This window comes from Bradyrhizobium sp. P5_C12 (assembly GCF_054049735.1).
In genome coordinates this window covers 1-210455 of the sequence record NZ_JBFULU010000010.1, presented here as the reverse complement: position 1 = coordinate 210455, position 210455 = coordinate 1, and the positions used below count along the sequence as shown (strand labels likewise).

The 210455-nt window shown below is 65.4% G+C and carries 194 protein-coding genes, 1 tRNA gene and 1 riboswitch; of the genes, 88 read left to right on the top strand and 107 right to left on the bottom strand.

Features of this window, described 5'->3' with window-relative positions; translation table 11 throughout:
• Positions 1–62: 62 nt before the first annotated feature.
• Entirely contained in the window at positions 63–839 is a 777-nt protein-coding gene (locus ACXJMY_RS12610; RefSeq protein ID WP_456619653.1) for an MBL fold metallo-hydrolase, read from the bottom strand.
• Between the two features lie 12 nt (positions 840–851).
• On the bottom strand, positions 852–1766 hold the full coding sequence (locus ACXJMY_RS12605; protein ID WP_456619652.1) for a DMT family transporter: 915 nt from the start codon (positions 1764–1766) through the stop codon (positions 852–854).
• A gap of 99 nt (positions 1767–1865) precedes the next feature.
• Here ACXJMY_RS12605 and ACXJMY_RS12600 point away from each other — a divergent pair, with 99 nt between their 5' ends.
• Complete coding sequence (locus tag ACXJMY_RS12600; RefSeq protein ID WP_456619651.1) at positions 1866–2729, top strand: LysR substrate-binding domain-containing protein; 864 nt, start codon at positions 1866–1868, stop codon at positions 2727–2729.
• Positions 2730–2740: 11 nt separating this feature from the next.
• On the opposite strand, the gene ACXJMY_RS12595 is transcribed toward ACXJMY_RS12600, so the two are convergent.
• The 5 genes from ACXJMY_RS12595 to ACXJMY_RS12575 all read right to left on the bottom strand — a co-directional run bounded on the left by ACXJMY_RS12595 (position 2741) and on the right by ACXJMY_RS12575 (position 9200).
• Positions 2741–3145 (bottom strand): hypothetical protein, encoded by a 405-nt coding sequence (locus ACXJMY_RS12595; RefSeq protein ID WP_456619650.1) that lies wholly within the window; start codon positions 3143–3145, stop codon positions 2741–2743.
• A gap of 10 nt (positions 3146–3155) precedes the next feature.
• Positions 3156–3854 (bottom strand): ligase-associated DNA damage response endonuclease PdeM, encoded by a 699-nt coding sequence (gene pdeM, locus ACXJMY_RS12590; protein ID WP_456619660.1) that lies wholly within the window; start codon positions 3852–3854, stop codon positions 3156–3158.
• Between the two features lie 270 nt (positions 3855–4124).
• The gene (locus ACXJMY_RS12585; RefSeq protein WP_456619649.1) at positions 4125–6719 is read right to left on the bottom strand and encodes a ligase-associated DNA damage response DEXH box helicase; all 2595 of its coding nucleotides are present in this window, start codon (positions 6717–6719) and stop codon (positions 4125–4127) included.
• A 210-nt stretch (positions 6720–6929) separates the two neighbouring features.
• Positions 6930–8159: an ABC transporter substrate-binding protein gene (locus tag ACXJMY_RS12580; RefSeq protein ID WP_456619648.1), complete on the bottom strand. Its 1230-nt coding sequence runs from the start codon at positions 8157–8159 to the stop codon at positions 6930–6932.
• Between the two features lie 114 nt (positions 8160–8273).
• Positions 8274–9200 carry a methyltransferase domain-containing protein gene (locus ACXJMY_RS12575; RefSeq protein WP_456619647.1) on the bottom strand — a complete coding sequence of 309 codons (927 nt, stop codon included), beginning with the start codon at positions 9198–9200 and terminating at the stop codon, positions 8274–8276.
• A 132-nt stretch (positions 9201–9332) separates the two neighbouring features.
• Between ACXJMY_RS12575 and ACXJMY_RS12570 the strand changes: the two genes are divergently transcribed.
• The 5 genes from ACXJMY_RS12570 to ACXJMY_RS12550 all read left to right on the top strand — a co-directional run bounded on the left by ACXJMY_RS12570 (position 9333) and on the right by ACXJMY_RS12550 (position 15059).
• Positions 9333–10370 (top strand): ligase-associated DNA damage response exonuclease, encoded by a 1038-nt coding sequence (locus ACXJMY_RS12570; protein ID WP_456619659.1) that lies wholly within the window; start codon positions 9333–9335, stop codon positions 10368–10370.
• Complete coding sequence (locus ACXJMY_RS12565) at positions 10367–12304, top strand: ATP-dependent DNA ligase (RefSeq protein ID WP_456619646.1); 1938 nt, start codon at positions 10367–10369, stop codon at positions 12302–12304. Before ACXJMY_RS12570 ends, ACXJMY_RS12565 begins: the two co-directional genes overlap by 4 nt.
• Before the next feature lie 314 nt (positions 12305–12618).
• Positions 12619–12921 carry a DUF6460 domain-containing protein gene (locus tag ACXJMY_RS12560; protein WP_456619645.1) on the top strand — a complete coding sequence of 101 codons (303 nt, stop codon included), beginning with the start codon at positions 12619–12621 and terminating at the stop codon, positions 12919–12921.
• Positions 12922–12943: 22 nt separating this feature from the next.
• Complete coding sequence (locus tag ACXJMY_RS12555; protein WP_456619644.1) at positions 12944–13678, top strand: MBL fold metallo-hydrolase; 735 nt, start codon at positions 12944–12946, stop codon at positions 13676–13678.
• 1 nt (position 13679) lies between these two features.
• A complete protein-coding gene (locus ACXJMY_RS12550; protein ID WP_456619643.1) occupies positions 13680–15059 on the top strand; it encodes an MATE family efflux transporter in 1380 nt (459 codons plus the stop codon).
• 95 nt (positions 15060–15154) lie between these two features.
• Here the strand turns inward: ACXJMY_RS12550 and ACXJMY_RS12545 are convergent, their stop codons facing one another.
• Together ACXJMY_RS12545 and ACXJMY_RS12540 are read right to left on the bottom strand one after the other, a co-directional pair.
• Positions 15155–16252, bottom strand: a complete 1098-nt coding sequence (locus ACXJMY_RS12545) for a quinone-dependent dihydroorotate dehydrogenase (RefSeq protein WP_456619642.1) — start codon at positions 16250–16252, stop codon at positions 15155–15157.
• Positions 16249–16593 (bottom strand): DUF952 domain-containing protein, encoded by a 345-nt coding sequence (locus ACXJMY_RS12540; protein WP_456619641.1) that lies wholly within the window; start codon positions 16591–16593, stop codon positions 16249–16251. The genes ACXJMY_RS12545 and ACXJMY_RS12540 overlap by 4 nt, the downstream gene beginning before the upstream one ends.
• A gap of 230 nt (positions 16594–16823) precedes the next feature.
• Between ACXJMY_RS12540 and ACXJMY_RS12535 the strand changes: the two genes are divergently transcribed.
• Entirely contained in the window at positions 16824–17477 is a 654-nt protein-coding gene (locus ACXJMY_RS12535) for a S24 family peptidase (protein ID WP_456619640.1), read from the top strand.
• A 91-nt stretch (positions 17478–17568) separates the two neighbouring features.
• A complete protein-coding gene (locus tag ACXJMY_RS12530; RefSeq protein WP_456619639.1) occupies positions 17569–18321 on the top strand; it encodes a carbonic anhydrase in 753 nt (250 codons plus the stop codon).
• Between the two features lie 18 nt (positions 18322–18339).
• On the opposite strand, the gene ACXJMY_RS12525 is transcribed toward ACXJMY_RS12530, so the two are convergent.
• Together ACXJMY_RS12525 and ACXJMY_RS12520 are read right to left on the bottom strand one after the other, a co-directional pair.
• Positions 18340–18663, bottom strand: coding sequence for an antibiotic biosynthesis monooxygenase family protein (locus ACXJMY_RS12525; RefSeq protein ID WP_456619638.1), 324 nt, complete (start codon positions 18661–18663; stop codon positions 18340–18342).
• A 136-nt stretch (positions 18664–18799) separates the two neighbouring features.
• Positions 18800–19582: a class II aldolase/adducin family protein gene (locus ACXJMY_RS12520; RefSeq protein ID WP_456619637.1), complete on the bottom strand. Its 783-nt coding sequence runs from the start codon at positions 19580–19582 to the stop codon at positions 18800–18802.
• Between the two features lie 200 nt (positions 19583–19782).
• On the opposite strand from ACXJMY_RS12520, the gene ACXJMY_RS12515 reads away from it, so the two are divergent.
• The 3 genes from ACXJMY_RS12515 (at position 19783) to ACXJMY_RS12505 (ending at position 22121) form a co-directional block, all read left to right on the top strand.
• Positions 19783–20616 (top strand): helix-turn-helix domain-containing protein, encoded by an 834-nt coding sequence (locus ACXJMY_RS12515; protein ID WP_456619636.1) that lies wholly within the window; start codon positions 19783–19785, stop codon positions 20614–20616.
• Between the two features lie 75 nt (positions 20617–20691).
• Positions 20692–21639: a 2-dehydropantoate 2-reductase gene (locus ACXJMY_RS12510; RefSeq protein WP_456619635.1), complete on the top strand. Its 948-nt coding sequence runs from the start codon at positions 20692–20694 to the stop codon at positions 21637–21639.
• On the top strand, positions 21636–22121 hold the full coding sequence (locus ACXJMY_RS12505; RefSeq protein ID WP_456619634.1) for a cupin domain-containing protein: 486 nt from the start codon (positions 21636–21638) through the stop codon (positions 22119–22121). Before ACXJMY_RS12510 ends, ACXJMY_RS12505 begins: the two co-directional genes overlap by 4 nt.
• 21 nt (positions 22122–22142) lie before the next feature.
• Here the strand turns inward: ACXJMY_RS12505 and ACXJMY_RS12500 are convergent, their stop codons facing one another.
• The 5 genes from ACXJMY_RS12500 to ACXJMY_RS12480 all read right to left on the bottom strand — a co-directional run bounded on the left by ACXJMY_RS12500 (position 22143) and on the right by ACXJMY_RS12480 (position 26669).
• Positions 22143–23786 (bottom strand): lysine--tRNA ligase, encoded by a 1644-nt coding sequence (locus ACXJMY_RS12500; RefSeq protein ID WP_456619633.1) that lies wholly within the window; start codon positions 23784–23786, stop codon positions 22143–22145.
• Positions 23787–23955: 169 nt separating this feature from the next.
• Positions 23956–24927, bottom strand: a complete 972-nt coding sequence (locus ACXJMY_RS12495) for a transporter substrate-binding domain-containing protein (RefSeq protein ID WP_456619658.1) — start codon at positions 24925–24927, stop codon at positions 23956–23958.
• Between the two features lie 300 nt (positions 24928–25227).
• Positions 25228–25818: an SCO family protein gene (locus ACXJMY_RS12490; protein WP_456619632.1), complete on the bottom strand. Its 591-nt coding sequence runs from the start codon at positions 25816–25818 to the stop codon at positions 25228–25230.
• A 24-nt stretch (positions 25819–25842) separates the two neighbouring features.
• Complete coding sequence (locus ACXJMY_RS12485) at positions 25843–26037, bottom strand: hypothetical protein (RefSeq protein ID WP_456619631.1); 195 nt, start codon at positions 26035–26037, stop codon at positions 25843–25845.
• 110 nt (positions 26038–26147) lie between these two features.
• On the bottom strand, positions 26148–26669 hold the full coding sequence (locus ACXJMY_RS12480; protein ID WP_456619630.1) for a hypothetical protein: 522 nt from the start codon (positions 26667–26669) through the stop codon (positions 26148–26150).
• Positions 26670–26918: 249 nt separating this feature from the next.
• Here ACXJMY_RS12480 and ACXJMY_RS12475 point away from each other — a divergent pair, with 249 nt between their 5' ends.
• The 4 genes from ACXJMY_RS12475 (at position 26919) to ACXJMY_RS12460 (ending at position 30500) form a co-directional block, all read left to right on the top strand.
• Entirely contained in the window at positions 26919–28577 is a 1659-nt protein-coding gene (locus ACXJMY_RS12475) for an FAD-binding dehydrogenase (RefSeq protein ID WP_456619629.1), read from the top strand.
• Positions 28577–29494, top strand: coding sequence for an alpha/beta hydrolase family esterase (locus tag ACXJMY_RS12470; protein ID WP_456619628.1), 918 nt, complete (start codon positions 28577–28579; stop codon positions 29492–29494). The genes ACXJMY_RS12475 and ACXJMY_RS12470 overlap by 1 nt, the downstream gene beginning before the upstream one ends.
• A 131-nt stretch (positions 29495–29625) precedes the next feature.
• Positions 29626–29976: a RidA family protein gene (locus tag ACXJMY_RS12465; protein ID WP_456619627.1), complete on the top strand. Its 351-nt coding sequence runs from the start codon at positions 29626–29628 to the stop codon at positions 29974–29976.
• A gap of 158 nt (positions 29977–30134) precedes the next feature.
• Positions 30135–30500 (top strand): nuclear transport factor 2 family protein, encoded by a 366-nt coding sequence (locus tag ACXJMY_RS12460; RefSeq protein WP_456619626.1) that lies wholly within the window; start codon positions 30135–30137, stop codon positions 30498–30500.
• Between the two features lie 181 nt (positions 30501–30681).
• Here ACXJMY_RS12460 and ACXJMY_RS12455 read toward each other — a convergent pair whose 3' ends face one another.
• The 11 genes from ACXJMY_RS12455 to ACXJMY_RS12405 form a co-directional block, all read right to left on the bottom strand.
• Complete coding sequence (locus tag ACXJMY_RS12455; RefSeq protein WP_456619625.1) at positions 30682–31530, bottom strand: amidohydrolase family protein; 849 nt, start codon at positions 31528–31530, stop codon at positions 30682–30684.
• A gap of 3 nt (positions 31531–31533) precedes the next feature.
• Positions 31534–32511 carry an aldo/keto reductase gene (locus ACXJMY_RS12450; RefSeq protein ID WP_456619624.1) on the bottom strand — a complete coding sequence of 326 codons (978 nt, stop codon included), beginning with the start codon at positions 32509–32511 and terminating at the stop codon, positions 31534–31536.
• Positions 32512–32614: 103 nt separating this feature from the next.
• Positions 32615–33547, bottom strand: coding sequence for a sugar-binding protein (locus tag ACXJMY_RS12445; protein ID WP_456619623.1), 933 nt, complete (start codon positions 33545–33547; stop codon positions 32615–32617).
• 95 nt (positions 33548–33642) lie between these two features.
• Positions 33643–34725 (bottom strand): ABC transporter permease, encoded by a 1083-nt coding sequence (locus ACXJMY_RS12440; protein ID WP_456619622.1) that lies wholly within the window; start codon positions 34723–34725, stop codon positions 33643–33645.
• Positions 34725–35483, bottom strand: coding sequence for an ATP-binding cassette domain-containing protein (locus tag ACXJMY_RS12435; RefSeq protein ID WP_456619621.1), 759 nt, complete (start codon positions 35481–35483; stop codon positions 34725–34727). The genes ACXJMY_RS12440 and ACXJMY_RS12435 overlap by 1 nt, the downstream gene beginning before the upstream one ends.
• Before the next feature lie 12 nt (positions 35484–35495).
• Complete coding sequence (gene xylA, locus ACXJMY_RS12430; RefSeq protein ID WP_456619620.1) at positions 35496–36830, bottom strand: xylose isomerase; 1335 nt, start codon at positions 36828–36830, stop codon at positions 35496–35498.
• Positions 36827–38284, bottom strand: a complete 1458-nt coding sequence (xylB, locus tag ACXJMY_RS12425; RefSeq protein WP_456619619.1) for a xylulokinase — start codon at positions 38282–38284, stop codon at positions 36827–36829. The genes xylA and xylB overlap by 4 nt, the downstream gene beginning before the upstream one ends.
• A gap of 79 nt (positions 38285–38363) precedes the next feature.
• Entirely contained in the window at positions 38364–39407 is a 1044-nt protein-coding gene (locus ACXJMY_RS12420; protein ID WP_456619618.1) for a LacI family DNA-binding transcriptional regulator, read from the bottom strand.
• A gap of 101 nt (positions 39408–39508) precedes the next feature.
• The gene (locus ACXJMY_RS12415) at positions 39509–39973 is read right to left on the bottom strand and encodes a GNAT family N-acetyltransferase (protein WP_456619657.1); all 465 of its coding nucleotides are present in this window, start codon (positions 39971–39973) and stop codon (positions 39509–39511) included.
• A 2-nt stretch (positions 39974–39975) separates the two neighbouring features.
• On the bottom strand, positions 39976–40488 hold the full coding sequence (locus ACXJMY_RS12410; protein ID WP_456619617.1) for an N-acetyltransferase family protein: 513 nt from the start codon (positions 40486–40488) through the stop codon (positions 39976–39978).
• Positions 40488–41069: a helix-turn-helix domain-containing protein gene (locus tag ACXJMY_RS12405; RefSeq protein WP_456619616.1), complete on the bottom strand. Its 582-nt coding sequence runs from the start codon at positions 41067–41069 to the stop codon at positions 40488–40490. The genes ACXJMY_RS12410 and ACXJMY_RS12405 overlap by 1 nt, the downstream gene beginning before the upstream one ends.
• A 172-nt stretch (positions 41070–41241) precedes the next feature.
• Here ACXJMY_RS12405 and ACXJMY_RS12400 point away from each other — a divergent pair, with 172 nt between their 5' ends.
• Entirely contained in the window at positions 41242–42234 is a 993-nt protein-coding gene (locus ACXJMY_RS12400; RefSeq protein ID WP_456619615.1) for an alpha/beta fold hydrolase, read from the top strand.
• 90 nt (positions 42235–42324) lie between these two features.
• On the opposite strand, the gene ACXJMY_RS12395 is transcribed toward ACXJMY_RS12400, so the two are convergent.
• A tRNA-Gly gene (locus tag ACXJMY_RS12395) sits at positions 42325–42398 on the bottom strand.
• A gap of 171 nt (positions 42399–42569) precedes the next feature.
• Here ACXJMY_RS12395 and ACXJMY_RS12390 point away from each other — a divergent pair.
• From ACXJMY_RS12390 to ACXJMY_RS12370, 5 genes are all read left to right on the top strand, one after another.
• On the top strand, positions 42570–43148 hold the full coding sequence (locus tag ACXJMY_RS12390; RefSeq protein ID WP_456619614.1) for a methylated-DNA--[protein]-cysteine S-methyltransferase: 579 nt from the start codon (positions 42570–42572) through the stop codon (positions 43146–43148).
• A gap of 96 nt (positions 43149–43244) precedes the next feature.
• Entirely contained in the window at positions 43245–44084 is an 840-nt protein-coding gene (locus tag ACXJMY_RS12385; protein ID WP_456619613.1) for a helix-turn-helix transcriptional regulator, read from the top strand.
• A 55-nt stretch (positions 44085–44139) separates the two neighbouring features.
• Positions 44140–44499 carry a VOC family protein gene (locus ACXJMY_RS12380; RefSeq protein WP_456619612.1) on the top strand — a complete coding sequence of 120 codons (360 nt, stop codon included), beginning with the start codon at positions 44140–44142 and terminating at the stop codon, positions 44497–44499.
• 141 nt (positions 44500–44640) lie between these two features.
• Positions 44641–45042 carry an SRPBCC family protein gene (locus ACXJMY_RS12375; RefSeq protein ID WP_456619611.1) on the top strand — a complete coding sequence of 134 codons (402 nt, stop codon included), beginning with the start codon at positions 44641–44643 and terminating at the stop codon, positions 45040–45042.
• 100 nt (positions 45043–45142) lie between these two features.
• The gene (locus ACXJMY_RS12370; RefSeq protein WP_456619610.1) at positions 45143–45625 is read left to right on the top strand and encodes a hypothetical protein; all 483 of its coding nucleotides are present in this window, start codon (positions 45143–45145) and stop codon (positions 45623–45625) included.
• 109 nt (positions 45626–45734) lie between these two features.
• Here the strand turns inward: ACXJMY_RS12370 and ACXJMY_RS12365 are convergent, their stop codons facing one another.
• From ACXJMY_RS12365 to ACXJMY_RS12350, 4 genes are all read right to left on the bottom strand, one after another.
• Positions 45735–46439, bottom strand: a complete 705-nt coding sequence (locus tag ACXJMY_RS12365) for a hypothetical protein (RefSeq protein WP_456619609.1) — start codon at positions 46437–46439, stop codon at positions 45735–45737.
• Between the two features lie 144 nt (positions 46440–46583).
• Entirely contained in the window at positions 46584–48029 is a 1446-nt protein-coding gene (locus tag ACXJMY_RS12360) for an MATE family efflux transporter (protein ID WP_456619608.1), read from the bottom strand.
• Positions 48030–48338: 309 nt separating this feature from the next.
• Positions 48339–49394: a hypothetical protein gene (locus ACXJMY_RS12355; protein WP_456619607.1), complete on the bottom strand. Its 1056-nt coding sequence runs from the start codon at positions 49392–49394 to the stop codon at positions 48339–48341.
• Between the two features lie 297 nt (positions 49395–49691).
• Positions 49692–50798: a 2'-deoxycytidine 5'-triphosphate deaminase gene (locus ACXJMY_RS12350; RefSeq protein ID WP_456619606.1), complete on the bottom strand. Its 1107-nt coding sequence runs from the start codon at positions 50796–50798 to the stop codon at positions 49692–49694.
• Positions 50799–50907: 109 nt separating this feature from the next.
• Positions 50908–50987, top strand: a riboswitch (SAM riboswitch).
• A 74-nt stretch (positions 50988–51061) separates the two neighbouring features.
• Between ACXJMY_RS12350 and ACXJMY_RS12345 the strand changes: the two genes are divergently transcribed.
• Positions 51062–52258: an O-succinylhomoserine sulfhydrylase gene (locus ACXJMY_RS12345; RefSeq protein WP_456619605.1), complete on the top strand. Its 1197-nt coding sequence runs from the start codon at positions 51062–51064 to the stop codon at positions 52256–52258.
• 148 nt (positions 52259–52406) lie between these two features.
• Here ACXJMY_RS12345 and ACXJMY_RS12340 read toward each other — a convergent pair whose 3' ends face one another.
• From ACXJMY_RS12340 to ACXJMY_RS12330, 3 genes are read right to left on the bottom strand one after another with little or no spacing between them, the layout of a single operon-like run.
• Positions 52407–53405, bottom strand: coding sequence for an SGNH/GDSL hydrolase family protein (locus tag ACXJMY_RS12340; protein WP_456619604.1), 999 nt, complete (start codon positions 53403–53405; stop codon positions 52407–52409).
• A gap of 12 nt (positions 53406–53417) precedes the next feature.
• Positions 53418–54197: an SGNH/GDSL hydrolase family protein gene (locus tag ACXJMY_RS12335; protein WP_456619603.1), complete on the bottom strand. Its 780-nt coding sequence runs from the start codon at positions 54195–54197 to the stop codon at positions 53418–53420.
• Complete coding sequence (locus ACXJMY_RS12330; RefSeq protein ID WP_456619602.1) at positions 54197–55453, bottom strand: OpgC domain-containing protein; 1257 nt, start codon at positions 55451–55453, stop codon at positions 54197–54199. Before ACXJMY_RS12330 ends, ACXJMY_RS12335 begins: the two co-directional genes overlap by 1 nt.
• Before the next feature lie 184 nt (positions 55454–55637).
• Between ACXJMY_RS12330 and apaG the strand changes: the two genes are divergently transcribed.
• On the top strand, positions 55638–56042 hold the full coding sequence (apaG, locus tag ACXJMY_RS12325) for a Co2+/Mg2+ efflux protein ApaG (RefSeq protein ID WP_456619601.1): 405 nt from the start codon (positions 55638–55640) through the stop codon (positions 56040–56042).
• A 345-nt stretch (positions 56043–56387) separates the two neighbouring features.
• Here apaG and ACXJMY_RS12320 read toward each other — a convergent pair whose 3' ends face one another.
• From ACXJMY_RS12320 to ACXJMY_RS12310, 3 genes are all read right to left on the bottom strand, one after another.
• Complete coding sequence (locus ACXJMY_RS12320) at positions 56388–57395, bottom strand: Hsp33 family molecular chaperone (RefSeq protein WP_456619600.1); 1008 nt, start codon at positions 57393–57395, stop codon at positions 56388–56390.
• Between the two features lie 244 nt (positions 57396–57639).
• Positions 57640–58563, bottom strand: a complete 924-nt coding sequence (argF, locus tag ACXJMY_RS12315; protein ID WP_456619599.1) for an ornithine carbamoyltransferase — start codon at positions 58561–58563, stop codon at positions 57640–57642.
• Complete coding sequence (locus ACXJMY_RS12310; RefSeq protein WP_456619598.1) at positions 58563–59771, bottom strand: acetylornithine transaminase; 1209 nt, start codon at positions 59769–59771, stop codon at positions 58563–58565. The genes argF and ACXJMY_RS12310 overlap by 1 nt, the downstream gene beginning before the upstream one ends.
• 457 nt (positions 59772–60228) lie before the next feature.
• Here ACXJMY_RS12310 and ACXJMY_RS12305 point away from each other — a divergent pair, with 457 nt between their 5' ends.
• On the top strand, positions 60229–60741 hold the full coding sequence (locus tag ACXJMY_RS12305; RefSeq protein ID WP_456619597.1) for a GcrA family cell cycle regulator: 513 nt from the start codon (positions 60229–60231) through the stop codon (positions 60739–60741).
• 232 nt (positions 60742–60973) lie between these two features.
• Here ACXJMY_RS12305 and phoB read toward each other — a convergent pair whose 3' ends face one another.
• The 14 genes from phoB to ACXJMY_RS12235 all read right to left on the bottom strand — a co-directional run bounded on the left by phoB (position 60974) and on the right by ACXJMY_RS12235 (position 73634).
• The gene (gene phoB / locus ACXJMY_RS12300; protein WP_456619596.1) at positions 60974–61681 is read right to left on the bottom strand and encodes a phosphate regulon transcriptional regulator PhoB; all 708 of its coding nucleotides are present in this window, start codon (positions 61679–61681) and stop codon (positions 60974–60976) included.
• A 21-nt stretch (positions 61682–61702) separates the two neighbouring features.
• Entirely contained in the window at positions 61703–62419 is a 717-nt protein-coding gene (gene phoU / locus ACXJMY_RS12295) for a phosphate signaling complex protein PhoU (RefSeq protein ID WP_456619595.1), read from the bottom strand.
• Between the two features lie 11 nt (positions 62420–62430).
• Positions 62431–63252 carry a phosphate ABC transporter ATP-binding protein PstB gene (gene pstB, locus ACXJMY_RS12290; RefSeq protein WP_456619594.1) on the bottom strand — a complete coding sequence of 274 codons (822 nt, stop codon included), beginning with the start codon at positions 63250–63252 and terminating at the stop codon, positions 62431–62433.
• Positions 63249–64094, bottom strand: a complete 846-nt coding sequence (gene pstA, locus ACXJMY_RS12285) for a phosphate ABC transporter permease PstA (protein ID WP_456619593.1) — start codon at positions 64092–64094, stop codon at positions 63249–63251. The genes pstB and pstA overlap by 4 nt, the downstream gene beginning before the upstream one ends.
• Positions 64095–64098: 4 nt before the next feature.
• On the bottom strand, positions 64099–65088 hold the full coding sequence (pstC, locus tag ACXJMY_RS12280; RefSeq protein ID WP_456619656.1) for a phosphate ABC transporter permease subunit PstC: 990 nt from the start codon (positions 65086–65088) through the stop codon (positions 64099–64101).
• 142 nt (positions 65089–65230) lie between these two features.
• The gene (gene pstS / locus ACXJMY_RS12275; RefSeq protein ID WP_456619592.1) at positions 65231–66244 is read right to left on the bottom strand and encodes a phosphate ABC transporter substrate-binding protein PstS; all 1014 of its coding nucleotides are present in this window, start codon (positions 66242–66244) and stop codon (positions 65231–65233) included.
• A gap of 144 nt (positions 66245–66388) precedes the next feature.
• Positions 66389–67687, bottom strand: coding sequence for an ATP-binding protein (locus ACXJMY_RS12270; RefSeq protein WP_456619591.1), 1299 nt, complete (start codon positions 67685–67687; stop codon positions 66389–66391).
• 32 nt (positions 67688–67719) lie between these two features.
• A complete protein-coding gene (locus ACXJMY_RS12265) occupies positions 67720–68775 on the bottom strand; it encodes a lysylphosphatidylglycerol synthase domain-containing protein (RefSeq protein ID WP_456619590.1) in 1056 nt (351 codons plus the stop codon).
• A gap of 468 nt (positions 68776–69243) precedes the next feature.
• On the bottom strand, positions 69244–69675 hold the full coding sequence (locus tag ACXJMY_RS12260) for a GNAT family N-acetyltransferase (RefSeq protein ID WP_456619589.1): 432 nt from the start codon (positions 69673–69675) through the stop codon (positions 69244–69246).
• Between the two features lie 17 nt (positions 69676–69692).
• Entirely contained in the window at positions 69693–69920 is a 228-nt protein-coding gene (locus ACXJMY_RS12255) for an Rdx family protein (RefSeq protein ID WP_456619588.1), read from the bottom strand.
• Positions 69921–69930: 10 nt separating this feature from the next.
• Complete coding sequence (locus tag ACXJMY_RS12250; protein WP_456619587.1) at positions 69931–70863, bottom strand: haloalkane dehalogenase; 933 nt, start codon at positions 70861–70863, stop codon at positions 69931–69933.
• Complete coding sequence (locus tag ACXJMY_RS12245; protein WP_456619586.1) at positions 70860–71450, bottom strand: TetR family transcriptional regulator C-terminal domain-containing protein; 591 nt, start codon at positions 71448–71450, stop codon at positions 70860–70862. The genes ACXJMY_RS12250 and ACXJMY_RS12245 overlap by 4 nt, the downstream gene beginning before the upstream one ends.
• Before the next feature lie 490 nt (positions 71451–71940).
• Complete coding sequence (locus ACXJMY_RS12240; RefSeq protein WP_456619585.1) at positions 71941–72237, bottom strand: hypothetical protein; 297 nt, start codon at positions 72235–72237, stop codon at positions 71941–71943.
• Between the two features lie 2 nt (positions 72238–72239).
• The gene (locus ACXJMY_RS12235) at positions 72240–73634 is read right to left on the bottom strand and encodes an OmpA family protein (protein WP_456619584.1); all 1395 of its coding nucleotides are present in this window, start codon (positions 73632–73634) and stop codon (positions 72240–72242) included.
• A gap of 166 nt (positions 73635–73800) precedes the next feature.
• On the opposite strand from ACXJMY_RS12235, the gene ACXJMY_RS12230 reads away from it, so the two are divergent.
• Together ACXJMY_RS12230 and ACXJMY_RS12225 are read left to right on the top strand one after the other, a co-directional pair.
• Positions 73801–74859 (top strand): polysaccharide deacetylase family protein, encoded by a 1059-nt coding sequence (locus tag ACXJMY_RS12230; RefSeq protein WP_456619583.1) that lies wholly within the window; start codon positions 73801–73803, stop codon positions 74857–74859.
• 226 nt (positions 74860–75085) lie between these two features.
• The gene (locus tag ACXJMY_RS12225) at positions 75086–75886 is read left to right on the top strand and encodes an SDR family oxidoreductase (RefSeq protein WP_456619582.1); all 801 of its coding nucleotides are present in this window, start codon (positions 75086–75088) and stop codon (positions 75884–75886) included.
• A gap of 185 nt (positions 75887–76071) precedes the next feature.
• On the opposite strand, the gene boxB is transcribed toward ACXJMY_RS12225, so the two are convergent.
• The 5 genes from boxB to ACXJMY_RS12200 all read right to left on the bottom strand — a co-directional run bounded on the left by boxB (position 76072) and on the right by ACXJMY_RS12200 (position 82518).
• Positions 76072–77523, bottom strand: coding sequence for a benzoyl-CoA 2,3-epoxidase subunit BoxB (gene boxB, locus ACXJMY_RS12220; protein ID WP_456619581.1), 1452 nt, complete (start codon positions 77521–77523; stop codon positions 76072–76074).
• 150 nt (positions 77524–77673) lie between these two features.
• Positions 77674–79362 (bottom strand): 2,3-epoxybenzoyl-CoA dihydrolase, encoded by a 1689-nt coding sequence (gene boxC, locus ACXJMY_RS12215; protein WP_456619580.1) that lies wholly within the window; start codon positions 79360–79362, stop codon positions 77674–77676.
• A 117-nt stretch (positions 79363–79479) separates the two neighbouring features.
• On the bottom strand, positions 79480–80007 hold the full coding sequence (locus ACXJMY_RS12210) for a DUF309 domain-containing protein (RefSeq protein WP_456619579.1): 528 nt from the start codon (positions 80005–80007) through the stop codon (positions 79480–79482).
• A gap of 21 nt (positions 80008–80028) precedes the next feature.
• Complete coding sequence (locus ACXJMY_RS12205) at positions 80029–80847, bottom strand: alpha/beta fold hydrolase (RefSeq protein ID WP_456619578.1); 819 nt, start codon at positions 80845–80847, stop codon at positions 80029–80031.
• Positions 80848–80976: 129 nt separating this feature from the next.
• Positions 80977–82518, bottom strand: coding sequence for a benzoate-CoA ligase family protein (locus ACXJMY_RS12200; protein WP_456619577.1), 1542 nt, complete (start codon positions 82516–82518; stop codon positions 80977–80979).
• A 122-nt stretch (positions 82519–82640) separates the two neighbouring features.
• Between ACXJMY_RS12200 and ACXJMY_RS12195 the strand changes: the two genes are divergently transcribed.
• The 4 genes from ACXJMY_RS12195 (at position 82641) to ACXJMY_RS12180 (ending at position 85587) form a co-directional block, all read left to right on the top strand.
• Positions 82641–83549: a helix-turn-helix transcriptional regulator gene (locus tag ACXJMY_RS12195; RefSeq protein ID WP_456619576.1), complete on the top strand. Its 909-nt coding sequence runs from the start codon at positions 82641–82643 to the stop codon at positions 83547–83549.
• Between the two features lie 218 nt (positions 83550–83767).
• Positions 83768–84160 carry a group II truncated hemoglobin gene (locus ACXJMY_RS12190; protein WP_456619575.1) on the top strand — a complete coding sequence of 131 codons (393 nt, stop codon included), beginning with the start codon at positions 83768–83770 and terminating at the stop codon, positions 84158–84160.
• 171 nt (positions 84161–84331) lie between these two features.
• Entirely contained in the window at positions 84332–85063 is a 732-nt protein-coding gene (locus tag ACXJMY_RS12185) for a helix-turn-helix domain-containing protein (protein WP_456619574.1), read from the top strand.
• A gap of 89 nt (positions 85064–85152) precedes the next feature.
• A complete protein-coding gene (locus ACXJMY_RS12180) occupies positions 85153–85587 on the top strand; it encodes a VOC family protein (RefSeq protein ID WP_456619573.1) in 435 nt (144 codons plus the stop codon).
• Between the two features lie 91 nt (positions 85588–85678).
• On the opposite strand, the gene ACXJMY_RS12175 is transcribed toward ACXJMY_RS12180, so the two are convergent.
• Together ACXJMY_RS12175 and ACXJMY_RS12170 are read right to left on the bottom strand one after the other, a co-directional pair.
• Positions 85679–86011: a PRC-barrel domain-containing protein gene (locus ACXJMY_RS12175; RefSeq protein ID WP_456619572.1), complete on the bottom strand. Its 333-nt coding sequence runs from the start codon at positions 86009–86011 to the stop codon at positions 85679–85681.
• A gap of 117 nt (positions 86012–86128) precedes the next feature.
• On the bottom strand, positions 86129–86914 hold the full coding sequence (locus tag ACXJMY_RS12170) for an IclR family transcriptional regulator domain-containing protein (RefSeq protein WP_456619571.1): 786 nt from the start codon (positions 86912–86914) through the stop codon (positions 86129–86131).
• A gap of 309 nt (positions 86915–87223) precedes the next feature.
• On the opposite strand from ACXJMY_RS12170, the gene ACXJMY_RS12165 reads away from it, so the two are divergent.
• The 3 genes from ACXJMY_RS12165 to ACXJMY_RS12155 all read left to right on the top strand — a co-directional run bounded on the left by ACXJMY_RS12165 (position 87224) and on the right by ACXJMY_RS12155 (position 90883).
• Positions 87224–88582, top strand: a complete 1359-nt coding sequence (locus tag ACXJMY_RS12165; RefSeq protein ID WP_456619570.1) for an aromatic ring-hydroxylating dioxygenase subunit alpha — start codon at positions 87224–87226, stop codon at positions 88580–88582.
• Between the two features lie 130 nt (positions 88583–88712).
• Positions 88713–90149 carry a glutamine synthetase family protein gene (locus ACXJMY_RS12160; protein ID WP_456619569.1) on the top strand — a complete coding sequence of 479 codons (1437 nt, stop codon included), beginning with the start codon at positions 88713–88715 and terminating at the stop codon, positions 90147–90149.
• Positions 90150–90496: 347 nt separating this feature from the next.
• Positions 90497–90883, top strand: a complete 387-nt coding sequence (locus ACXJMY_RS12155; RefSeq protein WP_456619568.1) for a hypothetical protein — start codon at positions 90497–90499, stop codon at positions 90881–90883.
• Positions 90884–91098: 215 nt separating this feature from the next.
• Here the strand turns inward: ACXJMY_RS12155 and ACXJMY_RS12150 are convergent, their stop codons facing one another.
• The 7 genes from ACXJMY_RS12150 to ACXJMY_RS12120 form a co-directional block, all read right to left on the bottom strand.
• Entirely contained in the window at positions 91099–91812 is a 714-nt protein-coding gene (locus tag ACXJMY_RS12150; RefSeq protein WP_456619567.1) for an ABC transporter ATP-binding protein, read from the bottom strand.
• The gene (locus tag ACXJMY_RS12145) at positions 91805–92572 is read right to left on the bottom strand and encodes an ABC transporter ATP-binding protein (protein WP_456619566.1); all 768 of its coding nucleotides are present in this window, start codon (positions 92570–92572) and stop codon (positions 91805–91807) included. The genes ACXJMY_RS12150 and ACXJMY_RS12145 overlap by 8 nt, the downstream gene beginning before the upstream one ends.
• Positions 92565–93509: a branched-chain amino acid ABC transporter permease gene (locus tag ACXJMY_RS12140; RefSeq protein ID WP_456619565.1), complete on the bottom strand. Its 945-nt coding sequence runs from the start codon at positions 93507–93509 to the stop codon at positions 92565–92567. Before ACXJMY_RS12140 ends, ACXJMY_RS12145 begins: the two co-directional genes overlap by 8 nt.
• The gene (locus ACXJMY_RS12135; protein ID WP_456619564.1) at positions 93506–94423 is read right to left on the bottom strand and encodes a branched-chain amino acid ABC transporter permease; all 918 of its coding nucleotides are present in this window, start codon (positions 94421–94423) and stop codon (positions 93506–93508) included. The genes ACXJMY_RS12140 and ACXJMY_RS12135 overlap by 4 nt, the downstream gene beginning before the upstream one ends.
• A 345-nt stretch (positions 94424–94768) precedes the next feature.
• Positions 94769–94987: a hypothetical protein gene (locus ACXJMY_RS12130; RefSeq protein WP_456619563.1), complete on the bottom strand. Its 219-nt coding sequence runs from the start codon at positions 94985–94987 to the stop codon at positions 94769–94771.
• 1 nt (position 94988) lies between these two features.
• Positions 94989–95645 carry an acyl-homoserine-lactone synthase gene (locus ACXJMY_RS12125; protein ID WP_456619562.1) on the bottom strand — a complete coding sequence of 219 codons (657 nt, stop codon included), beginning with the start codon at positions 95643–95645 and terminating at the stop codon, positions 94989–94991.
• Positions 95646–95730: 85 nt separating this feature from the next.
• Positions 95731–96459 carry a helix-turn-helix transcriptional regulator gene (locus ACXJMY_RS12120; protein ID WP_456619561.1) on the bottom strand — a complete coding sequence of 243 codons (729 nt, stop codon included), beginning with the start codon at positions 96457–96459 and terminating at the stop codon, positions 95731–95733.
• 167 nt (positions 96460–96626) lie between these two features.
• Here ACXJMY_RS12120 and ACXJMY_RS12115 point away from each other — a divergent pair, with 167 nt between their 5' ends.
• The 9 genes from ACXJMY_RS12115 to ACXJMY_RS12075 all read left to right on the top strand — a co-directional run bounded on the left by ACXJMY_RS12115 (position 96627) and on the right by ACXJMY_RS12075 (position 105776).
• A complete protein-coding gene (locus ACXJMY_RS12115; RefSeq protein ID WP_456619560.1) occupies positions 96627–96803 on the top strand; it encodes a hypothetical protein in 177 nt (58 codons plus the stop codon).
• Between the two features lie 247 nt (positions 96804–97050).
• The gene (locus tag ACXJMY_RS12110; RefSeq protein ID WP_456619655.1) at positions 97051–97989 is read left to right on the top strand and encodes a LysR family transcriptional regulator; all 939 of its coding nucleotides are present in this window, start codon (positions 97051–97053) and stop codon (positions 97987–97989) included.
• Between the two features lie 156 nt (positions 97990–98145).
• Complete coding sequence (locus ACXJMY_RS12105) at positions 98146–99024, top strand: shikimate dehydrogenase (protein ID WP_456619559.1); 879 nt, start codon at positions 98146–98148, stop codon at positions 99022–99024.
• A gap of 58 nt (positions 99025–99082) precedes the next feature.
• Entirely contained in the window at positions 99083–100213 is a 1131-nt protein-coding gene (locus ACXJMY_RS12100) for an ABC transporter substrate-binding protein (RefSeq protein WP_456619558.1), read from the top strand.
• Between the two features lie 334 nt (positions 100214–100547).
• Positions 100548–101423, top strand: coding sequence for a branched-chain amino acid ABC transporter permease (locus ACXJMY_RS12095; protein ID WP_456619557.1), 876 nt, complete (start codon positions 100548–100550; stop codon positions 101421–101423).
• Entirely contained in the window at positions 101420–102418 is a 999-nt protein-coding gene (locus tag ACXJMY_RS12090) for a branched-chain amino acid ABC transporter permease (protein ID WP_456619556.1), read from the top strand. The genes ACXJMY_RS12095 and ACXJMY_RS12090 overlap by 4 nt, the downstream gene beginning before the upstream one ends.
• Entirely contained in the window at positions 102415–103158 is a 744-nt protein-coding gene (locus tag ACXJMY_RS12085) for an ABC transporter ATP-binding protein (RefSeq protein ID WP_456619555.1), read from the top strand. The genes ACXJMY_RS12090 and ACXJMY_RS12085 overlap by 4 nt, the downstream gene beginning before the upstream one ends.
• A gap of 12 nt (positions 103159–103170) precedes the next feature.
• Positions 103171–103908 carry an ABC transporter ATP-binding protein gene (locus tag ACXJMY_RS12080; RefSeq protein WP_456619554.1) on the top strand — a complete coding sequence of 246 codons (738 nt, stop codon included), beginning with the start codon at positions 103171–103173 and terminating at the stop codon, positions 103906–103908.
• Positions 103905–105776, top strand: coding sequence for a bifunctional sugar phosphate isomerase/epimerase/4-hydroxyphenylpyruvate dioxygenase family protein (locus tag ACXJMY_RS12075; protein WP_456619553.1), 1872 nt, complete (start codon positions 103905–103907; stop codon positions 105774–105776). The genes ACXJMY_RS12080 and ACXJMY_RS12075 overlap by 4 nt, the downstream gene beginning before the upstream one ends.
• Positions 105777–106076: 300 nt before the next feature.
• Here ACXJMY_RS12075 and ACXJMY_RS12070 read toward each other — a convergent pair whose 3' ends face one another.
• Positions 106077–107249 carry an ABC transporter substrate-binding protein gene (locus tag ACXJMY_RS12070; protein ID WP_456619552.1) on the bottom strand — a complete coding sequence of 391 codons (1173 nt, stop codon included), beginning with the start codon at positions 107247–107249 and terminating at the stop codon, positions 106077–106079.
• Between the two features lie 303 nt (positions 107250–107552).
• On the opposite strand from ACXJMY_RS12070, the gene ACXJMY_RS12065 reads away from it, so the two are divergent.
• Positions 107553–108818, top strand: coding sequence for an NAD(P)/FAD-dependent oxidoreductase (locus ACXJMY_RS12065; protein WP_456619551.1), 1266 nt, complete (start codon positions 107553–107555; stop codon positions 108816–108818).
• 139 nt (positions 108819–108957) lie between these two features.
• Here ACXJMY_RS12065 and ACXJMY_RS12060 read toward each other — a convergent pair whose 3' ends face one another.
• The 3 genes from ACXJMY_RS12060 to ACXJMY_RS12050 form a co-directional block, all read right to left on the bottom strand.
• Positions 108958–110169 carry an ABC transporter substrate-binding protein gene (locus tag ACXJMY_RS12060; RefSeq protein WP_456619550.1) on the bottom strand — a complete coding sequence of 404 codons (1212 nt, stop codon included), beginning with the start codon at positions 110167–110169 and terminating at the stop codon, positions 108958–108960.
• Positions 110170–110244: 75 nt separating this feature from the next.
• Entirely contained in the window at positions 110245–110568 is a 324-nt protein-coding gene (locus ACXJMY_RS12055) for a 2Fe-2S iron-sulfur cluster-binding protein (protein ID WP_456619549.1), read from the bottom strand.
• A gap of 12 nt (positions 110569–110580) precedes the next feature.
• The gene (locus ACXJMY_RS12050; RefSeq protein WP_456619548.1) at positions 110581–111801 is read right to left on the bottom strand and encodes a cytochrome P450; all 1221 of its coding nucleotides are present in this window, start codon (positions 111799–111801) and stop codon (positions 110581–110583) included.
• Positions 111802–111884: 83 nt separating this feature from the next.
• On the opposite strand from ACXJMY_RS12050, the gene ACXJMY_RS12045 reads away from it, so the two are divergent.
• The gene (locus ACXJMY_RS12045) at positions 111885–112391 is read left to right on the top strand and encodes a MarR family winged helix-turn-helix transcriptional regulator (RefSeq protein WP_456619547.1); all 507 of its coding nucleotides are present in this window, start codon (positions 111885–111887) and stop codon (positions 112389–112391) included.
• Between the two features lie 415 nt (positions 112392–112806).
• Here the strand turns inward: ACXJMY_RS12045 and ACXJMY_RS12040 are convergent, their stop codons facing one another.
• A complete protein-coding gene (locus tag ACXJMY_RS12040; RefSeq protein ID WP_456619546.1) occupies positions 112807–114657 on the bottom strand; it encodes a feruloyl-CoA synthase in 1851 nt (616 codons plus the stop codon).
• A 161-nt stretch (positions 114658–114818) separates the two neighbouring features.
• Between ACXJMY_RS12040 and ACXJMY_RS12035 the strand changes: the two genes are divergently transcribed.
• Together ACXJMY_RS12035 and atzF are read left to right on the top strand one after the other, a co-directional pair.
• A complete protein-coding gene (locus ACXJMY_RS12035; protein ID WP_456619545.1) occupies positions 114819–115322 on the top strand; it encodes a MarR family winged helix-turn-helix transcriptional regulator in 504 nt (167 codons plus the stop codon).
• A gap of 206 nt (positions 115323–115528) precedes the next feature.
• Positions 115529–117337: an allophanate hydrolase gene (gene atzF / locus ACXJMY_RS12030; protein WP_456619654.1), complete on the top strand. Its 1809-nt coding sequence runs from the start codon at positions 115529–115531 to the stop codon at positions 117335–117337.
• 92 nt (positions 117338–117429) lie between these two features.
• On the opposite strand, the gene ACXJMY_RS12025 is transcribed toward atzF, so the two are convergent.
• The 3 genes from ACXJMY_RS12025 to ACXJMY_RS12015 form a co-directional block, all read right to left on the bottom strand.
• Positions 117430–118623 (bottom strand): ABC transporter substrate-binding protein, encoded by a 1194-nt coding sequence (locus ACXJMY_RS12025; RefSeq protein ID WP_456619544.1) that lies wholly within the window; start codon positions 118621–118623, stop codon positions 117430–117432.
• Positions 118624–118892: 269 nt separating this feature from the next.
• The gene (locus ACXJMY_RS12020; RefSeq protein ID WP_456619543.1) at positions 118893–122060 is read right to left on the bottom strand and encodes an efflux RND transporter permease subunit; all 3168 of its coding nucleotides are present in this window, start codon (positions 122058–122060) and stop codon (positions 118893–118895) included.
• A complete protein-coding gene (locus tag ACXJMY_RS12015; RefSeq protein WP_456619542.1) occupies positions 122057–123274 on the bottom strand; it encodes an efflux RND transporter periplasmic adaptor subunit in 1218 nt (405 codons plus the stop codon). The genes ACXJMY_RS12020 and ACXJMY_RS12015 overlap by 4 nt, the downstream gene beginning before the upstream one ends.
• Positions 123275–123658: 384 nt before the next feature.
• Between ACXJMY_RS12015 and ACXJMY_RS12010 the strand changes: the two genes are divergently transcribed.
• Positions 123659–124813, top strand: coding sequence for an iron-containing alcohol dehydrogenase (locus ACXJMY_RS12010; RefSeq protein WP_456619541.1), 1155 nt, complete (start codon positions 123659–123661; stop codon positions 124811–124813).
• Between the two features lie 18 nt (positions 124814–124831).
• Positions 124832–126382, top strand: a complete 1551-nt coding sequence (locus ACXJMY_RS12005; RefSeq protein WP_456619540.1) for an AMP-binding protein — start codon at positions 124832–124834, stop codon at positions 126380–126382.
• Between the two features lie 2 nt (positions 126383–126384).
• Here ACXJMY_RS12005 and ACXJMY_RS12000 read toward each other — a convergent pair whose 3' ends face one another.
• From ACXJMY_RS12000 to ACXJMY_RS11965, 8 genes are all read right to left on the bottom strand, one after another.
• A complete protein-coding gene (locus ACXJMY_RS12000) occupies positions 126385–127107 on the bottom strand; it encodes a GntR family transcriptional regulator (RefSeq protein WP_456619539.1) in 723 nt (240 codons plus the stop codon).
• A gap of 4 nt (positions 127108–127111) precedes the next feature.
• Positions 127112–127504, bottom strand: a complete 393-nt coding sequence (gene hpxZ / locus ACXJMY_RS11995) for an oxalurate catabolism protein HpxZ (protein ID WP_456619538.1) — start codon at positions 127502–127504, stop codon at positions 127112–127114.
• A 1-nt stretch (position 127505) separates the two neighbouring features.
• On the bottom strand, positions 127506–128903 hold the full coding sequence (locus tag ACXJMY_RS11990; RefSeq protein WP_456619537.1) for an AtzE family amidohydrolase: 1398 nt from the start codon (positions 128901–128903) through the stop codon (positions 127506–127508).
• Positions 128904–128910: 7 nt separating this feature from the next.
• Positions 128911–129090: a DUF4089 domain-containing protein gene (locus tag ACXJMY_RS11985; protein WP_456619536.1), complete on the bottom strand. Its 180-nt coding sequence runs from the start codon at positions 129088–129090 to the stop codon at positions 128911–128913.
• A gap of 19 nt (positions 129091–129109) precedes the next feature.
• Complete coding sequence (locus ACXJMY_RS11980) at positions 129110–130891, bottom strand: dipeptide ABC transporter ATP-binding protein (RefSeq protein WP_456619535.1); 1782 nt, start codon at positions 130889–130891, stop codon at positions 129110–129112.
• A gap of 91 nt (positions 130892–130982) precedes the next feature.
• Positions 130983–131882 (bottom strand): ABC transporter permease, encoded by a 900-nt coding sequence (locus ACXJMY_RS11975; protein ID WP_456619534.1) that lies wholly within the window; start codon positions 131880–131882, stop codon positions 130983–130985.
• A gap of 3 nt (positions 131883–131885) precedes the next feature.
• The gene (locus ACXJMY_RS11970; RefSeq protein ID WP_456619533.1) at positions 131886–132899 is read right to left on the bottom strand and encodes an ABC transporter permease; all 1014 of its coding nucleotides are present in this window, start codon (positions 132897–132899) and stop codon (positions 131886–131888) included.
• A 245-nt stretch (positions 132900–133144) separates the two neighbouring features.
• On the bottom strand, positions 133145–134767 hold the full coding sequence (locus tag ACXJMY_RS11965; RefSeq protein WP_456619532.1) for an ABC transporter substrate-binding protein: 1623 nt from the start codon (positions 134765–134767) through the stop codon (positions 133145–133147).
• Between ACXJMY_RS11965 and ACXJMY_RS11960 the strand changes: the two genes are divergently transcribed.
• Positions 134679–134936 (top strand): hypothetical protein, encoded by a 258-nt coding sequence (locus ACXJMY_RS11960; protein WP_456619661.1) that lies wholly within the window; start codon positions 134679–134681, stop codon positions 134934–134936. The genes ACXJMY_RS11965 and ACXJMY_RS11960 overlap by 89 nt on opposite strands.
• Positions 134937–135362: 426 nt before the next feature.
• Here the strand turns inward: ACXJMY_RS11960 and ACXJMY_RS11955 are convergent, their stop codons facing one another.
• Together ACXJMY_RS11955 and ugpB are read right to left on the bottom strand one after the other, a co-directional pair.
• Positions 135363–136322, bottom strand: a complete 960-nt coding sequence (locus ACXJMY_RS11955) for an aminoglycoside phosphotransferase family protein (protein ID WP_456619531.1) — start codon at positions 136320–136322, stop codon at positions 135363–135365.
• 222 nt (positions 136323–136544) lie between these two features.
• The gene (gene ugpB, locus ACXJMY_RS11950; protein ID WP_456619530.1) at positions 136545–137870 is read right to left on the bottom strand and encodes a sn-glycerol-3-phosphate ABC transporter substrate-binding protein UgpB; all 1326 of its coding nucleotides are present in this window, start codon (positions 137868–137870) and stop codon (positions 136545–136547) included.
• A gap of 202 nt (positions 137871–138072) precedes the next feature.
• Between ugpB and ACXJMY_RS11945 the strand changes: the two genes are divergently transcribed.
• From ACXJMY_RS11945 to ACXJMY_RS11895, 11 genes are all read left to right on the top strand, one after another.
• Positions 138073–139083 (top strand): TRAP transporter substrate-binding protein, encoded by a 1011-nt coding sequence (locus ACXJMY_RS11945; RefSeq protein ID WP_456619529.1) that lies wholly within the window; start codon positions 138073–138075, stop codon positions 139081–139083.
• A 6-nt stretch (positions 139084–139089) separates the two neighbouring features.
• On the top strand, positions 139090–141168 hold the full coding sequence (locus ACXJMY_RS11940; protein ID WP_456619528.1) for an ATP-binding protein: 2079 nt from the start codon (positions 139090–139092) through the stop codon (positions 141166–141168).
• Positions 141138–142883: an ATP-binding response regulator gene (locus tag ACXJMY_RS11935; protein ID WP_456619527.1), complete on the top strand. Its 1746-nt coding sequence runs from the start codon at positions 141138–141140 to the stop codon at positions 142881–142883. Before ACXJMY_RS11940 ends, ACXJMY_RS11935 begins: the two co-directional genes overlap by 31 nt.
• A 35-nt stretch (positions 142884–142918) precedes the next feature.
• Positions 142919–143656, top strand: coding sequence for a response regulator (locus ACXJMY_RS11930; protein ID WP_456619526.1), 738 nt, complete (start codon positions 142919–142921; stop codon positions 143654–143656).
• 293 nt (positions 143657–143949) lie between these two features.
• Positions 143950–144561: a sigma-70 family RNA polymerase sigma factor gene (locus ACXJMY_RS11925; protein WP_456619525.1), complete on the top strand. Its 612-nt coding sequence runs from the start codon at positions 143950–143952 to the stop codon at positions 144559–144561.
• Positions 144562–145048: 487 nt separating this feature from the next.
• Positions 145049–145747, top strand: a complete 699-nt coding sequence (locus ACXJMY_RS11920; RefSeq protein ID WP_456619524.1) for a cytochrome c biogenesis CcdA family protein — start codon at positions 145049–145051, stop codon at positions 145745–145747.
• A gap of 31 nt (positions 145748–145778) precedes the next feature.
• A complete protein-coding gene (locus ACXJMY_RS11915; protein ID WP_456619523.1) occupies positions 145779–146342 on the top strand; it encodes a redoxin family protein in 564 nt (187 codons plus the stop codon).
• 81 nt (positions 146343–146423) lie between these two features.
• Positions 146424–147410, top strand: a complete 987-nt coding sequence (locus ACXJMY_RS11910) for a hypothetical protein (protein WP_456619522.1) — start codon at positions 146424–146426, stop codon at positions 147408–147410.
• 75 nt (positions 147411–147485) lie between these two features.
• The gene (locus ACXJMY_RS11905) at positions 147486–148460 is read left to right on the top strand and encodes a hypothetical protein (protein ID WP_456619521.1); all 975 of its coding nucleotides are present in this window, start codon (positions 147486–147488) and stop codon (positions 148458–148460) included.
• A gap of 410 nt (positions 148461–148870) precedes the next feature.
• A complete protein-coding gene (locus ACXJMY_RS11900; RefSeq protein WP_456619520.1) occupies positions 148871–149464 on the top strand; it encodes a L,D-transpeptidase in 594 nt (197 codons plus the stop codon).
• Positions 149465–149553: 89 nt separating this feature from the next.
• The gene (locus tag ACXJMY_RS11895) at positions 149554–150591 is read left to right on the top strand and encodes an amino acid ABC transporter substrate-binding protein (protein ID WP_456619519.1); all 1038 of its coding nucleotides are present in this window, start codon (positions 149554–149556) and stop codon (positions 150589–150591) included.
• 198 nt (positions 150592–150789) lie between these two features.
• On the opposite strand, the gene ACXJMY_RS11890 is transcribed toward ACXJMY_RS11895, so the two are convergent.
• Both ACXJMY_RS11890 and ACXJMY_RS11885 read right to left on the bottom strand, forming a co-directional pair.
• Complete coding sequence (locus tag ACXJMY_RS11890; RefSeq protein WP_456619518.1) at positions 150790–151929, bottom strand: acyl-CoA dehydrogenase family protein; 1140 nt, start codon at positions 151927–151929, stop codon at positions 150790–150792.
• A gap of 125 nt (positions 151930–152054) precedes the next feature.
• Positions 152055–153254, bottom strand: a complete 1200-nt coding sequence (locus ACXJMY_RS11885) for an acyl-CoA dehydrogenase family protein (protein ID WP_456619517.1) — start codon at positions 153252–153254, stop codon at positions 152055–152057.
• A gap of 158 nt (positions 153255–153412) precedes the next feature.
• Here ACXJMY_RS11885 and ACXJMY_RS11880 point away from each other — a divergent pair, with 158 nt between their 5' ends.
• Both ACXJMY_RS11880 and ACXJMY_RS11875 read left to right on the top strand, forming a co-directional pair.
• Positions 153413–153958 (top strand): carboxymuconolactone decarboxylase family protein, encoded by a 546-nt coding sequence (locus tag ACXJMY_RS11880; RefSeq protein ID WP_456619516.1) that lies wholly within the window; start codon positions 153413–153415, stop codon positions 153956–153958.
• A 90-nt stretch (positions 153959–154048) separates the two neighbouring features.
• Positions 154049–154543, top strand: coding sequence for a VOC family protein (locus tag ACXJMY_RS11875; protein ID WP_456619515.1), 495 nt, complete (start codon positions 154049–154051; stop codon positions 154541–154543).
• Positions 154544–154638: 95 nt separating this feature from the next.
• Here the strand turns inward: ACXJMY_RS11875 and ACXJMY_RS11870 are convergent, their stop codons facing one another.
• Positions 154639–155874, bottom strand: coding sequence for an MFS transporter (locus tag ACXJMY_RS11870; RefSeq protein ID WP_456619514.1), 1236 nt, complete (start codon positions 155872–155874; stop codon positions 154639–154641).
• Positions 155875–156077: 203 nt separating this feature from the next.
• A complete protein-coding gene (locus tag ACXJMY_RS11865) occupies positions 156078–157325 on the bottom strand; it encodes an MFS transporter (RefSeq protein ID WP_456619513.1) in 1248 nt (415 codons plus the stop codon).
• Positions 157326–157525: 200 nt separating this feature from the next.
• Between ACXJMY_RS11865 and ACXJMY_RS11860 the strand changes: the two genes are divergently transcribed.
• Complete coding sequence (locus tag ACXJMY_RS11860) at positions 157526–159595, top strand: prolyl oligopeptidase family serine peptidase (protein WP_456619512.1); 2070 nt, start codon at positions 157526–157528, stop codon at positions 159593–159595.
• Positions 159596–159697: 102 nt separating this feature from the next.
• On the opposite strand, the gene ACXJMY_RS11855 is transcribed toward ACXJMY_RS11860, so the two are convergent.
• Positions 159698–160369: a DUF938 domain-containing protein gene (locus tag ACXJMY_RS11855; protein ID WP_456619511.1), complete on the bottom strand. Its 672-nt coding sequence runs from the start codon at positions 160367–160369 to the stop codon at positions 159698–159700.
• A gap of 273 nt (positions 160370–160642) precedes the next feature.
• Here ACXJMY_RS11855 and soxX point away from each other — a divergent pair, with 273 nt between their 5' ends.
• From soxX to ACXJMY_RS11805, 10 genes are all read left to right on the top strand, one after another.
• Positions 160643–160996, top strand: coding sequence for a sulfur oxidation c-type cytochrome SoxX (gene soxX, locus ACXJMY_RS11850; protein ID WP_456619510.1), 354 nt, complete (start codon positions 160643–160645; stop codon positions 160994–160996).
• Positions 160997–161021: 25 nt separating this feature from the next.
• Complete coding sequence (soxY, locus tag ACXJMY_RS11845; protein ID WP_456619509.1) at positions 161022–161513, top strand: thiosulfate oxidation carrier protein SoxY; 492 nt, start codon at positions 161022–161024, stop codon at positions 161511–161513.
• A gap of 15 nt (positions 161514–161528) precedes the next feature.
• Entirely contained in the window at positions 161529–161840 is a 312-nt protein-coding gene (gene soxZ, locus ACXJMY_RS11840; RefSeq protein ID WP_456619508.1) for a thiosulfate oxidation carrier complex protein SoxZ, read from the top strand.
• Complete coding sequence (gene soxA / locus ACXJMY_RS11835; RefSeq protein WP_456619507.1) at positions 161840–162703, top strand: sulfur oxidation c-type cytochrome SoxA; 864 nt, start codon at positions 161840–161842, stop codon at positions 162701–162703. Before soxZ ends, soxA begins: the two co-directional genes overlap by 1 nt.
• Positions 162700–163005 (top strand): hypothetical protein, encoded by a 306-nt coding sequence (locus ACXJMY_RS11830; RefSeq protein WP_456619506.1) that lies wholly within the window; start codon positions 162700–162702, stop codon positions 163003–163005. The genes soxA and ACXJMY_RS11830 overlap by 4 nt, the downstream gene beginning before the upstream one ends.
• A gap of 53 nt (positions 163006–163058) precedes the next feature.
• Positions 163059–164810, top strand: a complete 1752-nt coding sequence (soxB, locus tag ACXJMY_RS11825) for a thiosulfohydrolase SoxB (protein WP_456619505.1) — start codon at positions 163059–163061, stop codon at positions 164808–164810.
• Positions 164807–165265, top strand: coding sequence for a DsrE family protein (locus ACXJMY_RS11820; protein WP_456619504.1), 459 nt, complete (start codon positions 164807–164809; stop codon positions 165263–165265). The genes soxB and ACXJMY_RS11820 overlap by 4 nt, the downstream gene beginning before the upstream one ends.
• Before the next feature lie 359 nt (positions 165266–165624).
• Positions 165625–166665 carry an MBL fold metallo-hydrolase gene (locus tag ACXJMY_RS11815; RefSeq protein WP_456619503.1) on the top strand — a complete coding sequence of 347 codons (1041 nt, stop codon included), beginning with the start codon at positions 165625–165627 and terminating at the stop codon, positions 166663–166665.
• 81 nt (positions 166666–166746) lie between these two features.
• On the top strand, positions 166747–166908 hold the full coding sequence (locus ACXJMY_RS11810; RefSeq protein WP_456619502.1) for a hypothetical protein: 162 nt from the start codon (positions 166747–166749) through the stop codon (positions 166906–166908).
• Between the two features lie 262 nt (positions 166909–167170).
• Complete coding sequence (locus tag ACXJMY_RS11805) at positions 167171–168376, top strand: MFS transporter (protein WP_456619501.1); 1206 nt, start codon at positions 167171–167173, stop codon at positions 168374–168376.
• Between the two features lie 186 nt (positions 168377–168562).
• Here the strand turns inward: ACXJMY_RS11805 and ACXJMY_RS11800 are convergent, their stop codons facing one another.
• Positions 168563–169906 carry an MFS transporter gene (locus ACXJMY_RS11800; RefSeq protein ID WP_456619500.1) on the bottom strand — a complete coding sequence of 448 codons (1344 nt, stop codon included), beginning with the start codon at positions 169904–169906 and terminating at the stop codon, positions 168563–168565.
• Positions 169907–170049: 143 nt separating this feature from the next.
• Here ACXJMY_RS11800 and ACXJMY_RS11795 point away from each other — a divergent pair, with 143 nt between their 5' ends.
• From ACXJMY_RS11795 to ACXJMY_RS11755, 9 genes are all read left to right on the top strand, one after another.
• Positions 170050–170703, top strand: coding sequence for an ABC transporter ATP-binding protein (locus ACXJMY_RS11795; protein WP_456619499.1), 654 nt, complete (start codon positions 170050–170052; stop codon positions 170701–170703).
• Positions 170700–173162 carry an FtsX-like permease family protein gene (locus ACXJMY_RS11790; RefSeq protein WP_456619498.1) on the top strand — a complete coding sequence of 821 codons (2463 nt, stop codon included), beginning with the start codon at positions 170700–170702 and terminating at the stop codon, positions 173160–173162. Before ACXJMY_RS11795 ends, ACXJMY_RS11790 begins: the two co-directional genes overlap by 4 nt.
• Positions 173152–174234, top strand: coding sequence for a lipocalin-like domain-containing protein (locus ACXJMY_RS11785; RefSeq protein WP_456619497.1), 1083 nt, complete (start codon positions 173152–173154; stop codon positions 174232–174234). Before ACXJMY_RS11790 ends, ACXJMY_RS11785 begins: the two co-directional genes overlap by 11 nt.
• A gap of 27 nt (positions 174235–174261) precedes the next feature.
• Positions 174262–174633 (top strand): MAPEG family protein, encoded by a 372-nt coding sequence (locus ACXJMY_RS11780; RefSeq protein WP_456619496.1) that lies wholly within the window; start codon positions 174262–174264, stop codon positions 174631–174633.
• A gap of 185 nt (positions 174634–174818) precedes the next feature.
• Complete coding sequence (locus tag ACXJMY_RS11775; RefSeq protein WP_456619495.1) at positions 174819–176417, top strand: ABC transporter substrate-binding protein; 1599 nt, start codon at positions 174819–174821, stop codon at positions 176415–176417.
• A 31-nt stretch (positions 176418–176448) separates the two neighbouring features.
• Positions 176449–177396, top strand: a complete 948-nt coding sequence (locus ACXJMY_RS11770) for an ABC transporter permease (protein ID WP_456619494.1) — start codon at positions 176449–176451, stop codon at positions 177394–177396.
• Between the two features lie 218 nt (positions 177397–177614).
• Complete coding sequence (locus tag ACXJMY_RS11765; protein WP_456619493.1) at positions 177615–178508, top strand: ABC transporter permease; 894 nt, start codon at positions 177615–177617, stop codon at positions 178506–178508.
• Entirely contained in the window at positions 178508–179515 is a 1008-nt protein-coding gene (locus ACXJMY_RS11760) for an ABC transporter ATP-binding protein (RefSeq protein WP_456619492.1), read from the top strand. Before ACXJMY_RS11765 ends, ACXJMY_RS11760 begins: the two co-directional genes overlap by 1 nt.
• Complete coding sequence (locus ACXJMY_RS11755) at positions 179512–180498, top strand: ABC transporter ATP-binding protein (protein ID WP_456619491.1); 987 nt, start codon at positions 179512–179514, stop codon at positions 180496–180498. The genes ACXJMY_RS11760 and ACXJMY_RS11755 overlap by 4 nt, the downstream gene beginning before the upstream one ends.
• 168 nt (positions 180499–180666) lie before the next feature.
• Here the strand turns inward: ACXJMY_RS11755 and ACXJMY_RS11750 are convergent, their stop codons facing one another.
• The 7 genes from ACXJMY_RS11750 to ACXJMY_RS11720 form a co-directional block, all read right to left on the bottom strand.
• The gene (locus ACXJMY_RS11750; protein ID WP_456619490.1) at positions 180667–182643 is read right to left on the bottom strand and encodes an acetyl/propionyl/methylcrotonyl-CoA carboxylase subunit alpha; all 1977 of its coding nucleotides are present in this window, start codon (positions 182641–182643) and stop codon (positions 180667–180669) included.
• Positions 182640–184256: an acyl-CoA carboxylase subunit beta gene (locus ACXJMY_RS11745; RefSeq protein ID WP_456619489.1), complete on the bottom strand. Its 1617-nt coding sequence runs from the start codon at positions 184254–184256 to the stop codon at positions 182640–182642. The genes ACXJMY_RS11750 and ACXJMY_RS11745 overlap by 4 nt, the downstream gene beginning before the upstream one ends.
• Positions 184257–184367: 111 nt before the next feature.
• On the bottom strand, positions 184368–185234 hold the full coding sequence (locus ACXJMY_RS11740; protein WP_456619488.1) for a 3-keto-5-aminohexanoate cleavage protein: 867 nt from the start codon (positions 185232–185234) through the stop codon (positions 184368–184370).
• A 222-nt stretch (positions 185235–185456) separates the two neighbouring features.
• A complete protein-coding gene (locus ACXJMY_RS11735) occupies positions 185457–186257 on the bottom strand; it encodes a helix-turn-helix domain-containing protein (protein WP_456619487.1) in 801 nt (266 codons plus the stop codon).
• 291 nt (positions 186258–186548) lie between these two features.
• On the bottom strand, positions 186549–187205 hold the full coding sequence (locus ACXJMY_RS11730) for a glutathione S-transferase family protein (protein WP_456619486.1): 657 nt from the start codon (positions 187203–187205) through the stop codon (positions 186549–186551).
• Positions 187205–188368, bottom strand: a complete 1164-nt coding sequence (locus ACXJMY_RS11725) for an acyl-CoA dehydrogenase family protein (protein WP_456619485.1) — start codon at positions 188366–188368, stop codon at positions 187205–187207. The genes ACXJMY_RS11730 and ACXJMY_RS11725 overlap by 1 nt, the downstream gene beginning before the upstream one ends.
• Positions 188369–188501: 133 nt before the next feature.
• On the bottom strand, positions 188502–189638 hold the full coding sequence (locus ACXJMY_RS11720) for an acyl-CoA dehydrogenase family protein (RefSeq protein WP_456619484.1): 1137 nt from the start codon (positions 189636–189638) through the stop codon (positions 188502–188504).
• Between the two features lie 271 nt (positions 189639–189909).
• Between ACXJMY_RS11720 and ACXJMY_RS11715 the strand changes: the two genes are divergently transcribed.
• Positions 189910–191460: an acyl-CoA synthetase gene (locus ACXJMY_RS11715; protein ID WP_456619483.1), complete on the top strand. Its 1551-nt coding sequence runs from the start codon at positions 189910–189912 to the stop codon at positions 191458–191460.
• A gap of 87 nt (positions 191461–191547) precedes the next feature.
• Positions 191548–192771, top strand: a complete 1224-nt coding sequence (locus ACXJMY_RS11710; RefSeq protein WP_456619482.1) for an ABC transporter substrate-binding protein — start codon at positions 191548–191550, stop codon at positions 192769–192771.
• A 79-nt stretch (positions 192772–192850) separates the two neighbouring features.
• Here ACXJMY_RS11710 and ACXJMY_RS11705 read toward each other — a convergent pair whose 3' ends face one another.
• Positions 192851–193621: a helix-turn-helix transcriptional regulator gene (locus tag ACXJMY_RS11705; RefSeq protein ID WP_456619481.1), complete on the bottom strand. Its 771-nt coding sequence runs from the start codon at positions 193619–193621 to the stop codon at positions 192851–192853.
• Between the two features lie 183 nt (positions 193622–193804).
• Between ACXJMY_RS11705 and ACXJMY_RS11700 the strand changes: the two genes are divergently transcribed.
• The 4 genes from ACXJMY_RS11700 to ACXJMY_RS11685 all read left to right on the top strand — a co-directional run bounded on the left by ACXJMY_RS11700 (position 193805) and on the right by ACXJMY_RS11685 (position 200170).
• Complete coding sequence (locus tag ACXJMY_RS11700) at positions 193805–196069, top strand: marine proteobacterial sortase target protein (RefSeq protein WP_456619480.1); 2265 nt, start codon at positions 193805–193807, stop codon at positions 196067–196069.
• A gap of 196 nt (positions 196070–196265) precedes the next feature.
• Positions 196266–196835, top strand: coding sequence for a class GN sortase (locus tag ACXJMY_RS11695; protein WP_456619479.1), 570 nt, complete (start codon positions 196266–196268; stop codon positions 196833–196835).
• A 114-nt stretch (positions 196836–196949) separates the two neighbouring features.
• Positions 196950–199169: an acetate--CoA ligase family protein gene (locus tag ACXJMY_RS11690; RefSeq protein WP_456619478.1), complete on the top strand. Its 2220-nt coding sequence runs from the start codon at positions 196950–196952 to the stop codon at positions 199167–199169.
• A 179-nt stretch (positions 199170–199348) separates the two neighbouring features.
• Positions 199349–200170, top strand: a complete 822-nt coding sequence (locus ACXJMY_RS11685) for an MlaD family protein (protein ID WP_456619477.1) — start codon at positions 199349–199351, stop codon at positions 200168–200170.
• A gap of 3 nt (positions 200171–200173) precedes the next feature.
• Here the strand turns inward: ACXJMY_RS11685 and ACXJMY_RS11680 are convergent, their stop codons facing one another.
• From ACXJMY_RS11680 to ACXJMY_RS11640, 9 genes are all read right to left on the bottom strand, one after another.
• Positions 200174–203260: an autotransporter outer membrane beta-barrel domain-containing protein gene (locus tag ACXJMY_RS11680; protein WP_456619476.1), complete on the bottom strand. Its 3087-nt coding sequence runs from the start codon at positions 203258–203260 to the stop codon at positions 200174–200176.
• Positions 203261–203499: 239 nt separating this feature from the next.
• A complete protein-coding gene (locus ACXJMY_RS11675; RefSeq protein WP_456619475.1) occupies positions 203500–204540 on the bottom strand; it encodes an aliphatic amidase in 1041 nt (346 codons plus the stop codon).
• Between the two features lie 45 nt (positions 204541–204585).
• Positions 204586–204963, bottom strand: a complete 378-nt coding sequence (locus ACXJMY_RS11670; protein ID WP_456619474.1) for an FmdB family zinc ribbon protein — start codon at positions 204961–204963, stop codon at positions 204586–204588.
• Positions 204964–205056: 93 nt separating this feature from the next.
• Positions 205057–206286: a formamidase gene (fmdA, locus tag ACXJMY_RS11665; RefSeq protein WP_027542198.1), complete on the bottom strand. Its 1230-nt coding sequence runs from the start codon at positions 206284–206286 to the stop codon at positions 205057–205059.
• Between the two features lie 27 nt (positions 206287–206313).
• Positions 206314–207003, bottom strand: coding sequence for an urea ABC transporter ATP-binding subunit UrtE (gene urtE / locus ACXJMY_RS11660; RefSeq protein WP_456619473.1), 690 nt, complete (start codon positions 207001–207003; stop codon positions 206314–206316).
• Between the two features lie 10 nt (positions 207004–207013).
• Positions 207014–207769, bottom strand: a complete 756-nt coding sequence (urtD, locus tag ACXJMY_RS11655) for an urea ABC transporter ATP-binding protein UrtD (protein ID WP_456619472.1) — start codon at positions 207767–207769, stop codon at positions 207014–207016.
• A gap of 64 nt (positions 207770–207833) precedes the next feature.
• The gene (urtC, locus tag ACXJMY_RS11650; RefSeq protein WP_456619471.1) at positions 207834–208976 is read right to left on the bottom strand and encodes an urea ABC transporter permease subunit UrtC; all 1143 of its coding nucleotides are present in this window, start codon (positions 208974–208976) and stop codon (positions 207834–207836) included.
• Between the two features lie 19 nt (positions 208977–208995).
• The gene (gene urtB / locus ACXJMY_RS11645) at positions 208996–209922 is read right to left on the bottom strand and encodes an urea ABC transporter permease subunit UrtB (protein WP_456619470.1); all 927 of its coding nucleotides are present in this window, start codon (positions 209920–209922) and stop codon (positions 208996–208998) included.
• Positions 209923–210068: 146 nt separating this feature from the next.
• Positions 210069–210455, bottom strand: a 387-nt coding sequence (locus tag ACXJMY_RS11640) for a transporter substrate-binding protein (protein ID WP_456619469.1), incomplete at its 5' end; no start/stop codon positions are given.

The window sequence follows — 210455 nt, the reverse complement described above, 5'->3', positions numbered from 1 at the left end:
GGGTATGGGTCCCGGCCTTCGCCGGGACGACGCTGGTGGCTAGCACCAGCGTCGGCGGAGAGCTACGGCGCCTCCACCACCGTCGGCACGCCCGGCTCCAGCAACCGCAGCCGCGGCCCGAAACCCAGCACGTCGAAGGTCTTGCGCAAATCCTCGCCGTTCTGGCGGAAATGCGCCCAGCCCTCGGTGTGCAGCGGCACGATCACCGCATCGGGGAAGGCGCGCGCGGTCTCGATGGTATCGTTGGTGTCCATGGTGAGATGGAACGGCCCGCGCGTCTGCGCGGCGCCGGCGAAGGGCAGCACCACGCCGCACTTGAACCGGCGCGCGACTTCGGCGACGCCGTCGAACCAGGTGGTGTCGCCGCTGATATAGACCGAGGTAGTGTCCTTCCGGCTCGACGACACCACGAAGCCGATGACGTCGCCCGACAGCGGCTCGATGCCGGCCGGACCGTGACGCGCGGGCGTCGCGGTGATCGTCAGCGAATTGCCGTCGCGATCCCTCAGATGGGCGGTCGCCCAGGGCGCGAGGCCCTCGACATGGCCGCCGAGGCGCTGCGCGCCGGCCTCGGTCGTCAGCACGCGTTTCACATGTTTGAGAAAGTCGCGGCCGGAATTGTCGAGATTGTCCGAATGCTGGTCGTGGCTGAGCAGGACCGCGTCGACCGGGCCGATCGCATCGGCCTTCATCGCAGGGCCGATGGTCTTCTCCAGCGTCACATGCGGCAGCTGATAGGCGGTGTGCGCGTCGTCGAAGGTCGGATCGGTGAGCAGGCGGAAGCCGTCGATCTCGATCAGCGCGGTCGGGCCGCCGATCAGGGTGATGGAGATGGGCATGAATAACTCCTCCTACGACACAGGCTTCGCGGCGGGCCGCGTCACCAGATAGATGCCGAGCGCGACCGGGATGATCCCGAGCAGGTCGCGGGCCTCGACATGCTCGCCGAGCACGAGATACGCGAACAGCATGCCGAGCGGTGGCATCAGGAAATGGTAGGCGCTGGCGGCGGTGGCGCCACACACTTTCAGGAGATGAAACCAGAGCCAGTAGGCCAGGATCGAGCCGCCGAGCACCAGGAAGGCGAAGGCGCCGATCAGGCTCGCCGTAAAGTCGATCGCATGGACATCGGCGAAGGTGAGCGCGACCGGCGTCAGCACGATGCCGGCGGCGAGATTCTGCACGCCGTTGCCGATCCACAAGGACCCCTTCGGGGCGAGCAGCTTGAACAGGATGGTGCCGGCGACGATGGAGGCGAGCGAGGCCAGCGTGAAGACGATGCCGTGCCATGAATCGGTGCCGACCGACAGCCGATGCCAGACGATCGCGGTGACGCCGATGATACCGAGCAACAGGCCGCCCGCCTTGCGCCAGGTCATGCCTTCGCCGAGCAGGAGCGCTGCGAGCGCCGCCGTGAACACCGGATTGGCCGAGACGATCAGGCCGCCGAGGCCGGCGGAGACCGATTGCAGCCCGGTATAGCCGAGCCCGAGATAGAGCGCGTTGTTGGCAATGCCGAGCACGGCGAAGATCGCGGAATCGCGCCACGACAGCGACCAGTGGTCGCCGCGGATCAGCGTGGCACCGATGATCAGAATGCCGGCGAGCGAGAAGCGCGCGGCGAGCAGGATCAGCGGCGGGCAATGGGTGACGCCGATCTTGCCGGCGACGAAGGCATAGCTCCAGAGCAGGCAGAACAGGCCGATCGCGAGCGGAAGCGTATTGAAGCGGCTGCGGGGAACGGCAATCGAGGGGGCGAGCGACATGTGGGCATTTCTCCTGAGCCCTCGATCTAGAGACCCGGCTTGTCATTTGGAAATTAAATGATTAACTTCTGATCAGTTGATTTTCGAATGGAGGCGCCCATGCTCGATCTCGAGCTTCTGCGCAGCTTCGTCTCGGTGGTCGATGCCGGCGGTTTCACCCGTGCCGGCGAACGCGTCCACCGCACGCAATCGACCGTCAGCCAGCAGATCAAGCGGCTGGAGGAGGACGTCGGTCAGGTGCTGCTGCATCGCGACGGCAAGGACGTGCGCCCGACCGAGGCCGGCGAACGGCTGCTGTCCTACGCACGGCGGCTGCTCTCGCTCGCCGAGGAGGCGCGCGACGTGCTGAGCCAGCCCGACAGCGAGGGCGCGATCCGGCTTGGTATCCCCGAGGATTTTGCGGCGTACCGGCTGGCGAAACTGCTGGGCGCGTTCGCGCGCTCGCATCCGGGGCTGCGGCTCGACGTGCGTGCCGACCAGAGCAAGAATCTCGCTCGCGATCTCGATCGCGGCGAGCTCGACCTTGCGCTTTACAAGCGCGAGGCCGGCGCCAAGGGCGCCATCGCGGTGTGGCCGGAGCAGGTGCACTGGGTCACCAGCAAGAGCCATCCGATCGATGCCGGCGCGCCGTCGGTGCCGCTGATCGGCTTTCCGCTCGGCTGCCTCTACCGCGCCGGCGCCATCCACGCGCTGGAAAGCGCGGGCCGCATCTGGCACATGGCCTATACCTCATCGAGCCTCGCCGGCATCCAGGCCGCCGTCGCCGCCGGCATGGGCCTGAGCATCTTGTCCGAAATGTCGATCCAGCCCGATCACCGCGTGCTGACCGCCAAGGACGGCTTTGCGCCGATCAACCGGACCGAAGTGGCGTTGATGGCCGCGCCGGGCGCCAGCCCCGCGACGCTGCGGCTCGCGGATCGGCTGGCGGAGTTTTGCGACGACGTGCAGGCGAAGGCGGCTTAGCGAGCCGACGGCTAAGGGTTGACCAAAGCTTCTTTGGCCAGCACCCAGCCAGAAAGGCCATACGACGAATTTAGAACGAAGCCCTTAACGCCCTTTGCCGCGAGCGCCTGCGCCGCAGCAGCCAAATCGGCAGCCCATGGCCCCGGGGCACCCGCCATTCGATAAGACTCCGCGATCCTGGAGCCGTAGTCCGCAAACACCTGCTCAATGGAGACAGCCGCCAATGAGGAGATGATGTTTCCGAATGCGTCGTCATCAAATTGATATCCCTCCACACCATTGAAAACGATGGTTCGGGGCGGCTGCTCGCGCTTTGCAACGTCTCTGGGATCGGGCTTTGTGTGAAGCTTGATCTGGCGGGCTTCGCAGTTCACCTCGTAAGCAACGACAAAATCATCATGAAGCGAGGGCAGCATGGTCGCGTCCTCAATAGCACCGCGACGCGGCGATGGCGTGGACACGGCGGTCGCCGAGGAGATGGGCGACAAAACCATTGCTGGCAAAGATCTTTGCGAACGCCGCATCACGGATGCTGAGGCCGCCGGCATAGGCGCCGAAGGCGGGCATCACGGCGCGCATCCCGTCGCTGGCGAAGCAGCGACGCTCCATCGAGCGGCCGCGCGCGGAGACGCGGGCCTTCGGATGCAGATGGCCGGCGATCTCGCCATGCCCGCCGGTCGGCTCGTGGCGGAAGGTGATCGGGCCGATCGCGATTTCGTCGGCGATGGTGCCGCCGAGATCGCGCGGCAGCATCGGATCGTGATTGCCCGAGATCCAGATCCAGTCGCGACCGCTCTGGAGTGCGGCGACGGCGTCGCGATCCTCCGCGGAAAGGCGCTCATGCGCGGTGCGATCGTGAAAACTGTCGCCGAGCGCGATGACTACACGGGGATCATGGCGGGAGATGACAGCAGCGAGGCGGCCGAGCGTTGCGATCGTATCGTAAGGCGGCAGCAGCACGCCGCGCGTGGCGAAGCTCGAGCCCTTTTCCAGATGCAGGTCGGAAACGACGAGCAGGCGCTGCTCTTCCCAGAACAGCGCGCCGGAGAGATCGACGTGAAACGACACGCCGGCGACATCGAGAGCGCGCGTTGAAGTGATCGATAGCGCAACGTTCTCCGTCATGGCCGGGCGTAGCCGTTCGAAGAACGGCGTCGCTTCCGCTCGCCTGTGCCCGGCCATCCACGTGCCACCTTTCTCTCCGTCATTCCGGGGCGCGCGTTAGCGCGAACTATGGTGCGCAATTGCGCACCTGAGAATCTCGAGATCCCGGGTTCGATGCTTCGCATTGCCCCGGGATGACCGTGCCGGCGGAAAGGCGTAGATGCCCGGGTCAAGCCCGGGCAAGACGATGTGGAAGGAGTGGTGCCCCAAAAATTCATTCGCGCGAACAGTCTACGACATCGCCTCTTTGACGAGCTCGTCGGCGGCCTCCGCCAACAGCTCGTCTCCAGCTTCGCCATAAACTGACTCGCGGCCGATTTCCAGCATCACGGGGACGGCGAGCGGGGAGACGTGGTCGAGTTCCCGGTGGGTGATGCGGCCCCGGATGCGGGCGAGCATGCCGCCGAGGCGGCGCAGGTCGAGCAGGCCGGTGGCGGCATCGGCGCGGGCGGCGCGCAGCAGCACGTGATCGGCCTGGTGTTTGCGCAAAACGTCGTAGACCAGATCGGTCGAGAACAGCACCTGGCGGCGGCTCTTGTCCTCGTCGGTGAAGCGGCGCTCGATCAGGCCGGAGATCAGCGCGCAGTTGCGGAAGGTGCGTTTCATCAGCGCGGATTCCGCGAGCCAGGCCTCGAGGTCGTCGCCGAGCATGTCGGGATTAAACAGCGCGTCGAGATCGAGCTGGCCATTGCGGATCATGAAGGAGGCATCGCCGAGCCCCCAGATCGCGACCGCATATTCATTGGCGACGAAACCGAGCGGCCGGGCGCGCATCCGCTCCAGCCGGCGCGTCAAGAGCATGCCGAGCGTCTGATGCGCGAGGCGCCCCTCGAAGGGATAGCAGATGAGATAGTGCTTGCTGCCGCGTGGAAAGGTTTCGACCAGCAATTCGCGCACGCCGGGGACGCGGGAGACATCCTTCTGCAACGACAGCCAGTCGCGCACCTGCTCGGGCAGGCCGCCCCACGCGCGCCTGTCGTCGAGCAGGCGCCGCACGCGCTCCGCAAGATAGGTCGAGAGCGGAAATTTGCCGCCCATATAGGACGGCACTTTCGGGTCCTTGTCAGCGGCGCGGGAGACATAGACCTGGTCTTCGGCGAGCGCCTCGTAGCGCACCACTTCTCCGCCGAACACGAAGGTGTCGCCGGGGGTGAGGCCCTCGATGAAATATTCCTCGATCTCGCCGAGCACACGACCGGTGCGCGCGATCGGGCCGGTCGCGCCGGCACCGGTGGTGCGCGAGCGCACCAGGCGCACCTTCAGCATCGGCTCCTCGACGATGGTGCCGACATTGAGGCGATAGCTCTGCCGCACCTTTGGATTGGCGACGCGCCAGCGGCCCTGCTTGTCCTGCTTGATGCGGGCGAAGCGCTCATAGGTCTTCAGCGCGTAGCCGCCGGTGGCGACGAAATCGACGACGTCGTCGAAATCCCGCCGCGCGAGATCGGCATAGGGTGCGGCGGTGCGCACCTCGTCATAGAGCTCGTCGATGAGAAACGGCTCGCCGCAGGCGCGGCCGAGCACGTGCTGGGCCAGCACGTCGAGCGCGCCGGTACGCAAGGGCGGCGTGTCCTGCGCATTCTCCGCGATGGCGTCGATCGCGACGCGGCACTCCAGCACCTCGAAGCGGTTCGCCGGCACCAGCACGGCGCGCGAGGCCTCGTCGAGGCGGTGGTTGGCGCGGCCGATGCGCTGCATCAGGCGCGAGGAGCCCTTCGGCGCGCCGATATTGACGACGAGATCGACGTCGCCCCAATCGACGCCGAGGTCGAGCGAGGAGGTGCAGACCACGCCGCGCAATTTGCCGGCCGACATCGCGTCCTCGACCTTGCGGCGCTGGGCGACGTCGAGCGAGCCATGATGCAGCGCGATGGCAAGGTTGTCGTCGTTCATGCGCCAGAGATCCTGGAACAGCATCTCGGCCTGGCTGCGGGTGTTGACGAAGACCAGCGTGGTCTTGTTCTGCTTGATCAGGTCATAGACTTCGGCAAGGGCGTGGCGCGCGCTGTGACCGGCCCAGGGCAGGCGCTCGCGCGTATCCAGCATCTCGACCAGCGGCGGCGCCGCGCCGCCGGCGGTGACGATGTCGGCCGACTCGGCCTTGTCCTTCGGTTGCGGCACCAGGAAGCGCGCCAGCGATTCCGGCTCGGCCACCGTCGCCGACAGGCCGATCGCGCGCATCTCGGGCGCCAGCCGCCACAGCCGCGCCAGCCCGAGCGACAACAGGTCACCGCGCTTGGAGGTGACCAGCGCGTGCAGCTCGTCGAGCACGATGCGCTTGAGCGAGGAGAACAGGAACGGCGCGTCGTCGGAGGAGAGCAGCAGCGCGAGCTGCTCCGGCGTCGTCAGCAGGATGTCCGGCGGATAGCGCCGCTGGCGCTGCCGCCGCGACACCGGCGTGTCGCCGGTGCGGGTCTCGATCTTGATCGGCAGCCCCATCTCGGCGACCGGAAGTTCGAGGTTGCGCGCGATGTCGACGGCGAGGGCCTTGAGCGGCGAGATGTAGAGGGTGTGGAGACCGCCGGAGCGCTGCAGGGTGCGGCCGGTGGAGACCACGGCCTTCGCCGGGGCCATTTCCGTCGAAGCCATTTTCGTCGAAGCCTTGGGCGCATCACTCAGCTCCACCAGCGTCGGCAGAAATCCCGCCAGCGTCTTGCCGGCGCCGGTCGGCGCGATCAGCAATGCGCTAGCGTCCTCGCGCGCCTTCGCCAGCAGCGCCAATTGATGCGCGCGCGGCGACCAGCCGCGGCCCGCGAACCACGCCTGGAAGCGGTCGGGCAGCAGCGCAGCCGGCTCGGCCGAGGTTTTGAGGATGCGGGGCGGCACGGCATCACAGGTAAGCCGTGGGGATGGGTTCGTCGAGGGGGTGGGCTTCTTCGCCTCTCCCCGCTTGCGGGGAGAGGCCGGCGCGAAGCGGCGGGTGAGGGGGAGCCTCCGCGAGTCCAACTGCCCCCGTCCGCGCGGAGAGAGCCCCTCACCCCGACCCTCTCCCCGTAAGAACGGGGAGAGGGGAAGAGACAGCGGCGTGCGCGCCCCCTACTCCGACATCGGCTTGTCGGAGATGTCCCAGTCCTTGCCGCTGAAGGTGGAGATGAAGAGCGTCTTCATCGGCGTGTAGTCGTCGGGCGTGTAGCTGTAATTCACGCCGTCGAGGAAATAGGGCGAGTGGAAGCCGTTGAGATTCGACGCCTGCTTCAAGACGTTGGCGCGGGTGAGATCATCGCCGCAGCGGCGCAAAATCTCGCCCATGGTGACGGCCTGGCCGTAACCGGCGAAGGCGATGGTGTTGTCTTGATCGATCGCCGGCGTGTATTTCTTGCGCAACTCCTCGAACGCCATCACGTCCGGGTCCTTCTCCCATTTGGGCAGGCCGACTTCCTTGTTGTAGCGGATGGCGACGATGCCGGCGGCATTCTCGAGGCCCGCGGCGTTTAGGATCGAGCGGCCGGTCGAGCCCGCCGAGAGCAATTGCAGCGGCTTCCAGCCGAGCTCAGCCACTTTCCGGATCGACTGCGACGACGCCTTGCCGGTGGAGATGTTGTAGAACACGTCGGCGCCCGACTTCGAGAGATTGATGAGCTGGGAATCGACGGTCGGCTCGGTCAGATCGTAGGTCTGCTCCATGATCACCTGCGCGGTGCCGCCGGCATCGGCCAGCACCTTCTTGAAGGGACCGAGGAAGTCGCGGCCGAAATCGTCGTTCTGGTAGAGGATGCCGATCTTGGCGTTCGGCTTCACGGCAACGACGTGCCGAGCCAGGATGCGTGCCTCGGTCGGATAGAGCGGCAGGCCCGCCATCGTCCATTTGAACTCTTTCGGGTTGTTCCACTTCGACGCGCCGGTGTTGAGCAGCAGTTGCGGCACGCCCTTCGAGTTCAGGTATTTGTGCACGGCGGTCTGCGGCGCGGTGCCGAGCGAGCCGTAGAGCGCCAGCACTTCCTCCTGCTCGACCAGGCGCCGCGTCGCCTCGACGCATTTCGGCGCGCTGTAGGCGTCGTCCATGGTGAGGAATTTGATCTTGCGCCCGTTGATGCCGCCCTTCTCGTTCAGCATCTGGAAATAGGCCTCGCCGATGCGCCCGAGCACGCCATAGAGCGAGCCGGGGCCGGAATGCGGCACGGTCTGCCCGATCTTGATCTCGGTGTCGCTGGCGCCGGCGTCGTATTTCTTGTCAGCGGCCCAGACGTAAGGCGCAGGCAGCGTCGATGCGGCGATGGTGGCGAGCGCGGCGGCGCTGAAATCGCGCCGCGATGGATTCTTCGTCATTGTTTGTTTCTCCCTGTTGCGCGCATTGTGCTGGCATCGCGGCACGGCTCGCAAGTGGGAAGTCGCAGCTTTGCGACGCAATGACGCTCAAATCGGCGCGTATAGCGCCTAGACTCAAGTTTTCTCGGCGACGACGACGAGGCCGCGCACCGGCTCGTTGTTCTCGTTGCGCGGCGATGCCGGGTCCAATGTCAGGAGCTTGAATCCGGCCTTGGCCATGGCGCCGCGCACATATTCCGCGGAATGGGCATAGCGCAGGCCTTCGCCGAGAACGACGCCGCCAGCGTCATGCGTCTCCAGCGTGAAGGCGAGCACGCCGCCCGATGCAAGCACGCGCACGGCTTCGGTCAGCACCGGCGCGAGATCGGAGAGATAGACGAAGGCGTCCGCCGCCACGACAAGGTTCGCGCTCGCATCAGCCTTGCCGCGCAGGCCCTCGATCATGTCGGCGACTTCGAGCTCGGCGTAGAGCTCCGTCGCGCGTGCCTCCTTGATCATGCCGGGCGACAGATCAATGCCGGTGAAATGATCGACCTGCCTTGCGAAGGCGGCTGCCGCAAGGCCCGTGCCGCAGCCGAGATCGATGGCGCGCTTGAACAAGGCGGGCTTCTTCGCGGCGACCCGCGCGGCCAGCACCGCCTTGAAGATCAGGGACGGCGCGCGATAGCCGAGATCGTTGATCAGCACGTGCTCGAAGCGCGGCGCATATTGATCGAACAGGGCCTGCACATAGGCTTTGGGCATCTCCGTCATCTGCGCATCGCCGAGCCGTATCAGATGCAGGCCGGCGCCATGCTGATCCTCCGGATCGAACTCCCGCGATTTACGCAACGCCGCGATGGCCTTGTCGCGCTCGCCGAGCTGCTGACGGATCTCGCCGAGCGTGAACCAGGCCGAAGCGAAATTTGGGGCGAGCTCGATCGCCTGCTCCAGCAGGTCGGCAGCGGCCGGCAGATCGCCCTTGAGCTGGAGGTCGCGCGCGAACTCGAAGCGGCGGTCGGCCATGAGATCGCCGGAAGAGTGGAAAAGGCGCAGGGGCATCGGACTCGGCTCGTCATTGCCGGGCTTGACCCGGCAATCCATCAAAAAAGGAACTTTTTAAGTGGATGGATGCGCGGGTCAAGCCCGCGCATGACGGGTTAATTTGGGGTGGGCGCTGCCTATATGACGCACATGCGTCCGCAAGACATCCTGCTGCCAACTGCTGACGGCCTGTGCTGCAAGCCCGGCGGCTTCCATATCGATCCTGTGCGCCCGGTCGAGCGGGCGGTGATCACCCACGGCCATTCCGACCACGCCCGTGCCGGCCATGGCGCGGTGCTGGCGACGCAGGAAACGCTGGACATGATGCGGCTGCGCTATGGCGAGGATTTCGCCGGATCGACGCAAGCCATCCGCTATGGCGAGGAGATCCGGCTTGGCGATGTCAGCGTGAAATTCCACCCGGCCGGCCATGTCCTGGGCTCGGCGCAGATCGCGGTGACATGCAAGGACACCTGCATCGTCGCCTCCGGCGACTACAAGGACGCGCGAGATCCGACCTGCACGCCGTTCGAGCTCGTGCCCTGCGACGTCTTCATCACCGAGGCAACGTTCGGCCTGCCGGTATTTCGCCACGGCGATGCGGCCGACGAGGTGAGGAAGCTGCTGGCCTCGGTCGCATTGTTTCCGGAGCGCGCGCATCTCGTCGGCGCCTACTCGCTCGGCAAGGCCCAGCGCGTGATCGCGCTGCTGCGGCAGGCCGGCTATGACGCGCCGATCTATCTGCATGGCGCGATGGAGAAGATCACCGAGTACTATCAAAGCCGCGGCATCGCGCTCGGCGAGCTCAGGCCGGTGATTGGCGTGAAGAAGCCGGGGCTCGCCGGCACCATCACCCTGGCGCCGCCCTCGGCAACGTCCGATCTCTGGACACGCCGTTTTCCCGATCCCGTTACCGCCTTTGCGTCGGGGTGGATGCGCGTGCGCGCCCGCGCGCGGCAGCGCGGCGTCGAATTGCCGCTCGTGATCTCCGATCACGCCGACTGGGACGGCCTCACCGCCACGATCACCGCGACCGGCGCCGGCGAGATCTGGGTCACGCACGGCCAGGAAGACGCGCTGGTGCATTGGTGCAAGTCGCAGGGTTTGCGGGCGCAGCCGCTCGATCTCGTCGGCTATGGCGACGAGGGGGAGAGCGAGTCGCCACTCACTGATGAGGCCGAAGCATGAATCGCTTCGCCGAACTGCTGGACCGCCTCGCCTACGAGCCCGGCCGCAACAACAAGCTGCGGCTGATCACCGGCTACTTTCGCGAGGTCGGCGATCCCGACCGCGGCTATGCGCTGGCCGCGCTGACCGGCGCACTCAGCTTCAAGCACGCCAAGCCGGCACTGATCCGCGATCTGATCGCGGCGCGCACGGATGAGGTGTTGTTCGGGCTGAGTTACGACTACGTCGGCGATCTCTCGGAAACGGTGGCGCTGATGTGGCCGAAGCAGGTGCTCGGTAACGACGAATCTTTTCCGGGCCACCCCTCTCCCCCGCCCTCCCCCACATCCGCCTTCGCTAAAGCTTCGGCGGACAAAAGGGGGGAGGGAATGCAACAGAGTTCGGAGCAGTCGACAAGCAAGACGTCGGCAAACGCGAGCGAACCATTTTTGCATGAGGGACGCACTCCCTCCCCCCTCTTGTCCGCCGTAGCTCGAAGAGCGAAGGCGGATGTGGGGGAGGGTCAGGGAGGGGGGTACTCCGGGCGAGATGTCAGCGATGCACTCCACGCCCGCAACCACAACAACCCGCCTCCCCCAACCCTCACCGAGGTCGTCACCACGCTCCGCACCCTCGGCAAGACCGAGCTGCCGAAGCAGCTCGAACGCTGGCTCGACGAGCTCGACGAGACTGGCCGCTGGGCGCTTCTGAAGCTCGTCACCGGCGCGCTGCGGATCGGCATCTCCGCACGGCTGGCAAAGACCGCCGCGGCGGCGCTCGGCGACAAGGATCCGCACGAGGTCGAGCTGATCTGGCCCGGGCTCGCGCCGCCCTATCTCGACCTGTTCGCCTGGCTGGAGGGCCGCGGCGACAAGCCGGTCAATCGCGACCCCGCGCCGTTCCGCCCCGTGATGCTGGCGCATGCGATCGAGGATACGGATTTCGCCGCGCTCGATCCCGCCGACTACATCGCCGAATGGAAATGGGACGGCATCCGCGTGCAGGCGGTGGCAGGCCGCGACGACCGCGGCCACATCACGGCGCGACTCTATTCGCGCACCGGCGAGGACATCACGGGAAGCTTTCCGGACCTGGTGCCGTCGCTGCGCCTGCCAGGTGCGATCGACGGCGAGCTTCTGATCCTGCGCGAGGGCCGCGTGCAGAGCTTCAACGTCCTTCAGCAGAGGCTCAATCGCAAGGTCGTCTCGCCAAAGCTGATCAAGGAGTTTCCGATTCACCTCCGCGCCTATGACCTGCTCGGCGACGACGAGAACGATCTGCGCGAGCTGCCTTTCGCGGAACGGCGCGGACGGTTGGAAACCTTCATCGGGACGCTCGACGATCCGCGCATCGACCTGTCGCCCACGGTGCCGTTCGCAAGCTGGGAGGCGTTGACCGCCGCGCGCGCCGATCCTGCGAGTGCCGGCGCCGGCGAGGACGCGGACGCCGTCGAGGGCGTGATGCTGAAGCGGCGCGATGCGCCCTATCTGCCGGGACGGCCGAAGGGGCAATGGTGGAAGTGGAAGCGCGATCCCCACATCATCGACGCCGTGCTGATGTATGCGCAGCGCGGTCACGGCAAGCGCTCGTCCTATTATTCCGACTACACGTTCGGCGTCTGGACCGCAGGCGCGGACAGCGACGAGCTGGTGCCGGTCGGAAAGGCCTATTTTGGCTTCACCGACGAGGAGCTGCTCCAGATCGACCGCTTCGTCCGCAACAACACCACGGAGAAATTCGGGCCCGTGCGTCATGTCGTGCACGAGCCCGACAAGGGGCTGGTGCTGGAGGTGGCATTTGAAGGTCTCCAGCGCTCACCACGGCACAAATCCGGCGTCGCCATGCGCTTCCCCCGCATCAGCCGGTTGCGCTGGGACAAGCCGCCGCGGGAGGCCGACCGGCTGGAAACGCTGGAAAAGATGCTGAAGGCGGAGGCGGCGGAGGTTGAGGCTTGAAGTGTGCAGCGATGAGCCCCGACTAACGCCTGGGCGGAGGTGCGCCCCCTCTCCCGCTTGCGGGAGAGGGTTGGGGAGAGGGTGCCTCCACTGTGGGATTCCCCCAGAGGAGAGAGCCCTCACCCGACGCTTCGCGTCGACCTCTCCCGCGAGCGGGAGAGGTTTAGGAGCCCGCGGCGGGCAGCACACCCAAATTATAGCTCTGGCGCTTGTCCGAATTAAAATGCGGTAAGCTGATTGACGCCCCGTTGCGGGTTCCCCATGTGCCTCGCCGTGCCCTATAATGGGGTCGAATCCGCCCAAGGAGTTTCCAGATGGTCCAAGACGTCAGAGATTTGCCGGCCGGCCGCAGTGACGGCCTGAACCGCTTTCTCGGCGGCTCGCCGCTGGCGGTCGCGTTTCGCCTGGTCCTGCTCTCTGTCCTGGTCGGCGTCGTGCTGGCGGCGATCGGCTTCGACCCCTGGAACATCCTCTACAGCATTCGCCTCTTGTTCCAGCGTCTCTGGGATCTCGGCTTCGACACCATCAACTGGCTGTGGCGCTATTTCCTGCTCGGCGCGGTCATCGTGGTCCCGGTCTGGCTGTTGATGCGCGTCTTCGGCGCGCCGCGCCGCTAAGACCCTTACGGAGTCGCAGCCGATGCAATTGCGCTTTGTCGGCTGCGGCGACGCCTTCGGTTCGGGCGGCAGGTTCAACACCTGCTTCCACGTTGCGGGCCGCGAGAGCAACTTCCTGATCGATTGCGGCGCCTCGTCGCTGCCGGCCCTGAAGCGGCTTGAGATCGAGCTCGACGCGATCGACCTGATCCTGATCACGCATTTCCATGGCGAACATTTTGCCGGGCTGCCGTTCTTCCTGATCGAGGCGCAATTTTCGCGGCGAACGCGGCCGCTGACGATCGCCGGCCCACAAGGCATCGAGACACGGCTCGCGCAGGTGATGGAGGCGCTGTTCGAGCACTCCACCAAACGGAAGCGGGGTTTTGATCTCTCCGTCGTCGAACTCGCACCCGGGCAAAGTCAAGACTTCGGCGCGGTGACGGTGACGCCCTATCCGGTCGTGCACGGCGAATCCGGCGGGCCCTTCCTCGCCTACCGCGTCGAGGCCGAAGGCCGCACGCTCGCCTACAGCGCCGATACCGAATGGACGGAGACGCTCATTCCGCTGGCGCATGGCGCGGACCTTTTCATCGCGGAAGCCTATATGTACGAGAAGGTGGTCAAGAACCATCTCAGCCTGAAGACCTTGGAACAGCATCTTCCCGCGATCGGCGCAAAACGCCTCGTCCTCACCCATATGAGCGACGATGTGCTGTCGCGCCTCGACGACATCGCCCATCTCCCCGCCGAAGACGGCATGGTGCTCGTGTTCTGACATGCACGCGCCCGTTCATCCCAAGGTCGGCTCCCGCCAGGTGTTCGCCATCGCGGGTCCGGCGATGGTCGCGAACCTCACCACGCCGCTGATCGGCGTGGTCTCGACCACGGCGATCGGACGACTGGACGATGCCGCGCTGCTCGGCGGCGTCGCGATGGCGTCGGTGATCTTCGACTGCCTGTTCTGGCTGTTCGGCTTCCTGCGCATGAGCACGCTCGCCTTCACCGCGCAGGCGCTCGGCGCGGGCGAGACGCGCGAATTGACTGCGATCCTGGTGCGCGGCTTCATCGTCGCGGGCCTGATCGGGGCCGCGCTGATCGCGCTGCAACTGCCGCTGACCGTGGCGCTATTCGACCTGATGGGCGGCAGCGAGGGCGTAACGCGCGCCGCAAAGACCTATTTCATGATCCGGATCTGGTCGTCGCCGTTCGCCTTCGCCAACTACGTCATCCTCGGCTGGCTGGTGGGACAAGCCCGCGCCAATCCGGCGCTCGCGCTCCAGGTCGTGATCAACCTCATCAACACGGCAGCGACCCTGGTGCTGGTGCTGGTCTACGACACCGGCATCGCGGGCGCGGCGATGGCCGCACTGCTGTCGGAGACGGTCGGTTTCGTGCTCGGCGTGATCGTCTGCCGGCGCCATGCGGATGGCGGCTTTGCCGTTGCCCGCGCGCGCCTGTTCGACCGTGGGAAACTGATGCGCATGCTGGCGGTGAACTCCGACATCATGATCCGCACCGCGGCGCTGATCGCGGTATTCCTGTTCTTCACCGCCAAGGGCGCGCGCGCCGGCGACGTCACGCTGGCCGCGAATTCCGTGCTCAACAATTTCCTGCTGGTCAGCGCCTTCTTCCTCGACGGCCTTGCCAACGCGGCACAGCAGCTCTGCGGCCGCACCTTTGGCGCGCGCGACGCGAAAGGCTTTGCGGATTCGACCCGGCTGGTGCTGCTGTGGGGGCTCGGCTTCGCGCTGGTGGTTGCTGTGCTGTTCGCGCTGTTCGGCCCGAACATCATCAACTTCATGACCGCGAGCGAGGATGTCCGCCGCGCCGCGCGCGAGTTCCTGCCGTTCATCGTGCTCGCGCCGGTGCCGGGCGTGTTCGCCTTCGGCTTCGACGGCATCTATGTCGGCGCCACCTGGGCGCGCGAGATGCGCAATCTGATGCTGGCCTCGCTCGCGATCTTCCTCGCCACCTGGTGGGCGCTGCAATCGTTCGGCAATGCCGGGCTGTGGGTCGCGCTGATCGCGTTCTACGTCGCACGCGGCGGCTTGCAGGGCGCGCGCTATCCGGCGCTGTATGGGGCGACGTTCTCTTCTCCCTCGCCCCGCTTGCGGGGAGAGGGTCGGGGTGAGGGGGAGCCTCCGCAGGGACGGTGAGAGTTGGACTCGCGGAGACTCCCCTCACCCGGAATTTGCTCTCGCAAATTCCGGCCTCTCCCCGCACGCGGGGAGAAGCGAAGGGCAGCGCGGGCTTATAGCCCCGGCCAGTCTTCCGCCGTCAGCGTCGCCGCATCGGCGCCGACGATCTCGGACAGCGAATCCCGCCCCGTCCGCAGCATCGTCGAGGTGAGGTCGCGCTTGATCTCGTCGACGAGACCGAGGCCCTTGTAGACCAGCGACGAATAAAGCTGGATCAGGCTGGCGCCGGCGCGGATTTTCGTCAGCGCGGCGCCGCCGGAATCGACGCCGCCGACGCCGATCAGCGGGAAGGCGCCCTCGACCCGAACATAGGTCTCCGCGACCATGCGCGTCGACAGGCGGAACAGCGGCCGGCCGGACAGGCCGCCCTGCTCCTTCGCGCGCGTCGCCTCGCGCAGCGTGCTCGGCCGCGCGATGGTGGTGTTGGAGACGATCATGCCGTCGACCCGGCGCGAGCGCGCGACCTGCACGATGTCGTCGAGCTGGGCGAGGCTTAAGTCAGGCGCGATCTTCAGCAGCACCGGGGTGTCGCCGGCCTTCTGGCGTACCCGCTCGCGCGCATCGATCACTTTTGCCAGGAGCTCGTCGAGCAGCGCGCCCTCCTGGAGGTTGCGCAGGCCGGGCGTGTTGGGCGAGGAGACGTTGACGGTGAAATAGCTCGCGACCGGCGCGAAGGTCTCGATCAGCTTGACGTAGTCGGCGACGCGGTCGGGCGAATCCTTGTTGGCGCCGACATTGACGCCGACGATGCCGCCGTGCTGCGCGCGCGCGGCGAGCCGCCGAAGGGCTGTCTCCGCGCCGTCATTGTTGAAGCCCATGCGGTTGATGACGGCCTCGTCGCGCTCGAGCCGAAACAGCCGCGGCCGCGGATTGCCGCTCTGCGGCTTCGGCGTCACCGAGCCGATCTCGACGAAGCCGAAGCCGAGCCGCAACAGCGCATCCGGCACCTCCGCGCTCTTGTCGAAGCCCGCCGCCATGCCGATCGGATTGGGAAAGTTGAGCCCGAACGCGCGCACCGCGAGCTTGGGATCGTCGGGCCGCGGCTTACCGGGCGGCAGGAAGCGCAAGCCCTGGATCGCGAGCCGATGCGCGTCCTCCGGGTCGAGCCAGCGCAGCACCGGCAGTGAAAAGGCGTCGAAGGCGCGGATCACGGCAACAGCTCCGGAATGTCGTGGCCGCCGTCGGAGCGCACGTTGAGGTTCGTCACCGAAATCACCGCGCCGAGATCGAGCTCACCGTAGAGATGCGGAAACAGCTCGTCATTGCGCGAGCGCTCCCAGCGCAAGCCGGCTCCGAGCGCCTCATCGTCGACCTCGACCAGGAACAGTGCCCGCTGGCCGAAGAAATGCTTGCGCAAGGTCTCGGGAACCTGGGCAGCGGTCGAGAGATGGATGAAACCGTCGCGCGCGTCGTCCGCGCTGCCCCGGTAGACGCCGTCGCGTTCGGCCTCGCGCCAGGCCGAGGCCGGGCAGATTTTGTAGATCTTGACCACCGCTTGCGGAGCCCTGTTTGCCCGTTGAGACAGCTCGTTGAGTCAGCTCATTGAGTCAGCTCGTTGAGTCTCTTGGGGTTTTTCGTTTCTCACGGGTCTTTAAAGCCCGGGCGCGACCGTAATCGTCGCACCTCGCGAACTCAAGACTTAGCCGCTGCCCCTTGCACGAAAAACGGAAAACCGGTTGATTTGAGGACAGTTTTCCTGAGTTGCGACGGGCTGGACCTCCCATGGTCAGGCAGGCCAAAGCGCAGAGGATGCTAACCCACGATCAGATCTGGGTCGCGCTGGATCGACTGGCGGCGCGCGCCGGCCTGTCGCCGTCCGGGCTTGCCAAGCGCGCCGGGCTCGACCCGACCACCTTCAACAGATCCAAGCGCGTCACCTCCGACGGCCGCGAGCGCTGGCCCTCGACCGAATCGATCGCGAAGGCGCTCGCTGCGGCCGGCTCGTCGATCGACACCTTCGTGAAGCTGATCGACGACGACGCGGGCGACGGCCGATCGGTGCCGCTGCTGAGCTTCGCGCAGGCCGGCGCCAGCGGCTATTTCGACGACCTCGGCTTCCCCTCCGGCAAGGGCTGGGACAAGGTTGCGCCGCCGCTGGCCGGTGACGGTCACATCTTTGCGCTGGAGATTTCCGACGACACCCTGCAACCCGCCTATCGCGACGGCGACATCATCCTGGTCTCGCCGGGCGCGGCGATCCGCAAGGGCGACCGCGTGGTGGTGAAGACCAGAACGGGCGAACTCATGGTGAAGATGCTGAAACGCCGCACGGCGATGGGGCTGGAGTTGCGGTCGCTCGACGCGACGCAGGCCGAGCGCACGATGGCCGTCGGCGAGGTCGCGTGGGTCGCCAGGATCGTGTGGGCGAGCCAGTAGGTTCGGCGCGCGATTGCCGTTGCGACTCACCGCGCCCCTCGCCTAGGTTGCGCGGAATTCGCGCAACCTAATTCATTCCTGGGGGAATATGATGAATCGCCGTCACGCCTTGAAGGCGCTTGCGGGTCTCGCCCTTTGTCCGCTGTGCAAGCCGGCGTTCGCGGCCGAAGGCGCGCATTGGAGCTATGAGGGCGCCGGCGGCCCGGCCAAATGGGGCGACATCGATGCGGCCAACAAGGCCTGCGCGGTCGGCCTGCAACAGTCGCCGATCGACATCGACGGAGCGATCAAGTCGCAATTGCCCTCGCTGAAGCTGAACTGGGCCAGGAGCGCCGACACCATCGTCAATAACGGGCACACGATCCAGCTCAACTTCGCCGAGGGCAGCACGCTGGCGCTCGGCGACGTCAAGTACAAGCTGCTGCAAGTGCACTTCCACCGGCCGAGCGAGCACATGATCGCGGGCAAGAATTTTCCGATGGAGGCGCATTTCGTCCACCGTGCCGACTCCGGCGGGCTCGCCGTGGTCGGCGTGCTGATGGCCGAGGGCAAGCCGAACGCGACTTTCAGCCAGATCATCAAGACCATGCCGGCCACGGAAGGGACCACGGTGAAGGCCGACAGCAACATCCATCCCGGCGCCATGCTGCCGCAGAAGCTCAGCTACTTCCGCTATCCCGGCTCGCTGACCACGCCGCCGTGCTCGGAGGTGGTCGAATGGCTGCTGCTGACCGACCCGATCCAGGTCGCGAGCGCCGATATCGCCGCGTTCGCGAAGCTCTATCCCATGAACGCGCGGCCGGTGCAGAAGGACAACCGCCGTTACGTGCTGCGCTCGACCTGATCGCGGAGCCTTGAGGTTTCAGCGGTCATTCCGGACGTCGACGACGACCTCATAGTTGGCGGCCGTCGTATCGAAGGTCGTCAACATGCTTCGCGCGTCGGGATCGACGATGGCCTTGTCGGGATCGGGCCCCGTGAAGGCGCGGATGCTGTCGAGGCTCTGCCACAGCGTCAGCGCCAGCGCCAGCACTTCGGCGCCCCCCTCCACCTCGCGCCGCAACAGCGAGGCGCCGGAGAAGCCATTGATCGCCTTGAGATGCGGCACGACCATGGCCGCGAAATGATGCTGATAGGTGGCGGCGTTATCGCGCGTCGCCGTCGCACGCCAGATGCGGGCGATCATCTCTACTCTCCGAAGTCTGCAAGATTCTGTTCCGAGGCGTGCGCCGGCATCCTTCGCGGAGTATCGGGGAAGACGATGCAAGCCGTATTGGCCGAAACTGCCGTCGCCCCGCCTCAGGCGGAACGACGACCACGGCTCAGGTCGCGTAATCCGGCTCCTTGCGGTCCAGCATGCGCTTCAGGGCCGCAAAGTGCCGCTGCGCCGGCGTCGGGCCGTTGTAGAGATGATCGTCCATGTAGTCGCGCCGGGTCTTCTCGACCACGGGCGTCGGCAGTTGCTTGAGCGGCTGGCCGGTCCACATCGCGTAGATCTGCACCTGCGCGGCACGCTCGACGTAATAGAGCTTGTCGTAGGCATCCGCGACGCTTGCGCCGACGGTGGAGATGCCGTGATTGGCCATGAACAGCACGGTCTTGTCGCCGATCACCCGTGCCAGTCGTGCGCCTTCGGCCGGATCGAGCGCCGGGCCGGCATATTCGTCGTCATAGGCAATCGCGCCGGAGAGACCGACCTCGGTCTGGCCGATCTCCTTGATGCGCGGATCTTCCAGGCGCGTCAGCGCGCTGGCATAGGGCATGTGGGTGTGGAACACCGCCTTGGCCTGCGGCAGCGCCTTGTGGATCGGCGCGTGGATGCAATAGCAGGAGCGCTCGACCTCGCCCTCGCCGCGCTTGACCTCGGCATCGTCGATCCCGACTTCCATGAAGCAGGAGGCGGTGACCTCCGACCAATGGGTGCCGAACGGGATCTGGTAATAGCGATCGCTGCGTCCGGGCACCACGAAGGTCAGATGATTGAAGATGCCCTCGCTGAAACCTTGCATGAAGGCCAGCCGGTGCGCGGCGGCGAGATCGACCCGCGCCTGCCACTCCTCGGCACCATAGTCTGCAAGCGCTTTGGGCTCGACCCTGAACTGCATGGTATCCTCCCCTGTGATGTGCGCAGCGTTCCGGTTGCGCGTTGCAACCGGCTGCCTTGCTTGTCTTCCAACCCCCATGCTAGCGCAATCTGCAGTCGTATTGGCCGTAATTGCCGCAACGCTCCCATCCGGTTTTTGCGCTTCGCGCAGGGACGGCCATGGCGTCAGGATGAGCGAAAGACACGGGACGCGAGCTTGCGATGGCGCGACGGGACACCGGGAACCACACGAGCTACTGGCAAAGCCGGCGGATCGCCGGCATGAGCCTGCTGCGCGCCGATTTCCGCCGCCACGACTACGGCACTCACAGCCATGATGCGTTCGTGATCGCGGTGACCGAGGCCGGCGGCGCCGAAATCCGCAACCGGAACATGGCGCAGAAGGTCGGCCCGGCCACGCTGTTCATTTCCAATCCGGAGGATCGGCAGTCGGCGCGCATGGGCGACAGCGACCACTGGCGCTATCGCGCCTTCTATCTGGCGCGGCCGGCGATCGACGGTCTCGCCCGGCGCTTCGGCGTCGACACCATGCCTCATTTCCTGGAGAGCATGCTCGACGATGGCGACCTGATCGAGCGGTTCGGCCGCCTGCACCGGGTGCTCGAAACCGAGCAGGACGGCCTCCTCGCCGACGAGCTCGTCATCGATGCCTTCGCCCGGCTGTTCGAGCGCCATGGCAGCGGCAGCCACCGCCGCAATGTCCCCGCGGGACGGGACGCCGTCGCGATGCGGCTGATCGAGCTGATGCGGGAGCGCCACGCCGAAAACCTGAGCCTGGACGACCTCGCCCGCTTTGCCGGCCTTACCAGCTTCCAGTTGATCGGCCTGTTCAAGCGCGCGGTCGGGCTGACGCCGCACGCCTATCTCGTTCACATCAGGCTCAACGCCGCCTGCCGCCTTCTCAGGCGAGGCCATTCGCTGGCGGACAGCGCGCTGGCGGCGGGCTTCTGCGACCAGGCGGCGCTCAACAAGCATTTCAGGCGCTGCTACGGCATCACTCCATTGCAATATGCGCAGGCCACGCGGGCCGGCTGAACCGCGGCGCGCCGCAATTTCAGCCAATACTGACGCCGAATACGGACCCTACAGCGATCCCCGGAGGTTTTGTCGATGTCCCTGAGCGATCACGCCGCCACGTCCGCACGCCGCCGCATTGCCGTGGTCGGCCTCGGCAGCATCGGCGGCGTCATTGCCGGCTCACTCGATGCGGCGGGCCGGCACCACGTCACCGCCTGCGTGAGACGCCGGATCGAGCGGCTGGTCGTCGACCGGCCCGACCGCACCATCGAGGCGCGGCCTCATGTCCTGACCGATCCGTCGCAGGCCGAGATCCATGACTGGGTGCTGTTGTGCACCAAGGCGCAGGACACCGCGGCGAGCGCGCCCTGGCTGCAACGGCTTTGCGGTCCCGCCACCCGCGTCGCGGTCTTGCAGAACGGCATCGGACATGCGGAACGGCTGGCGCCGTTTGTCGGGCCCGCCACCGTGGTGCCGACCATCGTCTATTACAATGGCGAGCGGCTGGCGCCCGACCGCGTCCGCTACCGCCGCGCCAGCGACTACGATTTTGCGGTCGGCGACGATTCCGGCGGACGCGCCTTCGTGGACCTGCTCGAAGGCACGGCGATGCAGATCCTGGTCAGCCCCGACTTCAAGACCATCGCCTGGCGCAAGCTGATGCTCAACGCCGTGGCCAATCCGATCACCGCGCTCACCCTCCAGCGCCAGGGCGTGTTCCGGCGCGAGGACATGGGCCTGCTGGTGCTCTCCGCCCTCGAAGAGGCCGCTGCGGTCGCACGTGCCGACGGCGCGCGCCTCGCGGACGACGAGGCGACAAAACTGCAGTCGATGCTGCTGACCTTCCCCGCCGACGCCGGCACCTCGATGTATTTCGACCGGCTGGCGGGACGCGCCCCCGAGGTCGACGCTCTGACCGGCGCCGTGGTCGCGGCCGGCGAGCGCCATCAGATCGCAACGCCGATCTGCCGCATGCTGCTGACCCTGATGCGCGCCGCCGACGCCGTGCCGATCACCGACCTGACCGGGACAGCGCAATGACCCCACCGTCCAGACTGACGCTCCCGGCATTCGATCCGGACGACGTGAGCGAGAGCAATTTTACCAGCTATCCGGCTGTGCACCGCGCCGCCAACCAGATGCGCTACAATCGCCGGCTCGGCGATCACGCCGGCCTGACGAATTTCGGCGTCAACCTGACCCGGATCATTCCAGGCGGCCAATCCTCGTTCCGCCATGCGCATTCGCGTCAGGACGAATTCGTCTTCGTGCTCGAAGGTGAGGTGGTGCTCGAGACCAATGGCGGCGCGCAGGTATTGACGGCAGGAATGTGCGCCGGCTTTCCCGCCGGCAGCGGCGACGCACACCGCTTCGTCAACCGAACGGCGCGGGACGCAAGGCTGCTCGTGATCGGCGACCGCACACCGGACGACGCGATCAGCTATCCCGACGTCGATATGCACGCCGTGCTCGGGCCGGATGGCGTCTACAAATTCACGACCAAGGCGGGCGAGCCACTGTAGCCTCGCTCGCCCATCCCGGGATCACGCACTCCGCGCCAGCGCACCGTCGATCATGTTGATCGCGTTCTGGACGCCGTAGACGGCGACAAAGGAGCCGAAGCGCGGGCCCTTCTCCTGGCCGAGCAGGACCTGGTAGAGCATGTTGAACCAATCGAGCGTGACGCCGGGGCGGCCGTCCTTGCCCTTCTTGACCTGGTCGAGAAACGGCTCGCGGCGGCCGATCTCGTAGACGACGTTCTGGATGTCCTCTGGCGTTGCCTCCTGCGGCAGCTGCGACAGCGCATCGCGCAGATCCTGCAACGCGGCGCGCTCGATCTCGGTCGGCTCGCGGAACTGCTTCGTCGGCGCCACGAAGTCGCGATAATAATTGATGGCGTAGCCGACCATCGCATCTAACTTCGGATGCGTCTGCGGCGACACGCCGGGGCGGTAGCGGCCAATGAAGCCCCACAACGTTTCGGCATTTTCCGCATTCGACGACGACACCAGCGTCAGCAGCAGCTGGAACGTGACGGGCATGTCGCCCTTCGGCGGATGGCCGCTGTGGATGTGCCAGACCGGATTGCCGAGCTGCTGCTTGCCATCCTGCTTGGCAAACCCGTCGATGAACTGCTGATAGTCGTCGACATTGCGCGGGATAACGTCGAAATACAGCCGCTTCGCCGCCTTCGGCTCGCGGTACATGAACAGCGACAGCGATTCCGGCGAGGCGTAGCGCAGCCATTCGTCGATGGTGAGGCCGTTGCCCTTCGACTTCGAGATCTTCTGGCCCTTCTCGTCGAGGAAGAGCTCGTAGTTGAAGCCTTCGGGCGGCGTGGCACCGAGCGCCTTGGCAATCGCGCCTGACAGCTTCACCGAATCGATCAGGTCCTTGCCGGCCATTTCATAGTCGACGCCGAGTGCGACCCAGCGCATCGCCCAGTCGGCCTTCCACTGGCACTTGACGTTGCCGCCGGTGACGGGCGTCTCGACCTCTTCGCCGCTGTCGGGATCGACATAGGTTATCGTGCCGGCGGCGACGTCGCGGCGGATCATCGGCACCTGGAGCACGACACCGGTGGTCTTGCTGATGGGGAGGAACGGCGAATAGGTGGCGCGGCGATCGGGCCCGAGCGTCGGCAGGATGATCGCCATGACCTGGTCATAGGCGGCGAGCATCTTCAGCAGCGTCGCGTCGAAGCGGCCTGACTTGTAATAGTCGGTCGAGCTCGCGAACTCGTAGTCGAAGCCGAAATGATCGAGGAAGGCGCGCAGGCGCGCGTTGTTGGCGGCGCCGAACGAGGGATATTCGTTCGAGAACGGATCCGGCACGGCGGTGAGCGGCCGCCCCAGATATTGCGCCAGCAGATCCTTGTTCGGCACGTTGTCCGGCACCTTGCGGAAGCCGTCCATGTCGTCGGAGAAGGCAAGCAGGCGCGTCCTGATCTTGTCCTCGGTCAGCACGCGGAAGGCATGGCGCACCATCGAGGTGCGCGCGACCTCGCCGAACGTGCCGATATGCGGCAGGCCGGACGGGCCGTAGCCGGTCTCGAACAGCACCTCGTCCTTGGGCGCTTTCTTCAGCCGCGCGACAATCGCCTTCGCCTGCTCGAACGGCCAGGCGCTGGATTGTTCGGCGAGCGCACGCAGGTCGCTCGGGTTCGCGGCAAGATCGATAACGGACATTGAGGAGCCTCCGGGCCGCGGAAAATAGCGATTTCCCGGCAGAATGCAAAAATGGTCTTGATCGTCATTCCGGGGCACGCGCGTCAGCGTGTGAACCCGGAATCTCGCGCCACAATCTCGAGATTCCGGGTTCGCGCTTCGCGCGCCCCGGAATGACGGGGTTGGATGACTAAAACGGGCTCACCGAAAAATACCGCAGCCACAGGTCGGTGTAGCGGCCTTTTTCCCAGACGCGGAACATCGCCCAGTTCAGGGCCTGGCGCAGCACGTCGTTGCCCTTGCGGACGGCAATGCCGATGCCCTCGCCGAAGAAGCGGCTTTCGACGAAGGGACCGCCGGAGAAGGCGCAGCAGTCGCCCGAATCGGTGCCGTTGATCCAGAACGCCAGCGAGATGGCGTCGCCGAAGATGAAATCGACCTCGCCCTTGCGCAAGGCGGCGCGCATGGCGTCGTCATTGGGATAGGCGTGCAGCTCGGCATCGGTGAACATCGCCTTCAGATAGGCTTCATGCGCCGAGCCCGCGATGACGCCGACCTTCTTGCCCTCGAGATATTCCGGGCGGATCTCCGGCATCACCGCGTCCTTGCGCGAGGCGAAGCGCGCGGGCACGCGGTAATAGGGATCGGTGAAATCGACACGGGCGCGGAGCTGCGGGCTCACCGCCATCGAGGCGATGATGGCGTCGCCCCGGTTGGAGGCGAGCGCATCGACCAGCGTCTCGAAGCGGCGCATCTGCACCGTGCAGGTCACCTTGATCTCCTCGCACAGCGCGCGGGCGAGATCGACGTTGAAGCCGGCCGGATTGCCGTCGGCGCCGGTGTAGTTGAACGGCGGATAGTCGGTCTCGGTCAGGAAACGGATCACGGTCAGGCGCGACAGGTCCGGCCGCTCGGGCCGCCGCCGCGGGTCCCAGAAGCTGGGCACGGCCTGGGGGGCCGCCTGGGGCGCAACCCGCGGGGTGGCCTGGGGCGTCCCTTGAGGCGTCCCTTGAGGAGTTCCTTGGGGCGCCACGGAAGGCTGCTTGGCCGGGGTCTGGGCCTTCGCGCCGGGCAGACCCGGGAACAGGCAAGCGCCGACGGCCAGCCCAAGCAGGACACGGCGCAAGATCTGGAGCGATTTTACCTGTCGCGATGCGGCCATCGGCGGGAAATGAACGAATTTCATTGGGATCGGAGGGCCTTATAGACCATCCGGCCGGGAACGCGAGCGGGGATTGTGGCCTGGGCAGAGGTGCGCCCCCTCTCCCGCTTGCGGGAGAGGCTCGGGGAGAGGGGTGTCTCCACGTCGGGACAATCCCCAAGAGGAGAGAGCCCTCACCCGGCGCTTTGCCATAGCCGAGGCTTTGCCTCGGCGTCTTAGAGGACGGCCGCCAAAGGCGGCCTATGCCTCTCCCGCAGGCGGGTGAGGTGCAGGGGAGCTCGTGGCTCGACCGAGTTCTTCTCAGAGATACCGCTTCAGCTCGGTCGCGGCCTCTTCAGGCGTGCGCTTCAGGTTGAACGGCGAGACGAACCTGCCGTCGCGGTCCATCAGGTAGATCAGCGCGGTGTGGTCCATGGTGTAGTCGCCGTCCTTGGTCGGGACCTTCTTGGCGTAGACCCGGTAGGACGTGATGACCTTGGCAATGTCGGCGGGATCGCCGCCGAGGCCCTCGAGATGCGGATCGAAGCTCGAGAGATAATCCTTCATCGCCGCCTGGGTGTCCCGCTCGGGATCGACCGAGATGAAGATGGCGTTGACCTTGTCGGCGTCCTTGCCCATCACGCGCAGCACTTCCGAGATCTCGAACAGCGAGGTCGGACAGACGTCGGGGCAATGGGTGTAGCCGAAGAAGATCAGGGTCGGCTTGCCCTTGAGGCTCTTGTCGGTGACGGTCTTGCCGTTCTGGTCGGTGAGCTGGAACGGGCCCCCGATCGCGGCCGGCTGCGCCACCTTGCTCACCCCGCCCATGGCCCAGAACATGACCAGGAGCCCGACGACGAGGCTTGCGGCGAAGGCGGTTGCAATCACCAGCGGGCGGGTGGCGGAGCTCATGGGCGGACGACTTCCTGTCGCGGATCAGAAACAGGCGGCAAAGCCGGTCCTGATCATTTCGAAGAACACTTGGGTGCCGTAGTGGAACCACAGCGCGAGTGCGCCGATCACGACGAGCCCGCCGATCCCTGCACCCGCGAACAGCAGCACGGCCGGCGTCCGGCCGGCAGTGGGCGAATTGTCCGATACCGGATGAGCGGAGTGCAGTGGTTGAGCCATGACACCGATCGGGGCGAAGGCCCCGGTTCCCGGGTTCTCAGATAAGCTTTAGCCCGCCTGCGGGCAAGGCGCCGCTGGCGGGCTAAAACGATCCGGTCATGCTGAGGATGTCAGTGCAGAAGCTGGCCCCGGGCGGATTCGAGCTGTTCCACTTGCGGGAGAGACCGGCGCTGCGGCTTGATCGTCGAGGCCTGCGCGTCGAGGTAGCAGGGCTTGTACATGGCCTGGAGCTGCTTGCCCCTGAGGAAGAGCATGTGCGGGGTGAGGCCGCCGCGCTGCATGATCCAGCGTTTCACCTGCGACGGGTACATCGCGTAGAGCATCTGGGTCGCCTCGGAATTGGTGACGGCACGGCCGTTGCTGCCGAAATCCCAGGCGGCGTGGAAGCCGAGCGTGGCATGCGAGGTCACGCAGATGCGGTCGCGCGGGATGGCGCCGAGGACGATGGTGCAGGCGGAGGCGCAGAGGCCGTCGATGATGACGGTGTCGCCGGATTGGCGCAAATCCTGGTACCTGTCGACGTAGGTTCCGATCCGGCCGCCGCGATCATCCGCGATCCGAACCACCGCCTGAGAAGCCCCCATGCCCGCGATCAGGAGAACCGCCGCAAGCAACCCCGTCAGAAACTTCATTGTCCCCCGCCCCAGTCGAATTCGAATCTGCGTGTCAGGTGGTGATGCTCAGCTAGCGTCTGTCGTAACCGTGGTTTTGTCTAGGCACGCCGGCCCGCTCAAAACAAATTCAAATCCAGTGTTGCGTCCGCGCTGCACTCGGGCCGGCTCGGTCCCAATGTGGAACAAGTTAACGATGTCTTATCCGCCACACCCTTGATCTCAGCTCCAACCGCTGGCTTCAATCCGGGCAACTACAGGGGGGAACTCATGACTGAGCAGGCGGACGTCATCGTTGTCGGCGCGGGACTGTCGGGACTGGTGGCTGCCACCGAGATCGCCGATGCGGGCAAGCGCGTGATCGTCGTCGACCAGGAAGGCGAGCAGTCGCTCGGCGGCCAGGCGTTCTGGTCGTTCGGCGGATTGTTCCTGGTCGATTCGCCGGAGCAGCGCCGGCTCGGCATCAAGGATTCCTTCGAGCTCGCGATGCAGGACTGGCTCGGCACCGCCGGCTTCGACCGCGACGAGGATTTTTGGCCGCGCCAATGGGCCGAGGCCTATGTGGCGTTCGCCGCAGGCGAGAAGCGCGACTGGCTGCGCGCCATGGGCCATCGCATCTTCCCCGTGGTCGGCTGGGCCGAGCGCGGCGGCTATGACGCGATGGGCCACGGCAATTCGGTGCCGCGCTTTCACGTCACCTGGGGCACCGGGCCCGGCATCGTCGAGCCGTTCGAGCGCCGCGCGCGCGAGGCGGCGAACAGCGGGCGGATCACCTTCAAGTTCCGCCATCGCGTCGATGCGCTGTCCGTCACCAACGGTACTGTCGACGGCGTCAGCGGCGCCGTTCTCGCAGCCGATCCCGTCGAGCGCGGCAAGAGCTCGTCGCGCAAATTGGTCGGCGAGTTTGCGCTGAAGGCACAGGCCGTGATCGTCGCCTCCGGCGGCATCGGCGGCAATCATGATCTGGTGCGGCAGAACTGGCCGAAGCGGCTCGGCGAGCCGCCGAAATTCATGATCTCCGGCGTGCCCGAACATGTCGACGGCCGCATGATCGGCATCACGGAAGCGATCGGCGCGCGGCTGATCAACCGCGACCGCATGTGGCATTATGTCGAGGGCATCCAGAACTGGTCGCCGATCTGGCCGCGCCACGGCATCCGTATCCTGCCCGGCCCGTCCTCGATGTGGTTCGACGCCACCGGCACGCGGCTGCCGGCGCCGCTGTTTCCCGGTTCCGACACGCTCGGCCAGCTCCAATACATCATGTCCACCGGCCATGATTATTCCTGGTTCATTCTGACGCAGAGCATCATCAAGAAGGAATTTGCGCTGTCGGGATCGGAGCAGAATCCCGACCTCACGGGCAAGAGCTGGCGCATGACCTTGCGCCGCGCCACCAACAAGGGCGCGCCGGCGCCGGTGGAGGCGTTCAAGCGCCACGGTGTCGACTTCATCGTACGCGACAAGCTCGAGGACCTCGTTGCGGCGATGAACACGCTCGCCGGCAACGACCTGCTCAGGCTCGACGAGGTGAGGATGCAGATCGAGGCGCGCGACCGCGAGATCGCCAACGCTTACGTCAAGGATGCGCAGGTGATGAACATCCACAATGCTCGGCGCTATATCGGCGACAGACTGATCCGCACCGCCTCCCCGCACCGCATCCTCGATCCCGCCCATGGGCCGCTGATCGCGGTCAAGCTCAACATCCTCACCCGCAAGACGCTGGGCGGCTTCGAGACCGATCTCGACGCACGCGTGTTCGGCGAAGCGGGCAAGGTCATTCCCGGGCTCTACGCGGTCGGCGAAGCCGCGGGCTTCGGCGGCGGCGGCGTGCACGGCTATCGCTCGCTGGAAGGCACGTTCCTCGGCGGCTGCCTGTTCTCGGGCCGCAATGCCGGCCGCGCCGCGGCGAAAGCGGTGGGCTAGTGCGACACTGGATCCGCATCGGGGCGCTCATCGCGGCAGTGGCCGCCGCGTCGGCCGCATCCGCCGATACGATCGACGTCGGCGGCGTGAAGCGCTCCTACACCGCGCTACTGCCGGCGAAGAAGCCGGCTCCGCTCGTGATCGTGCTGCACGGCAAGACCCAGCGCGGCGCCGACATGGTGGCGCGGACGGCCTGGCCGCAGGTCGCAAAGCGCGAAGGCCTCGCCGTGGTCTTTCCCGACGGGCTCAACAATGCCTGGGCCGATGCGAGGACGAAGGCGGGACCCGCGCTGCGTGGACCGCCTCCGGGCACCGATGACATCGCCTTCATCGCAAAGCTCGTCGGCAAGCTCGTGGCCGACGGCACCGCCGATGCGAAGCGCGTCTACGTCGCCGGCGTGTCCAACGGCGGCGCCATGGCGATGACGCTCGTCTGCGCCCGCGCCGATCTGTTCGCGGCCGGCGCGAGCGTGATCATGAATCTCACCGAGGAGGCCGCGGTCACCTGCCATCCGTCGCGGCCGCTGCCGATGCTGATCATCAACGGCACGGCCGACCCGCTGGTGCCCTACGAGGGCGGACGCGGATCGAGCTATTATGCCGCAGACGGATTCTGGTCGACCGAGGAGACGCTGGCGTTCTGGCGCAAGCTCAATGGCTGCGACACCGATGACGCCGCGGTGACGGACCTGCCCAATAGTGCGCCCGCGGACCAGACCACCGTGACACGGGTCTCCTCGCACTGCCCCAGCGGGCACGACGTCGTGCTCTATCGCGTCAACCATGGCGGCCACCGCATGCCCGGATTCGCGCCGGATGCCCGCTTCCCGAAGATTGCGGCGCGCCTGCTCGGGCCACAGAACAACGACATCGACGGCGCCGAGACGATCTGGACGTTCTTCAGCCGGTTTCCGTAAGGCCGCGCATGCATCGCGGACGACGCATGCGTGCCTGGCAACGCATGCGTGCCTGGCAACGCATGCGTGCCTGGGGTGGCATAGCGCAAGGCGCTGCGCTAGACAGGGCCGCCATTCATAGGAGACTCCCAATGAGCATTCAGCGTTTTGAAACCGGCCCGCGCATGAGCCAGGTCGTCGTGCACGGCAACACCGTCTATCTCGCCGGTGTCGTCGCGAGCAACGCGGCCGGCGAAAGCGTGACCAAGCAGACCCAGGACATCCTGAAGACCATCGACGGCCATCTCGCCAAGGCCGGCACCGACAAGTCAAAGTTGCTCTCGGCCACGATCTACATCACCGACATGAAGACCTTCGGCGAGATGAACGCGGTGTGGGACGGCTGGGTCTCGCCCGGCAACACCCCGGCCCGCGCCACCGTCGAAGCCAAGCTGGCCGCGCCGCAATACACGGTCGAGATCATGGTGACCGCGGCGAAGTAATTTTCGCGAACTAGTCGCATGCGAATGAAGCGCGATGAGACCATCATCGCGCTTCATTTTTTTCGCGCGCTGATGACCTCAGAGGTAATCGATCGGCGCGCGTGAACCTTCGATAGTGACGGTCAGCCGAACCAACGGCGCCATCGAAGGAGAACACCATGACCGATCCCGCCGCCATCGCCCGCCGCTATATCGATCTCTGGAACGAGCGCACGGCCAGCCGCCGGCGCGAACTGCTGAGCGCGAACTGGACGGCGGATGCGAGCTATGTCGATCCCCTGATGACGGGCGACGGCCATGACGGCGTCGACGCGCTGATCGCGGGCGTGCAGCAGCGCTTTCCCGAGTTCAAGTTCAAGCTGCTCGGCGAGCCCAACGGCTACGGCGACCACGTTCGTTTCTCGTGGGGCCTCGGCCCGGACGGCGTCGACAGCCCGATCAAGGGGACGGATTTTGCCGTGCTGAAGGACGGGCGGATCAGGAGCGTGACGGGATTTCTGGACCAGGTGCCCGCGGGCGCGTGAGGGGCGAGCGCGCTGCCTGAAACTCCATCGTCGTCCCGGCGAAGGCCGGGACCCATACCGCGTGATCTCTCGGTTGCTGAAGATACGAGTACCGAACGACTGATCTTCACCAAACTACTTCCTGGGGGTATGGGTCCCGGCCTTCGCCGGGACGACACCTGTGGTTAGGCGCGTGCTCGGCTCACGCCATCGACAACCGATACGCCCGCTTCGCATTCACCCCGAACGCCTTCTCGCGCACCTGCGCACCCAGCTTCGCCAGACACGCCTCCAGCGCGCCCTTGATCTCGCCGTAGCTGCCCGCGAGCAAGCACACCGGCCAGTCGGAGCCGAAGATCAGGCGATCCTCGCCAAAGCAGTTTGCGGCGTGCGCGACGAACGGAAACAGCCGCTCCGCATCCCAATCGTCCCACACCGCTTCGGTGGCGAGGCCCGAGATCTTGCACCAGACATTGCCGCAGGCCGCGAGTGCTTTGATGCGGTCGGCCCATTCGCTGGTTCCGCCATCGGCGATCGGCGGCTTGGCGGCGTGGTCGAGCACGAAGCGCGCCTGCGGGAAGGCCTGCGCCGTCGCGATCGCGGCGGGCAATTCGCGGGCGCGGACCAGGAAATCGTAGGCGAGATCGCGGGCGAATATTGCGGTGAGGCCGCGCTGGACATCCTCGCGCAACAGCCAGTCGGGATCGGCTTCGTCGTGGACCTGATGGCGGATGCCGACCAGCTTTTCGCCGCCGGGGACAGCACGCAGCCGGCCGAGCGTGTCACTGAGCGAACTGTCGGTCAGGTCGACCCAGCCGACCACGCCGACAACGAAGGGATTCGTGCTTGCGATGCGCAGGAACGCCTCGGTCTCCTCCAGCGCGGAGCGGCATTGCACCACGATGCTGGCGTCGACTCCGTTCGCCTCCAAGAGCGGCGCGAGATCGGCGGGAGCGAAGGCACGGCGGATCGGCGCCAGCTCAGGGGCATCCATCCAGGGATAATCGGCGCGCGCCGGGTCCCAGAAATGTTGGTGAGCGTCGATGATCATGCCTTACGCCCCGCCCGGCAGCGGCGCCCGCGCGTCGACGAGTGTTCGCGCACGCAGTTCCTGCCAGAAGGCCGGCGGCACCGCCCTCTCCGACATCGCGATATTGTCTTCGACCTCCATGGCGTTGCGCGCGCCAAGCACGGCGACCGTCACTGCGGGATGCGCCATGCAGAACTGGAGCGCGGCGGCCTTCAGCTCGGTGCCGTGCTTGCGGCAGAGCTGATCGAGCTCGAGCGCCCGCGCAACAAGCGCCGCATCGGCGTCCTGATAGTTGAACTTCGTGTTCGCGTGCGGATTGGCCAGGATGCCGCTGTTGTAGATGCCGCCGAGCAGGATGCCGATGCCTCTCTCGCGGCAGACCGGAAACAGCGCATCCAGCGCGCCCTGGTCGAGCAGCGTGTAGCGGCCGGCGAGCAGGAAGCAATCGACCGGCACGCCTTCCGCGAAGCGGACCAGCATCTCGGACTGGTTCATGCCGGCGCCGATCGCCTTGATCGTGCCGTCGGCGCGCAGGCGCTGCAGCGCGCGGAAGGCGCCGGCAACCGCGTCGTCATAGTGATCGTCCGGATCATGTACGAGCAGGACGTCGACGCGGTCGAGCCCGAGGCGCGCGAGGCTTTCCTCCACCGAGCGCATCACGCCGTCATAAGAGAAATCGAACACCGGCCGCTCGCGCGGCGTGCCCTTGTAATGGTCGTCCTCGGCGGCAGCGCCGTCAGGCGCGCGCAGAAGCCGTCCGACCTTGGTGGAGATGACGTAGGAGTCGCGCGGCTGCTGCCGCAGGAAGCCGCCGAGCCGCCGTTCCGCCAGACCGAAGCCGTAGAGCGGCGCGGTATCGAAGAAGCGGATGCCGGCCGACCAGCCGCGCGCGATCGTCGCTTCCGCGTCGGCACCGCTGACCGGGGTGAACAATCCGCCGAGCGGAGCCGAACCGAGACCGATTGACGTGACGTCGAGGGAGCCGAGCCGCGACCGTTTCATTCCCATGGCCTTCCAGCAGTCTTGCAACAGTCCAATTCATCTCTCCCGCTTGCGGAAACCGCAAGCGGGAGAGGCACGCAGGAGCGCGGGGCTGGCGGCGCTCCTACTTCAACATCTGCGCGACGTTGTCCTTGGTCACGAGATCTAGGCCGGTGTAGACGATCTCCGGCACCTTCTCGCCCTTCTTGATGGCGAGCAGCGTGTCCATCGCCTTCTCGCCCATCTCGAAGGGCCGCTGGCCGACCAGCGCATTGGCATAGCCGTCGCGCAGCAATTCGAGCTGCATCTTCAGCGTATCGGCGACGACCAGCGTGAACTTGCCGGAATCGATGTCCTTCTTATTCCTCGAGGCGAAGGCCTTGAAGCCCTCGGGAGCGAACATCGGCCAGCCGCCAATGGGAACGATGGCGGCGAGATCGGGCGTTGCGGTGCGCATGTCCGTCATCTGCTGGACCGCGAGCGCGGGATCATCGTTGCAGAAGGTCGGCGACCCCGCGACCTCGGTCCATTTCGAGCCCTTCAGCGCTTCGCGGACGCCGTCGACACGCTCGGCGAGATTCTTGGCGCCGGGGCCTCCCGAGACCATGGCGTATTTGCCGCCGTCCGGCCGAAGCTTCAGCAATTCCTTGCCGAGCGCGACGCCGAATTCCTTGTTGTTGGTGCCGATATAGGCGATGCGCTTGGAGCTCGGTGCGTCGGCATCGAAGGTGATGACGGGAATGCCGGCGGCCGTCGCCGCCTCGATCGACTTGGTCATGGCCGCGACGTCGGCGACCGAGATCGCGAGGCCATCGACCTTCTGGGTGACGAAGTCCTGGATGATCTGGGCCTGCGTCGCCGGCTCATGCTCGACCGGACCCTTGTAGACGCACTCGATGTTGCCGAGCTCCTTGGCGCGCTTCAGGCAGCCGTCGCGCGCGAAGTCGAAGAACGGATTGTTCATCGCCTTGGGCACGATCACGAAACGGTAGTTCGCGGCCAATGCCGGCGTCGCCATCATCGCGACGGCCATGCCCGCAAGAAGAAGTCTCCTCATTGCTTTCCTCCACCCTTGTTTGGCGCCTGTCCTCTCAAAATCGTCCGGGAAGCGGACAGGCGGCATCTTGGTTGCCCTCCCGAAACGGCGTCACTTCAGATCATGCGCGAGCGGATGCGATCGACCAGCACGGCGAGGATGATGATCACGCCGACCAGCGTCTGCTGCCAGTAGGAGCTGACCTGCGCCAGAACGAGACCGTTGCGAATCACCTCCAGCAGCACACAGCCGACGATGGCCCCCAATGGACCGCCTATGCCGCCGGCAAGGTTGGCGCCGCCGATGACGGCCGCCGCGATCACGTTGAGCTCGTAGGACGTCGCCATGTTGGCCGGCGCCGATCCCAGCCAGCCGGAGATGATGATGCCTTGGAGGCCTGCCGCGAGCGCGCAGATCACATAGACCTCGATCTTCACCCGCACCACCGGAATGCCGGTGAGCTCGGCCGCCTTCTCGTTGCCGCCGAGCGCGAAGACGTGGCGGCCGAATGAGGTGTGGTGCAGGACCACGGCCATCGTCAGGGCGAGGATCACGAGATAGATGAAGGGCACGGGAACGCCGAGCACGTCACCGGAGGTCGCAGCGTAGAAATAGTCGGCGTCCGGCCCGCCCGGAAAACTGCCGCGGCCGTTGGAGACGACATAGCCGAGCCCGCGCACGATCGAGAGCATGCCGAGCGTGGTCACGAACGGCGACAGGCCGAGCACTGCGATGCAGAAGCCGTTGACGAGGCCGGCGATCAGCGCCACGCCGAGACCGGCGACGACCGAGACCAGCAGGATCAGCCCCGGCACATTGGCCAGCACGGTCTTGCCGTCGGCCGCCATGTGCACGAACAGGGAGCCTACGGGCGAGCCCGGCATCGACAGCTCGGTCATGACCATCGAGGTGATCATCGCCGAGAAGCACATCATCGAGCCGACCGAGAGGTCGATGCCGCCGGTGATGATGACGAAGGTGACGCCGAGCGTGGCGATGGCGATGAAGGAAAAGTTCTTCGCCACGTTCTGCATGTTGCCTTCGGTGAAGAAATAGGGGCTGGCGAAATGCATGATCACCAGCAGCACCGCCAGCGCGAGCAGCACGTAGCCGGTCTGGGAGGCGAAGATGCCGCGCTGCCACCACCTGATGCGGCCGACATTCGAGAAGGTGATCGGGGATTCCAAGGGCATGGCCATCACGCCGCCTCCTTCGCGCCGGTGATGAGGGCGGTGACTTCCTCGGGACTGGTCTCGTGGATCGGCTTGTCGGCCCGCTTCTCGCCGCGCCGCATCACGATCACCCGGTCGCACACCGCGAACACGTCCGGCATGCGGTGCGAGATCAGCATGACGGCGACGCCCTGCTCCTTCAGCCGGTGGATCAGCCCGAGAACCTGCTCGACCTGGCGGACCGAGATCGCGGCGGTCGGCTCGTCCATCATCACCAGCCTCGCATTGGAGAGCCGCGTCCGCGCGATCGCAACCGCCTGGCGCTGACCGCCCGACATCTGCTTGACGAGATCGTCGGGCCGCGTTTCCGAACGCAGCTCGCCGAACAAGTCCAGCGCGCGCGCCGCCATCGCCTTGTGGTCGAGCAACGCGAACGGACCGAATTTGCGCTTCAGCTCGCGGCCGAGAAAGACGTTGGCGGCCGCGGTGAGATTGTCGGCAAGCGCGAGGTCCTGGTAGACCACCTCGATGCCGACCGCGCGGGCATCGACCGGCCGGCTGAAATGAACCGCATTGCCGGCGAAACGGATCTCGCCATGGCTGGGGCGGAAATTGCCGGCGATGATCTTGACCAGCGTCGACTTGCCCGCGCCGTTGTCGCCCATCAGGCCGACCACCTCGCCCGGGAGCACCTGCATGTCGACGTCGTGCAGCGCGCGGATTGCGCCGAACTCCTTGCCGATCCCGGTCAGTTCGAGGACCGGCGTTGCTTCAGCACTTGTCATCAGCGCCCTTCCTCAGACATGGCGGTTGACCAGGGATTCCAGATATTCCTGACGGCCCGAGCGCGGCTGCGGATCGAAGCCGGGGGAGAGCGCACAATCGGCGAGGTCGGCGAGCGAGCGCTGGCCGCCGAGAATGGCGCGGCCCTCGGGGCCCGCCCATCCTTCGTAGCGCTTGTCGAGCGGCGCGGTGAGGACGCCGGCATCGAGCATGTCGGCGGCGGCGAGGAAGGCGCGCGCGCAGGCATCCATCGAGCCGACATGGGCATGGATCAGGTCGTCGGGATCGATCGACTGCCGCCTGATCTTGGCGTCGAAATTGAGCCCGCCCGAGGTGAAGCCGCCGCGGTTCAAGAGCTCATGGAACACCAGCGCGAGCTCGGGCACGTTCATCGCGAACTGGTCGGTGTCCCAGCCGAGCAGATCGTCGCCGCGATTGATGTCGAGCGAGCCGAAAACGCCGAGCGCCTCGGCGAGCGCGACCTCGTGATGGAAGGAGTGGCCGGCGAGGATGGCGTGGTTCTGCTCGATGTTGAGCTTGACGTCGTTCAGCAGATCGTAGCGCTCGAGGAAGCCGTAGCAGGTTGCGACGTCGAAATCGTATTGATGCTTGGTCGGCTCCTTCGGCTTCGGCTCGATCAGGATCGGGCCCTTGAAGCCGATCTTGTGCTTGTGCTCGACGACGAGCGCGACGAAACGGCCGAGCTGGTCGAGCTCGCGCTTGAGATCGGTGTTGAGCAGGGTCTCGTAGCCCTCGCGCCCGCCCCACATCACGTAGTTCTGGCCGCCGAGCCGGTGCGTCACCTCCAGCGCGGCGCGGACCTGGCCTGCGGCATAGGTGAAGACATCGGGATCCGGATTGGTCGCCGCGCCGGCCATGTAGCGGCGATGCGTGAACAAATTGGCGGTGCCCCAGAGTAGGCGGACTTTTGCCGACGCCATCTTCGCTTCGAAGACGTCGGCGATCGCGTTGAGATTGGCAACGGATTCCGCCAGCGACGCGCCTTCCGGCGCCGCATCGACATCATGGAAGGTGAAGAAGGGAACGTCGAGCAGGCGGAACAGCTCGAAGGCGGCGTCGGCCTTGGCCCGTGCCAGCGCCATCGCATCGGTGCCGTGGTGCCAAGGCCGCAGGAAGGTCTCGCCGCCGAAGGGATCGCCGCCGGGCCAGCAGAACGAATGCCAGTAGCAGACCGCGAAGCGCAGATGATCCTCGAGCCTGCGGCCGTGGACCACGCGGTCCTTGTCGTACCAGCGGAAGGCCGGTGCCTGTCCGGCATCCTTGCCGGCATCCTTGCCGGCAAAGGCGACAGGCCGGGTTGTATCGAAGAACTTGGCTGGTGCGTTCACGAAAGTGGCTCCTTCAACGCGGGATAGAGATCACGCCACCGGCGATAGGCGTCGTCGTAGGCCGCGGCGACGGATGGGCGCGGCGCGAAGGTCGCGAGCCGCCGCGGGCGCGTGCAGACCTGTGCCGGGTGCTCGCCGGTGGCGGCGATGCGGCCGAGCCGCGCGGCGCCGAGCGCCGCCCCGACCWCGCCCTCCTCGACGCGGTGGACGGGAATGCCGAGCACATCGGCGCAGATCTGGGCCCAGAGCGGCGAGCGCGAGCCGCCACCGACGAGATCGAGCTCGGCGATCGAGCCGCTCGCCGCGCTCAGCGCCGCCAGATTGTCGCGCGCGGCGAAGGCGACGCCTTCGAGCACGGCCTGAACCAACTGCGCGCGCCCGGTCGCAGCCCGCAAGCCGACGAAGGCGCCGCTGGCGGCAGCATCGTTGTGCGGCGTGCGCTCGCCGTCGAGATAGGGCAGGAACTTGACGGGACCGGGTCCATCGACGCGCTCGCCGAGCGGCGCCAGCAGCGCCGCGGCCGGCGTCTCCATCACGCTCGCGAGCCAGGCGAGCGAGGCCGCCGCCGACAGCATCACGCCCATCTGGTGCCAGAGGCCGGGCAGCGCGTGGCAGAAGGCGTGCACGGCCGAGGCCGGCGCCGGCGCGAACCGATCGGTGACGCGAAACACCACGCCGGACGTGCCCAGCGACAGGAAGGCATCGCCGGGCGCGATCGCGCCAAGCCCGATGGCGCTCGCGGCGTTATCGCCCGCGCCGCCGGCAAAAACGACATCTTTCGCCATGCCCCAGCGCTGCGCGAATTCCGGCGCAAGCACCGCGCAGGCCTCGCTGCCTTCGACGAGCCGCGGCATCTGATGCAGATCGAGCCCGGTGGCCTGTAGCAGCAGCGCCGACCAGCGGCGCTGGCCGACGTCGAGCCACAGCGTGCCGGCGGCATCCGACATGTCCTCGACCATCTCGCCGGTCAGGCGGTAGCGGACATAGGCCTTCGGCAGCAGCACTTTTGCCACGCGTTCGAAGATGCCGGGCTCGTGGCGGGCGACCCAGAGCAGCTTTGGCGCGGTGAAGCCGGGCATCGCCAGATTGCCGGCGATGGCGTGCAGCGACGGGCAGCGCCGCTCGAGCTCGATGCATTCGGCATGCGACCGGCCGTCGTTCCAGAGGATCGCGGGCCGCAGCGGCCGTCCATCCGCGCCGAGCAAGGTTGCGCCATGCATCTGGCCTGATAGCCCGATGCCGCGCACCGCGGCGACCGCGAGCGCATGATGGGCTGCGAGATCGTCGACCGCGCCGATGGCCGCGTCGACCCAGGCGTCGGGATCCTGCTCGGACCACAGCGGCGCCGGATGCGACAGCGCAAGCTCGCGCGCCGCCGTCGCGACGATCGCGCCGGCTTCGCTCACGAGCACCGCCTTCACACCGGACGTGCCGATGTCCAATCCGAGATACACGCCGTCCTCCCTTTCGCCTGTCGCCGTGTGCGATCTTGCGTCGCCTTGCCCGCAACGGGCCGTTCGAAATCCGCTGCCGCTAAGGCAGATTGTCCCGCATCACGATGTCGATCCTGATCTTCTCCTGTTCGTGCAGGATGGGCTCGCCGCGAGCGAGCGCAAGCAGCACGCGCACGGCGGCGCGCGCCTCATGTCCCGGGTTCTGCGAGATCGCCGCATCCATCACACCCTGCAACAACAGCCGGCGCGTCAGCACCGTGACGTCGTGCCCGACGAACACCACCTGCTTGTCGCGGCCCGCATCGCTTAACGCCTTGGCCACGCCCTGCGTGCCGGCGCCGACGTTATAAAGGCCGACAATGTCAGCATGCCTGCCGAACAACCGCGCCAGCAGATGCTCCGAGCGGTCGTCCTCGTCGCGCCCTTCCAGCACCGGCAGCACGCTGAGCTCCGGAAACTCCGACGCCATCACCTGGTTGAAGCCGAAAATGCGCTCGGCATGGTCGCGCAGGCCCTGCGAGCCGGCGACGATCGCGACCTTACCGGACCTTTGGCCGGCCAGCCGCCCGACCAGCGCGCCGGCGGTGCGGCCGGCGGCGATATTGTCGATGCCGACATAATGGTGCCGGCGCGACGACGGCACGTCCGAGACCAGCGTCACCACCTTGGTGCCGGCATCGACGAGATCGTTGATCGCGGCCCGGACGCCCGGATGGTCGAGCGCGACCACCGCGACGCCGTCATAGTCTCCCGACAGCGCCTCCAGCGAATTCGCGAGCACGGCCGGATCGAACACGTCGGTTACGACCATCTCGACGCCGATGCGGCGCGCCGAGAGCCAGGCCGTCATCTCGCCGAGATAGGCCTCGATCTGCTGCATGAACGGGTTCGGCCCCGACGGCATCACGAAGGCGAAGCGGCGGGCGCGGCCGCGGGCGAGCTCGGCGGCGGCCACGTGCGGCTGGAAGGCGTTGCGCTCGATCGCCTCCTTGACCCGCCGGACCGTGTCCGGCCGCACGCCCGGGCGGTTATGCAGGACGCGGTCGACCGTGGCGAGGCTGACGCCCGCCTGGCGGGCGATGTCCTTCAGCGTCAGCGCCGCGGCGGTAAGCGTATCGGCCATGGCTGAAGGCTAGCAGAGGTGTTTTGAGGTACGCAACTCATTTTGAGGGACACGAGAGAATTTTCGGCCCACGGTTGCACTGCGGCAGTTGGCCGGAGGGTTTAGCGACCACTCAGATCGAGCGTGAGGAACAGGCTGTTGGGATCCACGACATAGCCCTCGAGCGGGCCGCAGGCGACGAAGCCGTGCGCCCGGTACAGCGCGTGCGCCGGCTTGAAATAGTCCCACGAACCGGTTTCGAGGCTGAGGCGCGACATGCCGCGCACACGGCCTTCGGCGATGATGTGGCGGAGCATCTCGCCGCCAAAGCCGCGCCGCCGCGTGGTCTGGAGCGTGTGCATCGATTTCACCTCGCCATGATCAGGCGAAATCGTCTTCAGTGCGCCGGTGGCGACCAGCGTGTCGCCGTCCCAGCCGGTCCAGAACGCGATATCGGCTGCGCGAAGGCCGGCAAGATCGAGCGCATGCGCGCTGCCCGGTGCGGTCTGTGCCCGCGCCGCGGTGACGTGATGGTCGAGCAGCGCGATGACGCGGGGATCAAAAGTGTCGCCGGTACGGATCTGCATCGTCACGGCCTCACGCCGCTTGAAAGCCGCATCTGCATGAGGACCATATCGAGCCAGCGGCCGAACTTGCAGCCGACCTCAGGCATGCGGCCAACCTCGGCAAAGCCGAACGAGGCGTGCAGCGCGATCGAGGCGGAATTCGAGGCCTCGATCGCGGCGACCATGGTGTGCTTGTTCAACGCCGTGGCACGCTCGATCAGCGCAACCATCAGGCTGCGGCCGATGCCCGCGCGATGATGCCGCTCGTCGACATAGACGGAATTCTCGACGGTGTGGCGATAGCCGGGCCAGGGACGGAAATCGCCGAAGGACGCGAAGCCGACCACATCCCTGCCCTTCATGGCGACCAGAACGGGATAGCCGGCGTCCCGCCTTGCGCCGATCCATTCGCGCCGCGAAGCGAGATCGACCGCGCCGTCGGTCCAGACCGCCGTGGTGTTGAGCGCGGCGTGATTGTAGATGGCGAGGATATCGGCGGCATCCTCCAGCGTGGCGTCCCGCACGATCAGCGGCATCACATTTTCCCGTAAGAGGCGCCGCGCCGCGTGATGATGACGTAGCGCGCATCCTGTTTGGTTTCGTTCTCGAAGGTCACCGCACGCATCACGTCGAAATCGAGACAATCTCCATCACGCAAGCGCACCGACTTGGCGTCGATATGCACGCAGACCGCCCCCTCCAGCATCAGCAGCTGCTGGGTGAAGGCGTTGCGGCCCCAGGGGCTGTAGGAGACGCGCGCGCCGGCCGGCAGGTCGACGACGATGATCTCGATGCCGCTTGCCGCATCCGGCGGCGAGGCATGACGTCGCCGGTAGCCGCTGTCGGGATCACGCCAATGCGGCTGGTCGGCAAGCCGCATCAGCCGCTCCGGGGGCTTCTCCGCGAGCGCGACGACGTCGCTGAGGGTGACATCGAGCGCCGCGCAGAGCTTGTTGAGCAGCGCGGCCGTCGCACTGCTCTGCGCCCGCTCCACCCGCCCGATCATGGCCCGGCTGACACCGGAGCGCGTTGCGAGTTCGTTCAACGTCATGCCCGCCTGCGTCCTCAACGTCTTCAAGCGACGACCGATCGCGCGGTCGAGTTTCTGCTGGTCCATGGTTGTCATCCGAACAATGCCCGACACGAGGACCGCACCCATCAGGGCGGGGGGAGCTTAGCGCGGACGGAGGCGAACGCCGCGAGCGGCAGTCCAATATATTAGAATCTTCGCAAAGCTCGTAGGGTCGATTAGGATGCGCCCCAACCACAAATGATCCGGAGGCGACGAGATGGGCGAGCCGACGCAACGGACGATCAAGACCAACGGCATCAGCCTCAACGTCGCCGAGCAGGGCAAGGGGCCAATGGTGCTGCTCTGCCACGGCTTTCCGGAAGGCTGGTACTCCTGGCGGCACCAGCTCGAGGCGCTGGCGGCGGCCGGCTACCACGCGGTCGCGCCCGACATGCGCGGCTACGGCAAGAGCGACAGGCCCGAGGCGATCGACCAGTACACGATCCTCCACATGGTCGGCGATCTCGTCGGCGTGCTCGACGCCTACGAGGCGAAGGACGCCGTCATCGTCGGGCATGACTGGGGCGCGACGATCGCCTGGCACACGGCGCGCCTGCGGCCCGATCGCTTCCGCGCCGCGGCGATCCTGAGCGTGCCCTATCGGCCGCGGAGCCCCGTGCGGCCGACGAGTGTCATGCCGCAGACGGCGGATGCGCAGTTCTACCAGCTGTACTTCCAGGAGCCGGGGGTCGCCGAAGCCGAGTTCGAACGGGATCCGCGCGCAACGCTGGGCGCCATGCTCTTTGGCGGTTCCGGCGAAGGAGCGGCGGCAATCCGCGCCAACGCCGAGCGCGCCGGCAGAACCGTCGGCGTCGGCATGGTCTCGCGCAAGGACGGCATGTTGCCGAAGGTGCAGGTGCCGCTGCCGTCGTGGCTGAGCCCCGCCGACCTCGACTATTACGGCGCCGAATTTGCCCGCAGCGGGTTTCGCGGGCCGCTCAACTACTACCGCAACATCGATCGCAACTGGGAGCTGATGGGGGCCTTCGAGGGCGTGAAGGTGGTGGTGCCCTCGCTCTTCATTGCCGGCGACCACGACATGGTCATCGCCTTCCCCGGCGCCGCCGAGCACCTCGCCAACATGAAGCAATTTGTGCCGCAACTGCGCGAGATCATGATGCTGCCCGGCTGTGGCCACTGGACGCAGCAGGAGCGGCCAACGGAGGTGAACACAGCGATCGTGGAGTTTCTGCGAAGCCTGCCAGGTTAGCACCTTTCTCCGCTAAAGCTTCGAAGGGCATCCTGCATCGCGTTGCCGAAGAATGGAAATCCTGCGAAGCGCCTTCGCGCGAACCATGGATGGAGCGGGCGAAGGGAATCGAACCCTCGTATGCAGCTTGGGAAGCTGCCGTTCTACCATTGAACTACGCCCGCTTATGCGCTTTGCGCCCATCCTGATTAGCCGAGACGGCGCCTCTCGCCAAGCGGTTTGGCGCGCCCGGCCTGACGGTTGTTAACGGCCTGGTAAGATTCCAGGTGCGCCGGATTGTGGCGGTGTTATGATCGCGTGTCTGGGGAGAGACGTGCACTGAGTGGGGCGTGTGCATGGTGGGGCGTGGCTACGCGATATTCAACACGGCGATCGGGCGCTGCGGCATCATCTGGAGCAGCACCGGCGTGGTCGCCGTGCAATTGCCGGAGGCGCGGGAGATTGACACCCGCCGCCGGATTTTCGCGGTCCATCCCGAGGCGCGCGAGCAGCAGCCTCCGCTGAATGCCGAGCTTGCGATCGAGGGCATCGTGGGCCTGCTGCAGGGCAGCGACCCCGATTTTTCCGAGGTCAGCCTGGATGCCCGCGGCGTGCCCGGCTTCAACCGGCGGGTCTACGAGTACACCTGCACCATCCCGCGCGGGGAGACGCGCACCTATCACGAGATCGCCAGGGCGCTCGGCGCCTCCGGCGCCGCCCATTCGGTGGCGCAGGCGATCTCCAGAAATCCCTACATGCTGATCGTGCCCTGCCACCGGGTGCTGGAGGCCGGCAATTACGCCGACCGGCCCTCGCCTTACGGCGGGGTGATCTCCAAGCGGCGGCTGCTGGCGCTGGAGGGCGCCCACCCGATCGCCAGCAAGACGCTGTTCGAGGTGCTGCTGCCCGTTGCTCCGCCCCGCGCGCCCGGCTAAGGCGCGATCCTGCTCGCGCCTTAGCTTTGTCTTTTGGGCATGATCTTGTCGGACAACCGCTACACACTTGTCCGGATCATGCCTAGATAAGGCGGCATGGACGCGACCACGCTGCTCTCGACACGATCGATGACCGTCTCCGAGTTTCGCTGCGATGCGGGGCCGGACGACACGCCGTTTGCGGAGTGCCGCACCGGCCATTCCATCGCCTATGTCCGTTCGGGCAGTTTTGGCTGCCGTTGCCGCGCCGGCTCCTTCGAGCTGGTGGCGGGCTCGATGCTGGTCGGCGCCCCCGGCGAAGAATACACCTGCACGCATGAGCATGTCAGCGGCGACGTCTGCCTGGGCTTCTTCTTCAGCGAGGACCTGGTCGAGGCCCTCGGGGGGCGGCGCGAGATCTGGCGGATCGGCGCGACACCGCCGCTGCCCGAGCTGATGGTGCTGGGCGAGCTCGCGCAGACGGCGGCAGATGGCAATTGCGACCTCGGTCTCGACGAGGTCGGTCAGATCCTAGCGGGGCGCTTCGTCGACGTCGTCTCGGGCAAGGCGCGCAAGCCGGCCACACCAACCGCACGCGACCGCCGCCGCGCGGTCGAGGCCGCGCTGTGGATCGACGCCAACTCGCATGCCGAGGTCGACCTCGAACAGGCAGCAAAGCAGGCAGGACTCAGCCCGTTCCATTTCCTGCGGCTGTTCTCGGCCGTGCTCGGCGTCACCCCGCATCAATATCTGGTGCGCTCGCGGCTGCGGCACGCCGCCCGCCTGCTGACAGATGATGACATCGCGGTCACCAACGTCGCCTATGACGTCGGCTTCGGCGACCTCTCCAATTTCGTCCGCACCTTCCACCGCGCCGCGGGCGTGTCGCCGACCAAGTTCCGCCAGGCCTCGAGGGGCGAGCGCAAGATTCTCCAAGAGCGGGTTGCCCTCAACTGACTAGATTCGTCTCCGGCACGCGCCAGTTGCGGCGCGCTTTGCAATGGAGACGAACATGTATGACCACATCGGCCTGCGCGTTGCCGACCTCGACGCCGCCACGCGCTTCTACACCGCGGTGCTGGCGCCGCTCGGCTGCGTCCTGTGCTCGAGCGGCGACGGCTATGCCGGCTTCGGACCGAAGGGCGAGCCGGCGCTCTGGCTGCATCTCAACAAGGGCCGCAAGGCCGACGGCGCCCATATCGCCTTCCGTGCCAAGGACCATGACGCGGTCAAGGCGTTCCACAGCGAAGGATTGAAGAGCGGCGGCCGCGACAATGGCGGCGCCGGCCCGCGCAAGGATTACAGCCCGACCTATTACGCGGCGTTTTTGATCGATCCGGACGGCAACAATGTCGAGGCGGTTTGCGCGTGAGCTCTGGCGACAGGTGAGAACTCGTAGGGTGGGCAAAGCGCAGCGTGCCCACCAATTGCACGCGACAATCTGGATCAATGGTGGGCACGGCGCTTCGCGCCTTTGCCCACCCTACTCACTATCACAATCAAGGACACCTTCATGGCCTCCATCCACAACGACATCCCCCTTTCCGCCCCTGCCCGCGACGTCTGGGACGCGGTGCGCGATTTCGGCGCCCTGCACCAACGGCTGGTGCCGGGTTTCGTCACCGCCTGCACGCTCGACGGCGATGCGCGCATCGTCACCTTCGCCAACGGCTCGGTGGCGCGCGAGGTGCTGGTCGATTGCAACGATGCCCGGCAGCGCCTGGTCTATGCCATCAACAACGAGCGGCTGAAGCACTACAGCGCCGCGGTGCAGGTGATCGCCGACGGCGATGGCAAAAGCCGCCTGCTCTGGACCATCGACATGCTGCCGAACGAGCTCGCAGCTTACGTCCAGGGGCAGACCAGGGAGGCCGTGATCGCCATGCACAAGGCGTTCCCGCCTGCGGCTGCGTGATCTTTCTCACAGAGCCCTGCCCGCGCCGGCCGTAACCATGGCGGCGTGCGTCCGGTTGGCTCCGCTCTCCCGGTGGAACCACGCACGCGAGGAGCATGCCATGAGAGGTGCGGACAAGGTGATCTGCCAGGCGGCCGCCGTGCTGCTGCTGTTTTCCGTCGCGAGCACGCCGGCAAAGGCGCAGTTCGCGAGCTTCGGCGGTGGCGGTGGTGCCGGCGGCGAAGACATGATGACCCAGATGGCGCCGATGCTGGAGATGATGAAGGCGAAGATGGGCAAGCGCCGCTTCGCCATGCTGATGCAGACCATGGGCCCGATGATGAGCCGCATGATGGAGAACGGCGGCGGCGGTCTTGGTGGCCTCGCCGGCGGCAATTTCGGCGGCGGGTTCGGCGCGCCGAATTATGGCGGCTACACGCCGATCGGCGGGGGCGGCTATGTGCCCACCGGTATCGGCGGCGGCGACATCATGGGCATGCTGGGTGGCTCCGGCGGCAGCGACATGATGGCGATGATCCCGCAATTGATGCGGCTCGCCAATGTCGGCGGCGGTGGCGGCCATCGCCGCCACCGCCATCGCTAAGGCCGGTCGGCGTATCGCCGCTGCGTGGCAACGCTGGCAACGACGCAACCACCCGTCGCGGGGGACGAAGGATGGTTGCGCCGGGCCGGCGGATGGGGCGCCGCCGGTATCAGATCCGATCGTTGATAAGGACGCCGGACAGCGAGGGGTCGCGTGCATTCGTCGCGTCGCTGGCTCGCGTCGCGCTGTAGGTCGGATCCGTGAGCGAATTCTTCAGCGACTGAAGGAATTGCTCAAGCAGGTCCGTCGCCGACTCGCCGCTCGACGAACTGTCTGTGGCGGTGGTGGTCGAAGAAGAATCGCCTGCACTCGTCGTGTCGCTCGATCCCGTCGTGCTGGACGAGGTCGAATCCGTGAGCAGGCTCTTCAGCGAATCGAGGAATTGCTGAAGCATGTCCACCACCGAGTTGCCGCTTGACGAACTGTCCGTGGCGTTGGCGGGAGGAGGCCCGCCGGGCGGCGGTCCGCCTGCTCCTTCCGGTCCACCTGCGCCACCCGGCCCCTGGGAGAACGCCGACTTGAAGATACCTTGCAGCTCGGTGGCCTGCTGGTCGGTCAGCTTGCCGTCCGAAACTTCCTTCTGGATGAGATCGTCGATCTTGGACTTGAAAGCGTCAGTCGATGATCCGCTGGATTGATCGCTCGCGCTGCTTGATTGCAAGGCGGAGTCGATATCGCTGAGCGCTGCCGACAGCGCCGACTGATCGGACGAACTGACCGCGCCGGAGCTGACTTCCGTTTGCAGTTCGTCTTGGAGTCGTTTCAACGGCGATGCGTGGTGATGGTGCGAGGAGAGCGCCGAAATCGAGGTCATGGTGCCTTTCCGTGCTTCTGGTGGACTCGCAGCAAAATTGTCCCCAGGAGCTGGCGCGGAGCCTTCGGCCAAGGCAGCCGTGGTTACCCTGTATTGCTAGGCAGCCGATGGAAATATTTCGAAACAAAAATCCGGCAGCTGCGCCTAATCCGCCGCGGCCGACAGAGCCGGCCGGATCGCCGGCTTGTTCTCGCGCGGAGCCCAGCGCGTCAGCACCACGCTGGCGCTTGAGAGCAGGCCGAGCACGACCATCGAGCTTGCGGCAAGCCAGAAGAAGCTCTGCGCCGTGGCCTCATGCGTCGACAGCCACCAGCCGATCGCCGAGATGTAGATGAGCCGCGCGGTCTGCGCCAGCACCGGCCCGATCACCTTGGCCGCGCCCTGCGAGGAGAAATACATCGTCGAGGCGAGGCCGATGAAGGCGTAGAACGGCGCCACCGTCGACAGATATTGGTGGCTGGTGGCACGCACCGTTGCGCTGTCGGTGAAAATGTTGACCCAGAGATCGGGGAAGATCGCGACCAGGCAGGCTGGCGCGCCGACGGCGACGAAGGCGCTCGCACCCGCGATCCAGGCGATGCGGCGGGCGCGTGCGATGCGGCCGGCGCCGACCGCCATGCCGACCATCGGCACCGAGGCGATGCCGAACGAGAACGCGATCGAGGTCAGCAGGAATTCCAGCCGCGCGCCGATGCCGTAGCCGGCAAGGATCGCGGTGCCGAACTTCGCCAGCATGTGGGTGAAGATCGAGATCGTCAGCACCGATTGCAGCGGCGAGAAGCATGCGATGGCGCCGACCTTCAGGATGTCAAAGAACATCGCCCATTGGATGCGCAGGCCGCGCAGCTTCGGGACGACGCGGGCGCGACCCGAGAACAGGTACCAGCCCATGATGGCGATGTTCATGCAATAGGCGATCAGCGCGCCGGCCGCGACGCCGCGCATGCCGAACTGCGGCACCGGTCCGAGTCCGAGGCCCAGCGTGCCGCCGAGCACGATCTGCCAGGCCGCCGAATTGAGAATCAGGAACGACGGCAGCTTCATGTTGCCGGTGCCGCGCAGGACGCCGGCCATGGTGTTGAGCAGCCAGGGCAGCACGGCGCCACCGAAGAACACCTGCGTGTAGGCGATCGCATGCGTCAGCACATCGCCGCGGCCGCCGAGCATTTCGAGCACTTTGGGCCCGTAAATCAGCATGCCCAGCATGAAGACGAGGCCGAAGGTGATGCCGATCAGGAGCGCATGCGCGGCGAGCGTGCTGGCGCGCTCGCGATCGCCGGCGCCGAGTGCACGCGCAATGGCGGAGGCCACCGCGCCGCCCATGGCGCCGCCGGACATCGTCATGGTCAGGATCACGGTCGGAAACACCAGCGCCATCGCGGCCAATGCCTCGACGCCGAGCCGGCCGATATAGGAGGTCTCCGCGATCACCGTGCAGGTGCCGGCCGACAGCGCGACGACATTGGGCCAGGCAAGGCCGAGCAGCGTGCGCAGGATCGGGCCGTCGGTCAGCGCACTTCGCACCGGCTGCGGGAGCGGCGGCAGCGGTCGCTCTTGTTCATCGACCGGGATTTCGGCGATGTCGGACATTTCCTCTCCCGGGCACGAGCGCCATTCGCGGCGCGGCAATCACTTGGTGTGCCAATCGATTCATTCGCGCAGAACGCGCGGTGCGACGCTTGTTAGCACGACAATTGCCGATTCCTCCTGCGCCTGATGCAAGCGTGCCCTGCGGCAGCGCATTTCAGCCCGTGGAATTGCGGTCTTGGGGTGAGGGGCTGCGTCCGCGAAAACGGTGAGAGCTGGACTCGCGGAGAGTCCCCCTCACCCGGATTGCATCTTCGATGCAATCCGGCCTCTCCCCGCACGCGGGGAGAGGCGAAGTGGCCGCGCCGTTCTTCAACCGATCGTCCAGACCAGCGGCGGACGGCCGCCCGCGGCAGGCCGCATATGCACGCCGATATGCCGGCCGCAGCCCGCAGCGAGACCTTCGAACAATCCTTCCAGCACCTTGGCGCAGGCGCGGTGATAGTCGGCGACATCGTCCATCAGCTTCCAGCTCTGCTGGCGGATTTCGAACGCGCCTTCGGACGTCGCCGTCTCGGCAGCATCGTCCTGCGTGGCGAGCAGCGCGTTGAGGAACGCTGCGAATTCGCTCGCGCCGCCGCGGCTCATCGACAGCGCCGCCGCGACCTCGTCGAAATATTGCATGCCGATCAGCTTGCCGGTGAGGTGAAGGAGATAGCCGGCATCCTCCGGCCCGAACAGCTGCACCATCACCGGCGCGGCCGTGCGCACATATTCCATCGCGTAGTTGCGATAGGCTTTTTCGAGCCGCGGCTTTGGCCAGCTTGCGACCGGCAATGCCGGCGCGGCCTTCGCATCGAACAGCGGCGCTTCGAGATGGCGCGCGAACACCAGGCGCTGGTCGAGCTCGAGCGGGTGGTCGTACTGGTGGTAATAGCCCTCGAGCCCGTCCTGGCCATCGACGCTCTGCTTGGTGCAGACGAAGCCGAGCCTGAGATCGCCGAGCGCGACGCCGTTGTTGGCGTGCCAGCCGCGCAGCATCGCGCGTGAGACCTCGCCCGGCACGCCGCAGATCGCGGTGCCCTTCCAGATCCAGCGCGGCGGCGGATAGCGGATCCAGGCCTTGGCGTCGCTCTCGTACATGTATTCGACATGCACGCCGCCGATCCAGTTCGAGAGATAGTGATATTGCGCGGCGGCGACCGCCGGCGGCAGATGGCGCAATCCGAGCTTCTCGAGCCCGGGCAGGAAGCGTTCCTGCTGCTGGCGGCGGAACACGCGGAACACGAACTCGGCGGCATCAGCCGTGCCGCGCCGCGTGACGACGGTGAGGATGAGGCCGGTGAAATAAGCGTGATAGAGATCGGCGACCGCGCGCCAGCGTGTCCATTGGGCTTGCTGCTGCGCGGTATCCGCTGCGGCGCTCATCGTTCGCTCCCGGCTTGTTGTTTTGCAGGAGTGTGTCATCGCCGATGAAGCGGCGCAACCGGACACACACTCGCTGTCATCGCCCGCCTTGTGCGCAATTGCGCACTGGGGCGGGCGATCCAGTATTCCAGAGACGGTCGTGATTGAATCGATGGGCCGCGGCGTACTGGCTTCCCCGCCTTCGCGGAGCATGACACCGGTGAAAATTTGCTTGCATCGGAGCCCGCATGAGCGAAGCGATATGCGGGAGCACTGTTCCCGGATGTCGCTGCGCTCATCCGGGCTTACGGAATATTGCTACACCCGGAAATGCTTGGAGAGCTTCAACCCCTGCGCCTGGTAGTTGGAGCCGATGCGCTGGCCGTACATGGCGTCGGGGCGTGCCAGCATCTTTTCGTAGACGAGGCGGCCGACGATCTGGCCGTGCTCGAGGATGAAGGGCACTTCGCGCGAGCGCACCTCCAGCACGGCGCGGGAGCCCTGCCCGCCGGCGCCGGCATAGCCGAAGCCGGGATCGAAGAAGCCGGCATAATGCACGCGGAATTCGCCGACCAGCGGATCGAACGGCACCATCTCCGCGGCGAAATCGGGCGGCACCTGCACGGCTTCCTTGGAGGCGAGGATATAGAACTCGCCGGGATCGAGGATCAGGCTGCCGTCGGGGCGCGCAGACATCGGCTCCCAGAAATCCTCGACCGAATAGCCTGCGCGGCGATCGACGTCGACCACACCGGTGTGGCGCTTGGCGCGGTAGCCGACGAAGCCGTTGGCTTTCTCGCCGGAGAGATCGACGGAGACGGCGACGCCGCCCGAGAGATCGGCATCGTCGATGTCGACGAGGCGCTCAGCGGCATGCAGCGCGTCGAGCTCGTCGGCGTTGAGGATGGCGTCACCGGTGCGGAAGCGCACTTGGGAGAGGCGCGAGCCCTCGCGCACCAGCACCGGAAACGTCTTCGGGCTGATCTCGGCGTAGAGCGGACCGTGATAGCCGGCGCCGATCATGTCGAAGCGGCGGGTGCCGTCGGCGATCACGCGGGTGAAGACGTCGAGCCGGCCGGTGGAGCTCTTCGGGTTCGCCGCCGCCACGATCTCCGGCGGCAGCGCCAGGCTTTCGAGCAGCGGCACGATGTAGACGCAGTTGGTCTCAAGCACGGCGCCGTCGGCGAGGCTGAACTCGTGCAGCTTCAACTCGTCGATGCGCTCGGCGACGGTGGCGCCGGGACCGGGCAGGAAGCTTGCGCGCACGCGATAGGCGATGTCGCCGAGGCGAAGGTCGAGGCTCGCCGGCTGGATCTGGCTTTCGACGAAATCGTAGGCGGGCAGGATGAGGCCTGCTTCCGCCATCGCCGCGATCATGCGGTCGGGCAGGATACCATTGGCGTCGGCTGCGACCGTGAACGTCAAACGGGGGTCCTCGTCAGGGGGCAAATGTATCCGGACATGCGGAAAATACAGTCTTTTACGGCTATCCGATGGACGCCTTGACGAAAAGGGCATTGCGGAATATGAGCATGACTTATCCCGTGGTGATTTGAGCCGGCCGGCTTGCAGCCACGTTAAATAAGTCGCTAAACAGGCCGGGGACCTCTGTGATCCCGGCCAGTGGAAATATCCAGGCCGGTTTTTTTTGTGACCATTTTCCAGAATGGTCACGTTGGAGAGGTCATATGTCGAAGTCCCCGGCGTCCGCCGCACACTACCGTCCCGAAACCCGGCTGGTCCATTCCGGCACCCTGCGCTCGCAATTTGGCGAGACGTCGGAGGCGCTGTTCCTGACCCAGGGCTATGTCTACAACAGCGCCGAGGAGTGCGAGGCGCGGTTCAAGGGCGAGGATCCCGGCTTCATCTATTCGCGCTACTCGAACCCGACGATCTCGATGTTCGAGCGCCGCATGATCGAGCTCGAAGGCGCCGAAGCGGCCCGCTCGGCCGCGACTGGCATGGCCGCAGTGACGACCGCGATCCTGGCGCCGCTGAAGTCCGGCGATCACGTGGTCGCCTCGCGCGCGCTGTTCGGCTCGTGTCTCTACGTCATTCAGGATCTGTTGCCGCGCTACGGCATCGAGACCACGCTGGTCGACGGCTCCGATCTCGACCAGTGGCAGCGCGCCTTGAGGCCGAACACCAAGACGTTCTTCCTGGAGAGCCCGACCAATCCGACGCTCGACGTGCTCGACATCCCCGGCATCGCCGAGATCGCGCACAGCGGCGGCGCGCGGCTCGTCGTCGACAACGTGTTCGCGACGCCGATCTGGCAGAGCCCGCTCGCGCTCGGGGCCGACGTCGTGGTCTATTCCGCGACCAAGCACATCGACGGCCAGGGCCGTTGTCTCGGCGGCATCATCCTGTCCTCGGAAGCCTTCATCGCCGAGCACCTGCATAATTTCATGCGCCAGACCGGCCCGTCGATCTCGCCGTTCAACGCCTGGGTCCTGCTCAAGGGCCTGGAGACGCTGGGCGTGCGCGTGCGCGCGCAGACCGAGACGGCGGGGCGCGTCGCCGAGGTGCTGGCGAGCCATCCGAAGATTTCACGGCTGATCTATCCCGGCCGCGCCGATCATCCGCAGGCGGCGCTGGTGAAGAAGCAGATGCGCGGCGGCTCGACGCTGGTCGGCTTCGAGGTCAAGGGCGGCAAGCAGGCGGCATTCCGCGTGCTCAACGAGCTCAAGCTTGCGAAGATCTCGAACAATCTCGGCGACGCCAAGAGCCTGGTGACGCATCCGGCCACCACCACGCATCAGCGCCTGAAGCCGGAAGACCGCGCCGCGCTCGGGATCAGCGAGGGCTTTATTCGCTTCTCGGCGGGGCTCGAGCATCCGGATGATCTGATCGAGGATCTGACGGCGGCGCTGGAGAAGGCGTGAGGCGAGCCAAGCACTCGCACTCGTAGGGTGGGTTAGCCCTGCAGATGCGCGAAGCGCATCTGCTCGGCGTAACCCACCAACTTCGTTCCGCAATCGTTGATGCATGGTGGGTTACGGCTTCGCCTAACCCACCCTACGGCACCGATGCCTACATCGGCCGGTACGTCCGCACATCCCCGGGCACGTTCACGCCGAGCTTGATCTGGCCGACGGAGCGGATGATGTCGTCACCCAAGAGCTGGGCGAAGCAGGCGTAGCCCCAGTCGTTCATGTGCAGGCCGTCGGCAATGACGAAGCTCTCCACCGGGATGGCCTGCGTCTCGTGCCAGTCGCGCATCACCTCGAAGCGCGGGAAGATGCCGACGTGACGGAGCTCGGCGACCTTGCCGAGCAGCTTCACCATCTTGCCGGCGCTCTCGGCGCGCTGGTTGACCGCCGGCGAATATTGCGGATCGACCAGCACGATATCGGCGCCGCCGGCGGCCTGGATGCGGGAGATGCCGTCCTCGACCATCTTGGCGGTGTCACCGGGATCGAGATTGCGTAGCACCGCGTTGGTGCCGACCTGCCAGATCACGAGATCCGGGTGGACGTCGATCACCTCCGTCTGGAGACGCTTCATCATCTCGGGCGCATCCTCGCCGCCGACGCCGGCATTGATGACGGTGATGCTGGCGGTCGGATATTGCCGGCGAAGCTGCGCGGCGAGACGGTTCGGATAGTTGAAATCGGGCGAGCTTGCGCCATAGCCGGCGGTCGAGGATGAGCCGAACGCGACGATCACGACCGGCTTGCCGGCGACGAGCTTGCCCGCGACATGCGGCAGCGAGCCCATCGTCTTCGAGCCGCCCTTCGCGGCCAGGCAAGGCACGCGGCTGAAAATGTCACCGGCCGATTTTGCCACCTGCTTCACCTTGTCGATGGCGCGCCCGGTGATGCCGCGCTGCTCGGCTGGCGGGTGGGTGGCAGCGACAGTGGTCTGGGACGGCGATGCGGGAGCCGGATTAGCCGTCTGCTGCGGAGCAGGGGTTGCCTGCGCAGCCTGTGCTCGCGCAGGTGCCAGCGAAGCCGGCGTCAGCAACAGCAGCGCCGCCGCTGCGGGCGCGGCCAACCATGCCGTCAGGCAAAAAGGGCGGAGAGAACTCATTAACGCTAGACCTCAATTTTGCTGCTGGGCCGGTCCCAGATGTGCAGCATCCATCACGAACTGTGCCAACGCCCGGCCAAGGCAATCATGGACCTGTTTCGCCAGTTCAGGACCGCGGGAGGGGCTGAACAGGTCGAACTGACCCTGATCATTCCATTGCCGCATGATCGCGAAACGATCGAACAACGGGACGTCATGCTCCTGGGCCACCACCCGCATATTGTCGAGATAGGGCGGCACGGAGATCATGGTTTCGGTACGTGGGCTGTATTGCAAGTTCATCAGCACGACATCCGCCCCCGCATTTTGCAACGCAGCAACCCCTTCAGTGACGGCGCCGCGAAAATCGTCGGGATCGATGGCTCGGATAGCATCCACGGTCCCGGTCTGCCAGATGACCAAAGTAGGCCTTTTTGCTTCCATCAGCTTAACGAAGGTGGTGGCAGCCTCCTCTGCCGTTTTCTTGCTCTGTATTTCTACGGAGACGTGCACGGCCTCTGATGGCGGCAGCCTTTCCCTCAGGATCGCCTGCATACGCGCCGGATAGGAGCTGTCCTCCGAAGCCGGAATCGTGGTCGAACGGCTGCCGATGACCAGGATTTCGAGGGGTTTGCCCGCTTTCACGGCATCGGCGACCTTGTGCAGCGGACTCTCGGTCGCGAGCAGGTAGGACGGCAATTCGCAGGCGGGGGGTGCGGCAGGAACGGCAGACGCAGCATCGTCCGCGCGCGCCGGGGGCGCGGCGAGACCACCGCACAGCAGGATCAGGCTCAGGAAAACCTTCGCCTTCATCAGCCCCCTCCCGCCATATCGGCGCTGCCGACGGCGCTTTTGGTTTTCGAACCGCTCTTGTCAGCTACGCGCTTGTACCACGAAATCACCCAGGCGACGCCCCACATGACCAGGATTCCCGAGAGACTAATCAGCGCATGCATGACCGCGCCGCCGGACACCTCGGCCAGGATGAAATGGCCGGCGAAGGCCAGGAAGACGCCGAGGCAGAAGATCTCCAGGGAGTGGGAGCCGCACAGGATCAGCGGCCGCAGCCAGGGCGATGTCAGGCCCGGCCAGTCCCGCGGCAGGAAGCGCACGGTGAGCGCGGCCAGCGCCAGGAAATGGGTGAAGCGCAACACGTCCAGATCGGTCTTGTCGATCGGATACATCCATTGCTCGAGCCGCTTCGGCATCAGATGGGACAATTGCGGCACGTACCAGGTCAGGGTCACGTAGAATGCCGCGACGATATAGGCGATCGCGATCCACATCATTACGGGTGAAGCCAGGATGCGCGACATGCGTCGCGCACCTCCCAGCGCGCACCATGCACCGAACACGAAAAGCAATTGCCAGGCCAGCGGATTGAACGCCCAGAAGCCGTTCGGATAGGCCGAAAAGTAGAGGTCGTATTCCCATGTAACGGCGTAGAGGATAACGGAAAGGCCGAGCGTGACGTCGGGCTTCCACTTCATCGACCAGAGGATGAAAGGCAGCGCCAGCATCAGCACGATGTAGAGCGGCAGCACGTCCATGTTCACGGGGCGGAAGCGCAACAGCAGCGCCTGCACGATGGTGACGTCGGGCTGCTTGAGGAAATCCATGATGCCCATCTCTTCGGTGTAGAGTGGGTTCTCGAACCTGGTCGCGACGTAGGAGATCTCGGCGAGGAAGATCGTGAACAGGAAGACGTGGGCGACATAGATCTGCCAGACCCGGCGCAGGATTCGCGCGGTGGCGACGACGACGCCGCTTTCCAGCATGGCGCGGCCGTAGACGAAGGCTGCGGTGTAGCCGGAGATGAAGATGAATATCTCGGTGGCATCGCTGAAGCCGTAATTGCGGATCGTGAACCAGGTCAGAAGGCTCGGCGGCAAATGGTCGATGAAGATCAGCCACAGCGCGAGCCCACGGAACAGGTCGAGCCTGAGCTCACGCTCGCCGATGGCGGGCAGCGTGATGGCCTGCGCGGCGGCGCGGGGTTTCGCAACCGCGGATTTGCCATCCGCAGTTCCCGCGATCGTCGATCCCGTCACTTGGTCGGCAATGGTCATCGGGGCCCGAAACCCTTACGCAAATCGCGACGTTAAAAGGAGTGTACCGGTCCGGTCGGCGTCTCGCAAAGCGACCAGATCACATCGAGGTGTATTTCCCTGGGGGTGTACTTCCCTTCGAATTCGGGCGGGACGATGTCGCCAAAACCGCCTCCGGCGTTTGGTTCCCGGCCGGGATTTCGTTATGATGGCAGCCATGTACCGCGCCGTGACCCGCCAGATCGAAGTGACCGTCGAGCCGAACTTTGTTCCGGAGCAGTCGTCGGCCGACCGGTCCCGGTTTTTCTGGTCCTACACCATCGTCATCACCAATTCCGGCGATGAGACCGTACAGCTCAAGACGCGGCACTGGATCATCACCGACGCCTCGGGCCGGCAGCAGGAGGTGAAGGGCGAGGGCGTGGTCGGCGAGCAGCCGATTCTGGCGCCCGGCGAGCGCTTCGAATACACCTCGGGCGTGCCGCTCTCGACCGCCTCGGGCTTCATGACCGGCCGCTACCAGATGGTCACCGAAAGCGGCGAGCGCTTCGAGATCGACGTGCCGACCTTCTCGCTCGACAGCCCGGATTTGAAGCGGGTGTTGAACTAGCGCGGTGCCGTAGGGTGGGTTAGCCCCGCGGCTGCGCGAAGCGCAGTCCGCTCGGCGTAACCCACCACGGTCTATCCGCGCCAAAGCAAGCTGGTGGGTTACGCTTCGCTAACCCACCCTACGATTCCGTGCCTAGCGGGCGAGCTCATCATACCACCCACAACTGGATGCCCCGGCTTGACCGGGGCATCCAGTACGCCGCAGCCTCTCGATTCAATCACCGCCGTCACGGAGTACTGGATCGCCCGCCCCAGTGCGCAATTGCGCACAAGGCGGGCGATGACACCGAGGATGTAGCGAGCAGCTTCCCCGACCTCGTCATTGCCAGCGCCGCGAATTAGAGGCCTACGCGTCCTCCACGCCCGCCTCATCCGGCGTGAACTCGTACACCGACGAGCAGAACTCGCAGGTGACGACGACCTTGTCGTCCTTGACCATCGCGGCGCGGTCGTCGGGCGAAAAGCTCTTCAGCATCGCGGCGACGGCGTCGCGCGAGCAGGAGCATTGCGCTTTCAGCACCAGCGGATTGAACACACGCACGCCGCGCTCGTGGAACAGGCGGTAGAGCAGCCGCTCGCCGGAAAGATCGGGATCGATCAGCTCGACATCCTCGACGGTGTCGATCAGCGAGCGCGCCTCGACCCAGGCATCGTCTTCAGCGACGCTATGCACTTCGACGCCTTCGGGCGCATCGCCGGGATGCAGATCGGCCTGCCGCGCGCGCTCCGGCGCTTTCGGCAAGAACTGCATCAGCATGCCGCCGGCGCGCCAGCGATGCTTGCCGCCGTCGTTCGAGCGCCACTCCTCGCCGACGGCGAGGCGGACGCGCGTCGGGATCTGCTCGGAGCGCAGAAAATATTCGTGGGCGGCGTCTTCGAGGCTGCCCCCGTCGAGCGCAACCAGGCCCTGATAGCGGCTCATGTCGGGGCCCTGGTCGATGGTCATGGCGAGATGGCCGCGGCCAAGCAGCGTGCCGGAATCCTTCGCCGTGCCGAGGCGCGAAGCGTCGTAGCGGGCGTAGGCGCGCAGATGGTCCGGCGCCTTGTAGTCCACCACCAGGAACGACACCGGGCCATCGGTCTGGGCCTGGAGGATGAAGCGGCCCTCGAATTTCAGCGCCGTTCCGAGCAGCGTCGTCAGCACGATGGCCTCGCCGAGCAGCTTGCCGACCGGCGCAGGATAATCGTGCTTGGTCAGGATCTCGTCGAGCGCGGGGCCAAGCCGCACCAGCCGCCCGCGCACGTCGAGCGCGTCGACCTCGTAGGGCAGCACGGCGTCATCAATGGGAACCGCCGATGGTGCGCGAACCGGGCCTTCAGGCCCGGTTTTCATGTCAGGGGATTGGAAAACCATGGCGCTTTATCTGGGGTCGGAGGGTGGAAATGGAAGGGGGGGGCGGCGGGGCGGTCTGTTCCGGATGCAGTTATGATTGCACACGATATTGCAAATTCGGTGTCGCCCCGGCGAAGGCCGGGACCCATAACCACAGGGCGTGGTTATGCGAAGATTCGCCGTTCGGTACCCCTACTTTCCGCAACCGAGAGATCACGCGGTGATGGGTCCCGGCCTTCGCCGGGACGACGGATAGTTCGTCCCGCTACTTCACCGCATCAAAACACCAGGCCAGGATGCCCTTCTGCGCGTGCAGGCGGTTTTCGGCCTCGTCGAACACGACCGATTGCGGACCGTCGATCACCTCGTCGGTGACCTCCTCGCCGCGATGGGCGGGCAGGCAGTGCATGAACAGCGCGTCGGGCTTGGCCAGCGACATCAGCTTCGAATTGACCTGGTAGGGCTTGAGCACGTTGTGGCGGTGCTCGCCCTCCTTGTCGCCCATCGACACCCAGGTGTCGGTGACGACGCAATCGGCGCCGCGCACGGCAGCTTCCGCGTCGCTGCCCAGCATGATCGGCGCGCCGGTCGCCTTGATCCAGTCGCGCATCGCCTTCTTCGGCGCGAGCTCCGGAGGGGTCGCGACATTGAGCTGAAACTTGAAGCGCTCGGCCGCGTGCGCCCAGGACGCCAGCACGTTGTTGTCGTCGCCGGTCCATGCCACGGTCTTGCCCTCGATCGGGCCGCGATGCTCCTCATAGGTCATGAGGTCGGCCATCACCTGGCAGGGGTGCGAGCGCCGGGTCAGGCCGTTGATGACGGGCACGGTGGCGTTCGCCGCGAGCTCGAGCAGCGCCTCGTGGTTGAGGATGCGGATCATGATGGCGTCGACATAGCGCGACAGCACGCGCGCGGTGTCGGCGATGGTCTCGCCGCGGCCGAGCTGCATCTCGGCACCGGTGAGCATGATCGGCTCGCCGCCGAGCTGGCGCATGGCGACATCGAACGACACCCGCGTCCGCGTCGAGGGGCGCTCGAAGATCATCGCCAGCGTCTTGCCTTCGAGCGGCTTGACCGGTTGATGCGCCTTCTGCTTCGCCTTCATGGCGGAAGACGCCGCGAGCATGCGCTTGAGCTCCGCCAGCGGCAGCTCGTTGATATCGAGAAAATGCTTTGGCGCCTTGCTCATCAGCTTGCCGCCCGCTTGGTCTGGCCGGCCGACAACGCCGCGCAGGCGCGTTCGAGCCGCGCGACGCTGTCTTCGATCTCGGCCTCAGTGACGATCAAGGGCGGCAGGAAGCGCACGACGTTGTCACCGGCCCCAACGGTGAGAAGCTTCTCACCGCGCAGCGCCGCAACGAGATCACCGGAGGGCACCACGGCCTTGATGCCGATCAAGAGCCCCTCGCCGCGGACTTCGCTGACGACGTCGCCATGGCGGTCGATCACGGAGGCGAGCTTCTGCTTCAACAGCAACGACATCTTCTGCACGTGGTCGAAGAAGCCGGGCTTGAGCATGACGTCGAGCACCGCGTTCGCAGCGGAGATCGCGAGCGGATTGCCGCCGAAGGTCGAGCCGTGCGAGCCCGGCGTCATGCCGGACGCCGCTTCCGCGGTCGCAAGGCACGCGCCGATCGGGAAGCCGCCGCCGAGCGCCTTGGCCAGCGACATCACATCGGGCGTGACGCCGAGGCGACGATGCGCAAAGAGATCGCCGGTGCGGCCCATGCCGGTCTGCACCTCGTCGAACGCCAGCAACAGGCCGCGCTCGTCGCAGAGCTGGCGCAGCGCCTTGAGGAACGCCGGCGTCGCCGAACGCACGCCGCCCTCGCCCTGGATCGGTTCGATCAGGATGCCGGCGGTCTGCGGGCCGATGGCCTTCTTCACGGCGTCAAGATCGCCATGCGGGACCTGGTCGAAGCCGTCCATCGGCGGACCAAAGCCTTCGAGATATTTTGCCGAGCCGGTCGCAGCCAGCGTCGCCAGCGTGCGGCCGTGGAAGGCGCCCTCGAAGGTGATCATGCGATAGCGGTCGGGATGGCCTTTGGCGGCGTGATAGCGGCGCACGACCTTGATCACGCATTCCAGCGCCTCGGCGCCGGAATTGCAGAAGAATACGAAGTCCGCAAAGCTCTCGCTGCAGAGCCGGGCGGCAAGTCGCTCGCCATCCGGGCTCTGGAACAGGTTCGACATGTGCCAGAGTTTCGTGGCCTGCTCCTGCAACGCCTTGACCAGCGCGGGATGGGCATGGCCGAGCGCGTTCACCGCCACGCCAGAGGTGAAATCGAGATAGCGGTCGCCGTTGGTCGCGATCAGCCAGCAGCCTTCGCCGCGCTCAAAACCGAGGTCGGCCCTGGCGAAAACGGGGAGCAAATGCGGCGCTGCGCTGTTGGTCATGACGGTCACTTGGATGTTGCGGACGGACTGAGCGTGCATCACGCAACGCACCATTGACCGGCCCGGAAAACGAAACGTGCCGCCTTTTAAGGGCGGCACGCGTCACTATCTTATGCCTGGTAAAACGGGTGTCAATGCCGCCCGGAAAGCCTCACGAAACGCTGAATCCGTAGTCTTGCGGTGTCGATTTTGCGGTTTTTTGGCCACGGAACATGTGGAAGCGAGTCGGCGGACTCTTGCGCGTGAGTCACGCCATATTGTAGCGTTTGGCTTGTCAGATACGACATCTCGTGCAGGCGGTTCTGATCTCTAAGTCCTCATGTACCGGCGTAAACGTTCGGGCGCACTTCGCGCGCCCGGCGAGCCTTAAGGGATTCTGGCGGCACGGGTTTTTCAAGGCTTAGGCATTCGCTGTGAGGCCCCGATATGGCAGGCGCGCAGCGAGGGAAAGGGTGCAATGACGGTTTTGACCTGGTCCGATGATCGCGTCGAGCAGCTGAAAAAGCTCTGGGAGGCCGGACTTTCGGCCAGCCAGATCGCGGCGGAGCTCGGCAATGTGACCCGCAACGCCGTGATCGGAAAGGTGCACAGGCTTGGCCTGTCCGGCCGCGCCAAGAGCCCCTCTTCGGCCGCGCCCCGGCCGCGTAAGGCGCGTCCGGCACAGCACATGATGCGGGTGAGCCGCCCGATCTCGCGCGGCAACACCGCGTTGGCGCAGGCCTTCGAGGTCGAGGTGGAGGCCGAGCCGGTCACCTACGACAACGTGGTGCCGATGAGCCAGCGGCTGTCGCTGCTGGAATTGAACGAGGCGACCTGCCACTGGCCGGTCGGCGATCCCTCGAGCCCGGATTTCTTCTTCTGCGGCGGCAAGGCGCTGTCGGGCCTTCCCTATTGCGCCCAGCACTCGCGTGTCGCGTACCAGCCGGCGGCCGATCGCCGGCGCGCACCGGCCAAGCCGGGCCCGCGGTGAGTTAGCGGATATAGTCGTCCGTTAAAATGCCGCCATCACACGATGGCGGCTCGACACACTCCGATGTCGTCCCGGCGAAGGCCGGGACCCATAACCACCAGCAGATGTGGTTACAGGGATTCGGAGTTACCCTTCTCGCACAAACAATTGCGTCCTCGGGTTATGGGTCCCGGCCTTCGCCGGGACGACACCGATATCGTGGCGACAGCTCGCCAAACCAACTCGCTCTAGCCTACGTCTGCTCCGCCTTCGCGAAGCGATCGTCCAGCGCGTAGCCGGCGCCGCGCACGGTGCGGATCGGGTCCTGTTCGCGGCCGAGATTGAGCAGCTTGCGCAGGCGACCGATGTGCACGTCGACGGTGCGTTCGTCGATATAGATGTCGCGGCCCCAGACGCTGTCGAGCAGCTGCTCGCGCGAGAACACGCGACCGGGATGCTCCAGGAAGAACTCCAGCAGGCGATATTCGGTCGGGCCGAGATCGATCGGACGGCCCGAGCGCGCCACGCGGCGCTTGTCGCGATCGAGCTCGATGTCGCCAAAGGCGAGCACGGTGGCCAACCGCTCCGGGCTGGCGCGCCTGAGCAGGCCCTTCACGCGCGCGAGCAGCTCCGGCACCGAGAACGGCTTGACGATGTAGTCGTCGGCGCCGGTCGCAAGCCCGCGCACCCGCTCGCTCTCCTCGCCGCGGGCGGTGAGCATGATGATCGGAAGCTGCTTGGTCTCGGGCCGGGTGCGCAGCCGCCGGCACAGCTCGATGCCGGACAGCCCTGGCAGCATCCAGTCGAGTACGATCAGGTCGGGGATATGCTCCTTGAGGCGGGTGTCGGCGTCGTCGCCGCGCATCACCGTCTCGACGTCATAGCCGTCGCCTTCGAGGTTGTAGCGGAGAAGCTCGGTCAGGGCTTCCTCGTCCTCAACCACCATAATGCGTGCGCCCATGTGGTCGTCGCTCCTCAAGCCTTAAGTGTTCGGGACCGTCGTGGCGAAGGTCGTCATGTCGCCCTTCGGTCGCTTGTCGGTCATCGCCTGACCTTCGATCATGTAGAATACGGTCTCGGCGATGTTGGTGGCGTGGTCGCCGATCCGCTCGATGTTCTTGGCACAGAACATCAGGTGAATGCAGAACGAGATGTTGCGCGGATCCTCCATCATGTAGGTGAGGAGCTCGCGGAACAGCGAGGTGCAGATGGCGTCGACTTCCTCGTCGCCCTTCCACACCGCCATCGCCGCCGGCAGATCATGCGCGGCATAGGCGTCCAGCACCGACTTGACCTGCTGCTGCACGAGGTCGGTCATGTGCTCGAGGCCGCGGAACAGCTTGAGCGGATGGAAATCCGTCTCCAGCGCCGCGACGCGCTTGCCCATGTTCTTGGCGAGATCGCCGATGCGCTCGAGATCGGTCGCGACGCGCATGGCGCCGACGATCTCGCGCAGATCGACCGCCATCGGCTGGCGGCGGGCGATGGTGAGCACGGCGCGCTCCTCGATCTTCTTCTGGAGCGCGTCGATCTCGACGTCGGTCGCGACCACGCGCTGGCCGAGCGCAACGTCGCGGCGGATCAGCGCATCGACGGAATCGACGATCATGCGCTCGGCAATCCCGCCCATCTCCGCGACCAGGCGCGTAAGCTCCTGGAGGTCGGTGTCGAAGGCCTTTGCGGTATGTTCGGAAGCCATATCCTGTCTCCTCAGCCGAACCGGCCGGTGATGTAATCCTGCGTACGCCGATCGGTCGGCGACGTGAAGATCTTGCTGGTGTCGTCGAACTCGATCAACTCGCCGAGATACATGAAGGCGGTCTTGTCGGAGACGCGGGCCGCCTGCTGCATGTTGTGGGTGACGATGGCGATCGTGTAGTTCTCGGAGAGCTCCTGGATCAGCTCCTCGACCTTGGCGGTCGAGATCGGGTCCAGCGCCGAGCAGGGCTCGTCGAACAGGATCACCTCGGGCCGCACCGCCACCGTGCGGGCGATGCAGAGGCGCTGCTGCTGGCCGCCGGAGAGCGACAGGCCGGACGCATTGAGCTTGTCCTTGACCTCGTTCCACAGCGCGCCGCCGCGCAGCGCCTTCTCGACGCGGTCGTCCATCTCGGACTTCGAGATCTTCTCATAGAGACGGATGCCGAAAGCGATGTTCTCGTAGATCGTCATCGGGAACGGCGTCGGCTTCTGGAACACCATGCCGACGCGCGCGCGCAGCAGATTGAGGTCGAGCTTGGTGTCGAGGATGTTGGTCTGGTCGAGCATCAGCTGGCCGGTGGCGCGCTGGCCCGGATAGAGGTCGTACATCCGGTTGAAGATGCGCAGCAGGGTCGACTTGCCGCAGCCCGACGGGCCGATGAACGCCGTGACGCGATTGGTGCCGAGCGTCAGGTTGATGTTCTTAAGCGCATGGTGCTCGCCGTAATAGAAGTTGAGATTGCGCACGGTCACCTTGGGCGGCGCCTCGGGCAGCGTCGGCGACTGCGGGAGCCCGCCGGCTGCGCTCATCGATACGGAAAGATCACTCATTTTGCGGTCCTCTCGGCGCCAAGGATGCGCGCGCCAATGTTCAGGGCAAGCACGGTCAGGGTGATGAGCAGCGCCCCGCTCCACGCCAGCTGCTTCCAGTAGGCGTATGGGCTCTGCACGAAGTTGTTGATGGTGACCGGCAGGTTGGCCATCGTCTTGGTCAGGTCCAGGCTGAAGAACTGGTTCGACAGCGCGGTGAACAGCAACGGCGCGGTTTCGCCGGCGACACGGGCGGTCGCGAGCAGCACGCCGGTGATGAGGCCCGCGCGCGCCGAGCGATAGGCGATCCGCTTGATCACCAGCGAGCGCGGCAGACCGAGCGCGGATGCCGCCTCGCGCAACGCGTTCGGCACCAAGAGCAGCATGTCCTCGGTCGTGCGCAGCACCACCGGGATCACGATGACGGCGAGCGCGAGGCAGCCCGCGATCGCCGAGAAGCCGCGCATCGGCACCACCACCGCGCCATAGATGAACAGGCCGATGATGATCGAGGGGGCCGAGAGCAGGATGTCGTTGATGAAGCGGATCACCGAGGTCAGCTTGTCGTTGCGGCCGTATTCGGCGAGATAGGTGCCGGCGAACATGCCGAGCGGCGCACCGATGCCGACGCCGATCACCGTCATCAGCAGCGAGCCGACGATGGCGTTGAGCAGGCCGCCGTCAGTCGAGCCGGGCGGCGGCGTGTTCTCGGTGAAGATCTGGACGTTGAGTCCGGCCACGCCGTTGTAGAGCAGCGTGACCAGGATCAGCGCGAGCCAGGTGACGCCGAAGGCGGCGGCGGCCATGCAGAGCCCGCGGATGACGAAGTCCTTGCGGCGGCGGCGTGAATAGATCGGGTTCATGGCGTCAGTTCCCCGCCTTCTTTTCCAGCCGCATCAGCATCAGCCGCGCCGCGGCGAGCACGAAGAACGTCAGCACGAACAGCAGCAGGCCGAGCAGGATCAGGCCGGACTGGTGCAGGCCATCGCTTTCGGCGAATTCGGATGCGATCGCCGCCGAGATCGTGGTGCCGGGGGCGAAGATCGACCCCGAGATGCGGAACGAGTTGCCGATGATGAAGGTCACCGCCATGGTCTCGCCGAGCGCGCGTCCGAGCGCCAGCATGATGCCGCCGATCACGCCGACACGGGTGTAGGGGATCACCACGCTGCGGACGACTTCCCAGGTGGTGCAGCCGACGCCGTAGGCGGCCTCTTTGAGAACCGGCGGCACCGTCTTGAACACATCGACCGAGATCGCGGTGATGAAGGGCAGCACCATGATCGCGAGGATCAGCGCGGCGTTGAACAGGCTGAGATAGGACGGCGGGCCGGCGAAGATCGCGCCGAGCACGGGAATGCCGTCGAAAATCTTGATCATGAAGGGCTGGAAGCTGTTGGCCAGGAACGGGCCCAGCACGAAGAAGCCCCACATGCCGTAGATGATCGAGGGGATGCCGGCGAGCAGCTCGATCGCCATGCCGATCGGGCGGCGCAGCCATTGCGGGCACAGCTCGGTCAGGAAGATCGCAATGCCGAGACCGACCGGGATGGCGATCAGCATCGCGATGAAGGAGGTGACGAGCGTGCCGTAGATCGGTCCGAGCGCACCGAGCACCGGCGGATCGGCCGACGGCGCCCAGCGCTGCGTCCACAGGAACGACAGGCCGAACTCCTTCATCGCCGGGAAGGCGCCGACGATCAGCGACATGATGATGCCGCCAAGGATGAGCAGCACGGAGATCGCGCTCAGTCGCGTGATCCAGTAGAAGGTGACGTCACCCAGCTTGAACGCGCTCAACGCCCTGGCGCGATCATAAGGTCCGGCGGCATCAACCACGTTGCTCTCGACAGCCATCTCAGCCACGCCGATCCCCTGTACCCGTTTATATACGCTTGTTGTCAGTCTTGTTGTGGGTCTTGCGCTCCGGATGCGGCGCGAGGCGCACCCGGAGCGGACGTCTTGCAGATCCCGGCGCTGTGGCCGGGAAAAGAGCGCCTTAGCTCTTGATGTCGGCAGACCAAGTCTTCTCGATCAGCTTCACGACGCTCTCCGGCATCGGGATGTAGTCGAGCTCTTCGGCCGCCTTGGCACCGTTCTTGAACGCCCAGGTGAAGAACTTGAGGGCTTCCTTCGAGGCCGCCTTGTCGGTCGCATCCTTGTGCATGAGGATGAAGGTCGCCGCCGTGATCGGCCAGGACTTGTCGCCGGGCTGGTCGGTCAGGATGACGTAGTAGCCGGGAGCCTTGGCCCAGTCGGCGTTGGAGGCGGCCGCCTGGAAGGCTTCGACCGTCGGCTGCACCGTCTTGCCGCCCTTGTTGACGAGGCCGGTGTAGGTCAGCTTGTTCTGCTTGGCATAGGCATACTCGACGTAGCCGATCGAGTTCTTGGTCTGGCCGATGTTGCCGGAGACGCCTTCGTTGCCCTTGGCGCCGACGCCAACCGGCCACTCGACGGCGGTGCCCTCACCGACCTTGCTCTTCCAGTCCGCGCTGGCCTTGGAGAGATAGTTGGTGAAGTTGAAGGTCGTGCCCGAACCGTCGGAGCGACGAACCACGGTGATCGCGTCCGAGGGGAGCTTCACGTTCGGATTGAGCTTCTTGATGGCCGGATCATCCCACTTGGTGATCTTGCCGAGATAGACGCTGGCAAGCGTCTCGCCGTCGAACACCAGCTCGCCCGGCTTCACACCCTCGATGTTGACGACGGGAACGATGGCACCCATCACCATCGGCCACTGAACGAGGCCGTCCTTCTCGAGCTGCTCGGCCTTGAGCGGCGCGTCGGTCGCACCGAAGGTCACGGTCTTGGCCTGGATCTGCTTGATGCCGCCGCCGGAACCGATCGACTGGTAGTTCAGACCGTTGCCGGTCTCCTTCTTGTAGGCGTCAGCCCACTTGGAATAGATCGGGAACGGGAACGTCGCACCGGCGCCGGTGATGTCGGCAGCAAAGGCTGCCGTCGTCGATGCGGCGACCAAGCCAGCAGCGACGATAGTTTTGAGGAAATTCATGCTGGTCTCCATACAGGGGAACGAAGCGCATTCCGCGCCCGATCGCGCTCCCCGCACCGCCCCTTTAGGAGCGGTCGGCTGTGCTTTTACGAAGGTTTCGTGACAGTCGGATGACAGGCTTAAGCAACTGAAATCATTTAGATTTCAGTTTAGAGCCGGGGGCCTTGCCTGGGGAAAACAAGCGGTGAAAGTGGCGCCCTGCCTGGGCACGCTTTCAATCAAAAGCCGGCCGCGATGGCGGTTAAGAATATGTTTCACCAACGATAATCCGAGCCCCGTGCCGCCCTGCGAGCGGCTGTCGCCGACGTCGACCCGGTAGAAGCGCTCGGTCAGCCGCGGCAGGTGCTCGGGCGCGATGCCGGGGCCGAAATCGCGCACCAGGACCCGGATTTCCTGGGTTCCATCAGGCGCTGCGCCTGATATCAGCGACACGATGATGCGACCGCCCGAGGCGCCGTATTTGAGGGCGTTCTCGATCAGGTTTTCGAACAGGCGCAGCAGTTCCTCGCGGTCGCCGGCGATCATCACCGGCGCCTCCGGCAGGTCGGTCTCGACATCGACCTGGCGTTCCCGCGCCAGCGGCTCGAGCCCGTCGGCGACCTGGAGAATGATCGGCAGGAGGTCGACCAGGGTGTCGGGCCGCACATGGGCGGACAGTTCCACCCGCGACAGCGACAAGAGATCGTCGATCAGGCGCGCCATGCGGGTGGCCTGATTGTGCATGATGCCGAGGAAGCGCTCGCGCGCCTTGGGATCGTCCTTGGCCTGGCCCTGGAGCGTGTCGATGAAGCCGGACAGCGCGGCGAGCGGCGTGCGCAACTCGTGGCTGGCATTGGCGACGAAATCGGCCCGCATTTCCTCGACCCGGCGCAGCGGCGTCTGGTCGTGGAAGGTCATCAGCATGCATTTGTCGGCGCCGCCGAAGGCGGTCGGCACCGGCACCGGCGTGATGATCAGCTCCATCCAGCGATCGACCGGCACATGATCGAGATAGGTCGCACGCCGCGGCTCGGTGGTGGCGATCGACTCGCGCAGCGCCGTGATGATCTCCGGCGAGCGCAATGCAAACTGGGCGAGCTCGTTCCGGCGCAGCGCCGGCGCGAGCTGGGCGGCGGCGGCGTTGAGATGGATGACGCGGCCAGCGCGGTCGAGCAGCACCGCCGGATCCGGCATGCCGGCGACGACCGCGGCCACCGCCGCGCTCTCGACCGGGTTGACCCGGCGGGTGTCGTCGCGCGAGGCGGCGGTGTCGTGCAGGCGCCAGGGGATCAGCGCCGCCGCGGCGATGCAGAGGAAAACCGCGACGGCCCGCATCACCGACAATTCGCCGAGCGAGACCACCACCGACAGCGCCAGCGCCGCGGCGATCAGGATGATGGTCGAGTGCCGCAGCCGGTCGGACCAGGGCTGGGCGGGGGGAGAAGATGGGGCGTCGATCGCCATCGGGGCGGGCTTCTCCTAGGGGCTTGCGCCGATCAGGCGCCGCTGTCGCTGCGCTCTCTCACATAGGCTGCTTCAGGCGCCGGGCCGGGATCGAGCTTGAGCGCGGCCTGCTGCAGGCGCTTCGATCGCGCCCCGATTATAACTTCGCGAAACGTCAGCAAGATTACAGATATGACAAAGGGGGACAGATAATAGAGGACGCGGAACAGGAGCATGCCGCCCAGCAGCTCCTCGCGGTCCATCTGCCAGAGGCCGACCAGCATGGCGGCGTCGAACACCCCGAGGCCCCCTGGGGAGTGGCTGGCGAAGCCGAGCAGCGTCGCCGAGACGAAGATCACCGCGACGACGACGAAGCCGAGATTGGGCTCATCCGGGACCAGCACGTACATCGCGAGCGCGCAGAAGCCGAGATCGATGATGCCGATGGCGATCTGGAGCAGCGTCAGCGGGCCGCCCGGCAGCACCACCGTCCAGGGCCCGCGGCCGACCACCCGCGGCTGGGTCCAGACCCAGACCACATAGCCGATCAGCGCGACGATGATCATCATCGCCAGCGTCCGGTTCAGCCAGGGCGGGAGCTGGTCGATCGAGGCCGCCGCCTCCGGATGATAGGAGATGCCGAGGCCCAGCACGGCGGCATTGCCGAGCCAGAAGGTCAGGCCGGCGAGGAAACAGATCTTGGCGACGTCGATCGCGTTGAGGCCGTAGGCCGAATAGATCCGGTAGCGCACCGCGCCGCCGGTGAAGACGCTGGCGCCGACATTGTGGCCGATCGAGTAGCTGGTGAAGGCGGCGAGCGCGTTGATGCGATAGGGCACGTGGGCATGGCCGATCGCGCGCACGGCAAACAGGTCGTAGAAGGTCAGGGTGAAATAGCCCGCCGCAACGAACAGCGCCGCCATCGCAATCTGGCGCGGCTCGGTGCTCTTGATCGCTTCGATCACCTCGTTGGAGTCGATGCCTCGCAGCATGTGATAGAGCACATAGCAAGCGATGCCGATGACCGCGACGCTGATCACAACGCCAAGCTTATGCAGGATTTGCTTCTGGCGCAGAAACGACATCGCTCTGCGTATGGCTTCCAGCATCTAGACCTCGAACAACGCTTCAGCGGCCAGGGCGGCCGGCGAACTGGCGGACGACGCACATGCACTCAACGAACCCTTGCCGCCGGCTCCGGCATCGCGCAGGCCCCCTACCCCTCCACTAGCGCGTTTTCGGGCGGAGTGGAATTCGCCAATACGAACAAAATCACGTGCCTTCAATATTTTAGGCAGGCTTGCGGGCTCAGGATGCACGGTTTGGCGCTTTCGGCGGCAAGTTCGACGACAAGGCTGACGCGAATCTCCGTGGCAATCCTGCGCAGGGGCCATGAAGTTTTGATGATTTCGGCCGCACAATGTTCCGTCACGTTTTAAGCCGACATCAATCTATGGGCCGCGGCCACCTGTTGAAAGAGGGGGCAATCCCGGGTTGTTCACGGATTTTCCGGTAGGCCGAAAGGCAGCGGCACTTGGCGGTTTCCTGGCGGCCTCCTGGGCTACCTCTTGGGCGGCCTAAGGGGCGGTCAGATAGCCGCGATCGTAGGCACCGGCCTGGTCTTCAAAAATCGCCATGGCCGTCGTCATCCGGCGGAAGCCGAGACGTTCGTAAAAGCCCTCCTTGCCGGGGACGGCATAGAGAATGATCTTGCGATGTCCGCCGCATCGCGCAAGCAGCCGCTCGATGATCCCGCGGCCGAGGCCCTGCCCCTGACAGTCTGGGTGCACCGCGACATCACAGAGATAAGCGCAATCGCGGCCGTCCGCCAGCACGCGTCCGGCCCCGACCAGCCGACCTTCGTCGTAAGCGAAGGCCCGAAACATGCTGTTGCCGAACACCAGCGCGAGATCCGCCGGTGCCTTGTTGCCGAGCGGAGCAATGCGGTAAAGCGCCGAAAGCTCGCTCCAGTCGATGCCAACGAGGTCGTCGCTCCAAACAATCGGCATCGGCGCCTTCCCCCGGATCAGTGCCGCGCGGCGGTGACGGCGGCGACGATGTCGTCAGTGCCGGGAAAATGGCCCTTGCTGCGGCTGGCGACAATCCTGTCGCCGACCTTGACCTGGAAGATCCCGCCCTTGCCAGGCACGAGCTCGGACTCCAGTGCCAATTGCCGGCGCAGCGCGGCGGCAACGTCCTTCGCACGCTTCTCATAGCCGCATGGGCGGCAATAGATGATCGTCACGTCCGACATCCCGTCCTCCTCAAGCTGCGAGCTGCGCGCGCATCGCTTCGATGCCGGCGATCCAGCCGGCGACAGAGCGGCCGATCGCCTCAGCGTGATCCTCCTGGAGAAAATGCAGTCCCGCTCCGAGGCGAACCAGCGCGCAGTGCTTCAGCGTGGACGCGAACCGCGCAGCGAATTCGGGCGAGACAAGCGCGCCCGGCTCGCCCGCGAACAGCAGCTTTGGATAGGACGACGCAGCCAGCGCCGCATGCGCGGACTGGAGCGCTGCATAGACATCGGCGGGCTCGCCGGCGATGGGCAGCTCGCGGGGCAAGGCGAGAACGGGACGGCGGCTCTGCGGTGTCGGGAACGGCGCTCGGTAGGGCGCCATTTCCGCCTCGCTCAGCTTGCGCACGATGCCGCCGGGCAGGACGCGTTCGACGAACGCATTGGCCTCCAGGATCAACGCCTCGCCCTCGCCCGGCATCCTGAATTTGCGGAACGCGGCCCTCGCGGCTTCGGCGTGGTCCTGCTCCTCTGCGACCTCGGTGTGGTGGAAATCCTGCCAGGTCGGCATCGGGCGGATGAACTCCATGAAGGCGACGCCGCGGACGAGATCCGGCCGGCGCGCGGCGAGATGGAATGCGAGCGCCGTGCCCCAGTCCTGCGCCACCAGATAGGCGGAGGAGATGCCACGCTCTTCGATGAATGCGTCGAGATAACGGACATGGTCGAAGAAGCGATACGCGATGTCGGGCTTGGCGGATTGGCCGAAGCCGACGAGATCGGGCGCGATGCAACGGGCGACCGGCGACACCAGCGGCAGTATGTTGCGCCAGATGTGCGACGAGGTCGGATTGCCGTGCAGAAAGAGCGCGACCGGGGCATCATCCGCACCCGTCTCGCGATACGCCATGGTGCTTCCCAGAACAGACGCGTTGCGGATATCGATCTCGGTTGGCTTGCTCATTTCGGCTCCCTGAACACGGTTTGAAATGCGATGGTCTTGAATCGCTCGAGCGCGGTGGGATTGCGATCGACCTTCATGCGCAGGATCGCGCCCTGCCAGGACGCGAGCAGAAAGTCGGCAAGCTCCTCCGGCTCGAAATCCGGGGCGATCTCACCGCGCGTCTGAGCCTCTGCAATGCAGCTGGCGAACGGCACGCGCCATTCGGCAAAAATGTCGGCGAGGCGCGCGCGCAGCACTTCGCTGCTTCCGGACGCCTCCAGGCTGAGATCGCCGATCAGGCAGCCGCGGCCGTAGCCGTCGGCCTCGAGCCGGCCCGTGATGATGTCGAGGTAGCGCCTCAGCCGCGCGCGCGGCGTCAGCGAGCTGTCCTCAAGGGCCTCTGCGACCAGCCCCCTGGTGGTGTCGAAGTAGCGGTCGAGCACCTCGGAGGCGAACGCCTCCTTGGAGCGGAAATGGTTGGTAAAGGAGCCCTGCGGCGCGCCCGCCGCAGCGGTGACGTCGCGCACGCTGGTGCCGTGATAGCCGGTCCGGAACATGACCTTCAGGCCGGCCTCGAGGATGGCGACTTTGAGCGAGGGCTTTGGCATGAGTGGAATAATACGTACGTACGTATTATAGTCAAGCGCAGTTTGATCACTCGGCGATTTCACACTCCGATCAAGCCGTTATCGCAATGTTGGATCCAGGACTGATGGGATCAGCCGCGCCTGGCGCGCGGATGGCTGTACGTTCCCTCCCCCCTTGCGGGCAGGGCTATCGCATATGGTGTGCACGATGCGGCGGCATCCGCGCTGGGCTCCCTCTTCCGCTTGCGGGGGAGGGCTGGGGTGGGGGTGTCTCCGCGGCGGGATTGTTGAGGATTACGGTGGATGTCCCTGCGTGGTGAGAACCCTCACCCGCCGCGCGCGGGACGATGCTTCGCATCGCCCGGGGCGCGTCGGCCTCTCCCGCAAGCGGGAGAGGCGGAGCAAGCCCGCGAACAATCCTCGTGAAATTCACATGCGATAACCCTGCTCTTGCGGCGGAGGGGAGCGAGCGAGCGATGGCCACCTCGCTCAAATCACGCGAACCAAGGGCTCAGGCCGCAGGCTGACTCCGCGAGACCACCCGGTCGCGCAGCCACGCGCCGACGGTGCAGCCGACCAAGTAGCAGGCGAACATGATGAGCCCGAGGTCGAGCCAGTAGCCGAAGCGGCCGGGGACCACATGGGCGAACGAGGCCGCGACCAGGGCGGCGGCGAGCACGGCAAGCCAGCGCGCGGTCACTTTCGAGGTGCCGTTGCCGCGCTGGACCACCGAAATCCAGCCCATCGCCAGCCCCAACAGCAGCGATCCGATCAGCCAACCCACATGAAACGAGACGAGATAGGGCATCGTCACCTCACCAGAAATTCGATGCGGCGGTTCTGCGCCTTGCCGTCGTCAGTCTCGTTGCCGGCCACGGGCTGGGTGCTGCCATAGCCGACCGCGGTGAAGCGGTTGGCGGGCAGGCCGGCCTTGACCAGATAATCAATCACCGCCTGCGCGCGCTTCTCCGAGAGAGCCTGGTTGAAGGCGTCCTCACCGTCGGCATCGGTGTGGCCTGCGACCTCGATATTGGTGGTGGGACAGCGCAGCGCCGTCTCGATGAGATGATCGAGAACGCCGGCGGAGTCCGGATCGATGTCGGCGCGCTTGGTTGCGAAGCGGATCTTGCCTTTCCCCAAGAGGTCCGAGAACAATTGCTGGCAGACCGTGCCGTCCACCGGGCCCGCCGCGGGCTTCACCGTGATCTCCGGCTTGTACTGCCAGTTCTTGGGAAAATCCTTGCCGAGGCCTGCGCGGATGTCGTTGGCGGCGCCCTCGTAGAGCGCATCGCCCGACAGCTTCACCTCGCGGTCGGAGACGACGAGCGTACCGGTCGACAACCGTGACAGCGCGCCGAGCGCTGCGACCACGGCGGTGTTGAAGGAGCCGGGCGCGCCGATGCTGGCCTTGAGATTGTCGACGACCTTCTCGTTGAAGAATTTTCGCGACGCGCCGGTGGCGATCGTGGCGTGGACGTTGTTGTCGGGCACGTAGCCGGTCAGCGTCACCGTCGCGGCCACCGGATCCTTGTAGGCCTGGAAGATGTAGGGCGGCGCCTTGATGTCGTTGGCGGCGACCGAGAACCCCTCGGGCAGGTTCTTCAGCGCAGCCGCAATCGCCTCGCGGCCGCCGAGCTCGCGCGCCATGCCGGACAGATTGACCTTGGTGTCGGAGATCGTGATCTTGCCGTCCTTCAGCTTGCCGATCTGATCGAGCAGCAGCATCGCGGCAGCCTCGAAACGCGGCGGTGCGCCGCGCGCCAGGCCCATTTGATCGGCCACCTCGACCCCGCCGACCTCCTTGCGCGCCGCCTCCGTCAGCCGGCCCTTCATCGACGGCAGCGGCGCGGAGCCCGACAGCGTCACCCGCACCACGTCGCGCTCGGCGTTCCAGACGAACGGTTTCGCCTCGGGAACAAGGCGGGTCCGGTCATCGACCAGGCGCACGCCGGGGACGGTCTCGACCGCCATGACCGCGTCGCGGCGACCCTCCTCGGAGAAGGCGTCCGCGGCCAGACCGACGTCGCGGCCGTCCACCGCGATCCGGGTCTTGTCCAGAACCGTGTCCTTGAGCGCGGCCGAACTGCGGGCGGAAAGGTCCGCCTCGACCGGCAGCGTGTTGTTCCAGGCCGCAAATCCCCACATGACGGCCAGGGGGATCAGCCCTGGCCACCATTTGCTGGCCCACCTGAAAAGCTTTTGCATTCGACGACCCGAACTCTGGAACCGGAGACAAAACAAACCCTTGGCAGGCTGTCAAACCGGAAATGGCGGCCCTCCGAAGGCCTGGCGTGGACAATTGGAATAACTTTTTCTTCAAGGGTCACCCCCTAAGTTGAGGGCGGAATGCCAGGGGCGGCCAGCCGGGTACATGAAACAACTCCGTAACAACGTCATCCGCGCCGGGCTGGGAGCACTCTATTTCAGCGGGGCGCACCACCTGTTGCGCCCGCTTCTGTCGGGCGTCGGCGCCATTTTCATGCTGCACCACGTGCGGCCGGCCCGCGAGGGCGCGTTCCAGCCGAACCGCCATCTCGAGGTCACCCCCGATTTCCTGCGCGCGACCCTCTGCCATCTGCGCGCGCGCGAGATCGACATCGTCGGCATGGACGAGCTGCACGAACGACTCGTGCAAGGCCGGTTCGACCGCCGCTTTGCGGCCTTCACTCTCGACGACGGCTACCGCGACAATCTCGAATTTGCGCTGCCGGTGCTGCGCGAATTTGACGCGCCTCTGGCCGTCTACGTCGCCAGCGATTTCGCCGAAGGCACCGGCCGGCTGTGGTGGACCGCGCTCGAGGCCGTGATCGCCAAAACCGACCAGATCGAGGTGCAGATCGGCAACTCTGCGCTGCGGCTCGATGCGACGACATCGGCGACAAAGCAGGCGGCGTTCGACCGCCTGCACGACTGGTTGCGCGCGCTGCCGGGCGAGCATGATCTCAAGCGCGAGATCGAGGCGCTCTGCACCAAATACGGCGTCGACATCGCCGCGCTGTGCCGCGGCCTCTGCCTGTCCTGGGACGAGGTGAAGCAGCTCGCCGCCGATCCGCTGGTCACGATCGGCGCGCACACCATCAGCCATTGCAATCTCGCCAGGCAGAGCGAGGAGATCGCCGCGCAGGAGATGGCCGTGAGCCGGGTGCGGATCGAGCAGGTGCTGGAGCGTCCGGTGCTGCATTTCGCCTATCCCTATGGCGACCGCGAGGCGGCGGGCGAGCGTGAATTCGCGCTGGCCTCGGCCGCGGGCTTCAAGACCGCGGTGACGACGCGGCCCGGCATGCTGTTCGCCGAGAACGCGAGCCACATGACCGCGCTGCCGCGCGTCTCGCTCAACGGCAATTACCAGGACACGCGGATCCTGCCGGTGCTGACCTCGGGTGCGGCGACAGCGATGTGGAACGGCTTTCGAAGATTTGCGGCGGCTTGATCGTCGTCCCGGCGAAGGCCGGGACCCATACCGCGTGATTTCTCGATTGCGATCGGTATCAATCCCGAACGACCAGCCTTCGCCAAACGTCTCCCTGTGGTTATGGGTCCCGGCCTTCGCCGGGACGACACTGAGTTGGTTGAACGGCTGACGCAACACACTCCCACCGTTCCTTGACTCCCTCCCCCTCCCCGCTCAAAACGTCGCCAAACCAAAGGGAGGCATCATGTTCAACGATTTGTTCTCGCTCAAAGGCCGCGTCGCGCTGGTGACCGGCGGATCGCGCGGCATCGGCAAGATGATCGCGGCGGGGTTTCTCAGCGCAGGCGCTGCCAAGGTCTACATCACCGCGCGCAAGGCCGGGCCGTGCGAGGCGACGGCGAAAGAGCTCTCCGCGCAATATGACGGCGAATGCATCGCGCTGCCGATCGACATCTCGACGGTCGAAGGCTGCGACAGGCTGGCTGGCGAAATCATCAAGCTGGAGCCGAAGCTCGACATCCTCGTCAACAATGCGGGAGCTGCCTGGGGCGCGGAGTTCGATGAATTCCCGGAGAGCGGCTGGGACAAGGTGATGGACCTCAACGTCAAGTCGCTGTTCTTCCTGACCAAGGCGCTTGCCGCACCGCTGCGCGCGGCGGCAAGCGCGGAGCGGCCGGCGAAGGTGATCAACATCGCTTCGGTCGACGGCATCTTCGTCAATCCGAGCGAGACCTATTCCTACGCCGCCAGCAAGGCCGCCGTGATCCATCTGACCCGGCGCCTGGCGACGAAACTGATCAAGGACAACATCAACGTCACCGCGATCGCACCGGGCGCGTTCAAGTCCGACATGAACCGGGCCGCGCGCGACCATTCGGACGATGTCGCCAAGCGCATTCCGGCGCACCGCATCGGAACCGACGAGGACATGGCAGGCGTGGCGATCTATCTCGCCTCGCGCGCGGGCGATTATGTGGTCGGCAACACCATCGCGGTGGATGGCGGCGTGGTCTACGCGAATGCGGGGCTGGAGATCGCGGGGTAGTCGGCGGGGTGATTGCGGCCCGGACGGTCCGCTCCCTCGCCCCGCTCTTGCGGGGAGAGGGTTGGGGTGAGGGGCTTCTCTCCCCACGGGAGACTGAAGCCGCACCTGTACCCCCTCACCCGGATCACATCTGCGATGTGATCCGACCTCTCCCAACAAGCGGGGAGAGGTGAAGAAGAAGAGCCTTACGACTCGATCTTCACATACTCGAAATCGCCGGGCTTGTTGTCGATGCCGACTTTCGGCGGCGAGATCCAGGAGGCGAACTGGCCGGTCTCGGTGACGGGCTGCATCAGCGAGGAGATGAAGTCGCCGTCGGCGGTCGAGGGCAGCCAGTCGTCCTTGCGCTTCGCCCAGGTGGCGTCGTCGATCAAAATGCCGTCCGGCGTCGCGTGCACGTCCTTGAACTCGCCGATGTGGCGGTGGAAGGCGACGTTCGGAAGCGTCAGCTTGAAGTCGTAGCCCGCGGTCGAGATCACCTTGTTCCAGCGCAGCATGCCCTTGACGCAATCCTGGCTGTAGTCGTCGCGCAGGCGCATGTTGAGCGCGGTCAGCGCCGGCTCGTCGACCAGCTTGATCTCGCCGTCGATGAACTTGAGCACCGGATAGGTCGCGTTCTTGAGCTGGTGATCGTCGTCGATCTGGGTCTCGTGATAGCGGCCCTTGATGCCGGTGTTGAAGGCGTTGGCCGCGTTGGTCGAGACCTCCGAGCCGAACAGGTCGAGCGACAGCGTATAGTGCAGGTTCAGCTTCTTCTGGATGGTCGGCAGGTCGATCACGCCGAGCGCGCGGACCTTTGCGATGTCGGTCGGATCGGTGATGCCGGCTTCCCGCATCGCATCGCAGGTGCGCTGCACGACGCGGGTGATGCCGGTCTCGCCGACGAACATGTGGTGCGCTTCCTCCGTCAGCATGAAGCGGCAGGTGCGCGACAGCGGATCGAAGCCCGACTGCGCGAGCGAGTGCAGCTGCATCTTGCCGTCGCGGTCGGTGAAGTAGGTGAACATGAAGAAGGACAGCCAGTCCGGCGTCGCCTCGTTGAAGGCGCCCAGCATACGCGGCGCATCCGCATCGCCCGAGCGGCGGCGCAACAAATCGTCCGCCTCTTCACGTCCGTCGCGGCCAAAATATTTCTGGAGCAGGTAGACCATCGCCCAGAGATGGCGGCCTTCCTCGACATTGACCTGGAACAGGTTGCGCATGTCGTAGAGCGAGGGCGCGGTCTTGCCGAGGTGGCGCTGCTGCTCGACCGAGGCAGGTTCGGTGTCGCCCTGGATCACGATCAGGCGGCGCAGCATGGCGCGATACTCGCCCGGGACTTCCTGCCAGGCCGGCTCGCCGTAGTGCTCGCCGAAGGGGACGACGCGGTTCTCTTCCTGCGGCGCCAGCAGAATGCCCCAGCGATAGTCGGGCATGCGCACGTAGTCGAACTTGGCCCAGCCGCGCGGATCGACCGAGTAGGCGGTGCGCAGGTAGACCAGCGACTCCTGAAAACCTTCCGGCCCCATGTCGCTCCACCAGTCCATGTAGCCGGGATGCCAGCCTTCCAGCGCCTTCAGCACCTGGCGGTCTTCGGCGAGGTTGACGTTGTTCGGAATCTTGGTCGAGTAGTCGACGTTCATGATGTTCATGTTCATGGCCGTGCTCCTTGGTCTGTCTCTTGTCCCGGACGCTGCGCAGCGCGAAGCGGTGCGCTGCAGAGCCGGGACCCATCATTCGGTCCACTATGGATCCCGGTTCTGCGCAGCGTCACTTTGTGCCGCAGCGCGCCCGGGACACGAGAGTCATCAAACCCGCGTCATATCGAATTTCGGCTTCTGGCCGCTGCCGTAGCGGCGCAGCGCGCCCTCTTCGCCGACCGCGTTCGGGCGCTGGAAGATCCAGTTCTGCCACGCGGTCAGGCGCGAGAAGATTTTCGATTCCATGGTCTCGGGACCGACGAAGCGCAGGCTCGCTTCCATGCCGGTGAGGCTGTCGGGCGAGAAGCTGGCGCGCTCCTCGAGGAACACGCGGACCTCGTCGTCCCAGTCGATGTCGTCGAGCGCGAAGGTGACGAGGCCGAGCTCCTCGGCCTCTTCGGCGTCGAGGCTGGTGCCGACGGTGGCCTCGGCGCGCTCCAGATCGGACGGGTCGGCCTGGAAGCGCGATTGAAGCCGCGTCAGGCCATGGCTCATCGGATACGGGCCAAAGTTCATCGCCGACAGTTCGATCGACGGCGGCGGACGGTTATCGCCCTGGCGCGTGCCGATCAGCATGTAGGAGCGGTCGGCGGCGAACACGAGCTCGGCGAGCGTGCCGGCAAAGCAGGAGCCGGGCTCGACCAGCGTCACCAGCGTGCGCGAGGTGACGTCGATGCGCTTCAGGACGCGCTTCCAGTAGTGGCGGATCTCGTTGACCAGCCAGTGCGCCTTGTTGGCTTCGAGGAAGGCGTCGGACGCCAGCACATGGGCACGGTCGCCATGGCTCTTGAACACCAGCATGGCGATCTCGAGCTCGTTGATGCGCAGATGCAGGATGGCGTCGTCGAGCTCGCGCGCGACCTGGAGCGGCCAGAACGACGCGCCCTGCGCCATCATGCCGTCGATGTCGGCGGGCAATGCGGCCTCGGGCGCCTTGATCGAGATGGTGGCGATGCGCGCCGCGCGATCGATGTCCACGGTGACAAAGCCATAGCGCAGGCTGGTCTCGTCGATGAGGCGCCTGAGCGGGGTGAGCGCAATGCCCTTGCCGCTGCCGCTGCGCTTCGAGGCGGCCGCGAACTCCTTGGCGCGCTCGACGATCCTGGCCTCCAGTTTCGAGTTCGGCGCGATCTCGTCGACCAGCCGCCATTGCACGGCGCGCTTGCCTTTCACGCCTTCCTCGATGGTGCAGAAGAAGTCGGCATGGTCGCGACGCACCTTGCGCTTGTCGACGACGCGGGTGAGGCCGCCGGTGCCGGGCAGCACCGCGAGCAGCGGCACTTCGGGCAGCGCCACCGAAGAGGCACCGTCATCGGCGAGGATGATGTGGTCGGTGGCGAGCGCCAGCTCGTAGCCGCCGCCGGCGGCCGAACCGTTCACCACCGTGATGAAGCGCTGGCCGGAATTCTCCGAGGAGTCTTCCATGCCGTTGCGGGTCTCGTTGGTGAACTTGCAGAAATTGACCTTGTGGGCGTGGGTGGAGCCCGCGAGCATGCGGATGTTGGCGCCAGCGCAGAACACACGGTTCTTGGCCGAGCGCATCACCACCACCTTCACCTCGGGGTGCTCGAAGCGCAGCCGCTGGACCACGTCCGCAAGCTCGATGTCGACGCCGAGATCGTAGGAATTGAGCTTGAGCAGATAGCCCTCGAACAGGCCGCCGTTCTCGTCGACGTCCATGGTCAGGGTCGCGACGTCGCCGTCGACCGCGAGCTTCCAGTGCCGGTAGCGGGACGGTTCGGTCTGGAAATCGATGAATGTCGCACCGCCTGCGAGGCGCCGATCTTCCCCGGCCATGGGCCACCCTTGAGCTTGATTATGAACTTCGGTCTTTACCGTTAGATGCACAATAGTGCATCTTTTGGGGCGCGTCTAGCCCTTAACGGGCAATGCATGCACTTTGTTTCATGAGAGCTACTGGGACCGCACGATGACACCGAGCGTGATCCAGTCGGCCTTGGAGAGCTGCGGGCTGCCGAGCTTGGCTTGCAGCAGGGCCGTCAGTGCCGGGACCGGAAAGCTCTCGACAAAGCCGTCGCCGGCCGGCGCTGCCTTGCGCGAGCTCAGCGACCGCAGCTCCCCGAGCGCGTCCCCGAACAGGCGTGCGGCCGAATGCAGCCGCTGCATGCGCAGCCGCAAATTGGCGTTGGCAATGTGAATGCAGGCGCGCAGCAGAATGCGCTCGCGGCCGCCTTGCGGCGCTGCGGCCCATACCGCCTCCAGCACCTCCTGCGCTTCCCAGAAATAGCCGCGATCGTTCAGCGCAAGGCCGTAGCGCAGCGCCGGATGGCGCGCCGGCACGTAGCCGCGAAAGGCCGCCGGCACCAGCGCCTTGGCGAGAGCGAGCGTCTCGTAATCGGCATCCAGCCCAGCGGCTTCGCCCGGCACATAGGCCCATTGCGGCCACGGCAACGGGCCGCTTGCGTTCGGCGGCACATTCATAGGGGATGTGCCTCCGCAAGATCATGCGGCGCGTCCCTGAAGGCCCTGATCGTCGCGCAGGGCCGCCGCTGCAAATTGCACAATCGCGTCAAGCGTCGCCCCCGGCGCTTCACGATGCGGGGAATGTCCCGCGTCTGAAATGACTTTCAAATCTACCGGACAGTAACACTCTTCCTGCGCGATCGCGACCTGACGCAGTGTCCCATATTGGTCGTCCACGCCCTGCAGGACGATGACAGGGACACGGATATAGGCGAGGTATTCGGAGATGTCCCAGTCGCGGAACGCCGGATCGAGCCAGGCACCGTTCCAGCCATGGAAGGCGTTGTCGACGTCCTTGTGCCAGCGCGCGAGCTTTGTCTTGAGGTCGGTGGTCTCAAAGGCCGTCTTGATTTCCGCAATCGACTTCACCGAGATGTCCTCGACGATGAAATGCGGCGCGATCAGCACGAGGCCGTGCAGGCGATGATCCTGATGCGCGCCGGCATAGATCGTGGCGATCGAGGCGCCGTCGGAATGGCCGAGCAGGAGGCCACGCTTGAAGCCGATCGCATCGAGCAGTTTCGGCAGCACGTCCAGCGCCTCGCGCTGCATGTAATCGAGCGGCCGCGGCAGGCTCACCGGGCTCGACTGGCCATAGCCCGCGCGCGAGTACACGAAGATCCCGGCACCGGTCGCCTGCTGGATCTTTTCGGGGAAGTCGCCCCAGAGCCCGACCGAGCCGAGCCCTTCGTGCAGCATGACGATGGTGGGGGCATCCGCTGATTGCGATGCAAGCCATTTGTATTCGAGGCTGACGCCACTGATGCTGAGGAAGCCTGTGGGGGTGAGGTTTGTCATGCTGTCGATTCCATTCATTCCGTCATTCCGGACAACTCGCAAAGCGAGTTGATCCGGAATCCCGAGATTGCAGTCTGCGGATCGAGATTCCGGGTTCGCGCTTCGCGCGCCCCGGAATGACGAAGCCAATCAATTCGCCCCTTCCCGCAGCTTGAACCGCTGGATCTTCCCCGTCGCGGTCTTCGGCAGGGACTCCACCACGTCGATCCAACGCGGGTATTTCCAGGGGCCGATCTTCTGCTTGACGTGTTCTTTCAGCGTTTCCTGCAGATCGGTTCTCGTCGCGCCCGGGCGCAGCACGACAAAAGCCTTCGGCTTCAGCAGCCCTTCCGGATCGGCCTCGGGCACGACGGCCGCTTCCAGCACGGCAGGATGGGTGATCAGCGCGCTCTCGACCTCGAACGGCGAGACCCAGATGCCGGAGACCTTGAACATGTCGTCGGCACGGCCGCAGAAGGTGTAGCGGCCCTCGGCATCCCTGACATATTTGTCGCCGGTGCGGGTCCACGGGCCCTCGAAGGTGCGGCGGCTCTTGTGGCGCTGGTTCCAGTAGCCTTCGCCGGCGGAGGGCGCATCGACCAGCAGCTCGCCGACCTCGCCGTCGGCGACGTCCTGGCCGGCCTCGTTGACGAGCCGCACCGCATAGCCCGGCACCGGCTTGCCGGACGAGCCGTATTTGATGTCGCCGGGCGCGTTCGACAGGAAGATGTGCAGCAGCTCAGTCGAGCCGACGCCATCGAGAATGTCGACGTTGAAGCGCGCCTTCCAGCTGTTGCCGACGGATTCCGGCAGCGCCTCGCCGGCCGAGGTGCAAATGCGTAACGCCTTGCCGCCGCGCTCGCTCTTCATCGCCTCGTCGTTGAGCATCGCCGCGAACAGCGTCGGCACGCCGTAGAAGATCGACGGATTGTATCTGTTCATCAGGTCGAACATGCGCGCCGGCGTCGGGCGCTCGCTGTTCAGCACCACGGTGGCGCCGACCGACATCGGGAACGTCAGCGCATTGCCGAGGCCATAGGCGAAGAATAGCTTCGCCGCGGACAGGCACACGTCGCTCTCGCGGATGCCCAGCACCTGCTTCGCATAGGTGTCCGCGGTCGCCTGAAGATTCGAATGCAGATGGCGCACGCCCTTGGGCATGCCGGTCGAGCCAGACGAATACAGCCAGAACGCCGGCTCGTCAGGATGTGTGACTGCGGTCGCGAATTGATCGTTCTCGCGCGCGAGCTCCTCGGCCAGCTGCTTGTGGCCGTTCATCTTGCTGCCGGACACCACGACATGCTCGAGATCCGGCATGCGGCCGACGACGTCCTTGATGACGGGATAGAGCGCTTCCGAGACGAACAGCACGCGCGCGCGGCAATCGGCGAGGATGTAGGCGTACTGGTCTGCGGTCAGCAGCGTGTTGAGCGGCACCGGCACGACGCCGGCGCGGATCGCGCCCAGAAACACGATCGGGAAGTCGACCGTGTCCAGCATGATCATCGCCACGCGCTCCTCGCGGCGGACGCCGAGACGGCGCAGCATGTTGGCGGCGCGGCGGCTCTGTTGCTGGAGCTCGCCATAGGTGAGGCTGGAGACGGTGTCGTCGAAGACCAGCTTGTTGCCGCGGCCCTCCTCGACGTTGCGGTCGAGCAGCCAGGTCACCGCGTTATAGGATCCCTCGCTCACGGACTTCTCCCCCGATTTTAGAATTATAATTCATAGAAAGACACTGCCTCGGCTTGCTGTCAATGCCATCAGGCACTATGTTTCATTAAAATGCGCCGCAGGACATCCGCTAAAGAAGACTCATGACCGACAGTCCCGACGCCGAATCCCGCTTCCTCGAACAACTCGGCCAGCGCGTGCGCACCATGCGCGCGCTACGCGGCATGTCGCGAAAAGTGCTCGCCAAGGTATCAGGGATTTCGGAGCGCTACATCGCGCAACTCGAGAGCGGCAAGGGCAACGTCTCCATCGTGCTCTTGCGCCGCGTCTCGGACGCGATGGGCGCGCATCTCGAAGACCTGCTGCCCTCCACTGACCCGACGCCGGACTGGCAGATGTTTCGCGATCTGCTGCGCAAGGCGACGCCGGCGCAGATCGCACAAGCAAAAGATCTGCTCGCCGGCGGCAGCGCATCCGCGCCGCGGCGCGCGCCGTTCTGCGGCATCGCGCTGATCGGCCTGCGCGGCGCCGGCAAATCCACGCTCGGCAGGATGCTGGCGAAGAAGATCGGCTGGAGCTTCGTCGAGCTCAACAAGGAGGTCGAGCAGCAGAACGGGCTCTCGGTCGCCGAGATCATCGCGCTGTACGGCCAGGAAGGCTTTCGCCGCATGGAGCAGGCGGCGCTGCAACAGCTGCTGGCGCGCAACGAGCTGATGGTGCTGGCGACCGGCGGCGGCATCGTCTCGGAGCCTTTGACCTTCGACCAGATCCTGTCGTCGTTCTACACGATCTGGCTGAAGGCCGAGCCCGAGGAGCACATGGCCCGCGTGCGCCGCCAGGGCGATTTGCGGCCGATGGCCGACGACCGCTCGGCGATGGCGGAGCTGCGAAATATCCTGCTGAGCCGCGAGCCGCTGTATTCGCGCGCGACGGCGGTGGTGGACACCGCGGGGCTGTCCGTCGACGCCGCAGCCGCACGGCTGATCGACGCGGTGCGCCCGGTGTTGCAAAACGAAGCGCGCAGTTTTGGATTGCGCAGCGTGGCGCTGTAGGCGCGCTGAATCCTCCCCTCTGCTGTCGTCCCGGCGAAGGCCGGGACCCATACCGCGTGATCTATCGATTGTGGGTACTTCTAATCCCGAACGACCAATCTTCGTCAAACTACTCCCTGTGGTTATGGGTCCCGGCCTTCGCCGGGACGACAATGGAGTTTGTGCGCGAGCTCCGGCGAGATATATCAACGCACGGCAAGCAAGCGTTGGAATAAATGATGACCGATAGCGACGTCGCAATCTCCATGTTCGAGCGGATCGGCGGCAGCGCCACGATCGACCTTCTGGTCGAGCGCTTCTATGAACGGATGGATACGCTGCCGGAGGCGCAAATCATCCGCGCCATGCATGCAGCCGATCTCGGCCTGATCAGGGACGTGCTGAAGCGCTATCTCACCGAATGGACCGGCGGGCCACGACTCTATTCCGTCGAGAAGGGCCACCCGCGGTTGCGCCAGCGTCACATCGGTTTTGCGATCGGCGACGCCGAACGCGATGCGTGGCTCGCCTGCATGCGCGGCGCGCTGGAGGAGACGGTCGCGGACGCTGCCGCGCGGCAGGACCTCGACAAGGCGCTGTCCGGTCTCGCCGACTGGATGCGCAACCGTTAGCCACCCACAGGCGAGGCGCGACGCGCCACGCACTTGGAGGGGCACCGCTGCGGCGCTATGCTGCGCGCGATGGACGCTGCCGCAAATCCCGATGTCATCCGTCGGCCCGCCTCGCCGCGCCTTGCGCGGCTGGTCGCCAGCATCTCGTTCTATCGCGAGCACGGCGTCGGGTTGGCCGGCTTCCGGCACGCGGCGCCGCTTGCGCTGCCTCTTCTCGTGAATTTGGGGACACCCTTCCGCATTGCACTTGGGCGCGAACCGGATGTTGCCGACGCCCAGCCGAGTTTCGCGGCAGGCCTCTTTCCCGGACCGGTCCGCATCGAATCCGATGGCCGCGCCGAATGCGTTCAGGTCGATTTCACCCCGCTTGGAGCGTATCGCTTCTTCGGCGGAGCGGTGCCGGATCTGACCGCGCGCATCGTCGGCCTGGACGACATTCTGGGACGGGATGGCGAGAACCTCCGCGCCAGGGTTGCCGAGGCGGTCGGATGGCAGCGACGATTTGAGATCGTGGAAGACTTCGTGCTTCGTCGCGCCGTGCATGAGCCCTCGCCGGCGATCGCCTTCGCCCTCGATACGCTCTGGCGACGGGCAGGCGCGGTCCAGATCACCCAGCTTGCCTCCGACATTGGCTGGAGCCGCAAGCATCTCACGCGCCGCTTCCACAACGAGATCGGCGTGCCGCCGAAGACAATGGCCCAGATGCTGCGCTTTCATCGGGCCTGCTCACTGGCCCGCACGGACGGGACAGGCGGCTGGGCAACCGTCGCGGCAGACGCCGGCTATGCCGACCAGGCGCATCTGGCCCGCGACTTCCGGATATTGAGCGGCGAGACGCCGACCGGATGGGCCGCGCGGCTCGATCTTGCGGATCCACGTCTGATGCGGGACGGCGGCGGGTAGCGTCTGGTCCCATTTGTTCAAGCCCGGCTGGCGCGATCCGAACTAGGGTCGGCGTCGCAGTAGACCTGGATAATGTCCTGGAGAATTTCATGAACCAGCAGAATGGCTATGAAGCGCCGCGCCTGTACCACACCATGCGCTGCAAGGACGCGGAGGCGATGATCGTCTGGCTGAAAAACGTTCTCGGTTTCGCCGAACGCGTGGTCTATCGCAGAGAGGGCACGGTCGTTCACGCCGAATTGGCATTTGGATCGTCGATCCTCATGCTCGGTGCGCATCGCGATGATGCCTACGCAAAGCGGGTCGGCGAGATCGGCGGCCACCGCACGGATGCCATTTATCTGGCTGTCGATGATCCCGACGCACTCTATGAGAAGGTGAAGGCGTCCGGCGCGACGATCGAAATGGAACCCTACAACACCGATTATGGCAGCCGCGATTTCGCGGCGCGCGATCCCGAGGGCGGCCTCTGGAGCTTTGGAACCTATTGGCCCAAGGTCGGCGAAGAGTCGCTGCCGGGATAGGCCGGACGGTCGCCTCCAATGCCGCTCGGCGGGCGCAGGCAAGCTCAATTGAGCCCGCAAGGGCGATGCGGCTGCGAACCCGTCCTGCTCTTCAGACCGACCAGTAATTCGGGTGCGGATAGGACCTCGAGCGGTCGCCCCAATCGAACTCGTCGCCGTCGAACTCGCAGGGGCCGCTGCTGAGTTCGTCCAGCGTCAGCTCGACCTGGAACGCCTGACGTGTTCGATCGTATTTCAGCGCGCTCCACTGCACCGGGTAATGGTGACGTGTGCCGAGCAGCCCGCCGGTCTTGATGACGGCGTAAGCGACCATTCCGCTCACCTTGTCGAGCATCAGCCGCTCGATCGTGCCGAGCTTGGCGCCGTCGCGCCCGTAGACGGCGGCGTGCTCCACGCGATCACTGGGAACCATGGTGTGGTGCATGGCATCCTCCCTCGTCTTGGGTGGAGCGCATTATAGTCTCGTAGCCCGGATGAGCGAAGCGACATCCGGGGTCTGCGACACTTTCCCGGGTATCGCTGCGCTCACCCGGGCTACGGGCTACAGCAACTGCGAGCGCACCGAGGCCGCGCCTTCGCGCAGCAGTGGCAGAAAACGGCCGATCAGTTCCTGCTCCGGCACGCGGTCGACATGGGCGCCCATGTTGATGGCGGCGACGATCACGTCGTCGTAGCGGCGCACCGGAACCGAGATCGAGCGGAAATGCGGCTCGGCCTCGCGGTCGACCAGCGAATAGCCTTGGGCACGATCGGCCGTGATGCTGGCCAGCAGCGCCTTGGGATCCGTCACCGTCTGCGGCGTCAGCGCCTCGCGCGTCATTGTCTTCAGGCGTGCGGCGAGCTCTGCATCGTCGAGCTGACCGAGCATGGCGCGGCCGACCGAGGTGCAGAACGCGGGCAAGCGGTAGCCGATCTCGAGTCCGCCCGAAAACATCCGCGCCGGGCTGCTGCGCGCGACGAACACGACCTCGTCGCGGTCGAGCACCGCCAGCGAGGAGATTTCCTGCGCCGCGGTGGCGATACGATCGAGCACGGGCTGAAGCACGGTGACGAGTTGATTGGACCGCAGGTAGGAGGCCGCCAACTTCAGCACGTGCGGCGTCAGGGAAAACAGCTTTCCGTCGCCGGAAACGAAGCCGCCATGCTGGAGCGTGAACAGCATGCGTCGCGTCGTGGCGCGCGGCAACGCTGCTGCGCGGGCGAGATCGCTCAGCGTCATCGGGCCGGTGGTCGCGCCAAAACATTGCAGCAGACGCAGGCCGCGATCGAGGCTTTCGACGAAATCCGTCGCGCGCGCGTCGCTCTCGCTCCGCTTCAGCTTGGGCATGGCGCCGGGACTTTCCTGCAAAATATTGCTTGCTGCCGGATCAAGGCATGTCATAATTCGCCCATTCGTTCAATAGGCGAACACAATTCGTTAGGCAGGCACGCTCGCGATCTCCCTCGCCCCGCTTGCGGGGAGAGGGTGGGGTGAGGGGGAGTCTCCGCAGGGACGGTGACAGCTGGACTCGCGGAGAGCCCCCCTCACCCGGATTGCATCTTCGATGCAATCCGGCCTCTCCCCGCACGCGGGGAGAGGCGAGGAAGAGCGCACCGGCTCGACTTGCATGTTCGAGCAAGAAGGGACGCGACCGCCATGATGAGCCAGGAGCAGAACGACCTGATCACCCGCACCGGGGCGAAGGACCCCTGCGGCAAGCTGATGCGGAGCTACTGGCAGCCGGCGGCGCTGGTCGACGAGCTGGAAGGTGCGCGGCCGATCCGCCCCGTGCGACTGCTCGGCGAAAGTCTCGTGCTGTTCCGCGACGAGCGAGGGCGCTACGGCCTGATCGATCGCCACTGCGCGCACCGCGGCGCCGACCTCGCCTTCGGGCGGCTCGAACATGGCGGCCTGCGCTGCGCCTTCCATGGCTGGCTGTTCGACGCCACCGGCCAGTGCATCGAGACCCCGGCCGAGCCGAAGGATTCAAAGCTCTGCCAGAACATCCGCCAGCGCTCCTATCCGGTGGTGGAGAAGAGCGGCATCCTCTGGGCCTGGCTCGGCGAGGGTGAGCCGCCGGCCTTTCCCGAGCTCGACTGCTTCGTCGCGCCCGGCACGCACACTTTCGCATTCAAGGGCCACATGGCCTGCAACTGGCTCCAGGCGCTCGAGGTCGGCATCGACCCCGCGCACGCCTCCTACCTGCACCGCTTCTTCGAGGACGAGGACACCTCCACCGCCTACGGCAAGCAGTTCCGCGGCGCCTCCGCCGGAAGCGACCTGCCGATGACGAAGATCCTGCGCGAATACGATCGCCCGATCATCAATGTCGAGCACACCGAATACGGCCTGCGGCTGATCGCGCTGCGCGAGATCGACGAGGAGCGCACCCATGTGCGGGTGACCAACCAGCTCTTCCCGCACGGCTTCGTCATCCCCATGAGCACGGAGATGACGATCACGCAATGGCACGTGCCGGTCGACGACGAGAACTGCTACTGGTACGCGATCTTCACCAGCTATTCGAACCCGGTCGACAAGCAGAAGATGCGCGACCAGCGGCTCGAGCTCTACGAGCTGCCCGACTACAAATCGCGCAAGAACAGCAGCAACGATTACGGTTTCGATCCGCACGAACAGCAGACCGCGACCTACACCGGCATGGGCAGCGACATCAACGTCCACGACCAGTGGGCGGTGGAGTCGATGGGCGCGATCCAGGACCGCACCAAGGAGCATCTCGGCCAGAGCGACAAGGCGATCGTGCAGTACCGCCGCCTGCTGCGGCAGGAGATCGAGAAGGTTTTGGGCGGCGAGAAGCCGATGCTGCATCTCGACGCGAGCAACGCGCGTTCGATCCAGGGCCCGGCGACCATGGACGGCATCGGGCCGACACGGGGCTGGGAGACCTACTGGATGGAAGTCGATGTCAAGCGCCGCCGCGGCGCACCGTGGACGGCCCCGGTGCCGAAGGAGATTGCGGACAATGTGCACCGGTTGACGGCGGCGGAGTGAGGTTCGTGGTCGGAGCCCGTAGGGTGGGCAAAGGCGCAAAGCGCCGTGCCCACCATGCTTCCGTGAGGACGACAGACGTGGTGGGCACGCTTCGCTTTGCCCACCCTACGGCAGTTGAAGGAGTGGTGAAGTGACTTTCGTCGCGCATCATGCGCTGTGGTCGGATGAACAGAAGGACGCGGCGCAACGCATGCGCCGCATCGTCGAGGAGAAGAACCTCGAGGTCATCCGCCTCGCCTTCCCGGACCAGCACGGCATTCTGCGCGGCAAGACCATCGTCGCCGCCGAGGCGATCGCCTCGCTGGAGAGCGGCTGCTCCATCACCACCACCATGCTCGCCAAGGACACCTCGCACCGCACCGTGTTTCCGGTGTTCACATCGGGCGGCGGCTTCGGCATGAAGGAGATGGAGGGCGCGGCCGACGTGTTGATGGTCGCCGATCCCACCACGTTCCGCGTGCTGCCATGGGCGCCGGCGACGGGCTGGGTGCTGTGCGACCTCTATTTCAACGACGGCCGCCCGGTGCCGTTCGCGACCCGCGGGCTTTATCGCAAGGTGCTGGATGAGCTCGGCAGCCGCGGCTGCGATTTCGTCGCGGGCCTCGAGGTCGAATTCCACATCTTCAAGCTCGACGATCCGCATATGCGCGCGGAGGATGCCGGCCAGCCCGGCACGCCACCGTCGGTGAGCCTGCTCAGCCACGGCTATCAATACCTCACCGAGCAGCGCTTCGACCAGATGGAGCCGGTGCTGGAGATCCTGCGCCGCGACGTCCTCGCGCTCGGGTTGCCCTTGCGCTCCGTCGAGGTCGAGTTCGGGCCGAGCCAGTGCGAATTCACCTTCCAGCCGAAGAAGGGGATCGAGCCCGCCGACAACATGGTGCTGTTCCGCTCCGCGGTGAAGCAGATCGCGCACCGCCACGGCTATCACGCCACCTTCATGTGCCGGCCGAAACTGCCAAACCTGTTCGCCAGCGGCTGGCATCTGCACCAGTCGATCGTCTCGCGCGCGAGCGGCGACAATCTGTTGATGGCGAAGGACGGGAGCGCGCCGCTCGGCGAATTCGGCCGCGCCTGGCTCGCGGGACTGCTCGACCATGCCCGTGCGGCAACCGTGTTCACGACGCCGACCATCAACGGCTACAAGCGCTACCGCTCCTATTCGCTGGCGCCGGACCGCGCGATCTGGGGCCGCGACAATCGCGGCGTCATGATCCGCGTGCTCGGGGCTGCCGGCGATGCCGCCACGCGCCTGGAAAACCGCGTCGGCGAGCCCGCCGCCAATCCCTATCTCTACATGGCCTCGCAGATCCTCTCTGGCCTCGACGGCGTCGACCGCAAGCTCGATCCCGGCCCGTCCGCCGACACGCCCTACGAAACCAAGGCACCGCTATTGCCGAAATCGCTGCGCGATGCCGTGGCCGCGCTGAAGGACGATCCGTTCTTCCGCGAGAAATTCGGCGCCGAGTTCGTCGACTACTACACCCACATCAAGAACGCCGAGATCGACCGTTTCCTGGCCGAAGTGACCGACTGGGAGCATCGCGAATATTTCGAGATGTTCTGATTCCGGGAGGTCATTCGGGGGCGATGCCTTGGCATCGCGCCCGGAATGACGGAATGACCTCACACCCCCGTGAGGCGACTTCGTCCCGCCTGTTCCGATGACATCACATCGCGGTCCGACGAAGCCGTTTTCCTCACGCCGCGAAAACCGCCGGAAAGATACCGGGGGTAAGCTCCATGCTGTGATCAACAATGGAGTTCGATCATGTGGGATCAATTGTTCAGCCTGATCTATCGCCTGTCCTGCCGGGCCACCCTGATCGAAATCGGCACGCACCGCCTCGCCCGCTGATGGGCCGGTCGGGTTCGAATTGGGTAAGACGGATTGACCAGATAACGGAGGCTGTCATGCGCAAGCTGATCCTGATCGCGGCGATGTCGCTGCTGGCGAGCCAGGCTTATGCCGGCGGCTCCCGGAGCCTTAGCCTTGCGGCGACAAATTCGAGCCAGCAGGCCACCGAGCAGCCGGCAACGACGGCAGCCGCGACGCCGCAGGCAGCACAGGCTCCGGCGGCAACGCCGACAACGAACGTCCAGACGGCGACCACTGCGCCCGCTTCAACGCCTCCGGCAGCGACTGCACCGACAACCGCGACCGCCCCGGCCGCCACGCCCCCTCAGTCCACCGCCGCCCCCGTTGCCAGCTCGACCGAAACCGCCAAGCCGAAGCGCCGCCAGCCGTCCGCCGAGGCGCGCGTGATCCGCGAGCTGCATCGGCATGGAATTTATTGGTGACTTGGTTCGCGCAACTCTCTCCCCAACGTCGTCCCGGCCAAGTGCGCAATTGCGCACGGGGGGCCGGGACGCATGACCACAGGGTGAGGTTTGGCGAAGACTGGTCGCTCGGTACTGATACCGCTTACAATCGATGGACCTCGCGGTATGGGTCCCGGCCTTCGCCGGGACGACGCTGAAGGGCTGGCATGCCGCCCCTCACCTCGCCGGGCCCGCTAGATCCCCAGATATTTGTGTTGCAGATCCGGCTCGGCCATCAGCTCGCCGGAGCTGCCGCTCCACACCGTCCTGCCGCGTTCGATGATGTAGTGGCGGTCGCAGATGCGGGCGAGGTGGTCGACGTTCTTGTCGACGACCAGGATCGACTGTCCCCGGCTCTTCAGCATCGACAGGCAGTTCCAGATCTCCTCGCGGATCAGCGGCGCCAGGCCCTCGGTCGCTTCATCCAGAATCAGGAGCTTTGGATTGGTCATCAGCGCGCGGCCGATCGCGAGCATCTGCTGCTCGCCGCCGGAGAGCTGGTTGCCCATGTTGGAGGCGCGCTCGGCGAGCCGCGGGAACAGCACGTAGATCGCGGCAAGCGTCCAGGGCTTGGCGCTGTCGAAGCGATCGGCGGCGGCGGCGACGAGGTTTTCGCGCACGGTGAGGTTCGGAAAGATCTGCCGCCCCTCGGGGACCAGGCCGACGCCGAGTTTTGCGATCCTGTAGGACGGAAGCAGCCTGACCTCCGCGCCCGCGAAGCGGATCGCGCCCGCGCGCGCCGGCGTCAGGCCCATGATCGAGCGAATGGTCGTGGTCTTGCCCATGCCGTTGCGGCCCATCAGCGAAACCATCTCGCCCGGCTTGATCGACAGCGACAGGCCGAACAGCACCTGAGAGAGCCCGTAGCAGGTCTCGATGCCGTCGACGTCGAGCAGCGTGTCAGCCATGATGCGTCACCACATGCTGGTCGCCGAGATAGGCGCGCTTGACCTCGTCGTTCTGGCGGATCGCGGCCGGAGCGCCGGAGGCGATGACGCGGCCATAGACCAGCACCGAGATGCGGTCGGCGAGCGCGAACACCGCCGGCATGTCGTGCTCGACCAGCACGATCGAGACTTCCTTGCGCAGCTCCTGGAGCAGCTTCACCATGCGTTGGGATTCGGTGACGCCCAGGCCCGCCATCGGCTCGTCCAGCAGAAGCAATTTTGGCTTGCTCGCGAGCGCGACCGCGAGCTCGAGCTCGCGCCGCTCGCCATGACTGAGCCTCGACACCACGACGTCGGCGCGATGCAACAGACCGACGCGGTCGAGCGCGGCATGCGCGGCATCGCGCAGGCCCCTTTCCTTGCGCGCATTGGCGAAGAAGCGGAACGACGTGCCGGCATGTGCCTGCGCCGCCAGTGCGACATTGTCGGCAGCCGTGAAGTCGAACAACAGCGAGGTGATCTGGAACGAGCGGGCGAGGCCGAGCGCGCAGCGGCGATAGGCCGGCAGGTAGGTGATGTCGAGGCCACCGAGCGAGACGCTGCCGGAATCCGGCGCGAGATGCCCGGTGAGCTGGCTGATCAGCGTGGTCTTGCCGGCGCCGTTCGGGCCGATGATGGCGTGCAGCTCGCCGCTAGCTACGTCGAGCGAGACGTTGTCCGTCGCAATGATGCCGCCGAAGCGGCGCACCAGCTTTTCGACACGGAGCAGCGGTTCAGCCACGGTTGAACCTCCCGAGCAGGCCCATGATGCCGCCGCGGCCGAACAGCACGATCAGCAGCAGCAACGGGCCCATGATCAACGCCCAATATTCGGTGATCTGCGACAGGAACTCTTCCAGCAGCAGATAGACCACCGCCCCCATGACCGGGCCGAACAGCGCGCCCATGCCCCCTAAAATCACCATCACCATGAGGTCGCCGGAGCGGGTCCAGTACATCACGGCCGGGCTGATGAAATCGGTGTTGTTGGCGAGCAGCGCGCCGGCCAGGCCGCACATCATGCCGGAGATGACGAAGCAGACGAGCTGGTAGCGCTTCGCCGGAAAGCCGATCGCCTGCATGCGCTGCTCGTTGGAGCGCAAGCCCTGCACGACGAGGCCGAAGCGCGAATTGACGATGCGCCAGATCAGGAAGATCACGCCAAACAGGCAGGCGAGGCAGAGATAGTAGAACTGCACGCGGTTGCCGAGATTGATCAGGCCGGAGAAGTCACTGCGCTTGTAGACGGTGAGGCCGTCGTCACCGCCGTAGCGCGCCAGGCCCGAGGCGACGTAGTACGCCATCTGCGCGAAGGCGAGCGTGATCATGATGAAATAGACACCGCGGGTGCGCAAGGAGAGCGCGCCGATCACCAGCGCATAAAGCGCGGAGGCCGCGAGCGCGACCGGAAACTGGATGAAGCCGGAGCCGATGCCTTCCTGCGCCAGAATGCCGACGGCGTAGCCGCCGATGCCGAGATAGGCGGCGTGGCCAAAGCTCATCATGCCGCCATAGCCCATGATGAGGTTGAGGCTCGCGGCCGCCAAGGCCAGGATGACGACGCGGGTGAACAGGGTCAGGATGAAGATGTTGCCGGAGAGCTGCGAATAGAGCGGCAGCAGCACGAGGCCCGCCAGCATCAGGGCCGTGACGGCCTTGCTCACAGTGAAAGCCTTCATCGACGGTTGGCCGGAAACAGCCCCTCCGGCCGCACCACCAGCACGATCGCCATCAACAGATAGATCAGCATGGAGGACAGGGCGGGCGCGGCGGTGGAGGCAGCGGCGCCGCTCAGCACCTGCCGCAACAGATTGGGCAGGAAGGCGCGGCCGAGCGTGTCGATCATGCCGACGAAGATCGCGGCCAGGAACGCGCCGCGGATCGAGCCGATACCGCCGATCACGATGATGACGAAGGCGAGGATCAGGATGTTCTCGCCCATGCCGATCTGCACGGTCAGGATCGGCGCCTGCATCAGCCCGGCGAGACCGGCGAGCGCGGCCCCTAAGCCGAACACCAGCGTGTAGAGCAGCTTGATGTTGATGCCGAGCGCGCCGATCATCTCGCGGTTGGAGGCGCCGGCCCGGATCAGCATGCCGACGCGGGTGCGCATCACACCGAGATAGAGCAGCAGCGCCACCAGCAGCGCCACCACGATGATGGCAAGACGATAGGCCGGATAATGGATACCGGGCAGGATCGGCACCGGCACCGTGAGCCAGGCCGGCAACGGCAGCGCAAGGCCGGCCGGGCCCCAGATCAACCGCACCGCCTCGTTGAAGAACAGGATCAGCCCGAAGGTCGCGAGCACGTGGTCGAGATGGTCTCTGCCATAGAGGTGTTTCAGCGCCACCACTTCAAGCACGATGCCGAGCAGCAGCGTCGCGCCGAGCGCCATGAACGCGCCGAGCACGAAACTGCCGGTCCAAGCCGCGAAGGTCGCGGCGAAATACGCGCCCATCATGTAGAGCGAGCCGTGCGCGAGGTTGACGAGATCCATGATCCCGAACACCAGCGTCAGGCCGGCGGCGAGCAGGAACAGCAGCAGGCCGAACTGCAATCCGTTCAAGAACTGTTCGACGACAAGCAGCATCAAAACTCTTTCAGGCGCACGCAGCGTCGCGCCGATGTTCGAACACAGTCGCCATCAGTGAAAGAGCTCCCCCTGCCTGTTCAAGGCCGAAAAATGGGTAATGGCAGTATCGTTCCGAGGCAAGAGCGATTCTGCGCTCAACATGCACTTTGTTGCATCCAGGTGCATGCGGTCGAGCGCTCCGTGCACGCGCCTTGCAAGAAGGCTGCCGGGAGGATGGGGCAACCTGCCGCACCCCATCCGGGGCGGAGGCAATGACGCGGCGCAGTGCTCAAAAACGATCGCCCTCTCCCCGGAGGGAGAGGGCGAGGCCTTCCGTTGAAACAAGGGAAGGAAAGGATGCGTCTAGTGCGACGTCATCTGCTGGGGAAGATCATCCGGCTCGGCGAGCTCGCTGTTTGCCGTCGAGGCCTCCAGCGCCGCCATCCGGAACAGATAGGCGAGCGTCGCCAGTCCGGAGTCTTCCGCCATCTGGGCCAGCTCGAGCGCCATGTCGGACATGTAGCCGAGATTCTCGTCCTTGGTCTGCGCCATGATCTGGCTGTCTCGCATCATGTTCGACATCTCAGGCAATCTTTCGTTGCGCGGCGAGGCCGCAGGTGTGGGCACGGGCGATGCAGTCGATGCGGGGACCGTCCTGCTGGATGACATTCATCATCCCGATACGGTCGCGCACGACATCGAGCGATTCCTGACGGACCTCGATGGTTGCGGCCATGGTCCAGGAGTCTTCGACCAGCGCCGGTAACCCGAGCGGGGTGACGACGAAACCGATGTCGTGGAAGCGCGGCAGCCACCAGGTCTCCATGACGAGACAGAGACGCTCGATGCCCTGATCGAGACAGAACTCCTGCGCTGCCGCCATCAATTGCAGATTGAACGCACCGTCGCGGCGCTCGCGCGACACGAAGAAGCGTGACCACTCCCAGACCAGCGGGTCCGACGGGCAGCCGCGCACCGCGGCGAGATGCGGGAAGACCTCGCTCATCATCGTCGGCTTGGTGGTCGGATACAGGCGGGAGCCGCCGAGCACCCGGCGGTTTTCGAGAGCCAGCAGGTAGACCGCGTCCTCATTGTCATAGGTATCGATCTCGCGGCTATCGGGCTTCCGCAGCCCCTCCCATTTCCGCTCCTCGACAAAAATCTCGTGACGCACCCGGAAATGTTGCTCGATGACGTCCTCGTAGAGGTGCCGGTTGACGGCCGAAATTACATGAATCATGAACTCCCCCATGGCTTGAAATGAGGGCAGCCTCAGCGAAAAAGGCCGAACCGACTATTGGGAAATTTCCCAGTAGGCGACTATTTCAGGGATTGATGATTCTATGGCGGATCGCGATCGCGACCGCATGCGTCCGGTTGACGGCGCCGAGCTTGCGCGCGGCGGTTGCAAGATGCTCTTCCGCGGTGCGCTGCGTGATGTTCAGTATCTCGCCGATTTCCCAGGCCGACTTGCCCTGTGAAGCCCAGGCGATCACCTCGCGCTCGCGCGGAGTGAGGCGCATCGACGGATGCGGCGCCGGATCGAGCAGACGGCGAATATGGTCGAAGCCATACATCGCGATCAGGTGCAACGCCGGCTTGCTGCGGGCATTGAGATCGAGGTGGACGCCGCCGAGCGAGACGCCGGCCTCGTAGCCGGTCAACCCGTGGATCGGAACGACGAAGCCGCGCGACATCCGGAAATCGGCGGCGCGCCGCATCACCTCCACCGCGCCAGGCTCCAACTCGGGATCATAAGGCGCCTCGGACCACTCGAACGGATTCACGGTCTGCCGGCATTTGCGGATCACGGGATCGACGCGGTCATAGCTCTTTTGAGTGTAGAGGCTGAACCACTCCGCCGGCCACTTCTTGGCGAGCACCATCTGGGAAAAGCGCTGATCGGGATTCGGCAAGCCGGTCACGATGATGTGCTCGAAGCCATACCCGCCGAACGCGGTCGCGAGCGCATCCATGGCGTCCGGAACCTTGGTATAGGCCCCCAGCCCTTCAATGAAGTCGAGCGCTTCCCGGCCATAATCAACGGCGGACATCAGTGCGTTTCCTGACCCTCGCCGCTCCGTATAGCACGTCTTGGGGGGCTGCCTCAATTCACCGCTTCCGTAGTTTCCCGGTGCACTGCACGCTTCGAAGATTTAATCTACTTGTGGAAGAAGTGACGTCAAGATACACCTAGGACGCCTGAAGCGGGAAAGTCACGATGGAAGACGAGAACATCGCCCTCAACAGCGTGCTCGGCCTGGAGCTCAATCGCGTGTTTTTCGCGGTCCGCGACACGGCAAACAAGCAGGAGATCATCGAGTTCGCGCGCAAGGTGCTGCAAAGCGAGCACGCGCAGCCGCCCGGCAGCGTGTCGCCGGACGGACCGGCGAGTTAGGACGCGGTTGCAGCAGACGCGAGCGCTGCTCGCCTGGATGATCTTAGGTTCGAGCCCGCTGATTTAGTCGAAACAACCCGCGCGCGAAGTTACTCCGGCATCGCCCACGAATGAGCTGCACGCTTACCCTCCCCTGGAGGGTGAAGCGCCGCCCGCTCCGCTCGCCCTGACACCACTTGCCGCTGGATGACATCACGGCTCTCGTGAGATGATCGCCGCCACGATCGCCTTTCGGGATGTCCGGGACATGATGACGCTGCGCCAGGTTGAAGTGATCCGTGCCGTGATGGTGACGGGCACCATTGGCGGTGCGGCGAAGCTTCTGAACGTCTCGGCGCCGGGCATCAGCCGGCTGGTCAAATACACCGAGCGCTCGCTCGGCATCCGCTTCTTCCAGCGCCAGAACGGCCGCTATTTCCCGACGCCGGAGGCCGAGAATATCTTCGAGCAGATCAACGGGGTCTACAAGAAGGTCGACGACCTCTCCGAGATCATCTCCAAGATCGGCCGCGGCGGCCTGTCGGAACTGCGCATCGGCTCGGTGCCGAGCATCTCGCAGGTGATGGTGCCCCGTGCGATCGAGCGCGTCCGGCGCCGCTATCCGGATCTCGGCATCGACATCAACATCCTCAAGCTCGAAGAGGCCATCGACTATCTGTTGCTCGGCCGTGGCGAGTGCGTCGCGATGAGCTACCGGCTCGAGCATTCCGGGCTCGATTTCCTGCCGCTCGCCGAGGGTGAGCTCTATTGCATGGTTCCGCCCGGCCACGAGCTCGCCGGCCGCAAGCAGGTGTCGGCGGCCGAGATCACCCGCTATCCGCTGATCGGCATCGATCCCAACGACCCCTATGGGCGGATCATGGCCGGGATCTTTTCGCGCAACCGGCTCGACTACAACATCACCATCCGCGCACGCTTCGGCACCACGGTCTGCGCGCTGGTGAAGGCAGGGCTCGGGATCGCCGTCATCGACCAGTTCACGGTGGCCCATGGCGGCTATCCCGGCGTCGAGCTGCTCAAGATCACCGAGCCGACGCGGTTCGACACCTACATCGCGGTGAAGCGCGGCGCACCGCTGTCGCTTCACGTCGAGTATTTCATCGAATCCCTGCGCGCCGAGATGCGCGCGGTCGAGCCGTCCCGCGGCAACGGCAGGGCTGCGCCTGCGCGCGGACGGAAGAAATAACATGATGTTAGGTTTGCGGGACAAAAGGGTAATTGTGTTAGGCGAGGGAAAGGCTATCGTCGCATGCGGAAGCCCCCTTGGAAGTCCCMTTGGAATTGCGCGGATGTCCGCGCTAATGGCCGGGACCGAATGCTCTCAACGAGACGATAGCGAACCATGTCGAAGCGCGGATACGCCGCCAGCAAGAAGCTCCTCACCGGCCTGATCGGCGCGCCGATCGCGCATTCCGCCTCCCCCGCCATGCATGAGCGCGCCGCCGAGGCGCTGGGCCTGCGCGGCCATTACCAGCTCATCGAGGTCGCCGGCGCCGATGCGGTCGGGCTCAGCATGATGCTCGAAGGCGTGCGGCGGCTCGGCTTCGCCGGCGTCAATGTCACCTACCCTTACAAGGAAGCGGTGGTCCCGCTGCTCGACGAGCTGGCTCCGGGCGCCGCCGCCATGGGCGCGGTCAACACCGTCGCCGTCAGGGACGGCCGCCTGACCGGCCACAACACCGACACCACCGGCTTTGCGCGCGCGGTGGCGCCGCTGCTGGCGCCGTCTGGAAATGCGGTTGCCGTGATCGGCACGGGCGGCGTCGGCAGGGCGATCGCCTTCGCATTGGCGAGCCTTGAGGTCGCCGACCTCCGCATCTTCGACACTGAACCGGCGCGGGCCGAAAAACTTGCCGCACTGCTTGCCAGGCATGGCGGCGCCAGGGTCGCGAAAAGCGTCGAGGACGCGCTCGATGGCGCGACCGGCCTCGTCAACGGCACGCCGGTCGGCATGCTGCCGAACCGGGGCATGCCGGTCCCGGCCGCGCTGCTGCACGACAAATTGTGGGTCGCCGATGCCGTCTACTCGCCGCTGATCACGCCGCTGCTGGCGGCAGCCCAAGCCAAGGGTGCACGGATCATGACCGGGCGGGAGCTTGCGATTTACCAGGCCGCCGACGCTTTCGAACTGTTCACCGGCCTTGCCCCGTCGACCGAGGTCATGGGAGAGGCTTTCGACGAAGTGATGGCGGCACGAAGCTCGACCTACAACGCAGCGTAACCAAAGCGGCCGGACACAAGGCCGCGGGCAACATCAACGGAAAATGGGAGGAGAGACCATGAAATCGACTTTACTGGCAGGCGCCCTGCTTGCCTTCGCGACTGCAACCAGCGTCCACGCCCAGGCGATCAAGCTCGCCGACGTCGCCGAGCTGTCGGGTGGCGGCGCCACCGTCGGCACCAACTGGAAGAACGGCATCGACCTCGCGATCGAGGAAATCAACGCCAAGGGCGGCGTGCTCGGCCGCAAGTTGGAGGTCACCCACGCCGACTCGCAGTCCAACCCCGGCGTGGCCCGCGCCCAGGTGCAGAAGGCGCTCGACGCCGAGCCCTATGTGCTGCTCGGGCCCGGCTATTCCGGCTCGGTGAAGGTCACCGCGCCGCTCGCGGCCGAAGCCGGCATCGCCCAGATCATGGGCGGCGAAGCCGCCGAGCTGACGCAAGCAGGCAACAAGTTCCTGTTCCGCACCTCGTTCGGCCAGCAATCCTCGATGCCGAAGGTCGCAAAATACATCCACGACGAGATGAAGGCGAAGACGGTCGCGGTGGTCTGGGTGAACAATGATTTCGGCCGCGGCGGGCGCGACGTCGTCACCAAGGAGCTCGACCGGCTCGGCTCGAAGGTCGTCGCCGACCTCTCGACCGAAGCGGGACAAGCCGATTTCGCCGCCGACGTCGGCAAGATCAAGGCGGCCAATCCCGACGCGGTTTTCGTCTATCTCAATGAAGAAGAGAGCGCGCGCATCCTGAAGGAGCTGAAGCGCCAGGGCGTCACCGCGCCGCTGATGGGCGAGACCACGCTGATCGGCCAGAAGGTGATCGATCTCGCGGGCGACGCCGCCAACGGCGCGCGCGGCCATGTCGGTCTCACCACCGACGCGCCGGTCGACCTGATCAAGGCATTCCGCGAGAAGTTCTCGAAGAAGTACAATTACGTGCCCGACCACAATGGCCTGAAGGGCTATCTCGCCGTCTACATGGTGAAAGCCACCACCGAGAAGATGGGCAAGGTCGACTCCAAGGCATTCGCCGACACGCTGCACGGCCTGACCATCAAGGCCGCCGATGAGCCCGGCATCTTGATGGACGCCACCTTCAGCGACACCGGCGACATCGACCGCCAGAGTTTTCTGGTGGAAGTCGTCGAAGGCAAGCAGGTGGTGAAGCAGGTGCTGCCGAAGGTGAAGTGAGGTCTCTCTTCCTCCCTCGCCCCGCCCTTCGCGGGGAGAGGGCGGGGTGAGGGGCTGCTTCCGCGGCGACGGTGACAATCGAGTTCGCGGAGACAGCCCCTCACCCCAGCCCTCTCCACGTAAGAACGGGGAGAGGGAGAAGAAGGAGAGACGGGGAGAGATCTCTCCTCTCCCTCGCCCCGCTCTTCGCGGGGAGAGGGGTGGGGTGAGGGTGTTCCCGCAGTCACAGTGACAATCGAATTCGCGGACAGAGCCCCTCACCCCTCCCTCTCCCCGTAAGAACGGGGAGAGGGAGAAAGAAGAGAGTGGAGAGAGGGGAAAGAGAGAGGGGAACATGTCCAATCTGTTCGATCTTCTGGTCGCGGGACTTGCCACCGGCGCCATCTATGCGCTGGTCGCGGTTGGTTTCACGCTGCTATGGCAGACATCGCAGACCATCAATTTCGCACAAGGCGAGTTCGTGATGCTGCCGGCGTTCCTGATGCTGGCGGCGATGCATGCCGGCGCGCCGTTCTGGCTCGCGATCATCCTCGGCATCCTGCTCTCGATGATCCTGCTCGGCCTCGCCTTCAAGATGCTGCTGGTCGACCCGATGATGCGCCATGGCGTGCTGCCGCTGGCGATTGCCACCATGGCGCTGGCCATCGGCATCAAGGAGGCCGTAAAGCAGTTCTTCAGCGCCGAGGCCTCGCYCTTTCCGTCGATCGTGCCGACCGGCGACGTCTCCATCCTCGGCCACGCCGTGTCGTTGCAAAGCATCGGCGTTCTCGTCCTCGCCATCCTCGCCGTATTCGGCCTGACGACGCTGCTCAACCGCACGTCGCTCGGCCACCAGATGCAGGCGGCGGCGCAGAACCCGACAGTGGCGCGCATCATCGGCGTACCGGTCGAGCGGATGATTCTCCTGACCTTCCTGATCAACGCGTTTCTGGTGGCGCTGGCCTCATTGCTGATCACGCCGATTTACCTCGCAAAATTCTCCTCCGGCGAGGTGCTGGGCCAGGCCGCTTTCATCGCGGCCATCGTCGGCGGCTTCAACCAGGTGCGCGGCGCGATCGCCGGCGGCCTCTTGATCGGCGTGCTCGACAATCTCGCGGCATCCTATGTCTCCACGCAATATCGCGCGGCGGTGCCGCTGATCTTCCTGATCCTCGTCATCCTGTTCCGGCCGCAAGGATTGCTCGGCCGCGCCGAGGAGCGCACGGTATGAGCGGATTTGCCAAACCCCTGAAGATCGCGCTCGGCCTTGCCGTCATCGCCGGCCTGATCGTGATTCCCATGAACTTCAACCGCTACGGCCTGTTCATCCTGAGCCAGTGGGCGGTGATGACGATCGCCGCGATGGGACTCAACCTCACGCTCGGCTATGCCGGCCAGGTGTCGCTCGCCCAGGGCGCCTTCGTCGGCATCGGCGCCTATGCGGCCGCGATCATGACCACGCATGGCTGGCCTTTGCCGGCTGCGATTGTCGTCGCGATTATCTTGAGCTTCGCGGTCGGCTGGGTGCTCGGCTATCCCGCGCTGCGCGTGCAGCACCATTATCTTGCCTTCGTCACGCTCGCTTTCTCGACGCTCGCCTTCCTGGTGTTCCGCAACGAGAGCTGGCTCACCGGCGGCATCTACGGCATCTCCAACATCCCGCGGCCGCACATCTTCGGCATCGCGACCAACAAGCCCCTGCCCTTCTATTATGTCTGCCTCGGCTCGCTCGCGATCGTGTCGCTGGCGGTGTGGTGGCTGATCCGTTCGCCCTGGGGCCGCGCCTTCATGGCGCTGCGTGAAAATCCGCTGCGCGCGCAGTCGCTCGGCGTCGATACCCGCCGCTACACGCTAATGGCATTCGCGATCGGCTCGGCGCTCGGCGGCGTCGCCGGTGCGCTCTATGCGCCGCTGACGCAATATATCGATCCCGTGCCGTTCAACCTGTCGCTCTCGCTCGATCTCCTGATGATGGTAATCGTCGGCGGCGCCGGCTTCTTCCTCGGCCCGTTCTTAGGGGCGATGATCGCGGTGCTGCTGCCGGAATGGCTGCGCTTCACGGAAGGCTATTATCTGATGCTCTATGCGGTCGCGGTGATGCTGCTGCTGATCTGGTCGCCGACCGGCATTTTGGGAATCCTCGACCGCTATCTCGCCGAGCGCCGAACCAAGGCGGCCTCCGCGCTGCGCGCCGTGGCAAAATCCCGGCTGGAGACGGTGCAATGAGCCCGGTCCTCGAAGTCACCAACATCAGGAAGAATTTCGGCGGCATCAGCGCCGTCGACGGCGTCTCCTTCGACGTCCGCGAAGGCGAGATCCTCGGCCTGATCGGGCCGAACGGCTGCGGCAAGTCGACCCTGTTCAACTGCATCCTCGGCCAGCTCACACCATCAGGCGGCGAGGTCAAGCTCGACGGCAAGGTCGTGACCGGCTTGCGCCCCTCCGAGCTCAACAAGCTCGGCGTCAGCCGCACCTTCCAGCTGTTGCAGGTGTTTCCAAAACTCTCGGTGCGCGAGAACCTGATCCTCGCCGGCCAGGAGCACCAGGGCAACATGGCCTCGCGCCTGGTCGGCCGCTCCGACGCCGGGCTCACGGACGCCGCCAACCAGATGATCGGCTTCTTCAAGCTCGATCATCTCGCCGCCGAGCCTGCCGGCGGTCTGTCCTACGGCCAGCAGAAGCTGCTGGACGCCGCGATGGCGTTCATGGGCGGTCCGCGGCTGGTGCTGCTCGACGARCCCGCCGGCGGCGTCAACCCGTCGATGCTGACGGATTTGAAGGAGCGGCTGGTCGCGATCAACCGCGAGAAGAACGCCACCTTCGTCGTGATCGAGCACAACATGGAATTCGTGATGTCGCTGTGCTCGCGCGTGATGGTGATGGCGGAAGGCAAGGTGCTGGCGATGGGACGGCCGGACGAGGTCCGCAAGAATCCTGCCGTCATTGAAGCCTATCTCGGGCATTAGGGAGAGCGAGCCATGAGCGACCCGATCCTCTCGGTTCACAATCTCGTCGGCGGCTACGGCAAGATGACGATCCTGAACGGCACCACCTTCGCCGTGCCGCAGGCGACCATCACCACCATCATCGGCCCGAACGGCGCCGGCAAGTCGACCGTGTTCAAGGCGGTCTTCGGCCTGTTGAAGCTGCGCGAGGGCAAGATCAGCTTCGCGAACCGCGACGTCACCAATCTGAGCCAGCGCGCGCTGCTCAACGCCGGCATCTGCTATGTGCCGCAGGGCCGCAACATCTTTCCCGAGCTGTCGGTGCGCCACAATATCGAGCTCGGCGGCGTCGCCGCCGGCAAGGACATCGACCTGCCCAGGCGGATCGAGGCCGCGCTCGACCTGTTTCCGGCGCTGCGGCGCAAGTCGACGCAGCAGGCCTCCACGCTGTCGGGCGGCGAGCAGAAACAGCTCGAGATCGCGCGCTCGCTGCTGCTCGAGCCGAAGCTGGTGCTGATCGACGAGCCTTCGATCGGCCTGTCGCCGCTGATGGTGCAGCAGACTTTCGACATCCTGAAATCCCTGCGCGACCGTGGCGTCACCATCCTGATGATCGAGCAGAACGCCCGCTCGGCGCTGGAGATCTCCGATTTCGGCATCGTGCTCGAGCTCGGCCAGACCCGCATGTTCGACGGCGCGAAGCGCATCCTGAACGATCCGCGCATCGGACAGCTCTTCCTCGGGGGAGCGATGGAGGAGACAGCCGCATGAACAAGCGCTCGATCGCAACCGTCTCTCTCTCAGGGGCGCTGGACGAAAAGCTCCGCGCCATCGCAGCCGCCGGCTTCGACGAGGTCGAAATCTTCGAGAACGACCTGCTGTCGTTCGGCGCAGGCCCGCGCGACATCGCAAAGCTCTGCGGCGATCTCAATCTGAAAATCTGCGCGTTCCAGCCGTTCCGCGATTTCGAGGGCATGCCGGAGCCGCAGCGTTCGCGAAACTTTGCCCGCGCCGAGCGCAAGTTCGACCTGATGCAGGAGCTCGGCACCGATCTGCTGCTGATCTGCTCCAACGTGTCGCCGGCCTCGCTCGGCGGCATCGACCGCGCCGCCGATGATTTTCGCGAGCTCGGCGATCGCGGGGCCAGGCGAGGCTTGCGCGTCGGCTACGAGGCGTTGGCCTGGGGACGGCACGTCAACGACTACCGCGATGCCTGGGAGATCGTGCGGCGCGCCGATCATCCTGCGATCGGCGTCATCCTCGACAGTTTCCATGCACTCGCCCCGGGCTTTCCAGTCCGCGCGATGGCCTCGATCCCCGGCGACAAGATCTTTCTGGTGCAGCTTGCCGACGCGCCGAAGCTCGAGCTCGACATCCTGTCGTGGAGCCGGCACTTCCGCTCCTTCCCAGGCCAGGGCGATCTGCCGGTCGGCGAGTTCATGGCAGCGATCGCGGCGACCGGCTATGCCGGGCCGCTGTCGCTGGAGATCTTCAACGACCAGTTCCGGGCCGGCTCGGCCGCGCAGACCGCGGTCGATGGCCTGCGGTCGCTGATCCTGCTGGAGGACCGGCTTGCACCGGACTGGCCGAAATTCGTCGGCGAGCCCCTGGCGCCGAAAGCCAAAAGTCGCGGCACCGGCTTCATCGAGTTTGCCGTCAACGAGACCAAGGCCGGCGAGCTCGCCCGCCTGTTCGCACAGCTCGGCTTCCGCAGGACCGGCAAGCATCGCAGCAAGGCGGTGGAGCGCTGGTCGCAGGGCAAGGTCGAACTCGTGGTCAATTGCGAGACCGATGGCTTTGCGCATTCGCATTACGTCACGCACGGCCCCGGCGTCTGCGCGATTGCACTCGATGTCGACAATGCCGGCCTCGCCATGCAGCGGGCCGAGACGCTGAAGGCGCGCACCTTCTACCAGCCGGTCGGACCGGGCGAGCTGGAAATCCCTGCGATCCACGGCGTCGGCGGCAGCCTGCTCTATTTCCTCGATCAGGCCGGCAAGAACTGGGATACCGATTTCGAGCCCATCGCGAGCGACGCGAACTCGGACGCCCTGCTGGCGGTCGATCACATCGCGCAGTCGATGCCCTACGACGAGATGCTGTCCTGGCTGTTGTTCTACACCGGCATCCTCGACCTGACCCGCCTGCCGCAGATGGAGATCGCCGATCCCAGGGGCCTCGTGCAGAGCCAGGCCGTCATCAATGGCGACCAGAGCCTGCGCTTCGTGCTCAACGGCTCCTCCGCCAACCGCACGCTGCCGGCGCGCTTCATCTCGGAATTCTTCGGCTCGGGCGTGCAGCACGTCGCCTTCACGTGCCAGGACATCTTCGCGGCGGTGGCCGCGATGCGCGCACGCGGCGCTGACTTTTTGGATATTCCCGACAATTATTACGACGACATCGAAGCCAAATACGACCTCGCGCCCGACCTGATGGCGCAACTGCGCGCCAACCACATCCTCTACGATCGCGAGGGCGACGGCGAGTTCTTCCAGGTCTACACCCACATTTTTGACGAGCGCTTCTTCTTCGAGATCGTCGAACGGCGAAGCTATCAGGGATTTGGCGCGGCGAATGCCGGGATCAGGCTTGCCGCGCAGTCACGCGAGGTGCGGCCAACGAGCATGCCGCGGGTGTAGGCGCCTCTTCGCCTCTCCCCGCTTGCGGGGAGAGGCCGGAATTCGAGCGCAGCTTGAATTCCGGGTGAGGGGGAGTCTCCGCAAGTCACATCACAGTCAGGAGCAACGCCCTCTCAATACGTCATTGCGAGCGCAGCGAAGCAATCCAGAGTCTTTCCGCGGGGGGATTCTGGATTGCTTCGCTGCGCTCGCAATGACGATGTGGGGAATTTCGAGGAATTCGACTCGCTCCGTCCCCGCGGAGACAGCCCCTCACCCCAACCCTCTCCCCGCAAGCGGGGAGAGGGAGAAGCAATCAGCTCACTTCATCGCGCATTTGTCGTGGAAGCGGTCCTGGCTGTTCTCGACGATGGTGGCGACCGTCTTCAGCGAGAGCTGGCCTTCGGCGTCCTTGACCACGTCCTGGAGATAGAAGCTCTGCACCGGGATGTGGTTGTTGCCGAACTTGAAGGCGCCGCGCAGCGACTTGAAATTGGCCTTCTCCATCTCGGCCTTCATCGCGTCCTTCTTGCTGGTGTCGCCCTTCACCGCGACCACCGCGCTGTTGATGAGCTGAGCCGCGTCATAGGATTGCGCCCCGTAATAGGTCGGGCGCAGGTTGGTGTATTTCTTGCGATAGTCGGCGACGAAGCGCTTGTTCTGCTCGTTGGGGAGATCGTTGACCCATTCCTGCGCGCCGGGAACCCCGAGCGCGTTCTCCTTCTGGAGCGGCAGCGACAGCTCGTCGACGGTGAAGGCCGTGTAGAGCGGCATCGTGCTCTTGAGGCCGGCCTGCGCGTATTGATTGAGGAACTGCACGCCGGCGGCGCCCGGATAGAACACGAAGATCGACTCGGCACCGGAGGCGCGGGCCTTGGAGAGCTCGGCGGAGAAGTCGAGCTGGCTCGGCCAGACCGTGTATTCCTCGCCCTTGATCTCGCCCTTGAAGGTGCTCTTCAGGCCCGCGAGCATGTCCTTGCCGGCGGCGTAGTTCGGCCCGATCAGGAAGACACTCTTGACGCCCTTCTGGTTCATGTAGAGGCCCATGGCCTGCGGCGTCTGGTCGTTCTGCCAGGAGGTCGAGAACACATAGGGCGAGCAGAGTTCGCCGGCGATCTGCGACGGGCCGGCATTGGCCGTGATCAGGAAAGTCTGCGAGTCGACCGCGGTCTTCAGCGAAGCCAGCAGCACGTTCGACCAGATGTATCCGACGATGAAGTCGACCTTGTCGGACTGCACCAGCTTTTCGGTCTTCTGCTTGCCGACATCCGGCTTCTGCCCGTCATCCTCGTAGATCACCTCGACCGGCTTGCCGTCCATCTTGCGCCCGAGATGATCCAGCGCCAGCTCGAACGAGTTGCGCATGTCGTTGCCGATGACGGCGGTCGGGCCGCTGAAGGTCGAAACGAAGCCGATCTTGATGGTGTCGCCGGCGAAAGCCGGGCTTGCCAGCGCAAGCGCAGCCGCGCCCGCCAGCCAGAATGCTGTCCTCATAACCACTCCCCTCCTCAATTCTCTTTGTCCCGGAAACGGGGTGATCGCCGCCCCGGGGGTCTCTTTAGAGCGCAAAATCAGTCGAGCCGCCAATGGCCTCGGCGCCTGCCCTGCACCATAATTCGCCCCAATCGCGAATGGCAAGAAATATAGTTCTACTCACTTCGACGAGGGCTGCGGCGCTTTCTCGCGGACCTCAATGCAAGCCACCTATTCCTCAATTGATGACGGCTATTGGACCGCGCGCCCCTTTCCGCACTTAAATGCCAGAGAGCTTCACCCGTCGGACCCGAGGGCCGCATCATGACCACGACACCGCATCGCGTCGTTATCGTCGGAGCCGGCTTCGGCGGGCTGGAGACGACCTACCGGCTGGCGGGCAGCCCGGTCGCGATCACGCTGATCGATCGCCGCAACCATCATCTGTTCCAGCCACTGCTTTACCAGGTCGCGACCGCCTCGCTCGCCACCAGCGAGATCGCCTGGCCGGTCCGCCATCTCATGCACGACCGGCCCGAGGTGACGACGCTGTTCGCGACCGTCAGCGGCGTCGACACCGAGCGGCGCAGCGTTCTGATCGACGACGGCAGCGAGGTGCCCTACGACACGCTCGTGCTCGCGACCGGCGCCCGCCATGCCTATTTCGGCCACGACGAATGGGAACAGTTCGCACCCGGCCTGAAGACGCTGGAAGACGCGACCACGCTGCGCCGTCACATCCTGGTGGCGTTCGAGCGCGCCGAGCGCGAGACCGATCCGGCACGGCGCGCAGCCCGACTGACCTTCGTCATCGTCGGCGCCGGCCCCACCGGCGTCGAGCTCGCAGGCACTATCGCAGAGATGGCGCATCACACCTTGCCGGGCGATTTCCGCAACATCGACACGCGGAAAGCGCGCGTCGTGCTGGTCGAAGCGGGACCGCGCGTGCTGGCGGGCTTCGCCGACGAGCTCTCGACCTATGCACAGGCCTCGCTGGAGAAGATCGGCGTCGAGGTCGTGCTCGGCCAGCCCGTCACCGAGATCGACCGCGACGGCGTGGTCTATGGCGGCACGCGCCTGGACGCGAAGACCAAGATCTGGGCCGCGGGCGTGCGCGCCTCGCCCGCCGCCGAATGGCTGGGCGTGCCGGCCGATCACGCCGGCCGTGTGCAGGTCGCGGACGACCTGACGATCCCCGGCCATCCCGAGATCTTTGCAATCGGCGACACCGTGACCATCAGTGCCTGGGAAGGCAAGCCGGTGCCCGGGATCGCGCCCGCCGCCAAGCAGCAGGGGCGGCACGTCGCCGAGACCGTCAAGGCGCGCCTGCGCGGCGAGACCAAGGGAGCGTTCCGCTACAAGCACTCCGGCAGCCTCGCGCAGATCGGCAAGCGCCTCGCGGTGATCGATTTCGGCCGCATCAAGCTGCGCGGCACGATCGCGTGGTGGATCTGGGGGATCGCCCACATCTACTTCCTGATCGGGCTCCGCCACCGCCTCAGCGTCGCGCTGAGCTGGCTCTGGATCTACGCCCGCGACCAGCGCGCCGCGCGGTTGATCACGCAGGGCAGCAGCAAGGTGGTGGGGTGATGCTTCTTCTCCCTCTCCCCGTTCTTAAGGGGAGAGGGTCGGGGTGAGGGGCTCTCTCCGCACGCGAGATGGTCGAAGGACCTGTACCCCCTCACCCGGCAAGCGGGGAGAGGTGAAGGAAGACCCGCGCTCGCCGCCCCTACTTCACCAGCTCACACCCGCCCTCCGCCAACGGGCGGAACGCCTGATCGGCGGGAATCGTCGAGACCAGCTTGTAATAGTCGTACGGATATTTCGACTCCTCCGGCTTCTTCACCTCGAACAGGTACATCGGATGCACGACGCGGCCGTCCTTGCGGATCGCGGTGTCGCCGAACAGTTTGTCCTTGCCCTTGAACTTCTTCATCTCGGGCACCGCGTCCTTGGCGTTGTCGCTGCCGGTCGCCGCGACGGCGTTGAGATAAGCGAGCGTGGAGGCATAGACGCCGGCCTGGTTGCCGCTCGGCATCTTGCCGTTCATGCCGGGCCGCGCCGCGAAGCGCTTCGCGAAGGCCCGGGTGTCGTCATTCATGTCCCAATAAAAGGCTTCCATGAGCTGGAGGCCCTGCGCGACCTTGATGCCCATGCCGTGGACGTCGTTGATGAAGAGCAGGAAGGCGACGAGCCTTTGGCCGTTCTGCTGAATGCCGAACTCGGCCGCCTGCTTCACGGCGTTGATGGTGTCGCCGCCGGCGTTCGCCAGCCCGATCACCTGCGCCTTCGAGCCCTGCGCCTGCAACAGGAAGGAGGCGAAATCGGAGGTGCCGAGCGGGTGCTTGCTGGAGCCGAGCACCTTGCCGCCGTGCCCCTCGATATACTTCTGCGCCTCGGCCTCGATGCCCTTGCCGAGGGCGAAATCGACGGTCAGGAAGTACCAGTCCTTGCCGCCGCGCGACACCATCGCGGCCGCCGTGGTGTTGCCGGTGGCCCAGGTGTCGTTGACCCACTGGATGGTGTTGGGCGAGCAGGCCTTGCCGGTGAGATCGGAGCTTGCGGTCGAGGACGCCAGGAAGGTCATGCGGCTGTCGCGCAGCAGCGTGTTGATGGAGAGGCCGACGGCCGAATTGGGCACGTCGACAATGGCATCGACGCCCTCGACGTCGAGCCATTTGCGCGCGATGGCGTTGCCGACGTCGGCCTTGTTCTGGTGATCGGCATAGACGATCTCGACCTTGATGTTCTTGCCGCCGCCGTTGAAGTCCTCCGCCGCCATGCGCGCGGCTTCGACCGAGCCCATGCCGTTGGTGTCCTGGAAGATGCCGGAAACGTCGTTGAGCACGCCGACGCGCACGACATTGTCCGAAATCTCGGCGCTCGCCGCTCCGCTGATGAGGCTCGCGGCCAGCGCGAGCGTCCACTTCAGATGCTTCATGATTCCCTCCCCTGTTCGACTTGTTGTCGTGCCGGTCATTGCCGGCACGTTTGAGAACTCAGACGTCCTGGCAAGTTAGACCTGCCGCTCCGGCAGTCTCAGCACGAGCCCGTCGAGCTCGGACGTGATCATGATCTGGCAGGACAGCCGGCTCGCAGGCAGCCGCTCGGTGGCGGTGCCGTCGAGCAGCGCGTCCTCGTCGTCGGCGATCGCCGGCATCCGCGTGAGCCAGCTCTCGTCGACATAGACATGGCAGGTCGCGCACATGGCGTTGCCGCCGCATTCGGCCAGGATGCCGTCGAGGCCATGACGGGTCGCGGCCTGCATGGCGCTCTCGCCGTCGCTGGTCTCGATACGGTCGGACTTGCCGTCGGGATGGATGAAGGTGATGGCGGGCATCAAAACTCCTCGTCAGGCCGGGGTGATGGTGACCGGCAGGCTGTCGAGCCCGCGCAGCGTGTTGTTGAAGCGGCGCTTCGGCTCGCCGGTGATCGCGATCCTGGCGATGCGCCGCGCCAGCGCGGTCAGCAACACCTCGCCTTCGAGGCGCGCGACGAGCTGGCCGACGCACATGTGGATGCCGGAGCCGAAACCGACATGGCCGGACGAGCGACGGGTGATGTCGTAGCTGTCCGGCTTGTCCCAGCGCCGCGGATCGCGATTGGCGGCGGCGAGGAACATCAGCACTTTCTCGCCCTCGCCGATGGTCGCGCCGGAGAGCTCGACCTCGCGCGTGGTGGTGCGGAAGAAGGTCTGCACTGGGCTCTCGAAACGCACCGCCTCCTCGAACGCATTGCGCGCCAGCGAGAGATCGTCGCGCAGGCGCTGCCATTGCTCCGGGAAGCGCGCGAGGCAATAGATGGCGGCGCCGATGCCGTTGACGGTGGTGTCGAGCCCGGCCGACAGCAGCGAGCGCACCAGCAGCGGCGCCTCGGCTGCGGTGATCGCGCCGTCGTCGACCTGGGCATGAATGCAGGCGCCAAAGCCGCCGGGTGCGAGATTGTCGCGCTGGCACTGCTCGGCGACATAGGCCTGGTGCGGCGCCGAGCGCGCGATCGCGTCCTGGCGCAACTGGTTCGGCGGACCGAACGCGTTGAACACGACACTCGCATAGGGAATGAGATGCTCGCGGCCTTCGCGCTTCAGGCCGAGCGCGTCCGGAAAGATCGAGAGCGGATAGGCTTCCGCGAGGTCCGTGATTGCGTCGAAGCTGTGCTTCTCCAGCAGCACATCGACCCGCTCCTCCGCCGCCGCCGTGAAGCGGTCGCGCACCTGCTTCATCACTGTCGGTGACAACACCTTGGAGAGTACGGCGCGGGTGCGGGTGTGCGCGGGTGGATCAGCCTCCAGAATCAGGCTCGGCGGCCGCCACGGCGCCTCCTTCTTGAAGTCGGAGAGGCCGACGCCGCGGCTGGAGCAGAATGTCGCGGGATCATTGAGGACGGCATGGACCTCGGCATAGCGCGCCACGCCATAGACGTTCCATTTATCGAGATAGACGACCGGCCCGGCCTCCCGCAGCAATTCATGCGTGGAATAGGGATCGGCAAAAAAGTCCATCGCGAAGGGATCGACGTCGAGATGCGGGACCGCCGTGCCGCCGGTGGATACAGGGGAGCCGGGTGCGCTCATTGATGTTCTCCMTCATTTTGATCTTGTGAAAGGCAACCGCATGCCCTTAGGTCTGCGGGCAGCCCCCGAGTCAAAACCCCGACATGCCGCCGTCCTCGACCAGATCCAGACAAAAGCCTGCGCCCGCTGACGCAGGGCCGACGCTCGACCTCGACCGTTACGTTCCGGCCTTCATCACCTTCATCGCCAACAAGCTCTCGAACAGCGCGACCGCGTTCTATCAGCGGCAGTTCGGCGTCAACGTCACGGAATGGCGGATCATGTCGCTGCTGGCGATCGAGCCCGGCATTCCGGCCTCGCGCATCTGCCACGTCATCGGTTTTGACAAGGGCCCGGTGAGCCGGACGCTGGCCGGCCTCGAGAAGCGCGGGCTGGTGTCGATCCGCACCGACCCGAACGACGGCCGTACCCATTCGATCTCGCTGACGGCGAGAGGACGCGCCACCCATGACAAGGTGATCGTCGCGGCGTTCGAGCGCGAGCGGCGGCTGCTGTCCTGCCTCAGCAAGGACGAGCGCGAGGTGCTGATCGATCTGCTGCGCCGGCTGCACGAAAATCTCGGCGCGGTGACGGACAGCAGCTACGGCTGACACGACGCGCGGCGAGCGCGCTGTGCGACCGCTTTCAGGCATGCGCAGGCATTTGCCGGCGGCATCATTCCTGCCGAGCATGTTTCCTCCCAGATCAGACACAGCGGTTCCTCCGCCGTCATTCTTGTCTGGAACGGTTCGCATAAATTAGTTGCTTAGGCAACAAAAGAATCGCGAGAGAGAATGCGGCAGGATGGCTGGCCTGTTGTACGAGCTGTCTCACTCCCTCTCCCCGTCCTTCACGGGGAGAGGGTGGGGTGAGGGGCTTTCGCCACTCGCGAGATCGTCGAGAGACCTGTACCCCTCMCCCGGATCGCRCCGGACGATGCTTCGCATCGCCGGGGGCGATCCGACCTCTCCCCGCAAGCGGGGAGAGGTGAAGAAAGCGCGATCGCCGTTATGAACAAGCGAACAGCTACAAACCAATCCACGCGCCCGGCGCATCATCATTCAGCCGCGCCACCGCATCCGCACGCCGCGTCAGCACGGCGCGCTGGTTGATGTAGCCCTTGTCGGTGATCTCGCCGCCGTCGACGGATGGCGGCTCTGCGAGCAACAGCGCGCGCGTGGCGTGGCCGGAGGAGTTTGCGCCCTGCTGCTTGAGCTTTGCGAGGCCCTGCGCGATTGCGGTCCTGACCTTCTCGTGGCTCAGCACCTCATCCACGCCGGCAGCTTCATCCAGACCGGCATGGACGCGGCAGGCCGCGATGTTCGGAAACACCAGGAACCGCACCTCGTCGCCGCCATGGCCGGCGACGACGATGTCCTGCGCGAGCGGCGCCAGTGCCGCGATGCCGGCGACGCGCAACGTGCCGACGCTGACCCAGGTGCCGGAATTGAGCTTGAAATCCTCGGCGACGCGGCCGTCGAAGAACAGGCCGCGCTCGGGCCGCGCGGGGTCGGCGAATGTCACGGCGTCGCCGATGAGATAGAAGCCCTCTTCGTCGAACGCCTGCTGCGTCAGCTCCGGCGCTTTCCAGTAACCCGGTGTGACGTTGGGGCCGCGCACCCGCACCTCCAGCTTGTCGCCGGAGGCGACGAGCTTCAATTCGGTTCCGGGTATAGGCACGCCGATATTGCCGGAGCGTTCGGCGAGGAAATGGCAGTCGGTTGCGAGCGGCGAGGTCTCGGTCGAGCCCCAGGCCGAGACCATCGGCAGCGGCCGGCCGACGGTTTCGATGGACAGCTGTTCGAGCGCATCCCAGAGATTCTGCGGCAATGCGGCGCCGGCATAGAAGGCGAACTTCACCTCGCCGAAGAAGCGGCGGCGCAGCTCCTCATCGCCGCGCAGCGCCGCGATCAGCATGTCGAAGCCGCGCGGCACGTTGAAATAGACCGTGGGCATCACGCTCCGGAGATTGGCGAGCGACGTCGCGAACAGGCCGGGCGCAGGCTTGCCGCCGTCGATATAGAGCGAGCCGCCATTGCGCAGCACGAGGTTGAAATTGTGGTTGGCGCCGAAGGTGTGGCTCCAGGGCAGCCAGTCGAGAATGACGAGATCGCCGCGGCCCGTCTCGAGAAAAGTCCAGGTCTGCGCCTTGGCCTGCTGGCTCGAGGTCAGCATGCGCTGGGTGTTGATGACGGCCTTCGGCGTCCCGGTCGAGCCCGAGGTGAACAGGAATTTTGCGATGGTGTCCGGCGTCACCGCGGCGAAGGCTGTTGCCACCTCCGGCGTCTCGGGTGTTCCCAGGATCGTGCGGAACGCAAGCGCATCGGCATCGTCGGGATTGCCGCTGATGATCGGCGCCCGATGCAGCGGCCTGATCGCGGCGAGTGCCGCGGTGAACGGCTTTGACGCGGAGACATAGATGGCGCCGGGCTCCAGCAGCGCGATCATGCTTCTCAGCTTGTCGAAGTCTCTGGACATCAACGAATAGGCCGGCGAGATCGCCGCGGAGGGCACGCCGACGTGTTGCGCGGCAAGCGCGAGCAGCGCGTGATCAATGCTGTTGTCGGACAGGATCACCACGGGCCGTTCTGCGCCGAGGCCCTGCGCCAGAATCCATGACGCCGCCGCGCGCACCTGCCGCAGCGCCTGCGCATAGGTGACGGTGGTCCATGGTGCGTCGACATTGGCGCGCTCGGCCAGGAAGATCGCATCCGGCCTCTCGCGCGCCCATTGCTCCAGCCAGTCGCCGATGCAGCGCGCGCTCCCGCGCAAGGGCGCCGGTGAGCGCAGCACGATGCTGCCGTCGGCGCGATGCTCGGCGACGGTCTTCGGCGCTGCGAACAGACTTGACGCGTCACCGCGTGGGGCGGCTGTCATCGGTTTCCTCCTCGCCCGGACCCGGGATCGGCTGCAGCCTCGTTCCGGGCTGCCTTGACGATAATGTTGAGCACGGCAATTGTTGTCGTCAACAACAATCTTTCCTTCGATGCCAGCGGGCGCTAGAGAAGGGGGCGCGGCGATGTTTGCGGAGACGATGGGTGGATAGAGCAATCGATCGAGAGACAAGCAGCCTGGCACGCAAGCGGACGGGCAACGGCGCAGCGCGACGGAGCGACGCAGACGCGATCGGCCTCGACGCGCTGACCGGGCACGCCGGCTACGCGGTGCGACGCTTCCAGATCTGGATTTTTCAGGACTTCATCAAGACGCTCGGTGAGGTCGACATCCGGCCGACGCAATATTCGGTGCTGACGGTGATCGCCGCCAATCCCGGCCTTTCGCAGATGGCTGTGGCAAAACGCCTCGGCATCGAGCGCGCCCGGCTGGTGCACCTGCTCGACAGCCTCGAACAACGCAAGCTGGTGAAGCGGATCAAGTCGAAGACGGACCGGCGCTCGCACGCGCTGCATCTCACGGCGCAGGGCGAGACCGCGCTGGCCAAGTTCAAGCGGCTTGCGGCCGAGCACGAACGGCATGTGGAAGAGAAGATCGGCAAGGCGAACCGGGAGCGGCTGCTCCAGATCCTGGCCAGCTTCACCTGATCCCGACTGCCCATGATTTGTGCAGATGCCCGTAACGGGGCGCTGGCACGACGGTCCGGCCGACCCACGAAATCTCCCCCAACCCACTGATTCCCCGATAATATCCGGAGCATCCGCGCTGCCCGGATTCTGTACACAATGGCACATCGCTTGCTTCAATCCGGGTGAAGACAGATTGTCGGAGTTTTGTCGCCATGAGGGCTGAAATGGGGGCTGAGCAGCCTGAAACGATCGCCGCGATTGTGGCCGCGCATCGCGCGGGCACGGCCACGCCGGCGCAGACGGTCGCGCGCAGCTACCAGCGCATCCGCGACCACAACGATCCCGCCGTCTTCATCAGCCTGCGCGACGAGAAGGACGCGATCGCGGAGGCCGAGGCGCTGGCCGCGCGCAAGGATGCCGCCAGCCTGCCGCTCTACGGCGTGCCGGTCGCGGTGAAGGACAATATCGACGCGCTGGGCTTCCCGACCACCGCCGCCTGCCCGGCCTTCGCCTATACGCCGACGCACGACTCCACCGCGGTCGAGCGGCTGCGCGCGGCCGGCGCCATCATCATCGGCAAGACCAATCTCGACCAGTTCGCGACCGGCCTCGTCGGCGTGCGCTCGCCCTACGGCATCCCCCGCAATTCGATCCGCGAGGATTTGATCCCCGGCGGATCGAGCTCGGGATCGGCGACCGCCGTCGGCGCCGGCCTGGTGCCGCTGTCGCTCGGCACGGATACAGCAGGCTCAGGGCGCGTGCCGGCGATGCTCAACAACATCGTCGGGCTGAAGCCGAGCCTCGGCATGGTCTCGACCGCGGGGATGGTGGCGGCCTGCCGCACGCTGGACTGCATCTCGGTGTTCGCCTTGACGGTCGACGACGCAGCATTGGCCCTCTCCGTGATGGCGGGTCCCGACCAGGCCGATCCGTTCTCGCGCGACCGGCCGCTCGGCGCGATCACGCCGCTCCCGGCCAATCTCCGCCTCGGCGTGCCGCGCAACGGGCAATTGATCTTCTTCGGCGACAGGAAAGCGGAAGCGGCCTATGGCGATGCGCTGAAGCGCTGGACCGCGCTCGGCGCGAAGCTGGTCGAGTTCGACCTCGAGCCGTTCTACGAGACGGCGCGGCTGCTCTATGAGGGGCCGTGGGTCGCCGAGCGCTATCTCGTGATCCGCAACCTGCTCGCCTCCGCCCCGGATTCGATCCATCCGGTGACGCGCGAGATCACGGCCGCCGGTTCGCGGCTCACGGCGGCCGACACCTTCTCCGCACTCTACCGCTTGCAGGGCCTGCGCAAGATCGCCGAACGCACCTTCGCCAACATCGACGCGCTGGTGCTGCCGACGGCGCCGACAGCGTATACGACCGCGCAGGTGCTGGCCAATCCGGTCGAGCTCAACAGCCGGCTCGGCACCTACACCAACTTCGTGAACCTGCTCGACCTCTGCGGCCTCGCGCTGCCGGCGGCGATGCGTGCTGATGGCATTCCGTTCGGCATCACCCTTCTGGCGCCAGCGGGTCGCGACGCGATGCTCGCGAGCATCGGTCGCGTCTTCCATGCCGATACCAGGCTGACCGTTGGCGCCAAGGGCGTGGCGCAGCCACCGCTCGCTTTGCCTCCCGCAAGCAGCGGCGACGAGATTCCGATCGCGGTGGTCGGCGCGCATCTCTCCGGCATGGCGCTGAACGGCGAATTGAAGGCGCTGAACGGACATCTGATCGAGGTGACGAAGACCGCGCCCGACTACAAGCTCTATGCGCTCCAGACCACGCCGCCGAAGCCCGGCATGCTGCGCGTCGCAGCCGGCAAGGGCGCCGCGATCGAGCTCGAGATCTGGTCGCTGTCGTCGTCCGCCTTCGGCAAATTCGTCAACGCGATTCCCGCGCCGATGGCGATTGGCACGATCCGGCTTGCCGACGGCCGTGCCGTGAAGGGGTTTCTCGTCGAGCCGGAAGTGCTGGCCGAAGCCCGCGACATCACCGCCTATGGCGGCTGGCGCGCGTATATGGCGGAAGCGGCGACGGCGTAGGCCGGCCGAGTCGCAGACGCCGTCACCCCGCGTGTTTCAGCAACGGCCAGTCGGGGTAATGGGTCCTGGCTTTCGCCAGGACCACATCCACATCACTTCGTCAGCGGGCAGCCGCTGTCCTTGGCGGTGAAGAAGGCCTTGTCGCCGGGGACGGTCGCGAGCAGCTTGTAATAGTCCCAGGGCTTCTTCGACTCCGATGGCTTCTTGACCTCGAACAGATACATGTCGTGGACCATGCGGCCGTTCTCGAGCACCTTGCCGCCCTGCGCGAAGTCGTCGTCGACCGGCAGCTCCTTCAACTTCTTGGCAACCGCATCCGGATCCTTGGTGCCGGCGGCCTTGACCGCCTTGAGATAGCTCAGCGTCGCGGAGTAGGTGCCGGCGTGGATCATGCTCGGCATCCGCCCGGTGCGCTTGAGGAAGCGTTCGCCGAGATTGCGGGTGCGGTCGTTGAGATCCCAGTAATAGCCTTCGGTCAGCACCAGTCCTTGCGCAGCCTGCAAGCCGAGGCCGTTCACCTCGGCGAGCGTCATCAAGAGGCCCGCGAGCTTCTGACCACTGGCGACGATGCCGAACTCCGACGCCTGCTTGATCGAGTTGGTGGTGTCGAGGCCGGCATTGGCAAGACCGACGATCTTCGCCTTGGAGCTCTGCGCCTGGAGCAGGAAGGAGGAGAAGTCCGAGGAGTTGAGCGGCACGCGCACCGAGCCGAGCACCTTGCCGCCATTGGCGGTGACGATCTCGCTGGTGTCCTTTTCCAGCGCGTAGCCGAAGGCGTAGTCGGCGGTGAGGAAGAACCAGGTRTCGCCGCCGGCCTTGGTCAGCGCACCACCGGTGCCGACGCCGAGCGCGCGGGTGTCATAGGCCCAGTGGAAGCCGTAGGGCTGGCAGGCATCGCCGGTGAGGCGCGAGGTCGCGGCGCCCACGACGATGTCGATCTTCTTCTTTTCCTTCGAGAGCTCATGGATCGCGAGCGCGACCGAGGAGGTCGTCAGCTCCGTGATCATGTCGACGTTCTCGACGTCGTACCAGCGCCGCGCGATCGAGCTCGCAAGGTCCGCCTTGTTCTGGTGATCGGCGGTGACGAGCTCGATCTTCTGGCCCAGCACCTCGCCGCCAAAATCCTCGATCGCCATCCTGGCCGCTTCGACCGACCATTTGCCGCCGTAATCGGCATAGACGCCGGACTGGTCGTTGAGGATGCCGATCTTGACGCCTTGCGCGAAGGCCGGCGCCGCGAGCAGCAGCGCAGACGTTGCGACGGCGGCCAAAAGTGCTGATTTCATATGTTGGCTCCCAGCAGTTTCTGTTTTGAAATCGCGCGGATACTAGTGAAGAACCCCGCGCCTGCCCATCCATTGCGTGTTGGTCGTTAGTATGAAGGGCGGCACCACATCGTCGTCCCGGCGAAGGCCGGGACCCATACCCACAGAATTGAATTTGGCGAAGATTGGTAATTGCCAGCTAGCCCCAAACCACTCCCTGGGGTTATGGGTCCCGGCCTTCGCCGGGACGACAGCGTGAATGTTGAAGCGCCGGCGGCCACCACCGACACTTATGAGGCCGCGACCTTCGGCTTCCCGTCGTTCTTCCCCTCTGCCAGATTCCGCACCACCACGTAGAAGATCGGCGTGAACAGGAGGCCGAACAGGGTGACGCCGATCATGCCGAAGAACACGGCGACGCCGACGGCCTGCCGCATCTCCGAGCCCGAGCCGGACGAGATCACCAGCGGCAGCACGCCGAGGATGAAGGCGAAGGACGTCATCAGGATCGGCCGCAGGCGCAACCGGCAGGCGTCGATCACGGCCTCCAGCCGCGGCTTGCCCTCGTTTTCGATGTCGCGAGCGAACTCCACGATCAGGATCGCGTTCTTCGCCGCCAACCCCACCAGCACGACGAAGCCGATCTGCGTGAGGATGTTGACGTCCTGGCCCATGATGCGCACGCCGATGGTGGCAGCGAGCAAACACATCGGCACGATCAGGATGACCGCGAACGGCAGCGTCCAGCTGCCATATTGCGCGGCGAGCACGAGATAGACGAACAGCACGCAGATCGGGAACACGTAGAGGCCGGCATTGCCGCCGGTGACCTGCTGATAGGACAGATCCGTCCACTCGAAGGTGAAGCCGCTCGGCAGAGTGTCGTCCGCGAGCTTCTTGATGGCGTTGAGCGCGGTGGTCGAGCTGGTGCCCGGCGCCGGCTCGCCCTGCAATTCGGACGCGGCATAGAGATTGTAGCGCGCAACGCGGTCGGGGCCCGAGACGTCCTTGAATTCGACCACGCTGCCGAGCATCACCATGTCGCCGGCGCCGTTGCGGGTGCGCAGCCGCGAGAGGTCGCTGGGTTCTTTCCGGAACGGGAAATCAGCCTGCGCGGTGACGTGATAGGTGCGGCCGAACAGGTTGAAGTCGTTGACATAGGTCGATCCGAAATAGGTCTGGATCGTGTCGTTGATGTTGGCGATGGGGACACCGAGCTTCTGCGCCTTGGTGCGGTCGATATCGACGAAGAGCTGCGGCGTGTTGGCTGAGAACGGCGAGAACACCGTCGGAGCGAGCAGCGAGGGCGATTTGCGCGCCGCCGCAACAAGCTCGTCGGTGGCCGCGGCGAGCAGCTCAGGCCCGCGACCCTGGCGGTCCTGGATGCGGATGGTGAAGCCGCCGCCGGTGCCGATGCCGGGCACGGCCGGCGGCGGAATGACGATAATGAACGCGCCCTGGATCACGGCGAGCCGCTTGCGCAGCTCGGCCGTGATGGCGTTCGCCGTCAGCCCCTTCTTCAGGCGCACCTCGGGTTCATCGAATACCGGGAACAGAGCGGCCGCGTTGCCGGCCTGAGTGCGCGTCGCGCCGGAGAAGCCCGCGAAAGCGGCAACACGGATGATACCCGGCGTATCCAGCGAGATCCGCTCGATCTCGCGCACGACCTCCGTGGTGCGCGCCAGCGACGCCGCGCCCGGCAATTGCACGGAGATGATGACGTAGCCGCGATCCTGCGCCGGAATAAAGCCTTGCGACGTGGTCCCGATCAGCCAGCCGGCGCTGCCGATCAGCACGACATAGATCAGGATCATCACCACCGAATGGCGAATGACGAAATTGGCGACGCCGGCATAGCCATGCGCCAGCCGGTCGAACACACGGTTGAAGACGCCGGTGAAGGCATTCCAGCCGCGCGCGATGACATTCCAGCTTGCCGGCGGCCGCTTTTCCTCATGCGGCGTGAGGATCTGCGAGGCCAGCGCCGGCGACAGCGTCAGCGAACAGAAGCAGGAGATCGCGGTCGCGACCGCAATGGTGACGGCAAATTGCTGGAAGAATTGCCCGGAAATGCCGCCGATGAATGCAGTCGGCACGAACACCGCGCACAGCACCAGCGCGATCGAGACCAGCGCGCCGCCGACCTCTTCCATGGTCTTGAGCGCGGCATCGCGCCGGCTCAGGCCGTGCTCGAGATGGCGCTCCACATTCTCCACCACCACGATGGCGTCGTCGACCACGATGCCGACCGCAAGCACGAGGCCAAACAAGGTGAGATTGTTGATGGAGAAACCGAGCGCCGCCATCACYGCAAACGTGCCGACCAGCGAGACCGGGATCGCGATGATTGGGATGATCGCCGGCCGCCAGCCCTGCAGGAACACCAGCACCACGATGACCACGAGCAGCATGGCCTCGTAGATGGTCTTGATCAGCTCGTGGACGGACTGTGCGATGAATTCGGTCGGGTTGTAGCCGATATTGTAATCGAGGCCTTTCGGGAAGCTCTCCTTGAGCTTCGTCATGGTGTCGGAGATGTTCTTGGCCGTCGCGAGCGCGTTCGACCCGGGCCGCTGCGTCACCAGCATGGCGACCGCCGATTTGCGCAGCAGGAAGCTGTTGGTCGAGTACGCCAGCGCACCGAGCTCGATGCGGGCGACGTCGCGCAGGCGCACCGTGCGGCCGTCGGAGCCGGCCTTGATCAGAATGTCCTCGAACTGCTTCTGGTCCTTCAGCCGCCCGGTGAAGGTGAGGTTCGGCTGGAAGGCACGGTCGGCGATCGGCGGCTCCGCGATCTGGCCGCCCGCGATCTGCACGTTCTGCGCGCGAATCGCCGCCAGCACTTCGGTCGAGGTCAGGCCGAGATTGGCGATCCTGTCAGGGTCGAGCCACAGCCGCATCGAATAATCGCGTGCGCCGAAAATCTGGATGTCGCCGACGCCGTCGATCCGCAGCAGCTGGTCGCGGACCTGGAGCAGCGCGTAATTGGAGATGTAGAGCTGGTCGAATGTGTCGTCGGGCGACAGCATGAACACGACCATCAGGATGTCGGGCGAGTTCTTGCGGGTGACGACGCCGTTGCGCTGCACTTCGTCCGGCAGTTGCGGCTGCGCGATCGCGACGCGGTTCTGCACCAGCACCTGCGCCTTGTCGAGGTCGGTGCCGAGCTTGAAGGTGACGGTGATCGTCAATTGCCCGTTCGAGGTCGCCTGGCTGTAGAGATACAGCATGTCCTCGACGCCGTTGATCTGCTGCTCGATCGGAGCCGCGACGGTGTCGGACACGGTTTGCGCCGAGGCGCCCGGATATTGCGTGGTGACGACGACGGTCGGGGGCACCACTTGCGGATATTCGGAGACCGGCAGCGTGGTATAGGCGAGCGTGCCGACGATCAGCAGCACGATCGACAGCACCATCGCCAGGATGGGCTGGTTGATGGAGAGACGGCCAAGATTCATGACTTGTCACCGGGCTTGCCACCGGCCGGCGCTTGCGCGGGAGACGGCGTGACCTTGGCGCCGACACGGGCGCGCTGGATGCCGTTGACGATGACGCGGTCCTCCGCCTTCAGCCCTTCGCGGATCACGCGCAGGCCCTCRTCGAGCGGTCCGAGCACCACGGGACGCGCCTCGACGGTGTCGTCCGGCTTGACCACGAACACGATCTTGCGGGACTGGTCGGTGGCAACCGCGACATCCGGAATCAGCAGCGCCTCATAGGGCGCGCTGCCGATCAGCCGGACGCGGCCGAACTGGCCGGGCAGGATGGAGAGATCGGTATTCTTGATCACGGCGCGGCTGCGCAGCGTGCCGGTGGAGACATCGAGGCGGTTGTCGAGGAAGTTGATGGTGCCCTCATGCGACGGCTTGGTCTCGCCGGCGAGCGTCACCTGGACCGGGTTCGCGGTGTCGCGCGAGCTCGGGCGCTTACCCTCGAACCACAGCTTGCTGTATTTGATGAACGTCGCCTCATCCATGTCGAAATAGACGTAGATCGGATCGAGCGTCACGATCGAGGTGAGCAGCGTCGAGGTGCCGGTGTCGCTGCCCTGCACGAGATTGCCGGGGCTGACGAGATGGCGGCTGACGCGGCCGGTGAGCGGCGCGGTCACGTGGGTGAACTCGATGTTGAGCCGCGCGGCCTTCAGTGCACCCTCGGCCTGCGTCGCCGCAGCGTGCGCGGCCTGCAGGGCCTGGCGGCGCTGGTCGACGACCTGCTCGGACACGGCGCTGGTCTGGACCAGGTTCAGGCCACGGTCGAGCTCGCGCTTGGCGAGTTCCACCTTGGCGCGTGCGTCCGCGAGCTGGCCGTCCGCCTGCTCCGCCACCGCCTCGAACGGCCGCGGGTCGATGACGTAGAGCAGATCGCCCTGACGCACGATCGCGCCGTCCTGGAATTCGACGGAGTTGACGAAGCCGCCGACGCGGGGGCGCACCTGCACCTCCTCCGTCGCCTCGAAGCGGCCGGTGAATTCGTCCCAATCGGTGACGGTGCGCTTGACCGGCTGGGCAACGGTCACCGGCGGCGGCGGAGGGGCGGCCGCCTGAGAGGCCGGCTGGCCGCAGCCGGCGAGGGCGAATGCCGCGACAAGAAGCCCGGCGATCGCGCAATGCCGGGGCGAAACGAAATCGTGCGTTTTGACAAATTGCTCGCTTCCGTCCGGTCCGCTCATCCCAGGCCCTCGCATGATCGCCGCAGAAACATCAGGGTACTCGCCTACCCGCGGGCGACACAAGATGAGTTTCAATGATGAATTCTTCAAGACGAGAGCAAGTGCAACGCTCGGAAGAGTGCCCTAGCCGGATGACGGGTTGACAGGTCGTCCTTCGCCTCTCCCCGCGTGCGGGGAGAGGCCGGAATGCGCGCGTCGCGCGTATTCCGGGAGCCCGACTGTCATCGTCTTTGTGGATAGAGCCCCTCACCCCGCCCCTCTCCCCGTAAGAACGGGGAGAGGGAGGAGGAGGAAAGGCGCCAGCGTCTTCGCACATGACGGCCGCGACGGGCTCGGCTAGATTACCCCCACAAGAACAAGACGAATTGTCCCGGGAGGACAGGCGTGCACCAAGGGCGTGTCGTATACGGCGCGATCGAGGAGGTTGTGTTCGGCCATCCCGCCGCCGAGGCTGTTGTCGCGCAGATGGACCGGCTGGGGACGCGCCGCGCCTTCCTGATGGTGTCCGGCACACTGAACCGGCAGACCGATGAAATCGCGAAGATCAGAGAGGCGCTGGGCGCGCGCTGCGCCGGGCTGTTCGACGCCATGCCGGCGCATACGCCGCGCGAGGCGGTGATCGCTGCTGCCAATGCGGCGCGCGAGGCGGGCGCCGACCTGATCGTCACCGTCGGCGGCGGCTCGATCACCGACGGCGCCAAGGCGGTGCAGCTCTGCCTCGCCAACGGCATCGACGATATCGACGGCATCGAGCGCATCCGCGTGCACAAGGGCGTGGCGCCCGAGATGAATGCGCCGACCGTGCGTCAGATCAGCGTGCCGACGACCATTGCCGGCGGCGAGTTCAGCTCGATCGCGGGCGTCACCGACCGCAGCACGCATGTGAAGCAGATGCTGCGGCATCCGCTGACGGTGCCGCGCGCGACCATCCTCGATCCCGCCATCACCGTGCACACGCCGGAATGGCTGTTCCTCTCGACCGGCATCCGCGCCGTCGACCATTGCGTCGAGGCGATCTGCTCGCGCGAGACGCATCCTTACGCCGACGCGCAATCGGTGAAGGGCCTCGCCATGCTCGCCGACGCGCTGCCGCGGGTGAAGGCCGACCCGTCCGACCTCGACGCGCGGATGGATGCGCAGATCGGCACCTGGCTCTCGATGGGCGCGCTCGCCGCCGGCGTGCCGATGGGCGCGAGCCACGGCATCGGCTACGTGCTTGGCGCCGCCTTCGACGTGCCGCATGGCTACACGTCCTGCATCATGCTGCCGGCGGTGATGCGCTGGAATGCGCGCGACAATGCCGAGCGCCAGATCATCGTCGCCGCCGCGATGGGCTTTCCCGGCCGGGATGCCGCCGACGTGCTGGACGCCTTCATCCGTTCGCTCGGCATGCCGCGCAGCCTTGCCGAGGTGCGGGTGTCGCCGGAGCATTTCGACGCCATCGCCGAACAGGCGATGCGCACCAACTGGATCCCGCGCAACCCGCGCAAGATCGACGGCCCCGCGCAAGTGCGCGAAATCCTGCTTCTCGCCGCATAGTTCAAAACCGGAGGACTGATGTATCCAGGTCAGCATGCCCGCCTGCGCCCGCTGCAACCCGCCTTCATCATGGCGGCGACCGGCGAGACCGTCACCTATCGCGAGCTCGATGCGCGCAGTAATCGCCTGGCGCAGCTGTTTCGCAGGCACGGATTGAGGCGGCTCGACCATTACTCGATCTTCATGGAGAACAATTCCCGCTATCTCGAAGCCTGCGGCGCCGGCGAGCGGTCCGGCCTCTACTACACCTGCATCAATTCCTTCCTCACCGCGGGCGAACTCGCCTATCTCCTCGTCAACAGCCAGTCCAAGATCCTGATCACGTCGGTGGCGAAGCTCGACATCGCGCGCGAGGCGATCAACGTGTGTCCGGACGTCAAGCTCTGCATCGTCGCCGACGGACCCGGCGAGAGCGAGCGTATCGTCGGCCTTGCGGAGGTCACCGCCGACCTGCCGACGACGCCGATTGCGGATGAGTGGCTCGGCACCGCGATGCTGTATTCGTCGGGCACGACGGGACGGCCGAAGGGCATCCTGCGGCCGCTGCCGGAGGAGCCGCCAAAGCACAATCTGCCGCTGTTCGATTTCCTGACCAAGCTCTGGCACTACCGCGAGGGCATGGTCTATCTGTCGCCGGCGCCGCTCTATCACTCGGCGCCACAAGCGGCCGTGAACCTGACGATCCGCATGGGCGGCACCGTGATCATCATGGAGAATTTCGATCCCGAGCGCTATCTCCAGCTCGTCGAGCGCTGGGGCATCACCCACACCCAGCTGGTGCCGACGATGTTCTCGCGCATGCTGAAGCTGCCGGAGGAGGTGCGCAGCCGTTACGACCTGTCATCGCTGGAGATCGCGATCCATGCCGCCGCACCCTGCCCGGCGCTGGTCAAGGACGACATCATCAAATGGTGGGGACCGATCATTCACGAATATTACGGCGCGACCGAAGGCCTCGGCTTCACCGCCTGCAACAGCGAAGAGTGGCTCGCCCATCGCGGCACCGTCGGCAAGGTGCTGTTCGGCGACCTCCACATCCTCGACGAGGACATGAGGCCGTGCCCAACCGGCACGCCCGGCCAGGTGTGGTTCAAGACGGCATCGCCGTTCGAATATTTCAACGATCCGGAGAAGACGAAAGAGGCGCGCTCGGCCGACGGCAGCATGAGCACGGTCGGCGACGTCGGCTATGTCGACGCGGACCGCTTCCTCTACCTCACCGACCGCGCGACCTTCATGATCATTTCCGGCGGCGTCAACATCTATCCGCAGGAGTGCGAGAACCTGCTGATCACGCATCCGAAGGTCGCGGATGCCGCCGTGTTCGGCGTGCCCAATGCCGATCTCGGCGAAGAGGTGAAGGCGGTGGTGCAGCCGATGCCGGGCGTGGTGCCCGGGCCGGCGCTGGCGGAGGAACTGATCGCCTTCTGCGGGGCATCGCTGTCGCGCCAGAAGGTGCCGCGCTCGGTCGATTTCGAAAAAGAGCTGCCGCGGCTGCCGACCGGCAAGCTCTACAAGCGGCTGCTGCGGGATCGGTATTGGGGCAACAAGGCGTCGCGGATCGTGTGAGCCTAAACCGACACCGCGTAGATCTCGTATTCCCCGCGCACCAGTTCGATATGCGCGCGCATGGCGGCGGCGGCGCCCTGCTTGTCGCCGCGCATGATGGCGACGACAACGCGGTCGTGCTCGGCTTGTGACTTGGCGAGGCGGCCGAGGTTGCGGAACTGGGCGCGGCGGAACGGCTGCACGCGGACGCGGGTTGCGAGCGTGATCTCGGCGATGTAGCCGTTCTGCGATCCCGCATAGATCGCATTGTGGAAGCGCTCGTTGACCTCGTGGAAGCGGTCGGGATTGCCGGCGTAGCTCAGCACCCGCAGCTCTTCGTGAACGGCTTCGAGACCATGTCGCTCAGCCGCCGACATGCGCTCGGCGGCAAGGCCGGCGCACAGCGCCTCGAGCTCGGCCATCGCCTCGAACATGCCCTTCAGCCGCTCGATCGACGGCTGCGCCACCACCGCGCCGCGATGAGGCCGTGCCTCGACCAGGCCGCTCGCCACCAGCTGACGCAGCGCCTCGCGCACCGGCGTGCGCGACACGCTGAAGCGCCGCGCGATATCGGTCTCGTCCAGCGGCGCGCCGGGCGGCAGGGCGCCGCGCACGATCTCGTCGGCGAGCTGAAGGCGCAGCTCCTCGGCACGCGTGACCTTCTGCAGCGAGGGCAGCGCCCGGTCGACGCGCGGCACCACCGGCTCGGCCGGCAGTGTTCCGGGCGGAAAGTCGTCAAGCGTCATCCGATCAGGTCTCTTTCGACTCGTCGATGATGCTGACATGGGCAGCGACGACGCGCCAGCCCTCCGGGAAGCGAATCCAGGTCTGCATCTGCCGGCCGACCTTGCCGGGAGTCGTGTCGCGGTAGAACAAAGTGGAGGCCACGGCCGTATCGCGGCCATAGCTGGTGATGACGGTTTTCGCGGTGCGGCGGTTAAGCCCGACCGGCGAGCGGCCGGCGCGGAAGCCGGAGATCGCCTCATAGCCGTAGAGGTTCTCGCCGATGCCGTAGCGCAACGTGCGCGAGTCATTGCGGAAGAGCTCGCCGAGCACGGCGACATCGTTGGTGATCAGCGCCTGCTCATAGCGCTCGAACGCGGCTTTGACTTCCGCGATCACCTCGGGGAGATCAATCTCCATTTCAAATTCCTCTCGGTGACGGCGCGGCGACGACGCCCATCTTCTCCAATGCGTGCGCGACGCGCAACGCGATGTCCTCGCGCCAGGGCGCGGCGATGATCTGCACGCCGATCGGCAGCGGCTCGAGCGGCACGGGAACCGCGACCACGGGCAGGCCGATGAACGAGATCGGCTGGGTGTGGATACCGATATTGGCGCGCACCGGCAGATCGACGCCGTCGAGATTGAAATTCACCTGGCCAAGCTTCGGCGCGGTGCAGGGCGTTGCCGGCGCGATCAGCACGTCGACGGATTTGAAGATCTCGGAAAACTGCGCGCGATACCAGCGGCGGAATTTCTGCGCGCGGTCGACCAGCGGCGCCGGCACCATCGCGCCGGCGATCAGCCGGTCGCGCACGGCGGGATCGAAATCGTTCGGGCGCTTGCGCAGGCGATCGAGATGCAGCGAGGCGCCTTCGGTCGTGCTGATGACGTAAGCCGCTGCACGGGCGCGCGCGGCTTCAGGCACATCGACGATTTGCGTCGCGCCAAGCGCCTTGGCGACGCGGCTGACGGCTTCGACGGCTTCCGGAAACACGTTCTTCTGGAAGTAGCCGCCGGCAATCGCGATGCGCAGGTCCGAAACCGGATTGGCGAGCAGCGGCGTCGTCGGCTCCAGACCGCGCGTGGTCGTGCAGGCGGCATCGTCGGGATCCGGCCCCTGCATCGCGTCATAGGCAAGCGCGAGATCGGTGACCGAGCGCGCGAACGGGCCGAGATGATCGAAGCTCGCGACGAACGGAAAGGAGCGCGCCCGCGACAGCCGGCCATAGGTCGGCTTCAGGCCAAAGATGCCGCAGAACGACGATGGCACGCGGATCGAACCGTTGGTGTCCGATCCCAGCGCGATCGGCACCAGCGCGCCGCCGACGGCGCTCCCCGAACCGCCGGAGGAGCCACCGCTCATCCGCGTGGTGTCGTGCGGATTGCGCGAGGGCCCGTCGTGGACATTCTCGCCGGTGAAGTCGTAGGCGTATTCGCCCATGTTGAGCGCGCCGACCAGCACGGCGCCAGCGGCTTCCATGCGTTCGATCAGCGTGGCGTCGCGCTTGGCGGGCGCAAGGTCGCGGTTGATCTTGGAGCCGGCCCGCGTCGGCAGGCCCGCGACGTCAAAGAGGTTCTTCACCGCGAAGGGGACGCCGGCGAGCGGGCCGACTGTCTTGCCGGCGGCTACATCGGCATCGAGCGCGCGCGCTTTCGCACGGGCGCGATCGGCGGTGACGTCGGTGAAGGAATTGAGGATGCCGTCGTGCTGCTTGATCCGCGCAAGGGCTGCTTCGGTGGCATCGAGCGCGGACAATTTGCCGCCGGCCACCGCCTTGGCGATCTCGGCAGCCGTCAAATCTGGCTTGGTGGTCATGGCGGCGTCAGACGGAGAAGATGGGCGCCGGCTCGGTCTCGTCCGGCAGCGCGAATTCGTCGACCAGGCGGGCGAGCCGCAGCGAGACCTCGAGATTGGCGCGAATGGCCGGCCGCCAGGCGTCCTCGACAGGCAACGCCAGCGCTTTCGCGACGGCGTCGATGTAATCGTCCAGCGGTTCGGCCATCACGCTCCCAAACAGTCTCTCAGTGCACCGGCAACGGCGGATGCGGGATCGCCGTCAACAGCTCCTTGGTGTAGTCGTCCTGCGGATCGCTCAAAACCCTCTCGGAAGAGCCTTCCTCGACGATTCGACCCGTCCGCATCACAATGACACGATCGCACAGCAAGCGCACTACGTTCAAATCATGCGAGACGAACAGATAGCTCATACCTAGCCGCGCCTTGAGGTCCTGGAGCAGGTTGAGGACCACGGCCTGGACCGACACGTCCAGCGCCGCGGTCGGCTCGTCCAGGATGACGAGCTTCGGATGCAGCGCGATCGCCCGGGCAATGCCGACGCGGGCCTTCTGGCCGCCGGACAGCTGGTGCGGGAACCGATCCAGCAGGTTGAGCGGCAGGCCGACCATGGTGGCCAGCTCCTCGCAGCGCGCCCGGAGCGCGTCACGCCCCCTGACGTCGCCGAGCTGCATGATGGGGTCGGCGATGGCGCGCACGGCGGTGAAGCGCGGGTTGAGGCTGTCGGTCGGGTCCTGGAACACCATCTGGATGCGGCTGCGCTGCGGCAGCCGGGCGAAGGAGGCAGGCTGGATGGCGCCGATGTCCTCGCCGTCGAACTGGATCAGGCCGGAGGTCTGGTCCAAGAGCCGCATCACCATCATCGATGTGGTCGATTTGCCGCAGCCGGATTCGCCGACCAGGCCGACGCTCTCGCCGTGGCCGATCGAGAAGCTGATGCCGTCGACGGCGCGGAAGACGTCCGGCTCGACCGGCGGCTTGCGGCCGAACAGCTTGCCGAGCGTCGCGGTCGCGCCCTGGCGGGGATATTCCTTGACCAGCTTTTCGATGAGGAGGAGGGGCTTGGGAGTCTCGTCACCCCCGGGCTTGACCCGGGGGTCCATCGCCTGAGACGAGTCTTGCGAAGCGTGATGGATGGCCGGGTCAAGCCCGGCCATGACTGATGAGGATTGGGAGATGCCCTCCTCCTCCGGCAGCAGATCCCGCAAGCTCACACCGAGCCGCGGCGTCGCGCGCATCAGCTTCTTGGTGTAGGGGTGCTGCGGGTTGGCGAAGATGTCGGCGGCCTTGGCGGTCTCGACCACCCGGCCCTTCTCCATCACCACGACGCGGTCGCAATAGGCAGCGGCGAGGCCGAGATCGTGGGTGATCAGGATGGTCGACATCGACTTGCGCTTGGTCAGCTCGACGATCAAATCCATCACTGCTTTCTGCGTGGTGACGTCGAGGCCGGTGGTCGGCTCGTCGGCGATCAGCAGCTGCGGATTGCAGGCGAGCGCGAGCGCGATGACGACGCGCTGGCACATGCCCCCCGAAAGCTCGAACGGATAGGCGTGGTAGCGCTCGCGCGGACGGGCGATCTTGACCTGCTCCAGCGCCTCGATCGCCCTCTCACCTCGATCGGCGACCGGCGCCTGCTGCACATGGGTGCGCAGCACGTCCTCGATCTGGTCGCCGACTTTCCGGATCGGGTTCAGTGCCGCGCGCGGGTTCTGAAAAATCATCGAGACTTCGCGGCCGCGCAGATCGCGCATCTGGTCTTCGGTCGCGGCCTTGACGTCGATGCCGGAGAACATCACGGAGCCCTCGGCGATCTTGCCGGCGCGGTCGAGGATGCGCATCACCGCGTAGGACGTCACCGACTTGCCGGAGCCGGACTCACCGACGATGGCGAGCGTCTCGCCCTTGGCGACGGAGATGTTGACGTGCTGCACGGCCTTCACAATGCCGCGGCGGGTGGAGAATTCGACCGTGAGGTCCTGGACGTCGAGGAGCGGCTGGGCGGTCATGGGTGCCTGCCAATCAAAAAGGTCGAAAACAACCCCATGCACAGTAGAATGGCACTGGAATCATTGATGAATTTTGGACGGAAATTGGCCATCACGTCCTCCGCTGCGGGTCGACGATGTCGCGCAGGCCGTCGCCGAGGAGGTTGAAGCAGAACACGGCGATCATCAGAGCGAGGCCCGGGAACAGCGCGATCCACCATTCGCCCGACACCATGAAGCCGGCGCCTTCCGCGACCATGATGCCCCATTCGGCGGTCGGCGGGCGGACCCCGAGGCCGATGAAGGACAGGCCGGCGGCGTTGAGGATGGCGTAGCCCATGGTCAGCGACATCTGCACGATCATGATCGGCATGATGTTCGGCAGAATGTGCACCAAGAGGATGCGGAATTCGCCGTTGCCCGACAGCCGCGCCGCCTGCACGAAGCCGGCGTTACGGCGGACATTGGCTTCCGCGCGCGCAACACGGGCATAAAGCGGGAAGTTGACGATGGCGGTCGCCAGGATGATGTTCTGCACGGTGTTGCCGAGCGCTGCGACGATGCCCATCGCCAGCACGAACAGCGGAAAGGCCATGATGGTGTCGGCGATGCGGCCGACGATACGGTCGGTCCAGCCGCCGAAATAGCCGGCGGCGATGCCGGCGAGCCCGCCCATCAGAAACACCAGCACGACGGAGGCGACCGCGATGAACGTATCGAGACGCGTCGCCACCACGACGCGGCTGAAGATGTCGCGGCCCAATTGATCGGTTCCGAACCAGTGCGCGGCCGAGGGCGGCTTCAGCGACGCCGCGGTGTCGGACGCCAGCGGATCATACGGCACCACATAGGGACCGAAGATCGCGGCAGCGAGGATCACGATCAGCAGCGCGAAGGCGAAGCCCGTGACCTTGTTCTCGCCGAGAACGTAACGGGTCTGTTCGAGGATCGCGGCGAGTCCCGAGGTGCGCGCGGGACCCACGGGTTCGACAGCAGGCGCAACGGAGCTCATGGTTTAGCCCTCCAACCTGACACGTGGATCGATCACGCCATAGAGAATGTCGATCACCAGATTCAAAAGCACGTACATGACCGCCATGGTCAGCACGAAACCCTGCACCGGCGCGAAGTCCGACGAGATCAGCGCTTCCACCGCATAGGAGCCGATGCCGGGCCAGGCGAACACCTTCTCGACCAGCACGTTCGCGCCAAGCAGGAACGAGAACACCATGCTGAGCGTGGTGATGACGGGCAGCATCGCGTTGCGGAAGGCGTAGGTGACGATGACGGTCGCCGGCGACAGGCCGCTGGCGCGGGCGGTGCGGACGAACTCCGACGACAGCACCGCCAGCATCGAGGCGCGGGTCATGCGCGCGATCGGCGCCAACGAGAAGATCGCAAGCGTCGTCGCGGGCAGGATGAGCTGGCTCAGCGCAGAACGAAACGCCTCGAAGTCGCGCGCGATCAGGGTGTCGATCAGGTAGAAGCCGGTGACCGTCGGCGGCGCGCTGTAGAACACGTCTAACCGTCCGAGCGGCGCAGGCGACCAGCCGAGCCGGAAATAGAAGACATAGACCAGCACCAGCCCGGTGAAGAACACCGGCAGCGACACGCCGGCCGTCGTCGTCACCCGGCATAAGTGGTCGACCCATGATCCCGGCCGCGTCGCCGCCAGCACGCCGAGCGGAATGGCGATCACGATCGAGACGATGAGGCCGAGCAGCGTCAGCTCGGCGGAGGCCGGCAGGCGGTTGCGGATCTCGGCCGCGACCGGCTGGCCGGTGGTGAGCGAGTTGCCGAAATCGCCGTGGGCGAGATCGTTGGTGTAGCGGAAGAACTGCTCGATCAGCGGCCGGTCGAGGCCGAGCTTCTTGCGGATCTGCTCGACGGCTTCCTTGGTCGCGGCGGGGCCGGCGAAATACGCGGCGGGATCGCCGGGCAGCGCGCGCGTCAGCAGGAAGGTGACGATGACGACGCCGATCAGCGACGGAATCGCGAACATCAGGCGCTTGCCGATCATGGTCAGCATGGGAGTGCTTTCCTTCTGTCTGGCAATTGGGAACGGACTTGGGCTGCTTGCGCCGCTGCGTTCCCTCCCCCCTTGTGGGGGAGGGCTAGGGAGGGGGGTGGCTCCGGGAGAGATCGGAGTTCGTGGCTACCCCTCTCCCTGCCCCTCCCCCACAAGGGGGGAGGGAATGAGAGGACAGTGCCCACCTCACTCCAGTGAAAGAAACCAACACATGCCGATGCGTCGCCGACGATCAGCATGACGCCTCACCCCTTCGCCATCGCGCGATAGTCGAGGCGGCGGTGGAACCAGTATTGGTAGCCGCTGATGTTCTTCTGCATCGCGACGTTGACGAAGGGCTGGTACAGCGGGATGCGCGGGACGTCGGCATAGGCGAGATCGACAAAGCCTTTCACGTCGGTGCCGTAGGTCGCCGTGTCGCCGGTTGCGGCCGCATTGCGCGCGCCATCGATCAGCTTGTCCATCTCCGCCGACTTGTAGCTCATGGTGTTGAAGACGGAATTGTTGCCGTGATAGCACCAGTAGAAGAAGTATTCGGGGTAATCGAGCCAGCCGGAGAACACGTTGGTGAAGAGCGGCATCTCCTTCTTGTTCAATTCGGTGCGCCAGTTGGCGCCGGGCACCTTGTTGATGGTGGTCTTGATGCCGAGCTGGGCGAGTGATTCCTGCACCAGCACGCAGAGCGGCTCGTTGACGCCGGCGAAGTTGAGGTCGAACGAGATCGTGGTCTCGAAGCCGTTGGCGTAGCCGGCTTCAGCCAGCAGCGCCTTCGCCTTCTCCATGTCGGTGTTGTATTTGTGCTGCTGCGGCCAGGCGACTTCCGTCGGCTTGTCCTTGGCGGCGCCGAACATGGGATTGCCGAGGCCGAACAGCACGGCGTCCATGATCTTCTGGTACGGCAGCGCATAGGCGATGGCCTGCCGCACCTTCACATTGTCGAACGGCGGCTTGGTCACGTTCATGCCGATATACTGGATGCCGTTGGAGAACGGCAGCGACACCACGTTGAGCTTGCCGCTCGCCTTCATCTCCTGGAAATCCTTGAACGGCAATTCGTAGGAGATGTCGGCGTCGCCGCGCTCGAGCAGCGCCCGGCGGTTGCCGGCCTGCGGCACCATGCGCCAGATCACGCGCTTGATTTTCGGCAAGGGCCCGCCGACCCAATCCTCGTTGCGCTCCATGATCACTTCGGTGCCGGCGGTCCACTTCGTCACCTTGTAGGCGCCGGAGCCCGCGGTCTGCTGCTTGGTGAATTCGAGACCCCAGGGATCCTTCTCGCTGGCGTTCTTCTTCACCAGCTCGGAGTTGACGATACAGGGAACGATCACGGCGAGGTCGGGAATCGTCAGCCGGTCCTTCTTGGCGAAATCGACCCGCACGGTCGTGTCGTCGATCACGACGAACTGCTCGGCTTTTGTCAGCGAGCCCGCGCTCATCTGGAAGGTCGGAAAGCCGCCGACGCTGACGGCGCGATCGAGCGACCATTTCACGTCCTTGGCGGTGACCGGCGTGCCGTCGTGGAATTTGGCGTTCTTCTTCAGCTTGAAGGTGACCGACATGTCGTCGATCTTCATGTCCTCGGCGAGCTCGCCCTTGAACTTGTCGCGGTCGTAATAGGGCACGCCGCCGGGACCGGCCTTCATCTCGTGGCTGATCAGCCGGTCGTAGCAATTCCAGGACACTTCATAGCCGGGCACGTTGGTGCCGACGCCATGGATGTCGAGATTGTTGGGACCGCCTTCCGAGACGATCAGCAGCGTCTCCGAGCGGGCATCGGCCTTGGCCGACGACATCACCGACGGCATGGCCGGAAGCGCCGCGCCAGCGGCCAATCCGGAAACGGACTTGAGGAAATCGCGGCGCTTCATGAAATCGCTCCAACTCAAAAGTTTCTGGTTGGAACTGGATTCGCAAGGTTCGTGCCAAAGCTTAACGGGGGCTTACGATCAGATTAAGGTGCTGAAATTGAACAAGAATTCAGAGGCGAACGATCTGGTCGCCGTTTGGGCAGCCGCCTTCATTGCATACAAAGAATAGATTTTGCTTACGAAATAAGCTGTGCGAGGCGTTGGCTTATTTGGTGGGCGCCCCTATTCGACGGCCGTCGTCCTGGCGAAAGCCAGGACCTATTACTCCAGGGAGTGGTTTTGCGAAGACTCGTAGGGACCAGCTTCGCGCGACAACCTCTCCCTGGGGTAATGGGTCCTGGATCGGCACTCGCTTCGCTCGCTTGTTCAGGACGACAGTGTGATTGGGTCGCGCCCCTTCAACAATCTCGAACGTCGTCCCGGCCTAGTGCGCAATTGCGCACGGGGGCCGGGACCCATACCGCGTGACCTGTCGGTGAGTGCCGGTGCCAGTACCGCGGGACGGATCTTCACTGCCAGTCTTCGCCAAACTTCTCCCTGGGGTTATGGGTCCCGGCCTTCGCCGGGACGACGGTGGAGATCGAGGCGCAAGCGATTATTCGGTCCAGATCAAATCCTGAAGCTCGACGAGATCGTCCGCCTGCTCCTGCCAGCCCTCGATGCAGATGTGGCTGTTGAGGTCGCTGGCACGATGCAGCAGCATCAGCGCCATCAGTCGGCGCTTGAGTGCGAAATCGAAGTTCGAATAGCCAAAACCCTCGAGCAGGCTGCGCACCCTCCCCGGCCGGCCCGCGGCCATGAAGGCGCTGGGGCCGAGCAGATCGTAGTCGCGCCATCCCGCGAGCACATCGCCGAAGTCGAACAGGCCGGCGAGCGACCATTGATCGTTGCGGCAGGCGAGCAGAACATTTTCCGGAATGTATTCGCCGATCAGGATCACCGGCGGCGCGTTCGTCGGGATGAGCGCGGCCGCATCGCGCAGGAGATCGTCGAGGCCGGCGAGGAATTTTGGCGCGAGGCCGAGACGCTCGTGCCTGCTGCGGCAGCCCTGGATCTGGGCGCGCATAAAATCGTCCCAGCGCGGCTCGATCTGCGCAAGCGGGCCGAGCGGCGCGCGCTGCACGGCCGCGATGGTCTCGCCGATCTGGCGCAGCAGGCGCTCCTTCTGCGCTTCCGGCAAGGACGGCCAGGCGTCCGAGCCGAGCGTGCCGGCAAGGCGCGTGATGATCAGATAGGGCCAGCCGTCGCGCTCGCCTTCGGCGACGATTTGCGGAATCGGCAGATGAAGACGGCCTGCGAGCTGGGTCAGCGACCGGCGCTCGGAAACGAACTGCGCGCGCAAGAGCGGCGGGAAGACCTTCAGGATCAGGTTCTCACTGAGCCCTACGACGAGATTGGTGCCAGTCGAAAACACATGCGGCGAGCTGGCGTCGAGGCCGTGGCCGCGGGCGATGTCGATTGCGATCGGCAGCCATTGCGGCGGATCGGAGCGCCAGGCGCGAAAGGCTTGCGCGTCGGCGAAAGCCGGCAGCTCTTGCGATGCAACGTTGGTCATCCGCAAAAGCTCGTGCAAGGCGGCTTTGGTTGATTCGGTGCATACCGAGAAGGCGGTGTACCTCTCCCGCTTGCGGGAGAGGTCGCGCCGAAGGCGCGGGTGAGGGCTCTTTCCTCTTGGGGATTGTCCCGTTGCGGAAACACCCTCTCCCCAGCCCTCCCCCGCAAGCGGGGGAGGGAGCGCGCCTCGCCTGCGGTTGCAGCCAGATCCAATCGCAACATACTACCGCTCCGGGCTGGCGCGCTCGAACTGGCGGAGCAGCTTGTTGCCGCGCTCGGCCGCGGAATCGAGCGCGGCCTGCGCGGGCTTCTGGCCGGAGAACGCCTGCTCCAGCTCGTCCTCGATCGCGCCGCGGATCAGGACGAAGGAGCCGAGCCGGATGCCCTTCGAGTTCTCCGTCGGCGGATGCAGCGTGACCTCCTCGAACGAGATCGAAGAGCCCGGATTGCGCTCGTAAAAGCCCTGCGCGCGCGTCAGCTCATAGGCGGCGCGGGTGATCGGCAGATAGCCGGTGTTCTGGTGCCAGGCCGCCTGCACGCCGGGCTGCGACAGATAGGCGAAGAACCGTGCCACGCCCTTGTATTCCTGGCGCGGGCGGTCGCGCAGCACCCACAGCGTGGCGCCGCCGATGAGCGAGTTCTGCGGCGCGTCCTTCACGTCGGGCCAATACGGCATCATGCCGTAGCCGATCTCGAACTTCGAATTCGCCTTGATGTCGGCGCGCGTCGCCGAGGAGCCGATGAAGATGCCGCATTCGCCGTTCTGGAAGCGCGGCTCGGCCGACTGCCCGCGGCCGCCATAGTCGAACACCTTGGTCTTCTGCCATTCGGCGAGCTGGGCGACGTGCTTCACGACGACGGGATTGCTGATGGTCAGCTCCGCATCCAGCCCCGCAAAACCATTGGCGCGGGTCGCGAGCGGCAGATTATGAAAGGCGGAGAAATTCTCGACATGAATCCAGGACGGCCAGGACGTGGTGAAGCCGCAAGCCGCGCCGCGGTCGCGCAGGCGTTTGGCGGCGGCTCCCAGCTCCGGCCAGGTCTTCGGCGGCTTGTCCGGATCGAGGCCCGCGTCGCGGAACATGGTCTTGTTGTAGTACAGGATCGGCGTCGACGAATTGAACGGGAAGGACAGCAGATTGCCGGCCGCATCGGTGTAATAGCCGGAGACCGCGGGAAGGTAATCGTCGAGCGAGAACGGCTCGTTCATGTCCCGCATCATGCTGAACACGGGATAGATCGCGCCCTTGGCCGCGGTCATGGTGGCGGTGGCGACCTCGTTGACCTGGACGATCGCGGGCTGGCTGCGCGAGCGGAAGGCGAAGATCGCCGCGGTCACCGTCTCGGTGTAGTTGCCCTTGTAGCTCGGCACGATCCGGTAATCGGACTGCGAGGCGTTGAAGTCGGAGGCGAGCTTCTCCAGCTGCCGGCCGAGCTCGCCGGACATTGCGTGCCACCACGCGATGTCGGTGGCGGCGCGGGCCGGAGAGGCCAATGTGAGGGCGATGAAAGCGGCGACGGCCTGCAAAAGGCGCAATGCTGAAATCACGATGGCTCTTCCCGTGTCGCGCGGCGAAAGGCGACTATAGCCTGCTTAAGGCGCGGCATCTGCGGTTTCAACCGGGAATGAGCGCTGGCCGCGCCGCACAAACGTTCCGCGGGACGAGCCGGGATGGCCTTCCTTTGACCATCTGCTAGATTGCATTGAACCTTTTCCTCCTGCCATAGACTCCACCACTGAGGGGTTGAGTGTGCCAGTGTTGAACCGTGCCGAACTCTCGCGGACCGGGGTGGTTTTTGTCGCGCTTCTGCTCGCCACAGTGTCGATGGGCATGTGCGCGGCGGGCGCCGTTGCGCGCGAATTCCGCGCCGCCGACACCCAGACCGAGGATTACCCGACCGTCCAGGCGCTGCGCTACATGGGCGCCCTGATCGCCGAGCGCACCGCCGGCCGGCACGAGATCAAGGTGTTTCACTCCCGCCAGCTCGGCGAGGAGAAGGAGACGATCGAGCAGACCCGGGCCGGCGCGATCGACCTCAACCGGACCAATGTGGCCCTGATCGGCAATTTCGTGCCGGCGATGAACGTGCTCGCCATGCCGTTCCTGTTCCGGTCCATCGAGCACATGCAGAAGGTGCTGGACGGGCCGATCGGCAGCGAGATCCTGGACAGCTTCGAGCCCTACGGCTTCGTCGGGCTCGCCTTCTACGATTCCGGCGCGCGCTCGATCTACAACGGCGTCCGCCCGGTGAAGAGCATCGCCGACCTCAAGGGTCTGCGGATCCGGGTGCAGCAATCGGAGTTGATGAGCGAGATGATCCGCTCGCTCGGCGCCGAGCCGGTCGAGCTGCCCTATGGGCAGGTGCTCACGGGGCTTGCGACCCGCCTGATCGACGGCGCTGAAAACAACTGGCCATCCTTCGTGACGACAGACCACTACAAACATGCCGGCTACCTGGCGCTCACCGAGCACACGATGAGCCCCGAGGTGCTGGTGATCTCGCTCAAGGCCTGGCGCAGCCTGTCGGAGCGCGACCAGCAGATCTTCAGGGAGGCGGCGGCGCGCTCCAGCCGCTTCATGCGCGAGAAATGGCGCGACCTCGAGGAGCAGTCGCAGCGCAAGGCGCAGGCCGCCGGCATCACCGTCGTCAGGGACATCGACCGCATGCCGTTCGAAGCGGCGATGGCGCCGATCTACGCCAAGGCCGCGCGCGATCCCGCCGCGGCCGCGCTGATCGAACGCATTCGCAAGGTGGAGTAGAGCTTCTTGGCTGGACTCGGACACAGCGAGACCGCGGACAGGCCGCCCGGCCCGATCGGGCGGCTGCGCGCGCGTCTCGTCGGCGTGTTGCGGGCGGTGCCGATCCGCTGGCGCATCCTGTCGATCGCGGCGCTGAATTCCGCCGTGGTGGTGGTGCTGGTCGCGATGATCTGGAACGGCGCGCAGGTGCTGGGCTCGGCCTGGGACGACGTCCGCCAGGTACGCGAATCCGACAGGATCCTGGCGCTGCTCGAAAGCGAGACCGGGCGCCTGCATAATCTGATCCACCGCTACATCAACCAGCCGAGCCCGGACCTGTTCGCCGAGATCCTGCTGCTGCGCGAGGCGGTGCTGGGCACGCTGACCAACCGCGCCGCCAAGGACCCGATGCTGGCGGGCTCGGTCGAGGAGCTGGAGCGCACCACCGACCGCTTCCTCAACGGTTTTGGCGAGCTGCGCAGCGTGCAGGCGACCATCGCAAAAACCTATGAGGAGCAGGTGCAGGGCCCGGCCAGGGACATGGCCGGCCTGTACTCCATCATCGAGGGCGCCACCGGCCACCGCGACGCCCTGATCTGGCCCTCGCTCGGCAAGTCCCGCGAGGCCTTCACCGCGATGCTGGTGGCGGCCAATTCCTACTATCTGTCGCTGTCGCCGGCCGCAGCCGACGAGGCGCGGCGCAACACCGAGACGATCGAGAAGACCGTCCCGGTGATGCTCGATCTCGCCGACAACGACCTCCAGCGCATGGCGCTGCAAAAGCTCGCCACCCGCACCACGGCGCTGCGCGAAGGCTTTGCAAAACTCTCCGAACAGCTTTCGAGCCGTACCGAGCTGTTGCGCAACACCATCGACGCCAGCCAGGCCGAGGCGATCGGCGCCATCGACGACCTCTCGACCAAGATGCGCCAGCGCGAGCAGAAGGCGCAGGGGACCTTCGACCGCACGCTGGCGGACATTTCTCGCCGAGTCCTCTCCATTGCGGTGATCTTCCTCGGCATCATCCTCACTGCCGGCGTGCTGATCGCGCTGTCGATCCGGCTGCCGCTCCAGCAGATCATGGCGGCGATGCGCGCGATCACGCTCGGCGATCTCGACCGCGAGGTGCAGGGCACGCGCGCGCGAGACGAGGTCGGGGCCATGGCGCGCGCGGTGGAGGTATTCCGCGAGAACGCGATCGCCAAGCGCGAGACCGAGGACGAGCTGCGCGCCTCGAAGGAAAAGGCCGAAAGCGCGCTGCTCGAGCTCAATGCCGCGCAGCAGAACCTGATCGATGCCGAACGGCTCGCGGCGCTGGGCGGCCTCGTCGCGGGCGTCGCCCACGAGGTCAACAACCCGATCGGCATCAGCCTGACGGTCGCTTCCAGCTTTGCCCGGCGCACCGAGATCTTCGAGGCCCAGCTCAAGGGCGACGGCGGCCTGCGCCGCTCGCAGCTCGAGGAATTCGTGCAGTCCTCGCGCGACGCCTCGCAGCAGCTCGTCGCCAACCTGCAGCGCGCGGGCGAGCTGATCCAGTCGTTCAAGCAGGTCGCGGTCGACCGCTCGCATGCCGAGCGGCGGCAGTTCTCATTGAGCGAAGCCACCGAGCAGATCATCGCGAGCCTGCGCCCCGTGCTGAAGCGCTCGCCGATCACGCTCCAGGTCGACGTGCCCGAGGGACTGCTGCTCGACGGCTATCCCGGCTCCTACGGCCAGATCCTGACCAACCTGTTCCTCAACGCCGCCAACCACGCCTTCGCCGACGGCCGCGCCGGCACCATCACGATCTCGGCGCGGCCGCGCGGCGCCGACGACATCGAGATCAGCTTCGCCGATGACGGCGCCGGCATGACCCCTGACGTGCAGCGCCAGGCCTTTGACCCTTTCTTTACCACCCGGCGCAATGAAGGCGGCACGGGACTCGGCCTCCATATCGTCTATAACCTCGTCACCCAGCAGCTCGGCGGGCGGATGATGCTGGAATCCAAGCTGGGACAAGGCACTACTTTTCGCATTATCATGCCCCGCCTCGCCAGGGGCGGCACGCAAAGCACAGAGACTGACGGGACTTCTCAATGGCCGAACAGGACGATGTCCTCCACCTGATCGACGATACCGGTACCGCGTCGGAGGATAACACCGCCCGGAAATGGAAAATCGCCGTCATTGACGACGATCCGGCGGTGCATGACGGCACCCGCTTCGCGCTGTCCGACTACAGCCTCAACGGCCAGGGCCTGGAGATTCTCTCGGCCCATTCCGCGGCCGAAGGCCGCAAGCTGATGGCCGCGCACAACGACATCGCCGCGGTGCTGCTCGACGTCATCATGGAGACCGACGTCGCCGGCCTCGAGCTCGTCGAGTTCATCCGCAACGAGATCAAGAACGAGACCGTGCGCATCATCCTGCGCACCGGCCAGCCCGGCCAGGCGCCGGAGCGGCGCGTGATCGTGCAGTACGACATCAACGACTACAAGGCCAAGACCGAGCTCACCGCCGACAAGCTGTTCACCTCGCTGACCGCGGCGCTGCGCTCCTACCAGCAGCTCGAGCGCATGGTGCAGACGCGGCGCGGGCTCGAGATCATCATCGACGCCGCCTCGACGCTGTACGACTTCAAGTCGATGCAGCGGCTCGCCGAGGGCGTGCTGACCCAGCTTGCCTCGCTGCTCAATGTCGACTGCGCCGGCATACTGGTCCTGCGCGACAATGGCGGCGTCGATCCGGAGCTCTCGGTGCTCGCCGGCAGCGGCTGCTACAGCCGCTTCATCGGCACCACCTCGTCACGGGCGCTCGATCCCGATCTGCGCGACATGGTCGAAGCCGCCTTCCAGCGCCGCAAGAACGAATTCGCCGACCACCGCAGCGTGATCTATCTGCGCACCGGAAGCGGCCGCGAGGTGGTGGTGCTGCTCCAGGCCGAGCGCGAGCTGTCGGAGACCGACCGCTCGCTGGTCGAGATCTTCTCGAGCCGGCTCTCGATCGCGTTCGACAACGTGATCCTCTATCAGCAGCTCCAGGACGCCAACACCCAGCTCGAGGACCGGGTCGCCCAGCGCACCCGCGCCCTGATGCAGGCCAACCGCCGCCTGTCGGCGCAATGGCTGCGGCTGCAGCGCGCCAACGGCTTCAAGAACGAAATCCTCGGCACCGTCGCCCACGACCTCAAGAATCCGCTCGGCGTCATCCTCGGCCGCACCGAGATGCTGAAGGAGCTGATCTCGACCGGCGCGTCGGAAGGCGGCGTGGTCGCCCAGGTCGATCACATCCGCGACGCCACCAAGCGCCTGACCACGATGGTCGATCATCTGATCTCGGACGCGATGGCCGATGCCTTCGACATCACCATTCGCCGCGAGCCGGTCGACGTCGCGGCGCTGGTCAAGGAGGTCGCCGACGCCAACCAGCCGCTCGCCGTCAACAAGCAGCAGGCGATCAGCGTCACGGCGCCATCCAACATCGTCACCATGTGCGACACCGACCGCATCCGCGAAGCGATCGACAATCTGATCAGCAACGCCATCAAGTACAGCCCGATCGGCGGCAAGATCGGCGTCGTGGTCACGCATGAAGGCAGCGACACCATCATCCGCGTCAACGACGAGGGCGCGGGGCTGTCGCCGGAGGATCTGGGCCGGCTGTTCGGCCGGTTCCAGCGCCTATCCGCAAAACCGACCGCCGGCGAGAGCTCGACGGGGCTTGGGCTTTCCATCGTCAAGCGTATTATCGACATGCATGGCGGCGAGGTGACCGCCGCGAGCGACGGCCCCGGCAAGGGATCGACCTTCACCATCACGCTGCCCGCGACCGAAACGCCATGATTCGAGTACCGAGATCTGCAAGATTCTGAGATGACATGACCCAAAGCCAGCACATCATGATCGTCGACGACGAGGCCCCGGCCCGGGAGATGGTCGGCGATTACCTCAAGATGCACGGCTTCACCGTGACGCTGTGCGACGGCGGCAAGAGCCTGCGCATGGCGATCCAGGGCGGCATGCCCGACCTCGTCGTGCTCGACCTCAACATGCCCGAGGAAGACGGGCTGTCGATCATCCGCGACTTGAAGAGCCGCATCAACGTGCCGGTGATCATGCTGACGGCGACCGCGAGCCCGATCGATCGCGTCGTCGGGCTCGAGCTCGGCGCCGACGATTACGTCGCAAAGCCCTGCGAGCTGCGCGAGCTGATGGCGCGCATCCGCTCGGTGCTGCGCAGGAGCACGCCGGTGAAGGCAGCGGCCGCGGAGGCGGCGGCTGCCAAGTCCGACAAGGATCAATTGGTGCGCTTCGGCACCAAATGGCTCGATCTCGAAGCGCAGGCCCTGCGCGACGACGAAGGCAACGAGCATCCGCTGACCGCGTCGGAGTTCGGGCTGCTCAAGGTGTTCGCGGCCAACCCGAAGCGCGTGCTGTCGCGCGAGCGGCTGTTGGAATTGGCCAATGCGCGCGACGCCGAGGCGTTCGACCGCGCCGTCGACCTCCGCATCATGCGCATCCGCCGCAAGATCGAGCCCGACCCGACCAAGCCCGCCGTGATCCGCACCATCCGCGGCGGCGGCTATCTGTTCTCGCCGGCGGGCGAGAAGGCGTAGGGGCCAGCCTCACCCGGGACGACATCGGGTTTGTGGCGACATCGAACGCAAAAGCCGGAAATACGTTCCCGGCTGCTCCGCGCGCCGCCAGACCCCCCACCCCGTATTTTCCGTACATTGAAATTCCACGACTTTTTGCCCCGAATGTTTCGTCGCCCCCGTTTCGACGAAACAATTTGGCGGCGCACGAAACCATTTTCCGCTTGTGGTGCAGACGTCCCGAAACGTTGGCTCATTAACACTTTGGTCCAAGGAAACGCCGCTCGGTTGCGGCGCTACGGGGAGCTAAGTCAATGCCGAACGTCATCGCCATCAACGCCCAAGCCAGCCAGAGCATCATCGCCGCTCAGGCGACCTCGGACGACATGCTTCTCGAAAGCATTGCCGACGGCAACCGGACGTCGATGCACATCCTCTATTGCCGGCACCATGTGCGGGTCTACCGCTTCATCCTGCGCATCGTGCGTGATGCCACCACGGCGGAAGACCTCGTGAGCCAGGTTTTCCTCGACGTGTGGCGGACCGCCGGCCAGTTCCAGGGCCGCTCGCAGGTCTCGACCTGGCTGCTGTCGATCGCGCGCTTCAAGGCGCTGACCGCGATGCGCCAGCGCCGCTTCGAGGACATCGACCAGGAAGACGTGCGGCAGATCCCGGATGGTTGCGATACGCCGGAGACGTCGCTCGACCGCAGCGACACCAGCGCGATCCTGCGCGCCTGCGTCGCCAAGCTGTCGCCCGCGCATCGCGAGATCATCACCCTCGTCTACTACCACGAGAAGTCGGTGGAGGAGGTCGGGCAGATCATCGGCATCCCCCAGAGCACGGTGAAGACCCGGATGTTCTACGCCCGCAAGCAGCTGGCCGATCTGCTTAAGGGCTGTGGCGTCGATCGCTTCGCCGCCTGAAGCTCAAGGATTTCAATGGGATAGGGCCGCACCTCGGCCCTGCCCCGGACACGGAAGCGTTACCGCAGACGAAACAATTGAAACAAAGCACAACATCAGGCGGAAAAACTTCCTCCCTATAAAGCTCACATACGGTTTTAGTTAAACCTCCCAAGGACTTCCACGACCCGGACGGGATGCCCCCCGCCGGGTCGTTTTGTGTTTGGGGGGCTTTCGCCGCGCACTCCCGCCTCTCCCGCTTGCGGGAGAGACCCGACGCGCCCCGGGCGATGCGAAGCATCGTCCCGCGCGCGGCGGGTAAGGGTTCTCTCCTCTCGGGGGTGTCCCATTGCGGAGACACCCTCTCCCCAACCCTCCCCCGCAAGCGGCGGAGGGAGCGCACCGTCGTCTTGATAGGCGCCCCAATCGTCACGAAGCCGTGACGCCACGTAACGGCTGAGGCATCCGCCCCGAACCACCCCTCGTGACCCCCTTCACGAGTGGCCCGATGCTCGAACTCGCCTTTGCTGTCCTTGCCGGCATCCTCACCATCGCCGCGCCGTGCACGCTGCCGATGCTGCCGATCCTGCTCGGCGCCTCGATCGGGCGCGCGGGGCGGCTGCGGCCGGCGATGATCGCGCTCGGCTTCGTCATCTCGTTCTCCGCGGCCGCGCTGCTGCTCGGCGCAATCACGCGGCTGTTCGATTTCGATCCGAATGTGCTGCGCGAGGCCGCGTTGATCCTGCTGCTCGGCTTCGGCCTGTTGATGCTGTGGCCGGCGCCGTTCGAATGGCTGACGATCCGGCTCAATGGCTGGCTCGATCTCGGCGCCGCCAGCGCCACCCAGCGCGAGGGCGCGCTCGGCGGTCTCGTGCTCGGCACCACGCTCGGCCTGGTCTGGACGCCCTGCGCCGGCCCCGTGCTCGGCTCGATCCTGACGCTGGTGGCGACGTCGAAGAACGCCGCCTGGGCCGGCACGCTGCTGATCGCCTACGCCATTGGTGCTGCGATCCCGATGCTGGCGATCGCCTATGGCGGACAGGCCGCGACCACGCGCGTGCGCAGCCTGGCGCGGATCTCGCCGCGCCTGCAGCAGGGCTTTGGCGTCGTCGTGATCGCCTTCGCGGTCGCCGCCTACTTCCAGTACGACACGCTGCTCGTGGCGTGGCTCACCGGATTCTACCCCACCGGCCAGATCGGCCTGTGATCACCTCTCACCATCACCGGAGGACGCTTCCATGACTTTTAAACTGCTCGCCGTCTCCACCGCCCTGATCGGCATCGCCGTGACCGGCGCCGTCATCCCCGGCATCTGCGACGAGGCCGCACGCGCAGCGCCGATCGTCACCGCCGCCGCAAGCCAGCAGGCCGCGCCCGACTTCACCGGCATCACCAACTGGTTCAACTCAAAACCGCTCACTCTCGCCGACCTGCGCGGCAAGGTCGTGCTGGTCGACTTCTGGACCTATGGCTGCGTCAACTGCGTCAACACGCTGCCGCACGTCACCGACCTCTACGCCAAGTACAAGGACAAGGGCTTCGTCGTGGTCGGCGTGCACACGCCGGAATTCCCGTTCGAGCGCTCGGCGTCCAATGTGCAGGCCGCGCTGAAGCGCCACGGCATCACCTATCCGGTGGCGCAGGACAATGATTCCAAGACCTGGAACGCCTACAGCAACCAGTATTGGCCGGCGCAGTACATCATCGACCAGACCGGCAGGATCGTGTTCCAGCACGCCGGCGAAGGCCGCTACGACGAGATCGACCGCACGGTGGCAAAGCTGCTCAGCGCCAGCAGCTAGGCGCGCGCACCTTAAGTTGTCGATAAGACTTCCTGCGCTTGGCGCTTGACTCCACGGAGCCCTCCGTGGAGTTTCGCATCAATGGAAGTGCAGGCGATGGACGAGGCAACACGAGAGAGCGAAATTCGCCTTCGAAAGAATCTGTCGCGCCAGGACCGCTTGCTCCTGACTGGCTTTGCGGCAGCGGTGCTGCTTTTTGGCGTTTTGGGCTTGGCCAACTGGAGCGACAGTGTCATCGCCGCCCCGATCGCGCTGATACTGGGCATTCTGATGCTGTGCCAAGCGGGCTTTGGCGCCGATGTGCTGTGGACCATCAGGCAGGACGGGATCCTCATCGAAGAGGCGAGTCCACTTCGCCGGCGCAGTAGCAGATTCATCCGGCGCGAGGAAATATCGGCAGCCAAGGTCAACCATGACCAGGCCAACTCAGCGCGATTCCACGTCTCCCTTCTGCTTGCGTCGGGCGATCGCCTGACTTCACCGACGCTATCCGACATCACGCATGTCTACGAAACCACCGCACGTATCGCTGAGCAGCTTGGCATCGCGAATATCGATCCTCCGGCAAACTCACTCGATGCTACGAATGCAGAGATTCATCTGGGTGAACCCGTGAGGCCGGCCGCGGGCTACGATATTCGAATCATCACGGTGATCATCGCCGGGCTATGCACGATCCCTTATGCTTACAAATTCTGGAACGGCCTGCCGCTTGCCGCTCTCGAGATCGCCGTGGTGCCGGTGGGTATCATCGCAGCCATTCTGCTCTATCGGTACGCCCACGGCTTTGGCTCTCCGTTCTGGACCGTCCGCCGCGGTGAACTGCGCGTCGAACGGCTGTCCCGAGACGGGAAGCCGCATGTCGATACGATCACCGGTGGCGACGTTGACACGATTGGGGTCGAGCGCGACAGCAAGGTCGAGGAAGAGCGCTACGTCGTCAGGATCGACCTTCTCAACAGACAGAAATTCCTCAGCCCGGGCATCGGGACGCTGGACGAGACGCGCGCAGTGGCTGCGGAAATTGCCTTGCGTCTCGGGGTTGCCTCCGAGCGCGTGCAGCGGTGAACCGCTAACGCCCTTGTTGCTTGACTCCGCGGACCCGTCCGTGGAGTTTCGCCCCGACACAATCAGCCGCCAGCAATGGACGACGCGACCACCAGCAACGACATTCGCCTTCGTGAAGGCGCCTCGATCGCGCAGCGGCTGGTCATGTCCGGCTTTGCGGCGGCCGTTGCGCTGTGCTTCACGCCGGGCCTGTTCACGCACGACACGCTGGAAATCGTCATATCGCTGGTTGCGCTGCTGGTGGGCGCGGGGTTTGTCATCGGCATCATGATGGCGCCGGCGGTGGTGTGGATCATCACACAAGACGAGATTCTGATCGGGCAGCAGCGGCCGTTCGGAAAGCTCCAGACGCGGATCGTTGCGAAGGACGACATCACGGGGTTACAGGTCCCCGGCAGCAAGAGGGTGAAAGCCCGCTTTCAGCTTGTCTTCACGCTTGTCTCGGGCGAGCGCCTGACGTCGCCGCCGATCTCCGACGTCACGCATGTGCGTGACACCGTGGCGCGGATCGCCGCGCAATTCGACGTTCCCAATGTCGAGGAGCCGATCAATCCGCTCGATGCCAGCAATCCCGAGATGCACCTCGGCGAGCCTCTCGAAGCGTTTTCCGCGCGGGACATAAGGATCGTCGCGCTGATCGCGGTCGCACTGTCCGCCGTGCCCTACGCCTACAAGCTCTGGCGCGGATGGCCTCCGAGCCATGTCGATATCCTGCTGCTGCCGCTCGGCGCGATTGCGGCGTTCGCGGTCCATCGATACGCCAATCTCGTGACCGGCGCGTTCTGGATCATCCGCAAGGGCGACATCCGCGTCGAACGGCTGTGGGGCGACGGCCAGCCGCGCGCCGACCATATCGAGGGGCAGGACGTGAAGACGATCACCGTCGAGCGCCGCGGCCGGTCCGAGGACGAGCACTGCATCGTCACGATCCGGTTGCGCTCGGGGCGGCGGTTTCGCAGCCCCCGGATCGGCTCGCGGCTCGAGGCCCGCGCCGTGGGGACCGAAATCGTGCGGCGACTCGGGATCGCGCCGGAGAACAACAAGATTTAGCTGGCGTCCAAAGTCGGAGTTGGTCTCACCGCGAGCTCGGTCTGAGCCTCTCCCGCTTGCGGGAGAGGCATAGGCCGCCTTCGGCGGCCGTGCTCTTGAAAGACGCCAAGGCAAAGCCTTGGCTATGGCGTAGCGGCGGGTGAGGGCTCTCTCCTCATCGGGAGTGTCCCACTGCGGAGACACCCTCTCCCCGACCCTCCCCCGCAAGCGGGGGAGGGAGCGCACCACCGCTGCGGCAACAATCTAGGCTTTTCGCGCCATCCCCTGTTTGTGGCATTGCCGCGCCTCGTCAAAAAACCAAAGCATTCTCGTGACATACCAGCCGGGCGCGCCATCAACTTGCCACGAAGCTGCCCCTGAGTTCAGATGGTTCCGAATGATTTGCGCTGTGGCAGCGGGGAGAGCTTGAAATGACGGATTTTCGTCGCCTGACCGGGATGTTCGTGGCTGCGATCGGCCTGATCCTCGCCGTCCCGCAGGCCTCCGCCCAGCAGCCCGACCGCGGTGACGAGCCGGGTCTGGTCGCCGACGACGCCTATCAGCTCGAGCCGGAATGGCAGAAGCAGGTGGTCTATTTCCGCACCACCGAGACGCCGGGCACCATCATCATCTCGACCGCCGAGCGTCACCTCTATCTGGTCCAGCCGGGCGGGCGCGCGATCCGCTACGGCATCGGCGTCGGCCGCGACGGCTTCCAGTGGCAGGGGCTGGTCAACATCACCAACAAGAAGGAGTGGCCGGACTGGACGCCGCCGCCCGAGATGATCCAGCGCCAGCCCTATCTGCCGCGCTTCATGGCCGGCGGCCCCGGCAATCCGTTAGGGGCCCGCGCCATGTATCTCGGCACCACCGTCTACCGTATCCACGGCACCAACCGTCCCGACACGATCGGCACCAAGGTGTCCTCGGGCTGCTTCCGTCTCGTCAACAACGACGTCGCCGATCTCTACGATCGCGTCCCGGTCGGGACCAAGGTGGTCATCCGGCAGAAGCCCGAACTCTAAGGTTCTCATTCGAGCATGATCTTTCCGGATCATGCTCCCCGCCTTGCAACACTTCCTTTTCTTCCCGATTATTTCGAGAGAGAGACATCATGCGCACATTTCGAGGCGGCCTGCTGATCGGGCTCGCGGTCGCCGTGCTGGTCGGCGTTCTGGCCATCATCTATGAATTCTACGACACCCGCACGCTGAAGCGCACCGTCCGCCGCGGCGAGGTGCTGTGCGGCGTCAACAAAGGCCTGCCGGGCTTCTCGATCCCCGACGACAAGGGCAACTGGACCGGCTTCGACGTCGACTTCTGCCGCGCGGTGGCCGCCGCCATCTTCAACGATCCAGCCAAGGCCAAGTTCGTTCCGCTCGACGCCAGCGAGCGCTTCAAGGAATTGCAGAGCCGCAAGGTGGACATCCTCTCGCGCAACTCGACCTGGAGCATGGCGCGCGAGCTCGACTACGACCTCTATTTCCCCGCGGTCGCCTATTACGACGGCGCAGGCTTCATGCTGCCGCGCGCCCGCAACAAGGAAACCTCGCTGGACCTGACCGGCAGCAAGGTCTGCGTGCAGTCGGGAACCACCACGGCGCTCAACGTCTCCGACTACTTCCGTGCCAACAACATGAAGTATGAAGAGGTGAAGTTCGACAAGCTGGATGACGTGGTGAAGGCCTACGACACCGGCAAGTGCGACACGCTCTCCGCCGACGTCTCGCAGCTCTACGCGCTGCGGCTCAATCTCTCCAAGCCCGGCGACCACATGATCCTGCCGGACATGATCTCCAAGGAGCCGCTCGCCCCCGTCGTGCGCCAGCGCGACGACGACTGGATGATGATCGTGAAATGGACGCTCTATGCGATGATCAACGCCGAAGAGCTGGGAGTTTCTTCGGAGAACATCGACGAGGCCCTGAAGTCGAAGAAGCCGGAGGTGATGCGGCTGGTCGGCACCGAGGGCAATTACGGCGAGCAGCTCGGCCTCACCAAGGACTGGGTCGTCCGCATCATCCGCAACGTCGGCAATTACGGCGAGATGTATGAGCGCAATATCGGCGAGAAGTCCAAGCTGAAGATCCCGCGCGGCATGAACCAGCTGTGGAATGCGGGCGGCGTGCAATACGCGCCGCCGGTGCGGTGAAGGCGGGTTCTCCTCTGGTGTCGTCCCGGCGAAGGCCGGGACCCACCGCGTGACCTATCGATAAGCGCAGGTGACAGTACCGCGGGAAGACTCGTTAACTACGAGCCTCCGCCAAACTGCTCCCTGGGGTTATGGGTCCCGGCCTTCGCCGGGACGACACCTTCGTATTCAGCCGCCACCGTGGCCCTTGGTGCCCCCTCAATACCCCCGCGCCCGCGCCAGCTGCTCGGTATGGTAGTTCGCATCCCCGAACAATTCCTCGCACACCCGCGCGCGCTTCATGAAGAAGCCGATGTCGAACTGGTCGGTCATGCCCATGCCGCCATGCATCTGCACGCCCTCCTGCACCGCGCGCGTGGCGGTGGTGCCGGCGCGGGCTTTTGCCACCGCGACGGCTGACGTGGCCTTGGCGACGTCAGCATCGAGCGCCTGAAGCGCCTTCATGACGGCGGCGCGGGTGATCTCGATGTCGACATAGAGCTCGGCGGCGCGGTGCTGGAGCGCCTGGAATTCTCCGATCAGCTTGCCGAACTGTTTTCTGCTCTTCAGGTACTCGACGGTGCGGCCAAACACCTCTTCGCTCAATCCCACCATTTCGGAGGCCACCGCGCCACGGCCGATGTCGAGCACGCCGTCAAGGAGGCTCGCCCCCTGATCGACCTCGCCGAGCACGCTGTCGGCATTGACCTCAACATTGGCGAGCTCGAGCCGCGCCGCGTTGTGCGCGTCGACCATGATCGTGCGCTCGATCGCAACGCCCTTGGCGTTAGGATTCACCAGGAACAGCGTCAAGCCCTCGCGCTCGCCGGCCGAGCCCGCCGTCCGCGCCGCGACGATCAGGAGATCGGCGACGTGGCCGTCGACGACCAGCGCCTTGGTACCGGAGAGATTGAAGCCGTTGCCGGCGCGCACGGCCTGGAGGCTGGTCTGGAGCGGACGATGCTTGGCGCCCTCGTCGATCGCGAGCGTCGCCAGCAGCGAGCCGTTCGAGATCTTCGGCAGGAACTCCGACTTCTGCGCGGCATTGCCGCCGCGGTTCAGCGCCGAGGCCGCGACCACGCTGGTGGCGAGGAAGGGCGACGGCATCAATGTGCGGCCGATCTCCTCCATCACGACGCCGGCCTCGACATAGCCGAGACCGCTGCCGCCGAACTCCTCCGGCACCAAGAGGCCAGCAAAGCCCATCTCGGCAAAGGAATGCCAGAATTCCTTTGAGAAGCCGGTCGGATCCTTGGCGTCGCGCAAGTGGCGCAGGTGCGACACCGGCGCCTTGTCGCTGATCAGCCCGCGCGCAGAGTCGCGGAGCATCGATTGTTCTTCGGTGAGGACGAGGGCCATGTGCAAAGTCTCTGGTATCGCGTGGAATGCATATATTGTTGCTGTTATTCCGGGGCGATGCGCAGCATCGAACCCGGAATCTCGAGGTTCCGGGCTCGGTCCTGCGGACCGCCCCGGAACGACGGTTAGGCCCCCGGCAGATCCAGGATGCGCTTGGCGACGATGCCGAGCATCACCTCGCTGGTGCCGCCCTCGATCGAATTGGCCTTGGTGCGCAGCCAGGCGCGCGGGCGGGCGCCCTGCCTGGAGCGCTCGCTCTCCCATTCCAGCGCATCGACGCCGCCGGCCGACATCAGGATCTCGTAGCGGCGCTTGTTGAGCTCGGTGCCGTAATATTTCATCGCCGACGAGAACGCCGGATGCGCCTGCCCCGCCTTGGCGAGATCGACAGCGCGCTCGGCGCAGGCGGCAAGCGCGGCCTCGTCAACGTCGAATCTTGCGATCTGGCCGCGCAGCATCGAATCGTCGAGCTTGCCTTGCGCATCGGAGCCGACGGAATCGGCCGCGATCTGGCCGAGCGGACGGCCGACGCCGCGCTCGCCCATGCCGGAGATCATCGCGCGCTCATGCTGGAGCAGATACTTTGCCACGTCCCAGCCGCGATTGATCGTGCCGACCACATGCGATTTCGGCACGCGGACGCCGTCGAAGAAGGTCTCGCAGAACGGCGAATAGCCGGAGATCAAGAGGATCGGCTTGGTCGTGACCCCCTTCGAGGCCATGTCGAACAGGATGAAGCTGATGCCGTCGTGCTTCTTCGCGGCGGGATCGGTGCGGACGAGGCAGAAGATCCAGTCGGCGTAGTTGGCGTAGGAGGTCCAGATCTTCGATCCCGTGATGACGAAGTCGTCGCCATCGCTCTCGGCGCGGGTCTGCAGCGAGGCGAGATCGGAGCCGGCGTTCGGCTCGGAATAGCCCTGGCACCAGCGGATCAGGCCCGCCGCGATCTTCGGCAGATGCTCCTGCTTCTGGGCCTCGTTGCCGTATTTCAGCAGCGCCGGCCCGAGCATCCAGATGCCGAAGCTCGACAGCGGCGGACGCGCGCCCATTTTCGCCATCTCGGCGCGCAGCACCTTGTGCTCGGCCGCGCTGAGGCCGCCGCCGCCATATTCCTTCGGCCAGTCCGGCACGGTCCAGCCCTTGTCGCGCATGCGCTCGAACCAGATGCGCTGCGGCTCGGAGGAGAATTTTGCGTTGCGCCCGCCCCAGAACACGTCGGCGTCGGAGGTCGCAGGCTTGCGCATCTCCGGCGGGCAGTTGGCCTCCAGCCAGGCGCGGGTCTCGCTGCGGAATGTTTCGAGATCAGACGTCTCAGCTTCGCTCATGGTCGTTTCCATCAATCAAATTCGACTTGTTGCCGCAGACTCTGGGCCATCGCCCCGTGGAATTCAACCATTTCGGTGCCGCACGACCAGGCATGCCGAGCCGCGTTCGGCTATAATGATGTCCGCGGCGAGGCTTTGAAAATAAAGAGGAAACGAGAATGCGCCTGAAACTACTTTCGCCTGGCGAAATGAGCGAGAGCCAGCGGCAGACCTATGACGAGTCGATCGCCGGCAAGCGCGGCAAGCCGCCGGCGCCGATGATGGCCTGGCTCAACAGCCCGGAGATGGCCCGTCACGCCACCCGGCTCGGCGAGGTCCTGCGCTTCGACACGGTATTTCCCGCCAAGCTTTCGGAGATCGCGATCCTGGTGACGGCGCGGCACTGGACCGCACACTACGAATGGTATGCGCATAAGCGCCTCGCGCTTGCCGGCGGCATGGATCCGAAAATCATCGATGCGATCCGCGACCGCCGCACGCCCGAGTTCGACGATCCCAAGGGCAAGATGATCTACGATCTCGCGAAGTCGCTGCACGAGGGTCACGGCGTCGAGAAGGGCCTCTATGAGGAGGCCGTGAAGCTGCTCGGCGAGCGCGGCGTGGTCGAAGTGATCGGGCTGTGCGGCTACTACACGCTGGTGTCGATGACGCTGAACACGTTTGAGTTCGAGCTGCCCGAGGGCGAGGTGCCGGAGCTCGCTTAGTTTCCCATCCGGAAACGCTGGGTTTCGGGATAGGCCAGTGGCGCTGTCCCGAGGCTCGACTTAAGTGGAGTCGATCAACGGAGCATTCCCATGTCGCAGAACCCAGCCGTGCATGCCGGCACCAGGATCGGCCACGTCCATCTCAAGGTCGCCGATCTCGATCGCGCGCTGGGCTTCTATTGCGGCGTGCTCGGCTTCGAGCTGATGCAGCGCATGGGCTCCGGTGCGGCCTTCATCTCGGCCGGCGGCTATCATCACCACATCGGGCTCAACACCTGGGAGAGCAAGGGCGGCTCGCCGCCGCCGCCGGGCACGACCGGGCTGTTCCATACCGCGATCCTCTACCCGACGCGCCCGGCGCTGGCGGATGCGTTGCACCGGGTGCTGTCGGCCGGCATCGCGCTCGACGGCGCGAGCGACCATGGCGTCAGCGAGGCGCTTTACTTGCGCGATCCGGACCAGAACGGCGTCGAGCTGTATTGGGACCGGCCGAAGGAGCAATGGCCGTTCGGGCCGGATGGCAAGCTTGCGATGATCACCAAGCGGCTGGATGTGGAAGCGTTGCTGAAGCAGCGGGAAGCGTGATGCCGTAGGGTGGGCAAAGCGAAGCGTGCCCACCAATTCCTACAGCACGGGCGGAGAGCAGATGGTGGGCACGGCGCTGTGCGCCTTTGCCCACCCTACGAGAGCTTCGCTTTGGGCGCACCGCGCACCATGATCAACGCCGCGGCCATCACCTCCAGCGCGATGCAGAGGTAGAACGGCAGCGAATAGCCGCCGGAGAGGTCGCGCAGGAAGCCGACCACGCCGGGGCCGAACGCGTAAGTGACCTGGTTGATCGCGGTGTTGAGGCTGATCAGCACGCCGAACGAGGCGGAATCGAATTCCTGCTGCACGATCAGCGACGGCAGCGTGATCAGGTTGCCGACCGAGAAGCCGAACACCGCGCAGGCCGCGATCAGCACATAATCGTTGTGCAAATTGATGACGACGCACAGCGCCGCCGCCTGGCTCAGGAACGACAGCGCAGACGCAAGCCGCTGGTTGAGCCGATCGATCACCATCGAGAACAGCACCCGGCCGACCACGGCCATCGCCGTCAGCACCGCGACCGCCACGGCCGCACGTTCGCGGCCGATCACGGGGTCGAGGAACGCGATCAGGTGCACGATGAACCCGACCTGGGCGAACAGCACCAAAGCAAAAGCAATGGTCACCGTGAGGAAGCCGACGTCGCGCAGCGCATGCCTGCGGATATGCGCCGAGGATAGCGGCTTCGCTTTCCCTGTCCCATGCCTGCCGTGAAGATCGGGCGGCCGGCCGACCACGACAAGGATCACCGGGACGAGCAGCACCAGCATGGCGCCGGCGACGGTGAACATCGCGCTGGCGAAGCCGATATGGCCGATCAAGGTCACCAGCAGCGGCACGCCGACGATGCCGCCAAAGCTCGCGCCGTTGAGCGCCAGGCTGATCGCCATGCCGCGCTTCTGATCGAACCACAGGCTGATCGTGTTGGTGATCATGGCGAGGCTGGTGCCGGCCCAGCCGAAGGCGAGCACCGCGTTCGCGAGATAAAGCTGCCAGGGCTCGCGCACCGCGCCGATCGCGACGGCGGCCGCCGCCATCGCCAGCGTGCCCGCAATCAGGCCGAGCCGCGGGCCGTATTTGTTGACGGCTTCGCCGACGAAGACGACGAGCAGAGCGCCGAACAGGTAGAAGAATGTCGTCCCGGCGGAGATCAGCGAGGCCGACCAGCCGTGGGCGCGCTGGAGCTCGGCCACATAGACGCTCTGGCCGTAGAAGCCGAGCCCCCAGCCGAAGGTCGCGAGCAGGAAGCAGACCGCAACGATGCGCCAGCCTTCATAGCGGAGCGAGGATTCGTCGATCGTGGCGTGTCGAGGATTGTCGAGCATGCTGGCTACTCCGTCATGCCCGGGCTTGTCCCGGGCATCCACGTTCTTCGATCCGCGCACCTAAGACGTGGATGGCCGGGACATTCTGCGTGAAGACGCGCTTCGCGCTAATGCCCGGCCATGACGCATCATCTAGTAACCCGCTCCAAAAAATCACTTCGACCTGGATCGAACTATCAACGCTGCTGACAGCCTCCCGCCAGTCAGATCGCGTCCGGGAACTCGCCCATCGCCGCGTCCAGCCGCGCCTTGCGGCGACGCGCATAGGAGGCGAGCGAGAGCACGGCGAGGCCAAGCAGCACCGGCGGGAACACCACCATGTTCACCGCCGACCAGCCGTAGTTCGCAAGCAACTGGCCCGACGAGAACGAGCCGATCGCCATCATGCCGAACACCAGGAAATCGTTGAACGCCTGCACCTTGTTGCGTTCCTGCGGCCGGTGCGTCTCCAGCACCAGCGCAGACGCCCCGATGAAGGAGAAATTCCAGCCCACGCCGAGCACGATCAGCGTGGCCCAGAAGTGCATCGCGGTGAGGCCGGAGAGGCCGATGGCCCCGGCAGCGGCCTCGAGCAGCAAGCCGGCCGCGACGACCTTCGGCGCACCGAAGCGGGCGATCAGCGCGCCCGTGAAGAAGCTCGGCCCGTACATGGCGACGATGTGCCATTGAATGCCGAAATTGGAATCGCTGACGCTGAGGCCGCAGAGCTTCATCGCGAGCGGCGCCGAGGTCATCACCAGGTTCATCATGGGATAGGAGATGACGCCGCACAGCGCGGCGGCGATGAAGCGCGGCTGGCTCACGATCGTCAGCAGCGGCCGGCCGCCATGCAGATCGGCCGGCGCCGGCTTCGGCATGTCGACGCCGGCGACGATGCCCATCGCGACCAGCGCCACCGCGGCCTGCACCAGGAAGCTGAAGGCGAACAGATAGGGCTGCCAGACATCCATGGTCCATTGCACGAGCTGCGGACCGAGCACGCCGGCGAACACGCCGCCGGCCATCACCCACGACACCGCCTTGGGCCGGTAGGCGGCGCTGGCACCATCGGCGGCGGCAAAGCGATAGGATTGCGCCACCGCGCCGTAGAGGCCGCCGAGGAAGGTCGCCAGACAAAACAGCGCGAACGAGGCGTGCAGGATCGCAAACGAGCCGAGCAGGCCGGTCAGCGTGCCGAGGCCGGTGCCGATGACGAAAGCGGCGCGGCGGCCGAAGCGGCGCGAGATCGCGCCGGTCGGCAGCGTGCCGGCAGCCAGGCCCACCACATACATCGAGATCGGCACGGTCGCGAACGACATGTCGGGCGCGAGCGTGGCGCCGACGATCGCGCCGGTGGCGAAGATCACCGCCGAGTTGGCGCCGGTCAGCGCCTGCGCCGCCGCAAGGCGCACCACATTGGTACGCACGCGGGCATCGGCAGCGATCTCATTGGCTGAAGTCACGTCTAGCATCGGCATTTCCGCCCCAAGGAGCTTTCAAGGGCCTTGTTGATTCCCGGCACTATGGAGAGACGCGGGAGGGCGGACAACCGGCGCAAACGGGCACAGGCCATGCCTCTGACGCAATCGGCAGGACTATACCGGGACACGCCCTTGACGGCTTGCGCTCGATCAAATCCTATCCCGCCGCGCGATCTGCCGGAGTTCGCACCATGTCCATTGACGACAGGCCTACGCTCAGCGCTCCCGACGACGATCCCTGGCTCTGGCTGGAGGAGATCGAAGGCAAGCTGCCGCTCGATTTCGTCGCGCGGCAAAATCAATTGACGCTCGCCGCGTTCGGGGGCGCGGCCTTCGAGCGCGATCGCGACATCCTCGCGACGATCTACGATCGCCCCGACAACATCCCCTATGTCAGCCGGCGCGGCGACGACCTGCACAACCTCTGGAAGGACGCCACCAACCCGCGCGGCCTGTGGCGGCGAACCAATCTGGCGGAGTTTCGCAAGCCCAATCCGGCGTGGGAGATCATGCTGGATATCGACCAGCTCGCGGCGAGCGAAGACGAGGACTGGCTGCTCAGCTCCATCACCACGATGCCGGGAAGCTCACGCGCCATCCTGGGCCTGTCGCGCGGCGGCAGCGACGCCGTCACCTTGCGGGAATTCGACCTCGCTACGAAGGGCTTCGTTGCGGACGGCTTTACGCTGCCGGAAGCCAAGGGCGGCGTCGACTGGCTCGATGCCGACACGCTGCTGCTGTCGAGCGCCCATGGCGAGGGCATGGCCACGAGCTCCGGATATGCGAGGACCGTTCGCCTGTGGCGGCGCGGCCAGGCCGTGGACCAGGCGCAGGTGGTGATCGAGACCTCGGACGATCACATGATGATCTATGGCATGGCCGATGACACCGGTGCGGCCCCGCGGACCTGGATCGTCGACCAGATCGACTTCTTCAACTACGGCATCTGGCTGCGCGATGCGGCTGGTGCGACGACGAAGCTCGACCTGCCGACCGGGATCTGGATGCAGGCCCATGGCGACTGGTTCGCGATGAAGCTGCGCAAGGACTGGTCGGTCGAGGGCCAGACCTACGCCACCGACACCGTGCTCGGCATCTCGCTCTCGGCGTTCCTGGCAGGCCACCGCGATTTCGCCGTGCTGTTCGAGCCCGGTCCGCGGCGCGCGTTGCAAGGCTTCTTCTGGGCCGCCGGCAAGCTCGTGCTGTCGATCCTCGACGAGCTCAGGCCGCGCTTCGAGGTCGTCACGCCATCCACCGCGGGCTGGCGCCGCGCGACGCTTCCCGGCCTGCCGGAGATCGGCGTCGTCGATATCTGGCCGCTCGATCGCCATCCGTCAGAGAGCAATGGCGACCTGCTCGCCAACGTGCAGGACCCGCTGACGCCGCCGTCGCTATTGCTGATCGAACCCTGCGTCGAAAGCCCGGCCGTGCTGAAGCAGGCGCCGAAGACGTTCAGCGCCGATGGCCTCGTGGTGACACAGCACGAGGCGATCTCGATCGACGGCGAGCGGATTCCTTACGTGCAGACCGGCCCCGCGACCGAGACCGGCGATGCGCCGGTCTATATGAGCGCCTATGGCGGCTTCGCCCATTCGGTCAAGCCTTACTACAACCCCTCGCTCGGCAAGCTGTGGCTGGAGCGCGGCGGCACCGTTGTGCAGGCCAATTTGCGCGGCGGCGGCGAGTTCGGCACGCGCTGGCACGATGCCGGAAGGCTCGCCGGCAAGAAGCTCTCGCATGACGATTTCGCGGCGGTCGCCGCCGATCTCGTGCGCCGCGGCGTCACGACGGCAAAACGGATCGCCGCACAGGGCGGATCGAACGGCGGCATCCTCATCACCAACATGCTGACGCGGTACCCGGAGCGCTTCGGCGCGCTGTTCTGCACCATCCCGCTGATCGACATGCGCCGCTACACAAAACTGCTCGCGGGCGCGAGCTGGATCGCGGAATATGGCGACCCCGATAAGCCGGAGGAGTGGGACTGGCTGAAGACCTACTCGGCCTATCACAACGCCAAACCTGGCCAGTCCTATCCGCCGATCCTGATCGCCACGACGCGGCGCGACGACCGCGTCCATCCCGGCCATGCACGCAAGATGGCGGCAAAGCTCCAGGCGATGGGCTATGAGGCCTGGTTCTACGAGCCGGAGGCAGGCGGCCACGGCTACGGCAAGGACAACAAGGAGCGCGCCGGCTTCGAGGTGCTCGGTTTTCGGTTCTTGAAGGAGAAGATCGGGTGGCGGGACGGGGAGGCGTAGGAGCGCTGCCCCTCGGGGACTTTGATCGCATCACACCGTGAGGCGGGCACCGCTCTCTCATTCCCTCCCCCTTGCGGGGGAGGGAGCGCACCTCCTGCGTCGCTAGCGCGCGAACACCAAAGTCAGGTTGTTCGCGGGCATCTCGATCGTGTCGACCAGGCCGAGCCCCGCGCCTCGCGCGAGCGTCTCGACGTCGCCGATATCGCGCACGCCCCATTCGGGATTGCCCTCGCGCAACGAGGTGTCGAACACGGCGTTGCTGAGCGCGGTGTGCTTGCCGTCGCGCTTGAACGGGCCATAGAGGAACAGCTTGCCGTCGGCACGCAGATAGCGGCCGGCGCCGGCGAACAGGCCTTCGGCCACGGTCCACGGCGCGATGTGGATGACGTTGGCGCAGAACACGGCGGCGAGACTCGTCGGGCCCTGCCCGCTTCGCATCTCAGGACACCAGTCGGGATCGGTGAGATCGATCCGCAGCGGCGAGCGGATGTTTGGCAGGCCCGAATGCACGCGCCAGGCCTCGATGCTCTTGAGGTGCCGCTGGTTGAGGTCGCTCGGCCACCAGATCAGGCCGGGCGAATGGCGGGCGAAATGGACCACATGCTGGCCGGTTCCGCTGCCGACCTCGACCACGTTGCCTGACATCCCGGCGAGATGCTTTTCCAGCGCCGCCCAGATCGGCTCGTAATTGCGGTGAAAGGCCGGCGCATCCAGCCGCCCGTCCGGCTCGACGCGTCCGCCGTCCCTGCCAAATTCGACGACATATTCAGCCAAGTGAGGTCCCCTTGAAAAAACGAGAACACGATGAAAACCGAATGAGCGCCCGAGCGCCCTCGAAATAGCCCGCCCGCGCCACTGCCTTTAACTCGTGGTAGCTCTCTTTGGGGCCCAATCGGCCGAACAAATAATCTCTTTAGTTGCAATGCGGAAGATATTAACTCCATTTTGCCGCGTGCATAGTCTTGATTGTCAGGCGATGCCCTTTGTGCTTTGGAACGCTTCTATTTCCGCGATCGCGACATCGCCATAACGCCTCGGAATGACGCCTTGACCGCCCTGTCCCGAAAGCCTCTGTTCCTCATGCTGGCCATCGTCGCCGGGCTGGCCGCGAGCCCGGCGCGGGCGCAATCCGCCGCGACCGAGGGCCAGAAACTCGCCTTCGACCGCGGCAAGGGCAATTGCCTGACCTGCCACGTCATCAAGGGCGGCGACCTGCCCGGAACGATCGGACCGGAACTGAAGGATATCAAATCAAAATACCCTGATCGCAACGAGCTGGTCGCGATCATCTTCGACGAGACCAAGCGCAATCCGCAGACCATGATGCCGCCGTTCGGCCGCAACCGGATTTTGACCGAGCAGGAGATCGGCGCGATCGTCGATTTCCTGCAAACCCTGTGACCGCCGGCACACCAGGAGACTTTTGATGACCACGACCACGGGCTCACTCGCGACGCGGCGCCTGATTCTCCAGGGCGCAGCCTCGGTCGCGCTGCTCGGCCTCGGCAATCTGCCGTTCGGCGCGACCTCCGCGCTCGCGGCGGCCAACGACAAATATCCGGAAGAGGCGTTCAAGCTGAAGAACGAGGCAGACGCGATCAAGGCGCTCTACGGCAAGACCGCCGAGCCCTCCGACAAGATCAAGCTCGACGCGCCGGAGATCGCCGAGAATGGCGGCGTGGTGCCGATCTCGGTGACGACGACGCTGGACAAGGTGACCTCGATCTCGTTCTTCGTGGCCGAGAACCCGAACGCGCTCGCGGCTTCCTACAGGATTCCCGATGGCACGATCCCGAGCGTCGCCAACCGCCTCAAGATGGCGAAGACCACGAACGTGACCGCGATCGTGGAAGCTGACGGTAAACTCTACAGCGCGACCAAAGAGGTCAAGGTCACCGTCGGCGGTTGCGGCGGTTAAGCGAGGGATTTCGACATGGCATCCAGCATTCGCGTCCGCGCCACCGCCAACGGCGACATCACCGAGGTGCAAACGCTGATCCAGCACCCCATGGACACCGGCCTGGTCAAGGATTCCAAGGGCGAATTGATCCCGGCGCATTTCATCCAGCAGCTGAAATTCGAATGTAACGGCAAGGACGTCTTCGTCGCCGATTGGGGCACCGCGGTCTCCAAGGACCCCTACGTCAAGTTCAGCTTCAAGGGCGCCAAGAAGGGCGACGAGCTGAAGATCTCCTGGACCGACAACAAGGGTGGGTCGGACACGACCACCGCGAAGATTTCGTGATGACGCGGCGCGCTACCATTCTGCTCGGCTCGGCGTTCGTCGCACTCGCGACGCTAGCTTTCGCCGCGACGCGCGTGGTCGCAGCCGACAAGGTCGATCCTGTCGCCGACGCAAAAGCGTTCCAGAATTTCTTCTTCCAGAAGTTTCCCGATGTGAAGCACGAGGATTTCGTCAACGGTCCTTATTCCATGAACGAGGACATGAAGCGGCAGTGGCAGGAGAAAGAGGAATTCCCGCCCTACGAGTTCGCGCTCGACGCCGGCAAGGAGATGTTTTCGACGCCGTTCAAGAACGGCAAGAGCTATGCCGACTGCTTCCCGAACGGCGGCATCGGCATCCGCCAGAACTATCCTTACTTCGACGAGAAGGAAGGCAAGGTCGTCACGCTGGAGCTCGCGCTCAACCGCTGCCGCGAGGCCAATGGCGAGGCGCCCTATTCCTACGTCAAGGACGAGATGGCCTCGCTCACCGCCTACATGGCCTTCACCTCGCGCGGCAAGCCGATGGACATCAAGATCCCCGACGATCCGCGCGCGCTCGCGGCGTTCGAGAACGGCAAGCGCTATTTCTACACCCGCCGCGGCCAGATGAATTTCTCCTGCGCGAGCTGCCACGTGCAAAGCCCGGGCGAGCGCATCCGTGCCGAGATCCTGGCGCCGGCGCTCGGCATCCTGAACGCGATGCCGATCTACCGCTCCGAATGGAGCGGCATGGGCACGACCAGCCGCCGTTTCGTCACCTGCAACAGCCAGACCCGCGCGGTTCCGCTCGAGCCGCAGGCGGACGAGTATCGCGACGTCGAATATTTCCTGTCCTACGTCGCCAACGGCCTGCCGATTTCCGGCCCGGGAGCGCGGCCATGAAGTGGTCACTTCCTCTCGCCATGCTGCTGGCGTTGAGCCTCGCGCCAGCGGCGCGCGCGGCAACCGAAGCGGACTACAAGGCGGCCTATGCCGCCGCGGAGGCCGCCGCGAAGGAGGCTGCCGGCTTGCGCCATCAATGGACCACGACCGTCTCGACGCTGGCGGCGGCGAAGAAGGCGGCCGACGGCGGCGATTTCGACCGCGCAACGGCGGCTGCGAAAGAGGCCGAGGCGCTGGCGAAGGCATCGATCTTCCAGGCGACGTCTGAAAAAGAGGCCTGGAAGGCGATGGAAATCCGCTAGACTGTCCCCCGTGGAACGATCTTGCGATCATTGAGGGGCGCGGAGAATTCGAGATGGCCATCCGCCGCCGCGACTTTCTGAAGGGTGCAGGCATTGCCGCCGTCTCGGCCGGACTGCCGCGGCTCGCGCGCGGCGCCGAAGCCGCGAGCATCTACGACATCGAGCGGTTCGGCAACGCGCGCATCCTGCACATCACCGACACGCATGCGCAGCTCAACCCGGTCTATTTCCGCGAACCCAGCGTCAATATCGGCATCGGGGAGATGGCGGGACGGCCGCCGCATCTGGTCGGCCGCGCCTTCCTGGAGCGCTTCGGCATCCGGCCCGACAGCGCTGATGCCTATGCCTTCACCTGCTTCGAGTTCGAGAAGTCCGCCGCCCGCTTCGGCAAGCTCGGCGGCTTTGCCCACCTGAAGACGCTGGTCGACCGCCTGCGCAGCGATGCCGGCGAGCAGCATTCGCTGCTGCTTGACGGCGGCGACCTCTGGCAGGGCACCGGACTCGCCAATATCATGCAGGGCCGCGACATGGTCGAGGTCGCCAATCTGCTCGGCATCGAGGCGATGACCGGCCATTGGGAATTCACCTATGGCGAGCAGGCGCTGCGCGACAATCTCGAGCGCTTCAAGGGCGAGTTTCTGGCGCAGAACGTCTTCCTGACCGAAGAGGCCGCCTTCAACGACGCCAGCGCCTTCGACAAGGCGAGCGGCCGCGTGTTCAAGCCGTCGACGATCAGGGAGCTCGGCGGCCATCGTGTCGCGATCGTCGGCCAGGCCTTTCCCTACGTGCCGATCGCGCATCCAAAGCGGTTCACGCCGGACTGGACCTTTGGCATCCGCGAGGAGGAGTTGCAGAAGCACGTCGATGGCTTGCGCGGCCACGACAAGGTCGATGCGGTCATCCTGCTGTCGCACAACGGCATGGATGTCGACCTCAAGCTCGCGAGCCGCGTCACCGGCATCGACGTCATCCTCGGCGGCCACACCCACGATGCCGTCCCGCAGCCCGTCGCGGTGAAGAACGCGGGCGGCACGACGCTCGTCACCAATGCCGGCTCCAACGGAAAATTCCTGGGTGTGCTCGATCTCGACCTCGCCAAGGGCAAGGTCGGCGATATCAAATATCATCTGCTGCCGGTCTATTCCGAACTGCTCAAGCCCGATCCCGCAATGGCCGAGCTGATCGGCCGGCTGCGCGCACCGCATGTGATGGACTGGTCGGAGAAAATCGCGACGCCGGACCGCCTGCTCTATCGCCGCGGCAATTTTTCCGGGCCCGTCGACGAACTGATCTGCGCCGCGCTGCGCGCCGAGCTCGATGCCGAGATCGCGCTGTCGCCGGGTTTCCGCTGGGGCGTCACCGCACTGTCCGGCCAGCCGCTGACCATGGAGGACGTGCTCGCGGAAACCGCGATCAGCTATCCCGAGACCTATGTGCAGGAGATGACGGGCGGCCAGATCAAGGACGTGCTGGAAGACGTCTGCGACAACCTCTTCAACGCCGATCCCTATTATCAGCAAGGCGGCGACATGGTGCGTGCCGGCGGCCTCAGCTACACCTGCACCCCGACCGCCGCGATCGGCAACCGCATCTCCGAGATCAGGCTCGGCAACGGCAAATCGCTTGCCGAGACCCATCGCTACAAGGTCGCCGGCTGGGCCTCGGTCAACGGCCAGCAAGGTACGCCGGTGTGGGACGTCGTCGGCAAATATCTGCGTTCCGGCCGGATGATGCCGGAGCGCCTCGGCTCCGGCGTCACCCTGAAGGGCGTCGAGGACAATCCCGGCATCGCAGGACAGGGATGACGCATTCGCAAATCCTTCGCGCGATGCTGCTGGCGCTGTTCGCCTGGGCCGCCATGCCGCTGGCCTCGGCGCAGCAGGTGCCGCTCCAGGACAAGCCGTTCGCCGAGCACAAGATCGTGCTCCAGCTCTCCGACGGCGATGCGAAGAAGCAGGCGCTGGTGCTCAGCGTCGCCAACAATTTGCTGAAGCACTACGATCCCGACAAGGTCGCGATCGAAGTGGTCGCGTTCGGCCCCGGCATCGACCTGCTGCTCGCCGCCAGCGACCGCCGCAAGCAGGTCGAAAGCCTGATCGCGCAGGGCGTCCGCTTCGACATCTGCCTCAACACCGTCGACACGATCGAGCGGGAGACGGGCAAGCGGCCGGAATTCATCCCCGTCGCCACCCCGGTGCAGGTCGGGGTCGGGCAGATCCTGTTTCTCAGCGAGAACGGGTACACGGTGGTGAGGCCCTGAGGCTCCCCTGTCGTCCTGGCGAAAGCCAGGACCCATTTCCACAGGCGATCGTGGTTATAGAACACGCTGGCCACAGTTTGCCGCAACAACAATCAGTCGGGGTAATCGGTCCTGGCTTTCGCCAGGACGACGTTGGGGGAGCAGTTCGCGTTTACCGGTACGCAGTGACGAATTAGCTGCGCCGGGACGACACCGAGTTTGTGGCACCTGCTCCGCATCGCCCGAGGCGCCGCCAGCCGTGGGATCATTGCGTCGCAATAAAAATCTTCCAAATCTTATTGTTTAGGCAGTGGATTACTTCTCTTTTTGGTCCCCGGCGTAGTAGAATTTGCAATCAGTTCCACGCCGGGTCTCTTGCCATGATCTTCCGCCAGCTCTTCGACAGCGTTTCGGGCACTTACAGCTACGTTCTTGCCAGCCGCCCCGGCGGCGAGGCCCTGATCCTCGATCCGGTGCTGGAGAAGGTTGACCGCTACTGCCAATTGCTGCGCGAGCTCGACCTCAAGCTGGTCAAGGCGGTCGACACCCACCTCCATGCCGACCACGTCACCGGCCTCGGCGAACTGCGCGACCGCACCCATTGCATGACCGTGATGGGCGACCAGACCAAGGCCGACGTGGTGGCGATGCGGGTCGCCGACGGCGACAAGGTGACGATCGAGGGCCTGTCGCTCGACGTGATGTACACGCCCGGACACACCGACGATTCCTACTCCTATCTGATGGGCGACCGCGTCTTCACCGGCGACACGCTCTTGATCCGCGGCACCGGCCGCACCGATTTCCAGAACGGCTCGTCGCGCGCCCAGTACGAATCGATCTTCAACCGGCTGCTCAAGCTGCCGGAGGAGACGCTGGTGTTCCCGGCGCACGACTACAAGGGCGACACCGTCTCCACCATCGGCGAGGAGAAGCGCTACAATCCGCGGCTCCAGGTCCGCTCGGTCGACGAATATATCGAGCTGATGGCCAACCTGAAGCTGCCCAATCCGAAGATGATGGATGTGGCGGTGCCCGCCAACATGCATGTCGGCCTGCATCAGGAAGAGCTGGAAAAAGAAGGCCGCGCGCTCAGCGCCGTCGAAGCGATCCGCTCGCTCGGCCGGCCGGACATGCTGCTGGTCGATCTGCGCGAGAGCAACGAGCGCGCCAAGCACGGCATGCTCGAAGGCGCGCTGCACACGCCCTATCCGAGCGTCGAGGAGAGCCTGAAGCCCGGCGGCATGCTGCGCGAGGTCGCGGCCGCCACCGGCCGGCGCGTCGTGTTCTTCTGCGCCTTCGGCGAACGCTCGGCGATGGCGGTGGCAGCCGCCAAGGAGGCCGGCCTCACCAACACCGCGCATATCGCCGGCGGCATCGATGCCTGGAAGAAGGCGGGCGGACCGGTGGTACGGGGCTGACGTCGCGAGCTTGAGATAAGTCGGGCACGGCCCATATTCTCGGGATAGAAGCGGATGACGCATCACCATCCGGGAACAGCCATGGCCAAGACCGCCAAACCGAGCGAGCCGCCCAAGACGAAGACGGCGGACGACAAGGCAAAAAAGCCATCGCCGCCGCGCGACACCGATGACGACGACGAGGACGGCGACATCGCTACGCCGAAACGTGATCGTTATGGGAATGACGATGAGCCGTTGTGAAGAGCGGTCGCGCTTGCGCTTCAAACTCCGCCGTCGTCCCGGCGAAGGCCGGGACCCATACTGCGTGATCCCTCGATTGTGATTGGTCGCCGTACCGAACTACGAGTCTCCGCCAAACTACTCCGGTGGTTATGGGTCCCGGCCTTCGCCGGGACGACACATAACGCCCCGCCCGCGCTACCTGCCATGCGCCCGCGTTCATGGACAAATAACCGCTGTCCCCGATAGTTTGCGCGCCTCCAGGGAGTGAAACAGCACTGCAATGGTCGACGTTCTCGCCGCACCGCAACAAGGCAAGGCGGACAGCGCGCTGCGCACGCTGACCGGGATCTCGATCGCGCATTGGGTCAGCCATTTCCATCTGCTGGTCCTGCCGATGCTGTTCCCGTTCCTGAAGAGCCAGCTGGGCGTCGGCTATGTCGAGCTCGGCTTCGCGCTGACCACCCTCGCCGTGGTCTCGGGACTGACGCAGGCACCGACCGGCTATCTCGTCGACCATTTTGGCGCTCGAAAGATTCTGCTCGGCGGCCTCACGCTGGGCGGCCTCGCGCTGATCATCCTCGGCCTGCACCTGAGCTACGCCTCGCTGATCGCGGCCGCCGTGCTGCTCGGGCTCGCCAACAGCGTCTATCACCCCGCCGATTACGCCATCCTGGCCGAGCACATGGATGAGGCGCGGATGGGCCGCGCCTTCTCGGTTCACACCTTTGCCGGCTATTTCGGCGGCGCGGTCGCGCCCGCAATCGTCGCCGCGCTCGTCACGCTGTCCGGCGGCGCCGGCGCGCTGATCGCATCGGGCGCGATCGGCGTGCTGGTGGCACTGCTGCTGCTCCTGATGAACATTCCCGATGCCGGCGCACACGGGAAAAAGCCGGGCAACGAGGCGCAACCGAGGCAGGCCGTGATCACGCCGGCCCTGATCACGCTGACCGCGCTGTTCATGCTGCTCAGCCTCTCGGTTGCCGGCATCAACAATTTCGGCGTGGTTGCGCTGATGAGCGGCTACGGCGCCTCCTATTCCGCCGCCAACGTCGCGCTGACGGCCTTCCTCGCCGCAAGCGCCGCCGGCGTGCTCGCGGGCGGCTTCCTCGCCGACCACACCGAGCGCCACGGCTACGTCGCCGCGGCCTGCTTTGCCGCGAACGCGGCCATCGTGCTGCTGATCGCTTTGGTGACGCTGCCGGGCTGGGCCTTGACCGCGGCGATGACGGCCGCGGGATTCCTCTCCGGCGTGATCGCACCCTCGCGCGACATGCTGGTGCGCAATGCGGCGCCTCCGGGCGCTGCGGGGCGCGCCTTCGGCATCGTCTCCACCGGCTTCAATCTCGGCGGCATCGTCAGCCCGCTGCTGTTCGGCTGGATCATGGACCAGAGCGCGCCGCACTGGGTGTTCGGCGCCTCCGTGATCTTCATGCTGGCGACGGTGGTGCTGTCGCCGTTCACGGAGCGGAAGCCAGCGAAGGCGTAGCTACAAGTTCAGTTGTCGTCCCGGCCTAGTGCGCAATTGCGCACGGGGGGCCGGGACCCATAACCACGAAAGGGAGTTGGAGCACAGGACTCCCACTCCGAGTCTTCGTCAAACCACTCCCTGGGGGGTATGGGTCCCGGCCTTCGCCGGGACGACAATCGTATTTGTAGCTCGCCCTTCAGCTCACTACGTCGGCGACACCGCGCCCTTCAGTGCGGCCGCCTGCGGGGCGGCGGTCAGCCTGGCCTTTTCGGTGTTCGGCCAGAGCAGGAGCAGACCGAGCAGGCCGGAGCCGACCATGACCACCGCGTTGATGGTGAAGCCGGTCATGTAGCCGTCGAGCATGCTGCCGGCACGCTGGATCACGGTGCCCATCACGGCGGGCGCAATGATGCCGGAGAGCGTGTAGAGCGCGCCGTAGATCGCGAGGATCGCGCCGCGCTGCGTCGCCGGCGTGAACTCGCCGAGCATCGGCGGGCAGACGACATAGATCGCGCCGCAGAGGCCGGTGCCGACCACGAGCAGGGCGATCTGGAAGCCCGCGCCCTGCACATGCGGCATCATGGCCAGGATCACGCCGCCAAGCACCAGCGGCACGGAGCCGAGCACGCCGCGCGCGATGCGGGTGGTCGAGCCGCGGGCCATCATCACCTGCGAGACCCAGCCGGTGATGATCACGATCGTGGCGCCGAACACCCAGGGCAGGATCGAGATGAATCCGGCCTGGCTCTGCGAGAAGCCAAGCCCCTTGACGATGAAGGGCGTGAACCAGGTGAGCCCGAGCGACAACGCCCAATAGGCGCCGAAGGTCGCAAATACGCAGCCGATGAAGGTGCGGGACGTGAGCAGCTGGAGATAGGGGATCCTGGGCTCGGTCGCGACGAGGACTTGCGTGTCCTCCAGCGGCCCTTCCTTGCCGAGCGCGAGCCAGGCGGCAACCCACATCAGGCCGACGACGCCGAGCGCGCCGAAGGCATAATGCCAGGAATGATTGACGATGACCCAGTTCAGCGCCGGCACGGCCAGGATCACGCCGAAGGCCGAGCCCTGCGACAGGATCGCGGTCGGCAGCGTGCGCTTCTCGTCGGGAAACCATTTGTAGATCGCATGCGCGGCGACCGAGAACGCCGGCCCCTCGCCGGCACCCAGCACGATGCGGCAGATCAAGAGCGTGGTGAAGGAGACGGTGCCGACCATCGGAAACTGCGCCAGCGCCCAGATCACCGCCAGCGTCAGCAGCACCCAGCGCGTCGGCACCTTGTTGACGATGAAGCCGACCACGATGGCCGAGATCGAGAACAGGAAGAAGAACGAGGAGCCGAGCAGGCCGAACTGCTCCGGCTCGAGCTTCAAATCGGTCATGATCGGAACGCCGGCGAGACCGACGACAATCTTGTCGGCGAAGTTCACCAGCATGAACAGAAACAGGAGAAATGTGATGGTCCAGGCGCCCTTCGGTGTCTCTTTGGGCGTCGCCGTCGTCTTGCCCGTCGCCATCCCTGCCGCTTTGGGCGTTCCCTGAGCGCTCATCGTTCTCCCCGTATGTTTTTTGGCACTTTTATGATTTGGCCGTTGTTGAAGCTAACAACGGCTTTGACGGCAACGCAACCCGGCATTTCCGCATCAAGTGTGCTACGCAGCATTTCCGTTAATTCCGTCCGGCGCCATTGATCGTGCTGAGCATCCGAAATCTTTCCAAGACCTTTTCGTCGGCCGGCGAACCGGTCCATGTGCTGCGTGGCGTCGACCTCGACCTCAAGCGCGGCGAGCGCGTCGCGCTGACCGGCGAATCCGGCAGCGGCAAGAGCACGCTGCTGCATTTGATCGCCGGGCTGGACGCCGCCGATGGCGGCACGATTCGACTGGACGATACCGAGGTCACCAATCTGTCCGACGCGAGGCGCGCAGGCTTGCGCCGCGACCGGATCGGCCTGGTTTTTCAGCAGTACAATCTGATCCCGAGCCTGTCGATCGAGGACAATCTCGCCTTCCAGGCGCGGATCGCCGGCCGGCATGATGCGGCCTGGCACAGGGAGCTGGTCGAGCGGCTCGGGCTCGGCGGCCTGTTGCGGCGCTATCCCGAGCAATTGTCCGGCGGCCAGCAGCAGCGGGTCGCGATCGGCCGGGCCCTGGCGACAAAGCCCTCGCTGCTGCTCGCGGACGAGCCGACCGGCAATCTCGACGAGGATACCGCCGACGACGTGCTGGCGCTGACGCGCGACCTCGTCGCGCGCACCGGCTGCGGCTTCCTGATGGTGACGCACAGCCTGCATCTCGCCGGCACGCTTGACCGTCACGTCACCCTGCACGCGGGACGGATCGCATGAGACGCGCGCTGTGGGTTCTCGCGGTGCTCTTGAGCCATTGGCGGCGGCACAAGATGCAATTCGCAACGCTCTTGATCGGATTGATCGCGGCGACCGCGCTGTGGAGCGGCGTGCAGGCGATCAACCAGCAGGCGCGCAATGCCTATGACCGCGCGGCGGCGACGTTCGGCGGCGTGCGCACGGCGATGCTGGTTGCACCGAATGCGGCGACCTTTTCACAGGACCTGTTCGTCAAGCTCAGGCGCGCGGGCTGGCCGGTCTCGCCGGTGCTGGAGGGCCGCGTCCAGATCAACGGGCGTTCGGTGCGGCTGCTCGGCATCGAGCCGGTGACGCTGCCGGCCGATGTCGGCAACGCGCCGCGCCTCGGTGCCGCGGATTTGACGAGCTTCGTTGCGCCACCGGGCCAGACGCTGGTGGCGCGGGAGACGCTGGCCGATTTGCACGAGCAGGAAGGCGCGGCGCCGTCCATCAGCAACGGCGCAAGACTGCCGCCGCTGCGCGTGCTGCCGCAACTCGTGCCCGAGGTGCTGGTGGTCGACATCGGCGTGGCGCAGCGTCTGCTGAACAAGCCGGGCCAGGTCTCGCGGCTCCTGATCGGCAAGCCGAAGGGCAGGCCCGCGCCGCTCGCAAGCATCGTCGGCGACCAGTTGCAGCGGATCGAGCCGAATGCGGAGACCGAGCTGGAGCGCCTCACCGACAGCTTTCACCTCAACCTCACCGCCTTCGGCCTGTTGTCGTTCTTCGTCGGCCTGTTCATTGTGAATTCGGCCGTGGGCCTCGCCTTCGAGCAGCGGCTGCCGATGCTGCGCACCTTGCGGGCCTGCGGTGCGTCGGCGCGCCTGGTCAACACGGTGATGGTAGTCGAGCTGGTGGTGCTGGCGCTGGTCGCCGGGCTGATCGGGCTCGCCTGCGGCTATTTCATCGCAGCCGCGCTGTTGCCCGACGTCGCGGCATCGCTGCGTGGGCTCTATGGCGCGCAGATCCCGGGACAGCTGACGCTGCGCCCCGAATGGTGGCTCGCCGGCATCGGCATCAGCGTTGCCGGCGCGCTCGTTGCGGCCGCGACCAGCCTGATCAAGGCGATCCGGATGCCGGTGCTGGCGACCGCGCAGCCATATGCCTGGCAGCAGCGGCAGCGCCGCTGGCTGATCCTGCAAAGCGCCGCCGCCTGCGCCGTGTTCGCTGTCGCGCTGCTGCTGCTGCGCTATGGCGAAACGCTGATCGCCGGCTTTGGCGTGCTGGCGGCGCTGATGCTGGGTGCGGCGCTGATCCTGCCGGCCTTCCTCGAGATCATCCTGCTTGCAGGCCAGCGCAGCGCGCGCGGGCCGCTGGCACGATGGTTCTGGGCGGACAGCCGGCAGCAGCTCTCCGGATTGTCGCTGGCGCTGATGGCGCTGCTGCTCGCGCTTGCCGTCAATGTCGGCGTCTCGACCATGGTGGAAACTTTTAGCCGCACCTTTGTCGGCTGGCTCAATGGACGGCTTGCGGCCGACGTCTACATCAGCGCGTCCGACAATGCGCAAGGCGTCGCGATCCGGAACTGGCTCAAGCAGCGTAGCGAGGTCCAGGCGATCCTGTCGGGCGGCCGCGCCGAGACGCAAGTGCAGGGCCAGCCGGTGGAATTGCTCGGCCTTCCCGACCACGCGCTCTATCGCGAGCGCTGGCCGCTGCTGGAAACCGCGCCGCGCGCCTGGACCCAGTTGGTGCCGGGCAACGCCGCCTTCATCAGCGAGCAGTTGAGCCGCCAGTTGCGCGTCCGCGTCGGCGACGTCGTCGAGGTGCCGGCGCCGGGCGGGACCTGGGAGCTCGACATCGTCGGCATCTATGCCGATTACGGCAATCCCAAGGGGCAATTGGCGGTCAACGTCGCAGCGCTGATCCGACAGTTTCCGCAGACGCCGCAGACGCGGATCGGGCTCATTGTCCCACGGGACAAAATCCCGGGCTTGATCGCGGCGTTGCAGGCGCAGTTCGCGCTCGACGACCGCAGCGTCGCCGACCAGGCGACGGTGAAAGCGGAATCGATCCGCATCTTCAACCGCACCTTCGCGGTGACGTCCGCCCTGAACGCCTTCACGCTGGGCGTGGCCGGGATCGCGCTCCTGACCAGCCTGCTGACGCTGGCGAACTCGCGCCTGCCGCAACTCGCACCGCTCTGGGCGATCGGCATCACGCGGCCGCGCCTCGCGGCGATCGAGCTCACCAAGACGCTGTCGGTCGCACTGTTCACAGCGCTGCTCGCCGTGCCGCTCGGGCTGCTGGTGGCGTGGTGCCTGATTGCGATCGTCAACGTGAAGGCATTCGGCTGGCGGCTGCCGTTCCATGTGTTTCCGCTGCAACTGGTCGAGCTGGTCGCGGTCGCGCTGCTCGCCTCGCTGCTGGCCGCAGCGCTGCCGGTTCTGCGGCTGGCGCGGATGCAGCCGGCGACCCTCGTCAAGGTGTTTGCCAATGAGCGCTGATGGGATTTCGCGGCGCGCCTTTGCCGGCGGCATCGCCGCGCTCACGCTTGCGCGCCGCGCCGGCGCGCAAGGTTATGCCGGGCTCGGCGAGACCGCCGACGGCTTTGCGCAGGTCGTGCCGGGAAAGCTGTTTACCTTCCCCGCCGATCACGGGCCGCATCCGGAGTTTCGCATCGAGTGGTGGTATCTGACGGCGAACCTCGTCGATAGCCGCGGCGCGGCTTGCGGCCTGCAATGGACGCTGTTCCGGCAGGCGACGCAGCCGGGGCCGCAAGGCGAGGGCTGGGCCAATCAGCAGGTGTGGATGGCGCATGCCGCGGTGACGCGCGCCGACACCCATCGCTTCAGCGAGGCGTTTTCGCGCGGCGGTATCGGACAGGCCGGCGTCGATGCAAAGCCGTTTGCGGCGTGGATCGACGATTGGGAGATCAAGGGGTCCGAGCGCACCGACGACCGCACGCTGTCGCCGCTGACGCTGAAGGCCTCAGGCATCGATTTCAGCTACGCGCTGACGCTGGAGGCCAATCGCCCGGTCGTGCTGCAAGGCGATGGCGGCTTCAGCCGCAAGTCCGAACGCGGGCAGGCATCCTACTATTACAGCCAGCCGTTTTTTCGCGCGCGCGGCAGCCTCACCATCGACGACAAGCCGGTCGACGTCACGGGCCAGGCCTGGATGGACCGGGAATGGAGCAGCCAGCCGCTCGACACCGACCAGACCGGCTGGGACTGGCTGTCGCTGCATCTCGCCTCCGGCGACAAGCTGATGCTGTACCGGTTGCGGCAGAAGGACGGCAAGGACTACCCGTTCGGCAACTGGATCAGCGCCGCGGGCGGCACGCAGATGATTGCGGGCAACGACATCCAGATGGTGCCGAGGGCGACGGCGGAGGTCGCGGGGCGCAAGCTGCCGGTGGAGTGGCAGATCGCGATCCCGTCGCGGTCGTTCTCGATCCTCTGCAAGCCGCTCAATGCAAAAGCCTGGATGGGGACCGGCTTCGCCTATTGGGAGGGACCGATCAGTTTTGCCGGCACGCACGATGGCGTTGGCTATCTCGAGCTGACCGGGTATTGAACCGCGACCTCTTTCAAGGGACTAGCGATGTATCATCTCACCGCCCTCGTAACGCTGCTGGCGATCCTGTTTTACTTCTTCACCTGCATCAACGTCTCGCGGTCGCGCAGCAAGACGGGCGTCAAGGTGCCGGCGATGTCCGGACACCCGGATTTCGAGCGCGCCTTCCGCATCCAGATGAACACGCTGGAATGGATGCCGGTCTTCCTGCCGTCGCTCTGGTTGTTCGCGATCTATATCAGCGACGCCGTCGCAGCGGGAATCGGCGCGGTCTGGATCATCGGCCGCATCGTCTATTTCGTCGGCTACTCGAAGGCCGCCGCAAAGCGCGGCCCGGGCTTCGCGATCCAGGGCATCGGGCCTTTTGCTATTTTGGGCACTAGGCCGGGACGACACTGAGTTTGTGGCGGCTTTACCAACCCTACATTTGCGTTGCACCAGCCACGAGCCCTGCGGCCTTCCGTCATCCGAATTGTCGAGGAGGCGGCCGGCCTTGCCGGTTGCCTCGCTACGCCTGCGTCGGCTATCGTCCTGACAAACAGGCCGCAAAAGGCCCAAGAGACTAATGTCCAGGGAGGACGAGGATGCGGAGCGTATGGGCGCTTGCCGCGACGGCGGCGCTATCTTTGCTGGCGTTTTCGACCGTTACATTCGCCGGCGGGCCCAAGCAGGGCGGGATTTTGCGGATGTACCACCGCGACAGCCCCGGCAACGCCTCGATCCATGAAGGCGCGACCTACTCGCTCAATGTTCCCTTCATGCCGGTCTTCAACAACCTCGTCATCTACAAGCAGGACGTGGCGCAGAACAGCATGGACACGATCATTCCGGAGCTCGCGGAAAGCTGGGCCTGGGTGAACGACAGCAAGACACTGACCTTCAAGCTGCGCCAGGGCGTGAAATGGCATGACGGCAAGCCGTTCACCTCGGCGGACGTCAAATGCACCTTCGACATGCTGATGGGCAAATCGCAGCAGAAGTTCCGGCAGAACCCGCGCAAGACCTGGTACGAACAGGTCAACGACGTCACCGTCAGCGGCGACTTCGAGGTTTCCTTCAATCTGAAGCGGCCGCAGCCTTCGCTGCTGGCACTGCTCGCCTCGGGCTACACGCCGGTCTATCCCTGCCACGTCTCTCCCGGCGACATGCGCACGCATCCGATCGGCACCGGCCCGTTCAAGTTCGTGGAGTTCAAGGCCAATGAGTCGATCAAGCTGACCCGCAATCCCGACTACTGGCGGGAGGGGCGGCCTTATCTCGACGGCATCGAGTTCACCATCATCCCGAACCGCTCGACGGCCATCCTCGCCTTCGTCGCCGGCAAATTCGACATGACCTTCCCGACGCATATCACGATCCCGCTGCTGAAGGACGTGAAATCCCAGTCGCCGACTGCGGTCTGCACTGTCGAGCCCACAAACGTCTCGACCAACATCATCGTAAATTCAACGTCGCCGCCCTTCGACAACATCGACATTCGCCGCGCCATGGCGATGGCGCTCGACCGCAAGGCCTTCGTGTCCATCCTGTTCGAAGGGCAGGCCGATATCGGCGGCACGATGCTGCCGCCGCCGCAGGGTCTCTGGGGCATGCCGAAGGACATGCTGGAGCGCATTCCAGGTTATGGACCGGATGCGAACGCCAACCGCGAGGAGGCGCGCAAACTGATGCAGAAGGCGGGATACGGCCCGGACAAGCACCTTGCGGTCAAGGTCTCCACCCGCAACCTCGCGGAATATCGCGATCCCGCGGTGATCCTGATCGACCAGCTCAAGAGCATCTATATCGACGGCGAGCTCGATGTCGTCGAAACCGCGAACTGGTTTTCGAAGATCGCGCGCAAGGATTACATGCTCGGCCTCAATCTGACCGGCAGCGCGGTCGATGATCCCGACCAGTCGTTCTACGAGAACTATTCCTGCGGTTCGGAGCGCAACTACACCAACTACTGCAACAAGGAGATCGAAAAGCTGTTCGACGCGCAGTCGCAGGAGACCGACATCAACAAGCGCAAGAAGCTGGTGTGGGACATCGACAAGAAGCTGCAGGAGGACGTCGCCCGCCCGATCATCTTCCATGCGCATGCCGGCACCTGCTGGCAGCCCTACGTCAAGGGCGTCACGGTGATGTCGAACAGCTCCTACAACGGATACCGCTACGAGGACGTCTGGATGGACAAGTAGCGCAGGCGGTTGACGAGCTCGGAGGCGAGAGATGTTTGCCTATCTGGTGCGGCGCCTGTTCCTGATGCTCGTGACCCTGTTCGGGATCTCGATCGTCATCTTCTTCCTGCTGCGCGTCGTGCCCGGCAACATCGTCGACATCCTGTTTGCCGCGGCCGGTTATGTCGATCCGGCCGACAAGGCCAACCTTGAAAAGGAGCTCGGCCTCGACCGGCCGCTGGCGGTGCAATATCTGCACTGGATCAGCGGCTTCCTGCGCGGCGATTTCGGCTACTCCTATGTCTCGGAGAAACCAGCCCTTCAGGAAATCCTGCCGCGGATCCCGATCACGGCCCGGCTCGCCGGCCTTGCGCTGCTGTTCTCCGCATCCATCGGCATTCCGCTCGGCGTCATCAGCGCGGTGAAGCAGGGCACAAGGCTCGATTACGCGTTGCGGGTCGTCAGCCTCAGCGGGTTGTCCCTGCCCTCGTTCTGGCTGGGCTTGCTGATCCTCACCGCGTCGGTGGCGATGTTCGGCCAGATGCCGATCTTCAACCCGAATCCGGCGACCTGGCTGGAAGCTTTCGCGACCTACGCCGTGCCCGCCGCCGCCGTCGGCTTCCGCAGCGCCGCGCTGACCATGCGCATCACGCGCTCCTCGATGCTGGAGGTGCTGCGCCAGGACTACATCCGCACCGCGCGCGCCAAGGGCGCCTCCGAGGCCTCCGTGAACTACCAGCACGCGCTGAAGAACGCGATCTTGCCCGTGATTACGGTGATCGGCATCGAGGCCGCATTCCTGATCGGCGGCCTGATCGTCACCGAAACCGTGTTCAACATCCCCGGTGTCGCGCGCTTCCTGGTCGAGGCGATCCGCTGGCGCGACTATCCGATCGTGCAGAACCTCGTGATGCTGATCGCCGTCGTGGTGGTGAGCGCGAATTTCATCGTCGACATGCTGTACGCGGTGTTCGACCCGCGGATTCGGTACACGGATTAGTCGTATGATTGTCGCCCACACAGCGCTTGCGCGTTCCTTCACCTCTCCCCGCCTGCGGGGAGAGGTCGAATTTGCGCGGAGCGCAAATTCGGGTGAGGGGGAGTGTCCGCGAGTCCGACTGTCACCTCCCCCGCGGAGAGCCCCCCTCACCCCGACCCTTCCAGCGCGAGCGAAGCTCGTCGCGGCCCCGCAGGCGGGGAGAGGGGGAAGGTAGACCGATGGCCGCGATCGACTATGACCTTGAACTGCGGCGCGCCGGGGCGCATGCGACGGGCGGCTGGCGGCGCGTGCTGTTTTTGGCGCAGCGGCATGTGCTCGGCGCTGCCGGGCTCGTCATCATGACCGTGTTCGTGCTCACCGCGATCTTCGCCGACTTCATCGCACGCTACGATCCGCTGACGATCGACTCCGCCCGCGCGCTGGCGCGCCCAAGCCTGGCGCACTGGATGGGCACGGATTCCTTCGGCCGCGACGTGTTCAGCCGCATCATCCATGGCGCGCGGATCTCGCTCGCGGTCGGAATCGGCTCGACCGCGCTTGGCGGCTCGATCGGGGTGATCGTGGGACTGACCTCCGGCTATCTCTCCGGCTGGGTCGATCTCGTATTCCAGCGCGTCTCCGACGTGCTCCAGGCGCTGCCGCTGCTGGTGCTGGCGCTGGTGATGACGGCAGCCCTCGGCCCGTCACTGCCGAACGTGATCATCGCGATCGCCATTCCGCTGATCCCGACGGTTGCGCGGGTGATCCGCGCCAACACACTGGCGCTGCGCGAACTGCCCTTCATCGAGGCCGCCAAGTCGATCGGCATGAGCGAGGTGCGCATCGCGCTGCGCCACGTGCTGCCGAACACGCTGGCACCGCTGATCGTGCTCGCGACCGCCCAGCTCGGCTCGACCATCCTCACCGAGGCCTCGCTGTCCTTCCTCGGCCTCGGCATTCCCGAGCCCTATCCGTCCTGGGGCCGCATGCTCTCGGAATCCGCGGCCGAATATGTCCGCACCGCGCCGTGGCTCGTGATCTTCCCGGGCATCGCCATCAGCCTCGCGGTGTTCGGCGCAAATTTGTTCGGTGACGCCCTGCGCGACATCCTCGATCCCCGGCAGCGCGGCTGATGAAACAGGCAACCGATCTCGTGCTCGAGGTAAAGAACCTGAAGACGGTGTTCTTCACGAACTCCGGTCTGTTCAAGGCGGTGGACGACGTCTCGTTCGCCGTGAGGCGCGGCGAGACGCTGGCGATCGTCGGCGAATCCGGCTGCGGCAAGAGCGTGACCGCGCTGTCGCTGATGCGGCTTGTGCCGGATCCGCCCGGCCGCATCGTCGGCGGCTCCGTCACGCTTGAAGGCACCGAGCTGCTGGCGCTGGATGAAGCGAGCATGCGCGCGATCAGAGGCGACCGCATCTCCATGATCTTCCAGGAGCCGATGACCTCGCTCAATCCGGTGATGCGGATCGGCAGCCAGATCAGCGAGGCCGTGCGGCTGCACCGGACGGTGTCGGCCAGGGAGGCGCAGGATATTGCGGTCGAGATGCTGCGGCTGGTGCGCATTCCGGAGCCTGCGCGGCGCGCGCGGGAATATCCGCACCAATTGTCCGGCGGCATGCGCCAGCGCGCCATGATCGCGATGGCCCTGGCCTGCCGGCCGGCGCTGCTGATCGCCGACGAGCCGACCACCGCGCTGGATGTCACCATCCAGGCGCAGATCCTGGCGTTGATCCTTGACCTGCAAAAGGAACTCGGCACCGGGCTCGTGCTGATCACCCATGATCTCGGCGTCGTCGCCCAGACCGCGCAGCGCGTGATCGTGATGTATGCGGGCAGGAAGGTGGAGGAAGCAACCGTCGAGGCGCTGTTCGCTGCGCCAAAACATCCCTATACGCGCGGGCTGATGGCCTCGATCCCGGCGGTGCCGGCATCCGGTCTCGCCGCCCAAGTGCGGCTGAACGAAATCCCCGGCACCGTGCCGTCGCTGGTCCGGCTGCCGCAAGGCTGCGCTTTCGCACCACGCTGCAAGCTCGCGATCAAGCGCTGCCTGGACGACTATCCGCCATTGGAGGATTGGGGCGGCGGCCATCTCGCGGCCTGCTGGCGCGCGGCCGAAGTGGCGGAGGTGGCATGACCGGGCCGCTGCTCGAAGTCACCGACCTCAAAAAGCACTATCCGGTCCGCGCCGGCGTGCTGCGCCGGCAGGTCGGCACCGTGCATGCGGTCGACGGCGTCTCGTTCTCGCTTGGCACGGGCGAGACGCTGGGTCTGGTCGGCGAATCCGGTTGCGGCAAATCGACGGTGGCGCGCAGCGTGCTGCGGCTGGTCGAGCCGACCTCGGGCCAGATCCGCCTCGACGGCGAGGACATTACCCGTCTCTCCAAGACGCAGCTCAGGCCGCATCGCCGGTCGATGCAGATCGTGTTCCAGGACCCGTTCGCCTCGCTCAATCCGCGCATGACGGCGGGCGATATCGTCGGCGAGCCGCTGGCGGTGCACGGGCTCGCGACCGGCAAGGCGCTGGAGGCGCGCACCGCAAAGCTGTTCGAGCAGGTGGGGCTGCGGCCCGACCAGATGCGCAACTTCCCGCATCAATTCTCCGGCGGCCAGCGCCAGCGCATCTGCATCGCGCGGGCGCTGGCGCTCGGCCCGCGGCTGATCGTGTGTGACGAGCCGGTCTCGGCGCTCGACGTCTCGATCCAGGCGCAGGTGATCAACCTCTTGATCGACCTGCAACGGCAGCACGGCTTCTCCTATCTCTTCATTGCTCATGATCTGGCGGTCGTCGCCCATATCAGCCACCGCGTCGCGGTGATGTATCTCGGCCGCATCGTCGAGATCGCCGACAAGGACGAGCTGTTCCGCAATCCGCGGCATCCCTACACGCAGGCGCTGCTCGCCTCGGTGCCGGTTGCGAACCCGTTTGCCAAGAAGCTCGCGCCGCTGGTCGACGGCGACGTGCCGAGCCCGGTCGACCCGCCGCCGGGATGCGCGTTTCACACGCGATGCCGGTTTGCGATGGATCGGTGCAGGACGGAGCGGCCGGCGCTGGTGGAAGCGGGCGCCGGGCATCAGGTGGCGTGTTTGCTGAATGAGGGGACGGGGCGCGGACAATAATTCCGCCGTCGTCCCGGCGAAGGCCGGAACCCATACCGCGTGATCCATCGGTGAGTGCCGGTGCCAGTACCGCGGGATAACTCTTCATTGCCAGTCATCGCCAAACCCAATCCTGTGGTTATGGGTCCCGGCCTTCGCCGGGACGACCAGTTGGGTTTGCCGCGCTAACTAAGCCGGCCCGATCTCCACCACGATCCTGCCGGTGGTCACCTGCTCGCCTTCGGCGACGTCGATCGCGGCGATCACGCCGTCGATGCCGGCCTTGTGGACGTGCTCCATCTTCATCGCTTCCAGCGTCAGCACCGGCTGGCCGGCGCTGACGCGGTCCCCTCGCTTGACCAGCACGGCAACGACGCGGCCGTTCATGGCGGCGCGGACTTTGCCGTCGCCGCCGTTGCTCGCAGCGGCCTTCGGCGCGGCGAGGGTGAGATCGGTGACCGCCACCGGGATGCCGCGATGCGCGAGGTGGAGCCGGTCGCCGTCGCGCAGGAATGTCGCGCTGTCCATCACGCCGCCATGGCGGAAGCGGATGGCGTCGGCATCGAGCTGGTCGATCTCGAACCTGTCCTGCCCGCCGTCGGTCGCGACGACATAGCCGCCGTCGCGTTCGCGCGTCACTTCGAGCTCATGCGTGTGGCCGGCGATCTCGATTTTGACCGGGAGCGGAAATGTTGCCGCGAGACTCCGTCCGCTGTGCCATGACGGCGCGCGCGGATTGGTGACGTAGAGCAGCAGGCCCGCCAGCGCGGTAACGAATGCGGTATCCGTTCGCGGCGCCAGCAGCTCGTCACGATGGGCTCCGATGAACGCCGTCGTCGCTTCACCCCCGGCAAAGCCGGGGTGGCGCAGGCAGGCCATCAGGAACGCCTGGTTGGTGGTCACGCCGAACGCCGTGAGCTGCTCCAGGCCGACGATCAGCCGTCCCCTCGCCTCCTCGCGCGTCGCGCCATGACCGATGACCTTGGCGATCATGGAATCGTAGAATGGCGGGATCTCCGAGCCCGACTGCAGCGCGTGCTCGACACGCAATCCGTCCGGCACCTGCCAGCGCGCCATGCGTCCGGACTGCGGCATGAAATCTTGCCTGGCGTCTTCCGAGCACAGCCGCACCTCGATGGCGTGGCCCGAAAACCTGACGTCCTGCTGCCTCACCGGCAATGGCTCGCCGCGCGCGACGCGCAGTTGCAGCTCGACGAGATCGAGCCCCGTGATGGCCTCGGTCACGGGGTGCTCGACCTGGAGGCGTGTGTTCATCTCCATGAAGTAGAACTCGCCGCTGGGGTCGAGCAGGAATTCCAGCGTGCCGGCGCCTTCGTAACGCAGGGCCTTGACCGCAGCGACCGCGACCTCGCCCATTTTCGCGCGCAGCTCTGAATTCACCGCGGGCGACGGCGCTTCCTCGATCAGCTTCTGGTGCCGCCGCTGCACCGAGCAGTCGCGCTCGCCGAGATGGATGGCGTTGCCATGGCTGTCGCCGAACACCTGGATCTCGATATGGCGTGGATTCTGGATGGCGCGTTCGAGGATGACGGTTGGATCGCCGAACGCCGCGTTGGCCTCCGATCGCGCGCTGCGCAGCGCATCCGGAAAGGACGCGGCATCCGTCACGAGCCGCATGCCGCGGCCGCCGCCGCCGGCGACCGCCTTGATCATGACGGGGAAGCCGATCTTCTTGGCCTCCGCAAGCATGACCTCGTCGCTCTGGTCAGCGCCTTGATAGCCGGGCACAATGGGCACGCCCGCCTTCGCCATGATCGCCTTGGCGCCCGCCTTGTTGCCCATCGCCTCGATCGCCTGCGGCGACGGGCCGATGAAGACGAGGCCGGCATCCTTGCAGGCTTGCGCAAACGCCTCGTTCTCGGCGAGGAAGCCGTAACCGGGATGGACGGCATCCGCGCCGCTGGCCTTTGCGGCAGCAATGATGGCGGGGATGTTGAGATAGGACTGCGCCGGCAGCGCTTCGCCGATGCGCACGGCCCGGTCGGCCTGCCGCACATGCAGCGCATCGCGATCCGCATCCGAATAGACCGCGACGACGCTTAAGCCCAGCTGCCGCGCGCTGCGCATTACGCGCAGCGCGATCTCGCCGCGGTTGGCGACCAAAACCTTGAAGAACGGCCGGTGCTGCACTGATCCGTTCCTCATGGCCGGGCCACCGAGAACTGCATGCGCTGGGGCGTGCGTGCGTCGCCCTCGCGGCAGATCGCGAGCACCTCCGACAGCACCGCGCGGGTGTCGCGCGGATCGATCACGCCGTCGTCGAGCACGCGCGCGCTGGTCGAGAACACGTCCATCTGGCCGTCGAACACGCCGACGATCTGCGCCTTCATGGCGTCGAGCTTGTCCTTCTCGACCGGCTTGCCGCGCCGTGCGGCGGCAGCCTCTGTCACGATGGCCATGGTCTCGGCGGCCTGCTCGCCGCCCATCACCGCGGTCTTGGCGTTGGGCCAGGAGAAGCAGAAGCGCGGATGGAAGCCGCGCCCGCACATGCCGTAATTGCCGGCGCCGAACGAGGCGCCGCAATAGATGGTGATCTGCGGCACCGTCGCCGACGTCACCGCCTGGATCATCTTCGAGCCGTGCTTGATCATGCCGGCTTCTTCATAGGCCTTGCCGACCATGTAGCCGGTGGTGTTGTTCAGATAGAGGATCGGCGTGCGGGTCTGGCAGCAGGCCTGGATGAAATGCGTCGCCTTGTTGGCGCCGGCGGGATCGAGCGGACCGTTGTTGGTGATGATGCCGATGGCCTGGCCCTCGATGCGGGCATGGCCGCAGACGGTGGCGGGGCCGTAATTCGGCGCCATCTCGGTGAAGTCGGAATCGTCGACGATGCGGGCAATCACCTGCTTCATGTCCACGGGGCGCTTGTGGTCCATCGGCATGATACCGAGCAGCTCGTCCTGGTCGTAGCGCGGCGGCTTGAATTGCGGAGCAGCCTTGCCCGGGCGCTCCCACTCCAGCGCCGCCATGATCTCGCGTGCGATGCGCAGCGCGTCGCGATCATCCTCGGCGAGGTAATCACCGAGGCCGGAGACCTGGGTATGCATCTCGGCGCCGCCGAGCTCTTCCTCGGTCGCGATCTCGCCGGTTGCGGCTTTCAGCAGCGGGGGACCTGCGAGGAAGGCGCGGGTGCGGCCGCGGACCATGACGATGTAGTCGGACAGGCCGGTCTGGTAGGCGCCGCCCGCGGTCGATGAACCATGCGTCACGGTGACGACGGGCAGGCCCGCCGCCGAGAGCCGCGCGAGGTTGCGAAAGATGTTGCCGCCGCGGACAAAATCCTCGACGCGGTAGCGCAAGAGATTGGCGCCGGCGCTTTCGACAAGCTGGACGTAAGGCAGCTTGTTCTCCAGCGCGAGCTCCTGCACCCGCAGCGTCTTGTCGAGGCCGAAAGGTTGCAGCGCGCCGGCGTCGATGCCGGAATCGCTGGCGCTGACCATGCAGCGGATGCCCGAGACGAAGCCGATGCCGGCGATGACGCCGCCGCCGGGCACGCTCTTGTTCGGATCTGATACGTCGAACATGTAGCCGGCGAGCGTCGACAGTTCGATGAAGGGCGCGCCGGGGTCAAGCACCAGCGCGACGCGTTCGCGCGGCAGCAGCTGGCCGCGCTTGTGGAAGCGATCCTTGGCCGCGGCGGACGCGGCACGCGTGCGCTCTTCCAGCGCGCGCATGCGGTCGATCAGGCCGAGCATGCCGTCGCGGTTGGCGTGATAGGCGGCACTGCCGGGGGAGATGGTGTTTTCGAGAATGGACACAGTTTACTCCGTCATTCCGGGGCGATGCGCAGCATCGAACCCGGAATCTCGAGGTTCTCAGGTGCGCAACTGCGCACCATAGTTCGCACTTCGTGCGCCCCGGAACGACGTTCAGCGATTCGTCCCAAAGATCTTCCGCGCCTCCGCCGGGCTCGCGATCTCGCGGCCCGCGCGCCGCGCGCAGGCGGCCGCGGCCTCGATCAGCTGGCCGTTCGAGGTCACCTTCCTGCCGTCGGCGAGATAGAAGGTGTCCTCCAGCCCGGTGCGCAGATGGCCGCCGAGCTCAGCGCAGCGCTGGTGCAGCGGCCAGATCTCCTCGCGGCCGATCGCGGTGACCTGCCAATGCGCCTCGGGGCGCTTCAGCTTGAGCAGGATCGGCAGCAGATCGGGATCCGACGGCATGCCGGAGGCGACGCCCATCACGAAATTATATTCGAGCGGGCCCTTGTACATGCCGACCTGGTTGTACATGCCGACGCAGCGGACGATGCCGACGTCGAAACATTCGAATTCGGGGATGGTGCCGACCGCGTTCATGACGTCGAGATAGTCCTTCACCTTCTCGACCGCGTTGTCGAACATCATCGGCGGCCAGGCCCAGCTGTTATCGGCTTTCACTTTCAAATAATTCAGCGAGCCGGCGTTGCAGGCCGCGATCTCCGGCCTGGTCTCGCGGATGCAGTCGAGCGCGCCCGAGTAGTTCGGCCCCGAGACGCCCGAGGTGTGATTGATGATCACGCCGGGGCAGGCTTCGCGGATCGCTTGCTGGATCTCCTTGCTGACGCCGACGTCCCAGGACGGCAGGTGCCCCTTGTCCGGCGCCTGCTGGCGCAGATGGATATGCATGATGCTGGCGCCGGCGTCATACGCGGCCCTGGCCTCGCGCGCCATCTGCTCCGGCGTGACCGGCACGTTATGCTGCTTCGGGTCGGTGAGCACGCCGTTCAGCGCGCAGGTGATGACGGCCTTGTCGCTCATGCGTCAGATGTCTCGCACGTTGAGAATTCAACGCTTGCGATCATGGGACGCGCGACATGCGGCTTCTTGCGCGGAGAAGCTAGCGGAAAAACGAGGTGTCGTAGGGTGGGTTAGCCCTGCGGCTGCGCGAAGCGCAGTCCGCTGGCGTAACCCACCACTGTCTATCTCCGCGGAGGCAAAAGAGGTGGGTTACGCTGCGCTAACCCACCCTACGAAGCGAGCTCAGCTCGCTTCCGCGAGCCGCACCGTCTCGCTGCTGCGATAGATCGCGAGATCGCGCGAGCCGACGAAGATCGCGCGCGGCTTCAATCCGTAGAAGCGGCGGATCGAATGGCTGAAATGGGTACTGTCGGGATAGCCGATGTCCTGCGCGAGATGGGCGAGGTTGAGGTCCTGGTTGGCGAAATGCAGCAGGTGCCGCGCGCGCTTCCAGGCGCGGAAGGACCGGAACGAGATGCCGGTCTCTTCCTTGAACAGGTGCAGGAAGCGCGAGGCCGAGAGGCCTGCTTCCGCAGCACATGTATCCGCCGTCACCGGCTCGCCGGAGAAGCGCTCGATGCGCGCGACGGCACGCATCACCCGCGGGTCGAGCACGCGGCGCGGCAGCGCTTCGCCAAAGCACATCTCGTCGAATTCGGCAGTGGTGATGTCGCCATAGCGGCGCTGCCGCAGCAGCGCGTAGGCGGCGAGGATCTTGCGGGCATAGACGGCCTTGTCCGGCCCGGTGAGCCGCTCGGCCAGGGCCTCCAGCACGCCATCGGGCATGCTTTCCGGCTCCAGCGTCACGCTGATTGCGGTGCGGTAATCGCTGGCGATGGAATGCCGCTGGTTCGGCAGGGTGACGAACAGCTCGCCGGAGGCGTGGCCGTCGTCGATCGTCAGATGCAGGCTGCCCTTGACCGCGACATAGACTTGGCAGCAACCGGGGATCCGCTTGCGCGGGCGGCCGAGCAGGCCGGCGTAAAACACCCGTTCCGGCGTGATCAGCATCAGATGGTCGGATTCGCGACCCAGATCTTCCATTGGCGGTCCTCCTCGCGCGGCTCTCTGGCCGCTGCGGACGGAGGTCACCTTAGCCTAAATTCAGGCGGTGTCACGACGGGATAGCGCTGTCATGAGGCGCAAAAAGGCAGCCTTCCGGGACGGCTGTAGAGCCGGCTCGGAACCCTTCATCAACACCGTCGTCCCGGCGAAGGCCGGGACCCATACCGCGAGGTCTATCGATGCGGGTGGCGCTAATCCCGAACGACCAATCTTCGCAGAATATCTCCCTGGGGGTATGGGTCCCGGCCTTCGCCGGGACGACAACGGAGACTACGCCCTCACCCTTGGCGCGACGTTCTGCTCAATTCCGGCCTTTTGTTCCACCGCAACCGCGCGCTTGAAGCCCTCGCGTTGCTGCAAGCGCGCCCAATAGGCTGCGACATTTGGCCCGAAATCCTTGGCGAGCCCGATGTTGTCGGCGAGGCGGAGCGCGTAGCCGATCACGATGTCGGCGGCGGTGAAGCGGCCGGCGCACAAGGTTGCGGCATTCGCGGTCGCTGCCTCGACCGCGCGCAGCCGGCCCAGGAACCATTTGGCGTAGTCGCCGGCGACCTGCGGGTTGCGGCGCTCCTCCGGCTCGAGCTGGGTGTAGCGGAGCACCAGCGTCTGCGGGAAGGTCAACGTGGCGTCGCTGAAATACATCCAGTTCAGGAAGGCGCCATAGGCGGGATCCTCGACGTCCACCATCAGCGGCGTCGGGGCGTATCTGGTGCCGAGGTAGTGGCAGATGCCGGAGGACTCGGTCATCTTCGTCTCGCCGTCGATCATGAAGGGAATCGTGCCCAGCGGATTGAGCGCGAGATACTCCTTGGCGAACACCCGCGGCGGGAACGGCAGCATCTTCAACTCATACGGCAGCCCCATCTCCTCCAGCATCCAGAGCGGGCGGAACGAGCGCGCGGCGTCGCAGTGATAGAGCGTGATCATCAGACGTTACCTTTACTTCCGGGCAGCGTGCCCATCATCTTGCACAGGACCATCAGCATGACCTCGTCGGCGCCGCCGCCGATCGAGGTCAGACGGCTGTCGCGATAGGCGCGGCTGACCGGCGTCTCGTTGGTAAAGCCCATTCCGCCCCAATATTGCAAGCAGGCGTCGGTGAGCTCGCGGCCGAGCCGGCCGGCCTTCAGCTTGGCCATGGTCGCGAGCTTTGTGACGTCCTCACCCGCCACCAGCGCCTCGCCGGCACGATAGATCAGCGCGCGCAACAGCTCGACCTCGGTCTGCATCTCCGCGAGCTTGAAGTGCACGATTTGGTTGTCGAGGATCGACTTCCCGAACGCTTTTCGGTTGCGGGTATACTCGATGGTCTCGTTGATGATGTATTCGTGCGCTTTCAGGCAGGCCGCCGCGCCCCAGAGCCGCTCCTCCTGGAACTGGATCATCTGGTAGGTGAAGCCCTTGCCCTCCTCGCCGATCCGGTTGCGCTTGGGCACGCGGACATTGTCGAAGAAGATCTGCGCGGTATCGGAGGAGCGCATCCCCATCTTGTCGAGCTTTCGCGCGACCGTGACGCCCTTGGCCTTCATGGGGACGCAGATCAGCGACTTGTTGCGGTGAACGGGCCCATCGCCGGTGTTGGCGAGCAGGCAGATCCAGTCGGCCTGGGTGCCGTTGGTGATCCACATCTTGCCGCCATCGATGACGTAGTCGTCGCCGTCCGAACGTGCGCTGGTCTTGATCGAGGCGACGTCCGAACCCGCACCGGGCTCGGAAACGCCGATGCAGGCGACGTAGTCGCCGGAGATCGACGGGCTGAGGAATTCCCGCCGCACCTCGTCGGAGCCGAACCGCGCCAGCGCCGGCGTCGCCATGTCGGTCTGCACCCCGATTGCCATCGGCACGCCGCCGCAAGTGATGGCGCCCAACTCCTCCGCCATCATCAGCGCATAGGAGTAGTCGAGACCCGAGCCGCCGAACTCGACCGGCTTGTTCAGCCCGAGGAAGCCGAGGCTGCCCATCTTCTTGAACAGCGTGTGCGCCGGAAAGATGTCGGCCTTCTCCCATTCATCGACATGAAGATTGATCTCGTTGGCGATGAATTTTTGCAAGGAGCGGCGGATGTCGTCGTGGTCGGCGGTGAATAGCATTTTGCTTCCTGTCATTCCGGGGCGGCGCGAAGCGTCGAACTACGATGCGCAATCGCGCATCGGAGAATCTCGATATGTTGGACTCAGCTCTAGGTCCCGGGTTCGCGCTACGCGCGCCCCGGGACGACGGTTGTCACAGCCCCATCTGCCTCGAGGCCAGATCCTTCATGATCTCCTCCGTCCCGCCGCCGATGGCGTTGACCTTGACCTCGCGGTAGATGCGCTCGGCCTTGATGCCGCGCATGAAGCCGGCGCCGCCGAAGATCTGTACGGCTTCCGAGGCGCAGAACGCCATGGTCTGCGTCGCCTGGTTCTTCATCATGCAGATTTCGGCGACGGGGCTTTCGCCCTGCTCGAGCCGCCAGGCCAGCATCTCCAGCATCGCCTGCGACGCCGCCACCTTCTGCGCCATGTCGACGATCTTGTGGCGGATCACCTGGTGCTGGGCGAGCGGCTTGCCAAACGTCTTGCGCTCCTTGGCGTAGGCAATCGCCTCGTCGAGGCAGACGCGGGCGAAAGCGGTACAACCCGCCGCCATGCCCATGCGCTCGCTGTTGAAATTTTGCATGATGATCTTGAAGCCCTGGCCCTCCTCGCCGATCAAATTCCCGGCGGGCACACGGCACTCGTCGAAATGCAGCGTCGCGGTATCGGAGGCCCACCAGCCCATCTTCTTCAGTTTCGTCCGCGACAGGCCGGGCGTGTCACCTTCGATCAGGAGCAGGCTGACGCCGCCGGCGCCCTCGCCGCCGGTACGCACCGCAACGGTCAGATAGTCGGCGCGCATGCCCGAGGTGATGAAGGTCTTCTCGCCGCTCACGACGTAGTGATCACCGTCGCGGCGCGCCTTGGTGCGCAGGCCCGCGACATCGGAGCCGCCGCCCGGCTCGGTGATCGCGAGCGCGGAGATCTTTTCGCCGGCGAGCACCTGCGGCAGCACACGTGCCCTAACCTCCAGGCGCGCTGCGCGCGCGATCGGCGGCGAGCCGATGGTGTGGCTCATCAGGCTGGCGCTGACGCCACCGGCACCGGCGCGCGCCAGCTCCTGGCTCGCCACGATCCTCATGAACTGGTCGGCCGGGATACCGCCGTATTCCTCGGGAAATCCGAGCCCCAGCAGCCCGATCCCGGCGGCCTTGCGGTAGAGCACGCGGGGAAATTCGCCGGCCTCGTCCCATTCATGGGCGAAAGGCTCGATCTCCTTCTCGACAAAGCGGCGCATCACGTCGCGAAAGGCGTCGTGATCGGCGGTGTAGAACGGGCTCTTCATTGCGCTTTCGCCTTCGCTGACGGCGACTGGGTTGTCGCACCATGGCCGGAACATCGGCGGCTCACTTGCGCGGAGTGGCTGGCCCGAGGGAGTCGCTCCGGGCAGGCCGTGCGCTAGCAACTCAACGCAAGACAGTTTCCGTCCCTCGCGGACCAACTCCAAGGCAAAAAAGACGTGCTGCACAAACTCCGGCGGGCCTTCACGGCCACGCCGGGCATGGTGCACGGCAATGAAGACGCAGGGCAGCGTAAGACCGCCGAGGGAGGAATTTTTGGCCGTTCGTTACTACGACTGGATCGCCCATCATGGCCGCCGCACGCCCGGCAAGGTCGCGGTCATCGATCTCGCGAGCGAGCGCCGCTTCAGCTATTCGCAGCTCGACGCGCGCGTCTCGCGCCTCGCTTCCTTCCTGCGTCATGCGCTCAATATCTCGCGCGGCGACCGCGTCGCGGTGCTGGCACTGAACACCACCGATACGCTGGAGGTGCAATTCGCCTGCGGCCGGCTCGGCGCCGTCTTCGTGCCGCTCAACACCCGCCTCACCGTTCCCGAGCTCCAGTTCATCACCGCTGATTGCGCGCCGAAGGTGATGATCCACGATACTGATCTGGCCGAGACCGCGCTGAGCGTTGCAAAACTCTGCAACGTCGCGACAAGCCTGCTGCTCGGCCCCGGCGGCACCTATGAGGCCGGCATCGCCGCCGCAAAGCCGCTCGACCGCGCCGAAGAAGTCACGCTCGATGACGTCTCGACCATCATGTACACCTCGGGTACCACGGGCCATCCGAAGGGCGCGACCATCACCCATGGCATGACCTTCTGGAATTGCGTCAATCTCGGCGGCCCGGCCTGCATTGGGCCATCCTCGGTGCTGCTCACCGTGTTGCCGCTGTTCCACACCGGCGGGCTGAATTGCTACACCAATCCGGTGCTGCACGCCGGCGGCACCGTGATGATCATGCGCGCCTTCGATCCCGGCACGGCGCTCGGCCTGATCAACGATCCCGCGCAGGGCATCAACGTGTTCTTCGGCGTGCCTGCGATCTACCAGTTCATGGCGCAGCATCCGGCGTTTGCGACGACCGATCTTACCCGGCTGATCGTCGGCGGTGTCGGCGGCGCGCCGATGCCGGTGCCGCTCCTGAAAGTCTGGGAGGCGCGCGGCGTCGCGCTCCAGCAGGGCTACGGCATGACCGAGACCTCGCCGGCCGTGCTGGTGCTCGATCGCGAGGATGCGGCGCGGAAAGCGGGCTCCGCCGGCAAGCCGGTACTGCACACGGAGGTGCGGATCGTGCGGCCGGACGGCAGCGATGCCGATATCGGCGAACTCGGCGAGCTCTGGGTCAAGGGGCCGAACATCACGCCGGGCTACTGGAATAGGCCGGAGGCGAACAAGACGTCCTTCACCGACGGCTGGCTGCACACGGGCGATGCGACGCGAATCGACGAGGAAGGCTTCTACTACATCGTCGACCGCTGGAAGGACATGTACATTTCCGGCGGCGAGAACGTCTATCCGGCCGAGGTCGAAAACGTCCTGCACCAGCTCACCGCGATCGCGGAAGCCGCCGTGATCGGCATTGCCGATCCGCAATGGGGCGAGGTGGGCCTCGCCATCGTCGCGGTCAAGCCGGGGGAGCGGCTGACCGAAGCCGATGTCTTGGCGCATTGCGCGGCCAATCTCGCGCGCTTCAAATGCCCGCGCCAGATCCGATTCGTCGATGCGCTGCCGCGCAATGCCACCGGCAAGATCCACAAGCCGACCTTGCGCAAGGAATTTTCGGCAACGTCCGAAGTCGACAAGAAAGTCGCCGACGCCTGACCAGAGCGCCCCTCGCGGGCGCTTCTTCGTTTCTGACGTGCCTGCTCAAACCCAGAAGAAACCCCAAAGAAAACCCAAGGAATTTCCATGAAGAACAAGAAACTCTCCCTGCTTGCCGCAGCAACGGCGCTGACGCTGTTTGCGACCCCATCCGCGTATGCGCAGAAGGCGTACGACACCGGCGTCACCGACACCGAGATCAAGATCGGCAATGTCGAAGCCTATTCCGGTCCCGCTTCCGCCTACGGCATCATCGGCAAGACCGAGGAAGCCTATTTCAAGATGATCAACGACCAGGGCGGCATCAACGGCCGCAAGATCAACTGGATCTCCTACGATGACGGCTACTCGCCGCCGAAGACCGTGGAGCAGATCCGCAAGCTGATCGAGAGCGACGAGGTCTTCCTGGTCTTCAACGCGCTGGGCACGCCGACCCAGACCGCCGTGCAGAAGTATCACAATTCCAAGAAGGTGCCGCAGCTCTTCCTCGCCACCGGCGCCAGCAAGTGGAACGACTCGAAGGCCTTTCCCTGGACCATGGGCTTCCAGCCCAGCTACCGGGTCGAGGCACAGATCTTCGCAAAATACATTCTGAAGGAGAAGCCGGACGCGAAGGTTGCGATCTTCTATGCCAACGACGATTTCGGCAAGGACTACGTCGCCGGCATCAAGGACGTGTTCGGCGACAAGGCGTCGAAGCTGATCGTGGCCGAGGAGAGCTACGAGACGTCGGAGCCGTCGATCGACGCCCATATCGTCAAGCTCAAGGGCACCGGCGCCGACGTCTTCGTGAACATCGCAACGCCGAAATTCGCGGCACAGGCGATCAAGAAAATCGCCGAGCTCGAATGGAAGCCGATGCACCTGATGACGGACGTCTCGGTGTCCATCGGTGCGGTGATGAAGCCGGCCGGGCTCGATGCATCCGAAGGCGTGCTGTCGGCCGGCTATCTGAAGGATGCATCGGATCCGCAGTGGAAGGACGATGAGGGCATGAAGAAGTTCATGGTCTTCATCGACAAGTACATGCCCGGCGCGAACATTTCGGACGCCAATCTGGTGTACGCCTATGCCGCGGCCCAGACGATGGTGCAGGTGCTGAAGCAGGCGGGCGACAATCTGACCCGTGAGAACGTGATGAAGCAGGCCGCCAGCCTGAAAGACTTCGTCCCCGACACGCTGATCCCGGGGATCAAGATCAACACCTCCTCCACGGATTTCGCACCGATCGAGCAGCTCAAGATGTGGCGGTTCAAGAAGGGCCAGTGGGAGCTGTTCGGCGATATCATCAGCGCCGAAACGGGCGGCTAGTTCTCGGCGAACGGTCCGTGCATGGGAGATGGCGGCCGCGAGGCCGCCATCTCTTTATCGGCGGACCTCCGAGGTGAAGCTATGCCGGCAAGAACAGCGCGAACGGCTCTTCCACCGTGCGGCGCAGATGCGTTCGATACAAGGCGTAGTTGGCGTCATCGGGTGCGACCCGTCCCAGCGACGGCTTCGGGACGTTCCTGAGCGGCACATAGGCGATCGGCGCCGCGATCGGCGTCAGTTGCGAGCCGGGGCCGGCGCGAAGCGTCGAGATGATGCCGTACATCTCGCCGGCGACCGTCGGCCGCGACACCGTGATCACGCGATGCTGGCCGTGCTTGATGATGACGAGGTAGATGAAGCCGGACTGGTGGGGCACCGCCACTTCGCCGGTGTGCTCATAGGCGGCATCGGTCCGCTCGCCCTCGCGGAACACCAGCGACGGGACCTTCGGCTCCCAGACGATCTCGGTGCGATAGGCAAAGATCGCGTCCTTGGCGCCGAACGACGGTCGCAGCGTGATGTAGACATCCTCGAGCCAGGTCACCGCGCGATGCGCATAGGAGCCGAGGCTGTCTGGCGCGACATCGTTTGCGGCCGGAGGCGTCACCACGACGGTGCTCTTGCGCAGGGACACGCCCAGCGCCTGCTCCAGCCGGACCGTAGTTGCCAGCGTGAACGGGCGGCGTCCGCCGAGCACCTTCTCCAACGTCGACAGGCTGAGCTTGGCCTGCTCGGCCAGCGCCTGCCGCGAGATCCGGCGTCTGGCGAGCTCCTCGCGGATCATCTCCGCGATCTCGCGGCTTTGCTCGTCGGAGAGCTGATTGTCGGAGAGCTTGTCCTGCGTCTGCATCTTTAACCCTGCTCCAGGCGGCCACTCTAGCAGGGCGGACAAGTCAGCACAAAACCGCACATCGCCGCCCCGGCGGCGCCTCGCCCGGCCGGCCGCGGCGGAACATTACCGATCGTTCTGCTCGCGAAATCTGCCCTTCCGACGGATGCTGAAGGCAGCAAACATCCTTCGGGAGCAGGTCAAATGGACACCTACGACGCAGCCGGCAACGACGATCACCCGATGCTGGGCCGACTGATCAAGCTCGGACTGTTTCTTCTCGTGCAGGGCATCGCCGTGATGCTGGTCGCCTTCATGGCGCTGCTGGTGAGCTTCGAGCCGGGCTGGTCGGCGACGACCGAGCAGGCCAGCCTGCTCCAGCCCGGCGACGCCCGGTCCGGCACCCTCCTCCTGAAGGAGGACGGCGCCTACACCGAAGCCATCCGCCTCGGCATCGACGTCGACATCACGGTGTCCGGTCCGACGCTGCGCGCCCGCATCACGCAGATCTTCCGTAATCCGAGCAAGGACTGGGTCGAGGCGACCTATGTCTATCCGCTCGCCACCGACGGCGCCGTCGACACGCTGAAGATGGTGGTCGGCGACCGCGTCATCGTCGGCGACATCAAGGAGCGGCGAGAGGCGCGCGTCATTTACGAGCAGGCACGCCGCGCCGGCCAGAAGGCCGCGCTCACCGAGCAGGAGCGTCCCAACATCTTCACCAACGCGGTCGCCAATATCGGTCCCGGCGAAACCGTGCTGGTGCAGATCGAATACCAGGAGCCGGTGCATCAATCCGGCACTGAATATTCGCTGCGCGTCCCGCTGGTGGTCGCACCGCGCTACAATCCGGCGCCGATCGTGCAGAGCGTCGACTTCCGCAACGACGGCTCCGGCTGGGGCACCGCCACGTCCGATCCGGTGCCCGACCGCGATCGTATTTCCCCGACGGTGCTGGATCCCGCCAAGAATGCGCCCGTTAACCCGACCAGCATCACGGTGCGTCTGAAGGCCGGCTTTGCGCTCGGCGAGGTCAAGAGCCACCATCATAACGTCAAGACCGAGAGCCCGGACAACGCGACGCGCATCGTCACGCTCGCCGACGGCGCGGTGCCCGCCGACCGCGATTTCGAACTGACGTGGAAGCCGGCGGCCCAGAACGCACCATCGGTCGGCCTGTTCCGCGAGCATGTCGGCGATGCCGATTACCTGCTCGCCTTTGTCACGCCGCCGAGCGCCGAGCAGGCGACGCAGAAGCCGCTGCCGCGCGAGGTCGTGTTCGTGATCGACAATTCCGGCTCGATGGGCGGCACGTCGATCGTTCAGGCCAAGGCGAGCCTGCTTTACGCGCTCGGCCGCCTCCAGCCGAATGACCGCTTCAACGTCATCCGCTTCGACGACACCATGGACGTGCTGTTTCCCGCCTCCGTCCCGGCGGATGCCGCGCATGTCGGCGAGGCGACCTCGTTCGTCAGCGCCTTGCAGGCGCGCGGCGGCACCGAGATGGTGCCGGCGATGCGCGCCGCGCTGACCGACAAGCTCGGCGAGACCAGCATGGTTCGCCAGATCGTGTTCCTGACCGACGGCGCGATCGGCAACGAACAGCAATTGTTCGAGACCATCACGTCGATGCGCGGCCGCTCGCGCGTGTTCATGGTCGGCATCGGGTCGGCACCCAACACCTATCTGATGACCCGCGCTTCCGAGCTCGGCCGCGGCGCCTTCACCCATATCGGCTCCGTCGAGCAGGTCGAGGAGCGCATGCGCGGCCTGTTCGCGAAGCTGGAAAATCCGGCGGTGACCGCCCTCAGCGCAAAGTTCTCGGAAGCCAAGGCCGACGTTACCCCGGCGATCATTCCCGACGTCTATCGCGACGAGCCGCTGGTTCTCGCCGCACGACTCGACAAGCTCGCGGGTTCGCTCGAGATCAAGGGACGGGTCGGCGACCGGCCGTGGTCGGTGACGCTGCCGCTGCAAAACGCCGCCGAGGGCAAGGGCCTGTCGAAGCTGTGGGCGAAGCGCAAGATCGGCGATGCGGAAGTCGCGCGCACCATGCGCGAGATGACACCGGAAGAGACCGACAAGACGATCCTGGCGCTGGCGCTCGACCATCAGATCGTCACGCGGCTGACCAGCCTCATCGCGGTCGACAAGACGCCGAGCCGTCCCGAAGGCGAACCGCTCAAGCTCAGCGAACTGCCGATCAACCTGCCGGCCGGTTGGGATTTCGAGAAGGTGTTTGGCGAACGACCGCAGCAGGCCCCCGGGCAATTGCGTGAGCGCCACGCCGATGCACGCGGCCAGCCGGCCACGAGGCGGCCGACACCTGCCGCGCCCGACGCGATCCGCCTGCCAAAGACTGCAACCTCGGCCGAGCTGAAGATGATCGGAGGCCTGATCCTGATCGTGCTCGCCCTGATCCTGTTCGTATTCAACCGGCGTCGGCCCTTGCTCACTGACGCCGTTTGAGAGAGGAGCCCCCCGAACTCCTCTGTTAGCGCGCGCGGCTGCCCGTCCCCTTAACGGCCGCGCGCGCCTTTTTATTGGAATGTCATTCCGGGGCGATGCGAAGCATCGAACTATGGTGCGCAATTGCGCACCTGAGAATCTCGAGGTTCCGGGTTCGCCCTTCGGGCGCCCCGGAACGACAACATCCGAGAGACACATGCCCCGCCTCATCTCTCCCCTGGCCCTGGCGCTGATCGGCCTCATCCTGTTCGGCGACGGCGCCTACATCCATGCAAAAGCCTGGCTCGCGCAGGTGCTGCTGGAGCGCGCGTTCGACCGAAGCGTCGCGACGGGCCAGACGGTCAAGCCGTGGTCATGGGCCGACACCTGGCCGGTCGCCCGGATCGAGGTGAAGCGGATCGGCGCCAGCGCGATCGTGCTGGACGGCACCAGCGGCCAGGCGCTCGCTTTCGGACCCGGCCATATTGAGCGGACAGTCGATGCCGGCGAACGCGGCGTTGCGGTCTATGCCGCACATCGCGATACACATTTCCGGTTCTTGCGGAATGTTGCGATCGGAGACGTGATCGAGATCACCCGCCGCGACGGCAGGCATTTCCGCTATCGCGTGGATTCGTCGGCCGTTGTCCGTTTCGACGCATCGGGCATCGATCCCGCGACACAGGATGTCGAGCTCGTGCTCGCCACCTGCTGGCCGTTCGACGCCGTTACGTCCGGTCCCGAACGTTATGTCCTGCATGGCGTCCTGATTGGAGCGAATGAATAGCAGCGATGCATCGCTCATTCCATCACACGGCATACCATGTGGTTGCTACCGCGAAGAACTCGCCATAGAACTGAGTGACGCGCCACCAAGAAGAACAACAGGTGAGGTCACGCCATGGAAGCTCGCGTATCTGCTGCATCCTCCTCTCCGCGCCCATGGTCTCCGCCGCTCGACGCCAGCGACATCGTCAAGGGCATTCACGCCATGCTGCACCCGCACAACATCGTGCTGGTGGGCGCGACCGACAAGCCCGGCAACTATGCCGAGCGGATCTGGAACAATCTGGTCAAATATGGCTTCGAGGGCGGGCTCTATCCGGTCAATGCCAAGCGCGAAACCATCTGGGGCGTCCCTTGCTACAAGGATTTCGCGAGCCTGCCCGAAAAGCCCGATCACGTGCTGGTGCTGGTGCCCGCGCGCTTTGCGGTGCAGGTGATCCGCGACGCCGCCGCGGCCGGCGCGCGTTCGGCCACCATCGTCACCTCGGGCTTCAGCGAGTTGCAGGATGAGGACAGCCAGAAGCTCGCCGCCGAACTGCAACAGGCGGTGCGCGACACCGGCCTCGCCGTCACCGGCCCGAACTGCCTCGGCAACTTAAGCGCGGGCGAAAAGCTCTTCACCAATATCGACGACCGCATCGTCACCATGGAGCAGGGCGCCGTGGCGATCGCCGGACAGTCCGGCGCCATCGTCATGGCGATCCGCCAGGCGCTGGAGGATCGCGGCGTCGGCGTCGGCTACATGGTGACGACCGGCAACGAGACCGGACTCGAGACGCCGGACCTGATGCGCTATTTCGCCGAGGATCCGAGCATCAAGGTGATCGTGGTTTATCTCGAAGGCGTGCGCAACACCAAGGCATTCCGTGACGCCTGCAAGGCCGCGCGTGCCGCGAGCAAGCCCGTGATCGCGCTCAAGCTCGGCTCATCCGAGGGCGGCCGCGCCGCGGCGATGGCGCATACCGGCGCGCTCGCCGGCTCGATCGAGACGTTCGACGCCATCGCGACCCGCGAGGGCGTGATCCGCGTGCGCGGGCTCGACGAGCTGATCGAGACCACCGAATGCTTCGTCCACGCCGCGGTGCCGAAAGGCGACAAGCTCGCCGCGGTCACGCTGTCCGGCGGCAAGCGCGGCATGCTGATCGACGCGTTCTACGCCGAGGGCTTGAACTTCGCGCCGCTCAGCCCGCATGTCAGCTCGGAGCTGGCGAAAATGCTCGGGCCCGGATCGATCGTCGGCAATCCGCTCGACGCCGGCTTTGCCGCGGTGGTCGATCCCTCCGTCTACATGAAGTCGATCAAGCTGATGATCGACGACCCCGATATCGACATCGTCATCGTCGATGCCGAGCTGCCGAAGGCGCCGCACGAGCTGCGCGAGCGTAACCTGCGCATCGTCGACGAGATGGCGAGCCGGGCCTCAAAGCCCGTGATCTACATCAGCGCGATGTCGATCGGCTTTACGGATTTCACCAAGGGCTTGCGCAAATCGCTGCCGCATCTGGCGGTGATGCAGGGCATGGACCGCGCGGTCACCGCGATCAAGTCCCTGCTCGACTATGCGAAATTGCGCAAGGAGGTGCCGGACATCGCCTCGGGCTCGAAGCCCGCCGCGCGCGCCGTGCTGGAGAAGACGCTGAAATCCGCGACCGGTGCCGCGCTCGACGAGGTGGCCTCGAAGACGCTTTTGAAGGCCTACGGCATCCCGGTCTCGAAGGAAGCGATCGCACAGACGGCCGCGCAGGCCGCTGAGATCGCCAGGCAGATCGGCTTTCCGGTGGTGGCAAAGGTCGTCAGCGCCGAGATCCTGCACAAGTCCGACATTGGCGGCGTGGTGTTGAACCTCAACAGCGCGGCCGAGGTGAAGAAGGCGTTCGCCGACATCACCGCGCGGGTGAAGAAGCTGAAGGGCAAGCCGAGGCTCGACGGCATCCTGATCGCGCAGCAGGTCAAGGCCGACCTCGAACTCGTGGTCGGCGCCTCGCTCGATGCCGAGATGGGTCCGGTCGTGCTGTTCGGCACCGGCGGCATCGACATCGAGCTGATGAAGGACGTGGCGCTTGCCGGCGCGCCGCTGGACGAGGCCGAGGCGCGGCTTTTGATCGGCCGCACCAAGGCCGGCGTCAAGATAGCCGGCTATCGCGGCAAGCCGGCGTTGCATGAGGCCTCCGCCGTGAAGGCGCTGGTCGGCCTGTCCAACCTGATCGCGGATGCCGGCGACCGGATCGCGTCGATCGACGTCAATCCGTTCCTGATCAACACCAGGACAGGCGTCGCCGTCGATGCTCTCATCGTGCTGAACAACGCCGCGGCGAAACACGCCGCCGGGCATTGAGTCCGTAGGGCGGATTAGCGCCAGCGTAATCCGCCAATTTGCACGGCGCATGCGGCAAGCAATGGCGGGTTACGCGGAGCCTGTCATCGGGCCGCGCATGGCGCGGAGGTGGCTAACCCGCCCTACTTAACATGACGGCCTCCTTCCAACTTCCCCGCTTTGGCCGTAGACTCAGCCTTATGGCACGCGCGAGCGATCTGGTGATCGGAACGGCGACGCTGGCGGTGATCGCCGTGGCGTTCGGCGGCCTGCTCGGCGTGCAGAAATGGCGCAGCATCCAGAGCCGCAGCCAGCTGCGCGTCGTCTTCGAAGGCGGTTCGGCCAGTGGCCTGCGCCGCGGCGGACCGGTCAATTTCGACGGCGTGCCGGCGGGCCAGATCCTGTCGATCAAGCTCGACAATCCCCGCAAGGTCGTGGCGCTCGTGATGCTCGACAACGCCGCGCCGATCCGCAAGGACACCGTGGCCGGCATCGAGTTCCAGGGGCTCACCGGCGTCGCCGCGGTCTCGCTGATCGGTGGCGCGCCCTCCGCCCCGCCGGTGCCGCTGGATGTGGACGGCATTCCGGTGCTGACCGCCGATCTGAGCGATGCCGAATCCATCGTCGACACCCTGCACAATGTCGACCGCACGATCGTCAGCAACGCACCCGCGATTCGGGACGGCCTGCGCACGTTCGAAAACTACACCGCCGACCTCAGGAGCAAGGGCGCCGAGATCGATACCGTCATGGCCAAGGTCGACACCGCCTTCGCTGGCTTCGACAAGGCGGTCACGAAGATCGAAGGCGTGGTGCCCGGCTTCGTCAACGGCAAGGCCGACGAGCTGTTCGCGAAGGTGCAGGGACTGCGCGAGCTCGCCGACACCATGAAGAAGAAATCGGCGAGCTTCCTCGAGGACGGCCGCAAGACCCTGCTCGACATCAGCGAGGCCGCCAACAAGATGAGCGGAACTCCCGTAGCTCCGCGCCCGCCGCGCAAGCCAACGCAGAAGAAGCAGTAAAGCCTACCACGCGTAGCGCACGAGGCCCTTGCCGGCGTAGGAACGGGTGACGTTCGAGAACTCGCCTTCGAAGGTCAGTGCGGCGGACCAGCCGTTCATCCAGTTCATTTGCACCGACGCCGTGGTCAGCGCGGAATCGCGCGCCTGTGCGGCGCCGTTCACGACGAACGCCGAGCCCGGCAACGTCTGGAAGACCGCACCGACGCTGCGGTCCGGATTGAAATCATGCGCCCAGGCGGCGCGGCCGCGCAGGGTCATCAGGCCTCCGGCCGCGGCGAAAGACCTGTCGGCGCGAAAGCCGAGCTCGGTGCGGGTGCTGGTCACGTCCTTGGCGGCATAATTGAGCGCGAAGGTGTTGTTGCCGACGACGGCGAACTCCGAATAGCTCGGCAGGCTGAACATGGTGGCCTGGAGCGCGGCATAGGGCGTGAGGCCGATCCACGGCGTCGCGTGACGATAACCGCCCTCGATCCGGCCTGAGACCGCGTTGGCGTTGAACTGCGCGCGCAACTGGTCGACGCCGGCAGCAGTGACGATGCGATTTGTCGTGACGTCCTGCCAGCCATAGGCGAGCGCAGCGGTGATATAGGCCGGCCCCGCCGTGTGACGCACGAAGGCGCCGGCCTGGAACAGGTCGGAGCGGCCCCAGCCGAGCCCGTTGACGTTGAATCCGGTGCCGCCGCCGGCCAACGCAAAGCCTGCGATCGTCGACGGCGAGAAGCGGTAGTCGAGGCCGACCGCCGTACCGTAGACGTTGCTGCTGGTGGTGTTGGAGCCAAGGCCAGCATTGCCGTCGGTGGTCTGCGAGCCACCGTAGCCGGCCGCCCACACGTCCCAGCGCTGCTCGAAACTCGCGGGCGGCGCCTTGCGGGAGATCGAGGCGAAGGCGTCGCGCGTGGTCCTGTCACGCGCGCTCTTGCCAGCCGCAGCATAGGCGCTCGCGTCGTCCACATACGGCGTCGCGCCGGGTGCACCGCTGCGCCCCGAGCCGAACACGTCGGTCAGCAGATTGATGAACATGTTCATCGCCTCGAACGTCGTCTGCTGAGAACCCGTCGCCGATTCGCCGGAAGCCTGCGTCAGACCGACCGGCGAGAGATTGGCGAGCGCCACGGGAAGGCTACCGGTGCTGTTGAAATAATTCGTCAGCACGTTGGCGACGTTCTGCTGGTTGATGTTGAGACCGCCGCTATAGCCCAGCGCGAGGTCGAGGTAGACGTTGTGGAGATCGTAGCTGAGCGTCGCGTGCAGGTTCGACGACAGACCCGCAACGACCGGATTGAACGCATCGGGAAGCGTGCCTGCGTTCAGGATCGTGTAGTGCTTTGCAATCGAGCCGGTCGGAACGACCACAACCGTGGCAGCACCGAGCGTCGCCGTTCCGGTCACGACCGCAAGGCCGCTGCTGGCGCCCGAGACTTGCACCATGTAGCTCGACGCCGTCGTGAACGTGAGGTCGCCCGCGACATTCAGCGTCCCGGTCGGATTGCCCGGCGCCAGCGTGCCGCCGTTGACGGAGACGTTGCCGACCGTGCCGACACCGCCGAACGTACCGCCCGCGGCAACGGTCACATTGCCGTTGATGGTGCCGGCGAGCAGGAGCGTGCCGCCGAGCACGTTCCAGTCCTGATTTCCGGTGCCCGTCACCGTCCAGATCGAGCTGCCGACCTTGTTGAAGGTCGTGAACCCGTCATATTGGAGCAAGGGACCGATCAGGCTGAGATCGAATGTGTCCTTGCCCGTACCGCCGAGCTGGAATGTATCGGTGCCTGCACCAAGCACGAGGCCGTTGATGATGCTGCCGGGCCCGAGCGTCAGCGTGTTCGGGCCGCAGTTGCAGAACTCGATCGCGGCGAGGCCGGTCGCGGCGTTGATGGTTCCCGAGTTGAACACGCTGCCGCCGCCATCCACGCTGATGCCGACACCGTTGGCCCCGACGGTGATGGTGCCGGTATTGACGACCTGATTGGTGGTCGAGGACGTGAACACGGAGATACCGATGCCTGAGGCGCCGACGGAGATCGTGCCGCCGTTGGTGATGACGTTGTCGTCGCCGAACACCGCAATGCCCGAGGTGAAATCGCCAGCCGTGATCCGGCCGTTGTTGGTGATCGTGGAGGACGAGCCGGAAAAACCAATGCCGAAACTTCCCCCCAGACCGACGTCGATCGTTCCGTTCTGGGTGATGACGGCCCGATCACCTTGCACTGAAATGCCCGCCGCCCCGCTGTCGCCGACCGTGATCGAACCGCCATTGGTCACCCTGGCGTCGTCGCCCGTGACGGCAATGCCGACGCCGACGTCGGTTGCCTTGATGTCGCCGAAATTGTTCGCGGTTTGAAAGGCACCTTGCATGAAGATGCCGGCGGCATTCTGCCCGACCGAGATCCTGCCGGTGGCCGTGTTGGTGACCGTGTTGTTGTCACTGATCGCGATAATGCCGCCGGAGAAGCCCGTGGAATCGCCAACCGTGATCGCGCCTGCATTGGTCACGGTCGCGCCGCCGAACGACGCGTAGATTCCGATCGCATCATCGAGGCCGGTGATCGTGCCCGTCACGGCATTGGTGATCGTGTTGTTCTGGACCGCGAAGATGCCCGCGCCCTGCGCGCCGACCGACAGCGCACCGCTGTTGGTGACGGTGTTGTTATCGCCGACCCGGATCGCGGCGCCGCCGTCCCCGGCGGTGATCGTCCCGGCATTGGCGATGATGTTGTGATCGAGCCCGAAGATGCCGAAGCCATTGCCGAGCACCGTGATGGTGCCGTTGTTGGTCACGGTATTCGAGTTGCCGACGCCGATGCCGATCAGGCCCGAGGCTGCCGACAGCGTTCCGTTGTTGGTGACGGTGCTGGAATCGTTGACGCCGATCGAGACCGTGCCGTTGTCGTTCACGGTCGCGCCCGACAGCACGTTGACGGTGAGGCTGTCGACGCCGGCGCCGGCCTGGAATCCGTTGGCATCGTCGCTACAGGTGACGGTCTGGCCGCTCGCGGCAGGATCGGGGACGCACTGCGCGCTGGCCGATGTCGTCGCAAGGCCAAGGCCGAACACAATCGTCAGGATTGCCGACGCGCCGACGGACGGCACGGCGCCGCCCCGGCGCAGGCGACCCTGCCGCCTCCATAGCCCCTCGCCCCTCACGTCACACGATCCCCATTCCCGCAGTCCGCCGGGAACTTAGGCCATGAGGATGCCCCGTAAAACTACGCTCCGCCGGAATGTGTCTCTTTGGCGCACAACCAAAGCAGAATCCCGCGGCCATGTTGCAACCGGGCCACGGTTTCCAAGTGCAAAACTCCCATTTTGCGCATGATGCGGCTCACGCCTCAGTAATTGGTGGCGGCCGCCTCGTTCGGGATACCGTCGATCGGGCACTCGTCAGTCCCCGGGGTCGAGCGGGTCATCGCCTCGACCATGTCCCGCGTGCCTTCGGGATCGGCGATCCAGTTCTTGTAGAAATCATACGGGCAAGCCGCGACGCCGCGCGGGCTTTCGCCGGAATTGATCATGCCGGTATAGCCGCGGTGGACCAGCTTGTAGAGGTGGTTCTGCGACTGACCGTTGCGGCGCGCATCGCGGATCAGATGTTTCGAGAGCTGCGCGTACTGGATGCCGTAGTCCTCCTCGCCGCACTCACCGAGGGTGCGGCCGTCGAAGCCGATGATCGCGGAGTGGCCGAAATAGGAATAGACCCCGTCAAAGCCGGCGGCGTTGGCGACCGCGACATAGACATTGTTGGCCCAGGCCATGGCCTTGGAGATCAGGATCTGCTGTTCCTTGGCCGGATACATGTAGCCCTGGCAACGCACGATCAGCTCGGCGCCCTTCATGGCGCAGTCGCGCCAGATCTCCGGAAAATTGCCATCGTCGCAGATGATCAGGCTGACCTTCATCCCCTTCGGGCCGTCGGAGACGTAGGTGCAGTTGCCGGGATACCAGCCCTCGATCGGCACCCATGGCATGATCTTGCGGTACTTCTGCACGATCTCACCCTTGTCGTTCATCAGGATCAGGGTGTTGTAGGGCGCCTTGTGCGGATGCTCCTCGTGGCGCTCGCCGGTCAGCGAGAACACGCCCCACACTTTCGCCTTGCGGCAGGCCTCGGCGAAGATCGCGGTCTCTTCACCGGGCACGGCGGATGCGGTCTCGTACATCTCCTTGGAGTCGTACATGATCCCTTGCGTGGAATATTCCGGGAAGATCACGAGGTCCATGCCGGGCAGACCGGCCTTCATGCCCACCAGCATATCGGCGATCTTGCGGGCGTTGTCGAGCACCTCGGCCTTGGTGTGCAGTCGGGGCATCTTGTAGTTCACCACTGCAACGCCGACGGTGTCGTTGCTGCTGGAAATATCGCCGTGAAGCATGTCGAGCGCTCCTGTATTTTATTCGCTTGATGTTGGCGCGTGGCGTTAATGGCTGATCATCCAGGGCCGCGCGGTCGGGAAACCCTTGGCGCCGCTTTTGGTCTTGGTCATCAGCCGCGCGGGCTTCTTCCTGTCCGACGAGTTTTTGTCCTTGACGGTCTTGCCCGACGAGCAGCAGCCGCAGCCGGGGCCGTGCGAGGCCTTGTATTGCGCGAGCGTCTGCGGCGCGTGCGAGCTGCGTTCGTTGACGGCGTGCGCCTTGCGCGTCTCCGACGGCATGCAGAAGAAGTTCGGCGCGGTCAGGATCACCCGCGGCGCCATCGTCTCGCAGTGCGGACAGCTTTGCGGATCGTCGCATTCCGCCATCGGGCGCAGATCCTTGAACGGTCCGCAATCGTCACAGAGATATTCATAGACCGGCATCGCATTATCCCTACGCTGTTGCCTGTTTCGAGAGATCCCGCGGCGGATGCGGGGCGGCAGTGAGACGCCGTCCCGCACCCCGTCGCGCAGGGATTACTTGTCCGGCGAGATCGGCATCTGGATATCGCCGGTGATGTGCTTGATCGGACCTGCCGCCGACGGCATCACGTCGAAGTCGAAGATCTCCGTCGGCAGCCACAGCGTGGCGCAGGCGTTGGGCACGTCGACCACGCCGGAGATGTGGCCCTGGCACGGCGCGGTGCCGAGGATCGAATAGGCCTGGGCGCCGGAGTAGCCGAACTTCTTCAGATACTCGATCGCGTTCAGGCAGGCCTGGCGATAGGCGATGTGGACGTCGAGATAATGCTGCTTGCCGGCTTCGTCGACCGAGATGCCTTCGAAGATCAGGTAGTCCTTGTAGTTCGGCGTGATCGGCGACGGCTTGAAGATCGGGTTCTTGATGCCGTACTTCGCCATGCCGTCCTTGATCACCTCGACCTTCAGATGCAGCCAGCCGGCCATCTCGATGGCGCCGCAGAAGGTGATCTCACCATCGCCCTGGCTGAAGTGCAGATCGCCCATCGAGAGACCGGCGCCGGGGACATAGACCGGGAAGTAGATCTTCGAGCCGCGCGACAGGTCCTTGATGTCGCAATTGCCGCCGTGCTCGCGCGGCGGAACCGTACGCGCGCCTTCGGCGCCGATCTTGGCCTTGACGTCGCCCTTGGCGCGGCCGCCATGCGCGGTCGGCGCGAATGGCGGGTTGGCAAGGCCGGGCACGCGGGTCGGATTGGTCGAGATCAGCTCGGCCTCGCGCTTGTTCCACATGTCCAGCATCTTCGGATCGGGCAGACAGCCGATCAGGCCGGGATGAATGAGGCCCGCGAAGTTGACGCCGGGGACGTGGCGCGACGAGGTATAGAGGCCCTTGATGTCCCAGATCGATTTCTGCGCCAGCGGGAAGTGGTCGGTCAGGAAGCCGCCGCCGTTCTGCTTGGAGAAGAAGCCGTTGAAGCCCCACAGGCTCTCCTTCATCGGGCCGACGTCGAGCAGGTCGACCACCAGGAGATCGCCGGGCTCGGCGCCCTTGACGCCGATCGGGCCAGACAGGAAGTGCACGATCGACAAATCGATGTCGCGCACGTCATCGGCGGAATCGTTGTTCTTGATGAAGCCGCCGGTCCAGTCATAGGTCTCGATGATGAAGTCGTCGCCGGGATTGACCCAGGCCACGATCGGGATGTCGGGGTGCCAGCGGTTGTGCACCATGTCATTTTCGTAAGCCGACTTGGTGAGATCGACCTTGATCAGTGTCTCTGGCATCGAGATGCTCCCCTTTTACACGGTTGGTTAGACGGACAGATATTTCGAGACCTGCGCGGCATCGACGCTGTCGCGCGGATCGTCGCGGACGATCTCGCCGTTCTCGATCACCAGCACGCGGTCGGCGATATCGAGCGCGAAGCTCAGGACCTGCTCGGACACGACGATCGACAGGCCTTTCTCGTCGCGGATGCGCTTCAGGGTGCGCGCCATGTCCTTGATGATCGAGGGCTGGATACCCTCGGTCGGCTCGTCCAGCAGCAGCACCTTCGGCTTGGTCGCGAGCGCACGCGCGATCGCGAGCTGCTGCTGCTGGCCGCCGGACAGATTGCCGCCGCGGCGGCCCTTCATCTCCAGCAGCACCGGGAACAATTCGTAGATGTCGGCAGGCACCTCGGTCCCGCCGGAAACGACGAGGCCGGTCTCTATGTTCTCTTTCACCGTCATGGTCGAGAAGATCATGCGCCCCTGCGGCACATAGGCGAGGCCCTTGGCCACTCGCTCGTAGCTCGGCAGATTGCCGAGCTCGGCACCGTCCATGCTGACCGAGCCGCTCTTGGCGGGCAGGATGCCCATCAGCGACTTCATCAGCGTGGTCTTGCCCATGCCGTTGCGGCCCATGATCGCGACGATCTCGTTGCCCGCGACCTTGACGTTGAGCCCGTGCAGCACCTCGCTCTGGCCGTAGGCGACGTGAAGATCGGAAATTGCCAGCATCACACGCTCCTTAATGGCCGAGATACACTTCGATGACCTTGGGGTCGTTCTTCACCTTCTCCATGGTCCCTTCCGAGAGGATCTGGCCCTGGTGGAGCACGGTGACCTTGTGGGCGATGTCCTCGACGAACTTCATGTCGTGCTCGATCACCAGCACCGAACGGTTCTTGATGATGCGGTTGAGCAGCTCGGCGGTCTTGGCGCGCTCGGACACGCTCATGCCGGCGACGGGCTCATCCAGCATCAAGAGGTCCGGGTCCTGGATCAGCAGCATGCCGATCTCGAGCCATTGCTTCTGGCCGTGGCTGAGCAGATCGGCGTTCACGTTCAGCCGGTCCTTCAGGAAGATCATCTCGGCGACTTCGTGCACCCGGTCGCGCACGGCGGCGTCGCGGGTGAAGGTCAGCGCACCGAACACCGAGCGGCCGCGCGGATAGGAGATCTCCAGATTCTCGAACACCGTGAGATCGTCGTAGATCGACGGGTTCTGGAATTTGCGGCCGACACCGGTCTTGACGATCTCGTTTTCCCTCATCCGCGTCAGCTCCTTGCCGCGGAACTGGATCGAGCCGGACGTTGCTTTGGTCTTGCCGCAGATCAGGTCGAGCACGGTGGTCTTGCCGGCGCCGTTCGGACCGATGATGACGCGGATCTCGTTCTCGTCGACATAGAAGGAGAGATCGTTGACCGCCTTGAAGCCGTCGAACGACACCGTCAGCGCCTCGACCGCGAGCAGGAATTCCTTGGGCTGATGACCGACGAGCATGATCTATCTCCTCACTGCCAGCGTGGCATCGGCATCGGGGTGACCTAAGAGCATGATGATCTCCTCACTCCGCCGGGGCGCCGTCGGCGACCGAGCTGTCGGTCCAGCCGGCCGGTTTCGGCTTGCGTGACGCGATCAGGCGATCGATGCGCGGCTGCACATAGTCGCCCCAGATCCCGGCAAGACCGTTCGGGAAGGCCAGGACCACGGCGATGAACAATCCGCCGAGGCCGAACAGCCACAATTCGGGAAAGGTTTCCGACAGGCTGGTCTTGGCGAAATTGACCAGCAGCGTGCCGTAGATCGCGCCCAGGATCGACAACCGGCCGCCGACCGCGGTGTAGATCACCATTTCAATCGACGGCACGATGCCGACGAAGGACGGTGACATGAAGCCGACATTGAGCGCGAACATGGCGCCGCCGATCGCGGCGAACACGGCCGCGATGCAGAAGGCGAAGATCTTGAAATTCGCGACGCTGTAGCCGGAGAAGCGGACCCGGTCCTCCTTCTCGCGCATCGCGACCAGGATGCGCCCGAGCTTGGAGTGCCGGACGAACTGCGCGATCATGATGCAGGCGAACAGCAGACCAACCTCGAAGAAGTACAGCACGATCTTGGCGTGATCGGGCCGGATGTCCCACCCCTTCAGCGTCCGCAGATCGGTCATGCCGTTGATGCCACCGGTGTAACCCTGCTGTCCGACGATCAGGATGGTGAGGATGGCCGCGACCGCCTGGGTGATGATGGCGAAGTAGGTGCCGCCGACGCGGCGCTTGAACATTGCCGTGCCGATAATCCAGGCGAAGATGCCGGGCACCAGGATGATGGCGGCGATCGTGAAGGTGAGGCTGTTGAAGGGCTTCCAGAACAACGGCAGCGAGGTGATCTGATTCCAGTCCATGAAATCGGGAATGCCGGGGGTCGACTGGATCTTGGTGTTCTCCACGCTCGACGCCTCGAGCTTGAGGAACATCGCCATGCAGTAGCCGCCGAGCCCGAAGAACACGCCCTGGCCGAGACTGAGAATGCCGCCATAGCCCCAGCAGATCACCAGCCCCAGCGCGACGAAGGCATAGGTCAGGTATTTCGCGACCAGATTGAGCCTGAAGACATCGAGCGTGAGCGGAAGGATCACCACCAGGAAGACTGCGAGCAACAGAATTCCGATGAGCTCCGATCGATTGAAGAACCGATTGTCGGTCATTGCATCAGCCTTCCGTTTCTCACTTGCGGACCTTGAGGGCGAACAGCCCCTGCGGCCGCAGCATCAGGATTCCGACAACGGCGAGCAGCGTCAGCACCTTGGCCATCGAGCCCGACATGAAGAACTCGAGGGTGGATTGGGTCTGCGAGATCGAGAAGGCCGAGGCGATGGTGCCGAGCAGGCTCGCCGCGCCGCCGAACACGACCACCAGGAACGTGTCGACGATGTAGAGCTGTCCGGACGTGGGCCCGGTCGAGCCGATCATGGTGAAGGCGCTGCCGGCGATTCCCGCGATGCCGCAGCCGAGGCCGTAAGTATAGCGATCGACTTTTTCGGTGTTGATGCCGACGGCGCCGGCCATGATGCGGTTCTGCACCACCGCGCGCACCTGGCGGCCCCAGCGCGATTTGTACATCACATAGGCAACGGAGATGGTGATCAGCACGGTGAGGCACATCACGAAGACGCCGTTGATCGGCACTTCGATGCTGTCGGTGACGTGCAGCGACCCGAGCATCCACTGCGGCAGCTCGACGCCGACCTCGCGCGCGCCGAACACGGAACGATAGGCCTGCTGCAGCATCAGGCTCAGGCCCCAGGTGGCAAGCAGCGTGTCGAGCGGGCGCTTGTAGAGATGCCGTATCAGCACCCATTCCACCAGCATGCCCAGCGCGCCGGATGCAACAAAGGCCAGGATCATGGCGAGGAAGAAGTAACCGCTGAACAGGCTCGGCAAATAGGATTGGAAGACATTCGAGGTCATCCAGGTGACGTAGGCCCCGAGGATCATGAACTCGCCATGGGCCATGTTGATGACGCCCATCTGGCCGAAGATGATGGCAAGGCCGAGCGCCATCAGCACGTAGACCGAGAACAGGATCAGTCCTGCAAAACCCTGCATGACGAAGATGGAGCCAAGATCACCAAGCGAGTAGTCGCCGAACATCGATGTCCTCCGTCGGGGAAAGGGTCCCGCGTCGCGAGCAGGKTCGCGACGCGGGGGTCTTGGGCGCGGACTTGCGATCCACGCCAGGGAGCTGCTTGATCTTGAGAGAAAGCGCGACGAATGCCGCGGCTTACTGGTAGCGCTTCTTACTGGTAGCCCTTGGGGAACGGATCCGGCTCGACGAGATCGGCGGTCTCGTAGATCAGCTCGAACTGGCCATCGAGCTTGGCGCGCCCCACCCGGGTCTTCGACCAGAGGTGATGATTTTCGTGGATGCGCACATAGCCTTCCGGAGCGCCCTTGAACTCGACGCCCGGCGAAGCCGCCGCGATCTTGTCGACGTCGAAGGAGCCCGCCTTCTCCACCGTCAATTTCCACAGCCACGGGCCGAGATAGGCAGCCTGGGTGACGTCTCCGATCACGGTCTTCTCGCCCCACAGCTTCTTGAAGGCCGGGACGAAGGTCTTGTTGTTGGGRTTGTCSAGCGACTGGAAGTACTTCATGCAGGCATAGGCGCCCGCGATGTTCTCGCC

Bases quoted from the DNA above. Each gene is read 5' to 3' on its own strand.
- ACXJMY_RS12610 (WP_456619653.1), bottom strand. From the start codon at position 839: ATGCCCATCTCCATCACCCTGATCGGCGGCCCGACCGCGCTGATCGAG.
- ACXJMY_RS12605 (WP_456619652.1), bottom strand. From the start codon at position 1,766: ATGTCGCTCGCCCCCTCGATTGCCGTTCCCCGCAGCCGCTTCAATACG.
- ACXJMY_RS12600 (WP_456619651.1), top strand. From the start codon at position 1,866: ATGCTCGATCTCGAGCTTCTGCGCAGCTTCGTCTCGGTGGTCGATGCC.
- ACXJMY_RS12595 (WP_456619650.1), bottom strand. From the start codon at position 3,145: ATGCTGCCCTCGCTTCATGATGATTTTGTCGTTGCTTACGAGGTGAAC.
- pdeM (WP_456619660.1), bottom strand. From the start codon at position 3,854: ATGACGGAGAACGTTGCGCTATCGATCACTTCAACGCGCGCTCTCGAT.
- ACXJMY_RS12580 (WP_456619648.1), bottom strand. From the start codon at position 8,159: ATGACGAAGAATCCATCGCGGCGCGATTTCAGCGCCGCCGCGCTCGCC.
- ACXJMY_RS12575 (WP_456619647.1), bottom strand. From the start codon at position 9,200: ATGCCCCTGCGCCTTTTCCACTCTTCCGGCGATCTCATGGCCGACCGC.
- ACXJMY_RS12570 (WP_456619659.1), top strand. From the start codon at position 9,333: ATGCGTCCGCAAGACATCCTGCTGCCAACTGCTGACGGCCTGTGCTGC.
- ACXJMY_RS12565 (WP_456619646.1), top strand. From the start codon at position 10,367: ATGAATCGCTTCGCCGAACTGCTGGACCGCCTCGCCTACGAGCCCGGC.
- ACXJMY_RS12560 (WP_456619645.1), top strand. From the start codon at position 12,619: ATGGTCCAAGACGTCAGAGATTTGCCGGCCGGCCGCAGTGACGGCCTG.
- ACXJMY_RS12555 (WP_456619644.1), top strand. From the start codon at position 12,944: ATGCAATTGCGCTTTGTCGGCTGCGGCGACGCCTTCGGTTCGGGCGGC.
- ACXJMY_RS12550 (WP_456619643.1), top strand. From the start codon at position 13,680: ATGCACGCGCCCGTTCATCCCAAGGTCGGCTCCCGCCAGGTGTTCGCC.
- ACXJMY_RS12535 (WP_456619640.1), top strand. From the start codon at position 16,824: ATGGTCAGGCAGGCCAAAGCGCAGAGGATGCTAACCCACGATCAGATC.
- ACXJMY_RS12530 (WP_456619639.1), top strand. From the start codon at position 17,569: ATGAATCGCCGTCACGCCTTGAAGGCGCTTGCGGGTCTCGCCCTTTGT.
- ACXJMY_RS12525 (WP_456619638.1), bottom strand. From the start codon at position 18,663: ATGATCGCCCGCATCTGGCGTGCGACGGCGACGCGCGATAACGCCGCC.
- ACXJMY_RS12520 (WP_456619637.1), bottom strand. From the start codon at position 19,582: ATGCAGTTCAGGGTCGAGCCCAAAGCGCTTGCAGACTATGGTGCCGAG.
- ACXJMY_RS12515 (WP_456619636.1), top strand. From the start codon at position 19,783: ATGGCGCGACGGGACACCGGGAACCACACGAGCTACTGGCAAAGCCGG.
- ACXJMY_RS12510 (WP_456619635.1), top strand. From the start codon at position 20,692: ATGTCCCTGAGCGATCACGCCGCCACGTCCGCACGCCGCCGCATTGCC.
- ACXJMY_RS12505 (WP_456619634.1), top strand. From the start codon at position 21,636: ATGACCCCACCGTCCAGACTGACGCTCCCGGCATTCGATCCGGACGAC.
- ACXJMY_RS12500 (WP_456619633.1), bottom strand. From the start codon at position 23,786: ATGTCCGTTATCGATCTTGCCGCGAACCCGAGCGACCTGCGTGCGCTC.
- ACXJMY_RS12495 (WP_456619658.1), bottom strand. From the start codon at position 24,927: ATGGCCGCATCGCGACAGGTAAAATCGCTCCAGATCTTGCGCCGTGTC.
- ACXJMY_RS12490 (WP_456619632.1), bottom strand. From the start codon at position 25,818: ATGAGCTCCGCCACCCGCCCGCTGGTGATTGCAACCGCCTTCGCCGCA.
- ACXJMY_RS12485 (WP_456619631.1), bottom strand. From the start codon at position 26,037: ATGGCTCAACCACTGCACTCCGCTCATCCGGTATCGGACAATTCGCCC.
- ACXJMY_RS12480 (WP_456619630.1), bottom strand. From the start codon at position 26,669: ATGAAGTTTCTGACGGGGTTGCTTGCGGCGGTTCTCCTGATCGCGGGC.
- ACXJMY_RS12475 (WP_456619629.1), top strand. From the start codon at position 26,919: ATGACTGAGCAGGCGGACGTCATCGTTGTCGGCGCGGGACTGTCGGGA.
- ACXJMY_RS12465 (WP_456619627.1), top strand. From the start codon at position 29,626: ATGAGCATTCAGCGTTTTGAAACCGGCCCGCGCATGAGCCAGGTCGTC.
- ACXJMY_RS12460 (WP_456619626.1), top strand. From the start codon at position 30,135: ATGACCGATCCCGCCGCCATCGCCCGCCGCTATATCGATCTCTGGAAC.
- ACXJMY_RS12455 (WP_456619625.1), bottom strand. From the start codon at position 31,530: ATGATCATCGACGCTCACCAACATTTCTGGGACCCGGCGCGCGCCGAT.
- ACXJMY_RS12450 (WP_456619624.1), bottom strand. From the start codon at position 32,511: ATGAAACGGTCGCGGCTCGGCTCCCTCGACGTCACGTCAATCGGTCTC.
- ACXJMY_RS12445 (WP_456619623.1), bottom strand. From the start codon at position 33,547: ATGAGGAGACTTCTTCTTGCGGGCATGGCCGTCGCGATGATGGCGACG.
- ACXJMY_RS12440 (WP_456619622.1), bottom strand. From the start codon at position 34,725: ATGGCCATGCCCTTGGAATCCCCGATCACCTTCTCGAATGTCGGCCGC.
- ACXJMY_RS12435 (WP_456619621.1), bottom strand. From the start codon at position 35,483: ATGACAAGTGCTGAAGCAACGCCGGTCCTCGAACTGACCGGGATCGGC.
- ACXJMY_RS12420 (WP_456619618.1), bottom strand. From the start codon at position 39,407: ATGGCCGATACGCTTACCGCCGCGGCGCTGACGCTGAAGGACATCGCC.
- ACXJMY_RS12415 (WP_456619657.1), bottom strand. From the start codon at position 39,973: ATGCAGATCCGTACCGGCGACACTTTTGATCCCCGCGTCATCGCGCTG.
- ACXJMY_RS12410 (WP_456619617.1), bottom strand. From the start codon at position 40,488: ATGCCGCTGATCGTGCGGGACGCCACGCTGGAGGATGCCGCCGATATC.
- ACXJMY_RS12405 (WP_456619616.1), bottom strand. From the start codon at position 41,069: ATGGACCAGCAGAAACTCGACCGCGCGATCGGTCGTCGCTTGAAGACG.
- ACXJMY_RS12400 (WP_456619615.1), top strand. From the start codon at position 41,242: ATGGGCGAGCCGACGCAACGGACGATCAAGACCAACGGCATCAGCCTC.
- ACXJMY_RS12390 (WP_456619614.1), top strand. From the start codon at position 42,570: ATGGTGGGGCGTGGCTACGCGATATTCAACACGGCGATCGGGCGCTGC.
- ACXJMY_RS12385 (WP_456619613.1), top strand. From the start codon at position 43,245: ATGGACGCGACCACGCTGCTCTCGACACGATCGATGACCGTCTCCGAG.
- ACXJMY_RS12380 (WP_456619612.1), top strand. From the start codon at position 44,140: ATGTATGACCACATCGGCCTGCGCGTTGCCGACCTCGACGCCGCCACG.
- ACXJMY_RS12375 (WP_456619611.1), top strand. From the start codon at position 44,641: ATGGCCTCCATCCACAACGACATCCCCCTTTCCGCCCCTGCCCGCGAC.
- ACXJMY_RS12370 (WP_456619610.1), top strand. From the start codon at position 45,143: ATGAGAGGTGCGGACAAGGTGATCTGCCAGGCGGCCGCCGTGCTGCTG.
- ACXJMY_RS12365 (WP_456619609.1), bottom strand. From the start codon at position 46,439: ATGACCTCGATTTCGGCGCTCTCCTCGCACCATCACCACGCATCGCCG.
- ACXJMY_RS12360 (WP_456619608.1), bottom strand. From the start codon at position 48,029: ATGTCCGACATCGCCGAAATCCCGGTCGATGAACAAGAGCGACCGCTG.
- ACXJMY_RS12355 (WP_456619607.1), bottom strand. From the start codon at position 49,394: ATGAGCGCCGCAGCGGATACCGCGCAGCAGCAAGCCCAATGGACACGC.
- ACXJMY_RS12345 (WP_456619605.1), top strand. From the start codon at position 51,062: ATGTCGAAGTCCCCGGCGTCCGCCGCACACTACCGTCCCGAAACCCGG.
- ACXJMY_RS12340 (WP_456619604.1), bottom strand. From the start codon at position 53,405: ATGAGTTCTCTCCGCCCTTTTTGCCTGACGGCATGGTTGGCCGCGCCC.
- ACXJMY_RS12335 (WP_456619603.1), bottom strand. From the start codon at position 54,197: ATGAAGGCGAAGGTTTTCCTGAGCCTGATCCTGCTGTGCGGTGGTCTC.
- ACXJMY_RS12330 (WP_456619602.1), bottom strand. From the start codon at position 55,453: ATGACCATTGCCGACCAAGTGACGGGATCGACGATCGCGGGAACTGCG.
- apaG (WP_456619601.1), top strand. From the start codon at position 55,638: ATGATGGCAGCCATGTACCGCGCCGTGACCCGCCAGATCGAAGTGACC.
- ACXJMY_RS12320 (WP_456619600.1), bottom strand. From the start codon at position 57,395: ATGGTTTTCCAATCCCCTGACATGAAAACCGGGCCTGAAGGCCCGGTT.
- argF (WP_456619599.1), bottom strand. From the start codon at position 58,563: ATGAGCAAGGCGCCAAAGCATTTTCTCGATATCAACGAGCTGCCGCTG.
- ACXJMY_RS12310 (WP_456619598.1), bottom strand. From the start codon at position 59,771: ATGACCAACAGCGCAGCGCCGCATTTGCTCCCCGTTTTCGCCAGGGCC.
- ACXJMY_RS12305 (WP_456619597.1), top strand. From the start codon at position 60,229: ATGACGGTTTTGACCTGGTCCGATGATCGCGTCGAGCAGCTGAAAAAG.
- phoB (WP_456619596.1), bottom strand. From the start codon at position 61,681: ATGGGCGCACGCATTATGGTGGTTGAGGACGAGGAAGCCCTGACCGAG.
- phoU (WP_456619595.1), bottom strand. From the start codon at position 62,419: ATGGCTTCCGAACATACCGCAAAGGCCTTCGACACCGACCTCCAGGAG.
- pstB (WP_456619594.1), bottom strand. From the start codon at position 63,252: ATGAGTGATCTTTCCGTATCGATGAGCGCAGCCGGCGGGCTCCCGCAG.
- pstA (WP_456619593.1), bottom strand. From the start codon at position 64,094: ATGAACCCGATCTATTCACGCCGCCGCCGCAAGGACTTCGTCATCCGC.
- pstC (WP_456619656.1), bottom strand. From the start codon at position 65,088: ATGGCTGTCGAGAGCAACGTGGTTGATGCCGCCGGACCTTATGATCGC.
- pstS (WP_456619592.1), bottom strand. From the start codon at position 66,244: ATGAATTTCCTCAAAACTATCGTCGCTGCTGGCTTGGTCGCCGCATCG.
- ACXJMY_RS12270 (WP_456619591.1), bottom strand. From the start codon at position 67,687: ATGGCGATCGACGCCCCATCTTCTCCCCCCGCCCAGCCCTGGTCCGAC.
- ACXJMY_RS12265 (WP_456619590.1), bottom strand. From the start codon at position 68,775: ATGCTGGAAGCCATACGCAGAGCGATGTCGTTTCTGCGCCAGAAGCAA.
- ACXJMY_RS12260 (WP_456619589.1), bottom strand. From the start codon at position 69,675: ATGCCGATTGTTTGGAGCGACGACCTCGTTGGCATCGACTGGAGCGAG.
- ACXJMY_RS12255 (WP_456619588.1), bottom strand. From the start codon at position 69,920: ATGTCGGACGTGACGATCATCTATTGCCGCCCATGCGGCTATGAGAAG.
- ACXJMY_RS12250 (WP_456619587.1), bottom strand. From the start codon at position 70,863: ATGAGCAAGCCAACCGAGATCGATATCCGCAACGCGTCTGTTCTGGGA.
- ACXJMY_RS12245 (WP_456619586.1), bottom strand. From the start codon at position 71,450: ATGCCAAAGCCCTCGCTCAAAGTCGCCATCCTCGAGGCCGGCCTGAAG.
- ACXJMY_RS12240 (WP_456619585.1), bottom strand. From the start codon at position 72,237: ATGCCCTATCTCGTCTCGTTTCATGTGGGTTGGCTGATCGGATCGCTG.
- ACXJMY_RS12235 (WP_456619584.1), bottom strand. From the start codon at position 73,634: ATGCAAAAGCTTTTCAGGTGGGCCAGCAAATGGTGGCCAGGGCTGATC.
- ACXJMY_RS12230 (WP_456619583.1), top strand. From the start codon at position 73,801: ATGAAACAACTCCGTAACAACGTCATCCGCGCCGGGCTGGGAGCACTC.
- ACXJMY_RS12225 (WP_456619582.1), top strand. From the start codon at position 75,086: ATGTTCAACGATTTGTTCTCGCTCAAAGGCCGCGTCGCGCTGGTGACC.
- boxB (WP_456619581.1), bottom strand. From the start codon at position 77,523: ATGAACATGAACATCATGAACGTCGACTACTCGACCAAGATTCCGAAC.
- boxC (WP_456619580.1), bottom strand. From the start codon at position 79,362: ATGGCCGGGGAAGATCGGCGCCTCGCAGGCGGTGCGACATTCATCGAT.
- ACXJMY_RS12210 (WP_456619579.1), bottom strand. From the start codon at position 80,007: ATGAATGTGCCGCCGAACGCAAGCGGCCCGTTGCCGTGGCCGCAATGG.
- ACXJMY_RS12205 (WP_456619578.1), bottom strand. From the start codon at position 80,847: ATGACAAACCTCACCCCCACAGGCTTCCTCAGCATCAGTGGCGTCAGC.
- ACXJMY_RS12195 (WP_456619576.1), top strand. From the start codon at position 82,641: ATGACCGACAGTCCCGACGCCGAATCCCGCTTCCTCGAACAACTCGGC.
- ACXJMY_RS12190 (WP_456619575.1), top strand. From the start codon at position 83,768: ATGACCGATAGCGACGTCGCAATCTCCATGTTCGAGCGGATCGGCGGC.
- ACXJMY_RS12180 (WP_456619573.1), top strand. From the start codon at position 85,153: ATGAACCAGCAGAATGGCTATGAAGCGCCGCGCCTGTACCACACCATG.
- ACXJMY_RS12175 (WP_456619572.1), bottom strand. From the start codon at position 86,011: ATGCACCACACCATGGTTCCCAGTGATCGCGTGGAGCACGCCGCCGTC.
- ACXJMY_RS12170 (WP_456619571.1), bottom strand. From the start codon at position 86,914: ATGCCCAAGCTGAAGCGGAGCGAGAGCGACGCGCGCGCGACGGATTTC.
- ACXJMY_RS12165 (WP_456619570.1), top strand. From the start codon at position 87,224: ATGATGAGCCAGGAGCAGAACGACCTGATCACCCGCACCGGGGCGAAG.
- ACXJMY_RS12155 (WP_456619568.1), top strand. From the start codon at position 90,497: ATGCGCAAGCTGATCCTGATCGCGGCGATGTCGCTGCTGGCGAGCCAG.
- ACXJMY_RS12150 (WP_456619567.1), bottom strand. From the start codon at position 91,812: ATGGCTGACACGCTGCTCGACGTCGACGGCATCGAGACCTGCTACGGG.
- ACXJMY_RS12140 (WP_456619565.1), bottom strand. From the start codon at position 93,509: ATGAAGGCTTTCACTGTGAGCAAGGCCGTCACGGCCCTGATGCTGGCG.
- ACXJMY_RS12135 (WP_456619564.1), bottom strand. From the start codon at position 94,423: ATGCTGCTTGTCGTCGAACAGTTCTTGAACGGATTGCAGTTCGGCCTG.
- ACXJMY_RS12130 (WP_456619563.1), bottom strand. From the start codon at position 94,987: ATGTCGAACATGATGCGAGACAGCCAGATCATGGCGCAGACCAAGGAC.
- ACXJMY_RS12125 (WP_456619562.1), bottom strand. From the start codon at position 95,645: ATGATTCATGTAATTTCGGCCGTCAACCGGCACCTCTACGAGGACGTC.
- ACXJMY_RS12120 (WP_456619561.1), bottom strand. From the start codon at position 96,459: ATGTCCGCCGTTGATTATGGCCGGGAAGCGCTCGACTTCATTGAAGGG.
- ACXJMY_RS12115 (WP_456619560.1), top strand. From the start codon at position 96,627: ATGGAAGACGAGAACATCGCCCTCAACAGCGTGCTCGGCCTGGAGCTC.
- ACXJMY_RS12110 (WP_456619655.1), top strand. From the start codon at position 97,051: ATGATGACGCTGCGCCAGGTTGAAGTGATCCGTGCCGTGATGGTGACG.
- ACXJMY_RS12105 (WP_456619559.1), top strand. From the start codon at position 98,146: ATGTCGAAGCGCGGATACGCCGCCAGCAAGAAGCTCCTCACCGGCCTG.
- ACXJMY_RS12100 (WP_456619558.1), top strand. From the start codon at position 99,083: ATGAAATCGACTTTACTGGCAGGCGCCCTGCTTGCCTTCGCGACTGCA.
- ACXJMY_RS12090 (WP_456619556.1), top strand. From the start codon at position 101,420: ATGAGCGGATTTGCCAAACCCCTGAAGATCGCGCTCGGCCTTGCCGTC.
- ACXJMY_RS12080 (WP_456619554.1), top strand. From the start codon at position 103,171: ATGAGCGACCCGATCCTCTCGGTTCACAATCTCGTCGGCGGCTACGGC.
- ACXJMY_RS12075 (WP_456619553.1), top strand. From the start codon at position 103,905: ATGAACAAGCGCTCGATCGCAACCGTCTCTCTCTCAGGGGCGCTGGAC.
- ACXJMY_RS12070 (WP_456619552.1), bottom strand. From the start codon at position 107,249: ATGAGGACAGCATTCTGGCTGGCGGGCGCGGCTGCGCTTGCGCTGGCA.
- ACXJMY_RS12065 (WP_456619551.1), top strand. From the start codon at position 107,553: ATGACCACGACACCGCATCGCGTCGTTATCGTCGGAGCCGGCTTCGGC.
- ACXJMY_RS12060 (WP_456619550.1), bottom strand. From the start codon at position 110,169: ATGAAGCATCTGAAGTGGACGCTCGCGCTGGCCGCGAGCCTCATCAGC.
- ACXJMY_RS12055 (WP_456619549.1), bottom strand. From the start codon at position 110,568: ATGCCCGCCATCACCTTCATCCATCCCGACGGCAAGTCCGACCGTATC.
- ACXJMY_RS12050 (WP_456619548.1), bottom strand. From the start codon at position 111,801: ATGAGCGCACCCGGCTCCCCTGTATCCACCGGCGGCACGGCGGTCCCG.
- ACXJMY_RS12045 (WP_456619547.1), top strand. From the start codon at position 111,885: ATGCCGCCGTCCTCGACCAGATCCAGACAAAAGCCTGCGCCCGCTGAC.
- ACXJMY_RS12040 (WP_456619546.1), bottom strand. From the start codon at position 114,657: ATGACAGCCGCCCCACGCGGTGACGCGTCAAGTCTGTTCGCAGCGCCG.
- atzF (WP_456619654.1), top strand. From the start codon at position 115,529: ATGGGGGCTGAGCAGCCTGAAACGATCGCCGCGATTGTGGCCGCGCAT.
- ACXJMY_RS12005 (WP_456619540.1), top strand. From the start codon at position 124,832: ATGTATCCAGGTCAGCATGCCCGCCTGCGCCCGCTGCAACCCGCCTTC.
- ACXJMY_RS12000 (WP_456619539.1), bottom strand. From the start codon at position 127,107: ATGACGCTTGACGACTTTCCGCCCGGAACACTGCCGGCCGAGCCGGTG.
- hpxZ (WP_456619538.1), bottom strand. From the start codon at position 127,504: ATGGAGATTGATCTCCCCGAGGTGATCGCGGAAGTCAAAGCCGCGTTC.
- ACXJMY_RS11990 (WP_456619537.1), bottom strand. From the start codon at position 128,903: ATGACCACCAAGCCAGATTTGACGGCTGCCGAGATCGCCAAGGCGGTG.
- ACXJMY_RS11985 (WP_456619536.1), bottom strand. From the start codon at position 129,090: ATGGCCGAACCGCTGGACGATTACATCGACGCCGTCGCGAAAGCGCTG.
- ACXJMY_RS11980 (WP_456619535.1), bottom strand. From the start codon at position 130,891: ATGACCGCCCAGCCGCTCCTCGACGTCCAGGACCTCACGGTCGAATTC.
- ACXJMY_RS11975 (WP_456619534.1), bottom strand. From the start codon at position 131,882: ATGAGCTCCGTTGCGCCTGCTGTCGAACCCGTGGGTCCCGCGCGCACC.
- ACXJMY_RS11970 (WP_456619533.1), bottom strand. From the start codon at position 132,899: ATGCTGACCATGATCGGCAAGCGCCTGATGTTCGCGATTCCGTCGCTG.
- ACXJMY_RS11965 (WP_456619532.1), bottom strand. From the start codon at position 134,767: ATGAAGCGCCGCGATTTCCTCAAGTCCGTTTCCGGATTGGCCGCTGGC.
- ACXJMY_RS11955 (WP_456619531.1), bottom strand. From the start codon at position 136,322: ATGACCAACGTTGCATCGCAAGAGCTGCCGGCTTTCGCCGACGCGCAA.
- ACXJMY_RS11935 (WP_456619527.1), top strand. From the start codon at position 141,138: ATGGCCGAACAGGACGATGTCCTCCACCTGATCGACGATACCGGTACC.
- ACXJMY_RS11930 (WP_456619526.1), top strand. From the start codon at position 142,919: ATGACCCAAAGCCAGCACATCATGATCGTCGACGACGAGGCCCCGGCC.
- ACXJMY_RS11925 (WP_456619525.1), top strand. From the start codon at position 143,950: ATGCCGAACGTCATCGCCATCAACGCCCAAGCCAGCCAGAGCATCATC.
- ACXJMY_RS11920 (WP_456619524.1), top strand. From the start codon at position 145,049: ATGCTCGAACTCGCCTTTGCTGTCCTTGCCGGCATCCTCACCATCGCC.
- ACXJMY_RS11915 (WP_456619523.1), top strand. From the start codon at position 145,779: ATGACTTTTAAACTGCTCGCCGTCTCCACCGCCCTGATCGGCATCGCC.
- ACXJMY_RS11910 (WP_456619522.1), top strand. From the start codon at position 146,424: ATGGAAGTGCAGGCGATGGACGAGGCAACACGAGAGAGCGAAATTCGC.
- ACXJMY_RS11905 (WP_456619521.1), top strand. From the start codon at position 147,486: ATGGACGACGCGACCACCAGCAACGACATTCGCCTTCGTGAAGGCGCC.
- ACXJMY_RS11900 (WP_456619520.1), top strand. From the start codon at position 148,871: ATGACGGATTTTCGTCGCCTGACCGGGATGTTCGTGGCTGCGATCGGC.
- ACXJMY_RS11895 (WP_456619519.1), top strand. From the start codon at position 149,554: ATGCGCACATTTCGAGGCGGCCTGCTGATCGGGCTCGCGGTCGCCGTG.
- ACXJMY_RS11890 (WP_456619518.1), bottom strand. From the start codon at position 151,929: ATGGCCCTCGTCCTCACCGAAGAACAATCGATGCTCCGCGACTCTGCG.
- ACXJMY_RS11885 (WP_456619517.1), bottom strand. From the start codon at position 153,254: ATGAGCGAAGCTGAGACGTCTGATCTCGAAACATTCCGCAGCGAGACC.
- ACXJMY_RS11880 (WP_456619516.1), top strand. From the start codon at position 153,413: ATGCGCCTGAAACTACTTTCGCCTGGCGAAATGAGCGAGAGCCAGCGG.
- ACXJMY_RS11875 (WP_456619515.1), top strand. From the start codon at position 154,049: ATGTCGCAGAACCCAGCCGTGCATGCCGGCACCAGGATCGGCCACGTC.
- ACXJMY_RS11870 (WP_456619514.1), bottom strand. From the start codon at position 155,874: ATGCTCGACAATCCTCGACACGCCACGATCGACGAATCCTCGCTCCGC.
- ACXJMY_RS11865 (WP_456619513.1), bottom strand. From the start codon at position 157,325: ATGCTAGACGTGACTTCAGCCAATGAGATCGCTGCCGATGCCCGCGTG.
- ACXJMY_RS11860 (WP_456619512.1), top strand. From the start codon at position 157,526: ATGTCCATTGACGACAGGCCTACGCTCAGCGCTCCCGACGACGATCCC.
- soxY (WP_456619509.1), top strand. From the start codon at position 161,022: ATGACCACGACCACGGGCTCACTCGCGACGCGGCGCCTGATTCTCCAG.
- soxZ (WP_456619508.1), top strand. From the start codon at position 161,529: ATGGCATCCAGCATTCGCGTCCGCGCCACCGCCAACGGCGACATCACC.
- soxA (WP_456619507.1), top strand. From the start codon at position 161,840: ATGACGCGGCGCGCTACCATTCTGCTCGGCTCGGCGTTCGTCGCACTC.
- ACXJMY_RS11830 (WP_456619506.1), top strand. From the start codon at position 162,700: ATGAAGTGGTCACTTCCTCTCGCCATGCTGCTGGCGTTGAGCCTCGCG.
- soxB (WP_456619505.1), top strand. From the start codon at position 163,059: ATGGCCATCCGCCGCCGCGACTTTCTGAAGGGTGCAGGCATTGCCGCC.
- ACXJMY_RS11820 (WP_456619504.1), top strand. From the start codon at position 164,807: ATGACGCATTCGCAAATCCTTCGCGCGATGCTGCTGGCGCTGTTCGCC.
- ACXJMY_RS11815 (WP_456619503.1), top strand. From the start codon at position 165,625: ATGATCTTCCGCCAGCTCTTCGACAGCGTTTCGGGCACTTACAGCTAC.
- ACXJMY_RS11810 (WP_456619502.1), top strand. From the start codon at position 166,747: ATGGCCAAGACCGCCAAACCGAGCGAGCCGCCCAAGACGAAGACGGCG.
- ACXJMY_RS11805 (WP_456619501.1), top strand. From the start codon at position 167,171: ATGGTCGACGTTCTCGCCGCACCGCAACAAGGCAAGGCGGACAGCGCG.
- ACXJMY_RS11800 (WP_456619500.1), bottom strand. From the start codon at position 169,906: ATGAGCGCTCAGGGAACGCCCAAAGCGGCAGGGATGGCGACGGGCAAG.
- ACXJMY_RS11790 (WP_456619498.1), top strand. From the start codon at position 170,700: ATGAGACGCGCGCTGTGGGTTCTCGCGGTGCTCTTGAGCCATTGGCGG.
- ACXJMY_RS11785 (WP_456619497.1), top strand. From the start codon at position 173,152: ATGAGCGCTGATGGGATTTCGCGGCGCGCCTTTGCCGGCGGCATCGCC.
- ACXJMY_RS11780 (WP_456619496.1), top strand. From the start codon at position 174,262: ATGTATCATCTCACCGCCCTCGTAACGCTGCTGGCGATCCTGTTTTAC.
- ACXJMY_RS11775 (WP_456619495.1), top strand. From the start codon at position 174,819: ATGCGGAGCGTATGGGCGCTTGCCGCGACGGCGGCGCTATCTTTGCTG.
- ACXJMY_RS11770 (WP_456619494.1), top strand. From the start codon at position 176,449: ATGTTTGCCTATCTGGTGCGGCGCCTGTTCCTGATGCTCGTGACCCTG.
- ACXJMY_RS11765 (WP_456619493.1), top strand. From the start codon at position 177,615: ATGGCCGCGATCGACTATGACCTTGAACTGCGGCGCGCCGGGGCGCAT.
- ACXJMY_RS11760 (WP_456619492.1), top strand. From the start codon at position 178,508: ATGAAACAGGCAACCGATCTCGTGCTCGAGGTAAAGAACCTGAAGACG.
- ACXJMY_RS11755 (WP_456619491.1), top strand. From the start codon at position 179,512: ATGACCGGGCCGCTGCTCGAAGTCACCGACCTCAAAAAGCACTATCCG.
- ACXJMY_RS11750 (WP_456619490.1), bottom strand. From the start codon at position 182,643: ATGAGGAACGGATCAGTGCAGCACCGGCCGTTCTTCAAGGTTTTGGTC.
- ACXJMY_RS11740 (WP_456619488.1), bottom strand. From the start codon at position 185,234: ATGAGCGACAAGGCCGTCATCACCTGCGCGCTGAACGGCGTGCTCACC.
- ACXJMY_RS11735 (WP_456619487.1), bottom strand. From the start codon at position 186,257: ATGGAAGATCTGGGTCGCGAATCCGACCATCTGATGCTGATCACGCCG.
- ACXJMY_RS11730 (WP_456619486.1), bottom strand. From the start codon at position 187,205: ATGATCACGCTCTATCACTGCGACGCCGCGCGCTCGTTCCGCCCGCTC.
- ACXJMY_RS11725 (WP_456619485.1), bottom strand. From the start codon at position 188,368: ATGCTATTCACCGCCGACCACGACGACATCCGCCGCTCCTTGCAAAAA.
- ACXJMY_RS11720 (WP_456619484.1), bottom strand. From the start codon at position 189,638: ATGAAGAGCCCGTTCTACACCGCCGATCACGACGCCTTTCGCGACGTG.
- ACXJMY_RS11710 (WP_456619482.1), top strand. From the start codon at position 191,548: ATGAAGAACAAGAAACTCTCCCTGCTTGCCGCAGCAACGGCGCTGACG.
- ACXJMY_RS11705 (WP_456619481.1), bottom strand. From the start codon at position 193,621: ATGCAGACGCAGGACAAGCTCTCCGACAATCAGCTCTCCGACGAGCAA.
- ACXJMY_RS11700 (WP_456619480.1), top strand. From the start codon at position 193,805: ATGGACACCTACGACGCAGCCGGCAACGACGATCACCCGATGCTGGGC.
- ACXJMY_RS11695 (WP_456619479.1), top strand. From the start codon at position 196,266: ATGCCCCGCCTCATCTCTCCCCTGGCCCTGGCGCTGATCGGCCTCATC.
- ACXJMY_RS11690 (WP_456619478.1), top strand. From the start codon at position 196,950: ATGGAAGCTCGCGTATCTGCTGCATCCTCCTCTCCGCGCCCATGGTCT.
- ACXJMY_RS11685 (WP_456619477.1), top strand. From the start codon at position 199,349: ATGGCACGCGCGAGCGATCTGGTGATCGGAACGGCGACGCTGGCGGTG.
- ACXJMY_RS11675 (WP_456619475.1), bottom strand. From the start codon at position 204,540: ATGCTTCACGGCGATATTTCCAGCAGCAACGACACCGTCGGCGTTGCA.
- ACXJMY_RS11670 (WP_456619474.1), bottom strand. From the start codon at position 204,963: ATGCCGGTCTATGAATATCTCTGTGACGATTGCGGACCGTTCAAGGAT.
- fmdA (WP_027542198.1), bottom strand. From the start codon at position 206,286: ATGCCAGAGACACTGATCAAGGTCGATCTCACCAAGTCGGCTTACGAA.
- urtE (WP_456619473.1), bottom strand. From the start codon at position 207,003: ATGCTGGCAATTTCCGATCTTCACGTCGCCTACGGCCAGAGCGAGGTG.
- urtD (WP_456619472.1), bottom strand. From the start codon at position 207,769: ATGCTCGTCGGTCATCAGCCCAAGGAATTCCTGCTCGCGGTCGAGGCG.
- urtC (WP_456619471.1), bottom strand. From the start codon at position 208,976: ATGACCGACAATCGGTTCTTCAATCGATCGGAGCTCATCGGAATTCTG.
- urtB (WP_456619470.1), bottom strand. From the start codon at position 209,922: ATGTTCGGCGACTACTCGCTTGGTGATCTTGGCTCCATCTTCGTCATG.